This is a genomic window from Halomonas sp. KHS3, from assembly GCF_000830495.1.
Taxonomy (GTDB): domain Bacteria; phylum Pseudomonadota; class Gammaproteobacteria; order Pseudomonadales; family Halomonadaceae; genus Vreelandella; species Vreelandella titanicae.
The window spans coordinates 57,672-236,080 of record NZ_JWHY01000006.1; the positions used below are offsets into that span (position 1 = coordinate 57,672).

A 178,409-nucleotide genomic window follows, 5' to 3' on the forward strand; every position below is an offset into this window, starting at 1 on the left:
GGCAAAACAGACGCCACCCGCGCTAAACAGCCCCCACCAGAGCGGCTCATCAAAGGCCTGTTTATGCTGAGCGCTGTTTTTGCCCATGCTTGGTTTATTCATGGCTAGTTTTTCCATAATTACGCCCTCCCGAATAGCCAGATAAACAGCAGTGCGACCGCCACTACCCCTGCCCACTGACCAGCAACAATGGCCTGATCAGGCAAGCTATGCCCGGCGATACGCAGCGGCATTACCCGTGGGAACAGCACAAAGAAGGTGGCGGCGTGAAACAGGCTGGCGGCCAGCGCTAGAAGATTCAGCACTAATACGATGGGGGAGCCCATAAAGGCGATCCACCCCTGCCAGCTTTCTGCCCCTTGAAGAAGAGCAACCATACCGGCGAGTAAGCAGAGCGTAAAAAACACCAGCGGCAGCACAGTGGCTTCGCGCAGCATATAGAGTTTAAAAAAGCGGTGTTTCAGCCACCAGTTGCGTTTCAGTGGCGGCAGGCGTTGCGATGATGATTTATCCATGACGTTCCTCCCCTACCCTTTAAACAGCGCAATGAGTGTGTGTTTGGCCGCTTCGACCTTGCCCTGATTGACCGCAGCGGCGGGGTCAACGTGTTTGGGGCATACCTTGGAGCAGAAGCCCACAAAGGTGCAGCTCCAAACGCCTTCGTGGCGGTTAAGTTCGGCCATGCGCTGCTTCTTGCCGTGGTCGCGGCTATCCAGATTGTAGCGGTGGGCCAGCGTTAGCGCCGCCGGGCCAAGGAACTCAGGATTCAAGCCAAACTGCGGGCAGGCCGAGTAGCAGAGGCCACAATTAATGCAATTAGCGAACTGCTTATAGCGGGCGAGCTGCTCAGGGGACTGCTGATAGGTTTCCGGCGCCTGGGGGTCATACGGTTTTACCGGGTTGTCATCAATCAGGTAGGGCTTAACCGCGGCCAGGTGCTCAAGGAATATCTCCATATCCACCACCAAATCCCGCTGCACCGGGAAGTGGGATAGCGGCTCGATGCGGATCTCGCCTTCATAATCGCGCAGGAAGGTTTTGCAGCCGAGCTTGGGAATGCCATTCACCATGACCCCACAGGAGCCGCAAATCGCCATCCGGCACGACCAGCGGTAGCTCAGCGTGCTATCGAGCTGTTCTTTAATGTGGTTGAGGGCATCCAGCAAAGAGGTGCTGTCGTCCACCGGCAGTTCGTACTGCTGCCAGTAGGACTCAGCCGAACTGTCTGGCAAATAGCGTTTAACGCTGATTTGTTTGGTGCTGATCTGCTGGGTGTTCATGCCTTGCCCCCCTTGCCCGCATCGCCATAAGCCCGCTCCGCCGGGGCGGAAAACCGCACATCGACATCCTGCCAGTGTAGCTCGGCATGGGCATCGCCTTGATAAAACACTTGGCTGTGCTTGAGGTAGTTAACGTCGTCGCGTTTCTGCATACCTTCATCCAGGCGCTGATGGGCACCACGGGATTCACGACGTTCAAGCGCCCCTAAGCAAGAGGCTTCGGCAATATCCAGGCCACACTCCAGTTCAAGACATTCCAGTAGCTCGGTATTGAATATCTTGCTGGTATCATTAACGCGAACCTTATTAAAGCGCTCACGTAGCTGACGCATGGTATCCAGCGAATGGCGCATGCCCTCTTCAGTGCGGTAAATACCGCAGCCACTCTCCATGGCTTGCACCATGGCGTGCTTGAGTGCTACCCAATTCTCTGCCCCCTCGGTTCCGTCACAGAGCCGCAACAGCTTGGCTTGTTGGCGATCGCCCTGGGCTTCCAGCAAGCGCTCATCAGCCCACTCGGTTTTGGCCGCTCGCTGGCTCGCTTGTTCACCGGCTAAGCGGCCAAATACCAGCAGCTCGGTCAGCGAGTTGGAGCCCAGGCGGTTGGCACCGTGCAAACCAACTGAAGCACACTCCCCGGCGGCGTAAAGCCCGGCAATGGAGGTTTCGCACTGAGGGTCGGTCTCAATCCCACCCATGGTGTAGTGAACCGCCGGGCGAATGGGAATGGGGTCTTTCACCGGATCAACATTGATATAGGATTTAGCCAGTTCACAGATAAACGGTAGGCGCTCCAGAATGTACTTTTCACCCAAGTGGCGCAGGTCGAGATAGACCACATCGCTGTCGCCAAACTTGCCGGTGCGGCCCGCCTGCTGCTCTTGCCAGAAGGCCTGGGAGAGTTTGTCCCGTGGCCCCAGTTCCATATATTTGTTTTCCGGCTTGCCAAGCGGAGTTTCTGGGCCCAGGCCGTAATCCTGCAGATAGCGGTAGCCCTCTTTATTGAGCAGAATGCCGCCTTCGCCCCGGCACGCTTCGGTAATCAAAATGCCAGAACCGGGCAGGCCGGTGGGGTGGTACTGGACAAACTCCATATCCCGCAACGCCACACCGTGACGATAGGCCATCGCCATGCCGTCGCCGGTGACAATTCCCGCGTTGGTATTGAAGCGGAACAAGCGCCCTGCGCCGCCGGTAGCGAGAATCACCGCTTTAGCGCGCAGCAGGGTCAGTTCACCGGTAGCGATCTGCAGGGCTATAACGCCAATAACCGCACCTTCGTGTACCGCCAGATCGAGCACAAAGAACTCATCAAAACGCTCAATCTCTGGGTACTTCAGCGAGGTCTGAAACAGGGTGTGGAGCATATGAAAGCCGGTTTTGTCGGCCGCAAACCAGGTGCGTGCGGTTTTCATGCCCCCGAAGCGGCGCACCTGCACTTGGCCATCGCCTTTACGGCTCCAGGGGCAGCCCCAGCGCTCCATCTGCACCAATTCTTGATAAGCGTGATGAACAAAGTAGTCGACGACGCCCTGCTCAACCAGCCAGTCACCGCCTGACACCGTGTCGTCGAAATGCGCTTGGTGGGAATCTTCGGCACTGGTGACGGCGGCAGCGCCACCTTCAGCCGCCACGGTATGGGAACGCATGGGGTAAACCTTGGACAGCAGCGCTATGCGCTGGGGAGTGCCCTGCTCTTTGGCCTGCTCGGCAGCCCCGATAGCAGCGCGTAAGCCTGCACCACCCCCACCAACAATGACGATATCAAAATCTCGCTGTTGCATGAAAAGCCCCTTCATTAGCCAAGTCAAAGGTGGTACTGGCGGCAATCTGCGCTGCCGTCTTGTCTATTCGAACTTACCATACAAGGGGAAGGCCCTGTTCATTAGTCCAAAGGACTATTGATGTACATCAAGAAAGGGAGGAATCGAGCTAGCATCACTTTTACCCTAGTGCTGCACCGCCTACTCTTCAAATCACTCACTGCCGGGCAGACCACTGCCCACCAAGCAAAAAGAGCACACTACCAACACTGAAGAGAGGTGCCGCATGACGACCGATGCTCAACCCTCGCCGCGATGGAAACTGTTAGCGCCGCTAGCAGTTGCTATCATCGTCGCGCTGATACCCACTCCCCTGGGGCTTGCGCCTCATGCGTGGTACTTTTTCGCCATTTTCCTCGGCTGTGTGGTTGGCCTTATTCTTGAACCATTGCCGGGCGCAGTGGTGGGCCTGGTCGGCGTTACCCTGGTGGCACTACTTTCCCGGTGGGTGCTGTTCTCTCCGGAGCAACTGGCGACTGACGGATTCAGTGCTGCTAACCAGGCATTCTCATGGGCGGTGTCGGGCTTTACCAATTCCACCGTATGGCTGATTTTCGGCGCATTTATGTTTGCCTTGGGGTATGAAAAAACCGGACTCGGCAGGCGAATATCGCTTTGGCTGGTCAAGGCAATGGGAAAACGTACGTTGACTCTTGGCTACGCGGTGATGATTGCCGATGGCATTCTGGCGCCGTTTACGCCCTCGAACACCGCACGTAGCGCAGGCACGATCTACCCCGTGATTCGCAACCTGCCGCCGCTTTACGATTCGCACCCCAATGACCCCAGCATGAAGCGCATGGGCAGCTTTTTGATGTGGACCGCGCTGGCTTCCACCTGTGTGACCAGTTCGCTATTTTTGACCGCTCTGGCGCCCAATCTATTGGCGATCGCGCTAACCGAGAGCGCGACAGGTATTCATATCAACTGGGGGCAGTGGTTTATGGCAGTAGCACCTGTCGGCATTCTGCTGCTCCTGCTGGTGCCGCTGCTGAGCTACTGGCTATGCGCGCCCGAAGTGAAAGCGGGGAATGAAATCTCCGACTGGGCGGGGCAGGAGTTAACCAAGCTGGGAGCACTGACCCGCCATGAAATAATGCTGGTCATTATGGTGGTCACCGCCCTGCTGCTATGGATTTTTGCGGGCGATATTATCTCTGGGTCGCTGGTAGGCTTGGTGGTGATCTGCGGCATGCTGTTAACCGGCATTGTGACCTGGAGCGATATTCTCGATAACCGAGCAGCCTGGAATACCTTTGTATGGTTTGCCACTCTGGTGGCACTAGCGGGCGGGCTCAGCCAAGTAGGGTTCGTTAACTGGTTTGGCAATGTGGTTGGCGGGCAAATAAGCCACTTCAACCCCCTAATGGCCATGGTGGCGCTGGTGGTCATTTTCTATCTACTGCACTACTTCTTTGCCAGTGTTACTGCCCACGTTACCGCCTTGCTACCGGTGATTCTGGCAGCGGCATCAGGCATTGCCGGTCTGGATATGCAGATGTTTGTTCTGCTACTGCTACCCACACTTGGCTTTATGGGCATTCTGACCCCCTACGGCACAGGGCCAAGCCCGGTTTACTACGGCAGCGGCTACCTGCCCAGCGCGCTCTTTTGGCGCCTAGGGGCGGTCTTCGGGCTGCTATTCCTAGTGGTTTGGCTGGTGGTCGGCCTGCCCTGGTTAATGGTGATCAGCTGATAAACATTAGCCTAGCGTGCGATACCAGGCATTGAGCTGCTGAGCAATCATCTCAGGTTGCTCAGCATGAAGATTGTGGCCCCCTTCCAGCGTGATATGGCGCAGGCGCGGGGCCATTGTTGCCAGATGAGACGCCAGAGTGTGGAACTTGATGTCCCGCTGCCCCGAAAAGTACCCCACCGGTAGCGAGGTGCTTTCCAGCCACTGCCAAAGCGTAGGCTGTTGACCCAAGGAAGTTGATTGCAGCATGCTGGCAATAGCTGGCCCATGATTCGCTAGCCGACGTTGAATCTGCCGACCGCGCTGAACCTCGGTTAAGTCGGCGAACACCGGCTGCTGGTACCAGTCGGCAAGTACGTTTTCCAATGGTTCCTGCTCGAAGCGTGTTGCCCAGTGCTCATCGTGCGCAATTCGGGCAGAGCGCTCACTGGCGGGCAGCCCTGGGTGGGCACTCTCCAGCCAGAGTGCTTCCAGCCCCGGTGGCTGACGGCTGGCATGGTACAGCGCCAAGCGCCCGCCCAGGGAGTAACCCAGTAGGCAGTAATGGCGAACACCGTGAGTTATCAGCGTATCGACAAGCCAGTGGTGAAAGACCTCAAAAGAGCCTACCTGCACGTGGTGATTCTGGCCGTGGCCGGGTAAATCCAGCGCGAGGCAGTGAATGCCTTCCAAGCCAGCGATTACCTCCGCCCAGTCGTGGCTATCGCCCAGCAAGCCGTGGAGCAGTACCAGGGTCGGCGCCTGCTGCTGAGGTCTACTGCTCACGCGGCTCCCCTCGAATTGCTTCGCCAAGGGCCTTAAGATCCTCGGCGACCTGCTGGTGGGGCACGTTCACCTCGATCAACGTAACGCCCGACTCTAACGCCTGGGTATAAGCCGCCGCGAAGGCTTCCAAGGAACTGGGCGCCAAGTAGCCAAGCCCAAACATCTTGGCGGCATACTCGAAGTTCAGCCCATGTGGCTGGCGATAATAGCGCTCCAGCAGTTCCCCCTCTTTGGGCACCGGCAGCATATGAAAAATACTGCCGCCATCATTATTAAGGATCACCACCACCAGAGGCTGCGCTGCCTGCTTTAACAGTGCGAGGCTATTGAGATCATGCAGTGCGCTGGTATCGCCCAGCACAATGGTAGTGGGTTCTGAGCAGGTGCAACTGAGTCCAAACGCTGTAGCGATTAAGCCATCGATGCCCGAGGCGCCGCGATTGGCGAATACCTGCAAGGGCGTTTGGCGATGCTTACCCAGCATATTCATTAGCCGCGCTGGCAGGCTGTTGCCGATAAACAGCTGCCCTTCCGCCAGTTGCGCTAGCTGATGGCAAACACCCAGTTCTGAGAGTGACCTACACCGCTCTTCCACAAGCTGACTAGTGCGTCGTTGGAGGCTAGCCAACTGATGCCAAACAGGTTTCTCAGGGATCGCTGGCAAATCCGCGATAAAGTCGGCGGGCGAACATATCACACGGCGCTTAACGCAGTAATCAGGATCCAGCCGCTGGGGCAGCGGATCAACCAACCAGGCATCCTGCCAGGAATGTTGGGCAATAAACTGAATGAGTCGCTTGGAAATTAGCCGACCGCCAAACTGCAGCAGCACCTCTGCCTTAGCCAGTTCATCGAAGAACCGCCCATCGTGGAGTGCCAAATCAAAATGAATCAGATTGTGAGGATCAAAACGCACCTGGCTCTGCACATCCACCAGCAGTGGCCAGCCCAGTTGCTTGGAGAGCGCTACCACTTGCTGTGCCTGCTGCGGGTCATAGATGCTTCCTGCGACAATAATACCTCGATGTCCGACAAATGCTTCCCATACGTCACTAAGCGCTGGAACCGTGGCGCGCTCCTGCACATCACCCCATGACCAATCACTCCAAGGCGTGGAGTCCATCAGCCAGTCCCCCAGCGGGGCGAGATAGTCACTGGCATCCACTAAGGCGTCGCCAGGATAGAGAGGCTCGCGATAACGGCAGTTGATATGGATGGGCCCAGGGGTGCGGCGCTGCTGATCAACCGCTTGGTCAATAGTGCTAAGTACAAATGCTGCTTTTATCTCAGCATCGGGCGGCGGCAAGTCGTGGTGAACAATCGTGTGGCGGGAGAAGATATCCCGCTGGTCGATTGCCTGATTGCTGCCGTTATCCAGCAGCTCAATGGGGCGGTCGGCGGAGAGCACAATCAGCGGCACGCCGAGCAGGTTGGCTTCCACCACCGCCGGATAGAGGTTGGCCACGGCGGTGCCTGAGGTAGTAATCACAACCACGGGCCGGTAACTGCCCCGGGCAATGCCCAGCGCCATAAACCCCAGCCCCCGCTCGTCAAAATGGCAGTGGCAGCGCAACCCGGCATGCTCGCTGGCGGCCATGGTCAACGGTGATGAGCGAGAGCCGGGCGCCACCATCACATCGCGCACGCCCAAGCGATAAAGCTCCTCCAGCATTAGCGCCGACCAAACATGATTAAAGGTGGCGTGCTCTTGCGCAAAACCGCTCAATACAGGTGTTGCCATGTGTGTTATCCCATCCCTAGCAGCGACATAATATCGGCGATTTTGGTATCCAGCTCGCGCCACTCTTCGTCCACCTGGGAGCCCGCCACAATGCCGGCACCGGCATAAAGCCGGATCATTTCTGAATCGATATAGGCGCAACGAATGGTCACGGCGAGGTCGCTACTGGCGTGGCTGATTCGACCAAACACCCCCGAGTACCAGCCGCGTTGATGGCGCTCATGCTGTCGAATAAACGCCAGCGCCGATTCGCGGGGAACGCCGCCCACCGCCGGGGTCGGTGGCAGTGAGGAAAGCAACGACTGGTCGGTGACGCGGTGGTGTAACTCGGCATGAATCAGACGGCGAATATGCTGCAAAGAGCGCAACTTAATAATATGCGCCTCGCCCATTTGGACTTGTGAAGAAAGCGGCTCAAGCTGGGTCAGGATTTGCTGATAAACGCACTGGTTTTCCAGCGTGTTTTTCTTATCTGCCAGTAGCTCAGCGGCAAACGCCTGATCTTGCCCGGCGTCACGTCCTCGGCGCGTCGTGCCTGCCAGCGCCTCGGTGATTAAACGCCGACCGTCACGCTTATATAACTGCTCCGGCGGACAGCCGATAAACGCCTCATGGGGTGTCAACTGGATGCCAAAGTGAAAACAGTCAGCGGCACCGGCCTGCCAGCGTGACAGTAGTGCCCAAGGGTTAGGCGTTTCAGATGTTGTCAGGCGCGTTTCACGGGAAAGCACCACCTTGGGCGTATGCCCTAGGTGGTCGAGGTTTGTCACCTGCCCCACCCAAGCCGCCCACTCTTGTTGGCTGGGGCGGTCTTCACGCTGGTAAACCAAAGGCTGCAGGCGTGGCAGCGGCTGCTCTGCTACCAGCGCGTCTAAACAGGCATAAGCCTGGGCGATTTCGGCACCGGGGGAACGGTCATCGAAACGTAGATTCAGTGATAGCGTCGCGCCACCTTGATGGCGTTTAAGCTCGATACGCGGCAGCAAAAAGTGGCAGGCTGGAAAGTACTCCCACCCCGGCGTACCAGGGTCGAATGCCATGCCGCCAAAATAGTTGGGCTGTTGGCCGCCTGCTTCAGCCAGCGCAGCAAGATCCGCCTGCAGCGCCGCTAACGAATCAAACGCCTTAATCGCCCCCAACACCGCACACTCAACGGCGTTCGTATCACGCGCCTTCCAATAGAGGCGGGGATAAACGCTCTGCACATTTAGCCACCCCATCAGGTTATCCACCTGACAGGGAGTGCTTAGGCGCATAAACCCTTTTTTAGCGCTATCACTAAGTGTATCAAGCTGGTACTTGAGAGCTTCAATAGGGTGTGTGGAGTGCATATTTCGCCTTTTAGGCAAGCGTGACTAGCGATGCATATTTGCATTGTCTAAATAAGTCACCAAACATCGCGTAAACTCTTGGTGTGGTGCTCCTCCAGTGTGGGGCAAGGCGACACGATTTGCTTTGACTTAAGTCTACTTTTTAACAGTTAATCATACATTGCCGAATGTTTGATAATTGCCACGCCAGCCAATGTTTAAACGAAAATCGAGGAATATCGTCATAATGGAACGACTCGCTAAGCGCCGCCACTACCAAGCCTGGTTGCTAGCCGCTCGCCCCCGAACACTTCCACTGGCGTGCGCTTCTATTTTATTGGGTACTGGGCTAGCGGCTAGCGTGGACGCCTTTAATGGCGCGGTGCTTTTGCTTGCCCTGCTGACGGCCATTGCGCTACAGGTACTCTCTAATCTAGCCAATGACTATGGCGACGCGGCTTCCGGCGCCGATGACCAATCACGCATTGGGCCGGTTCGGGCAGTCTCTTCTGGCTTGCTGACACCACAGGCAATGCGCGCCGGGATGGTTATTACGGCAATCGTAGCAGCGCTGTTAGGACTGTTATTGCTGGTGACCGCCTTTGGCTACCAGTGGGGACAGATTGTCACTTTCCTGCTGCTAGGTGCCGCTTCTTTATTGGCAGCCGTGACCTATACCGTTGGCCTGGGTGGAACGCCCTATGGCTATCGTGGATTGGGCGATATTGCCGTCTTCATATTTTTCGGCCTGTTAGGCGTTCTAGGCACCTATTACCTGCATACCCACCAGCTAAGCTGGCTGCCGTTACTACCCGCCGCCGCCTGCGGGCTGTTAGCAACCGCCGTGCTCAATGTGAATAACGTGCGCGATATCGAAAGCGATGCACGCAACGGCAAGGTCACCCTGGCGGTGCGCCTTGGCCGCACTAAGGCAATTAGCTACCACTGGGCGCTACTGGGATTGGCGCTGCTGCTTACCTTGATCTATTTAGTTGCGCTGCCGGTGTCGTGGGTGGGATGGAGCTGCCTGCTGGTGGCCAAGCCACTGATTGACGCAGCCAGAACGTTAAGCCATACCCGTGATGGCAAGATCCTAACCGGCATGCTGAAGAAAACGGCCATTTCAACGCTGCTTTACAGCGTGCTGCTCTCTATTGGCTTGGTGTTTTTTTAAGTCTTAGTTAGCACTTAACAGCCGCACAGCTCAAAACAGATCCACACTCTGGCGGTCATGAAATCCGGTGCAGGGAAAATCCCCACTTACTTAGGTAAACTAAGCCGCTCTAAATACGCCAGCCGTACCAGTGTCTGCTTCTGTTACCACTCTTCGGCACTCACTTTTGCAACACTCGTTGGCAATATACCGTCCATATCAAGGATGATGAAATATGACGTCTGACATTTCTACACAGTTCTCTTTCACTAGATTTAAGCAAGACCTTATAAAAAAAGACAAACGTAGATTGCTGAGCTGGGCCAACTGTGAACTTTATGTTGCCTTTTATCGCAACGCATCAGGCCAGGATCTGCCAGGGTTAATTCAGGTTGATTCTCAGCAGCGCTACGTCGCTTCCAGCAGTCAAGATACTTTAAAAAAGGCGATGACCAACATAAAACTTGAAGATGACAGCAAAATAGTAATCAAGACGCTGTCCCTTGCCGAGCTGGCTCGCAACGCCCATTTTTATCACTTGAGCATACACCTCATTGATCAAGATGATGGTCTGGCTATTGGGGGAGTCTTAATGCAGCTCCTTGGCATAACGGCTATCTTGGAAGATGCTGGGGGCAAGGAAGTCATCTACGAGGCCGATGTCTTCTCTTTCGAGCCTGAGGGTAACGCTGAAACCCTGCCCTACGGCGCTGTTCAGTATTGGCGCGATATCGCACTTGAGTACACCCCTGACCGCGAGCCGAGCGAGATAAATTCGCTATACGTATTTGATGACCAACTCGATTGGGACAACCCACTCTTTCCAGAACTACCCGATAATGCGAAGGCTCTAAGCAAGCTATCCTCCAGCGCTAAGGCCTTTTTCGAGCATATGAGGGTGCCACCGCTCACGAGCTGGGAAGAAAAGTCTGCGACGCCAGACGTGCCAGAACCTTCCTATCAGAACAGCCTGCTGGGGGTCAGTAAGCTCAGCACCTTCAATGTGCTGCGCGCCATGGTCGATCAAGATATCGTGCCAGTTGCCGACGATATTGCTCTAACAATCACCAAAGACTCAGCGCATGATGACGAGCCCGCCGACAGCGCCGAGCGCTGGGAAGTAAAGATCAGTTTCACCACGCCCATGGGATTTAATGCCGTCTTCGATCCGGACTGGATCGAAGCTTCTCTATGCAAAGCCAATACGGAACTACCCGATACCACAGGTACCCACCTCGCCAGCGAGAAACTACGCGAGCGTATCGTCAATCATCTTGCCTGGAACTTCTTTCAGCATGTTCGCAGCTTCGTGAAGACTCTCTTTAGTACGGATCTCCAAGGGTTACTACCTGGCTTCATTGTCAACAGCTATGGGCCTTTTCAGCCTGATTACACGGATGAACGGTTTCCCTGTTTGGCACGCTTTAAGTGCGGCGAAAACGGAGTGCCAGTGCTTTTACTGGGGCCGAATGAAGGCAACTACGTCTGTATGCCGTTGGCGTTCGAAGAGATACCCGAATCAGATGTCTCCCCACTGATTCCTCGCCGCAGTGAACTGATCAGCATAGAGTCAAAGAGTATGCCGCTTGCAGAGCGCTATGAGAGGTTGGTGATTCCCGCCTCTCTTATCGACTTCCCCGGCCATTGGTATCAAGGGATAAGGGTCAGTAATCGATATCTCAAAACCAAGTTCATCTTCGGCATGCACTTAAACTCTCTGATAAACGAAATGGGAAAAGATAGAGCAACCACCGCAGGCAACTCGCTCAAGTGGGTTGTAGCGGGCTGCGCGGCGGCGGCGCTTATTGGGGTGATGGTAGTGATGAACTTATAACGCTTTTGTCGCCTGGATAACACGTGCTTCACTTGCTTGTTGTCCAGCGCAAACGTTATTGGCTATGGCTTAAAGCACCACCTCATAACCTTCAAACTTAGGTGGGCCAAGATAAATACCTTCGGGTGACTTGGCATTGGCATGGGCCTTCCGGAATGCGTCTGACTTGGTCCAGGCACGGAAGGCCTCTTCCGATTCCCACACGCTGTGGGAGATAAACACGGTGTGATCTTCCTGGCTTTCGCCCTGCAGCATCTTGAACTGTTTGAAGCCCGGCACTTCATCCAGGTGAGAGTCGCGGTTACGCCACACCTCTAAAAAGTCCTCTTCGCGGCCTGGGGCAATTCGAAAACGGTTCATAGCGATATACATCATTACTCTCCTACGGGTTTGTTCCTGCAGAGTTGATCCTGCTGGAGGAGTTTTGCTGGATTGATTACGCAAACGGTAGCTTGATGGTAACGTCACATGTCAGTGGCGAATAGACTTAGCGGCGAATAGCCCTCAACCGCAAGGTACGGCATGGCTAAGGCACCTATCCAGGTTGTTTGGTTCAAACGCGATTTACGTATTCATGATCACGCGCCGCTTTCTAATGCAGCCGCGGCTGGCTCCGTATTGCCCGTATTCGCCATTGAACCCGGGCAGTGGCAAGCGCCGGATAGTGCCCTGCGCCACTGGCAGTTTGCCGCTGACTCACTGGTCGATCTTTCTCACGCTCTGGAGACACTTGGCCTACCGCTGTGTATTTGGCAGGGCGATATTATCGATTTGCTGAACGCCCTGAAAACCAATTACGGCGAGTTTGCTCTTCACTCTCATGAAGAGACAGGCAACGCCTGGAGCTTTGCCCGCGATCTTAGCGTCAAGGCATGGTGCCAACAGCAAGGCGCGCCATGGCATGAAGCACGCCAGCACGGCGTAATACGCGGCCTGAAATCCCGGGTGGCAGAGCGCGATGCATGGGAAAAACAGTGGGAAGCGTTAATGACTGCTCCTACCTTCTCAGCCCCGCAAAACGCTCAAGCGGCCGAGGGCTGGCAAGCTTTTCATCATATTGATATTGAGCAGCTTCATAAACTAACGCTAGGGTTTGATACCACGCCCTGCCCGGAGCGCCAGCCTGGTGGCCGCAGCGAAGGCCGCGCAGTGTGGCGCAGCTTTGTAAGCCAGCGCGGGCGGCGATATCGCGGCTCGCTGTCTAAACCTTTGCTTGCCTGGGAATTTGGCTCGCGGCTTTCGCCCCATTTGGCTTGGGGCACGCTCTCCATGCGCGAAGTGGTGCAGTCGCTGCGCCGCCAGCGTAAAAAGCATGCTGAAGACACGCCCTGGTCACGCTCACTGCGCGCCTTCGCTTCCCGACTCCACTGGCACTGCCACTTTATTCAAAAGCTCGAAAGTAAGCCGAGCATAGAGTCGCAAACGCTGCACCCAGCGCTACGAGGCCTGCGGGAGCGCGACCCCGAACATCCCAACCTGATCGCCTGGAAGCATGGACAAACCGGCGTGCCGTTGGTGGATGCCTGCATGCGCAGCCTGATCGCCACCGGTTGGATCAACTTTCGCATGCGCGCCATGTTGATCTCCCACGCCACCTTTGGCCTTGGGCTGCACTGGTACGAACCAGCATTGCACTTGGCACGTCTATTTACCGACTTCGAGCCGGGTATTCACTACCCCCAGGTGCAGATGCAGGCAGGCGCCACGGGCACCAACGCGCTGCGGGTGTATAACCCCATCAAACAGGCGGAAGATAACGACCCAGATGGTGAGTTTGTCGCCCGCTGGGTGCCAGAATTAACTGCCCTGCCGCTAGAGTGGCGCGCCAAGCCGTGGGCACTACCCGAAAGCCTGCGCCAACGATTCGGCTTTCAGCCCGGCGAACACTACCCGTTCCCCAACGACTTTGAATGTGAGGCGCGCCACTGGAAGAAGATGCTGTACGAGCTTCGCCGCACCCCAGATGCGAGAATAGCCAGCCAAGCCATTGTGGATAAGCTCGCCAGCCAGCAGCGGCCATCCTTGCAGCGCTCTAAAAAAGCAAAACCCGCCAATCGCCAGCAGCTTTCTCTGTTTGGCGATGGAGGGTTGGAGGATAAGTAGGTGTTACTTCCAGTATGGCTAACTAGCTTTTCACCAGAAAGCGTGACCGTTTTGGCGCTGACTTTATACAGATGATGATACCAATCAACGCCGGTCGTGCTCTACTTAACGACGCCATCACAGACACGCACCTCACCGGGAAAATCACGGCATAAGCTAGGTGACCAGTCTACCGACGTCACCCCAACAGGGTCGGTTGGCCCTTATTTGGGTATAAAAGGAGGTAGTAGTTGCGGATCAGCAGCGGAACAAAGTGGTTTCTTTGACGCAATTGTGATGTCTTCAATCCAATCCATTAGCCATCATCCCCATAAGCACTGTGGCCATGAAAGAACTGGCAACCCCTATTGCGAGGGCTATCAGGCCTGATAGAGCAAGGGCTGCAATCGGATGCTTCTTAATTGAATCGGCAATTCTGAAATAAAGATCTTTTTTTATTTTTTTGATCTCTTTGTTTGTTTTTTCAATTGTTGAAGTTGAAACCCTGTCCTGTTTAAGGCGTTCTTCGCATTCATCACATATCTTTGGGAAATGACATGAGGCTATTATGTCAGTTTTGATTCCATTCATGTCAAAGAGGCACCCCCTAGTCTCATCATGCGTGTAGCCAGGCAATGCGCCGTAATCAGGAATCTGGCCACCTGACCTGAGGTAAAGGAGCGAATACGCGTAAAGTACACGCAATATGGCGTTTTCTAGCGGAATATTGAAGTGTTCGAGGATATCTTTGATTTCGTGAAAAGTGAAAGCAATTCGATTACCTCCCAACCTTCGAGCATACCAATTCATCTCTAGCGGCACATTAACAATAGCAACCGTTAAATCGACATTTCTCTCTTTTGGAAACTGCTCCACCAAAAGCTCGTCTGAGAACTCCCATCCGTAACCATCTGAATCGCATCGAAGTACATAGGGTTCGATCGACCCTTCAATGCTAAAAACGGAAGACTTCCACTTCTTTACTTTAGAAAGCTGAAGTCCGAGTGGCATATGACCTATCAGGATCATTTTTATTTTTATGCGACTCACGTATTACTCCTCTGGCATAACGCCCGGCTCACACGCCGGTTTATAGCGGCGAAAATCGGTCGCTGCAGCCGATTGTTAAGACAAATATTCGGCAAGGAAACGCTGAACATCTTTGATCATGTCCGCGACATCTGACTCGGAAAATTCCGACCATTTCCCGTGGGCTGCATTATTTCGAATGTCAGCGATTGTCGTAATTCGCTTTTGTTGCAGCTTGTTGTAAAGGCCGTTTTTGGCAAGCGCTGCATTCATTTGATCAAGCTTACCATGAGGTATTAATTGCTGATCGCAGAGATCTCTGAGTGTGGTTTCAAGTACAACCCCCGCAACAACAGCTGCCGGACCAATATAGCCTTGGCTCAAGAGTTCCTGGGCTTGCTCTAGCTCACTATCAAACAACTCCGCTTGGACTAGACTGCGAATAGATGCGAGGTGGCCACCCTGAAAGTCGCTACGCGCAGCAGCGAACACAGATTTAAGACGTTTAAAAATATCGTAGCTTGAGTCGAAGGTTTGAAGATGTTCCGCATTTGAAAATGCCTTCAAATATTCGCTGTCCTCGCCACACGCCCGGGAGATCAAACTTTTGGCTTTCAACCGCCATTCGTCGAAGGCCTCACTGCTGACGATAAAGTAGCTGTCATACTCACCATGCCTTTGCTGCTTGGTAGAATCGACTAACTCTGCTTCTAAGCTGAGTTCATCAAACCTTACCGAGTGTTTATTTATCAACCCTTTGCTCCCTGTGAAATATGGAAAGGTCTTAACAGGCATGAGACATCGCATCCCATGATTGTATAAAGGCACCGACATGATTGTTCGAAAAGTGCGGTCTGCAAAATCCTTCTAAATCTATGATTCCTCTAATTATTAACAGGCTAAGCATCCAAAACTCATGTTTCTACTGCATTTGCCAGTACTACCTCCACATTGGGAGGCCACCTAGCTTGCTATTTTTCTCACCCACCCTACCAAATCCAGCTTAGCACAGGGCGCTTAGGGCGGCTGAATATCTCAGCTTTGAGCTTTCAACGCATAAAAAAACCGCCAATCGCCAGCAGCTTTCGCTGTTTGACAATGGCGGGCTAGATGAGACTTAAAAAGGAGTATTAGCTAAGCGCCTCCAGAGACTGCTCAATAATACTCAAACCCTCTTCCAGCACTGCAGACGATACCGTCAGCGGCACCAGAATGCGGATGCTGTTGCCGTAGAAGCCGCAGGAGAGAAGGATCAGGCCTTTCTCGCGGGCTTTGGCACAGAGCGCACCGGTTAGCGCTGTATCGGGTTTTCCTTCGCTATCGAGCAATTCGAACGCTGCCATGGCGCCTAGCTGGCGGCCGTGGGCAACGGCGGGGAATCGCTCTTCCCAAACAGCAAAACGCTCCGCGAGCATCTTGCCCATCTGCTCGCTGCGCTCAAGAATATTTTCCTCTTCGATCACCTCGATCACCGCCAGCGCTGCCGCGCAGGAGAGCGGATTGCCGCTGTAGGTGCCGCCTAGGGAGTTGGGGCCGGAGGCGTCCATTACCTTGGCGGTACCCACAACAGCCGACAGCGGCATGCCGTTAGCGAGGCTTTTGGCGGTGGTGAGAATATCCGCTTCGATGTCGCTATGTTCGAGGGCAAATAGCTTGCCGGTGCGGGCGAAGCCGGACTGCACTTCATCGGCGATCAGTAGAATACCGTGCTCGTCGCACAGCGCGCGCAGCGCTTTAAGGTAATCCGGTGACGCAATATAGAAGCCGCCTTCACCTTGAACCGGCTCAATCACGATGGCCGCTGTACGGTGCGGGGCGATATCGGTTTTGAACAGCGTGCGAATGGCATCCAAAGACGCTTCTTCGCTGATGCCGTGCAGCGGATTCGGGAATGGGGCGCGGAACACGTCGCCCGGCATCGGGCCGAAGTCGTTCTTGTACGGTAGCACCTTGCCGGTCATGGCCAGGGTCATCATGGTGCGTCCGTGGAAAGCGCCGTCGAAGGTAATAATGCCGGTGCGGCCAGTGGCAGCGCGGGCAATCTTCACGGCGTTTTCCAGCGCTTCGGCACCGGTGTTGACCAGCATCGCTTTGCGCTCAGGGCCGCGCACCGGGCTTAGTTCGCAGAGCTTTTGGCACAGCTGCACATAGGGCGCGTAGGAAATGACCGCGGCGCTGGTGTGCATAACTTTCTTGAGCTGCGCTTCAACGGCGGCGACGATTTTCGGGTGGCGGTGGCCCAAGTTCAGCACACCAATACCGCCCGCGAAGTCGATCCAGCGGTTGCCGTCGGCATCCCACAGCTCAGCATTTTCAGCGCGCTCGGCAAACTGGGTTGTCGGCGTGGCAGCACCGTTAGCCACGTAGCGGTTTTTCAGGTCGTTCAATTCTTGGTTAGTCATCATAGCTTTCCTTATAAACCGCCAACGCAGACATATTTAAGTTCAGTAAATTCATCAAGACCGTGGTGGGAGCCTTCGCGACCCAACCCGGACTCTTTAACGCCGCCAAACGGCGCCAACTCGGTGGAGATCAACCCTTCATTCACACCGACCATGCCGTACTCCAGCTGCTCCATGGTGCGCCAGATGCGGCGGTAATCCGTAGCGTAGAAGTAAGCCGCCAGGCCAAAGGGTGTATCGTTGGCCATGGCAATGGCTTCTTCATCGCGCTGGAAGCGAAACACCGGCGCGACCGGGCCGAAGGTCTCTTCGTCGGCCACGGCCATCTTGGTGGTCACATCCGCCAGCACCGTGGGAGTGAAGAAGCGCTCGCCTGCGGCGTGAGGCTTACCACCGCAGAGCAGCCGAGCACCCTGGTTCACTGCGTCGTCCACATGGCGCTGCACTTTATCTACCGCTGCTTGGTTAATCAGCGGGCCGATAATGCTGCCATCCGCCAGGCCATCGCCAACCTTCAGTGCGTTCACTCGCTCGGTGAGCTTGCTGACAAACGTATCGTAAATGCCGTCCTGCACCAGGAAGCGATTGGTGCATACGCAGGTTTGCCCAGCGTTGCGGAATTTGGAGGCGATTGCGCCATCAACAGCGGCATCTACATCGGCGTCGTCAAACACGATAAACGGCGCGTTGCCCCCCAGCTCCATGGCGGCCTTCTTCACTGTACTGGCGCACTGGGCAAGCAAGTGCTTACCCACCGGGGTGGAGCCGGTAAACGAGACTTTGCGCACCCGTGAATCCGTGGTGAGCACCTCACCCACCGCTGCCGGTTTTGAGGCAGTAATCACGTTAATGGTGCCTGCAGGCAGGCCCGCTTCCAGCGCCAGGTAAGCGGCGGCAAGCGCGGTGAGCGGCGTGGCTTCGGCGGGCTTGATCACCACGGTGCAGCCCGCCGCCAGGGCCGGGGCGCACTTGCGGGTAATCATCGCCAGCGGGAAGTTCCATGGGGTAATTGCCGCCACCACACCTACCGGCTCGCGCAGAACCAATAAGCGTTTGTCCGCGCCATGACTTGGTAGGGTTTCTCCTGCCATACGCTTGGCTTCTTCGGCGAAGAACTCGATAAACGACGCACCGTAGGTGACTTCGCCTTTGGCTTCCGTCAGCGGCTTGCCCTGCTCCAGGGTCATCAGACGGGCCAGGTCGTCGGCGTGTTCGTTAATAAGCTCAAACCAGCGCCGTAGCAGTGCCGAGCGCTGCTTGACCGGTGTGGCCCGCCAGGCAGCGCCAGCGTTGTAGGCGGCGGCCACGGCGTCACGGGTATCATCGGCGCCCATATCCGCCACCCGGGCAATGGTTTCACCGGTGGCGGGGTTATCCACCGCAAAGGTTTGTTGACCTGTACGCCACTCGCCACCCACCAGGGCTGGAACCGCATCGTGCAACCACTGTTCGATAAAGCTCATACGTTGCTCCTAAAAAGCTTAAGTCCAGAAATCTCGTAGGACGGCTTACAGGTCCACTTGCATATGGCGATCGCTGTAGTCACGCCCGTAGGTGCGCAGCGCATGCACGTAAAGCACGATGCCCAGCACCGCCCAGCCAGCAAAGATAGTCCACTCCGCGACGCTCAGTGCCGCCGGGCTACCGGGCAGGTAGAGGCACGCCATACCGAAAGAAAGAATGATAGCGAGGGTGCCGCACAGCTTGCCGTTACTTACCTTGAATGGGCGGGGCATATCCGGCTCGCGCACCCGTAGCACCACAAAGGAGATCGCCACAAACAGGTAGGCCAATACGATGCCCAAGCCACCCGCATTAACGATCCACACCAATGCTGGGCGGCCAAAGAAGGGCGCCAAACAGGAGAGAAAGCCCATCATAAAGATGGCATTAGTAGGGGTTCTGTAGCGAGGATGCAGCTTGGCAAACGGCGCAGGTAGCATGCCTGCTTTAGCGAGGGCATAGATTGCCCGAGAGCCGCCGATATAGAAGGCGTTCCAACTAGTAATAATGCCCGCAATACCCGCCATGACCATTAAGTTGCTGGCCCACGCGGCGTTAAACAGGCTTCCCATGGCGTCCGGCACACTCAGTGAACTGGCCGCCAGTTCAGTGCTGTTGAGCGCCAGGCTGGTCGCCAGAATAATCAGCGCATACCACACCACCGCCAGAATCACCGACATCATCAGCACTTTGCCGATGGCCTTATAGGGCAGATTGATCTCTTCAGCGGCCTGGGGGATAACGTCAAACCCCACAAACAGAAACGGCACCATGACCAGCACCGCTACAATGCCTGCGAACACGCCGGTGTCGGCCTGGGTGAAGAGCGGCATCATATTGATGGTTTCGCCTTCAAACAGCGAACCGGTGACAAACATGACCCCCACCAGCAGAATTAACCCAGTCACTACCTTTTGCAGCAGCGCAGCGGTGGTCACACCGAAGTAATTGATGATCATCATGACCAACGAGCCACCTACACCTACCGCTACCCAGGTGGCTTTAACTTCCCAGCCGGCAATCGTCCACAGATGACCGACGGCATAGTTGGGCGCCAGATGTTCAATCACTGTGGGAAGTGCTACCGCTTCAAAGGCCACCACGCTTAGGTAGCCTAGAATAATCGCCCAGGTGCACAAGAAAGAAGGTAAGTGGCCCAAGGCGCGGTAGCTGTAGACGTGCTCGCCACCGACTTTGGGCATCGCAGCGGCAAGTTCAGCATAGGTAAGGCCAACCAAGACAATCGCTAAACCGCCGATAATAAACGCTATAATGGCGCCTAGGCTGCCAGCGGATTGAATGGCGGTACCGGTGAGTACAATCCAGCCCCAACCGATCATGGCACCGAAGGCCAGCGCTAATACATCGCCACGGGCGAGTACCCGGACGAGCCCTTCCTGTTCTGATGAGGATGTGGTCATTTGAAATTGTCCTGCGAGTTATTGGATGTTGTCGTAGGCGCTCAGGGGCGCAGTATCCTGATCCTGTTTTAACAGCCTTTCTTTGAATAGGCATGTTTTTAACGGTTTCGCCAAACAGGATGGCCACACGCTAGCAGGCGGGAGAGAAAACGCGAACGCACCACTTTTGCGTTCGACTAGACCACTTTCCATGCGCACCGAAAGGGTGCACTATTTTCATACGGCTTTCGTCTAAGTGCCCGCCGTTAGCGGGTTAAGCGGGATTAAGGGGTGTTCAAATGGATCGTAAGGAGGTCGTGCACCAACTTGTACAGCTTTATGCACTCCAACCGGAACGGTTGAGTAAGCAGGTGCGTATTGAGCAGGCATTGCGACAAGCCATTACCCAGCAGTGGCCTGCCGGGCTGCGGCTGCCCTCCCATCGCCAGTTGGCGGATGCCCTTGGCGTTGCCCGCCAAACCCTGGCGCTGGCGATCCATACGCTACTCGAGGAGGCACTGCTTAAGACCGCCCACGGCCAAGGCACCTGGACGTGTCGGCCCGTTACGCCCAGCCTTTCCTTGCATGGCAATGCACAGCTCTCATCACGCGCCCAGCGGGTGCTGGATGGCCCAGGCGCTAGCATGATCCAAAGCGGCGCCTTCGTGCCCGGCATTCCCGATATCGCCCAATTCCCGATGCGTAAATGGCGGCAGCTCTACGCCAGCGTAACGGTGCCGCAAAACGCCCTGCTGCTCTCCTACTCCACCGGTGGCTACGGCCCATTAAAGCGCGCGATACGCGATTTTCTGGCGCGCTGGCGCAATATTAGTTGCGACACGGAACAGATCATCATCACTGACGGTACCCATAACGGCATTGAGCTATGCGCCGTGGCGTTGGCTGATGTGGGCAACACTGTTGCCATGGAGTCGCCCTGCTACTGGGGAGCGCGCAACGTCTTTACCGCCGCAGGTTTGGAAATCGAACCGGTGGCGTGGCTGCCAGGTCAGGGGCACATGCTTCCGCCTGCTCCTGGCCCGGTCAAGCTGGCCTACTTGACCGGCTCGCACCATTACCCGCTCAGCGTGCCTACCAGTGCGGTGGATAAACAGCGCTTATGCGATGCCCTAGCGCCCGCGTATATTGTCGAAGATGATTACGAGTTTAACCGCGACGACCACTCCAATCTGCTCTTTGACCCGCACTCGGAGCGCCACTTGCTGGTGGGCTCGTTTTCCAAGATGATGTTTCCAGGACTGCGCTTAGGCTATTTAGTGGTACCGCGTCATTTAGCGGGGCCAATGAACCGCTTGCGCAGTGAACTATTCCGCGAAGGACGCATGCTGGATCAGGCCGTACTAGCACAATTTATTTTTGATGGTGATTTGGATGCCTGGTGTCGGCGCATTCAACGCGACTACCTAGGGCGCCAACAGGTGCTGCATGATCAACTACATTCGCTGCCGCAGGTGCGCAGCGTTTCGCCACCGAGCAGTGCTATTAGCCTTTGCGTCGAGTTTGAGCCGGGCGTTAACGATGTGGGAATCGCTCAGTCACTGCTGAAAGAGCATTTAATTGTGCGTCCATTAAGCCCAGTGTGTGCACCAACCGATCCGCGCGTCGGCTTAGTAATGGGCGTCGGCATGCTATCAGGGGAAACGCTGGTGCGTGAAGCACAGCGCCTGCGTCGCAGCCTGGAAGCACTGCTGCGCTAGGCGTTATTAATAGTGCACAGGTAAGGAAGGAAGTGTTTCTCAACACCTTATCCACAAGCTTTGAACGGTTTATACACAAGGACTTTTATGCGTCACCCTGTTGATAATTTCATCGTCGCCTCTTCGGCTGCTTTCGCTAGGCTTCGCCTCTGGGCATCACTAAGTCTTGTGCTCCTGCTCTCGGGCTGCGCCACCTTTGCGCCCAACCCGCCTCAGGATCAAAGCAATATCTGCGAGATCTTCCGCGAGCAGCCCAGTTGGTACGACTACGCCCAGGAATCAGAGGAGAAGTGGGGCACACCGATCGCCACCCAGATGGCGTTTATTCAGCAGGAGTCTTCGTTTCGTAGCCATATCCGCCCGGATCGCAAGTACTATCTAGGCTTTATCCCCGGCCCCCGGCCCTCTTCTGCCAAAGGCTACGCCCAGGCCCAAGACCCCGTTTGGGGGGAGTATGAGGATCAAGCGGGCAGCCTGTTTGCCCGGCGTACTCATATGAAACACGCCACGGACTTTATTGGCTGGTACAACCGTCGTTCCCAGCAGCAGGCGGGCATATCGCTCAGTAATCCCGAGCACCTCTACTACGCCTATCACGAAGGCGCGGGGGGCTACCAGCGGGGTTCTTACCGCGGCAAACCACAGGTATTGAGTGCGGGGAGACAAGTAGCTGCTCGCGCTAACCGTTACCAAGCCCAGCTCAATGCTTGCGAAGCGGAGTTTCAATGCCGCAAGTTTTACCAGATCTGGCCATTCTGTCGTAGTTAAGGAAGCTGACGATGTCACTATGGATGGGTGCTGCCCTGGTTAGCGTGGTGTTTTTTACCTCGATGCTCTCCGGGGTGTTTGGTATGGCGGGCGGATTGGTACTGCTATGGTTTCTGCTGCTGATCTTTCCCGCCGGCACGGCGATGGCCGTTCACGGGGTTATTCAACTCACGTCTAACGGTTCGCGGGCGTGGCTGTCACGGCGCTATATTGTCTGGCGCATTGTCGCTTTTATGACGCTGGGTGTACTAAGCGCCGCGGGCCTGCTTCTGCTGTTCAACTACAGCCCCAATGCCGCCAGCGTCTCTATATTGATTGGCCTAATGCCGATTTTGGTATGGCTGCCCAAGCGCTGGTTTCACCTGGATGCCAACCGCGCCAGCCACGCACTGTGCTGCGGCATCGCCTCTGGCGGTTTGACGATTGCCGCAGGGGTTTCCGGGCCGCTAATCGATATCTTCTTTGTCCGCTCACGTATGGATCGCCGCCAAGTCGTGGCGACCAAGGCAATGATTCAGGTAGTGGCTCACAGCATTAAAATCATCTTCTATCTCGGCGCCGCCATGGCGCTTAGTACCGGCGAATGGGGCATTGTGCTGCTAGCGGCGCCGTTTGCGATCTTTGGCACCCACACCGGCAACCGCATTTTACACCGCCTCACCGATGCCAACTTCCGCACCTGGACGCGCTGGATCGTGACCGGTATTGGGGTTTTCTATTTCATTCAGGGAATATTCCTACTCACCCGCTAGCGTTGAGGCAGTGCCCAAACGATTTGCACGACATCAATGCGACAATTGCCGCACAATACAAACCAGTAATATCAGAACGCCTTACCTGGCGTAGCGCAGCTAATTATCTTGCAGGGGACATCGCCAATGTTTCTGAAACGGTGCGGAGTGCTTGTCTTGAAATAGTATGATTCACCTGGCCCTAAGCGCCTCGTATTACTTCCAACAATGATTTCAATCTCACCTTCCACGACAAAACCAGCCTCTTCACCATAGTGAGTAATCATGGCTTGCCCAGTATCAGCACCCGGTAAATATCGCTCAACCATAAAAGCCAAGGCACGGTTAGGACGATTTGCCCCGACAAGCTTGAAGGAAATATCACCGGAAGCAATATCAACTAAATCATCCGCCGAATAGAAAACCTGCTCCTGACTATCAAGATCCATCGTAAAAAAATCACCGACGCTCATAGAGAATGCGTTTAGGATTTTCTTCAGGGAACTGACGGATGGGCTAACTTTTCCTTGCTCTATTAGCGAAAGACTTGAGTGGGTAACCCCACACAACTTTGCTAGTTCTCGCTGCGAAATCCCTCGCTGCTTGCGCAGGGAGCGCAAGCTCGCACCCACGTCATCCGACATGCTTTTTTTCACTCCCTATCAATAAGTAAATTACGTTGTTGGTCTATTGACGGGCACATAATAGCGCAAAAAAAACCCCACGGCTGTGGGGCAAAAACTTAATTAAATGATCGCTTTCTACAAAAGATAATTCGCTTAGTCGGTGTGCATCGTCGTGGTCAGCTCAAGTACTTCGAGCATCAGCCAATCCCACGACCACTTCAGCCTCTTGCGGCTCGTCTTCGTAAGCAATTCGGAAGCCGGTAAAGCCGTAAAGAATGGCAAATAACGGACTAAGCAGCGCTAGAAAGGCATAAGGCGCGTAACTGAAAGCACTGACGCCCAGCGTGGCAAACATAAAGGCACCACAGGTATTCCAAGGCACCAGAGGCGACGTCATGGTGCCAGCATCTTCTACCGTGCGAGACAGGTTTTTCAGTTTCAGCGAGCGACGCTTGTACTCGCTGGCATACATGCGGGCAGGAAGAATAATACTTAGATACTGATCGCAACCCACTACGTTAGCGGCCATCGATGTCGCCACTGTAGTAGCAATCAGGCTGCCAGTGGTCTTGGCCAGTTTGAGCAGACTTTCCACGATGGTACGAAAGAACCCCGCCGACTCAAGAATCCCGCCAAAGCTCATCGCGATAATGATCAGCGAAACAGTCCACATCATGGCGCTAACACCGCCGTTGGTCAGCAGGTCGTCCACCGTGGCGTTTCCAGTGTCTACCGCGTAGCCTTCCACAAAAATAGTAAAGCTATCACCTAGAGGTACGCCCTGAACCACAATCGCGCAAACAATACCCATCAGCGAACCAACAGAAAGGGCAGGAATGGCCGGCACCTTCTTGACCATCATCACGATAACTGCCGCAGGCACCAGCAGCAGCCAGGGACTGATCATAAACAGTTCATCTAGACTCTGCTGCAACTCGGCTACTTGTGCCGCACCATCACCTGAAGGCGTCATGTTCAGGCCAATAATGGTGTAAAGCACTAGCGCCACCGCGAGCGCCGGAACCGTGGTGTAGAGCATATAGCGAATGTGTTCAAACAGGTCGACACTGACCACACCTGGCGCCATGTTGGTAGTTTCGGAAAGCGGAGAAATCTTGTCGCCAAAATAAACCCCAGAGATCACAGCACCTGCTACCATCGCCGGATTAAGGCCTAGCCCTTCACCGACGCCCATCAGGGCGATACCAATAGTGCCTGCCGCCGTCCAGGCGTTACCACCAGCCAACGATACCAAACAGCAGATCAAGCACGCCGCAACCAAAAAGTAGTCTGGTGCCAAAATGCTCAGCCCGTAATAGATCATGGTGGGCACAATCCCACCGGCAATCCAGTAGCCAATAATGGTGCCGATAATGATTAGAATCACAATCGCCTGTGTGGTCAGGCCTATGGAACGTAAAATACCCGCTTCGAGATGCTTCCAGCGGCTACCCGTCGTAATAGCCACTATCGTCGCTACAATCGCACTCAAAAAAAGTGGCAAGTGCGGATCCGTCTCGAAGTAACCAATAAATACGCCCAATGATGCCGCCATAAACACAATCGGTATCATGGTCGCTTTTAAACTTGGGCGGGGAGTTTCTTGGTCTTCCTTAGCAGTGTGGTCAGTCGACATAATGTTCTCACTTAATGTTTGATTATTGGTCGTCGTATTTCCGTTAGGAAATCATTGCAGTGATGGCGACTCCGATCATTGTTATGCTTGTTTTTATTGGTTTTTCAGGCACAAGGCCCCCTCGGCGAGGGGGCACGGCATTTGCCGTGACACCTAGCGCTATTGAATCGAATCAATAAAGAGTGAAGTACCCAGGCGAAGCTCGTTACGAACTTCGATGGTTCAAACGCTTAGCGACATCCACACCGTCTTCACTTCGCAGTATTTCTCCTGCGCGTGAAGCGATTTATCGCGCCCATTGCCCGACTGCTTCACGCCGCCGAAAGGCACTGTCTGATCGATACCCGCCCAGTTATTCACATATACCTGGCCGGATTGCAGGCGCCGCGAGACCCGCATAATGCGGTCAATATCCTGGCTCCAAACACCAGCAGCGAGTCCAAAGTCACTATCATTCGCCAGTGCAATCGCTTGCTCTTCGCTGTCGAAACCGAACACACTCAGTACTGGGCCAAAGATTTCTTCGCGGCCAATGCGCATATCGGGAGTAACATCATCGAAAACCGTCGGCGCCAGGAAATACCCATTGGAATCGCTGGCTTCGCCCCTTAGCTTCAGCGTGGCGCCTTCGCTCTCGCCCTGGCGAATATAATCAAGTACCCGTTGGTACTGCGCTTCATCGACCATGGCGCCCATAAAGCTATCCGGGTCGAGCGGGTCTCCTGGCTGCATGTGCTCAGCAGCTTTCACCACGCGGGCCACAAAATCCTTGCGAATACTGTTTTCCACCAACAGTCGCGAACCGGCAATACAGACTTCGCCTTGGTTGTGGAAAATAGCTTCCGCAGCGCTTTGGGCGACGGCATCGAGATATTGGCAGTCAGCGAAAACGATATTAGGGCTTTTGCCACCGCACTCTAGAAACACGCGTTTCAGGTTGGATTGTCCAGCGTACTGCATGAGCTGTTTACCCACAGCCGTGGAGCCGGTAAACGCCAGACAATCTACCTGCATGGAGAGCGCCAGAGCTTTGCCCACCGTATGGCCGTAACCGGGTAAAACCTGAAATACGCCGTCAGGAATACCGGATTCCTGGGCAAGATGCGCCAAGCGCAGCGCCGACAAAGGCGATTTTTCCGACGGTTTGAGAATCACGCTGTTGCCCGCGGCCAGTGCCGGGGCAATCTTCCAGGACGTCATCATCAGTGGAAAATTCCATGGCACAATAGCCGCCACGACCCCCATTGGCTCGCGTAGCACCAACCCTAGCGCACGATCTCCAGTGGGTGCCACTTCGCCATAAAGCTTGTCGATACATTCCGCCTGATAGCGTAAGCACGCTACAGTGCCTGCCAAATCCCCTAGCGAGCTGGAAATCGGCTTACCCATATCGAGCGTATCGAGTAACGCCAACTCATCGTGGTGCGTCTCTACCAAATCCGCGAGGCGCAGCAGCACTCGCTTGCGCTTACTCGGGTGGCAACGTGACCAGACACCGCTTTCAAAGGTTGCACGGGCCGCTTGCGTCGCGCGCTCAGCATCTTGTGCATCGCAGCTGGCCACTTCAGCAAGAACATTTCTGGAGGCAGGGTTGATACTGGTCAGTGTGCTGCCATCTGCGGCAGCCACAAACTCGCCATTGATAAAAGCGCGCGTTTCAAAGCTCAGTGACGCTGCTTTTGCTTGCCAGTCGGCTAGGGTTTTCGTGTTATCTGCCGCCATTATGCACTCTCCATGGGGTGTGTTATCGCCAGCTTTTCGGCTGTTTTGCCCAGTGCCAAACGCGCTTTGCTCACCAGTTCATCAATTTCACTGTGCGTGATGATGAGCGGCGGGGACATCACCATGGTGTCGCCCACTGAGCGCATCACTAGCCCGCTTTCGAAACACAAATCACGGCACAGATTGCCTACGGAAAGGGATTTATCGAAGCGCTCGCCAGTGCTCTTGTCAGCGACCAGTTCCAGTGCGCCGATCAAGCCTAACGAACGCACCTCACCCACCAGCGGATGTTCAGCCAGTTCCTGCCAGCGTTTAGCCAGATAAGGGCCCAGGTCATTGCGAACGTTGTCGACCACTTGCTCACTTTCCATCAGTTCGAGGTTTTTAAGCGCAACAGCCGCACAGACCGGGTGGCCGGAGTAAGTAAAGCCGTGGAAGAACTCACCTCCCTCTTCTATCAATGTATCGGCCACGCGATCTCCCACCAGCACCGCGCCAATGGGCAGATAGCCCGACGACAGCCCCTTGGCAATCGGCATCAGGTCAGGTGTTAGCCCATAGTGAGTACTGCCAAACCACTCGCCTAAACGCCCAAAGCCGCAAATGACTTCGTCGGCAATCAGCAAAATATCGTACTTAGCCAACACTTCTTTCACCGCAGGCCAATAGCTGTCCGGCGGAATGATCGCACCACCTGCGCCCTGCACCGGCTCGGCAATAAAAGCCGCTACGTTGTCTTCACCTAATAACAGGATTTTCTCTTCTAACGCTTGGGCACACTGCTTGCCGAAGGCCTCCTGACTCATGTCGCGACCATCCCCAAACCAGTAAGGCTGGCAAATATGGGTAATTCCCGGCACACAAGGGCCACCTTGATCATGCATCGGCGCCATGCCGCCAAGGCTCATACCCGCCACGGTAGAACCGTGATAACCATTTTCACGCGAGATGATCCACTGCTTTTCCGGCTTGCCTTTGATCGCCCAATAGCGTCGCACCATGCGCAGCACGGTATCGTTGGCTTCGGAACCGGATCCAGTGAAGAACACATGATTGATATGCTCGGGAGCCAACTCACTTAGCTTGGCGGCCAGCTTCACTGCCGGTGGGTGGGTGGTTTTAAAGAAGTTGTTGTAATACGGCAACTGCTGCATCTGCTCGGAGGCAGCCGCAACCAACTCCTGACGCCCGTAACCGAGATTGACGCACCAAAGTCCCGCCATACCATCAAGAATGCGATTGCCCTGGCTATCGTAAATGTATACCCCTTCGGCATGAGTGATGATGCGGCTTCCCTCTTCACCGAGGGATTTAAAGTCGGTGAAGGGATGAAGATGGTGCTGGCGATCCAACGCCTGGTAATCCTGGGTCTGCATAAATCAGTTCCTGCTCAAATCGTTGCAACAAGCGTTCAGCCGACAGCAAGCTGGGCGGCACGTTGGGTACGACGCTGACGGCAGGCCGTCGCAAATCCCTGGAACAGTGCGTCATAGAAAGGATGTTCTTTAGGGCGCCACTCTGGATGCCACTGAACAGCCAGTGCAAACGCGGCGGCGCCGCGCACGGAGACCGCTTCGACTAACCCATCCGGTGCCCAGGCTTCTGCTTCCAGCCCCGGCGCAAGCCGATCGATCCCCTGCTGGTGCAGTGAATTTACCTCAGCATGTTCATCGCTATAGAGCGCAGCCAAGGCCCCATTAGCGCGAATTTTTACCGCGTGGGAGGGTGCATAATGGCCCGCCATGTCGTCAGCAGGCGGCTCACGGTGGTCGAGCATGCCTGGTAGCGTTTGTACGGCTTGGTGAAGCGTGCCCCCAAGGGCGACGTTCATTTCCTGAAAGCCACGACAAATGCCAAATAAAGGTAACGCCTGGCGTAACGCCTCATGCACCCAGCAAAGCGCCGCTTCGTCACGCCGTGCGTCGTCACGGGTATTCTCTGGGGCGCGTTCAGCGCCATAGCGATCAGGCGAGACATTGGTGTAACTGCCGGTGAGCATCAAGCCATCCAGGCTGCCCAACAGATCGACAGCCTGCTCTGCGCGCTGCTCGGGCGACGCTATATCAGCCACTAGCACCGGGAGAACCACCGGCGTAACTCCATAGTGATAGAGCGCCTGAAGAAATTTATCGGTCACCATTTGGGCAGGATGACCTTCCACCTCTCGGCAGCAGGCGATAACCCCCACCAGGGGGCGCGGAGAATGCGTTGCTTGCATAGTCAAACCACTTTGTCGGTTGTTATGTTTTATTCAACACTCAACTCAACATAGCGTGACTCGTTTTATTTTCCAAGCGCAAAATGCCTTTTTTGCCAAAAAATACGCTAAATAACTGATAAAAATACAATAAATAAATAAATACATCACGGAGCATAAATATTTATACGATTTTTGTTATTAAATAATTGACAGAAACGATCGACACCGCAAGGATACTGTTAGTAGAAACACAACTAACACGGCATAAAAATAAGGTACAACGTATGTCCTCTGCCAATGACACAGACGCTCAAAACGTAGCCTCGGACTTTCTCGACCAGCACCCAGACATCACCACCATTGACCTGTTGATCAGTGACCTTAACGGTGTCATCCGAGGAAAGCGCATTCCTTGCGACAACCTCGCCAAAGTGTTTGAAAAAGGCATTTATTTGCCGGCTTCGGTCTTTGCGTTGGACATCAATGGCAACACCGTGGAAGAGACCGGACTTGGGCTTTCCAGCGGTGACGGTGACCGCGTCTGTCGCGCCATTCCCGGCACACTTAACCCGGTCACATGGATGGATAACAACCAGTATGGCCAGCTGTTAATGACCATGGAGGAAATGGATGGCTCGCCGTTTTTTGCCGACCCTCGCCAAATACTCCGGCGCATTCTTGAGCAGTTCTCCGACCGTGGCTTAACCCCCGTCGTCGCCCTTGAGCTAGAGTTTTATCTGGTCGACCGCGTACGTGACGAAGAAAACTTAATTCAGCCACCTCAGTCCCCCTCCAGCGGCGAGCGGGCCACTCAAAGCCAGCTATATTCGGTGCTGGAATTAGATGAGTACGCTGAATTTATCAATGACTTGCAGTGTGCCGCCCAGGCGCAAGGTTTGCCGCTGGATACGGTATTGAAAGAGTGCGCACCAGGCCAATTTGAAGCCAACCTGATTCATACAGATGATGCGTTAAGCGCCTGCGACCACTCGGTACTGCTCAAGCGCCTCATCAAGGGCGTTGCATTAAAGCATGGCTTTGAAGCTACCTTTATGGCCAAGCCATACGGTTCAGAAGCCGGTAGCGGTACCCATGTTCACGTCAGTCTGATAGATAGCAACGGACATAACATCTTTGCCGAAAACGGCGACGACCCGTTGCAGAGCGCAGCACTACAACACGCTGTAGGAGGGCTGCTGGAACTGATGCCAGACTCCATGGCACTGCTGGCCCCTAACCTCAATTCGTTTCGCCGTTTTCAGGAAGGGCTCTATGTGCCCATGGCACCTACCTGGGGGTACGACAACCGCTCCGTGGCAATACGCGTACCCGCTGGCCCGAAAGAAGCACGACGAATAGAGCATCGCGTAGCGGGTGCCGACGTAAACCCCTACCTTTTACTGGCTACCGTGCTGGCATCCATCCACCATGGTCTAACCCAGCAGATTGCACCTGCCGACCCCATTATCGGCAACGCCTATGAGCAAATTGCACCTCAGTTGACTAACAGCTGGGCACACGCGCTGCATTTGCTGGGTAACAGCCGCATACTCGGCGAACAGCTAGGCGAAGACTTTATTGAAGTGTTCATTGCCAACCGCCAAGCAGAGCGCGCCGACACCATGCGTGAAGTTAGTGCCATGGAGTACGACTGGTACCTGCGCCACGTATGAGTTGTTAGACCGTTGATAGAACAAGAGAGGCGCTCGCCGCCTCTCTTGTTACTTTTGCCAGCCTTACCCTCCTATCCTGCCCTTCTATTAGCTTTTTATTCCGTGTTATCCGTGAGCATCCGCGGCAAATAAAAACGGGCTGACGAACATATCCGCCAGCCCACTTTCAAACCATCATCAAACTGATCAACAGGCCCTAAACCGCCAACCGGTCACGCATGGCGTAGAACCATGCTCCCATCGCGGAAAGCGGCACACGTAACAGACGCCCACCGGGCATGGGCAGGTGGGAAATCTGCGCAAAGGCTTCGAAACGCGCTTCTTCACCGCTAATCGTTTCTGCCACTAACTTGCCAGCCAGATGGGAGCACGTTACCCCATGGCCAGAGTACCCCTGCGCGTAGTAAACGTTGCTATTAATGCGGCCAAATTGCGGCAGGCGGTTGAGTGTTAGCAAGAAGTTACCGCTCCAGGCGTAATCGACTCGAACATCGCCAAGTTCTGGGAAGGTCTTCAGCATTTTCGGCCGAATAGCGGCCTCGATACTGGTGGGCTCTTGCCCGCCATAGTTCACGCCTCCGCCATACAGTAGACGGTTATCGGCGGTCAGGCGATAGTAATCCAAGAGGTAATTACAATCCTCTACCGCTTTGTTATTCGGCAGTAGTCGCGAGGCTAACTCTGCAGACAGCGGCTCAGTAGTAATGATCTGGGTGCCACAAGGCATCGCTTTGCTTTCCAGCTTGGGTAGCAACCCTTGCAAATAGGCATTGCCAGCCATGACCACCCGCTGAGCAGTCACTCGTCCCTTGGGGGTATGCAGCGTTACCGGCTCACCGTGTTCCACTCTTGCTACGGGGGAGTGTTCAAAAATCTTTCCACCCAACGACTCCAGCGCCGCCGCCTGCCCCAGCACTAGATTGAGGGGGTGCAAATGCCCACCAGAGTGATCCACCAAGGCGCCGACATAGCGTTCGCTGCCTATCTCGCGCTTGACCTCTTCGCCTTCCAGCAGCTCAAGCTCCTGATGACCATAGCGTTCCCATAAGCTTTTTTGATCCTTTAAGCCTTCCCACTGTTTCTTATTACAGGCGGCAAAAAGGTTGCCATCTTTTAGGTCGCAGTTGATCTGATACTTTTCAATGCGCTGACGGATAATTTGGTTACCCTCGAATGCCATAGCCCCCAGCGCTCGGGCGGTTTCAGCGCCGTTTTGTTTTTCGATAACATCCATATCACGGCTATAGCTATTAACGATCTGCCCGCCATTGCGACCGGAAGCTCCGAAGCCTATCGCAACACTTTCCAGCACCACCACTCGGTGACCGCGTTCCGCCAAATGCAGCGCTGCTGAGATACCTGTAAATCCAGCCCCCACGACACAGACATCACACTCCACATCCCCCTCCAGCATGGGCCTTTGTGACGTGGAGTTTGACGATGCCGCATAGTAGGAAGCCACATGACCAGAAGAAGTTTGAGGTTGCATTTACCACCTTCCTTTTGTTGATTATTTTAACCAACATGATCATATAGATCGCTGACATAATGCGCAAGCATCAGCATATACAGGACTTGCAGAGGAAAAACACTTTCCACCCCACAAGAAAATGTTATTAAAAAAGCAACACTCACTCATAAAAAAAAGGAATGACCATTACATTAGAAGAAGTTACCTCTCGTTTTATATACCGCCCCTATGAAGGCGATCTTTCATACTAGCCGGTTGCGCCATTTTCTACTTTTCGCAGGAAACTTTCCCGTTCACCCGCTAGCGTTGAGTGAGATAAAAGCGAGCTTAAAGCAAGTGCCTATACTGACCTTACCTATTGATGGAGGTCGCTATGGATTACCACCACTACCGCACAGCCCTTGCGGAAACGCTCGCCCAAAGTGAACTGCCCTTTCCCGCGGCTGAGTACGAAGCGCGCTTGGCAAAGGTTCGTCAGGCCATGGCACAGCAAACGCTAGATGCGTTGCTGCTCACCGACCCCGCCGATATCAATTACCTCACCGGCTATCACACCTTTGAAGTCTCGGTGCACGCCTGCCTGGTCTGCACCCAAGAGCGGTTAGTGTTGCAAGTCGCCTCGATTGAAACCGGTGCCGCAGTGGTCACCGCCCGAGTGGATGAGATCATCGGCTATCGCTGGGAAAACCTGGATGAAATCATCACCCCTTTGGCAGATCTGCTTGCCCCCTGCCAAAAAATCGGTATTGATGGCTGGAGCAGCGGGCTACGCTTTGGCGTCATTGATGCGCTGATGCAGACCATTGGCCGTGAACGCTTTAGCGAGGCAGGCGCGTTAGTCGATGCCATCAGAATTGTTAAAAGCCCTGCTGAACTGGAGATGCTGCAAGAGAGCGCACGCATAACCGCCCTAGGTTTAGAGATCGCCATACAGTGCATTCGCCCCGGCATGACCGATAACGCAATTGCCGCCGCGGGTGCCAAGGCGTTGCTCGAAAATGGCAGCGAGTTTATGAGCCTACAGCCCATTGTGACCAGCGGGCACCGCATTGGCGTGATTCACGTCAACCATAAACGGCGTGTTATCCAGGCCAATGAGCCGGTTTTCTTAGAGTTTGGCGCCGCTTATCAACGCTACACCGCCCCCATGATGCGCACCGCGGTAACAGGCGTGCCAAGCCCAGCTCTCTCCGCTACCCGGGATCTATGCCGCTCAATTTTTGAAGCGCTGTGCAGCGCCATGCGGCCTGGCAACACCTTTGATGCCGCCGCCCAGGCTGCCGACGCCCTGCTCGCACCTCAGCGCGACCAGTATTTCTTCTCCGGTGTATTTGGCTACGCCGTGGGTGCGCAGTTTCCACCTAGCTGGGTGGAGGGCACCGGCTTTATCGCCAAAGGTCAGAACCGCACCTTCGAAGCCAATATGGTGTTTCACCTGCCGCTCTGCCTACGCGTACCTGGTCAGTGGGGCGTAGGAATAAGCGACACTGTGGTGGTGACTGAAAGCGGAGCCAAACCGCTAACCAATAACGACTGGCAGCTGTTTGAGGCGCGCTCATAGGATCTTGCGCCTTATAGTCACAGTATTGACAGCTCGATGGAGTAGCGCTATCGTCATCACAGATGCAAATGAGAAACACTATTTTTATCTCTCTCATCTATATGAGGTGACGATCACTTGAGGTAAAGGTAAGCACTATGACCAGTGAGCAACGCCAACTTCGCCAAACGTTGATATTTTTGCGCACCTCTTTTGAAGCGGTTCAGCACTCTATTGCTGGCCGCCTGGAAGACCCGCTGCCCTGCTGGATGGATACCAGCATGCTTTCCATGCTGGCGCGGGAGCTCACTCGCTGCTGCCAACAAGCCAAACCGCTGTTCGCCCCAGCCGTCACCGAACAGCTCTATATCGCCTCGCAACAGTGCGAGCTGCTACTCAAACAGTGCCCAGGGGTGCTCAGCAGCTCGGTCTGCTATCGCCAACTGGGTGCCATTATGCTGCCACTCTCTAGTGCTCTCCAGCAGATCGACACTCCTGCCAAACGGCGCTGGCCTTGGCAACGACGTTAATTCCCTTTTCCACAAACAAGCGTGCGATTAAGGCCTCCAAATCGGTCTAATCGGCGTGTTCCTGCCGTTTGAAAATTCAGCCTTGCTTGACCCTGCTATTTATCATGATAAATTCAAAGTGAGGCGCCAACGAGCGTCAACGCTGAGACACATCACAAGACAGGGTATCCTCATGGCTGAACAACAAACCGCGGCAGCCTCTGGCTCGCGTAAAAAGTGGTATCAGGCGGTTCCCGACCCCATGGTGCTAATCTTTATTATTCTGGTTGCTACCTATTTTCTGACCTTCATTATCCCCGCTGGTGAGTTTGAACGTGTTACCCAAGATGGCCGAACGGTGGTGGTGCCGGGCTCTTTTGCCTACTTGGAAGACGTTGCCAACATCCCACTCTTCAATATTTTTGTGGCAATTCCTGAAGGGCTTATCTCCGCCTCGCAGTATTTATTTATCGTCTTTATCGCCGGTGGTCTGTTTCATATTCTGCAAAAGACCGGCGCGTTAGAGAACGCGATCGGCGTAGCGGTTAATCGTGTTGGCGTTGAGCGGCGTAACGTGATTATTGTCGTCGGTACCTTTATCTACGGCTTTTTTGGTGTCGCCGTCGGGTTTGAAAACAACATTGCATTAGTCCCCATTGCGGTTCTCATCGCCAGCGCCATTGGCTGCTCCAGTTTGGTGGGTACCGCTATGGCCGTTGGTGGTATTGGGATTGGTTTTGCGCTCTCGCCCATCAATCCCTATACCGTGGGGGTTGCTCAAGGGATCGCGGAACTGCCGACCTTCTCTGGCGCTTGGCTACGTACGTTGCTGGTGCTTTCGTCACTTGCACTGCTCTCGCTGTATATCTGCAAACGCGTCGTCAAAATGGAGTTTGAAGAGCCGGATAACGCGGAAGCACTGAGCAAGCCGCTTAGCGAATACTCTCTCACCAAACGCAACATTCTTACGATGGTCGTGTTTGTGGGTGGACTAGTCGCTATGCTCATTGGCGTGTTCACTCGCGGTTGGTATATCAATGAAATTGCAGGTACTTTCCTGCTCCTGGCGATCATCATTGGCGCCTTAAACGGCCTATCGGCCAACGGTATTGTTAAACAGATGATGGAGGGTGCTGCCAGCGTAACCGCAGGCGCGCTGGTGATCGGGGTGGCGGCCTCTATTCAGGTCATTCTTGAGCAAGCAGTGATTATTGACACCATCGTTAACTCGCTGAGCGCTATGATCGACGGCATTCCGTCAATATTTTCCGCGATTATGGCCAGTGTGGTGCAGGGTATTATCAACCTCTTTATCCCTTCCGGTTCTGGTCAGGCACTGGTGACAATGCCCATTCTGATTCCAGTGGCGGATCTTGTGGGTATGAGCCGTCAACTGATGATCACTGCATTCCAAGTCGGCGACGGCTTAACGAACCTGATTGTTCCCACGTCTGGCGGCACACTCGCCATGCTGGCGTTGGGGCGCGTCTCATACGCCCAGTGGTTGAAGGCGATTATGCCCTTTATGGCGTTGGTGTATGTATTAGCCTGGGTAGGGTTGGTGATTGGCCACTTGGTGGGTTACTGAACAATAGAGGAAACCGCGATGACGCTTTCTCTCGTTCATTGCAATCCTGCCACAGGCACCGTCGCGGCTATCACCGCTACAGGCGGAGTGGCGGTGGGAGGCTATGTACATCACTGTTGGCGAGGCATTGGGGCATGCGCCACCCAAGGGCGCTTTACCAACCCGTGGTACCCAGCTCGGATATATGAAGCACTTGCCGCGGGCGCCAGCGCCCGGCAGGCGCTTCGCGCCGCCATTAGCGAAGACAACGACTCGGGATCGCGCCAATGTTTGGTGATGGATTCTCACGGCCGCACATCAGCACATTCAGGTGCAGAGAATGTGCCGGAAGTGGCTGAAACCTGCTTCCCTAGCGTCGCTGCCGCTGGGAATATGCTGCAGAGCACCGAGGTCGTGAGGATTTTTGCAGAGCAATTTTTACGCCTTAGCGCCACTAATAGCAGCGCTGCCATTCAGCGCGACGAGTCGCCCCGCTTCCCTATTCATCACGACCAACATCTGCTTACGCATCTGATTGATGCTCTTGATGCTGCTCTATCAGCGGGTGGCGATAAGCGCGGTGCGCGCTCGGCCGCGCTGCGTATCGAATCTTTTCATCAAGCGCCTATCGATTTGCGCATCGACTGGTCGGAGGACGTCGTCGGCGCATTGCGGGCGTTAGTCGATGAGTTTATGGCCGAGAACTTTCAAGCCTTTTGGCGTCAACTGCCGCTGCGCTAAAAGCATTTCTACTCTTTTGCTGGCCCCTCTGCCAGCACCTATTGGAGAGTTTATGATCAACACGGTTGCTCACACTGCTTTTAACCAAGGCGAACTGGGAACGGCATTGATTGAACGCCTGGACGAAGCTGCCCAATACTCTGAGCCAGGCCCCGGTGTCACGCGACTGTTCTGCTCCCAGGCGCATCGTCAGGTACTGCCGTTAATCAGTCGCTGGATGGAACACGCGGGGCTTACTCCCCAACTGGATGCCGCAGGCAATCTTGTGGGTCGCTGCCCCAAGGCTCAAGCGGGTGAGAAAACCTTCATTATGGGATCTCATCAAGATTCAGTGATAGAAGGCGGCAAATACGACGGCATGCTGGGCGTGGCCCTACCGCTATTGGCCTTGGAGGCACTTAAACGCGAAGGCGTGACGCTGCCATTCGGGATAGAAGTGGTCGCGTTTGGCGACGAAGAGGGCGTTCGCTTCCCTACCACGCTGGTCGGCAGTAAAGCGCTGGCCGGGAGCGTGACACCTGACCAACTGGAAGCCCAGGATGCCGAGGGAATCTCTCTGCGAGAGGCATTAATAGCCTTCGGTTGCACACCTGAGGATATCCCCGCTACCGCCCGCGACCCTGCCAACACCTTGGGATTTTTAGAAGTACATATTGAACAAGGGCCAATCCTGGAACAGCGCGATCATGCCGTGGGGATCGTTACGGCTTTAACAGGCATTGAACGCCACCAAGTCACGCTAAGCGGCAAGGCCGGACACGCAGGCACTACACCGATGGGCATACGTCATGACGCGCTAGTCGGCGCGGCGGAAATGGTGCTTGCCATCGATAGCGTACTGCAGAATACCGATGAGTTGGTCGGCGTGGTGGGCAGGCTCGATGTCCACCCCAATGCGGTCAACGTTATACCTGCTCAGGTAACGTTCACGATAGAGCTGCGCTCACCCAAAGCGAGCATTCGCCAGCAAGGGCGAGACGTCGTAACAGCTGCCTTAACGGAAGTCGCCACTCGCCGCGGATTAACCATTAATATTGAAAACACTTACAGCGCCGATGCGGTGGCCTGTGCAGACTGGATGATGACCGCCCTCGAACAGGCGTGCACCCAGGTTGGCCAACCGGCAGAGCGAATGTTTAGCGGCGCTGGGCATGATGGCTTAGCGATGCAGGCATTAACCGATATCGGCATGCTGTTTGTACGCTGTAAAGATGGGCTTAGCCACCACCCAGACGAAGCTATTACCGCCGAAGACGGCGAAGTCGCGACGCGAGTGATCATGGCATTTTTACAGCAGCTGCCACGTCCATAGCGTTTTCCGCCCTCAGCCCGTTACGCTAGTGGCTCAGGTAAAAAGCCTCGGCGTACCTGAGCCTCCTGCTGATTCATCACTTGTTGGGCATCAAGCATATGCTCGCGCATGATGTTATAGGCGCTTTCGGCATCGCCAAGCTCAATGGCATCCAAAATTTCTGCATGATAACGACAGCCAGTCTGTCCTAAATCGTGGGTAACTGGCTCATAGAGACGGTGATAAATCGTCAGATCTGAGAGCACCTGTATGGTGAAGCGGATAATAAATGTCAGCAGTTGATTGCCACCGGCCAGTTCAGCGAGCATTAGGTGGAAATGCAGCGAATCAAGATGTTGCTGACGCTCAGTCTCACTATCGTCCGCAGGGTCTGCGTAACTATGCAGGCTTTCACGTAAACGCACCATATCACTGGCAGCCACTTTACCGGCTAACGAAGCGGCTAGTTCAGGCTCTAACGCCAAGCGTATCTGGTAGATATCCTTGATTGATATCTCTTTGAAAAACAGGTAATTACTTAATAGCGATACCGCTTTGGCCTCGCTCATCTCACGCACAAAAGCGCCGCCTCCGGGCCCTGTGCGAGTTTCGACCAACCCCTGGGCTTCCAGTACTCGCGTACTCTCGCGCACTGTCCCTTTCGACACCTGCAGGGTCTCCATCAGTTCCGACTCGCTAGGTAGCCGGTCACCCGGCTTTAGGTGCCTGTCCACGATCCAGCATTTAATGGTTTCCGCCACCTGATAAGGGCGGCGCTGAGGGGCGTTTTTTAACATGCTATCAACAACATCCTTGGTAATAAGCAGCAAGAGTACCAGAGAGATCGCGAGTTTGGATGCCACATAAAAGGTTATCTAGCGCATAAATACGTTTAAAAATATCTGGCTGGCACTAACTAGTAAACTGGTCTATTCTTGTGCGTACTATTTCATCGAAGCATTCAAAAGGAGCTTAATTGATGGCTTTCGAAACACTGTTTACTCCCCTCCAACTGGGTAGCCTATCGATTCCTAACCGGGTTGTTATGGCGCCACTGACACGTGCGCGTACACCCGATAGCGTACCGGATGAAATTCAGGAAGCTTACTATGGCCAGCGCGCAGGAGCGGGACTGATCATCAGCGAAGCCACCAACATATCTCCCACTGCCCGTGGCTACGTGTATACACCCGGTATTTGGACGGATGAGCAGGAAACAGGCTGGAAAGGCGTTGTTGACGCAGTACACGCCAAAGGTGGCCGTATTGCTCTGCAACTGTGGCACGTTGGGCGAGTTTCTCACGAAATGGTTCAACCTGACGGCCAACAGCCGGTAGCACCGAGTGCCTTGAAAGGCGAAGGCGCCCTGTGTTTCGTAGAGTTTGAAGATGGCACCGCGGGTCAGCACCCCACCAGCACGCCACGTGCACTGGAAACCGACGAGATCCCAGGCATTGTTGCCGACTATCGCCAAGCGGCCGAACGCGCCAAGCGTGCCGGCTTTGACATGGTCGAAGTCCACGCCGCGAATGCCTACTTGCTTAACCAGTTCCTGGCGACGGGCACCAACAAGCGTACCGACCAGTATGGCGGATCGCTGGAAAACCGGGCTCGCTTCCCGCTGGAAGTGGTTGATGCGGTGATTGACGTTTACGGGGCTGACCGGGTCGGCATCCGCATGACGCCGTTTATCGAACTGTTTGGTTTGACCGACGACGAGCCGGAAGCGATGGCGTTCTACATGGCTGAGCAGCTTTCAAAGCGTGGGTTGGCCTATCTGCACCTGAACGAGCCCAACTGGGCCGGTGGCGATATCACCTTCCCTGACGGTTTCCGTGAGCAGATGCGTGAGCGCTTTAGCGGTAGCCTGATCTACTGCGGTAACTACGATGCAGAGCGCGCCGAAAAACGCATCAGCGAGAACACCACTGATGCCGTGGCCTTTGGCCGCCCCTACATCGCCAACCCCGACTTGCCAGAGCGCTTCCGCGTCAACGCCCCACTGACCGAGCCGAACCACGAAACCTTCTACGGTGGCGATGAAAAAGGTTACACCGACTATCCGTTCATGGATAACGGCTATGACCGTATTCAGTAACGACCAAGAGTGATTTTTATCACCACGCCCTGTTCAGCCTGTGGCTGAACAGGGCGTTTTTCCTGCGAAACGCTATACGCGTGGTTGCTGCTGAGTTATGCAGTGAATGTTCCCGCCGCCAAGCAGTATTTCCCTTGCCGCAACGCCGATCACCCTCTTCGTGGGAAATAACCGGGATAGGATGCCTCTGGCCTGTTCATCGTAACGAGGATCCAGCAAGGGCATCACAATGGCCGAGTTACTAATATAAAAGTTGACGTAAGAGCCTGCCATGCGATCCCCAGGTAAGCGGGGATGCGAGCTGTTCAGGCGATCAATCCCACTGGCCTCATCCTCGGCAATATGTAGAGGGCCTGGCTGGGGCAGCTTATGAATAGTGAGCCGCCTACCTTGAGCATCCGTGGCGTTTTCCAGCACACGCAAGGCTTCCCGGCAAATAGCGCCCTGGGGATCTTGCTCATCCTCACACCACGTTAGCGCAACATGGCCTGGCGCAATAAAGCAGCACAGGTTGTCAACGTGGCCATCGGTCTCGTCGAGATAACAGCCACGCGGTAACCAGATGATGTGACTGACACCTAAATACTCCTGCAGCCAGTGTTCGATCGTGGCGCGGCTCATCTCCGGATTACGATTAGGATTCAGCAAGCACTCTTCCGTGGTAATGAGCGTACCTTCACCATCCACATGAATGGCTCCTCCTTCTAATACGAGCGGGGCCTCGAATCGTTGAATACCCAGCATCTCACTGATTTTACAGCGAACCCGCTTGTCTTTGTCCCATGGGAAGTAGAGCCCCTCCTTCAACCCGCCCCAGGCATTGAACTCCCAGTCCACCATGGCGAGTCGCCCATCGGGATGGGTAATGAAGGTGGGGCCGACATCGCGCATCCAAGCATCATTGCTGGACAACTCAACCACCCGAATATGCGCAGGCAACTGGTTGCGGGCATTTTCATACTGCTCATCGTTAACCCCCACGAAGACCGTCTCGCTCTCAGCAATCGCCACAGCCACATCCACAAAGGCTTGCTGAGCGGGCTTCGCACCGTAGCGCCATGTATCGGGGCGCTGGGGCCACAGCATCCAGCAGGCAGAATGGGGGGCAAACTCCGCTGGCATTGAAAAGCCTAATGCTCTGGGTGTTGGCTCACCCGCCAGAGGTTCGGTGGCCGTTGTAGGAAAGGTCGTCGCGTGTTTCATATATTCCCCACCACTATAAAGAAGCCCGTTGCCACGGCAGCGGCTATTAGGACATAGGGAAGTTGCGTTAACGCATGGGCCATTGGCGTACACCCCGCCCCTTGGGCAGAAAGGACGGTAGAATCACCGTAAAAGCAGGCGTGGCTGCCAAAGGCACTGGCGGAGATTAAAGCCCCCACCACGAGCGGCATATGCGCATCCATACTACTGGCAAGCGGTAATACGATAGGCATCGCCACGGCAAACAGTCCCCAGAAGGAGGCGGTCGCAAAAGCGAGAAAGGCCATGGTGACGAAGACAACCGCCGGTAGCATACCCGCGGTCATTAAAGGTTGAACACTCTCGATCACATAGTTGGTTAAGCCAAGTAGGTCATTGACCTCCTTAAGCACAAACCCAGCCACCAGCGTGCCGAGTGGCATAATCATGGCTTTGAAACCATCTAGCGCGGTATCAAACGTATCGTTAAAGCTTAATAGCCGTTGCACCGCGATAAGCACTAGCGTCACTGCAAGCGCCACAATCACGCCGCGCAACACATCAATCTCAAAATACCAGGTGAAGAAAATCAGCGTCGCAATGGGAAGCAGAAAATTGAGCAGATGAGGGCGTTTTTTGCCTGTATCTTCTATTTCCAGCGCGCTGTCATCAGCGCCATCTGGTTGCGGCTGGCCAGCTTCAGCACGCGCCTCTGCTGCTCGCATCGGGCCAAGGTTGGGGATAATGCCCAGTGCCACCAGGGGCACCAGCGCCGCCGCTATCCAGGCGTAAAACATAAACGGTATGGCTTGGATGTACAGCTCCATGCCGTTACCAGCGACATTGTTCTCTTCCAGCAAACCTGCAAAGAACACAGCCCAGGTGGAAAACGGTACGAGAATACAGATCGGCGCTGCAGTGGAGTCAACGATATAGGCCAACTTCTCACGGGATATGTTAAAGCGATCAGTGATTTTCTTCATGGAAGCGCTAATGGTCAGCGCATTGAGATAGTCATCGACAAAAATTATTAGTCCCAGCCCCCAGGTAGCTAACAAGCTTTGTCGGCGGGTATGGATGCGTCGGGTAACGGCATCACCAAAGCTTAACACCCCTCCGGTTTTTACCAGCAAGGCAATCAAGCTACCAAATAGCCCGCACACCAGAATAATCCATGTCACCGTGTCATTACCCAATACCGATAGCAGTATATCCGACCCTTGGGTAATGACATTGAGGGGTTGAAACATTAATAAGCCTACCAGCGCGCCTGCCAGAAGGGACTCAATCGTGCGCTTGGTAATAATCGCCATGACTAAAACCACTAACGTGGGTATAAGGCTTAAAGCTCCATACTCTTCCATTGGTTATTCCCCTTTATCGTTGTCGTAGGTCACTACTGAAGACGGGCGCTAACGCCCGTCCCGAATAGCAGTGTTTATAGGTAACCATCCGCTTTAAGTGAGCGCGTGGTGGCGGCAAACGCTTCGTCGAGAATAGCAACGACGTCGTCGACTACTTGACGCGTCCAGATCAGGGGCGGCGAGATGATATTGAGATGACCAACCGGCCGAATAATCAAACCACGTTTCTGTGCTTCAGCGGCCACGCGGTCACCTACGCGCGCGTCAACGGGGAGTAATTCTTTGGTTGTTTTATTAGCCACATTTTCAATCGCCATCATGAAATGACTGCCACGTATATCACCTACCGTTTCATGAGAGGCGAGCGTTTTGAGCTTGGATTCAAGATAGGGGCCAACTTCGCGAACATTCTCACAAATGCCTTCGCGCTCAATGATTTCGATATTTTTAAGCGCTGCAGCACAGCTCACGGGATGCCCAGAATAGGTGAAGCCGGTGCTCAATACTCCGCCGGGGCCTTGAGGAGTACTTAGCACCGCATACAGGGCGTCAGATATCAGCGTTGCACCTAATGGGGCATACCCAGATGAAAGCCCTTTCGCCACATTGATAATATCGGGCTGGGTTTCAAACACGGCTTCTGAGGCAAAGAAGTGCCCTAAACGTCCAAAGCCTGTCACCACTTCATCAGCAATGAACAGAATATCGTTGGCACGGCATATGGCCTGCACGCGGGAATGGTAGCCCTGTGGTGCCACCAATACGCCCCCCGCGCCCATGATTGGCTCAGCAATAAAGGCCGCTATGTTATCCGCCCCTAGCCGGTCAATGGTTTGCTCGAGTTCATCGACCAGGTGATCACAATACTCGGCCTCACTCATCCCCTCTGGGCGGCGATAGCAGTTGGCTTCGCTCAGATGGGTCACCAGATCAAGTGTATCGAACTGCCAGTTATTGCTGGCGATACCGGTCAGGCTCGCCGCCATGTAGGTGGTGCCGTGGTAGGCATTGGTGCGCGACAAGATCCGCTTTTTCGAAGGCTTGCCCAAGCGATTGAAGTAGTAATGCACAAGCCGGATGGTGGCATCGTTTGCCGTTGACCCGCCGCAGCTATAAAACACATGGTTCAAGTGGGCAGGCGCAAGCTCTGAGAGCTTGGCCGCCAGCTCGGTGGCCGGGGCATTGGAGAGATTGTTAAAAGTGGAAAAGTAGGCCATGCGTGTGGCTTGCTCGGCCATCGCCTGGCCAATTTCGGCACGGCCGTGGCCCACATTGACACACCACAGGCCGGCAATCCCATCGATAAAGCGGTTGCCGTGTGCATCTTCGACATAGATACCATCACTGTCGGTAATTAAGTCACAGCCATTTTCGTGGAACACACTGAAGTCGGTAAAGGGATGGATAAAGTGATTTTTATCTTTTTGCCAAAGGTCTTGCGCGTCGTAAGAGCCTTTCGCCTGCTGTTGAGTCATCGTCATACCCTCGCTTATTAGGAAGCCGTTGTTGAGGTGACTTCACAGGCTAGCGGGGAAAACAGTGTCGGGAATATATCCCCATTGGGGTATATCGGCTGCGCGAAAGGCCTCCTATGGTGGATCTCCTTAACCCAACAAACACAACAGGAGACACGCCATGCAAGTGTCCATTGATGGCCAGCGATTGTGGTCAAGTTTAATGGCCATGGCAGAGATCGGCGCTACCACCAACGGCGGCAGCAACCGCTTGGCACTGACCCCCGAAGATACCGCCGGTCGGCAGCAGTTGATCGAGTGGTGCGCCGATATTGGCTGCCATGTTCGCAGTGATGCCGTGGGGAACCTTTTTTTCCGCCGCCCCGGTACACGTGACGACCTTGAGCCCGCCGCTGTCGGCAGCCACCTGGATACACAGCCCAAAGGCGGTCGTTTCGACGGCGTGCTGGGGGTTCTCGCGGGTCTGGAAGTGTTTCGCACCCTACACGACCAGCAAATCGTTACCGAACGACCTCTGGAACTGATCGTTTGGACGAACGAGGAAGGCAGCCGTTTTGCCCCCGCGATGATGGCTTCCGGCACCTATGCGGGGGTGTTTACGGTGGATGAGACCCTGGCTCGGCAGGACGAAAAAGGGATCAGTTTTGGACAGGCCCTTGAGGAGACAGGCATGAAGGGCAGCCTGCCCATTGGCGAGCCTCGGTTAGCCAGTTTTCTGGAACTGCATATCGAACAGGGGCCGGTACTTGAAGAGGAGGGCTTAGATATCGGTGTGGTCACCGGTGTGCAAGGGATGCGCTGGTTTGACCTGACGATTGAAGGCAGCGCTGCCCATGCGGGCACCACCCCCATGGCATATCGTCACGACGCCCTGGCCGCTGCCGCCCGGCTCATTGATCGGCTATACGCCATCGCCGCCACCGACACCAGCGGTGACAGCAAGGTGACCTTTGGCTGCCTGGAGATCGATACGCCTTCTCGCAACGTGATTCCTGCCCGGGTCACCCTGACTGTCGACCTTCGTCATGTGCACGACGATCAGCTAGACACGCTGGAGGCCCGCTTCTATAGCGAGCTGGATGCCTTGGTAGAGACCTTTGGTGTCGTGGTAACGCCGCAACGCCTCTGGAACTCCCCGGTGGTGGCATTTAACGACCAATGCATTGCATCCATCGAACAGGCCACAAAGGCACGCGGCATCGCTTACCGCCGAATGCTCAGTGGGGCGGGCCATGATGCGGTTTATGTAGCACGGGAGGCACCCACCGCGATGATCTTTATTCCCTGCCGCGATGGCATTAGCCATAACGAAGCCGAGTACGCAACGCCGGAGCAATGTGCACTTGGCACCCAAGTGCTTTGCGACGCGCTACTGCACAACGCTAACGATCTTGAGGTTACCCAATGAGTACAACTGCCCCAACGAACCAGGCCGAGTGGCAATCACTGGCAGACACACTCTCCTTTGAAACCCGCGCCTATATCAACGACACCTTTGTCGATGCACAGCGTGGAGCTACACTCACCACGGTGAACCCAGCCACCGGCGAGGTGTTAGCCAAGGTCGCCAGCTGTGATGACGCTGATGCCGAGCTCGCTACCCGCGCAGCTCGGCAGGCCTTTGATCAGGGAGAGTGGTCGCGCCGCGCGCCCGGTCAGCGCAAAACCACGCTGCTTGACCTGGCGGCGTTAATGCAGGCCCATAGGCACGAGCTTGCCCTGTTGGACACTCTGGATATGGGGAAACCGATTACCAGTGCGCTGGGAGATATTGACGGCGCCATCGGCTGCCTGCGCTATACCGCCGAAAGTATCGATAAGCTCTACGGTGAGGTGGCCCCGACGGGAGACCAACACCTGGGCTTGATCGTGCGCGAGCCACTCGGGGTGGTGGTATCCATCGTCCCCTGGAACTTCCCACTCATGATGACCGCCTGGAAGATTGCACCGGCATTGGCGGCAGGTAACAGCGTTATTCTCAAACCGTCAGAAAAATCGCCGTTATCGGCGCTACGCCTTGCCCAACTAAGCCAACAAGCGGGCCTGCCCGCCGGGGTGTTTCAAGTACTCCCCGGCTATGGCCATACCGTGGGTAAAGCGCTAGCCCTGTCGATGGAGGTCGACTGCCTCTCCTTTACCGGCTCCACTCCCGTGGGCAAACAGCTTATGCAGTACGCAGGCCAATCCAATTTGAAACGCGTTTATCTGGAGTGCGGTGGCAAAAGCCCCAACATCATCTTTGCCGACTGCAAAAATCTAGACGCCGCAGCTCAGCACGCGGCCGCGGCGATTTTTCATAACCAAGGTGAAGTCTGTATCGCTGGCTCGCGGCTATTGGTGGAAAACAGCATTCGCCACGCTTTCGTCGAGAAAGTGGTGGACGCTGCGGCTGCCATGCAACCAGGCGATCCACTCGACCCGCAAAGCTTTATGGGGGCGATGGTGGATGACACTCAATACCAACGAGTGCTTGATTATATCCGTCAGGGGCAGGAAGAGGGCGCCACGCTACGCTCGGGCGGGCAGCCGTTAGATGGCCCTGGACTCTTTATTCCCCCTACCGTGTTTGACGATGTCACCCCAGCCATGACGATAGGTCGCGAAGAGATCTTCGGGCCGGTGCTGTCTGTCTTTGGCTTCGATACCGAAGAAGAGGCCTTGGCACTTGCCAACGACAGCGACTACGGCTTGGCTGCCGCCGTCTGGAGCCAGGACATTGATCGTATTATGCGCGTCTCACGCAAGCTGCACTCCGGGCAAGTCTACGTTAACAACTGGGCAGGCCCGGACATGACAGTGCCGTTCGGTGGGGTTAAGCAATCCGGTAATGGGCGGGATAAATCGCTTCACTCGCTTGACGAGTATACCGAGATCAAAACCATCTGGATGGCGCTACAAACCTAGCACCTTAGCCTCTCAACTGCCGGGAAATGAGGGCCACGTGTTCAAGAAATAGCTGGAACAACTGCGATTGACTGGAGACATCCAGACGCTGGTAAATATGCTTGCGGTGTACCTTCACAGTGCCATCGCTGATATCCAGTTCCCGGGCCGCCGATTTGGTGGAGTGCCCTGCGAGCAACAGACGAACGATTTCCTGTTCACGTGCCGTTAAAACCTCTCGGCCAAAGCTTACGAAGGCAGCTTCCACCGGGGCGTCCTTTTCCAAGGTCGGCTGGAAGAGGACGCCCTGCCATTTCCAGAACTCCATCAACAAGGTTTCGATCATCGGCACCACATTCTTCAACACCTGCAATGCACGTCGTTTCAAGGGAGCTTCTGCCTGAAAGCCCAGCGATACCACCATCAAGACATCATCCCCCACACGTGCGAAGAGACCCACCTCATCCGCCAATCCTAACGCGCGATAATAGTGAGCATAGTAATCACTGGATTCAAAACGATCAGGGGCTAGCTCCCGCAACCGGTGCACACCGCTATCCAGGCCACCACTCATGGCGGTAAAAAAAGGATCCAATAAATACGCACCGCTGAGGTAGCGATCTATCGCTTGAGGGCGATTTTCAGACGGGTAATCGTCGTGAATCAGTAGTGGTCTGTGACGCCCTTTGTAGGTATTGATCAGAATCGTATCGAAACCGGTTAGCGCGCGCAGCACTTGCTCCAGACGAACGGGGAAATCGCGCTGTCCCGATGAGCGTACCAAGCTCGCCATATGCCGATGCCAAGCTGCACTTCCCGCACTTGCCAGAAAGGTACTATCGATATCATCGGTTGTTGAGCAGTATTTCATGAGTAGCGCTTCATTAGGTTGTTTGACAAAACAATACTGCCTTGCGCGAACACGGTAAACTCAGGCAAGACAATTGACTCATTACGGCTCGTGATTACTTTGTGTTGAGCCTCTTGGATAAACGCTGCTAGGCTATTGATTCTTTCGTTTGAACATACAGGTAATGAATGCTTGCTTCGCTATTAGCGCTGCTGGTGTCTCTACTGCTCGTCGGCCTTGCCGCCACGACTGGGTGCGCGCTTTCGGCCTGATGGTTGGTTCCGCGAACTAAGTAAGCCAAGCTGGACACCACCGAATATCGCTTTCCCCATCGCTTGGGGCATACTGTATTTGTTGATGGCTATCGTCGCTTGGCGTATTTATATGGCGGATGACTCAGTATGGCGCTCAGCAAGCTTAGCGGCTTACGCGCTGCAGCTTATGGTCAATGCCGCGTGGTCGTGGCTGTTCTTTGGGCGTAAACAAACTGTCGTCGGCTAAATAAAGCCTGAGCGCTGATTAAAAAAAGGATTCTGAGAGTATGGATCGCACCACTACTATAATAGTACTCGCCTTCGCATCGCTGGTATTAGGCGCAATGGCAACAGCGATATTTATATATGTCATTGTGCCCTGGCGCCGCCGACGACGGCGCGCAGCGAAAGCGAAAGCCGCTGCGCCTCGTCCGGTACAAGCAGACAACTCTGAAAAAGCTCAAGAACCTGACACCCCTGCACCCTCAAAGCAAACTAAAAAAGTGAAGCAGCATTCGCTTTTTATAATCTTTGATCAACCCAGTGAAGATTCAGACGAGCGCCTTACCCAGTGGCTGCGGGAGAAAGACGCTCACTACGACGCGCTTAAGAAGATATTTTTAATCGACGGCCAACAGCCTTCCAACCCAGTCACTATCGCCAACGCCTTTCCACCGGGGGAAATGCCTGACCTGCTGCGCGGGGAAACTCATGAGCCCATCAAGGGTATTAGCTTATTAGTGAAACCACCGCTACGTAAGCGACGTAATCAACAAATGCATGTCTACGTAGAACTCGCCAAAGAGATGCAGACGGTGTTTAGCGGCAAAATGCTCAATGACGAGCGCGAACTCGCCACCGACAGCACCTTTGAGCAAATTATCGGCGAATAGATTTACAGAGCTATTCTTACAAAGAACCATGCTGAAAAAACAGCGTTAGACGACTCCCTGGCTGCGCAGGTAGTCATCGTAGCTGCCGCTGAAATCGACAATGCCTTCCGGCTGCATATCAATAATGCGCGTGGCCAGTGACGAGACGAACTCACGGTCGTGGCTCACAAACATCAGCGTGCCGGGGTAGTTCTCCAGGGCCAGGTTCAACGCCTCGATAGACTCCATATCCAGGTGGTTAGTCGGCTCATCCATCAGCATTACGTTGGGCTGAGTAAGGATTAACTTACCAAACAGCATGCGCCCCTGCTCGCCACCGGAAATGACCTTCACCGATTTTCCAATATCGTCGCTGGAAAACAGCATCCGCCCCAGAGCACCGCGAACCACCTGCTCGCCACCTTGAGTCCATGCTGACATCCACTCAAACAACGTGGCATCGACGGCAAAGTCGTCGCTGTGATCCTGAGCAAAAACCCCCACTTCAGCGGCTTCGGTCCACTTCACTTCGCCCGCGTCCGGGTGTAACTCGCCCGCCAGGGTTTTCAGCAGCGTGGTTTTGCCGATGCCGTTGGGGCCGATAATAGCAATGCGCTCACCGGCTTCCACGGTCATGGAAAGACGCTCGAACAGCGGCTTGTCGCCCTCATAGCTCTTGGTAATGCCGTCCACGTTGACGGCATTACGGTGGATTTTCTTCGCCTGATCAAAGCGGATAAAGGGGCTTACGCGGCTGGAAGGCTTGATATCTTCCAGCTTGATTTTATCAATTTGACGCGCTCTAGACGTAGCCTGCTTAGCCTTCGAGGCGTTAGCGGAGAAGCGGCTCACGAACTGCTGCAGTTCGGCAATCTGGGCCTTTTTCTTGGCGTTATCCGAGTGCTGACGCTCGCGAACGGCGGTGGCGGCGGTCATGTAATCATCGTAGTTACCCGGGAACAGGGTGATTTCACCGTAATCCAGATCCGCCATATGGGTACAAACGCTGTTCAGGAAGTGGCGGTCGTGGGAGATGATGATCATGGTGCTGCTGCGCGCTTTAAGAATATCTTCCAGCCAGCGGATGGTGTTGATATCCAGGTGGTTGGTCAGCTCATCCAGCAACAGTACATCCGGGTCAGCGAATAGCGCCTGGGCGAGCAGCACGCGCAGCTTCCAGCCGGGAGAAACTTCGCTCATCGGGCCCGTGTGTTGCTCAATGGGAATGCCCAGACCTAGCAGCAGTTCGCCTGCGCGGGGCTCGGCGGTGTAGCCGTCCAGCTCGGCGAAGCGCACTTCCAGGTCAGCGACGGCCATGCCGTCCTCTTCGCTCATCTCTGCCAGGGAGTAAATGCGTTCACGCTCAGCGGCGACCGACCAGAGCTCTACATTGCCCATGATGACGGTATCGATCACCCGCTCGTTTTCAAACGCAAACTGATCCTGACGCAGCTTACCCAGCCGTGTACTGCTATCCAGCATCACCTGGCCGGAAGTGGGCTCCAAATCGCCACCGAGAATTTTCATAAAGGTGGATTTGCCGCAGCCGTTCGCGCCAATCAGGCCGTAACGGTTGCCGTTATTGAATTTAACGGAGACATTTTCAAACAGGGGCTTGGCCCCAAACTGCATGGTGATATTGGCGGTAGCGATCACAAAAGGAGCCCTGGTTAGCGCATTGTCAGTAACGACGACAGCTTACAACGAATAGAAAGGCTCGCGATTCTACGCGCTATTAGGCGTGTATTCACCCATCAAACCCTAGTGGCGTCAGGCGATTGCCGGGATATCGAGTAGAAAGCGTTCATCATCAAGCGCTTGGCGCAGCCGCGAGTGCAATATATCAACGATCCCTTGATGCTCCCCCACCAGCTTCGTCGTGGTAACGGAAAGCCCTGGATACTGCTGTTCAGCCGCTGCACAAATCTCGGCAATATCGCCGCCCTCCCCGGCGTGGCGCCCCGGCGAAAGAAACAGCATCGCCAGGATCACCGAGCCTATCTTAAACTCGGGTAGCGCCAGCAAGTTTTCCAGCAGTGGCTCATTAAAGCGGTACTCATCGCCCTCGCGCCGCTCCATGGAGGCAGCGGCAACACACGCTACGTCATCGGCTAGCAGCACGCTAAGCTGCCCCGCCAGGCGGTTGCGTACGGCGGTAACCTCAGGAATCGGGCTGCCGTGATCCACCAGCGCCACATGCGGTTTAGTACCTGGGCGAAGCTTGTCGCGCACGTTATCGGCCAGCAGATGGGCTAAACGCAGGTCGTTATCGCCGAACTCATCCACTAAGGGCTGGGCTACCCGCACCTTAACGTGGGGAAAGCGCTCCTGCAGCATGGCCATGCGCTCGGGTAGATAACCCGTCAGCGCTTTGCTGGGGCCAAAAAAGAACGGCAGCACGATAACCTCCGTTGCCCCCTGCTCGGCACTGCGTTCAGCGGCGGGGCCAAGGGTAGTGGCGGGAATGCCTCCCACCTCATCCGCAGGAATCTTATTGGAGTGCAGCAGCGAGGCCGCCTGCACGGTTTCGCCTACAAGCCCGCTAAGCGAAGCCGCCACGCGGCGTAAATTCAGCGTTGCCTGCGCTCGTAGCGAGCCGTTATCCACCAGAAAAATCGCGCGCATGGCTGCCTCCAGTCGTGGTCTTGGCAATCGTGTGGGTGATCAACCGTGACATGTTAAGATGGTGGTTTTACACCGTCGTTGGCCCCCATGTTACTTGAAAAATGTGCCTTAAAAACGCTGCCTGATACCGATGCTTGATACCACTGCACTTAACCAGCAAAGAAACTTCTTCGAAGGCCATGCGGCGATATGGCTATTCGGCTACGGCTCACTGATTTGGAAGGCTGACTTTGCCTACCTGGAGCGCCGCCCGGCGTATATACACGGCTGGGAGCGGCGATTTTGGCAGGGCTCCCATGATCACCGCGGCACGCCTGAAGCGCCTGGGCGGGTGGCAACGCTGATCCGCGCCAAAGATTCGATTTGCCACGGCATGGCCTACCGCATTGCCCCGGAAGTGCTCGCGCCGTTGGATGTGCGGGAGAAGAACGGCTATTTGCGGGAAAAAGTACCGCTGACGTTTATGGACGAGAAAGGCAACGGAACCGAACAGAGCGAAGGGCTTATTTATCTGGCCAGCGATGACAATCCGGCCTTTTTGGGCGACGCGCCGCTTGATGAGATCGCCCAGCAAATTGCCAACGCCCATGGGCCCAGCGGCCCCAACCGCGACTACTTGGTCAACCTCGCCGTGGCGCTGCGGGAACTAGGCGCCAAAGATGCCCATATCTTTGCTCTGGAACAACAGCTGAGCCAATTTTAACATTACCAGTAGCGCGGATAACGGCGGTGACGGGCAAGGTTATTGACCAATATGGCGATTACCAGCATCACTATACTGCCCGCTCCGATTGGCAAAAGAGGATACCACCACCCCAGTTGATGAACGCTGGCACCCCCGCCTACCGCAATCAGAGCCGCCGCGGCTCCTGGTGGGTGAACCGTATGGGTTAGCTGCATACCCAGCACCGACAGTGATACGGCCAGAGCCATTGAGAGGGGGGTCGCTCCCAGCAGTTGGTAGCAAGCAACGCCAATACCCGCGGAGAGCACGCTGCCAAAGAGTACATGGCTGGGCTGGGCAAAAGGGCTTTCAGGTGCTGCGTAGATGAGCACCGAGGTTGCGCCGAAGGAGCCTACGATGAGCAGTTGTTGTGACAGCCACGCCGAGCTTAACCAGCAAATGACCGCCATACCGGTAAAGGCCCCGACCCATGACCAAAAAGCATCCTGCCAGCCTACCCGGGCACGCTTGACTGGCTGCCCCCGCATCTTGCCAAGATAAGTTTTCATTACACTCGCTTTGCACAAAATGAGTGCAAATGATGCCAAAATGCACCAAATAAGCAAATGACAATCTATCATGCCCCTGATGAAACTGACTCAAGGGCAACGCGATTGCTCATCATCAGTGTATGGGGTGTTAACCAAGGAGAGAAACGGGGGCATTATTTTATGACATTTTTTATAAACAATACCCGAGCTCGTTCGTCATACTATATAGAGGGATCAAACAGCTTAACTTTGCGTATATCGACCTGCTCCCAGACACGCTCAGTCATATAAGGCTCTTGCGCCAGCCAAGCCTCTAAATCTTCTCGAGTAGCAAATCTGAAATGTGCATTTGAACCGATCATTTTACCTTCATCGTTCAGCACTACCCCACCACTTACGAAATTACCCGACCGATAGAGATTACGCAGTCCTTCCAGGTGCAGCTCGCGACAAGCCAGGCGGCGGTTTAAGGCCCCCTCATCGGTGTAATCATAGGCGATCAACGCAAACTGCTTCATCTACTCCTCCTCTCAGTGTGTCTACATCATCAACCACGAAAGAATAAACAGCCCCAATACGGTACGTACAATACCGCCGATTATCGAGCCTCGCAGAAAAGCGCGCAAACCGCCCCACAGAATCAGCAGCCCAATCACTAAGACAGCAATGCTGAAAAAGGAATCACTGATTCCCAGCGAACGCGTCAGGCCATCGATGAAATCGCCGAACGCACCGAAGAAGTTGGTGAAAATGCCCAGCAGAAACTCCACCACCACGCGGATGGCTTCACCGATAGTTTCGCCAATTTCGTCAAAAAAGCCGTTTGTCTGCATCGCGTTTGCTTGCATCGATAGTACCCGTGACTGAGAAGGATAAGCGGCATTGTCGGTTAAATACGCTGACTGAGCAAAGCAGGATCCATCCCTCCCCCTCTTCGCCTTCCGTTTTTAGCGACTTTTCCGTCCAGCAACTACTCCGTCCAGCAACTATGCTCTCATAAACGCTCCAAAATATATGAGCCGTAAAACGTTCGTTTAAACAATCACCCTTATCGTCGTTACGCGCTAGGTGCCTGCCATGAACCATCATTACCCCCTGGCCGATCAACTCCAAGCTAGCACTCACCAGGTAGAAAACCAGCCGCCACCGCTGGAAAGCTACAATAGCTACACAGCTGATCGCGTTCTTCAGGAAGGCGTTAACCGTGAAAGCGGGTCTGACGACGATGCCCCACTCAAGACGTTTGGCCAGTGGGCGGGCTCTGCTGAGGCGATTGCCTTGGGGGTTGAGGCCAACCGTTACTCCCCCCAGTTAGTGACCCACGACCAGCAAGGCCATCGGGTCGATTTGATCGAGTTTCATCCCGCCTATCATCAGCTTATGCAAACGGCGATAGAGCACGGCTTGCATGCTAGCCCCTGGCGAACCCCTCGGCCCGGTGCGCATGTTTATCGGGCCGCCAACTACTTTTTACAGGCCCAGGTAGAAGCGGGCCACGGCTGTCCGATTACCATGACCTTTGCAGCCCTGCCCGCACTGCGCCATCAACCCAGCCTGCTTGAGAGCTGGGGCGATAAAATCACCGCCCCACATTACGACCCGCGCAACGTCCCCTATTTCGAGAAACAGGGCCTCACTCTGGGCATGGCAATGACCGAAAAGCAGGGCGGCTCCGATGTGCGTTTGAACACCACCCGCGCCTACCCGATTGATCAAGGCGGGCCGGGGGAAGCTTTTGAGCTGGTGGGGCATAAATGGTTTGTCTCCGCGCCAATGTGCGATGCATTTCTGGTACTCGCCCAGGCGCCCAGTGGCTTGAGCTGTTTCTTGCTGCCACGCTGGCGGCCCGACGGCAGTAAGAACCCGCTTCATATACAGCAGCTAAAACGTAAAATGGGCAATGTATCGAATGCTTCCAGCGAGACCGAGCTGCGGGGCGCCTTTGCCTGGATGGTGGGCGATGAAGGCCGCGGCGTGCGCACCATCATCGAGATGGTCGCCATGACCCGCTACGACTGCATGATTGGTTCAGCTGCCGGAATGCGCCAAGCCACCGCCCAGGCCATTCACCACGCCTCTCATCGGCATGCCTTTGGGGCGCGGCTCAGCGAACAGCCGCTGATGCAGAACGTACTCGCTGACTTGGCCATTGAGAGCGAAGCCGCCACCACCTTAATGCTGCGTATGGCCCGCGCCATGGATCATCAGGACAACGAGCATGAGCGCCTGCTTTCGCGAATCGCCACCCCTGTGGGCAAGTACTGGATATGTAAACGCACGCCCCACCACGCATACGAGGCAATGGAGGTGATTGGTGGAAGCGGCGTCATGGAGACCCACATAATGGCGCGCCTGTTTCGCGAGTCGCCCATCAACGCCATTTGGGAAGGCAGCGGAAATGTGCAGTGCTTGGATATCCTGCGCGCGATTGAAAAACAGCCCGAAGTACTCGACGCCTACTTCGCCGAACTCGGCCTTTCACAGGGCGCCAATGGGCATCTTGACCGTTTTATCCACCAATTACAGCGGCAGATGCAGGATACTCAAACGCTCCAGTACCGCGCCCGCCAGTTGGCGGACGGCATGGCCCTAGCGTTACAGGGCGCCCTGCTGGTTCAGCACGCCCCCGCTTATGTGGCCGATGCATTCTGCGCTGGTCGCCTTGCCGACCGCAGTGGCCTCAATACAGGCACGCTACCCACCGGGCTGGATTGCGCGGCAATCATCCAGCGTGCCCGGCCCGTGGAATAAAACCCTTGGAGTGAGTCCTTGGAATAAGCGTTCACGACTATGGTCGTCTTCCATGCTAAAACTGATCGCGTAAAACTAATCACATTAAAAAACTATTTACATTAAAAGCCAGCAACAACGTGATAGTGGGAGAGCTTGGTGCATCACTCGTCGATGACGCCAGCGCCGAAGGAGCAACAGCCCCGGAAACTCTCAGGCAACCGGACCGCTATTACCTTAACTTTCCGAAGAGCGGCTGATGACTGCGTCACTCAGCCCACCGAAGGAGCAAGCGCACCCAACGGATGCGTGAATCTCTCAGGTTCCATGACGGAAGGGGTACGCCAACAGCTACGCCGTTAGGTGGTATTCCCGACGCTCATACAACCTGGAGAGAGTTATGCAACGTATTGCCGTTATCGGTGGTGGTATCACCGGCATTACCAGCGCCTACGCCCTGGCCAAACGTGGCTATGACGTCACCGTCTTTGAAAAGCATCGTTACGCCGCCATGGAGACCTCATTCGCCAACGGCGGTCAGCTCTCGGCCTCCAACGCCGAAGTGTGGAACCACTGGCCAACCGTGATCAAGGGCCTGCGCTGGATGCTCAGAAACGACGCCCCGCTACTGGTTAATCCCCGCCCAAGCTGGCACAAGCTCAGTTGGTTTGGCGAATTTATCGCCTCGATACCCCGCTACGCTGCCAACACCACAGAGACCACGCGGCTGGCCATTGCGGCCAGAGAGCACCTGTTTCAGTGGGCAAAAGACGAGCAGATCGGCTTTGACCTCAAGCAGAAAGGCATTCTGCATATATACCGCGACAAAGCGGGTTATGACCACGCCGCCAAGGTCTCCAAGCTGCTCAGCAAAGGCGGCCTGGAGCGCCGAGCAGTCACCCCTGACGAGATGCGCACCATCGAACCGACGATGGCGGGCAACTACTACGGCGGCTTCTATACCGAAAGCGACGCCACCGGCGATATTCATAAGTTTACCCACGGCTTGGCTCAAGCCGCCGAGCGCCGCGGCGTAACGCTTAAATATGGTCACAGCGTCCAGGATATCGGCGCCGATCAACAGCACGCCTGGATCACCGCCACGCTTGAAGGCGAGGCTGACGGTGACCCGGTGCGCGAAACCTTTGATAGTGTGGTGGTATGCGCCGGGGTGGGCAGCCGTGCTCTGGCTGCCAAGCTAGGCGATCGGGTCAATATCTACCCGGTCAAAGGCTACTCGATCACCGTGCAGCTCGATGACGCTGCCTCCCAACAGGCAGCGCCCACCGTTAGCCTGCTCGATGATGAGACCAAGTTAGTGACCAGCCGCCTGGGCGATGACCGCTTCCGTATTGCGGGCACCGCTGAGTTTAACGGCTATAACCGCGATATCCGCGACAACCGTATCCGCCCGCTAATCCGCTGGGTGGAAGAGTGCTTCCCCGGCGTCAGCACTCGCCGCGTAGTACCTTGGGCAGGCCTGCGCCCGATGCTCCCTAACATGCTGCCCAAAGTCGGCCGCGGAAAATTACCCACAGTGTTTTACAACACCGGTCACGGCCACCTGGGCTGGACCCTCTCTGCCATCACCGCGGATATGCTCGCAGATGCGGTAGAGGATAAAAACGCCCACTCTCAGCAAGCCACCCAACCGCTAATCTAATCCCAACCGTGACATGTCCGGGCAGGCTTCCGGTAAGATATAAAACACTCCACCACAGGCGTGTTTTATGCTTAACCAACGTGCATTAACCTACCTCAATGAAGTGATTCGCCGCGGCTCGCTCAGGCGTGCCGCGGCCCACCTGAATGTCGATGCTTCTGCCGTTAGCCGCCAACTAAAAGCACTAGAAGAAGAGTTGGATACCCAGCTATGCGAGCGGCACGGAAGAGGGATGCGCGCAACCGCAGCGGGCCAGCTACTGGTGCACCATTTTCATGCCCAGCGGGCTTCAGAAGAAGCGGTGCTCTCCCAGCTAATGGCACTTCAAAGCCTAACGAAAGGGGAAGTTCGTATTGCCGTGGGAGAAGGGTTTATCGCTGACCTGATCGCCGCACCGTTAGGCACTTTTATGTCAGCGTTTTCCGGTATCAATGTCGAAATTCGCATGGCGGGTGTCAACGAAGCGATGTCGTTACTCAAAGATCGTGAAGTGGATATAGCGCTACTTTATGCACCGCCGGTAGACCCGCAACTTTTCTGCCACGTGGAAACGCGCCAGCCGCTCGATGTGATTGTGCCCCCCAATCACCCACTAAGTGATCTTAACCGCCCGGTAACCCTGCATGACTTAAAGGGGTGGCCCCTGGCGTTAATGGACAATCCTTTTGGTATGCGGCAAATGGTCAATATGGTGGCCCACCAGGAGCGCATTCATCTTGAAGCACGCCTGCACACCAACTCTGTTTCGGTGTTAAAGAATTTCGTCCGCTCAGGCATCGGCGTTACGTTTATGCCCGAACTCACCGTAGCGGATGAGATTGAGCGCGGTGAGATCTTCACACTACCCATGCAGTACCCGGTGATGAACGGTACGCGGGCACAAATTGTTAGCCTGAAAGGGCAGGAACTCCCGGTCGCCTCAATCACTTGCATCGATCATTTGCACAAAGGCATGCGCTTTTTCTCCGCCGATGCACCACGACTGTTGCAATAAAAGCCACAGTTTAGGTATTGCATAGTCAACACCTCAATACATAGTCTTCTAGTAAGCACTCCTTATAAATCCAATAACGCGCCCTTAGCGCCTCATAGCTCACGACAATAAACCAGGAGACTTACGATGTTTACTCAGCACTTTTCACCCAAACGACTCATCTCGGCTTGCCTGATTGGCTCTGCCATGATGGCAGGAAACACTCTTGCAGCCACCACCATTAATCTGAGTTACAACGGTGCCCCAGATCCCGAAAAGAATGCTGTCCACGTCTTTGCAGAGAACCTTAAAACGTTGGTAGACGAAAAAACTGACGGTGAGATACAGCTTGAGCTCTACCCGAATAGCATGCTGGGTGATGAAGAGGAGCGCATGGAACAAACCATGAATACGCCCATGCTCAACGTGGCGTCATTTGCAGGCGTCTCTCCTCTCGTTGATGAGATCTTCGTCAGCGCTATTCCGTTTCTGTTCGACGACTTTGCGGCGGCGCGTAGCTTCTTCGATGAAGGAGAGTATTGGCAGGAAGTCAGCAATGCTCTGCAGGAGCGTGCCGGTATCGATATGCTGGCGGTCGTCGAAGAGGGGGGCTTCCTGGCATTCACCAACAATGAACGGCCTATCAGCCACCCGGACGACTTCGAAGGGCTGCGTTTCCGGGCCATGGATCCCAGCCAGGTAGCCCTCTATGAATCCTTCGGTGCCTCCGGTACTCCCATTCCCTGGACAGAGACCTACATGGGACTGCGTACAGGAGTGGCCGACGGCCAGATGAACCCGCCGATGTATATCATCCTGGGCAGCCTCTACGAAGTGCAGGACTACCTGACCCTAGCCAATATCCAATACTCCGATCAGTTCCTGGTGGGCAATAGCGACATGATCGCAGGTTGGGACGATGAGCTTCGCAGCACCTTTATGGAGGCCGTCTCCGAAGCTAATCACAATGCCCGTGAGCACAACGAGGAACAGGTTGAGGCACGTATCGCCTACCTGGAAGAGCAAGGAATGGAAGTGATTCGCCCTTCTGAAGAGGAGCTCACCGCTTTCCGCGACATTGGCCAGCCCGCCTATCTTGAGTGGCTCGAAGAACGTGATATCGAGCAACGCTGGATCGATATGGCCCTGGAAGATGCAGGCATGAGCGAACTGCTCGACTAACGGCTGTTAACAACAGGGGCTGGTACCTTACCGGCCCCCTAATTTCCAGTACTTAATATCCCAGTACTGAATGTTCTAGTGCTTAACGTTTCTGTGCTTCCTGGAAGGCTGCCATGTTTAATACGCTTCGATCCCGTCTACTGGCGATCAGCCGCCCGGTGTCCCTAACCCTGGCGGGCGCGCTGCTATGCCTCAATGTTGCGGCCATATTGTATGGGGTGTTTGCCCGCTACATCGCCGGTGGTGCCCCTATTTGGACAGATGAGATATCGCGATTTTTGATTATCGCCACCGTGATGCTCGCGGCTGGCACCGTCTGGTCGGAAGGGGGTCACATGCGCGTTGGTCTGTTGGAGAAGCTACTGCCACCCCCTCTCGCGCGTTTGCTGAACGTGTACCAGTGGCTGCTCACCCTGCTGATTGCAGCGGGGGGTGCCTGGGTCAGCTATCGCTATGCACTCTCGGTCAGCATGTTTACCACCTCAGGGCTTGGCATTAGCCGCACGGTGCCCCTCCTCTCGCTACCCGTTGGCTTTTTATTACTGGCTTGGCATGCGCTTCTCTATGGCCCCGCGCCACTTAAAACTGTCGAGGACACCTTATGATTGTGACTATGTTGGCGGTTTTCCTCGGCCACGTTTTGCTTGGGCTTCCTCTGTTCATCGCACTGCTGACCACGGCGATAGTAGGCTTTCTGTTTGTCGACCCCTCGATGATTCCACGTATGCTGCCCCAGCAATTCTTTGGCGGTATCAATGTGTTCTCCTTGATGGCTATTCCGTTATTCATCTTCGCTGGCAACCTGATGAACGTCAGCGGCTTAACCGAGCGCCTGATGGGGTTCGCCCGCCTGATAGTGGGGCACTTGCGGGGCGGTATGGGCCACGTCAACGTGGTGTCGAGCGTGTTCTTCGCAGGAGTCAATGGCTCAGCGGTGGCGGATACCTCGGCACTGGGGTCGCTGTTAGTACCTGCCATGGAGAAGGAGGGCTACTCAAGGGCTTTTGCCGCTGGGTTGACTGCCGGTAGCTCGCTGATCGGCCCGATTATTCCACCCAGTATCTTTATGATCCTCTACGCCTCACTGACCAACACCTCAGTAGGCGATCTATTTCTGGCGGGCGTAGTACCAGGTCTGCTGCTGGGGGTTGCCTTTATGGGCATGAACGCTTGGTATGCCTGGCGCCACCGATTACCCAAAAGTGGCCAGTTGCCCTCAATCGGCCAACTTGGCATAGCCTTCGCGGCCGCTCTGCCCGCGCTTATCGCTCCCTTTATTATTGTTGCTGGCATCGTGCTGGGCTTTGTGACGCCTACAGAATCGGGCGCGTTGACAGCGCTGTATGTGGCCTTATGTGGCTTTGTGCTGGGAGGGTTACGCTTTAAAGAGTGCTGGCAAGCCATCCTTGATACGGCACGCTTAACCTCGGCGATTTTTCTCATCATGGCGGCCTCGGCGACGATTAGCTGGCTGCTCTCCTATGCGCAAGTACCTGCGCAGTTTGTATCCCTGCTATCACCCTACGTGGACAATAGCGTGGTTATTTTATTGCTGCTTAGTGCGATCACCTTCATCACGGGCATGTTTATGGAGGAGGTGTCGGCATTGATGCTACTGACGCCGATCTTTGCGCCGGTGGCTATGATGGCGGGTATAGACCCCATTCATCTGGGCGTCATCATCACACTGAACATTACCATTGCATTGATCACGCCACCGCTGGGCGCCTGTGTGTTCGTGGCCGCCGCGGTTAGTCGGCTTGAGATAGTGTCGCTATTCAGAACCATTTGGCCCTTTGTACTGACGGCAATTGCGGTGCTTATTCTACTCATCCTTTTTCCATCGCTGACGCTGTGGCTGCCTACTCAGTTTTGACAACCAGTTTTAATAACCAGCTTGGATAACACTCTGCTTGGATAACATAATGCCTTTGAGAACACTATTGAAGGCCTTGCCGCCTATACCCAGCCATTCAGCGCCCTGCTGGGAACAGCTGCGCCGCGCGCCTATTGAAGATAACGGCGAGCGCCTGGTACCGATGAGCCTCGCCCCGGCACCGGTCAGCGTGTTCCCCGCCTATGCTCGGCTGGGTATTCCGGGTGCGGTGCCGGAGTGTTTCGTTCGTGAGGGGGTTTATCGGGCGCTACTCGCTGCGGCACGTAGCTTACCCGAGGGTATCGGGTTGATCGTACTGGATGGCTGGCGGCCATGGCGGGTGCAGCAGTACTTGTTTGATACCCTGCATGAAGCCATCCACCACCACCATCCAGATCTCAGCGAAGCGGAGCTATTGGAGCGTACAAGAGAATTCGTATCGGTACCCAGCCGCGATCCTTTAGCCCCCAGCCCGCACCTCACCGGCGGCGCCGTCGATGTCACGCTTTGTGATGCCGATGGCCTGCCACTGGATATGGGCACCTTGTTTGATGAAGCGCTCCCCGCCTCCCATAGCGACTATTTCGAAAAGCTGGAAATGCTTACCCCGCAGCAATATAAGGCGCGGGATAACCGCCGCCTGCTCTATCACACCCTGCAGCAGCAAGGCTTCACCAACCTGCCCAGCGAGTGGTGGCACTTTGATTACGGCGATCAATTATGGGCCTACTACGGGCCGCATGATCATGCACAGTACGGCCCGGCAGAGCTGGATACCATAGAGAACCGCTGGCGCAGGCAGTTGGGGTAATGATCTAGCCAGCGCCAGATTCAGTGTGCTCACACCGCAGGCGCTTCAAGTTCCAGAAAGCGCCGTACTCGGTCGGTTTTAGGGTTCTCAAAGAACTCGCTGGGGTGGGATTTTTCAATGATGATGCCTTTGTCGAGAAAGACCACTTGATCGGAGACTGCCCGGGCAAACTCCATTTCGTGGGTCACCAGCACCATGGTGTAGCCTTCTTTGGAGAGGTCTTTGATCACCCCAAGCACTTCCCCCACCAGCTCTGGGTCGAGGGCTGAAGTGGGCTCATCGAACAGCATCACCTTAGGCTGCATGGCGAGTGCCCGCGCAATCGCTACCCGCTGTTTCTGACCACCAGAGAGTGTGTAGGGATATTGTTCACGCTTGTCGGCCATGCCGACTTTTTCGAGCAGCGCCATGGCCCGCTCGTCAGCCTCGGTTTTGCTTAGCCCCTGAACATGAATAGGCGCCTCGGTGACATTGCGCAGCACGCTTAAATGAGGCCAGAGGTTAAAGCCTTGGAACACCATGCCCAAGCGCGCGCGCATGCCTGCCAGCTCACGGCGCGACATGTGTTTTCCAGTGTCACTCACGCCGATGCGATCACCAGCAATACGGATGTCGCCCCGGTCGGGTTGCTCAAGCCAGTTAATGCAGCGTAGCAGGGTAGATTTACCCGAACCCGATGAGCCCAAAATACTCACCACTTCGCCGGGCTGAACTTCCAGCGATACATCCCGCAGCACTTCGGTGCCATCGAAGCTTTTGGAAAGGTTACGAATACTAACAGCGGCGGTCTCAGGCATTTTCGAATCCTCGCTTGGCGCCAAAACGGCCAATCATTTTGATAAATAGTTCTAAACCAATACTGATCAGCCAGTAGAAGCCGATCACCACGATGAACGCCTCCATGGGAATGAAGTAGGTGCTCGACAGGCTGCTCGCCGCCGCGGTGAGTTCGCGCACGGTGATGATCACCAGAAAGGCGGTGTCTTTGAGTAGGATAATCAACTGATTACCCAATAAGCCGCGGGTTTTCAAAATCAGCTGCGGCAAGATAATGCGCATAAACATTTGGGGCTGCGAGAACCCTTGGGCGATTGCTGCCTCTACCTGCCCTTGGGCGAAGGTAGCGCGGCAGCCGCGCAGAATCTCCGCGAAGTATGCGCCATGGTAGATCACCAGGGCGATAATTCCGGCCGTCCAGGCACTCATGCGGATGCCTGCACTAGGTAAGCCGTAATACAGCAGGTAGGCCAGGATCAAAAATGGCAGCATACGCATGCCATCGATAAAAATCCGCAGCGGAACCTTTAACCGTGGGCGGGAACCCTCCAATAAAAACACCATGGCGCTGCCCATTAAAAAAGCCAAGACAGCGGATAAACCAAATAGCTTTAAGGTGTTATAAAAACCACTTAAAAACACATCGTAAGATGACCAAAGAATTTCCCAGTTGCTCATAGAGACTCCCTAAACGACCACCTTAAACGGCCAGCCGGCTGGCTTTACGCTCAGCCACACGTTGAAACCACACCAACAGACTGATAATCAGCATATACAGCGCCGCAGCCGCTAAAATGGGTGGCAGTGGGTCGTAGGTAACCGCCGAAATACGGTTGGTCACACGGGTCAGGTCGACGACGCCGATGACCGCAATAGCGGGGCTGCCTTTAATCAGAAATGACATTTCATTCACCAAACCCGGCAGGCTGGTAATGGTGATTTGTGGCAGCATAATACGGCGGAAATAGACCCACGGTGTCATACCGATGGCCAGGGCCGCTTCACGCTGCTCTTTGGAGAAGTTGTTAAAGGCAGAGCGCCAGATTTCAGCGTTAAAAGCAGTGGTATTGAGGGTTAACGCGATAATACCGGCCACATTGCGGTTGAGGTTAACGCCCATGGTCGGCGCGGTTAAGAAGATAAACAGCACCAGCGTCACCAGCGGCGTTGCCCGCGCCAAGCTAATGTAGACGCCTAGCAATTGATGCAAAACGGGAATTTTGGCCACCCTAAGCAATGCAATCAAAAGCCCCATTACCACACCGATGGCAATGGAGATGCCGGATATCCAAAGCGTTGTCCAGGCGCCCTGGATGAGAAGCCCCCATGCGCTACTGTCCATGCTCACCCCCTAATTCGCGATAAGAAAACCACCGCCCAGGCTGGGCGGCAGGCGAATGTGATGGCTTACATACCGGCCATTTCGTGGAACTCTTCCACTGAGGTGATAGGGGTTGTCGGCAGGTCATCAAAGGACTCGCCAAACCACTTTTCCTGCAGCTCGGCCAGGCGGCCAGAATCACGCAGGTGGCTCATAAAGTCGGTGATATAGGCCAGCAGTTGTGGGCTGTCTTTAGGCATCGGCCAGGCAACATAGCCAGGACCGGAGACCGCTTGACCGGCTTCAAATACGTCAGGGCGCTCACTGATCAGGTCATTCACCGGCACGATGGAGTTGATAACGTAGTCAACACGGCCATTGGCAAGATCAGCGTAGATTTCTGGATAGGCTTCATACTGCATGACGTCGCCCAGCTCGCCACCGCTTTCTTCCAGCATGACCTCAAGCTCTGGCAGGCGCGATAGCAGTGCACTACCCGCCTGAACGCCCAGCGTCATACCGCTTAAATCTTCGATGCTGTTGATACGGTCATCGCCCGCCCGCTTAATGTAAAAGTGCTGAGCCGAGGCAAACGGCGGCGCGTAGTTAAACACCCGCAGGCGTTCGTCGGTCACCGACGCGCCGGTAAGCGCCATGTTGTATTGGCCCGATGAAACCGAGGCCAGAAGCCCCGTCCAAGGCAAAATATCCTGGCGGATCTCGAAGTCAGCGTATTCCTCCAGTTCAATCAATATATCTTTGATAAAGCCATCGGGGTCGCTGCCACTCATAAAGTTGAACGGTGCGTAGTTATCTTCGGTGGCCACGCTCATATAGCCACGGCTCTCTATTTCATCTAAATCCGCAGCGGAAACGGTCAGTGACGCACTTAAAGCAAGCGCGCCGATGCTTATTGCGGAGGCTAAGGCAGCTATTTTTTTCATCGTCTGATATCCCCTAGGTTTTCAAAAATACGCTTTTAAAAAATAGGTTTTAGAAAAAGCAGTCAAAACATCGCTCGCCTTTGCGTTTGCAGTGGGTCTGCAAACAGTTGGGCGATATGCAGAAGCTGACTTCACCCTAGATTTTTATCCTCTCTGCGATTAGAGCCAGTTAGCGCAAATTAAAAGGACAGTTACCGATAGCCACTGCCAACAACAGAGCTGGCACGAAAGATGCTTTGTTTAAGGAGAGATGCTTGAGTGAATGGGCTAGACGGCCAGGGTTTTAAAGAGGAGATGTGCATGACATCACTGTGTCTTGAGGTCGACCCTAACGCTGGCGCCTGCCTGCAAGAACAACTACGCAAAACGCTGCTGGAAGCGATTCGTATGGGCAGTTTACCCAGCGAGGACGCGCTGCCCTCCTGCCGCAAGCTTTCACAACAGCTGGGTATTTCGCGTAATACGGTGGCGATTGTTTACGAAAAGCTGGTCGAGGATGGCTATTTAATAAGTCGCCCTCGTAGCGGCTACTATTTACACCCTGATTATAGCGACCCCCAATCAACGCTTAGTTCATCACTAACAGCGTTAACCGAAACCAATAACGGCGCAATAAGCGCACCAAACTGGCACAAACGCATTGCTCAGCGCCCTACTAACTACCAAGGCATTCTCAAACCCGGTAATTGGTCGGAATATGCCTATCCGTTTATTTACGGCCAGCTAGATACGCGACTTTTTCCGTTAGCCCAGTGGCGCGATGTCTCTCGGCGTTTACTCAGCTCACAGCGCGATAAACCCTGGTTGCGCGATCGTATTGACCAGGACGACCCGCTCCTGATTGAGCAATTGCGCAAACGTATTTTGCCGCGCCGAGGTATTTTTGCTCGCTCAGAAGAGATTCTGATCACCATGGGGACGCAAAATGCACTCTATTTGATTGCCCAGTTGCTCTGCCATCGGGGCACCCGCGTGGCCCTGGAATCTCCCGGTTACCGCGAAGCAATGAATGTGTTTGCCCAGCGCGGTGCCTGCCTGCAGTTGCAAACCGTGGATACGGAAGGCATGCGTCTTGAGGGGTCTCAGCAGTGTGACTATCTGTACGTCATGCCCAGTCATCAGGTGCCCACGGGCGTGACCATGAGCCGCGAGCGGCGCGAGGCGTTGCTGGCACAGCTACCCCATCGCGACCAAATCGTGATTGAGGATGACTACGACGCCGAGATTCATGGCGACCAGTTCGCGCTGCCAGCCCTCAAAGCCAGCGCGCAGAGCGCGCGAATTATCTACATGGGCAGCTTATCCAAAGCGCTCTCGCCTGGGCTGCGCATGGGTTATGTCGTGGCCGATGCTGAAGTGATTGACGAGCTGCGAGCGCTGCGCCGCATGATGTACCGTCACCCACCCGCCGCGTTACAGCACCAGCTGGCACAGTTTATTTCTCAAGGCTATTACGAACGCTACCTAAAGCTCCATGTGGAGGAGATCGACCGGCGGCGCGACACGATGCGGCTCGCTATTGACCAGGCATTGCCCGGCTGCCTCAGCCACAGCAGCAGTCGCTCCAGCGCCTTCTGGATGGAAGCGGATGCGGGCATCGATACTCAGCGGCTAGCCTGGCATGCCGCCCAGCGGGGTGTGCTGATTGAACCCGGCTTCCAGCACTTCTTCGATGCCGCCCCGCCGCGGCGCTTTTTCCGGCTAGGGTTTGGCGCCATCGAGAGGGAGCGTATCGACCCAGGCATACAGCGCCTGGGCCTCGCCTACGATAACGCCCTGAGTACTTTAACAACGGGCACTTAAAACGGGCATTTAAAAACCAATCTAGCGTGATGCCGTATAGTTTTTCAACACGCGATCCAGGATGGCTAAACCCTCCTCTACTTCAGCGGCCGTTACGATACACGGCGGTACCACATGGATGCGGTTCTCAACGGTAAAGACCAGCAGTCCGTTTTCCATTAATTGCTGCTTGAGTTGCAACACTTCCGCCCCTGGCAGTGGTGTTTTGTAAACCGGGTCGCTGACGAGCTCTAAAGCGTGAAACACTCCAACGCCCCGCCAATCTCCAATGATGGCGTATCGCTCGGCAAGCTGTTGCAACCCTGCGGCTAACGGGCCATTACCCACCGCGTCAGCGTTTTTAACCACGCCCTCTGCTTCCATCGCATCCAGGGTCGCGACTATCGCCGCCATTGCCAGCGGGTGACCGGAATACGTCAGGCCACCGACAAAAAAGTGGTCATCGAAATAGCGTGAGATGGGTTCAGAGATAATCACGCCCCCGGCAGGCACATAGCCCGAGTTCACCCCTTTGGCGAAGACGATTAAGTCCGGCGCCATGTCATAATGTTCAAAAGCGAACCAACGGCCCGTGCGGCCGAAGCCAGCCATCACTTCATCAAGAATCAGTACAATACCGAACTCATCGGCGAGTTTTCTAACGCCCTGAAGATACGCCTTCGGAGGCAAAAGTACGCCAGCCGTACCGGGAATGGTTTCCAGCAGGATGGCCGCGACCGCATTAGCACCTTCGCACTCAATCACCCGGCGCAAGTGTTGCAGCGCCCGCTCACACTCCTCCTCTTCATTGCGCGCCCAAAACTCACTGCGATAAAGGTAAGGGTTGAAGAAGTGCACATGGCCGCTGGCATACTCATTGGGCACCCGCCGCCAATCACCGGTGGCGGCAATCGCTGAACCGGTATTGCCATGATAGGAGCGGTAGGCGGATAGTATTTTGCTTCGCCCAGTATACTGGCGCGCCATACGGATGGCGTTCTCGTTGGCATCAGCCCCCGCATTGGTGAAAAACACCTTACTAAACCCAGCGGGCGCTTTGGCGATAATACGCTTGGCTGCTTCGCCCCTAGCCAAGTTGGCATGGGCGGGGGCAATGGTACACAGGCTCGCGGCCTGGGCTTGAATCGCGCTCACCACTTTGGGGTGCTGATGGCCGATATTGGTATTGACTAACTGGCTACTAAAATCCAGATACGAGCGCCCCACATAGTCCCATACGCGACACCCTTCAGCCCCTGCAATCACCATGGGGTCTAAACTGCCTTGCTGTGCCCAGGAGTGGAACACATACTGGCGATCTAAGGTGTGTACATAAGTATTATCCACACCGCTTTCGGGTGGATGTGAAGCGGCAATATTGGTATTCATAGCAAGCACCCTAATTAACTCGTATAGAAATAGCGTGCTTGCCAGCCTAGTGAGTCAACCGTTTAGGCTGTAGGGCCAGTCGTTACATACCAGAGGGACAGACGAGTGATGTCACAGTAACAGGCACGAACTGGCTCTAAAGGCTTGAACCAGCGTTGCTTACAGTGATGTCAGAACTCGCCCCATCGCCTTTTAATCATTTAAATAACGTGGAGAGATTGCAATGCCTAGCGTACTTATTACCGGAGCGACGTCAGGGTTTGGTAAAGCGGCTGCCCAGCGCTTTGCCAAAGCGGGCTGGTCATTGATTTTAACCGGGCGACGCGTAGAGCGCCTCAAAGCACTTGAGGAGGAGCTTTCCAAGCAGGTGCCCGTGCTAACGCTGGCGCTGGATGTCCGCGATAGTGACGCGGTGACTGACGCCATTAGCCACTTACCGGAAACGTTTCTGCCGCTGACGTGTTTAATCAATAATGCGGGGTTAGCCCTGGCACCGCAGCCGGCGCAAAAGGTGGCGCTGGAGGATTGGCACACCATGATCGACACCAATATCACCGGGTTGGTCAACGTCACGCACGCGGCGCTGCCGCTGCTGCTGAAAACCGGTAAAGGCGCGAGCATTCTCAACCTCGGCTCGGTGGCGGGACAGTGGCCCTATCCAGGCGGGCATGTGTATGGCGCGTCGAAAGCCTTTGTTCAGCAGTTCAGCTACAACCTACGCTGCGATCTGTTAGGTACTGGCGTGCGGGTCACTGACCTGGCGCCTGGCATGGCAGAAACCGAGTTCACGCTGGTCAGAACGAAAGGCGACCAGGCCGCTTCGGATGCACTTTACCGGGGTACGACGCCACTTCAAGCAGAGGATATCGCCGAGCAGCTTTACTACTTGGCCACGCTGCCCGCCCATATCAACATCAATCGCTTGGAAATTATGACCGTTCGTCAGGCATGGTCAGCGTTTGCGGTTGATCGCGACCCGGCTTAAGCCTGCTGCGCCGATTTTAATAGGCCACCCGTTGAAACGCGATACCGCCCTTGCTCTTTGACTAGATAAAGGGCGTTATCCACTCGCTTCATTACGCTTTTGACCGATTGTTGATACATTCTATTTTACTCATCCTTGTAAAATAGTCGTGCGGTCATGAGGCTCAACGTCAGCCGATCTCGATACCCACAGCCGATAAAGCGCAGGGGTAAAGAAAAACGACACTAGCGTCGCTAAGAGCAGTCCAAAACCAACGGTTTGCGCGAATGGTGGCCATAGCCCACCGGTAGCCAACATCAGCGGAATTAAGCCTGCAAAGGTAGTGACCGTGGTCGAAACAATATGCCGACTGGTGGGGCCACTGATCACCGCCAGCATGGCATCGATATCGCCTCGGCGGGCGGCTTCATCGTCATCAAAGGCAGCAATAATGATAATAGTGGCATTAATCGCTACCCCTACCAGCCCCATAATGCCGACGATAATCACAAAGCCAAACGCATGCCCGCTTAGTAGCAGCGCCACAATGCCCATGCCCATCGCCTGGGCGCCGGCAATAAACACGATGGCGGCCCGCCGAAAGGAGTTAAATGCCAATACCACGGTGGCCACCATGGCTATGACCAGCAGCACCACCGAGGCAAGCAACTTGCCCACGGCATCATCTCGCTCGGCGGCTTCACCACCGGTTTCGATTCGGTAACCAGGGGGCAATTGAAACGCCCCCGACGCCAACGCTGCCTGAAGCTTGGCATCCAACTGAGCCATGGAGACCGCCGGAAGAGCGTCGGCCACCAGGTACCCTTGTACCAACTGCATCCGTTCAGCGTTACGGCGGGTAATCACGCTCCAGGCAGGCGTGAGTGACACCTCTGCCACCGCCGCCAGTGGCAGTCCCTCAGCTACTTGATCGCTGACCAGGCGCAGCGCCGCCAGCTGTTCGGCGTTAGTGCGCCACTCATCGGCGTAGCGCACCCGCACCGGTAGTTGCTGGGTGTCCTCCAGCAACATGCCTGCCGATTGCCCCGAGAGCGCGGCCCCTACTTGTTCCGCTAGCCGCTGCGGCGCTAGCCCCGCATCACTCAGTGCGGTGTGGTCGATATCCAGGGTTAACCTGGGCAAATCACGCTGCATGCCAGCGCGCACATGGGTCACCTGAGGCAGTTGATGCATTAAGCCCGCTAGCTCAAGTCCCAGCGATGACAGCACTGATAGATCATCACCATAGACACGTAGCTCAATCGGGGCTTTAAACGGCGGCCCCTGCTCATACTTGCGCACTACGCTTTGGGCCTGGGGGAAATGCCGATCAAGCGCCTGCTGTAAGGCGGGCACCCGTTCATTAGTGATTTGTAAAGACGCTGTGTCCACGATTAGGTGCAAAAATGCCGGGTTGTGATCCTCATTGGTAAGCACGTTGTAGTACATCATTGGTGCGCTTTCACCGACAAACGCCGAGACGCGGGTGATGCCCGGCAGCTCACGAATCATGGCATCGACTTCATGGGCCAGTGCTTCGGTGTTGGCCATACTGCTGGCGGGGGGCAGGCGCACCTCGATGTGAAACTGGTCGCGGTCTGCGGGAGGAAAAAACGCCACGTCCAGCGTGGGCATCAACGCCATGCCACCCACGGGCACACACAGGGTGATGATCATGGCGGCCCAGGGGTGACGCAGCGCGCTGCGTACCGTACGGCGGAAGCCGCGCTTGAGCATCCCACTGACGCCGTTATTTCGAGGCGTTGGAGGTTTATCAGCGACCCTGGCTAACAGCATGGGTGACAGCGCAGGCACCAGCAGCAGCGAAACCAGATAAGAACTTACCAGTGCGACCATCACCGCCATGGCCAGGGGCCCCACGAACTCCCCCGCAGGGCCTGGCATCAACACAATCGGCATAAACGCCAATATGGTGGTTAAGGTGCTGGCCAGCAGCGGCACCGCTAAGTGGCGTAATGTGTCCCGGGTAGCGGCAAGCGCTGAATCACCTTTCAAAAAGCGCTCGCGCAGGGCGTTGGTCATCACAATGGCATTGTCGACCATCAGCCCCAGCGCCACGATAATACCGGTAATGCTCATCTGGTGAATATCGATACCCAGCGGCTTGAAGAACGCCAGGGTGAGCAGAGCCGTGGCGGGGATCGCCAACCCCACCGTCACCGCCGAGCGCCAGCCCATGGTGATGAACAGGATCGCTACCACCAGCGCTAACCCCATCAGCAGACTGCCAGCCACGTCACTTAAACGCTGGTTGGTGTAACTGGCCTGTTCGAAAACCTCTTCAACCGCGATACCGACAGGCAGCTCATCGGCGAACACCGCCAACTGCTCTTGTGCTTTTTCCACCCAGCTATCAATTCGTTGGCCGGGCGCCATGCGTGCGCCGACATACACCGCTCGTTCGCCGTTAAGCAGTGCCACTGCGGCGGGCGGGTCTTGCACGCCCCGGCGTAGCTCAGCCAACTCGCCAAGTCTTACGGTGTGCCCCTGCCGAGTCGTCACTTCTATCTCGCGTAGCCTATCGAGCGCATCAAACTCACCGCTTAGCCCCACTGTCAGCCGGTGGCCGTCGGTGACCACTTCACCAGCGGTACGTCGTCCATCGCTTGCCTCAATAGTGGCCGCTAATTGCCCGACGGAGAGCCCCAAGGCGTTCAGTTCAAGCGGGTTAACCCTCACCTCAACCTGCTCCCCCGCCACGCCAAAGCGGTGGGTATACTCTGTGCCAGGGACGTTTCTAAACGCTGCTTCCAAACGCTCGGCGTAGCGCTCCATCAGTTGGGGATTGGGCGGGGTATCCAGTGTCCAGCGCAATGCGGCCACGATGCTAAATGCGTAGCCCCGATCATCCAGCAGTTCCGGCGTTTGCACGCCGTCAGGCAGGGTAGGGGCGACATCGGCCAGCTTGTCGCGCACGCGGCTCCACACCGGCGTTACATTGGTCACGGCATCCTCAAGCTCAAGGCTAATCACCGCAATGCCCTGGCGTGAGGTGGATTCCAGCACGTTAATCTCAGCGATGGTGCGTAGCTCATCCTCAATGGGACGCGCCACTAAAGCTTCGACCTGCTCGGGGGTGGCGCCAGGAAAAGGCGCAAGCACGGTGGCCATGCGCGCCACCAAATGGGGGTCTTCCGCGCGTGGCAGCGTTTGAATGGCCGACAGCCCGGCGACAACGAGAAGGCCCAGGGCTAGCGCTAACAGTCGACGGTTAAATAACCACTCAAGGCGCTTCATAGGCCACTTCCTCGCTTAGCGTGACCTGCTGACCTGGCGTTACACGGTGGGTGCCACCGGTAATCAGCCGCATGCCCGACGCCAGCGTGCCGCGTACAAAGGCCTGGTCTCCTTCGCTATGCAATAGCTCCACGCTGGCCTGGGCCACACGGTAGTGATCGTTCTCTAACGGCTCGGCCACCAATACGTTCCACAGGCCACGGTCGGCGGCTTGCAGGGAATCCAACGGCACCCAGTATCCGTTTGCGGGCTCTGTGATCTTGTAGCGCAGCTCTGCCAGATCGCCGGGCACGGCATGGTCTGGGGTTTCCAGCGACACCACCAGCGTCTGGGTGCGACTGTCGCTATCAACCTGGGGGAGCCGAGCACGTACCTTACCGCTGACTTCCTCACCATTCACCATCAGCTCAACGGCTTCACCTGGCGTAAACGTCGCGGCCAGCGCTGCGGGTAGGCCAAGATGCGCTTCTAACTGCTCGACATCGATAAGATCGAAAGCGGTAGTGCCGCTACTCACCAAGCTGCCGACACTGACATGGCGCTCGATCACTCGTCCGCCGAAGGGCGCTTTTAACGTGCTGTCATCCAAATCGGCGGTAAGGCTATCGCGCTCGGCTGCCAGCGCCGCCAGGCGAGCCTGGAGGGTCAGTCGATCTGTCCGGGCCTGATCCAGCGCCGTGCGGCTGGCAAAGTTATTCTGGTTTAGCTGCGCTTCACGCTCCTCCTGGCGCTGAGCCAGGGCGAGGCTGGCACGGGCTTCTTCACTGCGTGCAGCTACCTCTGCTAAGCGGCTTTCCAATCGACGGGTATCCAGCGTGGCAAGCACATCCCCCTGTTCAACAGCATCGCCTCTGTCTGCTGACACAGCACTGACCCGCCCCGCGGGTTCGAACGCCAGCGATACCGACTGGCGCGCCACCACACGTCCGGTTAAGCGCACATCGCGTTGCAGTTGCTCGGCTTGCTCCAGGGCCTTGGTCGACACCTGTAACAGGGCGTTATCAGCGCCTTGCTGGCGGGTCTGTTGAGCACTGCTGTGCTGACTGGAGAGAGAAAACACCGTCGCCAGTGTGCCACCTACCATCAACAGCGCCGCCAGCGTGCCGCGAAACCGGTGGTTCCAGGAAGTTTTTAGAGGAGTGCCCATGTTCGCCTCGAAATGGTTTATTCTTGAACGATACCGTTCACTATAATATTTGTACGCTCACGTTCAATATTTATTTACTCAATAGCCCGGATTGCACCGAATGACAGAGCCCCAACATACATCGCCTGAACCAAAGCGCCGCGCTGGACGACCCAAGGATATGGCTAAACGGGATGCCATGATGGATGCGGCGACGTGTCTGTTTTTTCGCCACGGTTTAGAGGGGGTAACGATGGAAGCCGTTGCCCGGGAAGCGGGGGTTTCCAAAGTCACAGTCTACGGCCACTTTGTGACCAAAGAGGCACTGTTTGGCAGTGTGATACGTCGCGAAACCGAAATCATCCGCAGGGGATTAGATAAACTGCCCGACACCCACGAGGGGGTTCGCCAATCATTGATCGAAGTCGGCATGAGCTTAGTGCACTTTTTGTTGGAACCCCATGTCTTGGCGGTTGAGCGGGTGATGAACACTCAGGGAGAGCAGCACCCTGAGCTGCTACAGGCTTTTTTTGAGGCAGGCCCTTGGGCCACTAAGCAGTGGCTGCAGGAGAAATTGGAGGGACTAGCCCAAACCGGGCATTTAACGCTTGGCACACCCACGCTTGCCGCCAGCCACCTGTGCAGTATGTGGCAAGGCATGTTGGTCACAGAAGTCCGCATGGGCGTTCGCCACCTCCCCAGCGATGAAGAGCTGCATCATCAGGTCAGTAGCGCCGTGGATGTGTTTTTGGCGGCGTATGGGACGCCCTGTAGAGATAATAACGGTTGAGTCACCCTCTACCTTAACGCTGCTCAAGCACACCGATTAGTGCGGGTATTGGCAGGCTTTGATCCTCTACCGATTTATACAGGTTGCGGACGGCTTCAGCGATACCTCCCTCCACGGCAAGGTCTTCGGTCATCGTGTGGTAATAACCAAGATCCTTGCTGGCATTGGCAACGCTAAACTTAAAGCCTGAAGGGTCATTATCAGCGATATAGGGGCGCAGCCGCTCGAGTACTACCCCACCGCCACCACCTGCGCCAAGCACTTCAAGCAAGGCGGTATCGCTGATGCCTGCTTTACGTGAAGCGACAGTGGCCTCCGCCAATACCGCAGAAAACCCAAGCGAAACAAAATTATGCAGCAGTTTAAGGGTATGCCCCGCGCCCACATCGCCCGCATGGGCAATATTTTCGGCAAAGCCCTGCAGCAGAGGCAGCGTTTCATCGAACAGTGCCTTCGGCGCACCGACAATCAAGTTGAGCCGCCCTTCAGCCGCTTCTTTGGGGGTGCGCGTCATGGCGGCATCCATAAAGCGCCCGCCAGCCTCTGTGACTCTGGCAGCGACCTTTTCTGTTGAACTGGGCAGCGCAGTGGAGCAATCCACCACGACACAACCGGGCTTTAACCCCGCTAATACGCCGTCGGGTTCAAACAACACGGCTTCTACTTGAGGCGAGCCGGTGACGCATAAAATCACCACCTCAGCACTCTGGGCCACCTCTCGTCCTGTATTCAACGCGATGGCACCGGCTGCCAATAGCTCATCTGCTGGCTGGTTACCGGAGTGGTTCAGAAAACTGACCTGATGGCCTGCGCGTAGCAGGCTACTCGCAATCCCATGGCCCATGAGGCCCACGCCGACGATGCCTACTTGGCTGACTGATGTCATTGTTATCACCTTAAAGCTGGTTCGTCCGTTAATGTTTAATCGCGATAGTTTTAATCTGTGTGTAGCTTCGCAGGCCCTCAAAGCCTTTTTCCCGACCGTGCCCGGAACGGCCAACACCACCAAATGGTAGCTCTACACCACCGGCGGCACCGTAGTTATTGATGAATACCTGACCGCTGCGAATCCCTTTGGCCAAACGGAGCTGGCGGCCACCATCGCGCGTCCAAATACCGGCACAGAGTCCAAAATCGGTGGCATTAGCCAGCGCCAGAGCTTCCGCTTCGTCCTCAAACACCTGCACCACCAGCACTGGGCCAAACAGCTCTTCTTGAAGCACTTCATGCCCTTCGGGAATATCGGTGAGTAGTTGAGGCACGACGAAGTGGCCGCCACTTGGCGCGCTTGCCGCTAACTGGCCTTTTGCCGCCACGCGAATACCGTCGGCTTCGGCGGCCGCCAAGCGCGCTTCCAGCTTGGCTTTTTGACGCGCATTGATCAGTGGGCCACAGTCAGCGTCCGCTTCGCCGGCATCACAGCGCAGGGCAGCGAAGCGCTCGCTGAGGTTAGCAACCACGCTTTCTGCGATCTCCCGCTGCACCAGCAAACGGCTGCCTGCAGAGCAGGTCTGTCCGGCATTCTGGATAATGCCTCGCACCACCGCAGGAAGCGCGGCATCAAGATCCGCATCAGCAAACACTAACTGAGGAGACTTACCGCCAAGTTCCAGGGTGACGGGTACATGATGCTGCGCGGCCGCCTGAGCGACATAGGTGCCGGTCTCTGGCGAGCCGGTAAAGGAGAGATGATCAATGTTTGGGTGGGCAGCGAGGGCAGCACCCGCTTCAGCACCAAGCCCTGGCACCACGTTGAGTGCACCCGCCGGAAGGCCATGATCCACTGCCAGTTGCGCTAAACGCAGTACGCTTAAACAGGCATCCTCCGCGGGCTTGAGCACAACGGTATTACCCGCGGCCAGCGCCGCCGCTACGCAGCGCCCGAAGATCTGCGATGGGTAGTTCCAGGGAATAATTTGCGCACACACGCCGTAGGGCTCACGCAGGGTCATGACCGCGAAGTCGGTCTCAAAGGGGATGGTTTCACCGTGAAGCTTGTCCGCCGCACCGCCATAGAAGCGAAAGTAGCGTGCGCAGGCACCAATATCGCCCCTGGCTTGAGTCATAGGCTTCCCGGTATCAGCACACTCAAGCTGTGCCAGTTGCTCGTGATGCGCCTCGATAATATTTGCAAAGCGTAGCAACCATTCGCTGCGCTGCCGGGCAGACCAACTCGCCCACTCGCCCAATTGGCCGGAAAACGCCTGGTGTGCCGACTTAACGGCTGCCTTTACGTCACCCTCCTGGCTACGTGCTATACGTGCCAAAGGCTCACACGAAGCTGGTGCTTCTACTTGTAAGGTAGTGGCCGTATCAACCCACTCACCACCAATCAGCGCCTGCTGAGGCGGTAACACTAATGCATCTTGCATATCGCACTCCTTTAATTGTCATTGTTCGGGTAATGCTAAAAAGCGACAGGATTCAGTAAAAAATTAACCGTAAAAAGCAGTCACCAGCCCCATGGAAATCCACGGCATATAGGTAATCGCCATTAGGCAGGCCAATACCACCAGCACAAAGCGCACCAGCCATGGCAGCATTTGATCGATCGAGATTTTGGCAACCGCACAGGCAGCAAAGAGGTTTACGCCGAGCGGCGGCGTAATCATGCCAAGCGCCAGATTAACCACCATCACCAGCCCAAAATGGACGGGGTGGATGCCAAACTGCATTGCAATCGGGGTCAATATCGGTGCCAACACCAGAATAGCGGCGGAAGTTTCGATAAACATGCCGACAACCAACAGCAATGCATTGACCACCAGCAAAAACATCAGAGGATCATTGATGGTGCTGGTGACCAGAGTGGCAATTTGCGCGGGCAGCCCCGTTCGGCTTAGCAGAAAGCTGAAGAGCGAGGCGGCGGCAATAATCAGCATGACAGCAGCTGTTGAGACAACGCTCTGGCGCATAATCGGCCACAGGTCATCGACCTTCAGTTCACGGTAGTAGAAACCGCCCACGATCAGGGCAAAAAATACCGCCACGGCGGAGGCTTCAGTCGGGGTAAATATCCCGCCATAGATACCGCCAATCACGACCACCGGCATCAGCATAGCCACCCAGGCACGCTTTACCGAGATCATAAAGCCGGTGCTGTCTTTATAGTCGTCCTTGCCGTAACCGCGCACCTTGCAGAACAGGTAGAGAAAGAGTATCAGCGCGCTGCCAATCAATATGCCGGGGCCAATGCCGGCGAGGAACAGCTGCCCAATGGACGTATCGGTGCTCACGCCATAAAGAATGAGAGGAATCGACGGGGGTATAAGCACGCCCAGCTCAGCGGATGACGCCTGAATGGAGGCAGCCAGGGGCTTAGGGTAGCCATGTTTTACCATCGCCGGAATCAGGATGGCGCCAATCGCGAAGGTGGTGGCCACACTGGAGCCTGACACCGCCGCAAACATCATGCAGGTCAGTACGCAGGACATGGCCAAGCCACCCTGCACCTTCCCCACGATAGATTTGGCTAAGTCCACCAAGCGCTGGGAGATGCCCCCTGCGGCCATCAAATTCCCGGCAAGAATAAAAAATGGGATCGCCATGAGCGGGAATTTATCAATACCGATAAACATCTGCTGCGGCACCAGCAACAGTGGCAAGCGAGTAAAGAATTCGATGCCGATAATTGACGCCAGGATAATCGAAATCGCGATCGGCACGCCGAAGGTGAATAGAATGATCAGCGACAGGCCAATAACCATATTCATGACTGCGCCCCTCCTTTAGGGAGATGGCCATCTTCAACCAACGCCTTCTCAGGAGTAATTTCGCTATTCTCCGGCCCTACCTTTTCACGTCCACTGAGCTGCGCTAAAAGCCGAGCCGCAACAGCCACAATGGCAAAACTTGAACCCGTGGGAATCGCCGCATAGGCCCACGACATCGAAATATTCATTCCCGACATGGTTTGATTGCTCACCCGCATCGTCATTTGGATGCCGTAATGGATCAGCACCCCAAGCACCAGCAGGCAGCACACCACAATGAGCACCTCTAAAAGAGTGAGAAAACGCGCAGGTACCACTTTATAAACGACCTCCACCGCCATCATGTAACCGCCCCGAAAGGTGGCGGCAGCGGCCATAAATACGCACCAGATCATGGCAGCGCGGGAGGCGACTTCCGTCCAGGTAGAAGGGGCGTTAAACACAAAGCGGGTGAGCACCTGATAAAAGCTGAGGGTTACCGATATCGCCAGCATGACCACTGCAATCAGCATTGCAAGCCGGGTTAACTGATGCTCAAAACGAAGAAATACCGCTAGCATAAGAGATCACCATGCCAAAGCGGCCTCCGGCTACGCCGAAGGCCGGGGAGGAAGAAGCGCTCAGCAACTGCTGGCTTTGTCCTGAATGCGCTCCAGCATTTCGGTGCCGTACTCAGAAGTAAATATCTCATAGGCGGGCTGAACCGCTTCCTGGAAAGGAGCAACATCAATGTCGGTCTTTACCGTCATACCATTCTCTTCCAGCAGCGCCACGCCTTCACGCTCTAGCCGCGAGACCTCTTCACGGGTTGCTTCAGCAGATGCGACAGCGGCTTCCCTAAACCAGCCACGCTCTTCGTCACTTAAGCCATCTAGCAGAATCGGCGACCCCAGGACGATGGCCGGCGAATAGACGTGCCCGGTTAATGAGAGGTAATCCTGCACTTCCCAGAAGTTGGTGGCGACGATGACCGTAATCGGGTTCTCCTGGCCATCGACGGTACCCTGTTGAAGTGCCGTGAACAGTTCCGGGAAGGCCATCGGTGTTGGCCGAGCACCCATCTGGCGGAAAGCCTCCTGATGCACCTCGTTCTCCATGGTGCGAACGCGCAGGCCTTCAGCATCTGCTGGTGTGGCGATTTCTCGCTGGCTATTGGTCAGATGGCGGAAGCCATTCTCTGTCCAAGCCAGGCCGATCAAATCGTGATCGCCCATTTTTTCCAGTAGTTCGTCGCCAAGCTCACTATCCAGTACGCAGCGCGCTTGGTCGTAGTTCTCAAACAGGAACGGCAGGTCGAGCACATAGGTTTCAGGAACGAAGTTACCTAGCGGGCCGGTGGAGGTAATCACCACATCGACGGTGCCGATTTGCAGCCCTTCGATCATCTCCCGCTCGCCGCCCAGCGACCCCGAGGTGTGCTCGGTCACCGTAAATTCGCCATCCGACAAACGCTCCAGCGCCTCTTTAAAGGCGTCGGCGCCCACTGAGTAGTGGGAGCTGTCTGAAAGGGTGTGCCCCAGGTTCACTTCCGTCGCCGCGTTGGCTTGTAGTGCAATACCGACGGTAGCAATACCACTAATCGCCGCCACCAGGGCATGGCATGTAATTGTGGGTGTCGTTGTAGAGTGTTGCTTAGTCATTGAAGTGCCCTCTTTATGTTGTTGTGAGGGTGGAGTTTGGAGCGACACACGCTATTGCTAGCGTCGCCCCAGGTTTTGTCTGCCGCATGCGGCAGACCGGAACTCACGACGGTTCAGTAACGAATGCATCAATAATCTGTTTAAAGTTGTCATCGCCCACAAAACCAAGCTGCTTGGCTTTCGCGGTTTCAAAACGCGCCGGCCAGCTCGCCACAATGGCTTCAATGCGCGGGTCAGGCTCATGGCGTACCAGCGCAAGCGCTTGCTCGCCGGCCACATCGCGCAGTGCTGCCAGCATATCGGCCACCGTGACGGTAATGCCGGGTAGCATAAAGGCACGAAAAGGGGCTAGGGCTTCGCTTGGTACTTCCGCACCATGGATCAGCGCCGCCACCACTCTGCCCGGTGACATCACAAACATCGGCAGCTCGGTAGGCACCGGGCAAACCGCCTCTTCGCCCTTGAGCGGCTCACGTAGGATGCTGGAAGCAAAGCTGGAGGCCGCAGCATTAGGGCGGCCGGGTCGAATCACAATCGTCGGTAGGCGCAGCACTAGCCCATCAATAAGTCCTCGGCGGCTGTAATCGTTGATGAGCAGCTCGCACATGGCTTTTTGTGTACCGTAGGAGTTTTGCGGATGGAGTGCCGTCATATCATCCAGTACCTCCGGCAACTCACCGCCATAAGCCGCCACGGAGCTGGCCATAATCAAGCGAGTATCGGATAGCTCCTGCTCCTGGCAGCCTTCCAGCAGCGCCCGCGTGGCATCGAAATTCACCCGCATACCAAGTTCCAAATCGGCTTCTGCGGCGGAGCTTACCACCGCCGCCAGATGGTAGATCACATCGGGGCGCTGCTCTAACACGCTATCCAGCGCGCCGGGTTGGGTAATATCCAGCGCCACTGATGTCACAGCAACGCTTCCCGCTGCAGGCTGCGGCGCTTCGATCTGGTCAATCAGTGTCAAGCGCGTAATGGGCTGTTGGCGAAGCTCACCGCGTTCAAGCAATTGCTTGACTAAACGCTGGCCGAGAAACCCAGCAGCACCGGTAATGGCAATATGCATCGTGAGGATCCTGTTGTAGTTTTGTTATTGTTCATTCAGTTGGGGCCGATCAGTGGGAGTCGAGCAGATAGTGCCGATCAGTGTGTGGTTAGGCCCCACACCTCGCCCCACCCCAGCCCCGCGCGAGTGTCAGCCTGGGGGCGATACTCGCAGCCGATCCAGCCGCTATAGCCCAGCGCGCTTAAGCGCTCGAAGATGGCCGGGTAACGCACCTCCCCCACATCCGGCTCGTGGCGCCCAGGTACGCCTGCGACTTGAATATGCCCGATGGCGCTGAACTGGCGTTCAAGGTGGCGAATCAGGTCGCCGTCCATAATTTGGCAGTGGTAGAGATCAAACTGTAGCTTTAGATTTTCTGCCCCTACTTCTTCCAATACCGCCATGGCCTGGGCCTGGCGAGAGAGAAAAAAGCCGGGCATATCGCGCGTATTAATCGGCTCGATCAGTATCTCTCGGCCAACTTTCGCCGCCTCTTCCGTAGCAAAATGCAGATTGCGGATATAGGTGGCGTGGTGTTCAGCCTGGGTCGAGGCATCGGCACCTTCCGGGAGCAGCCCCGCCATGGCATGCACCCGAGGGCAGTTGAGCGCCTCGGCGTAACGTAGCCCTTCAATCACCGAGTCACGGAACTCCCCTTCTCGGCCCGGCAAGCTCGCCAAGCCTCGTTCACCTGCATCCCAATCGCCTGGCGGCAGATTAAACAGCACTTGCTCCAGTTGGTGCTTGTTCAGCGCATCTCTTAACTCATCGGCGGCATAGGCGTACGGGAACAGGTACTCAACGCCTTTAAAGCCCGCCTTCGCAGCAGCGGCAAAGCGATCCATAAAGGCGTGCTCGTTAAACAGCATGCTGAGGTTGGCGGCTAATCGAATCATCGTGGTGCTCTTGTTGTTCAGTACGTCATTGTTAAGTACGTCGTTAATCCCGTGGAAAGCGCGCTTCCAGCTCCGCCACCTGTTCCGGCGTTAGCCCTCGCGGGTTTTCACCCCGTAGCAGCAGGTAGAGCTTGGCGGTTTCTTCCAATTCTTCGGTGGCGTAGATCGCTGCCTCGAGGTTTTTACCCGCCACCACCGGGCCGTGGTTAGCCAGCAATACCGCGCTGTGTTTGCCCGCTAACCCCCGCACTGCATCGCCCAGTTTGGGGTCGCCAGGAATGTGATACGGCACCAGCGGCAGTTTCCCCACCCGCATCACGTAGTAGGCAGTGAGTGGTGGTATGCAGTCGCAGGGATCTACGCCCGGCAGGCAAGAGACCGCCACCGAGTGAGTGGAGTGCAGGTGCACAATCGCGCCGGATTGCGGGCGCTCCTCATACATCGCCATATGCAAAAACTGCTCTTTGGTGGGCGAGTCGCCACTCATCAGTTGGCCGTTACTGTCCAAATGAGAGATTCGCGCAGGATCCAGCCGCCCCAAGCATGCGTTAGTGGGTGTCATCAGCCAGCCGCCATCGTCCAGGCGCACGCTGATATTACCGCTAGAGCCCATGGTCAGGCCGCGGTCAAACAGCGACTTGCCCAGGGTGCTGATCTGCTCCCGCAAACTGTTTTGGGGATGGCGATGCAAGTGGATGCTCATACCAGCACCTCAAACGCCCGGGTAAAGAAATCGACACCACCAAAGTTGCCAGATTTCAGCGCCAGCGACAGCGGCACTTCGCGACCCGTCATGAAAGTTTGCGTCCAGGGCACGCCGGGGTCGATCTGCTCACCAATGCGCAGAGTGGTAATGCCCAACGCCGAGACTACTGCACCTGACGTTTCGCCCCCGGCGACCAGCAACCGGCCAACGCCTTCATCTACAAGCTTGACAGCCAACTGGCTCAGCGCCTCTTCCACTAACGCACCCGCATGCGCAACGCCAAGGGCTTGCTGGGCGGCGTTAACCTTTTCAGTATCAGCCGAGGCATAGAGCAGTACCGGCGCCTCTTGAGATAAGCGCTTGCGGGCAAAGGCCAGCGCCTGCTCCTGCTGTTGTCCTTCTTCGGCCAACGCCAAGGGATCCAGGGCGAAGCCACCAGCAGGGTGCTTGGCCAGAAAATCCGCCACCTGGGACAGCGTGACCCGGGAGCAACTACCGGAGAGCACCAGCGCACCGCCCGAGGCAGGCGATAAACGCCCCGGCTCACTGATCGTGCCCAGCCAGCCCTGGGCACGATACTGGGCGGGCAACGCCTGCCCTAGCCCTGAACCGCCGGTGACCAAGGGCATCGCAACCGTAGCTTCGGCAAGTACATCCAGATCCTGCTCATCCAGGGAATCACAGATCACATGGCGAACCCCCTGATCTGCCAGCATCGTTAAGTGAGTGCGGGTCGCCTCTGCGCCTTGAACCAGCACCGCGCGGTTGGCTAAGCCCACCGGGTGCGGCGTTTGGCGGGCGAGTACTCGCACGAGATCCGCGTCCTGCATGGGGTTCAGTGGGTGGTGCTGCATACCGCTGTCGTTGAGCAAGCGGTCGCCCACAAACAGATGGCCTTGGTAGACCGTACGGCCGTTAACCGGGAAGGCGGGCACTATCACCGTCTGGTACGCGTCCAGGGCTTCCAGCAGCGCATCCGCCACCGGGCCGATATTGCCCTGGTCGGTGGAGTCAAAGGTGGAGCAGTACTTGAAGAACAGCTGCCGGGCGCCCTGCTGGCGAAGCCACTCAAGGGCAGCCAGTGAGTCCGCCACGGCTTCGTCTACTGGGCAGGAACGCGATTTCAGCGCCACGACCACTGCATCGATATCAGCGAGGTCGATTTCTTGCTGGGGCACGCCAATCACCTGCAGGCAGCGCATACCGCCGCGCACCAGGTTATTGGCAAGGTCGGTCGCTCCAGTGAAGTCATCGGCAATAGCGCCCAGTACGATGTTCGCTCCCATCCCCATTTTATTAGGCTCCCTGGGCGTCGTTGGCAGCTTCTGGCAACGCGATGCCCGATAACCGCTGGTAGACTTTAATCACTGCCGAGTCATCTTCGCGACCAAAACCTGCACCGCTGGCAGCGGTAAACTGCTGCAGAGCGCTGGACGCTACCGGTGTTGCCAATGCCAGCTCGCGGCCGGTTTGATGCACAATGTTGAGATCTTTGACGAAGATATCCACCGCCGAAAGCGGCGTGTAGTCACCACTCAGGATATGCGGCACGCGGTTTTCGAACATCCAGGAGTTGCCCGCCGAGTGGGTAATGACGTCATATATCACCTCTGGGTCGAGCCCCATGCGAATGCCCAGCGCCATGGCCTCAGCAGCGGTGGCGATATGCACACCTGCCAGCAGTTGATTGACCAGTTTCATACTTGAGCCAACGCCAGGCGCATCGCCAAGGCGATAAACCTTGGCAGCCATGGCGTTTAGCACCGCTTCGGCGTAGGTAAATGCCTCCGTTGCCCCGGATGCCATTACCGATAGTTCACCACTTTTGGCTTTAGCAGCACCGCCGCTAATCGGCGCATCCAGCAGCAGCAAGCCCTCTGCCGCCACACGCTCACCAAGCTGTTTGGCCTGACTGGGCGCCACCGTGGCGCACTGTATGATCAGACTGTCTCGAGCCAAGTGGCTTACCACACCCTGCTCACCGAACAGCACTTGCTCAACCTGCGCCCCGTTAACGACAACCACCAACACGATATGGCAGTGAGCAAGCTCGGCAGGAGTGGCTACGCTTTGCCCCCCTGCTGCCACGAAGGCATCGCGTGCCCCAGCGGAAATATCACACCCGGTCACATTAAAGCCCTGCTTGAGCATAGCGGTGGCCGTACCCATGCCCATGGCGCCCAGGCCAATAAGACCTACTTGAAGTGATTGCTTATCGTGTTGGCTCACCTAACGGCACCTCTTTGTTGTTGAGACAGTGGTTGAGACGGCTGTTGAGACTGTTGCTGAGATCGTTGTTGTGTTTGTCGCTCTCGTCGCAGTGCAATTAGAAGCTAAATGGTAGCGCTGTCATGATAGCGCTACCATTCGTTTTAGATTATTGTTGGCGTTACGACAAGCTGAAAATCAGGGACGTGCGACCAATGTCTAAAGACTCGCCCAACGCTGCCTCTCCCAGCCCTGCCAGGCAGCGCCGAAGCTCCGACCAAGTCACGCTCAGCCAAGTGGCGCAAGCGGCAGGGGTATCACCGATTACCGCATCTCGAGCACTGAACAACCCTGATAAGGTCAGCGATAGTGCACGCCTGAGTGTTCTACAAGCCGTAGAGCAATTGGGCTACGTGCCCAACTTGGTAGCCGGTAGCCTGGCCTCCTCCCGCTCGCGGCTGATTGCGGTGATTGTGCCGTCGCTGATCAATAGCGTGTTTGTGGAGGTCATCAAGGGGCTGCAGGAAACGCTGGAAGCCGAGGGCTACCAGATACTGCTGGGTAACACCGACTACGATCTAGACCGCGAGTATCAATTGGTGCGCACTTTTCTGGGCTGGTCATGCTCTGCACTGGTCACCGCTGGGCTGCGCCATAACAAGGCGTGTCATACGTTGCTGGCGAACTGGGATCACCCCATTATGGAGGTGATGGAGCTGGGCAAAGGCATGGATCTTAACGTTGGTCTGGATCACGTGGCGGCAGGCCGCTGCATGGCCGGCCATCTTATCGAAAAAGGCTACCGCCAGATTGTTTATGTAGGCGCCCGGCTCTCGCAGGATTATCGCGCCAGCATGCGTTACGAAGGCCATAAAGCGGTACTAAAGGAGAAAGGGATCGACGCCCCACTACTGGAACTAGATACCCTGGGCAGCCTACAGGCGGGCGCTGAAGGACTGGCCCAAGTGCTCGCGCAATACCCTCATACCCAAGCCATTCACTTTGCCAACGACGACTTGGCGGCAGGCGCCCTGCTGGCGGCTCAACGTCAAGGGCTAAGCGTGCCAGGGGATATCGCCATTGCCGGGTTTAACGGCCTGCCCCTTGGTCAGCACGTAACTCCTCAGCTCACTACCATTCTTTCACCCAGAGAAGAGATGGGCCGCTTAGCCGCCAAAGAACTCATCCGGCGTCTAAGCGGTAAAAACGTCTACCGCCGCCAGCACGATGTGGGCTTTACGCTCCAAACCGGCGGGAGTACTTAGGCCGTCTCAGCGCTCATATCGCTGGCGGTTGACCAAGAATTTCCAAGCCTGATCCCAGCTCGTTTTCAATCGCCTGACCGATTGCCAGCAGGCTGGCGTCTTGCCAAGGCCCCGCCAGCACTTGTAGGCCAACAGGCATACCTGCGGCGTCTTTCCCAACCGGCAGCGTTAAGGCACACAGGCCTAGGAAATTAGCGATCACCGTGTTGCGCAGGGCATGCATGTTGGCTTTGGGATAGGCACCTTCGGGCTGAAGACTCTCGATAGTGGGCGGGGTAATCGCCACCGTGGGAGTAAGGACTGCATCTACATCGGCCATGCGAGCGGCAGCAGAGGCGGCAAGCGAGTCCAGCACCGTGCGACGACGCACATACTCCCAGGCAGGCATGTCATCTGCCGCTTTAACGCGGGCGGCGACGTTAGGATCCAGGGAGTCAATCATCTCGGGTAGCTCGGTGTTTAGAAACGCTGCCAATTCCGGTGCAGCCACACCGCCCAGCTTGAAGAGTTCGTACGCTTCGTCGATGCCGGGCAACTCGAGGGTCACTATTCGCGCCCCGGCGGCTTCCAGTTGCTTAATGGCAGCACGTACGGTTTCCGCGATACCTGGACTGCAGTCGTCCCAGAAAAACGTTTTTGGCACCCCAAAGGTCAACCCGGCAAGCGTCGGTGTTGCTGGCATGCGATCATCCTGACCGCTAAGGCCGCCATCCAACGCATCGAACGCAAAGGCAAGGTCATCGACCCGCAGCGCCAGTAACCCTGGGGTATCCAGCGTGCTTGAAAGCGGTACGATCTGCTCGGTCGACCAGCGCCCGGCGGTGGTTTTCAGGCCTACTACGCCGGTCATTGAGGCGGGAATACGCACTGAACCGGCGGTGTCGGTGCCTAATGCCAAACTTGCCGTACCGCCCACCAGTGAAACGCCCGCGCCGGAGCTTGAGCCACCAGGCGTGCGGTGCTGATGTGCATCCCACGGGTTGCGTGGTGCTCCCCAATGGGCATTGGTGCCCAAGCCGCCAAAGGCAAACTCAACGGAGTGGGTTTTACCCATCACAGAAGGCAGCTGTTTCAATAGCGTGCTCACCACCGGGCCGGGACGCTCCCAGCGCTTCGGCAGGCGTTGAGAAGAGCCCGCATAGGTGGGTAGCCCAGTCACGGCGTAGATATCCTTGATCGATACCGTCATGCCCATTAGCGCCCCCGCATCACCACCCTGGGCGAGCACCGCATCGGCAGCTTTTGCCATTGCCAGTGCCTGCTCGCCGTTCCAGGTGAGGTAGGCGTGGTCGTGTTTGCCGCGCTGCTGATAAGCAGCGATTGCCGCTTCGGCCAGCGCGGTAGCGGTCAGCGTGCCCGCCCGCAGCCGCTCGCGCTGCTCACGCAACGGTAGAAAAATGGGTGAATCCTGCATGCTTTACGTACCTCTGTGGGTGCTTAACGCACTTCAAAAATCGCTTCGACTTCCACCGCCGCATTGCCGGGTAGTGTCGCTACCCCAATGGCGGTTCTAGCATGACGCCCCGCATCGCCAAACAGCGCGACAAAAAGCTCAGACGCGCCGTTAATGACCAACGGCACATCATGAAAGCCCGGCGCCACATTGACGAACCCATTCATGCGCACGCATCGCACCACGCGGGGAAAATCGCCATCAACGGCATCGCTGAGCGAGGCCAGTAGATTCAAGGCACACGCCTGGGCCGCCAGCTTGCCGGTTTCAAGATCGAACTCAGCCCCTACCTTGCCGGGATAGAGAACATCACCGTCACGCTCGCAAATCTGCCCGGCTAAAAACAGCTGGCTGCCCAACTGAGACCAGGGCAGAAACATGCCACGCGGCCTTGGAATCGCCGGTAACGTAAGGCCCTGCTCCGCCACCGCTTGTTCAATCGTTTTGCTCATGGTTCGTTGTCCTTATTGTTTAGCTTCATTAAACCAGCTGTTAATAGATTAACGAGGGCAGCCAGGTACTCAGCCACGGTATATAGGTGATGATGATCAGCGCTAACAGCATCAAGCCAATCAGCGGCAAACAGGCCTTGAACACTTCCTGCAGCGACATCTTGGAGATCGCCATGGCGACAAACAGGTTCAACCCTACCGGCGGCGTAATCATCCCCACCGAGAAGTTGATCAGCGTGATCACCCCAAAATGCACCGGGTCCACGCCTACCTGGGCCGCAATCGGTTGCAGCAGTGGCGAGAGCACAATGATGGCCGAGGCGCTATCGAGGAAGAAGCCAGCAACGATCATCACGACATTAAACAGCGCCATGACCTGAAACGGATCGTCTGTCCACGACAGCACCTCACCTGCCAGTTGGCTAGGCGTACCGGTAATGGCGAGCAGCCAAGAGAAAGCAGAGGCACCTGCGGTAATCAGCAGCAGCGTCGCGGAAATCAATCCAGAGCTTCTTAGTGTTCCCACCAGTTCCGTTACGTTAATGGTGCGATAAACCACCATGCCGACAAACAGGCCATATACGCAGGCGACCGCCGCCGATTCGGTCGGGGTAAAGACGCCACTGTAGATGCCCCCCAGCAGAATCACCGGCAGGCCAAGGCCCCAGGCAGCATCTTTAAAGGCTACCAAGATTTGCCTCAGCGAGGGGAAAGGGGCGCGCTCATAGCCTTTGATGCTGCTAAAGACGATGCAGTAGGCGATGAGAATCGAAGCGATCACAATGGCAGGCAGCAGGCCCGCTGCAAACAGCCGCCCCACTGAAGTACCGGTCACTGAGCCATAGATAATCAGCGCAATACTCGGCGGCACGATCGGCCCCAAGGTACCGGCGGTGGCGATCAACCCAATCGCAAAGCGCTTATCGTAGCCAGCAGCGACAAGTGCCGGGAACATGATCGAGCCAATCGCCACCACCGTGGCGGGGCTTGAACCGGAAATGGCCCCGAAGAAGAGACATGACAGCACCGTGGCCGCTGCCAAGCCCCCTGGCACCCACCCTACCAACGCCTTGGCAAGATTGATCAACCGGTCGGAAAGCCCGCCAATCCGCATCAGCTCCGCCGCCAGGATAAAGAACGGAATCGCCATCAGCGAAAAGTTGTTCATGCCGGTAAACATGCGCATCGGCACGATGACCGGATTGGTAGCGCCAAAGAACTCAATGGCAAGAAAGACCGCCAAAGCCAAGGAAGCAAAGATGGGCAGCCCAAGCAGCAGAACGGCAAAAAAGATCGGTAATAATGCAGTAATCATGGTCACCCTCCAGGGTTAAATGAGCTTATCCGACTCAGCCACAAGCTCTTCGGAGAGACTCACCGGAGGCTTTTTCCAGACTTCATTGATGACCCATAGATAACGCAGAATCAGCAGCACACCGGAAACGCCAATCGGCAGATAGAACCATGCCATCGGCAGGCGAAGTGCAGCGGTTAACTGTCCGCGATCCAGCGTGCTGAAATAGAGAACAAAACCGTAATAGGTCATAAAGCCAGCGAACACGATACCGATCAGTGCTGCGATCATGTGCAGCCAGCGGTTCACAGCAGGCGAGGCGATGGCATTCAGCACATCCACCGAAATATGCGTGCCATGGCGCACACCCATACTGGCACCTACAAAACTCATACAGATAATGGAGTAAATAACGACTTCTTCAGCCCAAAATAGCGAACCGCTAAAGCCGTAGCGATACACGACTTGGATGGTGGTGAGGATGGTCGCAATCGACATGAAAACGACCATCGCCACACTTTCCAAGCGATCAAGACATTTGTTGAGCGCTTCGAACATGAGATATCCACACCCTGAAAGGGGTAAGAAGAGAAGAGCCAGGTCTTAGTAGACCAGGTGGATCAATACTCGATACCCACAGCGTCATATACTTTATGCAGCAACTCCGTGGTGACGATATCTTCATACTCTTCGTGCACCGGCATGCTGGCTTCAATAAAGGCGTCGCGCTGCTCTGGGGTGAGCTCATTGATCGCAATCTCGTCTTTGATCTCTTCCATGATGGTCTCTTCGTCCTGCAGCGTTAGCGCACGGGACGTGTCTCGGCCGTTATCGAAGGCTTCCTGCATGACCGCTTGCAGATCTTCCGGCAGCGAGTCCCAGGAGTCCTGGTTCATTACCGCCGCATAGGCGTGGTAAGCGTGATTGGTCAGCGAGAGATAATCCTGCACCTCATGGAAACGCATGGTATAGATGTTGGCCAGTGGGTTTTCCTGCCCCGACACCACGCCTTGCTGCAGGCCGTTGTAAACCTCGGTGAAGGCCATTGCGGTGGCGTTAGCGCCCAGGTTTTCATAGGTGGAGATGATGATCGGCGCCTGCATGGTGCGCATGCGGATACTGTCCATATCCTCGGGGGTTTTGATCGGGCGATCATTGTTGGTGATATGGCGGAAGCCCGCTCCCCAGAAGTTGACGCCGTACATGTTATGGCCATTCAGGGTATCGAGGATTTCGCGACCCACTTCACCATCCAGGGTTTCCACCATGGTGTCGTAATCGGCAATCAAGAACGGCAGATCCAAAATCTGCATGCGCGGCTCAAAGTTGCCCAGGGTGGCCGTTGGCGGGATACCGATATCGACCAGGCCCATCTGAATCTGCTCAATGATTTCAACGTCGCCACCCACCTGAGCGGCCGGCAGTACGTTAATCTCGATACGACCGTCGGACTTCTCCTCTACCTCCTCTTTAAAGCGCAGCGCCGCCTGGCCGTTTGGCGTTTCTTCAATCAACACGTGTGCGAAGCTGAAGGTATAGTCGGCCGCATGGAGTTGAGCCGCACTTAGAGAAGCGACGGCAATAGCAGCAGAGAGGGTGGCTTTTGTCAGCGTTAGTTTCATGTCCAGCACCTTATTTAGTTATGGTGAATTGCTTTTTAGTTTCCTGTTATTGCAGTTGAGCAATGTTACAAGGCCGCTCACGCCATCAAGCGTTCCATCGCATCCCCCAGCGCTTCGCGCGGGGTACTACTCAGCAGCAAAGCAAGTGCAAGCCTTGCCTTGCGTGCACTGATATCGTTGAGCGCGATCACCCCAGCCGAGACCAAATCAGCCAGGCTGCCGCTAAACTCATAACTGGTGTTCACCGGCCCTTGAGCGCAACTACTCACGACCGCTACAAGGACACCTGCGCTAACCAATGCTCGTATTTCGTTCATCCAGCCAGGTGGCACGTGGCCCCGGCCTAAGCCATCGATCACCACCCCCTTCGCGCCACTCTCTAAGCAGGCTTTCAGCAGTGCTGGCGAGGCATCCAGATAGGCGGGCAGTAGATCGACACGCGGCAGCGGAACATCCCAGCCTTCAATGGGGGGCTCAATCGCAGTCCCTGTGTGATAAAGCTTGAGCCGTTGACCGTCGATATACCCCAGCGAACCAGCGCCGGGGGCATCAAATCCATGCAACTGGAAACTGCTCACCTTGCGGGCATAGCGCGCAGCAAACAGCGACTCGTTGAATACCACGACACAGCCAAGCTGACTCAGTTGGGGGCTGACCGCCGCCACGATGGCATCGCAGATGTTTTTAAAGGCGTCGGTACCTAACTGGTGAGGCGCCCGCTGGGAACCGGTGATCACACACGGTTTATCCGCTGGCAGCGTGAGCGATAGAAAGTAAGCGGTCTCTTCCAAGGTATCGGTACCGTGGGTAATCACCAGACCGTCCACATCGGCTCGCGACAATGCTCTCCGCCCTTGGCAATGGAGTTCAGCAAGATCGGCGAGAGTGACGGCATTACTGGGTTTCTGCAGGATCGACATCACTTCTAACGTGACGTCGACACCCTGCGGCAGCGCTACCTGATCCAGCAGCTGCTCGCCGCTTAGCTCCCCTGACTGGCTTCGGCCTGAATCACTGGGCTTGCTGGCAATAGTGCCGCCCGTGGTCAATACCACGATGTGCTTTTTGGTCATTCAGGTTCCCATCTTTTATGCTTTGCGTCACAGACAACAGACATCAGATGTCTGATTTCAGACTAGACTAAAGAACAAACCATTAGCAAGGCAGTCACATAAAACAATGGAAAATAAGAATATGTCTTTTAAATATATGCAATCGGCTGTCTTAAGCCGCTAGGCTTAGGGCATTGATAAAATGCAGGAAACACCGATGAGCCACGCGAGGCCCTCATGAGTTTTAAACGCCAGCCCGAGATTAGCTCGACCCGTACAGCCTCTTTTGGAGATTCAATGGATCGCAGTTCAGTTGCGCTGCAACTGCTAGAGCGTATTAAAAGCGCTCTTATACGAGGCGACCTCAAGCCAGGGGATTACCTGCCCTCGGAAACGGAGCTCACTCACACCCTGGGCATTGGTAAATCCAGCGTGCGTGAAGCCATCAAGATGCTGCAAGCGATAGGGATCGTTGAGGTCAAACGGGGTCAAGGCACCATGATCCGCCGCGAACCAGGCACACCGCTCGTCGACCCGATGGCGTTCGGGATGATCCTGGCGCGAGGCATGACGCGGGATGTACTGGAATTCCGTCTGATGTTTGAACCAGCGTATACCCTTCAAGCCATGCATACCGCCACAGCAGAGGACCATCAACGTATTCAGCAGAGTATCGACGCCATGGAAGAAGCCATCCGAGCGGGTGCTCAAACCTCCAAGCACGATATTGCCTTCCATCGCGCCATTCTGCACAGCACCCATAACCCCATGACCATCCGCGTCGGCGAAACCTTGCTGCAACTGATCGAAGCCGCACTGGAAACCTCCATGCGCTCACTACCGGAAACCGCCTTGAAGGACCATAAAGCTATCTATGCGGCCTTCAAAGCAGGCGATACCGCCGGTATTCATGCAGCGATAGCCGTTAGCAGTGAAAGCTGGGAAACCAACCTAACTTATGAAAGTGACAGCGAATTAAGTGCAGCCCCACGTTAGGGCTCTTTTTGTAACCAGGCGTCAAAAAAGGTCATAAATGCGCACGTTTTGGCGGTTATGTGCCGCCCCGGCGGATAGACTGCATAGGCGCCGCCTTCCGGCAGTGTCCACTCTTCAAGCACTCGCACTAAACGCCCAGCCGCGATCTCTGGCGCCGCGGTCATATCCGGCAATACGGAGAGACCGCCGCCAGCGACCATCAGTGCGACTAAGCTCACCGTTGAGTTGGCTGCCAACCCTGCGCTCATTTGCACCTCATACCGCTCATCGCGTCGCTGGAAAGTCCAGGTTAACGGCGCTTTTAACGGCGTAAAAGCGATCCATGCATGGTCTTCCAGCGCCTTGGGGTGTGAAGGCGTGCCGTAGCGTTTCAGATAATCAGGAGCAGCCACCACATGCTGTTGAAAAGTGCCTATTCGACGGGCGCGTAGCGTGGAGTCTTTTAGCCAGCCTAGACGAAACGCTAAATCGATGCCGTCCTGCACCATATCGCTTACTTGGTCGCCGCTACGTAGTTCTATATGCAGCGCAGGGTGCAAGCGGCTAAACGCCACCACTGCGTCGCTCAACACCCCGGCGGCGTAATCTTCGGGAGCCGTGATACGCAACTCGCCGTGCAGCTGTTGGGTGTCGCTCACGGTACTGGCAAGCGCCCCCTGCAGATCTATTAACAGCGGGTGGCACTGATGGTAGAGCGCCTCTCCGGCCTGAGTGAGCTGAACCCGCCGCGTGGTGCGGAGGAACAGCGTTACACCCAGGCGCGTTTCCAACTGCCGAATTTGCAGGCTGACACGGGTTTTCGTGCAGCCTAGCCGCTCCGCTGCCTTGGTAAAGCTGCCGGCTTCCACCAGAGCGACAAAGATCGGCAAACCGTTTAAATCGAACTCGTTGGCGGTGGTCATTTATCGCCCTACTGTTATGAAATCGATAACAGTAAATTACGTTAATCGCTATTTTTCAAATCAATAAAGCGTCCGACAATGCAGCGACAACCTACTTAAGGAGAACTGTTATGAAGATTGCACTGATTGGCGCTAGCGGATTCATTGGATCCGCCCTATTAACCGAAGCGCTCTCCCGCGGCCATCACGTGACGGCGTTAGTGACTCGGCCTGAACGGGTAGCGCCACAGGAGAATCTCACTACCGTTAAAAGTGATGTGTTAAATACCGATGCACTTGCAGAGCAGCTACGCGGTGCCAAGGCCGTTATCAGCGCCTTTAGTGGCCATGCTCAAGAGGATGTTTACGGCTATTACCTCAAAGGCTTTCACTCGATTTTGTCAGCCACTCAACAAGCTTCCGTACCCAGGCTACTGATAGTGGGTGGCGCGGCGACGCTCGAGGTAGCGCCGGGTAAGCTTTTGTTAGATGCACCGGGTTTTCCAGCAGAGTACCGGGCCACGGCGGAAGGGGCGCAAACAGCCCTTGAAACGCTGCGCGGGCAAACGGCGCAAGCGTGGACGTTTCTCTCTCCCGCCGCCGAGATTTTCCCCGGCGAGCGCACGGGTAGTTTCCGGCTTGGCGGCGATACGCTACTCACCGATAGCGAAGGCAACAGCCGTATTTCCGTGCAGGATTACGCCATCGCCATGATTGATGAGCTGGAAAACCCACATAACACCAACCAACGTTTCTGCGTCGCGTACTGATCAAGTCGCTATTTAAGTCGTTATGCCCCTCACTGGAGATAGGTGAGGGGTTGCCTCTTTCTTCTATTCCCCCCCCCTTTTCCCGTTACCCTCATCTATTTACTCTTTCACCTTTTTGCTGAACTTATCGTTCATCGCCGTAAAACCATCAGTCATATTTAACAATGTTAATTAATCCAATCTCACTTGACCACACATTACTTAACAACTGTGTATTAAAAAATTACTTATAAGACATTTCTTACATAAGTATAGCGAATCTCTTACAAATGCTGTCAGCAATATCCTACATACGCAGTCGCCTATACCTTCAACAATCAGGTAAACACAAATAAAGAAATACTAAAAAACTTGCACACTTGTGACAGCTAATGAACTTATTAGGTTCAGAACCCATTACGCAGACATGCACGCACTAGACTCGCATTAACTGACCCAATTACTGCAAGGAAAACATCATGAAAGCCAACACCGAGCTCGTTAAGATAGGCAATCATTGCGTGCATGTAGAAATCTATCAACAGCCACAAAATACTGAAAGTATTATTATGGTCAACGGCGCGCTAGCCACCACGGCCTCCTTTACCAATTGTGTCAAATACTTGAGTGATGGATTAAACGTTATCCTGTTTGACTTGCCTTTTGCTGGCCAGTCAAAACTACATAACCCTGTGGGTGGCATCATTACCAAGGAGGATGAAGTCAATATCCTCCTAGCTCTGATTGAACGTTACCAACCAACGTCGTTACTTTCCGTTTCTTGGGGAGGCTATGCCGCTATGATGGCATTGGCGCAATCCCCCACCTCCATTAAAAGAGCGGTGCTAGCCTCATTTTCAACTCAGCTTAACGACGGCATGCTGCGCTATATCAATGGTGCTCGCCATTATATTCAAATTGGCGATGTTAAAACCGCGGCTAACCTGCTTAATGAAGAAGTGGGCAAATACTTACCCCGCTTACTAAAATATATTAATTACCGGCATCTCTCACGGTTAGATGATCAAGAGCTTCAACAGGTCTGCTTTCATATTGAACAAATACTCTCCATGAACGACACCGATTATGAACAGCTCCTGGGTAATATTGAGATACCGACGCTGTTCGTGAATGGCAAACTGGATGAGTACACAACGCCGGAAGACATTCTGATTGCCGACGACTATATGCCGAAATGCGAGTTCGAAGTCGTGCCCAACGCAGGGCATTTTCTTGACCTTGAGCATGCTGACGCACGGCAGCGAATGGAAAAAATCCTGCGCGGCTTCTTGATTCCTAGCGAGTTTGAAAGTCAGGTTGCCTAACCACTTTCGTTACCCCATTACATGGCCTCACTAAGCAAGAGTGTGGTCATGTAATCTTTAGCACCATCACGCTAAAAAATCATTACCGCTCAAAAGATAATGATAATTCATTACCACTCACCCCTCACGAAACGCCTCCACCACGCGTTCGGCCAACACTTCGCTGGCATCACCACTACCTGCACGCTTCACCAGCGCTACTTGATAATCCCCTAGCGGTGGCAGTGACTCGTTGTGGAGACGCTTGAGCGGTGGTCGAATCAAGCTTTTTGGAAAAGCCGTCACGGCCAGATCAGCCAGCATAGCAGCTTCCTGCCCGGCACAGTGGTCGCAGGAGTAAGCGATTCGGTAAGCAATCCCCGCTTGATCAAGGGCATTAAGGGTAATTCTGCGCCACGCACACCCCTGCTGGGCCAGGGTCACAGGCAGTGGCGTTCGCTGCACGGCAACGCCATCCTCACGGCCCGCCCACACTAGCGGTTCGCTGTGGACGATCTCTCCCCGCGTCGCCTGACCAGGCCCTCCAGCCATCACCAAGGCAAGATCAAGCTCGCCCTCGTCCAACCTGGCGAGCAGGTCTTTGCTGCGTCCCACCTCGACATCAACCTGCACCGCCGGGTGCGAGCGAGCAAACTGGGCGAGTACCGTGGGTAAAATACGCCCTACCACGTCATCCGTTATCCCCAGCCCTACACGCCCCTCTATGGTAGGGGCTAAAAACTGGGTCACGGCTTCTGCATTGAGTTTCAGTAGCCGCCGCCCATAACCCAGCAGCACTTCCCCCTCAGCAGTCAGGCGTACGTGCCGCGCCTCGCGGACAAACAGCGTCTGGCCGAGGATCTCTTCCAGGCGTTTGATCTGCATGCTTAGCGCGGAAGGGGTACGAAACAGCTGCTGGGCGGCGCGGGTGAAGCTGCCGCTCTCCGCAATTGTCACAAAGGTGCGCAGCACCTCGCTATCCAGTAGCGGTAAGACAGCCCGGCTAGGAGCCATGGTCGATAGTTGATTCATCACGCCCACCTTTCAGAAAATCTTAACACTCAGTGTAGATCTTTTCGTTTGATTGATCCAAGGCAAAGCGCCAAGCTGATAACCAGAGGTCGCGACCCTCCCACTTATTAATCACAGATCACATCGGTTCAGTCGGTGCCCTGGCGCCGATTACTGTACAGCCGTTGTGAATAAAAGGAGGTGCGCGATGAAATGTGAATGCCCAGCCCAACATGCCCATAACGCCTGGGAAAAAGCTCGCCAACTGGCGCCGCCGCCCAAGCCACCAGCACTGCATTTTTACATGCCTGCCATGCCGTCGATGAGGTTAATTCGTACGCTCGATATGGCCTGGTGGCGTTACCGGCGGCGTTGGCTTTTCCGCCGCCATATACTGCCGCTACTAGCCTACGATGACCACGTACTGTTGGATATTGGCCATTGTCGAGAAGATATTCTCTGGGCCAACCAGCTCCCATTGAAGGTCGATGCCATTCACGCGCTAGAAGCCCGGCAGAAAAAGCGGCAAGTTCAGCAGGCCTAGAATCAAAAAAGCTTCGAACCTCTCCCAGGTTCGAAGCTTTTAATGAAGCCCTTAATAGCGTTTTAAGCATCTCATATAGTTACTAAGCTTTGTGCTCAACGCCTGCTTTTAAACTCCTATCGGCCCGCCATCGCGTTTTTGAATAACAACGGTTGACGCCCGAGGGCGTACTTGGCCGCTGGCTGCAACAGTGGCGTCTTGCACTAGCTCACTACCATCCGCGGGCCAGTTACCCGGGTGCTGAATGTTAATAAACAGCGCGGTTTTATCCGGCGTGGCAAAAATACCTGTCACTTCGCAGCCGTTCGGCCCTACCGCAAAGCGCTTCAGCTGCTGCTGGTTGCTGCTGTTAATCACCGGGCCGGTGCCTTGAATATCGTCGAGCCCGTTAGGTACCACGGCAAGCAGTTGGTCGTTGGTGTACTCGGTTACTCCATCATAACCGTTATCGGTTTGGATCCAGAGGATACCCTGACCGTCCTCTCGCTCGTCGAACCAGAGCCCATCGGGGCTGGCGAACTGATTCATTTCTGTCAGGCCCGAGTGATTATCGGCATCGTCAGCGGCCGCGCCAAACACAAACACCTCCCAAGTAAAGGCGTTGGGCAACCGGCTTTCGCGCCAGCGAATAATATGCCCTGCTTCGTTATTGGCGCGAGGGTTGGCGGCATTGGTGGGCGCTAAATCGTAACCAACACCTACTTGTTCCAGATGCTCACCGTCATTAGTGTAAGTTGGGGTTGTCTCTTCAGCGGTACGCTGAGTGTTATTGGTTAGGGTGAGATACACCTCGCCGGAGGCAGGATCGACGGAAGCCCACTCAGGGCGGTCCATTGGCGTGGCACCCAACAAATCCGCTGCATCGCAGGTGTTGATGATGATACCTGCCGCATCGTCGTCGGCTAGCCCCAACGCCGCCGCCAGCGTGCGACCATCGCGCGTTTGAGCACTAGGCGTTAGCGGTAGCCACTCACCGCTGCCATCGGCATGGAAACGAGCCACATAGAGGGTGCCGTTATCCAAATATTTGTTGCCAATGGCAAGACGATCGTACTCTTTACCTGGGCGGTTGGCATCGGCGGGATCCCAGGCAGCATCAGAAACATATTTATATACGTACTCGTTGCGGGAATCGTGCCCCGAGTAGTAAACCACTGGCTGACCGGCTTCCAGCTTGCCTAACCAACACCCTTCATGGCGGAAACGGCCAAGTGCCGTACGCTTAACCGCCAATGCATCACTATAGGGGTCGACCTCCACCTGGTAGCCGAACGTGCGTGCTTCGTTGCGATAATCATCTTCAGCACGCTCGCCGCGCGGGGTAATGTCGAAGCGAGCAAATTCGTCATTCTGTTCAGAGGCGTCTCCCGCCGAAGTATCCCAACCATAGCGGCTTTTAGCGGTGGGAATACCAATCCGCGCGTCGTCCTGGAAGCGTTCGCCATGATTAACGAACACATTGGGCCAGTTCTCTTCACAGGCAATATAGGTGCCCCAGGGAGTTACCCCGTTACCACAGTTATTGTTGGTACCACGGGTTTGGGTACCCTCAGGCGAAAAGCGCGTTTTGACGTAGTCACTGCCCGCCACTGGCCCGGAAAGTTCCATCACCGTCGCACTGGTGAGGCGACGGTTATAACGCGAACCCGGCACATGCGCCCATTGGCCGCTGGCGTTCTTTTCGACCTCAACAAGGGTGACACCGTGAGCGTTGATCTCAGTGCGCGACTCAGCTGCTGGCCGCTGGCCCTCATCCGCATTAGTGGGGCCTCCTTGCGGCGCCCATAGCGCGGCTTGGTCGATATACTCATTGTTGAGCGCCAGCACAAAACGGCGCGAGGCGTTGTCGGTATCCAGGGCAAAACCGGCCATGCCGTCATGGTGCATGCCCACACTCTCCGCCTGACGCTCAGCGGTCATCGGCTGTTCAGGCTGCCAGGTAACATTTTGGTTCAGCGGCGTGCCCCACGGCACCAAGACTTGGGCCACATAACCTTCCGGCACCACCACGGCATCGGTGCGTGATCCTTGAACCGCCTCAAACGCCAGTGTCAGGGGTGTTTTTTGGCTGCTGCTTGAGGCAAGCGCTTGAGCAGCGCCACCAAAACTAAGCATCGAGGCAGCCGCCATGCTCAAACCACCGCGCATCACATCACGCCGGGATACATGACGCGCCAATACTTCCGCGAAAGGTTGGTTGCCGCTGTGGTTAAACAGGCGATGATCTTCGATCTCTTTACTCATTTTAGTCTCCCCCTGATCGTTTGTAGGTCAACGATTGAACGTTACGAGACACTAAAGAAGCTTAATGACAGCACGATGACGGAGCGCCTGCATTTAGATGAAGAAAGGTCGAATGCTAGTCACTTTTACTCCCCAAACCCTATTGAGGGATGTCTGCAACTCTGCTAAATTAACGCTAATAGTTATCATTAACACAGGAGTTACTCTCTCATGCAGTTACCCGCTAAGGGCACTGGCCAGGGAGATACGTCGGCCTCGACGACCCGCGAGGTGGCCCACGAGGTGAATAGCAAAGAATTACTTGGCAACTCAGACCAGTTGGTTATCCACCATGAACAGCGCCGCTATGTGTTGCGCCGTACTAAAAGCGGCAAGTTAATTCTTACCGCCTAAAGCTCTTAATATTTCAGCCCCTGATTAATTTAAAGACTTATACAGCAAAGCCAGCCAGGTAGCCCATCGCACCCAGCCAGCGACCTCTTCCACTTATCCCTGTTGGAAATCTCTGGCTTATGAACCACACACGCGATTTTGGTGGCCTCTTTTTAACGCTGCTTCCACTGTTAACCGCCCAAGCAGACGACGCCGAGCTTAACCCAGTGACGGTCACCGGCACCCGAGCACCTACGGACCTTTCACGGGCACCACTGATTATCGATATTATTGATCGTGATGATGCTGTGCTGGCCACCGCCAGCCGGGTTGAAGACGTGCTTAGCCGCCAACCCGGCCTGCATGTGGCTGGCCAAGGGCGCCGAAATGGCCAAACCTTAAGTATGCGCGGTTTTGGCAGCAAAGGTGTGCTGGTACGTTTGGATGGCGTTCGTCAGGATATCTCCACCGGCCACATCGGTAACTTCTTTCTCGACCCTGGCTTGATTCAAGAAGTACAGATAGCACGCGGTGCGCTCTCCAGCTTATACGGCAGCAATGCCATGGGCGGTGTCGTCAGCTTCACCAGTGTGAATGCCAACGACCTGCTTGCCCCCGGCGAAGATAGCGGCGTACGCCTTTCCGTAGGCGGTGCGACGGCCAGCGACGAAATGCGGGGGAGCCTGACTGGCTTCGGCCGCCGCAATACCGCCAACGGCCAGGTGGATGGCCTGTTTTCAATCGGCCGCAGTGAATCCGGCGATATTCGCCGCGCGGGGGGCGATGAAGCCGAAGAGGATGCCTCCCTCAATAGCCTGCTGCTAAAAGGCGGTTGGGAGACAAGCGACGACCAGCGGCTATTTATCAGCTGGCAGCACTACGACGAACGCGCCACCCAGCCCGCCAACCCACAGCAGCTTTCAACCGATGCCAGCAATCCGCTGCGCGATCGCGATATGGAAAGCAACAACGTCCAGTTGGGCCACCGCTGGCAGCCCAGCGCTGCCACCGAAGTCACCTCGCAGCTTACCTTTAGCCAGCAGGATATCGACGAGCCCCAGGCCAACCGTACCCTAGAGCGGGCCGGTCTTCAGAGCGACGGCTTCCACACCATGGATCACGGCTGGCTTTCGCAAACGCTGGTGTTCGGCGCCGAATTGGAGCAGGCCCGCCAACGGCCAGATGGCGAAGCGAATGGCTTTCCTAAAGCCGATATCGATACCCAGTCAGCCTATCTCGACACTACTCTTACCGCTGGGCGCTATTTAGCCGATGGCGGCGCCGGGCAGTTTGATATTGGCCTGGGAGCCCGCTACGACCGTTACGACGCCAGCGGCCAAAATGAATCCGATAGCGTCCACGACCAAGTGTCACCGCGCTTTCGTCTTGCCTGGCGGCCCGATGACGCCTTGATGCTGTTTTCGGGCTACGCTGAGGCCTTCCGCGCTCCTAGCCTATCCGAGCTTTACGCCAACGAGCGCCACTTTGCCGGTTTCTGCGCCGGGCCAGCCTTCTGCACACCGGACAATTACTGGATTCCCAACCCTAGTCTCTCGCCTGAATCTAGCCACACCTGGGAAAGCGGCGTGGTCTGGCATCAGGGCGACTGGCAGGTTCGTGCCAGCTACTTCGATACTCGCGCCGACGATTTTATCGACACCCACGTCGACATCATGGCGGGCACCACCCAGGCAGTGAACGTTCAGCGCGCCCAGCTATGGGGCTATGACGCCCGGGTGACCTGGCAGCCCAGCGCCTTCCCGCTTCTTACAAGCTTTGTGGGTCTTTCGGAAGTCTCCGGTAAAGACCGCGATTCTGGCGAGCCCCTAGGCAGTCAAACACCGTTGGAAGCCACCCTGGGAAGCGAGGTGGTTCTGTATAACAGCGATATCCGCCTGGGCTGGCAAGCGCGTTTTGCCCAATCTTTCGATAAGCAGGGCGATGACGAGCGCCTGCCCGGCTATGGGTTGCACGATGTGCATCTCGCTTGGCAAATCACCCCGGCCGTGGATACCTCGCTGCGCCTTGCCAATATTGGCGACAAGGTGTGGTACCGCCCCGACGGCAGCCTGGGCGATGGGCGCAGCCTGTTCGCCACCCTCAACTGGCAGTGGTAAATCCACGCAGTCAACCCGATAGAGGTGCGTCATGATTACATCCCAACAGATCGCGATTATCGAAGCCTTTGACGCGGCGCGCGCCGCGCAGCCGCGGCTACCTGCGATTGAGATTGCCGAACGCTTATCGATCAGTGAAGGCGAGCTGCAGGCCGCTCGTTTAGGGCGCGACGTATGGACGCTGCCGCTCTCGCCCAGCGATATCGCCGCCTACCTGCCCCAACTGGGGCGGGTTAAAGCGTTGACCCGTTCCCGGCTGGCCGTGCTAGAGCAAACCGGCGACTACCCTAAACTTAGCGGCGGGCCACAAACAGGCCTGTTACTCGACCCAGGTGGCCTGGATCTACGCTTGCTCTATACGAGCTGGCACTGGGCCTGCCTGATTCGTGATTCTATGCCTGCCACCAGTACTCAAGAGGCGCAGTGGCGCTGGAGCCTGCAGATATTCAATCAACATGGCTGCGCCGTTCACAAATGCTTTGCCCTGGAGAACCCACTGCCGCGTCCCTGGGGTGCCTTAGCGGCCTTGGGCACTCGGGATACGCCAGCGTTTACCCAGAGCATGCCTCGCTTGAAGCGCCCACTGCCCGAAGCGCCGACCCTCGCTAGCGAGTGGGGCGCGATGCGCGATGTGCACCAGTTCTTTTCCCTCCTCCAGCGCCATCATCTGGAGCGTATTGAGGCCAACCAGTTAATGGAGGGACGCTATACCCAAACGCTGCCCGTCAATGCCCTGGAAACGGTGCTTCAGCACGCCAGCCTTCGCGCGCTGCCGTTGATGCTGTTTGTCGCTAGCCCCGGCTGCGTGCAGATCCGCACCGGCACATTGCCCACCCCTCAACGCGCCCACGGCTGGCTGAATCTATTTGGCGAGCAGTTCACCCTGCACCTTGATGACACTGCGATTGACCAAGTATGGCAAGTCAGCAAGCCCAACCGAGACGGCGGCGTGACCAGCATTGAAGCCTTCGATGCCGAAGGCTCGCTAGTGCTGCAACTTTACGCGGAACGCCAGGAAGGCCGCGTTGAGCGTCGCGAGTGGCGGCAATTGCTGGATGAACTCGGCAGCCAAGAGGCGGTGGCATGAACGCAAAACGCCTGATGCGCCGCTCACTGGCAGTACTGCTGATGGGGTGGCTAACCACCGGGGCCGCATTGGCCAGCGAACGCTGGGTGGTGCTTGGTGGCGATATCGCGGAAACCCTGGCCGCCTTGGATGCCGATATCAACGTTATCGCTCGGGATGACACGGTGGTGCATCCCCCCGCCATGGCGGCGCTGCCATCGGTGGGTTACCTGCGCCAGCTCTCCGCTGAAAGCGTCCTGTCTGTAAAACCTGACCAGGTGTTAGCCGCCGGGCACGCAGGCCCCAAGGAAGTGCTGGCGCAGCTTGAGTCGGTGGGGGTCGACGTCGCCACTATTAACGCCCCGCCAACCCTTGATGCCATTGCCGATAAAGTCCGCGCCGTCGGCCAATTAACTGATCGCAGTGACGCAGCAGGGGCATTGGCAGACGCTTTGGATGAGAAACTTGACCGGCTAGCCAACCTGCCTCCCCTACCCCCGACCAGCGCTATGTTTATCATGCAGCATAGCGGCTTAACACCTCGGGCGGCGGGCAGAGATACCGCAGCGCATAGCGCGCTCGAAGCGGTGGGCCTGACCAATGCCTTCGCCGCGATGCAGGGCTACCACAGCGTGGGCGCCGAAGCCCTGGCCCGGCAAGCGCCGGAGGTTGTGGTTGTCTCCGAGCGGGGCCTGGCGGCAATGGGTGGCGAAGCCGCGCTATGGCAGTTACCCGGTATGGCGTTAACCCCCGCAGGCCGAGAGCAACAGCTGATTGTCATTGATGACCAAGCGCTGCTTGGCTTTGGCCCGCGCACGCCCGATCAGCTACTCGCCCTGCGCCAGGACGTTGAAGCGCTATTGGGCGCACCGACTAGCGCCCAGGCTAATTCTGTCCAAAACAGTACCGCTCAAAACAGCACCGCCCAGCTCAGCCCATGATAGCCATTTTTAACACTTACCGTTTCCGGGCGCGGCTGCCGGTTAGCCGCACTACCCGCGTTCTCGTCGGATTAACCGCTGCGTTGCTACTGGCTTTAGGCTGGGCGGCCTCCTCTGGCGCACTGGGCATCTCCCCTTGGGGAGTACTCCGCGGCCAAGCCGATCCACTCAGCGTGCAGGTGTGGTGGCAGCTGCGCCTGCCGCGCTTACTGCTGGGCGTGGCCGTGGGAGCGATGCTTGCCGGTAGCGGCGCCGCCATGCAGGGGCTTTTTCGTAACCCGCTGGCCGACCCGACCCTGCTCGGCCTTGCCAGTGGTGCTGGGCTTTTCGTAGCAGTGTGGATTGTGCTCTTTCAAGACAGCAGCGCAGGCAGCCTTTACGGTCAGTTTGCGGCAGGCTTTTTAGGCGCCTTATGCGTCTGTTTGATTGTCTTTGGCATCGCCAAGCGTCAAGGCGGCGGCAGTGCCGCTGTGATGACCCTGTTGCTGGCTGGTTTGGCCATCAATACTCTCGCCGGGGCTAGCGGTGGGGTTTTAGCCTTTATCGCCAGCGATGAGCAGCTTCGCCAGCTTAGTTTATGGGGCATGGGCACGCTGACTAACGCCCTGTGGCGCACCACGGCGCTCGCCCTGGTACTCATTGCCGTTGCCCTGTGGCTGTTAATGCGTAGCGCTCGTGAACTTGACCTGCTCCAGCTAGGCGAAGCGACCGCCCATGCGGCGGGGCTGGATGCAAGCCGCTTAAAACGCAGGGTGGTGGTCGCGACCTCGCTGGGCGTAGGCCTGTGTGTAGCGCTAACGGGCGTGATTGGCTTTTTGGGCCTGCTGGTACCCCACTGCCTACGGCTTTGGTTAGGACCTGGCCATCGGCTGCTGCTGCCCGCCTCAATGCTCGGCGGCGCGCTGCTTCTGGTCGTTGCTGATACGCTAGCCCGCACCGTCGCTGCCCCGGCAGAAATCCCCGTGGGTCTGCTGACTAGCCTGCTCGGTGGCCCCTACTTCCTGTACCTACTGATGCGCAGGAACCGAGCATGCTAACGCTCCATCAGGCTGGTTTAACCACCACCCCCGCTATCGCCCCACTAGACGGCACAATTCGCCCTGGCGAGCTACTTGCCATTGTCGGCCCCAACGGCGCGGGCAAGAGCACGCTACTCAGCATGCTGTCAGGCTTTCGCCCTGCCGAGCAGGGCGAGCTACATCTGGATGGCAAACCCTTGCGCGAATGGCCCATCGCCGAGCTTGCCAATCGCCGGGCGCTGGTCGCCCAGCAGGAGCTCCCCGGCTTTGACTGGCAAACCGACGAACTGTTGAGTCTAGGTAGTAACCCGGCCAAACCACTAGTAGCAGCGCTACTGGACGACCTGGATCTAACCCACCTCGCCAAGCGCAGCGTACTCTCGCTTTCCGGTGGCGAACGCCAGCGGGTGATGATCGCACGAGGCGCCTGCCAGCTACTCTCAAGGTGTTCTCCCACCGCCAAGGATGGTGGTATTTTATTGCTGGATGAGCCGACCAGCGCCTTGGATATCGGCCAGCAACAGCGCCTGATGCGCCAGCTACGCGGTTGGGCCGCGCAGCACCGCATGGCGATTGTTTGCGTGCTCCACGACCTTAATCTCGCCAGCACCTACGCTGACCGGGTATGGTTGCTGCATCAAGGGCAGCGTATTGACCACGGCCTACCCAACCAGGTGCTCAACCCTGCGACCATTGCGAAGATTTATGCAGCCGAACTTCAGCACATTGAGGGCGGCCCCCATGGCAAGCCCCTGCTCGTCCTGACGCCTTAAGACAGCTTTCAGCAGCCAACGAGTCGAGTGGCAAAGCCCTCATATAAGTCCATACTTATCCATACGTAACGGGCAATATATGCATCACCGCGCGCTAATTGGGGAGCAAGAATGAGACTGATCAGCCTCATGTGGGTCGTGTTGGCAGGGATGAGTTTTAGCATCGGTGTATTAGGCATTTTTCTGCCCCTGCTGCCGACCACCGTGTTTATGCTAATGGCTGTTTACTGTGCCTCCAAAGGCTCACCGCGCTTTGAGGCCTGGATCCGCTCCCGCCACTATGTCGGGCCACTGCTGGTTACCTGGGAGCAAGAGCGCGCCATCCCCCGGCGCGCTAAGTTGGCGGCTGTTAGCATAATAGCGTTGAGTGCACTGATCACGGCTTGGTCACTCGGCCCCGGCTGGACACGCTGGGGAGTGATCACTTTACTAATGCTGATTGCCGTTTGGCTGGCCACCCGGCCAGAGCCTTCGTCTTCTAATGAGTAAAGCTTGGCAGTGGTGGCTAACACGGCTTTAACGTTGCAAAATTCTGCGCTGTTAACACCTAACATTTCGCGGCAGCGGCCAGCTATCTAATCTTCGTTTAATAGCGCATTCAGCGGCATGCCATCGAGGGTGGCGGTGTCTAGCCCCAGCAGGCGTGCGAACGTGGCCCCGGCATTGTCCATTCGCTGGATGCCGCGTTGGGTATTGAAGGGCAACCTGGAGCCGGGCAGTATTCCCTCACCGTGCAGGATCGCCAAACCATGATTGGAGGCGAATGCGGTGCTGGCGGACGGTACCTGAGGGCCATGGTTGGCTCCGGCACTTTCAACGGCAGCCACGGTATCGCCACGTCTGTTGACACCCCATACGAACCCGGAAGCGTAGGCGAACAGCACATCTCCGGCGTTGTCACCCCAGTACCCCAGTACACTGGCATCCTGTTTCTTGAGGGCGAAAGCGACCACGTTACGCTCACCTTGCGGGGTATCGATATACCACGTGCTCAACGCCTTGAGGATTCGTGTCTGCACCTCGGCCACATCAGCCTCGGAAACGATTCCCTCGTCCAGGATGTCTCGATTGACAAAGACCTCCAGGCCGCCGCGTTCATCCTTGAGGAAGGCCTGGCTACGCTGACGTATTGGTCGGCCATTTTCATCGAGTGTACAGAGCCCGAACGAGGCCAGTCGCCGGTGGATATCACACAGGTAATGGTTCGGCACGTCGCCATGATCCGAAGCGAGCACGATCACGGTGTCCTCGCGGCGCCCAGCCAGCAGGCGACCCACTGCATCGTCGAGCACTTGGTACGCAGTTCGGATGGTGTTCAAGTAACGTTCCTGTCCATCGGAAGTGAAGAATGGAGATTCCGGGTCGCAATAGGCCAGACAGGTATGATGGGTTTCGTCATTGAGACGGAACACCGTGGCAAACAGGTGGAAGTCCTCCTCGTTCAGCAAGGTCAGGGCACTATCGACGAGCCAATCCAGTTGGTAGCGGCCCTCTTCGAAGCTGGTCTCGAAATAGGGCGTGTCGGGATCCGCTGACACAGTCCACTTGGAGATGAATGGCCCGTGGCGTTGTGTCAGCTTCTCGGCCAGGGCCAGGTGGTTGCCCAGCCGTTCGGGCATGGTGATCTGTGATTGCAGCAGATCCACATGCCTCCGCTCGGCATCGTAGGCCAGCAGCTTGAAGCGCACATGCCCCCGCTCGTCTCCGGCCTCGACGGGCAACCAGTCGCTCCATTCGCCTACTCCCAGTGTCACCGCGCGCTCGTTTAGTGTCAGTTGGAGCCGCGTGTCGGCCACTGGGCTCAAGGTCACTGCCAGGCTATCGCCGGCATTGAGCCGGATAACGGCGTGATAGCCAGCCTCCGAGCGCTCGATTGCGTGGCGGTTGTGCTTCTGGTGATGGGCCAGGCTACCGCTGGGTGGCCAGCCCAGCGCCTCGTTCTGGGCAACGTCGGGCCACTGGGAAAGATCCGTGCTATGCACGCCGGCCGGGGCCATCTCCATGGGGGCCGGACCTTTGCCGCTCCAGAACGGCGCTAGGCAGAGATCGTTCTTGCCGGTGGGCTTGAGAGACTCGGGGAAGTGCACCAGCGCACAATTTTGTCCCGCTTCGGTCATCAATTCCAACAAGTGTCGCGTACCGCTGGGAGAGATGCACTGCCCCACCCAGCTGTTCCCTGGTGCCTGCCCGGTCAAGAAGTTGACGAAGTTGGTGTCTCCCCATGTCGAGATATAGGGCATTAGCCGTGTTGTTCCACCCTCGCGACGCAATCGATCGATATGGGGCAGTACACCTTCATGGCAAAACCTATCGACCAACTCGGGAATCAGACCGTCGACGCCCAACACCAATACTTTTTTCGCGTTGTACATACATTGCTCCCTTGGCTAGAACGTGCGTGCTTCAGAGTCGATAACGGTCGATGACATTTCGGTCGATCTCGATACCCAGCCCAGGTTTGTCGGGGATCTCAACATAACCCCGTGCGTTGAGCGCGAATTCACCACCAATCAGTTCCTGACGGAAGGGGTGCGCTGATTGGTCGTACTCGAGCATCGGCTCGTCCGGGTTTAGTGACAGCGGCTGTGGCGGCAGTGTGGCAATGAATTGCACGGCAGCGGCGAGGCCGATGCCGGTGCCCCACACGTGTGGAATTAGCGGCACGTGCCAGGCCTGGGCAAGCGCGGCAATCTTGCGGCACTCAGTGAATCCGCCGGCGGCTCCTAGATCAGGCTGGATAATATCCAGCGCCCCCTCGCTGATCAGCTCACGATAGCCAAACTTGGTATATTCATTCTCACCAGCAGCCACGTAAGTGCGCGACACACCCTTGAGTTCGCGGTAACCATGACGGTTCTCGGGGCTGAGCGGTTCCTCGAAGAAGTGCACCCGCGTATCTTCGAGTTCCATGAGGATGCGACGTGCCGCCGGCACGTTATAGGCGCAGTTGGCATCCATCATCAGCTGGACGTCGTCACCGACCGCTTCTCTCACGGCGCGCATGTCGCGAATGTCCGAATCGACACCGAAACCAGTCTTGATCTTCATCGCCCGATAGCCGTTGGCTTGGTGGCGCAATGCCTCTTCCACGATATCCTCGGGGTAGCACCCGTCTTTGCGACGATAGAATCCGGTCGCATAGGGGCGGATCTCTCGCCGAAACGCGCCGCCCATGAGCCGATGAATCGGCTGTCCCAACGCTTTGCCGAAAAGATCCCATAGGGCAATGTCTATCGCTGCTATGCCAAACAGCGCTGCCCCTTTCTGCCCATAGGGCCGAGTGTGGTTATACATCTCTTCCCAAAGCACCTCGTGATCGAACACCGAGCGACCAATTAGCAAAGGTTTTAGAGCATACTCCACGACGGCCTGGGCGACCTGCGGCGGCTGAAGGCCATGATTGATCGACTCACCCCAGCCGATCAGACCATCTTCTGTATGAACCTCAACCAGCATGGCGGTGCGCTGTTGAACCCACCCTTGCGAGAAGGCGAAGGGCTGTTCGAGCGGGGCGGAAAGCACGTGTGTCTTGATATCGGTAATGATCATGTGGCGTATCCAGTAACGAATTCGAAAAGGGCCTTACTTGGCTGAGTCGCTCTCGGCATGCCCGGGGGCGGTCGATGCCTGGCGCTGCTGGACGATGCTCGACCACACGGTCCAAACGATGAACAGTGCGAGCAACGAAAACAGCGTCATGGAAATCCCGCTATGGGTGAAAAAATCCAGGAAGTCGCCGCGTTTGATCAGCAGACCGCGACGCAAGGAGCTTTCCAGCTCTGGGCCCAGCACCATACCAATTACAAGCGGTGCCATCGGATAATCAGCGCGGCGCAGGGCGTAAGCCAGGATGCCGGTCATAGCGGCCACCACCAGATCGAGCGGGTTGCCGCGCACCGTCGCGGCACCGATGAAGCTGAAGATCACGATGGCGGCCATGATGTAGCCCTGGTGCAGCCGGAACAGGTAGCGAAACAGGCCAATGGAGGGTTTGCTCAGGATCAGCATGGCGACGTTGACGATGATCAGCACAACGAACAGGGAATAAACCGTCTGTGCTTGATCGACCATCAATCTCACACCCGGCGTGATGCCATGGATCACCATCGCGCCCATCATCATCGCCGTGACGACATCTCCGGGAATGCCTAGCGCCAGCGTAGGAATGAACGAGCTTCCGGTCACCGCGTTGTTGGACGACTCTGAAGCAATGATGCCATCCGGCTCGCCCTTGCCCAGGCGATGGCGGCGTGGGGAGAGCTTTTGCGCCGTGGCATAGCTGATGAATGCAGCAGCGGCTGCCCCGGTGCCCGGCAGTGCGCCGATAAAGCTGCCGATCAACGAGCCACGCACCAACTCGACCAAGCGCTTTAACCACTCACCGAGCTTGGGAAAGCGTAAGGTGGCCTCAGGGATCTTCGCACCGGGATCGTCTCGCGTGGCAAAGCGCACGAAGATTTCCGAGAGTGCAAATGCACCAACCACTACCGGAATCAGCGTCAGCCCCGAAGACAGGGCATAGCTGCCAAAGGTGAAGCGGTCGGCACCAGTAATGGGATCCGAGCCCACCATGGAAAGGAAGAAGCCGATCATACCGCAAACCAGCCCCTTCATGACGCTACCCTTGGACACGCCCACGATGCACATCATCGCCAGGCAGATGAGCGCGAAGACTTCTATCGAACCGAAGTTGACGGCGAACTTGGCGAGTTGCGGCGCGCAAAAAATCAGTATCACGCATGAAAGTATGCCGCCGAAGAAGGACGCGAAGGTCGCCCAGCCCAGCGCCTCGTCGACGCGCCCCTGCTGGGTCATGGGGTAGCCATCGAAGGTGGTCGCCGCCGACTGGGGCGTGCCGGGGGTGTTGATCAGAATGGCGGTAATCGAGCCGCCGTAAACGGAACCGCAGTAGACACCGATCAACAGCGCCATGCTGGTAATGGTGGACATCCCGAACGTGAAGGGAAGAAAGATTGTCAGCCCCACCACCGACCCGAGACCCGGAAGCCCACCGATGATTATCCCCGCCCAGGTACCGATGACGATGGCGAGTAAAGCCTGCCAAGTGAAGGCATCGCTCACCGCGGCAAGAATGATATCCATGTCACAGCGCTCCGCTGTTTAAGAGTGTCGGCAATCGAATCAGCAACACATGGTGAAACAGGAACCACAGGCCACCGGCGATCACCAGCGTACCCACCGCCAACGGCAGTGGGCGACGCAGGCGAAACATCCAGAGGGTCAGGGCGACGAGTGGCAGCGAGGGGATCAGAAACCCCAGGCTCGCCACGGCGATGGCAGCGATGAGTACGGCCGCCATCAATACAGGGAGTGTCGACAGCGACCCGCTGCCCAGCCCCGATACCCGTGAAAGCTCGACGAGCGTGATCGCCAAGGCGATCACGCACCACAAGGTCAGGACAATGCGCGGAACCAGCATGGCATCCGAGGGACCGCCCCAGGCATGGAACGCTAGCACGACACCGATCAGGAACAGTCCCAGAGCCAGCAACACCCTGGGGTGGGCCAATCTCGCAACCATGATGCTTACCTCGCTAAATCGTCATGCCTTGGTCGTTTCAATCAAGCAGGCCTGCATCACGCAGCACCTGCTTGTTGGCCTCGAAGCGTTCCTTCACGAACGACTCGAAGTCGTCCGGCCCTAGGTAGGCGATGTTGACGTTGGCCCGTTCGGCAAAGCTCTTGAACTCATCGGACTCCATGGTGGCCTTGCACGCCTGAGTAAACTGTTCGGCACGCTCCTGGCTGATGCCCTTGGGCGCCACGACACCCTGCCAAACGGAGAAGTCCATGTCCGGCACACCCTCGAGTTCGCCGATGGTCGGCACATCGTCGTAGCCTTCCAGGCGTTGCTCCGAGAAAACGGCTAAGGGGCGGAGGTCATAGTTTCCGAGAATGGTCTCGGTATCGGCCATGACTTGGATCTCGTTGCCCGCCAGCGCATTCATCGCCGGGCCGGATCCGCTATAGGGCACATGCTCGGCCTGAAGTTCGCTGTTGATCACCAGTGCTGCCAGTGCCAAATGCGGCAAAGTGCCTGGGCCTGAAGAGCCATAGAGCAGCGGCTGCTCCTGAGAGGCAGCAACAAGCTGGTCGAAGTTTTCGATGTCAGACGACTTAGACACCATCAGAAACATCGGGTTGGACGTGGTTCGGCAAACATAAGTGAAGCTTTCCTGCCCGTAGGGAAGGTTTTTCAATGAGGGTTGAATGCTGAGTGCGCCAGCCGGTTCGTAACCGATAATATTGGGATTGCCTTCACTTTTGGCGACCTCGCTGGTGCCTACCGTGGCGCTGGCGCCAGCAAGGTTACGTATCACAGAGGTGACACCAAGCTTCTCAGAGAAAATCGGTTCGAAACTGCGTGCGACAATATCCGTGGCGCCGCCCGCCGCGAATGGGACAACAATTTCTAAGGTCTCTTGGGCTTGAGCGGCATGTGAGGCCCCGACGAGAACCATCAGAGCCAGAGAGTGGCGTATAGGCTTCATTATTGTAATCTCCTTTTCGTATCGCTACGAAATTTTGCATGTCTGATGCTTTGATTTTGAATTGACCATCAGTTTATGTCATTGATGTACTTTCCACGCCTTAATCGTAGCGCTACGATATGAGAGGTCAATGATGAAATGATTGTCCATTGGTCGAATAGCTAGCTATCGGGTTATCACTCAAGGTCTGCGCTAATACCGCTACCGGCACGTGCTTTATTCAGCATGATCAATTATGAATTCAACGCTGTGGAATAACTGTTCAGCCTAATCGAAAGCATGCAAGGATCTGTTTCAAAAAAACGGGTAGAGAGGGAAAGTGAAAAAACGCAAACGAAGTTCACAACGAGCCACCATGAGCGAAGTCGCACAGCTCGCGGATGTTTCTCCAAGTACCGTATCGCTGTATTTGCGTCGTCCCGATGAGGTCTCTTCTCGTAGGGCCGAGCGGATCCAAACAGCAATTGATAAGCTGAGCTATCTACCCAATACGATGGCTGGTGGTTTGGCCTCATCGCGCTCCAATATCATTGGTGTGATCGTTCCTACGATTACCTTCTCCTTCTTTTCGGAGACCCTTGAGACTCTGGAAAGAAACCTTCGCGCAGCCGGCTATCAACTATTAATAGGCAACACCGAGTTCGATGCATCGCGTGAGGAGGAACTGATCCGCTCAATCCTAAGCTGGAATCCTTCGGGACTCGTACTAACTGGTTTTTCGCATAGCCGAAAGTCAGTCTCACTGCTGAGCAATAGCGATATTCCAATCATTGAAATGTGGGATTACGGTCAGGAAGGATTGGACATGGTTGTGGGCTTTTCGCACCGCACTTGTGGGCGACTGGTGGCGGAACACCTCATGCGTAGCGGATATCAGCACATGGCTTTTTTGAGCACCAACTTCCAGCGCGACATCCGTGCTAACGAGCGTTATCTAGGCTTTCACGACGCGATCGCCGCCGCTGGCGGCTCGGTGCTAGTTCGAGAACTTACCGGGCGAAGTAATACCGCAGAGGCTGGCCAATTGCTATGCACTCTTGTCAACGACCATCCTGAGATTCAAGCAGTGTTCTGCTCCAATGACATGGTCGCCCTAGGCGCAATGCTTGAATGCCAACGACAAGGCTGGTCGATACCCGAGCGCTTGGCTATTGTGGGATTCGGCAACCAAGACTTCACTGACAGCACAGTGCCGCCAATGACCACGGTGGATCCCCCACGGCAAGAGATCGGCACGCATATCGCCCGGTTGTTACTCGAACGTCTCAAAGGCGATGACACAGCAAATATGGACACGAGAGTAGATCTAGGCGTAAGACTCATCATTCGAGAGAGCGCTTGAAATATAGTGTTTTGCCTGAACAAACAGACGGCCTACTGGACTGCCGATCAGTTAGATCATAGCAATACCGTTATCCACACCCACGACGACGGAGCAGGATTATTTTAGCGTAACTCCGACACGCCTAAACCAGCACCTTATGAGTAGAGACCACCTGTCGCAGCCCCATAAACGAGCGGATCTGGCGCACGCCGGGCAGGTAGAGCAACTGTTCAGCGTGCAACCTGTTGAAGCTTTGGCTGTCCCGGGTGCGTACCAGCATAAAATAATCAAACTCCCCGGTGACCACGTGGCACTCCATACAGCCTGACACCTTCTGGGCCGCCTCTTCGAAGGCGGCGAAGGATTCCGGCGTCGAGCGATCCAGCACCACGCCAATCAATACCACCATGCCCGCCTGTAGTTGCTCCGGGTCTAAATGTGCCACCACCCGGCTGATCACCCCATCCCGTTTGAGCTTTTCCACCCGACGTAAGCACGCCGCCGGACTCAAACTCACCTGCTCTGCCAACGCCACATTGGAGAGCGTGGCATCTTCCTGAAGCAGTTTAAGAATACGCCGATCTGTTCGGTCTAGTTCAGCCGCCTGATCATCAGGCTCAGGGCGTGAACGGGAGATTTTTGAGCGCACTATTATTTACCTTATTCATCTATAAACACTATTTAAGACCACATAAAATATTCATTAGCAACTTTTATTGCTTTAAAACAGACAACTTTGCAACACAAAAATCATGGCTAACACTTACTATAAATAGTAGAGAGCACGCCAATTGTTCACAACAACCTTAGCCGCCCTATATCGCACCCAATGATTTAAAGCTGGAGATTGCTATGAACCTCGAACGCTTCCCACGTTACCCACTCACCTTTGGCCCCTCTCCCATTACGCCGCTCAAACGGCTAAGCGAACATTTAGGCGGTGAAGTGGAGCTCTACGCCAAGCGCGAAGACTGCAACAGCGGCCTGGCCTTTGGTGGCAACAAAACGCGCAAGCTGGAGTACTTGATTCCCGAAGCGATTGAGCAGGGCTGCGATACGCTGGTATCGATTGGCGGTATTCAATCCAACCAGACCCGCCAGGTTGCCGCGGTGGCCGCTCACCTGGGTATGCAGTGCGTATTGGTGCAAGAGAACTGGGTTAACTACTCCGATGCAGTGTATGACCGCGTGGGCAATATCGAGATGTCACGCATCATGGGCGCCGATGTGCGAATGGACGACGCTGGCTTTGATATCGGCATTCGCCCTAGCTGGGAGCAGGCCATGGAGGATGTTCGCCAGCGAGGCGGTAAGCCCTTCCCGATTCCCGCTGGCTGTTCCGAGCACCCTTACGGCGGCTTAGGCTTTGTAGGCTTTGCTGAAGAGGTGCGTCAGCAGGAGAAAGAGCTGGGCTTTACGTTTGACTATATCGTGGTGTGCTCGGTCACCGGCAGCACACAGGCAGGCATGGTGGTGGGGTTTGCCGCCGATGGCCGTGCCCAGCGAGTGATTGGCATTGACGCCTCTGCAAAGCCTGAACAAACCCGTGAACAGATCCTACGCATCGCGCGCAATACGGCCGAGCTGGTGGAATTGGAAGGTGGTATTAACGATGACGATGTTATTTTGGATACCCGCTACGGCGGCCCTGAGTACGGACTGCCCAACGAAGGCACGCTGGAAGCCATTCGCCTATGCGCCCGCCTGGAAGGCGTACTCACCGACCCCGTTTACGAAGGAAAATCCATGCACGGCATGATCGACATGGTGCGTAACGGTGAATTCCCAGCGGGCTCCAAGGTACTCTACGCCCACCTAGGCGGCGTACCCGCGCTAAATGCCTATAGTTTCCTGTTTAGAAATGGATAAGGAATAAAACACCTGCCTCGAACCGTCTGAACCAGCGCCTCAATGACGCCGGTCAGGCGGTTACTACTGTACAAATAAAGCACACCCTTTAGTCTTGGCGTATAAGATGTTCACGGATACGCCATGTCTTCAACGCTTCCCGCCCACCTCACCCTTGACGAACTTGCACACTACCCAGCGCCGCTGGATTCCACTCACGGCACGCTGACCTGGGCCGGCACCGATGATGAGATGACTAACACCGTACCGCCCGTTTTGCCCAGCAGCGCATAGCCTAGGGTGTTCGCGTGGCGTTCAACCATACCTGTCTATAACATTCATAAAGCGAGCCGCCAGGAGTTTGCACCTCTTCAACACTTAGCTTCCAACAAGGACGGACTCTATGCGCGATGATGAAAAGTACACCAATTCCGAAGAGCAGCTACTCCACCTTCAAAACCTTCTAGATGACCCAGACACAACGGCACTAAAAGCGTATTTCTCTGAACTCGATATTTTAGACATCGCGCGAACACTGGAGTCCTTCCCGGCTAAAACGCGAGATTTTCTTTGGGAGTATGTTCCCGACGATTTTATCGGCGAGGTTCTCGCCGAAGTTGACGAAGACATCCGTGCTGACTACATCGAAGACTTATCGGCCAGCGATGTAGAAGAAATTGTTAAAGGCTTGGATGCTCAAGAAGTTGCTGAAGTTTTAGATGTTGCTGATGAAGCCATAAAAACCAGCGTCTACGCTAGCCTAGAGCAAGAGATCCGCGCCCAGGTTGAGAATCTTCACGCCTATGAAGATGACGTTGTTGGCCGTTACATGGATCCCGAGACCGTCAATGTAAAACAGGGCGTGTCGTTAGAGGCCGTACAGCGCTATATCCGCATCCACCATCTGCTCGACGATGAGTCGCAGCAGATCATGATTACGGATAAAGACAAACGCTTACTCGGCACTTTGACCCTGATTGATTTAATCAAGCAACCACAAGATGCGATGGTTGATGATTACATGGATGACTTTTTCACCCTAAATGATCAAATGAAAGTCAGTGATGCAGCGGCGTTATTGCGCTCTAAAGAGCTACACTTTGTGCCCGTGTGCGATAGCGATGGGTTATTAGTAGGCCAGCTAAACGCCGCCGACGTACTGGAAATCACCCAAGACGACGCTGACATGACGTTAAAGCATATGTCCGGCGTCAGTAACGAAGAGGAAGTCTTCACGCCCGTTTTACGCAGTGCGAAAAGTCGCGGCATTTGGCTGGGTATTAATCTGTTAACGGCTTTTTTAGCCGCCTTCGTTATCGGGCAATTTGAAGCGGCATTAGATCAAATTGTAGCCCTGGCCATTTTGATGCCGGTGGTGGCGAGCATGGGAGGTATTGCGGGTAGTCAAACCCTCACCGTGGTTATACGCGGCCTGGCGCTGGGCCAACTGGCGGGCAACAACATCCGCTGGCTGTATAACAAAGAGATGTGGGTGGGTATGAGTAACGGCTTGGTTTGGGCATTAGTGGTCGGCTTGATTGCCCATATCTGGTTTGGCGACGCCATGATCACGCTGGTGATCACCCTGGCCATCTTTATCAATATGAGTCTCGCCAACTTATCGGGGGTATTAATTCCGATGGTGCTGAAAAAGCTGCAGATTGACCCCGCGTTATCGGGCGCGGTTATTTTGACGACCGTTACCGATGTGGTCGGCTTTTTGTCATTCCTCGGTCTCGCGACGCTGATTATTTTGTGACTTTTCTTTCCAGCCTGCGCTTGGGCCTTTATAGAAAGGCCCAAACGCTTAGTGTAGAAGTAACGGCTATACTGTCGCCCACTGCCCCGTCTGATCTGACGTTTCGATGGCCTCTATTAATCGATTAACCCGCGCGGCTTCGCGGAAGTCTGGATAGAGGGGGCGGTCGTTGATGATGCCTTCCACCAGATCGCGCACCTCGATAATCTTCTGATCGTTATAGCCCAGACCGTGCCCTGGGGCGGGGCTGAACGCCGCATAGTCGGGGTGTTCAGGGCCCGCTAACAGGGTGGTGAACCCGCGCCTGCCGTGGGCATCGCCGTGGCGATATAGCTGCAGCTCGCTCATGCGCTCCTGGTCAAACACAATGGCACCCTTGGTGCCCGTTAGCGTGTAGGCCAAGCCCATCTTGCGGCCAGCCGCCACCCGGGAGGTTTCGATATTACCGATTAACCCCTTGTCAAACCGCAGCATGGCCTGGGCCTGATCGTCGTTTTCCACCGCCGCCATACCGTTGCCGTCGGCCGTGGGGCGCATGGGAATGACGGTTTGTAGTTGGCCGCATACCTCGGTAATGCGCTGCCCGGTTAAAAACTCGGCCATATTGAGAATATGCGACCCCACATCGCCTAACGCACCGGCGCCTGCGGTCGCCCGCTTGGTATGCCAATCGTGGGGCTTTTCCGGGTCGAGCAGGTAATCCTCGTTGTGCCGCCCACGAAAGTGAATCAGCTCTCCGATATCGCCGCTGGCAACAATCTGGCGGGCCAGCTGAGTGGCGGAATTGCGAATGTAGTTAAAGCCCACCAGGGTTTTGACACCCGCCTTTTCAGCCGCGGCGACCATCTCGTCAGCGTCTGCCGTACTCAGCGCCAGCGGTTTTTCAGCGTAAACATGCTTGCCCGCCGCAATGGCGGCTAACGCCACCTCTTTATGCAGGAAATTGGGCGCGCAGATATCCACCACATCCACGTCACTGTCGGCCACCAGGGCACGCCAGTCGTCGGTGGCGCGGGCAAATCCCCAGGCCCGCGCTCGGCTCTCTGCCGTGGCGAGGTCGACATCCGCCAGCAGCTCGCAAACGGGTTTAGCGGGCAGTTCAAAAACGCTGGACGCCGCATTAAAAGCAATGGCGTGGGCTTTGCCCATAAAACCGGTGCCGATTAGGCCAATCTTGAGGGTTTTCATTGTGGTTATCCCTGTTTGAAAACAATAACGCCGGGCTGGGCCCGGCGTTGAATGATGTCGTGCCCCGTAGACTGCTTACATGGTCGGCATGGTGAAGTGGTTGGTCTCTTCACGAATGCCGCTGGGCCAGCGCTGGGTGATGGTTTTCATGCGCGTGTAGAAACGCACCCCGTCGGGGCCGTGCATATGCAGCGGGCCAAACAGCGAGCGCTTCCAGCCGCCGAAGCTATGGAACGCCATGGGCACCGGAATTGGTACGTTAACGCCGACCATGCCGACCTGGATCTGCTCGCAGTATTGACGCGCCGCATCACCATCCCGGGTAAAGATCGCCGTGCCGTTGCCATACTCGTGGGCGTTGATCATGCTGACCGCTTCGTCGAAGCTCGCCACACGGGCAATGGCCAGCACCGGGCCGAAGATCTCTTCGGAGTGAATACGCATGCTGGGCGTGACATGGTCAAACAGGCTGCCGCCGATAAAGTAGCCATCGCCTGCGCCATCAACCGTGGTCTGGCGACCGTCGACCACTAGCTCTGCGCCTTCATCCACGCCGGTTTGGATATAGCCCGCCACTTTCTCAAGATGCTCGCGGGTGATCAGCGGCCCCATATCGTTATCCGGGCCATCGACCAGGCCAGGCCCGACCGTCAGCTTATCCAGTTCGGCCACCAGTTTTTCGCGCAGGCGGTTGGCGGTTTCGTCGCCCACGGGCACCGCTACCGAAATCGCCATGCAGCGCTCGCCTGCCGAGCCATAGGCCGCCCCCATCAGGGCACCCACGGCCTGATTGAGATCCGCATCGGGCATGATCACCATATGGTTTTTGGCCCCGCCCAGGGCCTGAACACGCTTGCCATGGGCTGATGCGGTAGCGTAGATGTACTCGGCAATTGGGGTAGAGCCCACAAAGCTAACCGCTTGAACACGCTCATCAGTAAGCAGTACATCCACCGCTTCTTTATCACCATTGACGACATTAAAGACGCCATCCGGTAGGCCCGCTTCTTTAAGTAGCTCAGCTAAGCGCAGCGGCGTAGAGGGGTCTTTCTCCGAAGGTTTCATGACGAAGGTGTTGCCGCAGGCCAGAGCAATGGGGAACATCCACATGGGTACCATGGCGGGGAAGTTGAACGGCGAGATACCGGCGCACACGCCCAGCGGCTGCATCATCGAGTAACTATCAACGCCGGTGCCGACGTTCATGGAGTGCTCACCTTTCTGCAGGTGGGGAATGCCGCAGGCAAACTCGACCACTTCCAGGCCGCGGGTCACTTCGCCTTTGGCATCGGAAAACACCTTGCCGTGCTCGCTGGAGATCAGTCGCGCCAGCTCATCGGTGTGCTCCTCAACCAGCGCTTTAAACTTAAACAGGATACGCGAGCGCTTCAGCGGCGAAGTTTTTGACCAGGCAACAAAGGCCTCGTTGGCGATGCGCACCGCTTCGCGGGTTTCGTCGGCGGTGGCCAACGCCACCTGGGCACTTTGCTCACCGGTGGCCGGGTTATAGACCGGCGAAGTACGTTGGCTCTGACCGGCGGAGAGCTGACCATTAAGATAGTGGGATAACGTTTGCATATAGGCTCCTGATTAAAAGGCGGCGCTGGCGCTATTTAGCTGGCTACGTCGAAGCCTGCCTGCTCGGCAAGTTGGCGTAGGTTGCGGTAACCCAAGCGGGCGTAAGTCAGCGGGTGAGCGACTTCCGGGTCTTGTTCGGCTTCAACCACTAACCAACCCTGGTAGCCCTGTTCGCACAGGTGGGTTAAGGCGGGCAGGAAATCCACATTGCCATCCCCCGGCACCGTAAACAGGCCGTCTAACACGCCGTTTAAAAAGCTTTTGTCGCGGTTGCGTACCGCGTCCAGCACTGGGAAGCGCAGATCTTTGCAGTGCACATGATGGATACGTTGGCTGTAGCGTTTGGCGACGGCGAGAGGGTCACCGCCAGCACCTCGCAAATGACCAAAATCAAGCAGCAGCCCCACGCCTTCGCCAGTGTTGTCCATTAAGCGTTCAACGTCGGCCTGGCTTTCGATCACCGTGCCCAGGTGGTGGTGATACACCAGTTGAATACCCTGGGATTTCAGGTAGTCGCCCACTACATCCAGGCCATGCAGTAGTCGCTGCCACTCTTGCTCGGAAAGGTGCGGACGCTGGGAGAGCGGTCGCTCCTGATCGCCGTGCACACAGTGGGTGACTTCACACAGCACCATTACCTTCGCACCGCATTCCTTGAGCAGGTTCATGTGATCCTGAATGGCGTCAATCTCTTCTTCAGGCGTGCGCTCCAGCAACTGCGCGGAATACCAGCCCGATACAAGCGCCAAGTCGTGGGCGCTAAGCACCTGATTCAGGGCGTCAGGCGTTCGGGGAAACTTGTTACCTAATTCAAAGCCGCTAAACCCCGCTTCGCGGCCCTCTTTCAAACAGGTTTCCAGCGGTGTTGCGCCGCCCAGACTGGGCAAGTCATCGTTCGTCCAGGTGAGCGGGTTGATGCCTAAAGTAACCGTTGGCATAGCGTATTCCTTGTGATTATGTTCGTTGCTATTAATGGCGTTGGCGCTGCTTGGCTTCGCGGTAGCCCTGATAGGCTTTATTGACCGCTTCACGCTCGGAAACCTCGGGTACGGCGACGTCCCACCAGGCACCGCCTTCCTGGGTGCTGGGTAGCGGATCGGTATCCAGGGCAATCACATAGGTCGAAGTGGCGCTGCGAGCGCGCACCAGCGCCTGCTCCAGCTCCGCAATGCCGCTCACCGATTCAGACTCACAGCCCAGAGATTTGGCATGGGCGGCGAAATCGGTTTTAGGAGCGCCCGCCTCGACAGCCCGGCAATCCTGCAGCAGGTTGTTGAACCCCGCGCCGCCTGTGGCCTGCTGCAAGCGGTTGATGCAGCCGTAGCCGCGGTTATCCAACACCACCACTATCAGCTTGTGGCCCAGCATCACCGAGGTCGCCAGCTCTGAGTTGTGCATCAGGTAGCTGCCGTCGCCTACCATCACCACTACTTCCCGCTCTGGCTTGGCCATCTTGACGCCCAGCCCGCCCGCAATTTCATAGCCCATGCAGGAGAAACCGTACTCCACGTGGTAGCTGCCGGGCCCCGAACATTGCCAGAGTTTATGTAGCTCGCCGGGCAAGCCACCGGCGGCGCATACCACGGTGGTATCGTTGCCTGCCTGGCGATTGACGGCGCCGATCACCTGGGCATCGGTGGGCAGTGCCAGCCCTTGGTCGGCGGTCACGTTGTGCACGATTTCGACCCACTCGCGCTTGAGCGTGCCGGTCTGCTCGCGCCATTCATCGCCGCCGCGCCATTCGCCCAGCGCCCCGTCGAGTTGGCCAAGCCCGACCAAGGCGTCGCAGCTTAGCGGCAGCGCTTGATGCTTCAGACTGTCGAAGCGGCCAACGTTGAGGGCGATCAGCGTTTTTTCGCTGCCTTCAAACAGCGCTCGGGAGCCGGTGGTAAAGTCCTGCAACCGCGTGCCCACCGCCAGAATGACATCCGCCTGCTCCGCCAATTGGTTGGCGGCTGCGCTGCCGGTCACCCCAATGGCACCCATTGCGCAAGGGTGGCTATCGGCCAACGCGCCTTTGCCGGCCTGGGTTTCGGCTACCGGGATGCCCCGTGCTTTGGCAAACTCGGCCAAGACGTCGCAGGCAGCGGCGTAATGTACACCGCCACCGGCGATAATCAGCGGGCGTTTAGCCTGTTGCAGCGCGGCGATGGCTTGGCGAAGCTCGTAAGCATCCGGTGGCGAGCGGCGAGTGCGATGCACCTTGGGAGCAAAAAAGGCCACCGGATAATCGTAGGCAAAGGTTTGCACATCCTGGGGCAGCGCCAGGGTCGCGGGGCCGCAGTGCTCAGGGTCAAGCAGGGTAGCAATCGCCTGGGGCAAGCTGGTCAGCAGCTGCTCGGGGCGGTTAATGCGGTCGAAGTAGCGCGACACCGGGCGAAAACAGTCGTTGACGCTAATGGTCGGGTCACCAAAATGCTCCACCTGCTGGAGTACCGGGTCGGGTTCGCGGGTGGCAAAGGTGTCTCCCGGCAGCAGCAGGATCGGCAAGCGGTTGGCATGGGCGAGCGCCGCGGCGGTGACCATATTGGTCGCCCCTGGGCCAATCGAGCTAGTCGCGGCCATTAAGCGCTGGCGATTATTGGCTTTGGCAAAGGCAATCGCCGCGTGGGCCATGGCCTGTTCGTTGTGAGCGCGAAAGGTCGGAAGCGTGTCTTGCACGTGGTAGAGCGCTTCCCCCATTCCGGCCACATTGCCATGACCAAAAATCGCAAACACGCCTTCAAACAGCGTCACCTCTTGGCCATCAACCTCAATACGCTGGGCGGCAAGGTACTTGACCAGCGCCTGGGCCATGGTGAGTCGAATGGTGCTCATTTTACGCCTCCTTCGTGTGAGCCAGGGTTTGCGGCTGCGCCTGCCTTAATTGCCGCCACGCCTTTATCAGTTCGGCATAGTTCTGGGCGACCCGCTCTACCAAGCTGGCGTCGTCGATACGCCCGGCTAGCCAGTCACGACTCGCACTGGCAAATAGCGTGCGCCCAACGGTGAAGCCTTTACAGCAGGCATGATTGGCCGCTGCTTCGAAACCGCGTTTCATGTCGTCCATGGGGGCGTCGAGCCCAAGCAGCACAACCCCACGGCAGTAGGTATCTTCCCGCTCAATGGTTTCGCCAACCGCCTGCCAGGCAGCGTCTGACATGGCAGGTAGCTTCCACCAGTCTGGGCGAATGCCCAGGTTGTAGAGTCGCTGCAGGCTGCGCGGCAAGGTGGTGTCGTCATTGGGCATATCGATCGGAGGAATGACCTCAATTAGCAGTTCCAGCCCATAAGCACAGGCCGCCTGGTAGAGCTGGCGCAGCCGCTCCTCCTGCTCTAAGCGCAGCGAGATTTCATCGTCGGGGTGGTAGAACACCAGGCATTTAATAATCTGTTCTCTAGGCCAGTTGCGCAGGCAGGCACCTAAATCATCGCCATGCTGGAAACGCAGCGGGCGTGAGCCAGGAAGCTCCACCGGTCGACCAATCCACCAGCCTTTGCCACTGGCTTGATTGAGTGCTTCCTGCCCCAGCACGTCATCTACCAGGATCGCGGGCGTGGTAATGCCGCCCAGCTTGGCGCCCTCTTCGGCGGCGGTGACCAGGAGTTTTTTGAGTGCTGGCAGCCGCGCGCTGTCGGCATACTCTTCGCGGGCCATATCGGTGAGCTGGCGGCGGTGATCAAATGCCAGGCCCAACACTTCGGGCCACTGCGCAGGCACTCGGGTAGTGACCCGGTGCAGATGATTTAGGCGTTGATCGGTATCCGGGCGGGGAACCTCGTCGCGACGTTTCAGGTAATCGAATAGCTCATCTTCGGTGGGCATAGCCGGGGCACAGCCGTGGCGGGAGACCACCAGCGCGCCACAGGCATTGGCGTAACCGGCGCTGGTTTGCCAGGGTTCATTGCGCAGCCAGCCGCGTAGCAAGCCACTCATAAAGGCATCCCCGGCACCCAGCACATTGAGCACCTCGACCTGTACGCCCTTAACTAAAATGCCGTCTTCAATACGGTCAGGAATGGCGCCTTCAAACACTACACAGCCCATGGGCCCCAGCTTGCATACCAGGGTGGCCTGGCTAACCTCACGCACTGTGCGCAGGGCCGTTAAGGTATCCGTGCTGCCGCCAGCAATATGAAACTCTTCTTCGGTGCCTACAATCAGGTCAAAATCTGGCAACCAGCGTTGAAGATCAGTAGTGACTTTTTCATCGGCGATAAAACGGGTTTCACCATCGCCGGGGTTGGTCAGCCCCCACAGTACGGGGCGGTAATCGATATCCAACACCCGCTTCACGCCATAATAGTCGGCGGCGTCCAGCGCTTTGCGGCACGCCCGCTGGGTGGTATCGGTAGAAAGGTGGGTGCCGGTGATCGCCAGCGCCTTGGCCCGGGCGATAAATTCAGGGTCGATGGCCTCGGCATCAATGGCCATATCAGCACAGTCGCGGCGGTAAAATAGCAGCGGGAAGCTTTCACGGTCTTTTAAAGCCAGCAGAACCAGGCCGGTGTGGCGCTCAGGATCGGTTTGTAGCGCGGTAGTATCTACCCCCACCCGCTCCAGCTCTTCGCGTACGAAGTTGCCCATCTGCTCGTCGCCGACCCGCGAAAGCATGGCGGATTTCAATCCTAGGCGCGCAGTGCCGTAAGCCATATTGCCCGAGCTCCCGCCTAGGTACTTGGCAAAGCTGGCCACGTCTTCTAAACGGCTGCCAATCTGCTCGGCGTAAAGATCGACCGCCACGCGTCCAAGACAAATCAGGTCAAGCGGTCGGTGTTGACTATTGTTATTCAGCATAAATGTCTCCCCACGTCACAAATTCGTGGTACTAGTCACAGGATGGCACTGGGCATAAAAGCGTCTTGGCTGGCAATCGATAAGGTTTATCAACCGTGGCTTAAAGTGAGAAGGCGGCACGGAATCGGTCGAGCGCGAGGTCGTCATCCCCAGAGGCCCAGCCTTCCAACCCCACGGTGCCTCGATAACCTATGTCGTTCAGCGCTTTGGCAATGGCCGGATAGTTAATCTCGCCAGTTCCCGGCTCACAGCGCCCAGGCACATCAGCCACCTGCACTTCACCAATGTAAGGCCCGCAGCGGCGAATCAATTCGATCAAATTACCTTCGCCAATTTGGGCGTGATAAACGTCCAACATAATGCGCAAGCTGGGCCGATCAACACTTTCCACCAGCGCTAGAACATCTTCCAAGCGCGCAAACGGCACACCGGGGTGATCAACGTCAGTATTGAGGTTTTCAAGCACAAAGGTGACGTCGTTCTGCTCGCCGAGATCCGCCAGCCGATTGAGTGTGTCTCGGGCTTTTAGCCACATAGCGCCAGTCATCTGCTGGCAAGGCTGAACGGGCAACCCATTACCATCTAGCCCGGTGCCGTGAAGGTTAAGGCGCGGAATGCCAAGGCGCTTTGCTACCTCAACCGACTCAGCGGCGGTGCGTAGCAGTTCATCTGCCCCGGCTGCATCCGCCAGGGTGCCGGTGACATAGCCGGTCATGGATGAAAACATCGCCCCGCTATTGGCCAGTGCGTCAATGTCGTGCTTAGTCCAGTCCCAGATTTCGACTTGAAAGCCCAAATCAGAAATGCGCTTAATTCGTTCCAACACGGGTAAATCGCGGAACACCATTTCAGCGCAAACGGCCAGCGTGAACGGGGATGGTGGGGTAGGTTTATTCATCATGGCTCCTTAATAGCCGCTCGCAGTTCGCGGTGAAGGGGGTTCAGTGCTGCCTGTTTTATCCGAAGGTTGAGTGTCTTGTTCGGCTAAGCTGGCCTTCTTGGCTTTATCGTCCCGCTGGAATTCCGCAAGCTCCGCATCCAGGCTTTCAAGCTCAGCGCCACCCGCCATCATATTGAGCACCTCTTCGCGGCTGACTTCTTCTTTGCGGAAGGAGCCCAAACTGCCGCCGCGTGACAATAGGGTGAACGCATCAGCCACTGGGTAAGCATGGTGGACGTTGTGGGTAATAAAGATGACCGCAAGCCCATCCGCGCGGGCTTTGGCAATGTAGCGCAGTACGACAGAGGCCTGCTTAACCCCAAGCGCTGACGTAGGCTCATCAAGAATCAGCACTTTGGCGCCAAAATAAACGGCACGGGCAATCGCCACACACTGGCGCTCCCCGCCAGAAAGCGTGCCCACCGGCTGGCTTGGGTCGCGTACATCGATACCGATTTTAGCCATTTCCTCTTTGGCAACCCGGTCAGCATATTTCCAATCAATCCGCTTTAAAGGCCCCCACCCCACCGTCGGTTCGCGGCCCATAAAGAAGTTACGGGTAATCGACATCAACGGCACCATCGCCAGATCCTGAAAAACGGTCGCGATACCGGCGTCGAGCGCGTAAGCCGGGGACTTGAAACGAGCGGGTTTGCCATCCAGTAGCATCTCGCCATGGGTGGGCTGGTGAACACCGGAAAGGGTTTTAATCAACGTTGACTTGCCAGCACCGTTATCCCCCAACAGGCACATAACCTCACCGGAATAGACCTGCATCGAGATATCACTAATGGCGATGACACTGCCGAAGTGTTTGCTGACACTGCGCATTTCAATCATTGGAGTGCGTGTAGTCATGTTATTTAGCCTCCATCGCCTTTTTGCGCATGTAATTGTTGAATAACACCGCCACCAGCAACATCACGCCCAGGAAGACCTGGAACCAGTCCGTGTTGACACCGGTATAAAAGATGCCCATTTGCACCATGCCGAAGATCAGCGCACCCAGGGCGGCACCTATAGCGGAGCCATAACCACCGGTCAGCAAAGCGCCACCGATCACCACAGCAATAATGGCTTCCAGTTCTTTTAGCAGGCCACGGATAGTGTCCGCCGAACCGGTATCCATGACTTGTATGCAGGCAAAGATGGTGGCGGAGAAAGCGGTGAACATGAACAGTGAAATCTTGACGCGATGGACGGGGACGCCCGAATTGCGCGCCGCATTGGCATCGCCACCGCTGGCGAAGATCCAGTTGCCGTAAGGCGTGCACAGCAGCACCCAAGTCGCTACAGCGGTTAAGCCCAGCCACCAGACAATCGAGACGGGAATACCGGTGACCGTGGGGTTGCCCGCAAAGTTGGTCGCCATCCAGCCATTTGCCGCCATCCAACTAAATAGTCCCGTAGCGACTTCTCCAGAGAAAAGCGCCGCGAACCAATCGCCGGGGATATGATCCTGAACTCCACCCACCTGAGTACGTCCCGTCAACAACCGGCTAGTACCGATAGCCAAGCCACGCAGAATGAACAGGAAGCCCAGGGTAACGATAAATGACGGTAACCCCGTTTTATTGACCAGATTACCGTTAATCCAGCCCACCAGACCCGCACAGGCGAACGCCAATAAAATTGCGGCCCACAGCGGCCAGCCATACTCCACCGCAGGGATGGCAATCAGGATGCCTGCCAAACCAATCATCGAACCAATCGAAAGATCAAACTCTCCGCCGATCATCAGCAACGCAGCCGCCGTGGCGATAATGCCGAGCTGAGCGGCGACTTCAAGAAAATTAATAATACCCGCTGGGGTAAACATCCCGGTGCCGCTGGAAGCAGCGATAAAGAAGGCAAGCACCAACACGGCACCGGCCAGCGCCCCCAACTCCGGGCGATTAAGCGCCTTCTTCCAGAAAGAGACTCTCTGGATACGCTCATCTTGAGGAGCGGTTGCTGGCGCAACCGATTGTTTCGTTTCAGTAGAATTCATGGCGATCGACCCCCAAGGCTCGACACCGCGCCGAGCCTTTTTCGATTAGGTAGTTATCAACGGATGCCCTGGCTACTCAGCTCAATGACCTGTGCAGCGTTTTCTTGAGTGACAAACCCTGGGCCGGTGGCAACATCCCCTGCGGGTAGCAGGCCGTTTTTGACGAACTGATCTAGGAACATGACAGGCAAATAACCCTGCATGTACTGCTGTTGGTCGATCGCAAAGTCCAGTTCACCTGCATCCAAGGCTTCCAAAATACCGGGTGAAAGGTCAAAGGTGCCGAGAGTGAACATATCGGTTGCCCCCTGCTCACGCATGGCCCGAATCATCGGATCAGCGGCCAGTGCACCCAAGGTCAGCACACCACGCACATCACTGTTCTCGTTGAGGTAAGCGACAATGGCATTGCGAATATTGGTGGGGTCGTAGGTGGTCGCTAGCTGCTCAGCATTGCCATCGAAGCCCTCGACAAATCCATCACAGCGCTGGTCAAGTCCCTGATTGCCTTGTTCATGGTTAACGCAGACGCCTTTTTCAACGCCCAGTTCCTGCATGCGCTCGGCGGCCTGTTTGCCCGCCTCGTATTCACTCTGCCCGACGTGCAGCCGGGCACCATAATCCCTCGCCACGTCACCACCGGAGTTAATGGTGATGACGGGTATGCCGTTATCGACAGCATTTTGGACAGCGCCACCCAGGGCATTTTCGTCGGTGAAAGAAAGGATCAAACCGTCTGGTTGAGACGCTACCGCCGCCTGTACGAGCTGTTGCATCTTGGCCATGTCAAAGGTGGACGGTGCACGGTATTCCAACTCTGCGCCTACGAGATCAGCGGCTGCTTCTGCGCCGTTTTTCACCACTGACCAGAAAGGATCAGAGGGAACACCATGGGTCACCATGACGAAACGGCTCGCTTCTTGTTCCGGTTCTTGTGCTTGTGCGGCACCCGCCATTAATGCCGTGGTGGCGGCAGAGGCTAGAAGCCATTGAGATAGACGTGCCATAAATAATTCCTCATAACGTTATCGTTGTTGGTAGGGAAGTGGCATTAAATGCCTTGGCGCTATGAAATATAGATTCCAAATAGCAATTATTGCAAATTATTTATTCTATACTTTTGTATAAATGGAATATTTATTTCAATCAACTAGACTGCATAACAACCAGCCACTTTGCTCAGTGCTACTGCCCAGCCGTACATGAGTGAATGAGTGGTACATGAGTTAACGCTAAGGAATTTGTATGCCGCAGCCCCCACAAAGCTACCGTGAGCTGGAAACGCTGATCACCGCCGAGTACGCCACGCTAAGCAAACGTTTGCAGCAAACCGCGCGTTTTATGCTTGATCACCCCCAGGAGGTTGCTTTAGCGACCGTGGCCAAAATTGCCGAACAGGCGGATGTCACTCCATCCACCTTAATTCGCTTGGCCAATAGCTTGGGCTTTAAGGGCTTTTCCGAAATGCAGCAACTGTTTCGCAGCCGCCTGGTCGATGAATTGCCTAACTACACCGAGCGAATTCGCGCGGTACGCAGCGCCACCGGAGAAACACCGGATAGCACCCAGCTGTTATGGGAGTTCGCTGACGCCAACCGTGCCGTGCTTGAGCAGCTTCCCAGCCGCATTAATCCAGAGAGTCTGGAGAAGGCGCTGGATATTTTTGAAAAGGCTCATGCGATTCATGTGATGGGCGCACGGCGAAGCTTTATGGTCGCCAGCTATATGACCTATGCCCTGGCCCATGTGGATAAGCCTGCGCTGCTGGTTAATGGTTTGGGCGGAATGTACGGCGAGCAGCTGCGCGCTATGAGCCAACACGACGCCCTACTGACCATCAGCTTTTCTCCCTATGCCGAAGAGAGCCAAAAAGCCTGCGAAGACGCCCATCAGCGCGGTCTACCTATTGTGGTGATTACCGATTCGAACCTTAGCCCACTGGCCCGCTTCGCGGATGTCGTCTTCGTGGTCAACGAAGCCGAAGTGAAAAGTTTCCGTAGTTTGACCGCGTCGCTCTGCTTGACCCAGACCTTGGCAATTGCCCTGGGGGTGCGGCAAGACAAAACACGCGACAAAGAAAAGGGCCAGGACAAACAACGTAAGGCCTAAACATCCAAAGCAAGCCAACAGTAAAAACAAAACAGGAGAGCTTATGAAACTCGCACTCATCGGCGCTGGACGCATCGGCAAGGTGCATGCCCAGGCCATTCACTCGCACCCAAGCGTTACCCTGGCCGCCGTGGCCGATTTTCATCAGCCTGCCGCAGAAGCGTTGGCCGAGCAGTACGCCAGCCGAGCGGCCTCTGTGGATGAAATCTTCGCAGATGATGATATTGACGCGGTACTGATTGCCTCAAGCACGCCTACTCACGCGGAGTATCTGGAGCGTGCCGCACGCTCGGGCAAGGCGATTCTATGCGAAAAACCCATCGCCCTGGATTTAGCCCGCACTCGCGATGCCCTTCAAGTGCTTAGCGAACATCCAGTGACCTGCGCATTAGGCTTTAACCGCCGTCACGACCCTCAATTTGCTGCGCTTAAAAAGGCCATCACCGAAGGGCGTATAGGCGCACTGGAAACATTGACCATCATCAGCCGCGACCCCTCTCCCCCGCCCGCCGAGTACGTGGCTGAGTCCGGCGGCCTGTTTCGGGACATGATGATTCACGATCTGGACATGGCGCGCTGGCTTCTCGATGAACCGATTGAAAGTGTCTTTGCCGTTGGCAGTAGCATCATCGACCCAGCGATTGGCGAAGCGGGAGACGTGGATACCGCCATGGTCACTCTCACCACGGCCAGCGGAAAGCTATGCCAGATCAGCAACTCACGACGCGCCTGCTACGGCTACGATCAGCGTATCGAAGCCTTTGGCAGCCAAGGCATGCTGCAAGCCCAGAACGAGAGCGACACCCGGCTGCGCTTTACTGGCGAAACAGGGCAGGTAGAAGACAAACCCAAGTGGTTCTTCCTAGAGCGTTATGCCCAGGCCTATCAACTTGAAATTGGTGATTTTGTCGCCGCCTGGCAAGAGAAACGTGCACCACTCGCAGGTGCTCAAGATGGACTAGAGGCGTTGCGCTTAGCCGATGCAGCGGAGCGTTCATTGCGTGAAGGTCGCAAAATCCTGCTCGACGCCTCGGTGTAAACAGACACCAGAGTGTCTGTTTTTCATACCTTTTATATCGTAAACGATTAGCTGCCGACCGAGCAGCTAGCCATCAGAAGGAGCGACATATGGCTTCCCTACTGGTACGCCCCACCGCCCCAGACACCCAAGGCACCGTAATTAACATTACTCCTGAATCGGCTGGCTGGACGCACGTGGGCTTTCGGATGCATAAACTCGCCAAGGGCCAGCGCCTAGAGGCCAGCAGCGATGATCAGGAAGTCTGCCTGGTGCTGCTCTCCGGTCGCGCCAATGTGGTCTGCGGCGAGCACCGTTTTGAAGACATCGGCGAGCGCATGGATATTTTTGAACAGATCCCTCCCTACGCGGTTTATCTGCCTGACCATGTTAGCTACGCGGTGGAAGCGACCACGGATTTAGAACTAGCCGTGTGTGCTGCCCCAGGTCATGGTAACCACGCCCCCAGGCTGATCGCCCCCGACAACATCAAGCAAAGCACCCGTGGCCAAGGCACCAACACCCGCCATGTTCACGATATTCTGCCGGAAACCGAGCCCGCCGATAGCCTATTAGTAGTCGAAGTATTCACACCCGCGGGCAATTGGTCGAGCTACCCGCCACACAAACACGATGTGGATAACTTACCCCACGAATCACATCTGGAAGAGACCTACTACCACCGCATTAACCCTGAACAAGGGTTTGCCTTCCAGCGCGTTTATACCGATGACCGCAGCCTTGATGAAACCATGGCGGTGGAGAACGGCTGCTGCGTGTTGGTGCCCAAGGGGTACCACCCAGTGGGCGCCTCCCATGGCTATTCGCTCTACTATTTGAATGTGATGGCGGGGCCCAAGCGGGCATGGAAATTCCACAACGACCCCGACCACGAATGGTTGATGAACGCTGGATAGATCGACACTTTGCCCGCTAACGTTTATCTAATGCTATGCTAACTAGCCCCGCCGATGCGGGGCTTTTTTGTGCATCACCTTTAATAAAAGACCATAGAGGCCCTATGCTCCCCGACTACTCCGTCATCGCCTGGTTGTTAATTGCATTTTCCGTTTATCTGACCGGCGTTTCAAAAGGTGGCTTTGCGGGTGGTTTTGGCACGCTCTCGGTACCGCTAATGGCACTGGCGATCAGCCCCGCCCAGGCAGCCGGCTTACTATTGCCACTACTGTTGGTGATGGACGTGTTTGCGGTGAAAGCATGGTGGGGCAAGCAGGACGCCACTGAGGTCTGGCGCTTTGTGCCGGGGCTGTTTATCGGCGTGACGGTAGGGACGCTGCTGTTTGGCAGTTTGAGTGAACAGGGCTTACGCCTGACTCTCGGCGTGATCACCCTGCTGTTCGCCGCTTACATGCTGCTCAAGCCCGTTGCCAAGAAACCTATCTCCACCCGCTGGGCATTGCCAGCGGCAAGCGTCTGCGGCTTTACCAGCTTTATGGCCCATGCGGGCGCGCCGCCGCTGAACGTTTACCTGCTGCCGCGCAAACTATCGAAAGAGACGTTTATTGCCACCTGTGCGGTGACCTTTGCCGTAGTCAACGTTATCAAGCTAGCGCCTTATATGTGGCTTGGCGAAATCAACGTCACCAGCGCCTGGGCCTCGCTGCTGCTCGTACCCATCGCCTGGATCGGTGTACGCAACGGCCTATGGCTGCAAAGCCGCGTCAACGAGACGCTGTTCTACCGACTGGTGATTTTTGCCATGTTTTTAGTCGGTTTTAATCTGATTTGGCAGGCGCTGAAATAGGGCGGGATTCATTACGGAGTGCAGCTCATTTTTCATACAATCATCCTTTAAGCGTTTAAGCTGTAAGACATCGCTTAAAATTTTGTAAGAGATCTCTTACAAACGTGTAAGAGATCCCTGTCACTTGCCTTCCAGGCCTTGCTCTCTGGCCCCGGCCCGCTACCCTGATCGTTTCTCATTTACTTGATCCAAGGAGCGGAGCGATGGCGGACAAAACGGGCCTGCAATTTACCCTGACCCTACCCGGGGCCGATGACACCGCCGTGGTGCGCTTTACCCATCGCGAGGCCCTGTCTGAGCCGTTTGCGCTCTCAGTTGAGTTTGCCAGCCGCACCCACACCCTGTCGCCCAGCGACTGCTTGGATCAAAACGCCACCCTGACCATTTGGCAGGACGGCGAGCCGCTACGCCGCGTGCATGGGATGATTTCAGAGCTGCACCGCGGCGATAGGGGACACCGCCGCAGCTTCTACCGTGTCGAGATTCGTCCGGCGCTGTGGCGGTTATCGCTGCGCCATAATTCGCGTATCTTTCAGGATACCTCGCCGTTTGATGCCATCACCACTTTAGCCAACGAGCGCAGCCTCACCGATATCGGCTTTGCCACCACCCGCACGCCCCTCGACCGAGAGTTTCTGGTTCAGTACCGCGAGACCGACCTGGCCTTTATCGAGCGTTTAGCCGCCGAAGAGGGCTGCTTCTATTTTCATGAGTTTGAGAACGCCGAGGGCGGCAAACACCAGCTGGTATTTGCGGACGCCACGGTGGTGCTGCCCAGCGTGGGTGAGCGCACCTACCACGGCCGCGCTGGGGGCACGCCGCCCCGACGCCATGTGCGTAAATTGCGTCAGGCCAACCGGGTGCGCCCCGCCTCGGCGATGCTCAAGGACTACACCTTTAAAAACCCGCCCTATGCGCAGATCCATGAGCACCTCGCTCCCAACTTGGGCGAACACGCCCAGCGGGAGGATTACGAACACTTTGACTACCCCGGCCGCTATAAGAAGGACGCTTCCGGTAAGCCCTTTACCCGCCACCGGTTAGAGTCACTGCGCGCCGACGCCACCACCGCCGAGGCCGAGAGTGACCTCCCCGAGCTCGCCCCGGGGATCTGCTTTACCCTTACCGACCACGATATCGACAGCCTTAACCGCGCCTGGCAAGTGGTCTCGGTGGTTCACCACGGCGAGCAGCCCCAGGCCCTGGAAGAAGATGGTATGGCCCGGGGCGGCAATGGGAGTGGAGCCAGTTCAGCTCAGGCAGGCGAGCTGATGACCCGCTACCACAACGACGTGGTGATCATGCCCCGGGATCAGGCTTTCCGCCCAGTGCCCAACCCCAAGCCGCGGGTCGATGGCCCCCAGGTGGCCTTTGTGGTGGGGCCGGAAGGTGAAGAGATCTACTGCGACGAACACGGCCGGGTTAAGGTGCAGTTCCCCTGGGATCGCTACGCCGAACCTAATGAGACGGCGAGCTGTTGGGTACGGGTCGCCCAGGGCTGGGCCGGCGGTGGCTATGGCAGCATGGCGATCCCCCGGATCGGCCATGAGGTCATTGTCTCGTTTTTAGAGGGCGACCCCGATCAACCGCTGGTCACCGGCCGCACTTACCACGCGGTGAATACCCCGCCCTACCCGCTGCCGGAGCACAAGACCCGCACGGTGATCCGCACCCAGAGCCATAAATCGGAAGGCTTTAACGAACTGCGCTTCGAGGACGCCACTGGCGAAGAGCAGATCTGGCTCCACGCTCAGAAAGATCTGGAGCTGCTCACCCTTAACGACCGCACCGAGGAGATCCGCCGGGACAGCCACCTTAAGCTGCATCGCAACCGGCTCAGCGAAATCCATAACGACGACCATCTCACCGTACACGGCAAGCGCTACACCCAGATCAAAGGCGATGACCACCTCCAGGTGGATCAAACCCGCCATGAGGTGTACGGCGAGGCGCAGTTGGTCGAGACCGGCCGCGAGTTGCACCACAAAGCGGGCAGCCAGATCGTGTTGGAAGCGGGTAGCGAGATCACCCTCAAGGCGGGCGGCAGCTTTATCAAGCTCGACCCCGGCGGCGTGACCATTGTCGGCCCCCAGGTCAAGATCAACTCCGGCGGTAGCCCCGGCCGCGGCCAGGGCCAGGCGATTGTACTGCCCCGCTTACCCGGGGAAGCCGAGCCTGAGGAGAGCGAGGACGTTACCCTTGAGCCGCACCAGACCCCACTGCTCAGCAGCGACATCACCGCCGCCACGCCGTTGGCGTTAGACGATATCGACATCACCGATGGCCTGGCCGACGACTGCAGTGCCTGCCAACCGGCAGTGGGTAGCCCGGTGAACCCGCTGCTGGGCGCCAAGCTGCTGCCCGCCGAGACCGATTTTGCACTCCCCGCGCCACGGCCGTTTGTGTTTAGCCGTGGTTATCTCTCCAGTAACGGGCGGATTGGGATACTCGGTCAGGGCTGGTCGGTACCCGGCGAAAGCCTCTCCCTCACCCTTAACAATGATGCCTGCATTGTTCACGATGCCCAGGGGCGTCAAATTACCTTTGGTTCACTGGCCCCCGGCCAGACGCGCTTCTCCCCTACCGAGCAGCTGTGGATTCGTCGTGGGGGTGCCTCAACCGCTGAAGAGAGTAACGCGCCTCGCTGGCAAGCGCTGGATGAGACGCTGCGCCAGGATCCCGAACGTATTGTTCTTAGCGATGCCAGCGGTCTTTATTATGTGTTTGCTAACCCAGCCTCTGCCCATCCAGCAGACGTGGCGACAACCTCGGATGCGACTTCGGGTAATAGCTCAAGCGATAACGCTGCTCGCTGGTCACTGATCGAAGAGCGCGACCGCAACGGCTATGCCACCCAGTACCACTGGGAAGCCGGTCTGCTGGTCACGGTGATCGACAGCGCCCAGCGTCGCTACCAATTCGTTTACGACAGCCTGCTTCCTGCCCAGCCCGACGATGCCGGGCAGCGCCTAACCGGCGTCAAGCTGGTGCAAGCACACGATGGCAGCGCCCAGGACGACTGGTTGGTGCGCTACTCGTTTAGCCCCGTGGGGGATTTGATTGCGGTACGCCACCGCCACGGCGAAGTGGTGCGCGAGTTCGAGTGGCAAGATCATATGCTCACCGCCCACCGGGTCCCCGGGGGCATGGAAGCCCACTACACCTGGGATCGCCACGCCCCGGATGGTCGCGTGGTGGGCCAGCAGGAAGCAGGAGGTTTAGCGCGGACGTACAGCTACCAAGTGGATCACACCCTGGTCACCGACAGCCTGGGCCGGGAGGAGCGCTACCACTTTGTGGGCAGCGGCCCCGGCCGCCGCTGGACGGCCCATACCCGCGCCGACGGCTCGCGCATCGAGTTCCGCTACGACCGTGCCGGTCTCAAAGTAGCCACCGTGGATCCGTTGGGTCACGAGACGCTGATTGAGCGGGATGAGCATGGGCAAGTGATTGCGCAGACCGGTCCAGACGGCACGCGCTGGGCCATTGAGCGCGACGCCCTGGGGCAGCCGATCAGCATCGAAGGCCCCGACGATCAAGCTTGGCAAATAACGCGCAACGAACGGGGGCTCCCAGTGGAAGTCACTGGGCCGGAGGGCACCACCGCCTTCGCCTACGAAGACGATGCTTTGCCCGACCGCCCCACGACCATTACCGATGCGGCTGGGGCAACCCACCAGCGCGAGTGGAACGCCCTGGGTCAGATGACCGCCCAAATCGATTGTTCTCAGCAGCGCACCACTTATAGCTACGACCGCCACGGCTATCTGGCCAGCATCACCAACGCCTTGGGCGAGACCACCCGCACCCAGCACGACGAGATGGGTCGGCGACTCGCCACGCAACTGCCGGACGGCACCCACTGGCACCACCATGTGGATGCTCTTGGGCGGCAGGTGGAGCTGGAAGGCCCGCAAGGGTTTCGGCAGCAGTTCTTCTTTGATGACCACGGTCGTCCGGTGCAGCGCATCGAAGCCGATGGCAGCCAGCAGTTTACCGCTTACGATGACATTGGCCGTCTCAGCGAACTCACCCTGGGCAATGGCGCGGTTTACCGTTTTGCTTATGACGACATGGATCGCTTAGCCCGCGAGACCGGCCCTGATGGCCGGGAGCAGCAGTACCGCTACGATGACGCCGGGCGACTGATCGAGCGCATTGAGGCCAACCGCCCCGGCCCCGACGGCCAGCCGCTGGTCACCCGTTACGATTACGATGAAGCTGGCCGCCTCACCGCCCGCCACCTGCCCGCGACCGAGCACTCCCCGGCCAGCACGGAGCAGTACCAATGGGGTAGCAACGGCCAGCTACTCAGCGTCACCAACGACCACGGTGAGGTCAGTTTTAACTACGACCACGCCCAGCGCTTAATCGGCGAACAGCAGCAACATGCCGATAGCGGCTGGCAGTGGCAGCACCAGCACAGCCTCACCGCCACCGGTGCGCCCCAGGCCAGCCAGTTCGGCGAGCTACCGGCGCTTAACTGGCACACCTACGGCAGCGGCCACCTGCATGGTATGAGTGCCCCCGGCCTGGATCTTGAGATCGCCCTGGAACCCGATGCCCTGCACCGGGAGACCCAGCGCCGCCTCAGCACCGGTGCCAATGCGCACAATCAGCCGCTGGTGCTGGAGCGCGGGTATACGAACCTGGGCCAGCTAGACCACCTGACGCTGCGCAGCCCGGACACCTCTAGCCAGCAGGACTACCAATACGACGCCCTGGGCCGGATGAGCTTCCGCAGCCTGCAAGGCGATCCAGCAGAAAAAGTGATCGCCTACAGTTACGACGCTGCCGGTCGCTTGATCGGCAGCCAGCACGGCGACCACGCCCACCGCTATAGCGTGGACGCGGCCGGTAACCGGTTAGAAGGCCAACAGGCCCTGTCTGATAATCGCCTGGGGCAGTTAAACGGTACCCGCTACCGCTACGACGGTGCCGGTAACCTGGTCGAACGCCAACAGCCCAACGGCGAACGCCTAACGCTTGGCTACGACGGCGCCAACCGCTTAGAGCACCTGATCCACGCCAGCGAACTGGGAGCGACCCGCGAAGCCACTTACCGTTACGACGGCCTGGGAAGACGCATCAGCAAAACCGTGCGCCACCCCAACGGCACCACCGCCACCACCCATTACGGCTGGGACGGCGACCGCATCGTCAGGGAAGAAACAGACAACCAGCGCACTACGGTGGTCTACGAGCCAGGCAGTTTTGTGCCCATGCTCAGAATTGATGATACCCAGCAAGGCCAGCTAGTCAGCGCTTACATCACCGATGCCCTGGGCACCCCGATGCAGCTGGTCACCCCCAACGGCCAACCCCGCTGGCTCGCCGAACCCGACGACTGGGCAGCCGTCAAAAACCAACGCGCCGTGCGTAACGTCACCCAACCAATTCGGTTCCAGGGGCAATGGCATGACGAGGAAAGCGGCCTCTACTACAACCGCCACCGCTACTACGACCCGCAGCAAGGGCGTTACATTAGCCAGGATCCGATTGGATTGCAGGGTGGCACGAACTTGTATGGGTATGTGACGAATCCGACGGGGATGGTGGATCCGTTGGGATTGTTTGGTGCAAATATGCATCATTTAGAACCGTTTGGTGTCGGGATACATGCGTCTAACCCTTCTAATACTCAAAGCCCAGCAGTAGCTCAGCCGCCATCCGAATGGGAGTTTGTGGAATGGGAAGTATTGGAGCCAGAAGGCCGACTAGAAAGGCTGTGGACAGATTATAAAGATGTGCGTGCTGTCTGTAGTGATCAACATGGTAATAGCACAACCACATCTGCTAAATATTTTCAGACAAGGCCTATGTGTGTGAATGAAATTTGCAGAGGAGGCGGCCCTAAACCTGACGCTAAAGTAGTAGATACTATTTTTGACCTTGAGAAAGCTAACTCACATGCAAGAGACTGTGGAGGGCTGAGTAAATTTGAATGCTTTATGCAGAATGAGGCTACGCCTGACTTAGGCGCGCAAATGTGCGAAAACTTGAGGAATTAAAATGAATAGCATAAGGCTAGAAACAAAGCTTTTAATATTTAATTATTTACTTTGTATTAGTTCATATCGCTTAGCGAAAGACGCTTATCAAGCCATCGCCAATTTACTATCTCATGGAGCTATTTCAAACAGGATTCTGCTTCTTGTAGTGATGGTTTATTTTGCATATTTCTTAATGTTTCTATGTGGAATGGCGATGGGTTTTTTAACAAAAAAAAGAGTAATTCTTCACTCCCTTATAGCCGCCACAGCCAGTGTCGCACTTGACATATACTTCATCACTAATATAGCAAGTGGCGACTATATTTGGGTACTTTCCATGTTGGTGAGCGGCGCGTTGCTAGGAGGTCTTGGAGGAGCAGTTGCTCTAGCTTCAAAAAAGCTAATCCCTAGCTACAAACAATAATAAAGCCAAGTAAATAACGCATAGTTCACCTTCACAAGCACTGGGCCTGACCGCAGATGTTTCTCACTAAAAACATGTACTAAACCTAACATTGAGATCGATCTAAAACCATATGCACTGCACCGATGGGAGCATTTTATGCTCCCAAGACAAATATTGCTCACAATCTACTATCGGCGCTAAAAGATATTTCATAAGACGATGCAAAAGAAGGTAAAACTCTATAAAATATAGATATCATCATTTTAGCTTAAAAAATTAAAGAACCTAACCCCTGAATTGGTCAAGCGAATGAATTTATTTAAAAAAATCATAGCTGCAGTACCTTTATCTTTGTTACTGACAACATTCAGTGTAATGGCCAGCTCTCTAGAGGAAGGCAGAGAGGCTTTACGAAATGAAGATTACACTATTGCACTCAAGAACTTTAGACCATTAGCTGAAGAGGGCAATCCAGATGCACAAGCACTCTTAGGTGGCATGTATCTTAGAGGTAGAGGTGTTGAGCAAAATTTCGAGAAAGCCGCTGACTGGCTAAAGCTAGCTGCAGATCAGAACGACGCCATAGCTCAAAATAATTTAGGCTGGCTGTACCAAAATGGGCGTGGAGTATCGAGAGACTTTCAAGAAGCAATGAGATGGTACCACCAGGCAGCAGATCAAGGTATGGCAGGAGCGCAGCAGAACTTAGCGCAAATGTATTATTACGGTAGAGGAGTAAAACGTGATTATCCGAAAGCAGCAAGGTGGTTTGAGTTAGCTGCAGAGCAGGGGCTAGTGAAATCCCAGGACTATCTCGGAGACATGTATTACCACGGAAGAGGTGTGGCAAACAACCACGAGGAAGCCGCGAAATGGTATACCCTAGCCGCTGAGCAAGGAAGCCAAGGTTCACAATACAATATCGCCGTTATGCATGTTCAAGGTTTAGGCGTGGAGAAAAACTATGAAACTGCAGCCATGTGGTATCACCATGCCGCCTCGCAAGGAGATAAGCATGCTTTGTCCAACTTAAGCTCTTTGTATGGGCAAGGTTTAGGAGTTGAGGAAAATGTCGTTCTAGCTTACGTATATGCAAGCTTAGCTGCTGATTTAGGAGATGATAGCGGCGCCGAAAACCGTGACTTTGCCGTCTCTCTCCTCAATAGCGACCAAATAGCTGAAGGAGATCGTCTTGTGGAAGAATGGCAAGTCGACACTCCTCTTCCCACCGAAACTGAAACTTGGCCTTAGTCATAAAATGAACAATAAATAGCTCTACCCTTAATTCACCCGGCAAAGACAACAGGGGCATTACCTTATTCAATACTCACTAAGGAAGGCATCTAGCGGTCTTCCTTAACAGTAGCGTTGCAGAAGTATCATCGTCTTACCGTTTTCCCAGCTGCCAAATATAAAGCGTGTGAGGTTAAGAAAAATTAAAAACTTTCTGAACAAAATAACTCCAACACACTTATCTACTGAAATCAAACACCTGATTCTACCCCCTCTCTTATAGGTGATTTTTTTAAACTTACCGACCTATCTGCTTGGCAACACACTAAAACTAAGGAAATTGCATGTTTGCAAAATTCACTCTAGGTTCACTGTATCTTATGATCCAACATAGGAGCGCTATATTAAAAGGCGTCATCTTTCCTTTAATTTTGTATATCTTGCTTCAATTGGTGCGCTACGGATCAGCTTATACAGGATTTTCATATGGCAGTGCCAGCTCACTTTTATATATACTTTTCTTTGTTGCTGACATGGCCATTCTGGCTATGATCTCAATAAACACAACTCGGACAATCTTGCTCGACGAACAACCAGAACCTTTTAAATTGAAATTTAAAAGACGTGAAACAAGATATCTTCTGTATAGCATTGGATTTTTGGCTTTATGGATAATACCCAGTATGTTTATCGGAGCTTCTTTAACTCTAATCATGTATAACATCTTGATGGGCGCTATCCCCTTAACTTTCTTCTTAGTGACTTTATTTTTCACATTAAGGCTGTCACTTATTTTTGTAGGTGTAGCGCTTGACAGAAGCATATCATTGAGAGAATCTTTGAGCATGACTAAAAATTGCCAATGGTCGCTATTCTTTTCACTTGCCTTATTAATCGCTCTGCTATTTATTTTTGAATATTGCATTGGACTTTTTTCTAGCTTGATTGGCGGTCAATTCTTTAGCCTGATATCTTTTGCTTTGATAACCCCACTAGTAAACACGTTCATATATATATTCACTGCCATTATCTTGACCATCTTATATTCCAATGCTTATCAACCAACTGTCAGCCCCCAAGCGGAATCGGCTGGGGATGCCCAATAGCATCGAAGACCTGACAATCCGCTGGCAGCCGAAAACAACGACGATGGCCGGCTAGATCACCTCACGCTGGCAGTGCCAATAGCGCCGCCAGCGTAATGGCCTAAAGCGCCACCAGCACCAGCCCCGCCAACATCACCAGCGTACCGATGGCTTTTGCCCTGGATGCGGGCTCCTTCAGCCATAGCACACCCATTAGCACCCCCACTGGAATGGAGAGCTGGCGCAGCGCCACCACATAACTTACCTCGTCGGTAAGCGCCATGGCGATTAATACCAAGCCATAGGTGCAGGTCATCATCAGCCCGGTAACGACCAGCATGGCCAGCCCTTGTCGGCGGAGCGCAGGCAGGCGGCGTCGCTCTGCCGGTAGCGACGCCAGTAGCGGTACTGACCAGGTTAGTGTCATCAGCGCTTGTAGCACCATAAACACCACCCCTGCGGTTAACCCGCTGTGCCCTGCCCCCTGCATTAGCCCGAGGGCCTGCTTGTCGATCAGCGAATAGCCAACGGTGCCTGCTGCCGCTAGTAGCGCAAACCCCATGGCCGGGGTGAGATAGGTGGATACCCTGCGCGCCTGCGGATGGCTAAGCGGCAGGCAGAGTGCGCCTGCTACGACTAGCACCATGCCAAGGCCATCCCATCTATCCAGCACCCGGCTACCCAGCAGCGCAATGGATACCAGCGGCACTAACACTACCGGCAATGCCCGGGCAATGGGGTAGAGTACGCTAACGTCCCCTCTCGCGTAGGCCCAGGCTAACCCGCCCATGTAGAGCATTTGACACAGCCCAGAAAGCGCCAACCAGCCCCAGAATGCACTTGGTAATGCAGTGAGTGACGGCCCAATCAACACCAGCGGCAGCATCACCGCACCACCCGCGCCGTAAGCCAGGGTAAAAGAGGCTAACGACGGCGCATTGCGTTTGCCCAACACGTTCCATCCGGCGTGCATGCATACCGAGACCAGCACCAGAGCAAGCGCGGCTGGACTCAAGGACGCTCTCCCTGTTGAAGACGTGTATTAATGGCATCGACCACGCTAGGTAGCTCGGCAATGGTCTCAATGCAGTAGTGTGGTGCTGAGGGGGCAAATTGCGCGGCCACCCGCTCGTGGGCGGCGTGGCGCTCGGCATCACTCAACGCTTGATATTGCGCATAGGTTAGCCCCAGCGCATTGCCCGAGCAGGTAAGCGCCACCGTCCACATCCCCGCGCTGCGCCCTTCAAGAATGCCCGGCGTGGTGTCGTCCACTTTAATACACGCTGCCACATCGCTGATGCCTAACGCGATCACATTGGCCAGCGCCTGAGCAGGATACGGACGGCCATTGGGCACCTCATCCGTCGCCACTACGTGATCAACTTGCAGGCCGTTATCCGCAGCCAAAGCGACGACTTTTTCCATCACCACCGCCGGGTAGCCAGAGCAGGAACCGATTTTCAGCCCCTGGGCGCGCAGCGTAGTTAAGGTGTCGAGCGCGCCGGGAATCACCGCCGAGTGGTCGGCAATTTTGGCAATCTGCAGCGGCATAAAGCGCTCATAAAGCGCCGTTACATCGTCATCAGAAGGCGCGTGGCCTACCGCCTGAACAAAGCGTTCGGCGATGTCCGGATGGTTGCAGAGTGTCCGAATATGATCCCACTTACCCATACCCATGGGGCCGCGAGCTTCTTCCAGGCTAATCGCCACGCCCAGCTCAGCAAACGCTTCGACGAAGATCTGGGTAGGCGCAAAGGAGCCAAAGTCGACCAGCGTGCCTGCCCAGTCACAGATAACCGCTTGCAAGCATTGGGGAGATTGATACTGCATTAGGCGCTCCCTGATTGTGAAGATAGGCCTGGAAAAAGGCTAACGCCCATCTCGGCAAGTGTGTTTTGAATGGCGCTTAGCAGTTCCGCGATCACCGTGGTGCCTAGCTGACCAATGCAGCCGATACGAAAACTCTCCACTTCAGTCAACTTGCCGGGATAGATCAAAAACCCGCGCGCCTTTAGCGCTGTATAGAAAGCGTTAAACTCAAACGCTGGGTCGGTAGGGCTTAAAAAGGTAGTGATAATCGGCGATAGCCATTCGTCTTCTAACAGCGTGCTGAAGCCTAGCGCCCGCATGCCTTTTACCAGCGCATTACGATTGCGGGTATAGCGCGCGCAGCGACCTGGCACACCGCCTTCTTCCCGGTGCTGGGCAAGTGCGGCCTGAAAGGCCACCACGGTGTGAGTGGGCGGCGTAAAGCGCCACTGACCGGTGCGCTCCATATACGACCACTGGTCGTGCAGATCCAGGCTCAGCGAGTGGGCGCACCCCTTGCCTGCTTCAAGCAGCGCTTTGCGAATAATCACAAAACCAAATCCTGGCACGCCCTCGATGCACTTGTTGGCAGAGGAAACCAGCACATCGATGGGTGTTTTCACGAGGCTGATGGGTACGCCGCCAAAGGAACTCATCGCATCGACGATGAGCGTTTTACCATGAGCGTTCACCACCTCTGCAATCGCCTCTAACGGGTTCAAAATGCCCGAGCTGGTTTCACAGTGCACTAAAAATACCGCTGTAATATCAGGATATTGCTCCAGCAGCGCCGCCACCTCATTGGGCTGGGGTGGCAGATAGTCGCCTTTATCCAAGGTGATATAGACGCGCCCTATGGTATCCAGCAGTTGGCCAGCTCGCTTGCCGTAAGCACCATTCATCAGCACCAGTACTTTACCGTTGGGATCAGTGGCGCAAGCCAGCGCACTCTCAACAGCAAAGGTGCCGCTGCCCTGCATAGGCACGCAGGCGTACTCGTCGCTTGCTGCCTCGGCCATGGCAAGCAGCTGGGTGCGAATGCCGGCAGTCACTTGGTTAAAGTCGTCATCCCAGGAGCCCCAATCACGCAGCATGGCGGCTTTGGTCGCATGGGAAGTAGTCAGCGGCCCGGGGGTTAGTAAATAGGGGTCTTTTATGTCCTTGCTCACGTTATCGGTCATTTTGGTATATACCAGATTTTTAAAACACTTTAATAGTAAGCACAGCGGCTGTCTAGGTGTCAGCTAGCACGCATGGCGCCAGCGCTGGGCGTTATTTAATAAAACATGGGTGAGTGCGGTGTGGAGCAGCTTCACCACCAGCGAGGTAAGGAAAATCAGCACCGCCATAGCCGCAGCGCTGGCGAAGTAGCCCGCTTCATCCAGGTGCAGCACCGCCACCGAGGCCAGCCGCGTGTCACTGTTATAGAGAAACACCACCGCTGAAACTGTCGTCATCGCATTGACGAACAGATACACCGATATATCCAGCACCGCGGGCAGCGACACCGGCAGCGTCACCCGGCTGAACGTGATCCAAAACGGTACTTTCAGTGAAGCCCCCACGGCTTCAAACTCAGGGTCGAGCTGTTTAAGCGCGGTTACCGAGGTGAGGTGACACACCGTATAAAAGTGCACCAGCGTATTAAGCACCAGAATCATCAAGGTGCCGTACAGCCAGTTAAACGGGTTGCCCGCCTGGTTAAAAAAGAAGATATAAGCAAGTCCCAGCACCATACCCGGCACCGCCATGGGCAGCATGGCCATAAAGTGCAGCCCCTGGCGCAGCGGGCGGTAGCCTTCGCTTTTTTCAATCAGCCAGGCATTAAAAAAGATCACCAGGGTACCAAGTAACGCCACGCTAAAGGCCAGTTTAAGCGAGTTAAACCACGCCCCCCAGCCACCGTCAGCCATGCCTTGGAAGGTATAGTGCTCAAAGGTTATCGATAAGTTGTAGGGCCAGAACTGCACCAGAGACGCATACACCGCTGTGCCGATCACCAATACAATGGCCCCGGCCACCGCGTAGCAAAGTAGCGTAAAGACCCAATCCCGCAGCGGGCTGGGGCTAGGCTGCCACGGCACCGCCCGGGCCGAAAGTTGAGCCACTTGGCGCCGCTGTATCCAACGGTCAACGATAAACGAGAGCACCGCAGGCAGCAGCAGAATCACGCTGACCACCGCGCCCATCTGAAAGTTCTGCTGCCCCACCACTTGGCGGTAGACGTCGGTTGCCAGCACACTGAACTGGCCGCCGATAATTTTAGGCACGCCAAAGTCGGTAATCGCTAGGGTAAACACCACAAACAGGCAGGAAATCAGCCCGTAGCGCACGCCGGGCAACGTAATAGTCAAAAAGGTACGCCACTTAGGGGTACCCAGCGCGTCGGCCGCTTCGTAGAGCCGCGCATCGCTGTTGGTCAGTGCGGTGGTCAGCAGCATTAGCGCGTGGGGGAATATCCAAAAGCTCATCCCCATGACAATGCCGATGGGTCCATAAACCGATTGGCCGGCCAGTAAATCGCGCAGAAATCCCTGATTGCCAAACAGATAGACCAGGCTAATCGCGGGCAGCAGCGATGGCGCCAAAATGGGCAGAATCGCTAACATGCGAAATAGCCGCTTGCCCGGCATGCAGGTTCGGGTGATCCCGTAGGCGCATAAAAACGCTAACCCGACCACCACACCGGTGGTCATCAACGCCACCCGCAACGAGTTGGCGATCGAATTGACCAGCGCCGGGGTTTGAAAATAGTGCGCGAAGTTGGCCAGGCCGATAAAGTCGCCGGCGCGGTCTTGCAGGCTCTTGATCAGCATGGTCACGAGTGGGAACAGCAGCCCTACCACCAGCAATGCAACGCCAGCGAGTAACGCCAACAAGCGGATCAGCGACTCTAGCGACGGCTTGGTCGACGATTTTACAAAGCTCTCGGCCATCATTGCTGGCTGCTCCCGGCGGGGTAAAGACGAGCGGCTTCGGCGGGCAGGTGAATGCCTAGAACCTGCCCCTGGTAAAGGCTTAGGTCGGTACTATCGCGGCTAGGCACATCGGCAATGAGCGTTTGGTCAACGTCCGTTAGGCGCAAAGTGACCCGCTGAAAGGGACCTAAAAACTCGATGCCGATCACCTCACCATTCAGCGCTCCCGCTTGACGGCTAAGTGCCACCGCTTCGGGCCGAATAGCCAGTTGGGCGGCTTGGCCCACTTTCAGGGTATGCGATAGGCAGGCGCAGGGCGTGGTACCCAGCAGCGCTTGGTTATCGCTCTGAGCGGTCACTTCCAGGAAGTTCATGCTGCCAATGAACGAGGCCACAAAGGCGCTGGCAGGCTGGTGGTAGATCTCGGCCGGGGTGCCCACTTGCTCGATCACGCCGTGGTTCATCACCACGATGCGGTCGGCCATGGTGAGCGCCTCTTCCTGGTCGTGGGTCACCATGATGGTGGTCACCCCGAGGCGCGCCTGCAGAGCTTTAATCTGGCTGCGCAGATGGCCCCGCACCCGGGCGTCCAACGCCGAAAGCGGCTCGTCCAGCAGCAGCAGGCCAGGCTCGGTGGCCAATGCCCGCGCCAGCGCCACGCGCTGCTGCTGCCCGCCGGAAAGCGCCGCCGGGTACTTGTTTTCGCTGCCCGTCAAGTTCACCAGCGCGAGCAGCTCACCCACCCGTGCTTGGATGCGTGACCGCTCTACCCGCCGGTTGCGCAACCCATAGGCCACGTTGTTGAACACCGTGAGGTTGGGAAACAGCGCATAGGACTGGAACACAATGCCGAAATCCCGCGCCTGGGTGGGCAGCGTGGAGATATCCTTGTCACGCTGAATAAGCGTTCCCGTCGTTTGCTGGGTCAGCCCTGCAATCGTACGCAGCAGGGTGGTTTTGCCACAGCCGGAGGGGCCCAAAAAGCAGACAAATTCGCCCTCGTTAATGGTCAGGGAAATGTTGTCCAGTGCAGTAAAGGTACCAAAACGCTTGGTCACCGCTTCAATGCGTAAATGGGGCGTCGTGGGGGTCATCACTGTCGGCGCGTCGGCCGCCAGCAGCGATGTCATTGTCGTGTGCATAACATCTCCATGCCCCGGCACACTGGCCGGGGCAACTGATCGCGGCTTATTGCTCGGTTTTACCATCGTAGCGACGCTGCCACTCGGCCAGCACGCGTTCGCGATTGACGGCAGCCCACTGGAAGTCGGCGTCGATCATGCGGTCAGTAATATCGGAGGGGTAGTTTTCAATCGGCTGTGCTACACCTGGGTAGGCCACCACTGCATAGCCTTCGTTATAGAGTTCGTTGGCCTCGCGGGAGATTGCCCAGTCCATCAGCGTTTGCGCGGCTTCCTGCTTGTCGGTACCGGCCATAATAGCGGCTGCCTCCATATCCCAGCCCAGCCCTTCTTCAGGGAAGATAACTTCAATAGGCGCACCCTGGGACTTCAAGCGCGCACCGCGGAAAGCAAATGACACGCCCACCACGGTTTCACCGGTGGCCGCCAGGCTGCAGGGAGCAGAGCCAGAATGAGTGTAACGGGCAATGTTGTTATGCAGGCGATCCATATAATCCCAGCCCTGATCCTCTTCCCATAGCTGCAGCCAGCTGGCCACATCCAGGTAGCCGGTACCCGACGAGTTGGGGTTAGGCATAATCACATGGCCTTCAAACTCTGGCTGGGTGAGATCTTCCCAAGAGGTCGGCATCGGCACGCCCTGGCGCTCGCCCTCAATGGTGTTGTAGCAAATAGCAGCGACCCAGGCGTCCATACCCACCCAAGCCGGGTCTTCACCATCACGATAGGCCACATCGACAAATTTGGGGTCGAGATTCTCAACGCCAGCGGGAGCGTAGCGCTCCAGCATGCCCTCCTCTTCCAACACCAGCAGGCTGGTAGCGGCCAGGCCCCAGATCACGTCAGCCTGGGGATTGTCTTTCTCGGCCAGCAGGCGGGCGGTAATCACGCCGGTGGAGTCGCGCACCCAGTTAATCTCGATATCCGGGTGCGCCGCGCTGAAGCGTTCGGCGTATTTTTGCAGGTCATCTGACTCAACGGCGGTATACACGGTTAATTCAGTGGCCTGGGCGTTTGAAGCAAGTGCAACGGCTGCGGCACCTGCAAGCAAGGTGGAGGGGAATAAACGGCGTGGCATCATGATGGTGGGCTCCTGGCTAATTGGTATAGACCAGAAGTCTGCAGGCTTTAAATGACACTGCGATGACGCTTGTTTGACCGTTTTTTTAACTGATGATGACCACGACTAGGTCGTTTCCGCTAGCGCTGACCGGATAGCTCCACACTGATACACAGCGAATCGTGCAGCCAGTGCTCTTCATCAAACTCAATAGGGCGCTGCTGGTCGTCTAAAATGGCACGGTTAATATTTAACCCGGCAGTGCCGGGCGCAACGAATAGCTCTTCGGCATCCATTGGCGAAAGCGCTTCTGAGACCATGCGAATAGAGCGATTGGCCAGGTAGTGCCCCCAGCGCTCGCGCAACAGCCCCCAAAGCGATTGCCCACTATAGATATCTAGCAACTCTGGGGCACGCTCGGGCACCACCCACAGCGACTCCACCAGCACCGCGCGGTCATCCACGTAGCGGCGGCGGCGAATATGCTGAAACGGCTGGTCATCCGGCAGATTCAGTGCCCGCGCGGCAGGCAGATGGGCACGGGTTTCCAGCTTCAATACTGCCGTGCGTGGCTGCCGCCCCTGTGCACGTACATAGTCGTTAAAGCCCGCGTCACGGGTGGGGTCGTAAACTAAACGGGCGGGAGAAATAAACCAGCCGCGCCGGTTGCTGCGGTGGATTAAGCCCTCCATTTCCAACTGTGAAAGCGCTTGGCGCAGGGTCACACGAGTGGTGGCAAAGCGCTCGGCCAATGACCGCTCTGCAGGGAGCTTTCCTTCCCACAGGGCAGCATTTTGGTCGATCAAGGTACGAAGCTTTTCGGTTAACTTTAGATAGTAGGCATCAGACATGCGCCGATTTTCCTGGCAGAGCATTAGGTGACGAAGCGCTTGAGGGCGCCCGCCAGTCTAAGCGCCGCCAACCTTCAACGCTAGCCACCTCAGCGAGTACTGGATCGGGATTGACCGCTACAGGGCAATCCACGTACTGCAACAGCGGGAGGTCGTTGCGGGAGTCTGAGTAGAAAGTAGTGTGGCTAGGGGTGAACTGCTGCTCGGCCAACCACTGTTTTAAGCGCAGCACCTTACCGCCACGATAAGAAAAAATACCCTCGCTGCCGCCGGTATAGCGCGCGTCTTCATTGATACCGTGCTCCACGCTTAGCTCTACCGCCAGCACGTGTTCAATACCCAGAGTGGTCGCTATCGGCTCGACCAGATGCCGTGACGAGGCGGAAATCAGTACCAGGGTATCGCCTGCCTGGCGGTGCGCTTCCAGACAGGCCCAAGCTTGTTCAAAAATACGCGGTTGCAGGTGCGTGGCAACAAAGCGCTCGACCTCTTTTTGCACATCTCTCACTCTGCGCCCTCGCAGCGGTGCTAGGGTCATGGCCAAATACTCTTCAAGCTTTAGCTTCCCCGCGTGATAGGCCTGGTGCATTTTCTCCGCCCGCGCCATAAACGCTTCGGCATCGCTGATCCAGCCTTGCTCTATCATCCATAAATTCCAGCGGTCGCTGCAGTCTCCGTCCAGGAGGGTGTCGTCAAGATCAAACAGGGCCAGGCGCATGGGAGCACTCCTTTCATCGCGGGTTGGCGGCGCGTAGGGTATGCCAAAGGTGATGACAGGACGATGACGCTAATAGAAGACGACGATGAGCAAACTAGAAGACTAAGTAGTTAACCACTGCGTCGCAAACTCATCGGCAGGCAGCGGGCGGCCAAACCAGTACCCTTGTGCCTCATTGCAACCCATTGCGGCAAGCAAATTCGCTTGGTCGCGCGTTTCAACGCCTTCCGCCACGGTTTTCATCTCTAGCGCTTTTGCCATGGCGATGATGGCCTGAACAATGGTGCGGTCATTTTTGTTTTCGAGCATTTCACGCACAAAGGAAATATCAATTTTCAGTGCGTCGGCAGCGAAGCGCCGTAGGTAGGAAAGCGAAGAATAGCCGGTGCCGAAATCATCGATAGAGAGAGCATAGCCCGCTTGTCGCATGGCGTGGGTGATCTCAACGGCCTGATCTGGGTCGCGCATAAAATCACTTTCAGTGAGCTCCAGGGCGATAGCGCTCGACGAAACGCCGGCGGTGAGTTGCGCAATGTGGTGGGTAAGCTCAGGATCGGCAAACTGTTGGGCGGAAATATTGATCGATAGCCTCCCTGGCAGCCCACCCTCAGGCTGCTCACGCCATGCCAGTAGCTGCCTTGCGGACTCTTCCAGCACCCAGTCTCCCAAGGCACGAATCAAACCGCGCTCTTCGGCCAGGGGAATAAACTCGCCGGGGCTCACCCAACCCCACTCGGCATCGTGCCAGCGGCACAGGGCTTCTGCACCGGTCAACTGACCACTGGTAAGGTTCACCTGGGGCTGAAAGTAGAGTTCTAACTTGTGTTCAGTAATTGCCGCGCTGAGTCGCTCGGTCATCTGTTGGCGTCGATGTAGCGCGTGGCGCATCGTTTGGGAGTAGGGGCAGATACTATTTTCGCGCCGCTTGGCGTGGTGGAGAGCAATGCTGGCAGCGTTAAATAGTTCGCCCGCCTCGCTCACATGCTGCGGATAATGAGCAAAACCGATGCTGACATCGAGGTGAAAGACACGCCGCTCCAGATGAAGCGGCGGCTTAACCACTAAGCGTAGCTGCTCCACAAGGCTGCCAATGTCACGAGGGGTGGTATCGGCCACCAGCAGGGCAAATTCATCCCCTGACAAACGCGCCAACGAGCCGTATGAGTGGCTGATCTTCGCTAAACGATCAGCCACTGTCACCAGCAGTTGATCGCCCACTTGGTGACCGTGCAGATCGTTGACCTCTTTAAAACGGCGGATATCCAATAACAGCAGTGAAAGCCCATGCTCGCCTTGCTGGGCTTCTTGCCACATTTGCGCTAGCAACTCCATAAAACGGACGCGGTTAGGTAAACCGGTGGTACTGTCGGTATAGGCTAACTGGTGCATGTGCCGATGGTCGCGCCGACGCTCAAGCTCTGCTGCAGCACCGGTCGAAAGAATTTGCAGCACAGAAGTGGCGAACGCATTGGTGGTCAGCGGCTGTCGATAAAATACCATCATCACGCCAATGGCCTCGCCGTTGGCATTATCCAAACGCCGCCCAATCCATGCTCTTGTGGGTAGCAGTGTGCCTGGTAATAACAGCGGCGAACCATCATGCATGACTGCTTCACGCTCCAACACTACCTGCTCGCTGGGCGAGCCTCGCAGCGCAAAGGTATGCTGTTCTCGCTGAGCCCCATCAACCACCATGCTGACAGTCGTCGCCTGCCCATAGACATTTTCATCGCCCTGGGGTGAAGTATGCAGCAACGCAATAAAGCCTGCATCGGCTTCCAGCACCTTGACCAAGGTCACAATCAACTGCTGAAAATAACCATCCCCGACTTGGGTCGTGACCGTAGAAGCCACTTGAACCACAGCGTTTTGCACCCGCTGCGACTCTTGCTGGTCGGTCACATCCGAGATAAACCCTTCCAAGCATACGATTTCGCCCGCCTCATCTATGACGGCCTGGCCTTGCTCCCACATCCACCGATAACCACCGTCGCGATGGCGCAGCTGGTAGATCACACGGTAAGGGCATCTGTTGGCAATGGCCGACTGTACCTCATGGAAGACCTTGTCCTGGTCATCAGGATGAATCAGGGCAGCAAAACTGATCAGCCGATTACCCTGTAATTCGTCAGGCCGGTACCCGGTCAGCGTTTCGGCCCCTTGGCTCACCAGTTGCATAGTCCAATTGCGGTCATTCAGGCAGCGATAGGCCATGCCCGGCAGATGGTTGAGCAGCGTATCCAAACGGCGTTCACTTTCCCGCGCGACCTCTTCGCTCTTTCTTAATGCCTGCTCTGCTTTTTGTCGGCACAGCTCTGCACCCGCCTGGGCGGCGGCGATTTGCAATATCTCATTGGCTAGATCGTCCAACTGCATGGGGGCGTTTTTGAGTACCGCTAACAAACCAACTAGCGAACCATCCGCCGCATAGAGCGCCCGCCCCAAATAACTCTCGGCACCCAGTTCACAAAGCAGTTTATCGTCAGGAAAGCGTGACTGAACATCATGGTCATAAAGGCAGATTTCGCGTCCTAACACAGTCTCGCAAGGGGTACCGGTCAGCGTGTAAGTAACATTGCTCAGCAAGTTGCCATTTGACCAAACGGCCAACGTCTCAGCCCGATGCAATTGAGTTACATCGGCGACTAACACATGATCAACGCCTAGTATCGTCGCTAAACGTTCCACCAACGTTGCATAAAAACGCGGGCTCCCACTGTGCCCTACGCCTTCTGCCAATTGGCGGAATATATCGGCCGCGTCGTTCTTTGTGTGCATTGTTGCACTCACTTTTTTTAATTCTGAAGCGGCTTGGGCGCCTGCCACTAACCTCATAAAGTATATATAGCGGCCTACAAAGCACAAACCGCTCTTTTCCAACTATAACAACGTCAACAGTAGCTGGATATATGGTAAAATTAGGTATCGCCTCATAATGGCTGGCGGCTACGCTACAAAGTGCGCAGGAGATAACGTGACTAATACATCGACCAAGGATGAAGCACTGTATGGAATGCTAACTGAAGCACTGCCTGGTTTTCTGATCAGCGATTTCCTCAAGTGCCAACGCTTACCTTCGCTTCCCTCAATCGCATTACGCATCCTCAGATTAACGCAATCGTCAAAAGCGACTATCAACGATGTTGCAGACACCATTGAACACGATCCAGCATTGACCACTCGGTTAATATCTCTCGCCAATAGCGTCCACCACACCCGCTCCGCCAATCCGACACAAACATGCCTGGAGGCTATCCAGCGACTAGGGCTAGATGCAACGTTAACGGTCGTGTTGAGCTTTAACCTTTTTCAGCACCCCAGTAAAGGGCCGCAGCATACTCATATTTGGCGACGGTCTATCATGTCTGCGCTGATAGCGCGCCAACTTGCTGAACAAGCGTGCCCTAAACAGGCAGATAATGCGTTTACAGCAGCGCTGCTACAGGATATTGGCATATTGGCACTGAGTGCGACTTACCCCGAGCAAGCAGACGAACTCTATAGTGATAGTGCTATCTCCCATACCCAGCTTATTGAGGAGGAGCAGCGTTACTTTGGTGGTGACCACACCGTTATTGGGGCATGGCTGGCAGCCAAATGGGGGCTCCCATCGGCGATGGTCAACACCATACGTTTTAGTCACGCCTGCTATCAAAGCGATAGCTTAATGGATATGTGTGTTCGTCTATCCGGCCCCACGGCGGATGCCTGCCTATCAAAAGCTCCTGAAGAACAGCTGGCCGCCCTGATAGCCGATATAAGCACGACAGCGGATGTGCCCTCTCTCTCATTTAAAAGCGTTCTACAAGAAGTTCAGCCCAAAATGGAGTTGATCGCTAAAACGCTGATGATTGACACCCCCGCGGCTATTGATCCCAAAGAGCTGCTTGAAAATGCTCAGCAGCTCTTGCTAAATCATACGCTTATACTCAATAGCCGTAGAGAAGCCCAACACAAAGCATTAACGATGTTGCGTAAAGGGTACAGCGACCCGGATGGATTCAACAAAAACATTGCTTTCAAAAAACTTAACCCCCAATCCCGCGCTAAATCTTAAACCTCTGGCCAGAACATGCATGCCATCAGGCGTTCCGGCCAGGGCGTTTTCTCTACTTCATGCTTAACCGTCTTTCTTTTATAAGCACCTCACCGAGTCATTGCCTCAGGTAGATAGAGAGCGATACCCGGAAAGATGTGCATTAAGGCAATCGCCAACAGCATGAGAAGAAAGAACGGCAGCGTGGCTTTGGTAATGGTCAGAATATCTTTACCGGTTAGCCCCTGAATCACGAACAGGTTGAAGCCCACCGGTGGGGTAATCTGGGACATCTCGACCACCACGACCAGATAAATACCGAACCAGATCAGGTCGAACCCAGCGGCGCTCACCAGCGGCATGATAATCGCGGTGACTAGCAGGATCAGCGAGATACCGTCGAGAAAACAGCCCATCACCAGCAGCAGCAAGGTAAGCGCAATCAGCAGCATGGTAGGTGAAAGCCCCATCTCACCAATCGCCTGCGCCAGCTTCATGGGCACCTGGGTAAAGCCCATGGCCGAGGTTAAAAACGACGCACCGGCAATAATAAAAGCGATCATGCAGGCGGTACGCACGGCGGCAAACAGCGAGCTTTTAAAAATGTCGCGATCAAAGTGACCGTTAAAGCGCGCAATCACGATTGACAATACCACACCGACTGCCGCGGCCTCAGTAGGCGACGCTAACCCGCCATAGATCGAAAAGATAATCCCGCCGATCAACAGCAGAATAGGTACCAGCGACCAGGTATTGCGCAGCTTTTCAGCAAAGCTCATACCGGATTCATCTTCGCCGGTAAGCCCTTCACGGTTGCCCTTGAGCAACGCCCACAAAATGAGGTAGCTCATAAACATGGCCAGGATCATCAGTCCCGGGCCAATACCGGCCATAAACAGCCTGGAGATCGACTGTTCGGTGACCACACCGTAAACGATGAGCACAATGGAGGGTGGAATCAAAAGTCCCAAAGTGGAGGCGCTGGCCAAGGTGCCAATCGCCATATTGCTGTCGTAACCCCGCCGCTCGAGCTCTGGCAGGGTCATTTTACCCACCGTGGCACAGGTGGCCGCCGAAGAGCCGCACACCGCCGCAAACATGCCGCTACCAATAATATTGGTATGCAGTAAACGTCCCGGCAGGCGGTTCAGCCAGGGCGACAGGCCACGAAACATATTGTCCGCAAGCCCAGAGCGAAACAGAATTTCCCCCATCCAGATAAACATCGGTAGCGCGGTGAGATCCCAACCGTAGCTGGCGCCCCAAAAATCGGAGGCTAAAATAGCGCCCGGCGAGAAAGAGCTGAAGAACTCTAGCGCTATCCAGGCAGTGCCGATTAGCGCAAAGGCGATCCACACCCCGCTCCCTAGCAGAACCACGAGGGTGAAAATGGTGGCGAGACTTAGTAGCAGCACAAGGATCTCTCCAATTTAAACGGCAGAAGCAGTGTTAACAGTGGTCCCGTTAACCGCTGCGTACTCAACACAGACGACGTACTCAACCAAGACATAGCTATCGTCACCATTTAGTGGCCCTCGCTTTCATCTGGGGCAGTCGCTTCACGAAAACTCGCAGGATCGCGAATGGCAATCCGTAGCGCCATAAACAGGGCTTCAGCCAGCGCCAAACAGAGCAGCCCTACGCTGGTCGCGAGCACAAGCTGGGGGATCCAGAGCGGAATCGACACAAAGCCTGAAGAGACATCGTTGTATTGCACGCTCTCCCTCGCCAACCCAATGAGGCCGTAACTGAGCATTAGGCTGATCGCCAGGGCGATGATGAGGCAAAACACTTCAAACCACACACGAATTGCCGGTGGTAGCCGGGTAATCAACAGCGTCACGCGAATATGGGCGTGATGCACAAAGGTGTAGGCCAACCCCAGAAAGGTCGCCCCCACCAATAGATAAGAAGCGATTTCCGAAACGCCGGTAATACTCATGCCCAGGCGGCTCAGCCCCACGAGCACCAGCAGGGCGTCTACCAGGCGGAAGGCCACCTGAAGCGCTATCAGCGTGCAAATGGCAACCATGCAGGCCGCCGCACCCCAAGCACCCAGGCGATAGAGCTTGTCGAATTTAAACGTCATGTTCGCAGCCTCACGAAGCACGCGGGAAAACGTACTTAGAAAACGTACTTAGGAAAAGCGCGTAGCAAAAGCAGGGGCAGCGCCAAAATCACCGCCCCTGCGGAAACCATCACGATAGAGCCTAGTTAAAAAGTATTTAGCTTAAACCGTGTTTAGGCTAAATAGCGCTTAGCTGTCGCGCTGCTCGCGATAGGATTCCAGTGCCTGTTTGGCTTCGTCGTCAGCACGCGACTGCCAATCTTCAAACAGTTTGTCACCGGCTGCCTGGAGTGCCTCTGAAACAGCTTCGTTAGGCTCTGAAACAGAGATACCGTTCTCTTGCAGAGCTTCTAAGCTCGCCTGATTATCTTCGCGGCTCATCTCCCAACCACGTTTTTCAGCCTCAGCGGCGGCTTCCATCAGAGCGTCCTGAGTCGCTTCATCCAGGCCATCAAAACTACGTTGGCTAATGAAGACGATATTTTTTGGCAGCCATAGGTTAGCGTCGGTGTAATCAGTCACGTAATCCCACGCCGCCATGGAGTTACCGGTAGAGCTTGAGGTGATCATGGCATCCACACGGCCAGTGCTAAACGCAGTGGGTATATCAGACTCTTCGGTTTCGGTGGGGCTACCGCCAAGGTTATCGACAAAGCGCTGGGTATTGATGTTAGGTGCACGAACGCGCAAGCCTTCAAACTGCTCAGGGTCAGTAAGAGGTTCAGAGGTATAGATACCTTGCGCAGGCCAAGCGACGGCGTAGAGCGGAATCAACCCTTCATAGGCAAACAGCTCGGTGATCATCGGCTTGGTGGCTTCCCACAGCGCGTAGGCGTCGTCATAGCTGCCGGCCACACCAGGCAGTGTATCCACTTCGAAAATGGGATCATCGTTGGAAAGAACGGAGAGGAATACTTCACCCGCATCAATCGTGCCACGGCGAACCGACGGCTTGATTTCACCATGCGATACCAACGAGCCGCCGCTATGTACGGTAATGGTTAACTCGCCATCGGTAGCTTCGGCCACGTCCTCAGCGAACTGCTTGTTGTTTTGGGTATGAAAGCTGGCATCACCGTAAGGCGTGGCCATGGTCCATTCCGCGGCATGAGCCGTCACCGTTAAACCGCAGGCGGTCGCCAGGAGCAATGAAGTCGTTATTGTCTTGCGCATCATAAGAACCCTCTTATTTCTATTAATAGTATGGTGCTAATAGTGTGTTGCTTCGGTGGTACCAGAGGAGGCACTGGCAGTAACCCAGCGCCCGGAGAAAAGTGTTGTTGTCATATCGGCACGGCGCGCCTGAGCATAGCTGCAGGCACACTGCTGAGCCAAGCGTGCCACGCCACGACAAAAGCGCGGGTGGTTAGCGTTGCGCCATATCACATCATAGTGCATGGCCGGTAACGGCACCGGTAGCGAGAGACGGTAGAGCTCCCCTCGCTGCCACTCATCCAGCACAGTGGCGACAGGCAGCGCGCCAATCCCCAACCCTTCGGTGGTCATTCGTACAATGGTCATTAGTGTGCTGACGCTATGGATACGAGGATTAGCGATTCCCTGCTCTGCCAAATAACTCACTAACTCTGCATAGGGACGAGCCTGCTTACCAAATGAAATAAACGGCAACTGCTTGCCCCAAGTGTCGGCACTTTCGCCCAGTTGCTTGACGTGCCGCGGAGAGACAAACATGCCCATTTCATAAGGGCTCAAGGACTCGTACTCGATCTGCTTTTGCGGTGAATAGCCATTCATCGCCAATACAATATCCAGTTCGTTGCCCAGTAGCCGCTCATTGAGCACCGGCGAGTAATCGACCGTCAGTTCAATGGTCAAACGCGGATACCGCTCGGTTAAACGGCGCATAAATTCGGGAAACCAGCTATGGGCGATGGTTTCAATCGTGCCGAGCCGCAATGGTGCAGAAAACGCCTCTTCGTCATCGAAAAGCTTCATCGCTTCATCACGCTGGTGCAGCATCCGCTCAGCGTGCACAAAGAACTCGCGGCCCCGCATAGTAGGCTGAATAGGCCTGGCGGCACGCTCCAGCAGCAACTCTCCTACCGTGGTTTCCAAACGCGAAATACGTTCAGAAACAGAGGGCTGAGTAAGGTGCAGGCGGGTCGCCGCCTTACGGAAGGAGCCGAGCCTCACTGCCCATACGAACGCCTCAAGTTCCTTAAAATCGAGCATAGTGACTCGCCTACAAATATGACTTACTGGAGTAAAAACACTGCTGTGCTGATACGCAAAGAGACCGGCGGAGTGCTACGGCTCATGACGACCTGATAGCTATGCAACTTGAAGACCACTACGCAACTTTAAGACCACTATGCAACTTTAAGACCAATCCCAGCAGCGCTATGTCACCAACGTTATTATCACGCCCCGCTCCTAATGTGATAAGCGTATCGTGCCCAAGCGTCAACCCTTTTTCCAATAAATAACAATATGATAGAAGCGCCCGATAGTTAGTATCGTCAAAAACGATTGGCACTGGGCAAGCCATGTTCATATATTGGTGGTGGACTACAATTCAGCGCTAACCAATCAAGCGCACCCACTGCATCGACATAGGAGTCGCTATGGCCATCCCCCTGCTTAATTGCGATATGGGCGAAAGTTTCGGCAACTGGCACCTCGGCCTGGATGCCGATGCGATGCCTTTCGTTGACTGCGCCAACATCGCCTGCGGCTTCCATGCCTCCGACCCCCATGTCATGCGCCGCACCGTCAAACTAGCGGTTCAAAATGGCGTCCGCATTGGCGCGCACCCGGGTTATCCGGATTTGATGGGCTTTGGTCGCCGCTCAATGGCCTGCTCGCCGGAAGAAGCGGAAGATATGGTGCTCTACCAAGTGGGGGCTTTGGCGGGCATCTGCCAAGCGGAAGGCACCCAACTGAGCTACATCAAACCTCATGGTGCGCTGTACAACGATATGGCCGCCAACCCGGCGCTGCTCGAAGGCGTCATGCGCGCAGTACGTGCTTATGATGCCAGCCTGCCGTTAATGATTATGTCCACCGCCGACCCCGAACCACATCGCGAGCTGGCCGCCCAAATAGGCATTACCCTCTGGTTCGAGACCTTTGCCGACCGCGCTTATGATGGCAACGGCCACTTGGCCTCACGACGCCTGCCTAACGCCGTGCACCACGACCAGAACACCATCGTCAATCAAGCGGTAATGCTGGCCAAAGGCGAGCCGCTCACCGCACTTGATGGTACGCCGCTGCAGTTAGCCTGCGATACGCTCTGCGTTCATGGCGATAATCCCGAGTCAGTGGCCGCCGTACGCGCTATTCGCGAGGCCTTTCAGGCGCTGGAGCCGGTGTGAAACCCAATATTGAAATGCGCATTGAAACCGCCGCCATGGACGCCCTGATGGTGCGACTGTTCGACACCATCGATGAATCCAACATGGCCTGGGTAATTGGCGCCGACCAAGCGTTGCGCAATGCTTTCGGCTCTGCGCTTATTGATCTAGTACCCTCTTACACCACGCTGCTAGTCCATTACGACTGCCAACAGCTAAATCACGCCGAGGCTCTCACACTGATTAACCAGGCGCTTTCTGGCCTCAAACCTGTCGATACCCAGGCGGGTGAGCTACACGATATTCCCGTGTGGTACGACGAAAGCGTGGGCCCCGAACTGCCTCTAGTCGCCAAGCGTGCAGGTTTAAGCGTCGACGAACTCATTAGGCAGCACTGCAACCACGACTACTGCGTGTTCGCACTGGGGTTTGCCCCCGGTTACGGCTTTATGGGCTTGGTAGACGAATCTCTCGCGACGCCGCGCTTGAAAACMCCCCGCCGCAAAGTCGCCGCAGGTAGCGTGGGCATTGCTGATCGCCAAACCGCGATTTATCCGCTGCTTTCGCCGGGCGGCTGGAACATTCTGGGTCGCACCAACGTGCCGCTATTCGAGCATGCCAAACGTGGCGAGCCACTGTTTCGCCCCGGCGACAAGGTGCGCTTTAGAGCCATCTCCCGCGAAGAGTTTGAAGCCGACGGTGGCGATACCACGCCCATGGAGGAGCGCCCATGAGTCACACCGCCATAAATGAAACACAAAAGGGGCTGGTGGTTAAACAGGCGGGGCCGCTGGCGCTTATCCAAGATGCCGGTCGATTTGGCGTCGGCCACTTAGGCGTTACTCAGGGCGGCGCCGCCGACTGGATCTCTTTTCGCTGGGCTAACTGGCTGCTGGGCAACGCTTTAAACAGCGCCGCGCTGGAAATCGTCATGGGCGGCGGCTTGAGTTTTGAAACCGAACGTGAAGTGCGTCTGGCGTTGACCGGCGCCGATCTAGACGCCCAATTGAATGGCAAGCCACTCGCCCCCAATACCAGCTTTAAGCTACAGCCCGGCCAGCGCCTGGAGTTTCGCCAGCCGCGCCAGGGCCTGCGCGCCTATCTCGCTTTTCCTGGTGGATTGAATGCGCCGGAGGTGCTGGGCAGCCGCGCCTGCACTGCCCGCGAGCAGTTAGGGGGGTTACATGAAGATGGCAAACCGCTAAACATGGGCGACCGGTTAACCTGGAAAGGCGCCGCCCCAGCGGTACGCCGCGTCCCTGAAAGCCAGGGCCCGTGCATGCCTGCGTCTGGCTGCCGCTTACCCATCGTGCTCGGCTCGCAAATTGCCTCCTTCAGTGGCTATGCACTGTTCCAGGCGTTCAACCAACCCTGGACAGTGGATAATCGCGCCGACCGGATGGGCGTACGCCTCACCGGCCCAGCCCTACACGGCTCACTCAAGGGCATTATTTCCGAAGGCATTCCCCTGGGAGCAGTTCAAGTACCGCCGGACGGCCAGCCAATCGTGCTGATGAATGACCGCCAGTCAATCGGCGGCTACCCGCGCCTAGGCGCCCTCACCCCCACCGCCTGCGCCACGCTGGCCCAGTGTTTGCCCGGCACCGAAGTGTGGCTAACGCCGGTCAGCGCCAGCCAAGCACAGGATGATTATCGTAATCAGCGAACGGTTTGGCGCTAAATTAAAAAAGCCCCGAACCAGGGGCTTTGTCAGTATCTCTTGCCGCATGCGCGTTAGTTTCTAGCCATCTGCAGTTCCTTAACGACGATATCGCCATCAATGACGATGGGCTCATCGTCCAGGAAGAGCGAGCAGTTGCGCATGGGAATATCCAGATGACAGGCGGTATCGTTAGACCCGCCCAATTCGCTGTTAGGGCCGGTGGAGAACATGACGTTGCCATAAAAGCTGCGCGGCTCCATCCCCATGCCGCCCGGGAACTCCCCCGGCACCATGCGGTGCCATTTGGCATTAGGGTTCATGCCCCAGCCCACATGGCTCATGCCCATGCCGCGCGGGTCGTTAAAGTTATCCATATAAGACTTCACTAGCTCCGCATCCAGCCCACCGCGTATGTCGGTAATCCAGCCCTTTTCAATGGTGTAGGTAATGGGCTCTCTGACATACATGTTCTGGGGGAGCAGAATATCGCCCGGCGCCACCACAATGGTGCCATCAACGCCATCGTCATCACCGCCGGTGAACACAAAGCCAGAGGGCCAGTGATCCCAACGCCCCGGTTCGTCGGTACAGGCATATTCAGCAACCGTCTCATAAGTATTCAGTTGGTAGGTGACATCAGTGCCGTGGGGCGAGGTGATGCGCATCACTTTGGCTTTTTCCAGCAGCGCGGCGGCCAGTTCAACCTTTTCCCTTAGCTCCTTGGTGGGCAACATTCTGGCCAGCAGTTCTGGCGGTTCAACCGCCGTCAGTATGCGCGTACCCGCGGCTTGGATCGCCATTTGTTCGGGAGAGAACAGCAGGAAAATACAATCGATCAACATGTCGCAGTTTTTAAGCGCTTCCACCGCATCGGGCATGCTAGCAAGCCCCGTTGCTCCCACGGCCCAGCCACCGGTAGGTAACGGCGCGGGTAACCGCATGTGGTACATATTGGCGCCTAAACGCTGCCCCGCCGCCATAAAGGCATCCGCATAATCAAGGCGTTCGCTGCCCTGGGTCAGTACGACGAGTTTTTCGCCTTCATGTACGCCGGACATTTTTAGCTGATGGAGGCAAATTTCGGCAAAGCTTGCGTGATCCATAAAGTCTCCTAACTCCCCAGGCGAAAGCACAGCTATTGCGTACTGGGAAGTGTTAGCTGAGAGCGCTCGTGCTCGCCTTTGGGCACACCAAACGCTCTATGGTGTTATCGGTTCAAAGCTGAACGTCAATTAGGCAGCCGCCTCTTTCGTCGCTTGATCGGTGGTAGTACGGCGCTTTTTACCCAGCTCTTCCGCGATGGCGGTAAAGAAGGCGTCCGAAGAGGCTTGATGAGGCTTGGTCATAAGGCTAACGCCAACAAACAGCACACTAGCGACCACAATGCCCCAAACGCCGGCGGGCAGGCCCAGCAATGAATTACCAGTGGCATACATCAGCAGTACAAAGGCGCTGGTGCCCACCACGCTTACCAGTGCACCGACGCCAGTACCGCGCTTCCAATAGAAGGCACCGATAAGGGCGGGCACCATGGCTACCAGACCAGAGGAAGCAGCCACCGACAGCACCGCAATAAGATCAAGCTGCAGCTCGGCAAAGGCCAGCGCCATCAGTGCAATCACCGGCACCACGAACTTGCCCACCAGCAGTTGGCGCTTTTCACTGACGTTTGGTTTAACGTTCGCATAGACGTCGCGGGAGACCATGGACGCCAGGGTCAGCATGATCGAATCGATAGTAGAGACCGCGGCCGCCATGATGCCGATCATCACGATCACCCCTAATACTGGCGGAACAAACTCCGAGGCCAGCAGCGTGGGCGTGGCTAAATCTGCACTTGCAAGACTTGGGAAAGCAGCTAAGGCAGAGAAACCCCACAGTACGGAGACCATGGTGTAGATAAAACCAAACACCAGGAAGCCAATCAGCATGTGGCGCATGGAGCGCAGCGAGGAGGGCATAAACAGGCGTTGACTGACCTGTGGGTTGGAGATACTAAAGAAGAACCAGGGAATGGTGAGCCCCAGGAAAGTGACAAAGCTGAACAGGCCAGGGCCAGGCACCGTGAGTGACTGCGGATGTTCCGTTGCCAGCGTATCGAATAGTGCGCCGAAACCACCCAAGCCCTGGATCACCAGGAAGGCCACCAGGGTTGAGGCAACAATCATCATGATGGCCTGGAGCGAGTCGGTCCACATCACCGAACGAATCCCCGCGATATAGGAGAAGAAGATGGCGATCACCGTGGCCAGCACCACCCCGGTAGTAAAGGTAATCGCGCCATCAGTAATCCCCTGCAACAGGTAACCGACACCCGCGAGCTGAACGGCCGAGTAGGGAATCAGGAAGATACAACTGGCAATCGAGACAGCCATGGCCACATGTTTGCTGTTGTAGCGGTGGCCCAGCATCTCGCTGGGCGTCACATAGCCGAACTTCTTGCCGACTGCCCAGAATTTGGGACCGAAAACAGCCACCAGAGAGACACCGGCGAAATAGATGATTTCAAAACCGAGCGCGCCAACGCCGCCGGCATAGGTAAGACCTGCCAAGCCCACCATCATAAAGGCACTGTAGGTAGTGGCACTGTAGCTCAGCGCCGAGACAAAGCCGTTCATTTGTCGGTTACCCAGGAAGTATCCCGACATACTTTCGGAAGGGCCTTGGCGAGACATAATCGCAATGCCAATAGCGATCAATAAGTAGATGGCAATGGACCACCAGATGAGTGACTCAGTCATTGCTGTGCTCCTCAAAATCTTTAGTGATAAACACATTCAGCGCAATGATGACCAGCCCTGCCAACATCCAGAACAGGAAGCTGCCGTACCAAAACGCGACCCCGCTCAAGAGGGTGTAAGGCACCAGGTAGCTCAGCAGGACGACTGCCCATACTAGCCATATCCATTTACTGCGTTTCATAATCCACCTCGTTTTATTACGTCAGGGAGTAGAGTGAGTGTTGTTGTGGTGAGGCTGGCGTATATCTGCGATACGTTGTTTTACTTTTTGCCAAGGCGCTTTCTCTGGGGCAAAACGCGCTCGGAGATAGGTCGTCAAATCAGCGACCTGGGTATTACTAAAGCTGTCGGCAAAGCCTGGCATGCTACCAATACCGGGAACGTGTTCGGCGTGGACACCCCCCAAAATTGACTGAATAACGTTATCGGGATGATCGCTGTGTAAATTGGTATTCAGCGCCAGATTAGTGCCCGCCCTCGAAAAGGTAGGAACGCCAGAATCGACATGGCACGCCGCACAGGCGCCCTCGAAGAGCCGCTCCCCTGCCTCCATTTCTGTTGAGCTAACAGCTGCACTGGTCACGCGCTGCGTAGCGTCTGCCACGGCCGCATCGCTATTACTTGTGGGCGCCTGCATCTGGGCGGCCACATAGTGGGCAATAGCCCGCACATCGTATTCAGGCAGCTCAGCCAGCCCCGCTACCACCGGGGCCATAGGGCCAGAGGCAACGCCGTGAAGCTCAGATTCACCGTGGCGCAGATAGTCGTAAAGCGATGTTTCACTCCACGGGATGGGCGCACGCGACAGCGTATTAAGCGGTGGTGCTTCCCAATCATCTACAAAGGCACCGGCAAAATACGCCTCACCGCTTTTCTCAGCCCCCATGGCATTGCGGGGGCTATGGCAGGCGCTGCAGTGGCCTAACCCTTCGGCAAGGTAGGCTCCCCGGTTATACAGTTCGCTCTGCATGGGGTCTGGCTGGAACGGCTTGGGATCGTGATAAAGCGCGTTCCAGCCCGCCATTAAGGCGCGCACACTGAAGGGGAAAGAGAGTTCATTCGATGGCTTTTCAGCGGCGACGGCTGGCTGGGCCATTAAGTAGGCGTAAAGCGCCTGTAAATCGGCATCACTGGTCTTGGCAAATGCCGTATAGGGGAACGCGGGATAAAGGTGGCTGCCATCACGGCTAATACCCTGGCGCATGGCGCGCTCAAAGGCTGCGTAAGACCACTGGCCAATCCCCGTCGCCTCATCCGGCGTAATGTTAGTGCTGTAGAGCGTCCCGAAAGGTGTCTCAAAGCCACGCCCACCGGCATTGGTCACGCCACCTTCTGTGGTATGACACGCCGCGCAGTCGCCTGCAGCCGCAACGAGTCGCCCACGCTCAATGGTCTCGGCGGAATAGAGGTTGCCAGCTGGCCTGGCAATCGGTGCAATCGCCCCTTTCCAAGGCCATGCCATGGCAACAGTGCCCGCAATAGTGGTAAACGCTGCGGCGGCTAACCAGCGCCGTTTCGTTGACCGCGGCGGTTTCAATTCAGATGGGCGCCCTGCCTCCTCGGTGGACGAAGCTTCGAGTGCCTGGCGCACACGCTTGGCGGTAAACGGTGGTTGGCGAAAACGCAGGCCAGTGGCATCAAAAAGCGCATTGGCTATTACCGCAACACCCGGCGATAGCTCCGCCCCGGTTAATACGTCTTCACCAACGGTTTGATTAACACCTCCCTCAACAGGGCTCGGCGAAGAAGCGGTGGTTGGTAATCCTGCTGAATATTCACTTTTAGTCAGCGCACGACTGCCGTCACCCCACTCGTCGAAACTGGGCGCTTGCCCCAAAAGGGGGCGCGCCTCGCCCAATACCCGGGCCTGTAGCGTTTGCTGAAGGCGATCAGTATCCACATCTGGGCCAGCGTCCTGCCCTACCACCAAACGGGTAAGCTGGACATCGCCGGTAACACGATTAACCTCCACATCGGCAATCCAGGCAGAGCGCACTCCCGATTCCACGCGTTGTTCGCGGTCAGGTAGTTGGGAGTAGGCAAAACCCCGCCCGCGCAATAGATCCTGGGGTAAAGAGTCCGCGGATGGATTGAACGCCCTTTGCCACTCGGCCCGTTTAGCAACGGACTCAATCAGTTCAATACCACGCGCATCGTCAAGATGTCGAAGCCGCAGCGCGACAGGGTCTTGGTCACTCTCGCGGGCAACCTCATCTAAAAAAGATTCCCGAGCGAACGTCTGCTGTATACCCATCAAGGTGGAATTGGTGGAGAGCGAGTCTAGCTGGGAGCGTGCGGCAAGGTATTGGTCGCGAAATACATAGGGCGAGAACGGCGTTGTGTCTTGCTCGCCGGCGGTGGCCTCAGCGCTAGACGTTGTTATCGCGGCCCTACCACTTAACAACAACCCTACGGCAGCCACCTCACCAGTGAGATTGGCCTGCTGATAGTGATAACGGGCTATCTCACCACTACTGGCAATATCCGCGTTTAGGCTAATTTGCTGCGCTTGGCCCAATGCCTGAACATCCTTGGCGTAGCGGGCATCGAGCCAAACGGCTACCGGGCCGCCCACCGCCCGCGACATCAACGCCGCATCCACGGCAGCATCGTCACCGCAATGGCGACCCAGCCCTGAGGCCTGATTTGATGCATGTTTACCATCGGCGCTGTAAAGCTCAATCTGGCTAATATCCAGCGCGGTTAACCGGCTTAGATCCTGTTTAAGCGCCGCTGGGGTGACGGTTTGCCCCCACACACTCAATTGTTGGTCGCGACAATCGACAATTACCCAGCTGGGATGATTGCCCCAGCGCATGCGACTCGGCCAGCCATACGCATGTTTCGAATGTGTGTACGACTGGCCAGGCCTTACAAGAGGCGAATCAGAGGGCGCTTGATCGCTTTCAGGCGCTTTTTCGGGCGTCTGGTGAACAGCCTGCCACTCAACCTTCAGCTGTTTAGCAGCATCGGTCGCCAAGGCCAAACTATCGGCAACCACCCCCACAAAATTCCCTTCCACCACGACTTCAATAGATCCAGATAGTGAGGCAATGCTGCTGCTATCGACGCCAACTAAGCGATCACTCTCGAAACGCTCACCATTCCACCGGTAGTAAGGTGGACGCACGACGACACCAAAACGTGCCTTCGCTAGCAGCGCGGGGATGCCGGCCTGTTTTTGCTGGCCATGGAGCATCGACCCTTCACTCATGAGAAGCCTCCTGCAACGCGGCCGCGTTAAGAACCACAGCCCGCTCCGCTGCCTGGAGAATTTCAACATGGGTGCCACATCGGCAGAGGTTATGCTCTAAAGCGGTGCGAATCTGCTGCGCAGAGGGTTGGGTATTATGATTTAGCAGCGCACGAACAGTGATGATCATACCGTTCAAACAGTAGCCACACTGGGCTGCCTGAGCATCGATAAAGGCTTGTTGTACAGGGTCAAGCTCACCGCCCTGGGAAAGACCATCAAGGGTGGTGACCTCATGACCAACGGCAGCAGACACGGGCAGCACGCAGGTGCGTGCTGCCATGCCATCAATCAATACACTGCATGCCCCGCACTCACCCAAACCACAGCCATACTTGGGCCCATTGAGCGCCAGGTCGTTACGCAACACATTGAGCAATGGTGTCTGCGGCGGCACGGCCAGCTCATATTCTTGCCCATTGATAGTTAGCTTTAGCGTCATAGGGGATCATCATCGTTATTGTTAAGCCCGCACTCTTGCTCTGGATAGGGCTTGGATATGACTTAGATGTTACTAATAAATACTGCCTGCCAAACACGCTTCGTAGCACCTTAAACCAGCCTATTTTCATCTACTTTTCACATGCGGCCAATCGACTTGCACCAGCTAAGTGCAGAGCTAATACCTATCGAGCATTAAAGGTGCGTACGCTATAAAAATAAGCCTAATAAACGTATAGCACTCTATGGATGCGTTTTTCAAGTTTTTGCATAAAACCAAAAAAACGACTATTAATTCATTAAATTCATATATTTATTTAAAAATACCACCCTATTTTCGTTAAAAAATAATTTCGAAACTAATTCTTGACCAAAAAATAAATGGTGTATACGTTGTTTTATAGAGATTCACGAACGCATTCAGAAACGAGTGATAGGCGAATAAAACAGCGAGGAAACCAGTATATGAACAACAAACCCACCATCGCCGTTATTGGCGCGGGCCTTGGCGGCGCCGCTGCAGGCGCGCTGCTGCAGCAAGCGGGTTACCCCACCAAGGTGTACGAACAGGCACCAGCGTTTGCACGCCTTGGGGCAGGCATTCACCTTGGCCCCAACGTGATGAAAGTGATGCGCCGGATCGGCATTGAGGAGAAGCTCAATGCCATGGGCTCACACCCCGATTACTGGTTTAGCCGCAACGGTATGACCGGCGAGTATCAGTCTCGCATCCCGCTAGGCGAGTTTGCTTGCGAAAACTATGGGGCGGCCTACATCACCGTACACCGTGGTGATCTGCACGAATTGATGGTCAGCACGCTCGACCAGAACAACCTCTATTTCGATAAGCGTCTGGTCGATGTCGACGACAGCGGCGGCAAGGTCGTCATGACCTTCGCTGACGGCTCGACGGAAGAGGCTGACCTGGTGATCGGCGCAGACGGTGTCAATTCTCGGCTGCGCGAGAAGCTGCTGGGCCCAGAGGCTCCGATCTATAGCGGCTGGGTCGCTCACCGGGCAATTATCTCTGCCGAAAAACTCAAGGCATACGACCTGGATTTCGAAGCCTGCGTGAAGTGGTGGTCGGAAGACCGGCACATGATGGTGTACTTCGTGACCGGCGACGAGAAGGAGTATTACTACGTGACCGGCGTGCCTGAACCCGATTGGAACCACGGCACTTCCTTCGTCGACAGCTCACGGGAAGAGATGCGCAAAGCATTCGAGGGTTACCACCCCACCGTACAAGCGCTGATTGACTGCACTGAAACCGTCACCAAATGGCCCTTGCTGGAGCGCAACCCACTGCCACTGTGGCATGAAAACCGGCTAGTGCTGCTGGGCGATGCCTGCCATCCGATGAAGCCTCACATGGCCCAGGGCGCTGCCATGGCCATCGAGGATGCTGCCATGCTAGTGCGCTGCCTGGAGGAAGTGGGCGCCGAGCACTACCAGCAGGCATTCGAGCTTTACCGCACCAACCGTTTTGAACGCGCCTCGCGGGTTCAGCAGGTTTCCCACGACAATACCTGGTTACGGGAAGACGAAGATCCGGCCTGGGTATTTGCCTATGACCCCTTTGAAGTACCGCTGAAGCAACCAACAAGTCAAGGGAGCCCAGCATGAACAGCACCTATCTCTATGGCGCCAACGTGCACGCCAATGGTATTCGTCAGCACTACCTGCGCTTCAGTGACAGCGCCGAGACCTCGCGCCAGCCGCTGGTCCTGATACCAGGCATTACCAGCCCAGCCATCACCTGGCGTTTTGTGGCCGAGCGGCTCGGTCAGCACTTCGACACTTATGTGCTGGATGTCCGTGGACGCGGCTTGTCGTCTACCGGGCCCGAGCTCGATTATGCCACCGACACTTGCGCCGACGATGTGATCGCCTTTATTGATGCGCTGGGTCTGAGCAATGTCATTCTGGCGGGCCACTCCATGGGTGCGCGCTTTGCGCTACGCGCCATGAGTCGCGGCGCCAAGGGCATCGACAAACTGGTACTTATCGACCCACCGGTTTCAGGGCCAGGACGCCGTGAGTACCCCAGCAAGCTGCCCTGGTACGTGGATTCGATTCGCGACTGCACACGTGGTGCCGATATCGAGACCATGCGCCACTACTGCCCCACCTGGAGCGACGAGCAGCTGCGGTTACGCGCCGAGTGGTTACATACTTGCTTTGAGCCCGCCATCGTTCAGGCGTTTGAAGAGTTCCACAGCGTCGATATCCACCAGGATTTCCCCGCTATCAAAGTGCCCACGCTGCTGATGTGTGCAGGCAAAGGCGGTGTTATCCAGGATGAAGATCGCGCCGAAATACGCGCCCTTCTACCGACGGTTCGTATTTCTACCGCGGAACAAGCGGGTCACATGATTCCCTGGGATGACTTCGACGGTTTTTTTGCCGCGTTTGAAGACTTCCTGGGCAGCGAGCTCTAAGAGAGGCCAAATACCATGACCAGCAACTATATAAAGAACGAGATCAAAAGCTACCGTATCGGCCAGATCGTCCCCAGCTCCAATATCACCATGGAGACCGAAATACCCGCCATGCTTACGGCGCGGCAGTTAATCCGCCCGGAACGCTTTACCTTTCACTCCAGCCGCATGCGCATGAAGAACGTCAGCAAGGACGAACTGGCTGCCATGGATGCAGAGTCGGATCGCTGCGCCCTGGAGCTTTCTGATGCAGCGGTGGATGTGATGGGGTATGCCTGCCTGGTTGCCATTATGGCGATGGGGCCCGGCTACCACCGAGAGTCGCAAAAGCGTCTGCGCAGCCGCACCGAAGAGAACGGCTGCGACACGCCGGTGGTCACCAGCGCCGGTGCTCTGGTTGATGCCCTGGGTGTGATGAAAGCCAAGCGCGTGGTGGTAGTGGCCCCCTACATGAAGCCGCTGACCGAAATGGTGGTGGACTACATCCGTCAGGAAGGGATCGATGTGCTCGACTACCGCGCGCTTGAGATTCCTAATAACCTGGATGTCGCTCGCCACGATCCGGCCAATCTTCCCGAGATCATCGCCAGTCTCGATTTAAGTAACGTGGACGCTATCGTCTTGTCAGCCTGTGTACAAATGCCATCGCTACCGGCCGTCGCCAAGGTCGAAGCCTTGACCGGCAAACCGGTAGTTACCGCAGCTATCGCGACCACCTATGCCATGCTCAAGGCACTCGACCTGGAGCCCATCGTACCGGGCGCGGGCGCCCTCTTGTCAGGGGCTTACTAACAAGATCAGGTACTTATTAACGATATAGAGTGCTGATTAAGGAGACGACCATGTCGCCACACACGACTGATAACAGCGATGGCGTTAGCGATAACACTGCCACGGACAACTACCGAGGCGTGTGGGATGGACGCATCGGTTTTGGCAAAAGGCCCGCGCTGCTGGTGGTTGATTTTATGCAAGGCTACACCACGACGGGTTCGCCGCTATTTGCCCAGGGCGTGGTGGATGCGGTGGCCAATATGCCGCCGCTACTCAATACCGCACGGCGCACTGGCACGCCTGTTATCCACACCAACATCCTTTATCACGCCCCGGATCAAATCGATGGCGGCATTTGGGTCAAGAAGGCGCCGGTCATGCGGGCGATGGTGGCGGGCAACCCTTACGCCGAGTTCTGCCCCGAGGTGGCCCCCCGTGAAGATGAGCTGGTAATGACCAAGCAGTATGCCAGCGCGTTCTTTGGCACCTCGCTCGCCTCCACGCTGGTCGCCATGGGTATCGATACGCTGATCATCACCGGCTGCTCCACCAGCGGCTGCATTCGCGCCACCGCCGTTGATGGAGTACAGCACGGCTTTCGGGTGATGGTCGTGCGTGACTGCGTGGGTGACCGTCACCCCGCGCCCCATGAAGCTAACCTGTTTGATATCGATAGCAAATATGGCGATGTGATTGGACTGGATGAAACACTGGGATACTTAATGAAGCGTTAGGAGTATCCGAAAACGCAGGTGAAGCGGACGTCTCTGTTGAGTCATCAGTCCGCGTTCATTTTTTCCAGCAGATGCATTAAGGCAACCCGCTCTGCCGGGTTGAGATTTTTCATGGTCTGATCGCTAATTTGCTTGGCACTGGGCACCATAGCCTCGACTAATGTCTCCCCGGCCTCAGTGATCACGACCATGACTTTGCGTTGATCATTGGGGTCGGTGGTTAGCGAGATCCACCCCCGCGCTTTAAGACGTTTAATGACGCCACGGATAGTGGCGGGATCAATCGCCGTGGCGTTGACGATATCGGTTAACGAGCTGGGGCCGCGCTCCATCACCGTGCATAGCGTTACAAATTGAATGGCCGTGAGCTGTTTATCGCTGCTGTAGCGCTGAAAAATAGCCGTATGCCGCTGGTAGGCTTTACGCAGTAGATGCCCTACTTGCTCAGAAAAATCATACCCTTGCTCTGAAGGCGTAGAGTGCTCGCCGGAAGACGAGTGTTTGAACGCACTATCCGTTGTCATTCCATATCCTTAATCTATTGGCGACGTCGTGTATCGAGTATGGCACTGGTTAACAAAATGATGCATCAACGTATGAAATACTCCTTGCGCTGGATCAATTCATCATGCTTTTATGGCGTACACGCTATAATTTTACCTTAGTTATCGCTCTTTCATCACCTAAAATTCATCCGCACTGATCATCGTAAACGCGAGCGTGGGAGGCAGACATGGCTGATAAATCAGACTATACAAGAGAGTCACTGCTGTATGGGTCTGATGTTCTGGTGATCTATCGCGACCCGGTTACACCCCCCAAGCCCGCGCCCGGACAGCCAGGTACACACTCAAACTTCACCCCACATGAGCCTGAGATATTCATTGCCGTACTGAGCGATAGTCATATCGTGGCTTTCAACGGCCACGTAGACCTGGGCACGGGCATACGCACGGCGCTCGCTCAAATTGTTGCAGAAGAGCTCAGCGTCGCGTTCGACAGCGTCACCATGGTGCTGGGCAACTCCGTTGAAGCCCCCAACCAAGGCCCCACCATAGCCAGTGCATCGATTCAGATCACTGCCGAGCCTTTACGCCGAGCTGCGGCACAGGCGCGGGAGTACCTATTAACCCTGGCAGCAAAGCACTTTGACACTGAGCGCTCACTACTTAGCTGCCAGAACGGCGCTATTACGCCAAGTGATAATAACCGCTCACCCGTTAGCTTTGGGGAGTTGCTGCGGGGCACCCGTCATGCATTAAAGCTTGCCGATGAGGTGCCGCTTAAGCCGGTCAGCCATTATACCCTGGTCGGCCAATCGACCTCCCGCGTGGATATACCCGCCAAGGCCACCGGGCAATTGACTTTTATCCACGACCTACGCCTGCCCAACATGCTGCATGGGCGAGTGATTCGCCCGCCTTATGTAGGCCATGATAGCGGCGACTTTATTGGCAACAGTTTAATCGCGGTAGATGAAAGCTCTGTGGCGCATTTGCCAGGTGTGGTAAGTGTCGTGGTGGTCGGTGACTTTGTTGGCGTGGTGGCCGAGCGTGAAGAGCAGGCTGCTGCCGCAGCCAAACAGCTAAAGATCCAGTGGCGCCCAATCGAAGGCTTGCCTCAGTTGGACAACATAGAGCAAGCACTGCTCGACCTGCCCAGCAAGCAGCGCATACTCCTCGAAGAGGGTGATCTCGATAACGCTCTGGCTGCCGCACAGCATCCGCTCAATCGTCATTATGTGTGGCCATTCCAGCTGCATGGCTCCATCGGCCCTTCGTGCTCTGTCGCCGATGCCAACGAAGATGGCCTTCACGTATGGTCGGGCACCCAAAATCCACACAGCCTGCGCGCCGACCTCGCCCGCCTTACCGGTTTGGACGAAGGCGTTATCACCATTACCCGCATGGAAACATCAGGCTGCTATGGCCGCAACTGCGCCGACGACGTTGGCGCGGATGCAGTGCTACTCTCTCAGGCGGTGGGTCGACCTGTTCGTGTACAACTAACCCGTGAGCAGGAGCACACCTGGGAGCCTAAAGGGGCTGCTCAGTATATGGCCATTCAGGGCGGCTTAAACGCAGATGGCAGCCCAGCAGGCTATCGCTTTAATACGCGCTACCCCTCTAACAGTGCGCCCACCCTGGCACTACTGCTGACCGGTGCTGCCCCACCGATTGATATCCCCTTTGAAATGGGGGATCGAACATCGGTGCCGCCCTACCGCTACCCTCATCGCCAAATAGTGTGCGACGACGTCCCGCCCCTGGTGCGCGCCTCCTGGCTGCGTGGTGTCTCGGCGCTGCCCAGCACTTTCGCCCACGAAAGCTATATTGATGAACTCGCCTACTTGGCGGGTGAAGATCCTGTCGCCTATCGGTTGCGCTACTTAGCCGATAACCGCGCCTGCGAGCTTGTCGAAGCGTTAGCCGAACGTGCGAACTGGAAACCCTGCACCGCTAACACCAATCCGAGTAGCGATGGCGAGTGGCGCTACGGCCGAGGATTCGCTTACGCCCAGTACGTACATAGTAAATTTCCCGGCTTTGGTGCCGCGCTCGCCGCCTGGGTGATTGAGCTTAAAGTCAATGTGAAGAGTGGACGGGTTGTCGTCGAGAACCTATATGTAGGTCAGGATGCGGGCCTGATGGTGAACCCCGCCGGCGTTCGCCATCAGGTGCATGGTAATGTGATCCAGATGCTCAGCCGCACTTTAAAGGAGCGGGTAACCTTTGAGGATGGTTTACCAACCAGCAGAGAGTGGGGCGGCTACCCTATTCTGCGTTTCTCGGAGCTGCCTCCCATCGACGTCATGCTGCTTGATCGCCCTGAACTGCCCCCACTCGGTGTTGGGGAGTCCGCCTCACTGCCCGGCGCTCCCGCGATTGCCAACGCGCTTTTTGATGCCACGGGGGTACGCTTTACCCATCCCCCTTTTACCCCTGACACCATTCGCGATGCACTGAAAGCCGCCCTTCGACTCCCCATGGAGGCGGCGATTTAATGCACCATCTTGATCTACAGGTTATCGAACGTGCGTTGAAATGGGCCAACCAGGGGCTGACCGTTTGGCTATGCACAGTTCTGAAAACTTTTGGCTCGGCCCCCCGGGAGCCGGGTGCCATGCTGGTCGCATGTTCGACAGGCGACTATCTGGGGTCACTGTCAGGTGGCTGTGTCGAAGAAGACTTTATCGCAAGGCTTCAAAAGGGTGAGTTTAACGAACCGGTTCAACGGGTGCGCTATGGCGGTGACGCTGGTTCAGCGAATATTCGTTTACCCTGCGGTGGTCGCCTTGAAGTGTTGGTTGAACGGCTAGCGCCCAACACCGAAAACCTCACTCACCTAGAAGTGATGCATGCCACGCTACTGGGTCGCCAACCGCTAACCCGCTGTATCACACTGGATGGCAGCGGCAAGCGCTTTAACCCATCGAATAACACCGAGCCCACCGTTACTTTCGATACAGATAGCGTCAATATTCGCATAGGCCCTGCGCTACGGCTGATTATCGCGGGGATCTCTTCAGTCTCTGCGCCCTGTGCGCTGTTTGCCCAAACGCTTGGTTTTGAAGTGATTGTCTGCGACCCCAGAGACGAGCCTAGGCAAAATTTTGCTGTCGCCGGAGTGGAGGTGCAGGCGGTACTGCCCTCAGTGTTTATTGCCTCTGGCGGTTGCCATGCCAATACCGCCGTTGTGGCCTTGACCCATGACCCGCGTATCGATGATTTAGCGATGATCGAAGCCGTCCGAACGGAAGCCTTTTACATTGGCGTTATGGGCTCTCAGCAGACATCACAGCAGCGTGCCGAACGACTGCTACGTTCTGGCGGCCTGACGGAAAGCCAAGTAGCAAGAATTGCCATGCCCATTGGGCTTAATCTGGGTAGCAAAACACCGGCTGAAATTGCGCTAGCCGTGATGGCCGATATTGCTCGCCTCTCTCGCGGAAAAGAACGCCATGCCTTGTAGCGATATCATAGTCATCGTGATGGCGGCAGGGCAATCAAGCCGCTTTGGCAGCGATAAAAGAGTCGCCAAGTTAGGCAATGGGGAAACGCTGCTTAGCTCCACTTTACGAACTATTCAGAAAACTTTTTCTAATAGCCGCGTTGTTATCAAACCCGAAGATAACGCCCAGTCACTCGGCCTTACACCAACGAATCACATTATTATTAGTCAGCGCAGTCATTTAGGCCTTGGTTACAGTATTAGCGATGCTTTTAGACAACTCTGCAGCGATGAAAGCATACATCATTATCGTGCTGCCGCAGTATGGTTAGCCGACCTCCCTTGGGTAAGTGAAGAGACATGCGGTGTATTAACAAAAATGGCCACCCCAGGGAGTATCGTACAGCCAATACACCAAGAAAACCCTGGGCACCCTGTTGTTTTTGGAAGAGAATTCTGGCACGAACTGGCACTTTTAGAAAATGACAGAGGTGCAAGTCCTGTCATCAAAAAGCATAGCGACTGTGTTATTTATGCCTCTCTCAACGACCCAGGCGTGTGCACTGACGTCGACTACCTCGATGATTTAACAAAATCACAAAAAAATACAAGAAGCGCGAAAATGCATACAAGACTACAACAAAAACCACAACAAAAATTACATTAAAATCTGAAACAGACTTTCAGTTTAACATTATTATATTAGCCAAAAAGATATTAAAAAAATCAAATATTTAAGCAAGTGCAGGATCGACCGTTAATGATTAGCGGTAGTAAGAATAACACCCAGGGAACCATTAAACAGTCAAAGCATAGCACTCATCAACATCCTCGTGCTTTGCTTCTGGCCAACATATCGAGGCAACAAATGAAAAAAATTTCTCGTCTTTCACTGACGCAGAAACTGCTGGTCGCTGTCGCTATACCTCTCTTAGTGGTAGCCGTCATTTTAGGCTTTGTCGTCAATCAACAGCTTAACCAGGCTATTCCAGCGTTAATCGATAATGCCGGTAAGCGGCAGGTAGAAGCACGGGCAGATGAAATCAGCCGCTGGATTACCGGGTACCGTAATTGGATCTCCGTACTTGCTCAGGATGAGCGTTTGGTGGAAGACGTGCCGCTTGCGTCTCACCGCGCTTGGCTCGAAAAGCGCTACCCGCCAGGGGGCACCATCGAGTCACTGTTCTTTGCTGACGCATCCGGAGCGACCCTAACTCACGCAGGCGTCAACTTGCAGATAGCCGAACGTCCTTATTTCAAAGCCTTAGTGACTGACGGCACTCAGGATAGTCTGCTAAGCGATCCGGTTATCTCCATGGTGAGTGGCCTGCCAACGGCTATTGTCGCTGATACTGTATTCGATGAGCGTGGCAATCGAGCGGGACTGCTGGGCATGACCGTTTCCATGGCCGCCGTATCTGATATTACCTCCGATATTAATGTTGGCGATGGCAGCTACGGCTGGCTAATCGACAGCCAAGGGCAAGTCATTGCTCATCCGGTTGAAGAGTATCGCATGTCGCTCAATTACACCGATGCCGACCAGCAGGGCTACCAAGGCCTGGATGCATTGAGTCAGCAAATACTCAGCGGCACGGCAGGCTCCGGTGAAATAACCATGCCCAGCGGTGAGCAGACCGTGCTCATGTGGAGCCCGGTGGAAGGCACTTCCTGGGTGGTCGGGGTCACCGTACCCATCACCGCCTTTACGACCGTGACTAACAGCCTGCTGCAGTCGCTGCTGCTGGCGGGAGGACTGCTATTGGCATTGCTGTTGGTGGTGGTTGCCTATGCGGCGCGGCGCTCACTTGCCCCCATCAAGCATACCGCCAGTGCCATGGCTGATATTGCCAAAGGAAAAGGTGATTTAACGCGCCGTTTAGAAGCCAAAACCCAGGATGAAATTGGCGACCTCGCCCACGGCTTTAATGCCTTTGTCGAGCGTATGCAGTCTACCCTTCAGGAAGTGCGCCAAAACGCTCGCACGGTATTATCCGATGCCAGCGATATGGCGGATGGTACTCATGAGCTTTCATCGCGTACCGAACAAGCGGCGGCTAACCTCCAGGAAACGTCTGCCTCAATGGAGCAAATTCACTCCACGGTAGCGCATACTTCCCAGGCCTCCGAACAGGCGAATAGCCTCGCGCTAGAAGCCGCCAATGCCTCAGAACGTGGCACCGATTCGATGAATCAAATGGAAGCCAAGATGGCCGCGATTAGTGATTCGGCCAATAAAATAAGCGACATTATTGGCTTGATTGACTCGATTGCATTTCAAACCAATATATTGGCACTGAACGCATCGGTGGAGGCTGCCCGCGCTGGCGAGCAGGGCCGTGGTTTTGCTGTTGTAGCGAGCGAAGTCCGCACACTCGCCAGTCGCTCGGCATCTGCGGCACATGATATTCGTGCACTGATTGATATGTCCGTGAGTCATTCAAAAGAAGGCGGTGATATTGTCAAGGCGGCGGCTGATCGCATGAAGGAGATTCGCCACAGCGTTACTCAAGTGTCGGATGTGATCGCCGAGATTGCTGCCGGCGCCCGGGAACAAACCACTGGCATCCAACAGGTCAATACCGCAGTGGCAGAGATGGATATGATGACCCAGCAGAATGCTGCCATGGTCAGCCAGAGCGCCACGCTTGCCACCAATATGCGCGATAATGCGCAACGGCTGGATCAACTGATGAGCGAGTTTGTGCTCAGTGAAGGCGGCGCTGAGAACTCTGCGCTACCCTATACGGCAGCACATAAAGCGCGGACAGGCACTGCACTACCTCAAGCACCTAGCCGCCCTCCCCAGGCCACTCAGCAAAAGCATGAAGTGGCGGAATGGGAAGAGTTCTAATTTCTCATCATTAATAAGGCTAAAAGGCACCCGCTTTGAACTGCACCCCAAAAGTTGGACGCTCATCCAACGATTGGGGTGTTTTTCATGACGAAACATAATGAAGCGTTCAAGTTACTAGTAGTGCAACGCTAC

General features: G+C 55.9%; 153 protein-coding genes, 2 pseudogenes and 1 riboswitch (1 of these 156 only partly in view). Of the genes and pseudogenes, 66 read left to right on the plus strand and 89 right to left on the minus strand.

Features of this window, described 5'->3' with window-relative positions:
- The 4 genes in view from frdD to frdA are tightly spaced (at most 17 nt apart) and all read right to left on the minus strand, a layout consistent with a single transcriptional unit that may run on beyond the window.
- Window positions 1–102, minus strand: the beginning of a protein-coding gene (frdD, locus tag RO22_RS15165) for a fumarate reductase subunit FrdD (RefSeq protein ID WP_235270517.1). The gene continues 294 nt to the left of window position 1, outside the view; only the first 102 of its 396 coding nucleotides appear in the window; it begins with the start codon at window positions 100–102; the stop codon falls past the left edge of the window.
- A gap of 17 nt (window positions 103–119) precedes the next feature.
- Complete coding sequence (locus RO22_RS15170) at window positions 120–515, minus strand: fumarate reductase (RefSeq protein WP_041158705.1); 396 nt, start codon at window positions 513–515, stop codon at window positions 120–122.
- Window positions 516–527: 12 nt separating this feature from the next.
- Entirely contained in the window at window positions 528–1,280 is a 753-nt protein-coding gene (locus tag RO22_RS15175) for a succinate dehydrogenase/fumarate reductase iron-sulfur subunit (protein WP_009285922.1), read from the minus strand.
- Window positions 1,277–3,064 (minus strand): fumarate reductase (quinol) flavoprotein subunit, encoded by a 1,788-nt coding sequence (frdA, locus tag RO22_RS15180; protein ID WP_022521692.1) that lies wholly within the window; start codon window positions 3,062–3,064, stop codon window positions 1,277–1,279. The genes RO22_RS15175 and frdA overlap by 4 nt, the downstream gene beginning before the upstream one ends.
- A 265-nt stretch (window positions 3,065–3,329) precedes the next feature.
- Here frdA and RO22_RS15185 point away from each other — a divergent pair, with 265 nt between their 5' ends.
- On the plus strand, window positions 3,330–4,799 hold the full coding sequence (locus tag RO22_RS15185) for an anion permease (protein ID WP_027957066.1): 1,470 nt from the start codon (window positions 3,330–3,332) through the stop codon (window positions 4,797–4,799).
- A gap of 6 nt (window positions 4,800–4,805) precedes the next feature.
- Here the strand turns inward: RO22_RS15185 and menH are convergent, their stop codons facing one another.
- From menH to RO22_RS15200, 3 genes are read right to left on the minus strand one after another with little or no spacing between them, the layout of a single operon-like run.
- Window positions 4,806–5,564, minus strand: coding sequence for a 2-succinyl-6-hydroxy-2,4-cyclohexadiene-1-carboxylate synthase (menH, locus tag RO22_RS15190; protein WP_041158706.1), 759 nt, complete (start codon window positions 5,562–5,564; stop codon window positions 4,806–4,808).
- Window positions 5,554–7,305, minus strand: a complete 1,752-nt coding sequence (gene menD / locus RO22_RS15195) for a 2-succinyl-5-enolpyruvyl-6-hydroxy-3-cyclohexene-1-carboxylic-acid synthase (protein ID WP_041158707.1) — start codon at window positions 7,303–7,305, stop codon at window positions 5,554–5,556. Before menD ends, menH begins: the two co-directional genes overlap by 11 nt.
- Before the next feature lie 5 nt (window positions 7,306–7,310).
- A complete protein-coding gene (locus RO22_RS15200; protein ID WP_041158708.1) occupies window positions 7,311–8,636 on the minus strand; it encodes an isochorismate synthase MenF in 1,326 nt (441 codons plus the stop codon).
- A gap of 226 nt (window positions 8,637–8,862) precedes the next feature.
- Between RO22_RS15200 and RO22_RS15205 the strand changes: the two genes are divergently transcribed.
- Entirely contained in the window at window positions 8,863–9,789 is a 927-nt protein-coding gene (locus tag RO22_RS15205) for a 1,4-dihydroxy-2-naphthoate polyprenyltransferase (RefSeq protein WP_041158709.1), read from the plus strand.
- A 214-nt stretch (window positions 9,790–10,003) separates the two neighbouring features.
- Entirely contained in the window at window positions 10,004–11,602 is a 1,599-nt protein-coding gene (locus RO22_RS15210) for a hypothetical protein (RefSeq protein ID WP_041158710.1), read from the plus strand.
- Between the two features lie 69 nt (window positions 11,603–11,671).
- On the opposite strand, the gene RO22_RS15215 is transcribed toward RO22_RS15210, so the two are convergent.
- Entirely contained in the window at window positions 11,672–11,974 is a 303-nt protein-coding gene (locus RO22_RS15215; protein WP_022521683.1) for an antibiotic biosynthesis monooxygenase family protein, read from the minus strand.
- Window positions 11,975–12,124: 150 nt separating this feature from the next.
- On the opposite strand from RO22_RS15215, the gene RO22_RS15220 reads away from it, so the two are divergent.
- Window positions 12,125–13,705: a cryptochrome/deoxyribodipyrimidine photo-lyase family protein gene (locus RO22_RS15220; protein ID WP_041158711.1), complete on the plus strand. Its 1,581-nt coding sequence runs from the start codon at window positions 12,125–12,127 to the stop codon at window positions 13,703–13,705.
- A 282-nt stretch (window positions 13,706–13,987) separates the two neighbouring features.
- Here RO22_RS15220 and RO22_RS15225 read toward each other — a convergent pair whose 3' ends face one another.
- The 5 genes from RO22_RS15225 to RO22_RS15245 all read right to left on the minus strand — a co-directional run bounded on the left by RO22_RS15225 (window position 13,988) and on the right by RO22_RS15245 (window position 20,039).
- Window positions 13,988–14,734: a hypothetical protein gene (locus RO22_RS15225; protein WP_041158712.1), complete on the minus strand. Its 747-nt coding sequence runs from the start codon at window positions 14,732–14,734 to the stop codon at window positions 13,988–13,990.
- Window positions 14,735–14,809: 75 nt separating this feature from the next.
- Window positions 14,810–15,508 (minus strand): DUF4145 domain-containing protein, encoded by a 699-nt coding sequence (locus tag RO22_RS15230; protein WP_052475662.1) that lies wholly within the window; start codon window positions 15,506–15,508, stop codon window positions 14,810–14,812.
- 335 nt (window positions 15,509–15,843) lie between these two features.
- Window positions 15,844–17,115, minus strand: a complete 1,272-nt coding sequence (gabT, locus tag RO22_RS15235) for a 4-aminobutyrate--2-oxoglutarate transaminase (RefSeq protein WP_039857345.1) — start codon at window positions 17,113–17,115, stop codon at window positions 15,844–15,846.
- Between the two features lie 11 nt (window positions 17,116–17,126).
- The gene (locus tag RO22_RS15240; RefSeq protein ID WP_027957076.1) at window positions 17,127–18,578 is read right to left on the minus strand and encodes an NAD-dependent succinate-semialdehyde dehydrogenase; all 1,452 of its coding nucleotides are present in this window, start codon (window positions 18,576–18,578) and stop codon (window positions 17,127–17,129) included.
- A gap of 45 nt (window positions 18,579–18,623) precedes the next feature.
- Window positions 18,624–20,039, minus strand: a complete 1,416-nt coding sequence (locus RO22_RS15245) for an APC family permease (protein WP_041158713.1) — start codon at window positions 20,037–20,039, stop codon at window positions 18,624–18,626.
- A gap of 278 nt (window positions 20,040–20,317) precedes the next feature.
- On the opposite strand from RO22_RS15245, the gene RO22_RS15250 reads away from it, so the two are divergent.
- The 3 genes from RO22_RS15250 (at window position 20,318) to RO22_RS15260 (ending at window position 23,256) form a co-directional block, all read left to right on the plus strand.
- The gene (locus RO22_RS15250) at window positions 20,318–21,736 is read left to right on the plus strand and encodes a PLP-dependent aminotransferase family protein (RefSeq protein ID WP_041158714.1); all 1,419 of its coding nucleotides are present in this window, start codon (window positions 20,318–20,320) and stop codon (window positions 21,734–21,736) included.
- Between the two features lie 87 nt (window positions 21,737–21,823).
- The gene (locus RO22_RS15255) at window positions 21,824–22,504 is read left to right on the plus strand and encodes a hypothetical protein (RefSeq protein ID WP_027957079.1); all 681 of its coding nucleotides are present in this window, start codon (window positions 21,824–21,826) and stop codon (window positions 22,502–22,504) included.
- 11 nt (window positions 22,505–22,515) lie between these two features.
- Window positions 22,516–23,256 carry a sulfite exporter TauE/SafE family protein gene (locus tag RO22_RS15260; RefSeq protein ID WP_041158715.1) on the plus strand — a complete coding sequence of 247 codons (741 nt, stop codon included), beginning with the start codon at window positions 22,516–22,518 and terminating at the stop codon, window positions 23,254–23,256.
- A 71-nt stretch (window positions 23,257–23,327) separates the two neighbouring features.
- Here the strand turns inward: RO22_RS15260 and RO22_RS15265 are convergent, their stop codons facing one another.
- The 5 genes from RO22_RS15265 to RO22_RS15285 form a co-directional block, all read right to left on the minus strand.
- Entirely contained in the window at window positions 23,328–23,879 is a 552-nt protein-coding gene (locus RO22_RS15265; RefSeq protein WP_041158716.1) for a cupin domain-containing protein, read from the minus strand.
- A gap of 163 nt (window positions 23,880–24,042) precedes the next feature.
- Window positions 24,043–25,497: a Na+/H+ antiporter NhaC gene (nhaC, locus tag RO22_RS15270; RefSeq protein ID WP_041158717.1), complete on the minus strand. Its 1,455-nt coding sequence runs from the start codon at window positions 25,495–25,497 to the stop codon at window positions 24,043–24,045.
- A gap of 222 nt (window positions 25,498–25,719) precedes the next feature.
- Window positions 25,720–27,219: an aldehyde dehydrogenase gene (locus RO22_RS15275; RefSeq protein ID WP_041158718.1), complete on the minus strand. Its 1,500-nt coding sequence runs from the start codon at window positions 27,217–27,219 to the stop codon at window positions 25,720–25,722.
- Window positions 27,219–28,595, minus strand: a complete 1,377-nt coding sequence (locus RO22_RS15280) for an aspartate aminotransferase family protein (protein ID WP_041158719.1) — start codon at window positions 28,593–28,595, stop codon at window positions 27,219–27,221. Before RO22_RS15280 ends, RO22_RS15275 begins: the two co-directional genes overlap by 1 nt.
- Window positions 28,596–28,630: 35 nt before the next feature.
- Entirely contained in the window at window positions 28,631–29,437 is an 807-nt protein-coding gene (locus RO22_RS15285; protein ID WP_041158720.1) for a gamma-glutamyl-gamma-aminobutyrate hydrolase family protein, read from the minus strand.
- Window positions 29,438–29,703: 266 nt separating this feature from the next.
- Here RO22_RS15285 and RO22_RS15290 point away from each other — a divergent pair, with 266 nt between their 5' ends.
- The gene (locus tag RO22_RS15290; RefSeq protein WP_041158721.1) at window positions 29,704–31,092 is read left to right on the plus strand and encodes a glutamine synthetase family protein; all 1,389 of its coding nucleotides are present in this window, start codon (window positions 29,704–29,706) and stop codon (window positions 31,090–31,092) included.
- A gap of 196 nt (window positions 31,093–31,288) precedes the next feature.
- Here RO22_RS15290 and RO22_RS15295 read toward each other — a convergent pair whose 3' ends face one another.
- On the minus strand, window positions 31,289–32,581 hold the full coding sequence (locus RO22_RS15295) for an NAD(P)/FAD-dependent oxidoreductase (RefSeq protein WP_041158722.1): 1,293 nt from the start codon (window positions 32,579–32,581) through the stop codon (window positions 31,289–31,291).
- A 355-nt stretch (window positions 32,582–32,936) separates the two neighbouring features.
- Between RO22_RS15295 and RO22_RS15300 the strand changes: the two genes are divergently transcribed.
- The 5 genes from RO22_RS15300 to RO22_RS15320 all read left to right on the plus strand — a co-directional run bounded on the left by RO22_RS15300 (window position 32,937) and on the right by RO22_RS15320 (window position 38,232).
- Window positions 32,937–34,124, plus strand: coding sequence for a M24 family metallopeptidase (locus RO22_RS15300; protein ID WP_041158723.1), 1,188 nt, complete (start codon window positions 32,937–32,939; stop codon window positions 34,122–34,124).
- A gap of 137 nt (window positions 34,125–34,261) precedes the next feature.
- Entirely contained in the window at window positions 34,262–34,633 is a 372-nt protein-coding gene (locus RO22_RS15305) for a hypothetical protein (RefSeq protein WP_041158724.1), read from the plus strand.
- Between the two features lie 172 nt (window positions 34,634–34,805).
- Window positions 34,806–36,200: a YfcC family protein gene (locus tag RO22_RS15310; protein WP_022521668.1), complete on the plus strand. Its 1,395-nt coding sequence runs from the start codon at window positions 34,806–34,808 to the stop codon at window positions 36,198–36,200.
- Window positions 36,201–36,218: 18 nt separating this feature from the next.
- Window positions 36,219–36,920 (plus strand): DUF1028 domain-containing protein, encoded by a 702-nt coding sequence (locus tag RO22_RS15315; RefSeq protein WP_039857353.1) that lies wholly within the window; start codon window positions 36,219–36,221, stop codon window positions 36,918–36,920.
- A gap of 52 nt (window positions 36,921–36,972) precedes the next feature.
- Window positions 36,973–38,232: an allantoate amidohydrolase gene (locus RO22_RS15320; RefSeq protein WP_083868645.1), complete on the plus strand. Its 1,260-nt coding sequence runs from the start codon at window positions 36,973–36,975 to the stop codon at window positions 38,230–38,232.
- Window positions 38,233–38,252: 20 nt separating this feature from the next.
- On the opposite strand, the gene RO22_RS15325 is transcribed toward RO22_RS15320, so the two are convergent.
- On the minus strand, window positions 38,253–39,008 hold the full coding sequence (locus RO22_RS15325; RefSeq protein WP_027957091.1) for a FadR/GntR family transcriptional regulator: 756 nt from the start codon (window positions 39,006–39,008) through the stop codon (window positions 38,253–38,255).
- A 182-nt stretch (window positions 39,009–39,190) separates the two neighbouring features.
- Here RO22_RS15325 and RO22_RS15330 point away from each other — a divergent pair, with 182 nt between their 5' ends.
- Entirely contained in the window at window positions 39,191–40,309 is a 1,119-nt protein-coding gene (locus RO22_RS15330) for an alkene reductase (protein WP_041158726.1), read from the plus strand.
- Window positions 40,310–40,381: 72 nt separating this feature from the next.
- Here the strand turns inward: RO22_RS15330 and aguA are convergent, their stop codons facing one another.
- From aguA to RO22_RS15345, 3 genes are all read right to left on the minus strand, one after another.
- On the minus strand, window positions 40,382–41,512 hold the full coding sequence (aguA, locus tag RO22_RS15335) for an agmatine deiminase (RefSeq protein ID WP_052475650.1): 1,131 nt from the start codon (window positions 41,510–41,512) through the stop codon (window positions 40,382–40,384).
- Window positions 41,509–42,855 carry a Na+/H+ antiporter NhaC family protein gene (locus tag RO22_RS15340; protein WP_041158727.1) on the minus strand — a complete coding sequence of 449 codons (1,347 nt, stop codon included), beginning with the start codon at window positions 42,853–42,855 and terminating at the stop codon, window positions 41,509–41,511. The genes aguA and RO22_RS15340 overlap by 4 nt, the downstream gene beginning before the upstream one ends.
- A gap of 74 nt (window positions 42,856–42,929) precedes the next feature.
- A complete protein-coding gene (locus RO22_RS15345) occupies window positions 42,930–44,336 on the minus strand; it encodes an aminotransferase (protein WP_197029744.1) in 1,407 nt (468 codons plus the stop codon).
- Between the two features lie 154 nt (window positions 44,337–44,490).
- On the opposite strand from RO22_RS15345, the gene RO22_RS15350 reads away from it, so the two are divergent.
- Window positions 44,491–45,738 carry a M20 family metallo-hydrolase gene (locus RO22_RS15350; protein ID WP_041158728.1) on the plus strand — a complete coding sequence of 416 codons (1,248 nt, stop codon included), beginning with the start codon at window positions 44,491–44,493 and terminating at the stop codon, window positions 45,736–45,738.
- Complete coding sequence (locus RO22_RS15355; protein WP_041158729.1) at window positions 45,735–47,234, plus strand: aldehyde dehydrogenase; 1,500 nt, start codon at window positions 45,735–45,737, stop codon at window positions 47,232–47,234. Before RO22_RS15350 ends, RO22_RS15355 begins: the two co-directional genes overlap by 4 nt.
- Window positions 47,235–47,238: 4 nt before the next feature.
- Here RO22_RS15355 and RO22_RS15360 read toward each other — a convergent pair whose 3' ends face one another.
- Entirely contained in the window at window positions 47,239–48,084 is an 846-nt protein-coding gene (locus RO22_RS15360; RefSeq protein WP_022521658.1) for a helix-turn-helix transcriptional regulator, read from the minus strand.
- 216 nt (window positions 48,085–48,300) lie between these two features.
- Here RO22_RS15360 and RO22_RS15365 point away from each other — a divergent pair, with 216 nt between their 5' ends.
- Together RO22_RS15365 and RO22_RS15370 are read left to right on the plus strand one after the other, a co-directional pair.
- Window positions 48,301–48,564 (plus strand): TspO/MBR family protein, encoded by a 264-nt coding sequence (locus tag RO22_RS15365; protein ID WP_235270518.1) that lies wholly within the window; start codon window positions 48,301–48,303, stop codon window positions 48,562–48,564.
- Window positions 48,565–48,604: 40 nt separating this feature from the next.
- The gene (locus RO22_RS15370; RefSeq protein WP_041158730.1) at window positions 48,605–49,210 is read left to right on the plus strand and encodes a cell division protein ZipA C-terminal FtsZ-binding domain-containing protein; all 606 of its coding nucleotides are present in this window, start codon (window positions 48,605–48,607) and stop codon (window positions 49,208–49,210) included.
- Between the two features lie 45 nt (window positions 49,211–49,255).
- Here RO22_RS15370 and RO22_RS15375 read toward each other — a convergent pair whose 3' ends face one another.
- Window positions 49,256–50,845 carry an ABC-F family ATPase gene (locus tag RO22_RS15375; protein WP_041158731.1) on the minus strand — a complete coding sequence of 530 codons (1,590 nt, stop codon included), beginning with the start codon at window positions 50,843–50,845 and terminating at the stop codon, window positions 49,256–49,258.
- A 114-nt stretch (window positions 50,846–50,959) separates the two neighbouring features.
- A complete protein-coding gene (locus RO22_RS15380) occupies window positions 50,960–51,814 on the minus strand; it encodes a sirohydrochlorin chelatase (RefSeq protein WP_041158732.1) in 855 nt (284 codons plus the stop codon).
- 130 nt (window positions 51,815–51,944) lie between these two features.
- On the opposite strand from RO22_RS15380, the gene RO22_RS15385 reads away from it, so the two are divergent.
- On the plus strand, window positions 51,945–52,517 hold the full coding sequence (locus tag RO22_RS15385) for a gamma-glutamylcyclotransferase (RefSeq protein ID WP_009285951.1): 573 nt from the start codon (window positions 51,945–51,947) through the stop codon (window positions 52,515–52,517).
- Between the two features lie 2 nt (window positions 52,518–52,519).
- Here the strand turns inward: RO22_RS15385 and RO22_RS15390 are convergent, their stop codons facing one another.
- The 3 genes from RO22_RS15390 to RO22_RS15400 all read right to left on the minus strand — a co-directional run bounded on the left by RO22_RS15390 (window position 52,520) and on the right by RO22_RS15400 (window position 53,862).
- Window positions 52,520–53,047 carry an HPP family protein gene (locus RO22_RS15390; RefSeq protein ID WP_022521653.1) on the minus strand — a complete coding sequence of 176 codons (528 nt, stop codon included), beginning with the start codon at window positions 53,045–53,047 and terminating at the stop codon, window positions 52,520–52,522.
- Between the two features lie 203 nt (window positions 53,048–53,250).
- Window positions 53,251–53,547: a YciI family protein gene (locus tag RO22_RS15395; RefSeq protein ID WP_041158733.1), complete on the minus strand. Its 297-nt coding sequence runs from the start codon at window positions 53,545–53,547 to the stop codon at window positions 53,251–53,253.
- Between the two features lie 21 nt (window positions 53,548–53,568).
- Complete coding sequence (locus RO22_RS15400) at window positions 53,569–53,862, minus strand: hypothetical protein (protein ID WP_027957100.1); 294 nt, start codon at window positions 53,860–53,862, stop codon at window positions 53,569–53,571.
- A 244-nt stretch (window positions 53,863–54,106) separates the two neighbouring features.
- Here RO22_RS15400 and RO22_RS15405 point away from each other — a divergent pair, with 244 nt between their 5' ends.
- The 7 genes from RO22_RS15405 (at window position 54,107) to RO22_RS15435 (ending at window position 62,264) form a co-directional block, all read left to right on the plus strand.
- Entirely contained in the window at window positions 54,107–55,780 is a 1,674-nt protein-coding gene (locus tag RO22_RS15405; protein WP_041158734.1) for an isovaleryl-CoA dehydrogenase, read from the plus strand.
- A 116-nt stretch (window positions 55,781–55,896) separates the two neighbouring features.
- Window positions 55,897–55,998, plus strand: a riboswitch (glycine riboswitch).
- Between the two features lie 161 nt (window positions 55,999–56,159).
- Complete coding sequence (locus tag RO22_RS15410) at window positions 56,160–57,422, plus strand: D-amino acid dehydrogenase (protein ID WP_027957102.1); 1,263 nt, start codon at window positions 56,160–56,162, stop codon at window positions 57,420–57,422.
- A 67-nt stretch (window positions 57,423–57,489) separates the two neighbouring features.
- Complete coding sequence (locus tag RO22_RS15415) at window positions 57,490–58,416, plus strand: LysR family transcriptional regulator (RefSeq protein ID WP_009285954.1); 927 nt, start codon at window positions 57,490–57,492, stop codon at window positions 58,414–58,416.
- A gap of 126 nt (window positions 58,417–58,542) precedes the next feature.
- On the plus strand, window positions 58,543–59,577 hold the full coding sequence (gene dctP, locus RO22_RS15420; RefSeq protein WP_009285955.1) for a TRAP transporter substrate-binding protein DctP: 1,035 nt from the start codon (window positions 58,543–58,545) through the stop codon (window positions 59,575–59,577).
- 113 nt (window positions 59,578–59,690) lie between these two features.
- The gene (locus RO22_RS15425) at window positions 59,691–60,182 is read left to right on the plus strand and encodes a TRAP transporter small permease (RefSeq protein WP_051051763.1); all 492 of its coding nucleotides are present in this window, start codon (window positions 59,691–59,693) and stop codon (window positions 60,180–60,182) included.
- Window positions 60,179–61,453, plus strand: a complete 1,275-nt coding sequence (locus RO22_RS15430) for a TRAP transporter large permease (RefSeq protein ID WP_039857366.1) — start codon at window positions 60,179–60,181, stop codon at window positions 61,451–61,453. The genes RO22_RS15425 and RO22_RS15430 overlap by 4 nt, the downstream gene beginning before the upstream one ends.
- Before the next feature lie 49 nt (window positions 61,454–61,502).
- On the plus strand, window positions 61,503–62,264 hold the full coding sequence (locus RO22_RS15435) for a M15 family metallopeptidase (RefSeq protein WP_200890260.1): 762 nt from the start codon (window positions 61,503–61,505) through the stop codon (window positions 62,262–62,264).
- A gap of 29 nt (window positions 62,265–62,293) precedes the next feature.
- On the opposite strand, the gene RO22_RS15440 is transcribed toward RO22_RS15435, so the two are convergent.
- The 4 genes from RO22_RS15440 to RO22_RS15455 form a co-directional block, all read right to left on the minus strand.
- On the minus strand, window positions 62,294–63,061 hold the full coding sequence (locus RO22_RS15440; RefSeq protein ID WP_041158735.1) for an amino acid ABC transporter ATP-binding protein: 768 nt from the start codon (window positions 63,059–63,061) through the stop codon (window positions 62,294–62,296).
- A complete protein-coding gene (locus tag RO22_RS15445) occupies window positions 63,054–63,719 on the minus strand; it encodes an amino acid ABC transporter permease (RefSeq protein WP_022521644.1) in 666 nt (221 codons plus the stop codon). Before RO22_RS15445 ends, RO22_RS15440 begins: the two co-directional genes overlap by 8 nt.
- A gap of 22 nt (window positions 63,720–63,741) precedes the next feature.
- A complete protein-coding gene (locus tag RO22_RS15450; RefSeq protein ID WP_022521643.1) occupies window positions 63,742–64,383 on the minus strand; it encodes an amino acid ABC transporter permease in 642 nt (213 codons plus the stop codon).
- 65 nt (window positions 64,384–64,448) lie between these two features.
- Complete coding sequence (locus RO22_RS15455; protein WP_041158736.1) at window positions 64,449–65,306, minus strand: transporter substrate-binding domain-containing protein; 858 nt, start codon at window positions 65,304–65,306, stop codon at window positions 64,449–64,451.
- 300 nt (window positions 65,307–65,606) lie between these two features.
- Here RO22_RS15455 and RO22_RS15460 point away from each other — a divergent pair, with 300 nt between their 5' ends.
- Complete coding sequence (locus RO22_RS15460; RefSeq protein ID WP_041158804.1) at window positions 65,607–67,109, plus strand: PLP-dependent aminotransferase family protein; 1,503 nt, start codon at window positions 65,607–65,609, stop codon at window positions 67,107–67,109.
- Window positions 67,110–67,130: 21 nt separating this feature from the next.
- Here RO22_RS15460 and RO22_RS15465 read toward each other — a convergent pair whose 3' ends face one another.
- Window positions 67,131–68,477, minus strand: a complete 1,347-nt coding sequence (locus RO22_RS15465) for an aspartate aminotransferase family protein (protein ID WP_235270519.1) — start codon at window positions 68,475–68,477, stop codon at window positions 67,131–67,133.
- A 223-nt stretch (window positions 68,478–68,700) separates the two neighbouring features.
- Between RO22_RS15465 and RO22_RS15470 the strand changes: the two genes are divergently transcribed.
- The gene (locus RO22_RS15470; RefSeq protein WP_041158738.1) at window positions 68,701–69,462 is read left to right on the plus strand and encodes an SDR family NAD(P)-dependent oxidoreductase; all 762 of its coding nucleotides are present in this window, start codon (window positions 68,701–68,703) and stop codon (window positions 69,460–69,462) included.
- A gap of 129 nt (window positions 69,463–69,591) precedes the next feature.
- Here the strand turns inward: RO22_RS15470 and RO22_RS15475 are convergent, their stop codons facing one another.
- Together RO22_RS15475 and RO22_RS15480 are read right to left on the minus strand one after the other, a co-directional pair.
- Complete coding sequence (locus RO22_RS15475; protein ID WP_009285961.1) at window positions 69,592–72,699, minus strand: efflux RND transporter permease subunit; 3,108 nt, start codon at window positions 72,697–72,699, stop codon at window positions 69,592–69,594.
- Window positions 72,686–73,846, minus strand: a complete 1,161-nt coding sequence (locus tag RO22_RS15480; RefSeq protein ID WP_009285962.1) for an efflux RND transporter periplasmic adaptor subunit — start codon at window positions 73,844–73,846, stop codon at window positions 72,686–72,688. Before RO22_RS15480 ends, RO22_RS15475 begins: the two co-directional genes overlap by 14 nt.
- Before the next feature lie 100 nt (window positions 73,847–73,946).
- Between RO22_RS15480 and RO22_RS15485 the strand changes: the two genes are divergently transcribed.
- A complete protein-coding gene (locus RO22_RS15485; protein WP_039857375.1) occupies window positions 73,947–74,615 on the plus strand; it encodes a TetR/AcrR family transcriptional regulator in 669 nt (222 codons plus the stop codon).
- A 13-nt stretch (window positions 74,616–74,628) separates the two neighbouring features.
- Here RO22_RS15485 and RO22_RS15490 read toward each other — a convergent pair whose 3' ends face one another.
- The 10 genes from RO22_RS15490 to ltnD form a co-directional block, all read right to left on the minus strand.
- The gene (locus RO22_RS15490) at window positions 74,629–75,501 is read right to left on the minus strand and encodes an NAD(P)-dependent oxidoreductase (protein ID WP_041158739.1); all 873 of its coding nucleotides are present in this window, start codon (window positions 75,499–75,501) and stop codon (window positions 74,629–74,631) included.
- 28 nt (window positions 75,502–75,529) lie between these two features.
- Complete coding sequence (locus tag RO22_RS15495; protein WP_052475651.1) at window positions 75,530–76,987, minus strand: aldehyde dehydrogenase family protein; 1,458 nt, start codon at window positions 76,985–76,987, stop codon at window positions 75,530–75,532.
- Between the two features lie 63 nt (window positions 76,988–77,050).
- Window positions 77,051–78,328 carry a TRAP transporter large permease gene (locus tag RO22_RS15500; protein WP_009285963.1) on the minus strand — a complete coding sequence of 426 codons (1,278 nt, stop codon included), beginning with the start codon at window positions 78,326–78,328 and terminating at the stop codon, window positions 77,051–77,053.
- On the minus strand, window positions 78,325–78,888 hold the full coding sequence (locus RO22_RS15505; protein WP_009285964.1) for a TRAP transporter small permease: 564 nt from the start codon (window positions 78,886–78,888) through the stop codon (window positions 78,325–78,327). Before RO22_RS15505 ends, RO22_RS15500 begins: the two co-directional genes overlap by 4 nt.
- Window positions 78,889–78,948: 60 nt before the next feature.
- The gene (locus RO22_RS15510) at window positions 78,949–79,968 is read right to left on the minus strand and encodes a TRAP transporter substrate-binding protein (protein WP_052475652.1); all 1,020 of its coding nucleotides are present in this window, start codon (window positions 79,966–79,968) and stop codon (window positions 78,949–78,951) included.
- Window positions 79,969–80,071: 103 nt separating this feature from the next.
- Window positions 80,072–81,034, minus strand: a complete 963-nt coding sequence (denD, locus tag RO22_RS15515) for a D-erythronate dehydrogenase (RefSeq protein WP_041158740.1) — start codon at window positions 81,032–81,034, stop codon at window positions 80,072–80,074.
- A gap of 77 nt (window positions 81,035–81,111) precedes the next feature.
- Complete coding sequence (gene otnI, locus RO22_RS15520) at window positions 81,112–81,909, minus strand: 2-oxo-tetronate isomerase (protein ID WP_041158741.1); 798 nt, start codon at window positions 81,907–81,909, stop codon at window positions 81,112–81,114.
- Window positions 81,910–81,952: 43 nt separating this feature from the next.
- Window positions 81,953–82,612 (minus strand): 3-oxo-tetronate 4-phosphate decarboxylase, encoded by a 660-nt coding sequence (otnC, locus tag RO22_RS15525; protein ID WP_022521629.1) that lies wholly within the window; start codon window positions 82,610–82,612, stop codon window positions 81,953–81,955.
- The gene (otnK, locus tag RO22_RS15530) at window positions 82,609–83,907 is read right to left on the minus strand and encodes a 3-oxo-tetronate kinase (protein ID WP_041158742.1); all 1,299 of its coding nucleotides are present in this window, start codon (window positions 83,905–83,907) and stop codon (window positions 82,609–82,611) included. Before otnK ends, otnC begins: the two co-directional genes overlap by 4 nt.
- A gap of 4 nt (window positions 83,908–83,911) precedes the next feature.
- Window positions 83,912–84,844: an L-threonate dehydrogenase gene (gene ltnD / locus RO22_RS15535; protein ID WP_022521627.1), complete on the minus strand. Its 933-nt coding sequence runs from the start codon at window positions 84,842–84,844 to the stop codon at window positions 83,912–83,914.
- A gap of 194 nt (window positions 84,845–85,038) precedes the next feature.
- On the opposite strand from ltnD, the gene RO22_RS15540 reads away from it, so the two are divergent.
- Window positions 85,039–86,088: a LacI family DNA-binding transcriptional regulator gene (locus RO22_RS15540; RefSeq protein WP_052475653.1), complete on the plus strand. Its 1,050-nt coding sequence runs from the start codon at window positions 85,039–85,041 to the stop codon at window positions 86,086–86,088.
- Window positions 86,089–86,101: 13 nt separating this feature from the next.
- Here the strand turns inward: RO22_RS15540 and RO22_RS15545 are convergent, their stop codons facing one another.
- From RO22_RS15545 to RO22_RS15570, 6 genes are all read right to left on the minus strand, one after another.
- Entirely contained in the window at window positions 86,102–87,502 is a 1,401-nt protein-coding gene (locus RO22_RS15545) for an amidase (protein WP_052475654.1), read from the minus strand.
- 23 nt (window positions 87,503–87,525) lie between these two features.
- Window positions 87,526–87,993, minus strand: a complete 468-nt coding sequence (locus RO22_RS15550; protein ID WP_041158743.1) for a RidA family protein — start codon at window positions 87,991–87,993, stop codon at window positions 87,526–87,528.
- 40 nt (window positions 87,994–88,033) lie between these two features.
- Window positions 88,034–89,308: a TRAP transporter large permease gene (locus tag RO22_RS15555; protein ID WP_009285971.1), complete on the minus strand. Its 1,275-nt coding sequence runs from the start codon at window positions 89,306–89,308 to the stop codon at window positions 88,034–88,036.
- Between the two features lie 15 nt (window positions 89,309–89,323).
- Window positions 89,324–89,845, minus strand: a complete 522-nt coding sequence (locus RO22_RS15560; RefSeq protein ID WP_039857381.1) for a TRAP transporter small permease — start codon at window positions 89,843–89,845, stop codon at window positions 89,324–89,326.
- Between the two features lie 62 nt (window positions 89,846–89,907).
- A complete protein-coding gene (locus RO22_RS15565) occupies window positions 89,908–90,909 on the minus strand; it encodes a TRAP transporter substrate-binding protein (RefSeq protein ID WP_041158744.1) in 1,002 nt (333 codons plus the stop codon).
- Window positions 90,910–90,986: 77 nt separating this feature from the next.
- Complete coding sequence (locus RO22_RS15570) at window positions 90,987–91,982, minus strand: asparaginase (RefSeq protein WP_027957126.1); 996 nt, start codon at window positions 91,980–91,982, stop codon at window positions 90,987–90,989.
- A gap of 276 nt (window positions 91,983–92,258) precedes the next feature.
- Between RO22_RS15570 and RO22_RS15575 the strand changes: the two genes are divergently transcribed.
- Complete coding sequence (locus tag RO22_RS15575; RefSeq protein ID WP_235270520.1) at window positions 92,259–92,957, plus strand: FadR/GntR family transcriptional regulator; 699 nt, start codon at window positions 92,259–92,261, stop codon at window positions 92,955–92,957.
- On the opposite strand, the gene RO22_RS15580 is transcribed toward RO22_RS15575, so the two are convergent.
- The gene (locus RO22_RS15580) at window positions 92,954–93,859 is read right to left on the minus strand and encodes a LysR family transcriptional regulator (protein WP_041158745.1); all 906 of its coding nucleotides are present in this window, start codon (window positions 93,857–93,859) and stop codon (window positions 92,954–92,956) included. The two genes, RO22_RS15575 and RO22_RS15580, sit on opposite strands and share 4 nt — an antisense overlap.
- Before the next feature lie 110 nt (window positions 93,860–93,969).
- Here RO22_RS15580 and RO22_RS15585 point away from each other — a divergent pair, with 110 nt between their 5' ends.
- On the plus strand, window positions 93,970–94,608 hold the full coding sequence (locus RO22_RS15585) for an NAD(P)-dependent oxidoreductase (protein WP_041158746.1): 639 nt from the start codon (window positions 93,970–93,972) through the stop codon (window positions 94,606–94,608).
- Between the two features lie 458 nt (window positions 94,609–95,066).
- Window positions 95,067–95,912, plus strand: coding sequence for an alpha/beta fold hydrolase (locus RO22_RS15590; RefSeq protein ID WP_027965497.1), 846 nt, complete (start codon window positions 95,067–95,069; stop codon window positions 95,910–95,912).
- 117 nt (window positions 95,913–96,029) lie between these two features.
- Here the strand turns inward: RO22_RS15590 and RO22_RS15595 are convergent, their stop codons facing one another.
- A complete protein-coding gene (locus RO22_RS15595; protein ID WP_041158747.1) occupies window positions 96,030–96,923 on the minus strand; it encodes a LysR substrate-binding domain-containing protein in 894 nt (297 codons plus the stop codon).
- A gap of 187 nt (window positions 96,924–97,110) precedes the next feature.
- On the opposite strand from RO22_RS15595, the gene RO22_RS15600 reads away from it, so the two are divergent.
- Window positions 97,111–97,446: a hypothetical protein gene (locus tag RO22_RS15600; protein ID WP_041158748.1), complete on the plus strand. Its 336-nt coding sequence runs from the start codon at window positions 97,111–97,113 to the stop codon at window positions 97,444–97,446.
- A gap of 108 nt (window positions 97,447–97,554) precedes the next feature.
- Here the strand turns inward: RO22_RS15600 and RO22_RS15605 are convergent, their stop codons facing one another.
- On the minus strand, window positions 97,555–99,690 hold the full coding sequence (locus RO22_RS15605; protein WP_041158749.1) for a PhoX family protein: 2,136 nt from the start codon (window positions 99,688–99,690) through the stop codon (window positions 97,555–97,557).
- A 210-nt stretch (window positions 99,691–99,900) separates the two neighbouring features.
- On the opposite strand from RO22_RS15605, the gene hemP reads away from it, so the two are divergent.
- The 7 genes and pseudogenes from hemP (at window position 99,901) to RO22_RS15640 (ending at window position 106,467) form a co-directional block, all read left to right on the plus strand.
- Window positions 99,901–100,083 carry a hemin uptake protein HemP gene (hemP, locus tag RO22_RS15610; RefSeq protein ID WP_041158750.1) on the plus strand — a complete coding sequence of 61 codons (183 nt, stop codon included), beginning with the start codon at window positions 99,901–99,903 and terminating at the stop codon, window positions 100,081–100,083.
- Between the two features lie 119 nt (window positions 100,084–100,202).
- Window positions 100,203–102,179, plus strand: coding sequence for a TonB-dependent receptor domain-containing protein (locus RO22_RS15615; protein WP_041158751.1), 1,977 nt, complete (start codon window positions 100,203–100,205; stop codon window positions 102,177–102,179).
- Between the two features lie 31 nt (window positions 102,180–102,210).
- The gene (locus RO22_RS15620) at window positions 102,211–103,266 is read left to right on the plus strand and encodes a ChuX/HutX family heme-like substrate-binding protein (RefSeq protein ID WP_041158752.1); all 1,056 of its coding nucleotides are present in this window, start codon (window positions 102,211–102,213) and stop codon (window positions 103,264–103,266) included.
- A complete protein-coding gene (locus tag RO22_RS15625) occupies window positions 103,263–104,186 on the plus strand; it encodes a hemin ABC transporter substrate-binding protein (RefSeq protein WP_052475655.1) in 924 nt (307 codons plus the stop codon). Before RO22_RS15620 ends, RO22_RS15625 begins: the two co-directional genes overlap by 4 nt.
- On the plus strand, window positions 104,183–105,223 hold the full coding sequence (locus tag RO22_RS15630; RefSeq protein WP_052475656.1) for a FecCD family ABC transporter permease: 1,041 nt from the start codon (window positions 104,183–104,185) through the stop codon (window positions 105,221–105,223). The genes RO22_RS15625 and RO22_RS15630 overlap by 4 nt, the downstream gene beginning before the upstream one ends.
- A 53-nt stretch (window positions 105,224–105,276) precedes the next feature.
- Window positions 105,277–105,978: pseudogene (locus tag RO22_RS15635) on the plus strand (ATP-binding cassette domain-containing protein); the annotation flags it as partial.
- Between the two features lie 111 nt (window positions 105,979–106,089).
- Window positions 106,090–106,467 carry a YbaN family protein gene (locus RO22_RS15640; RefSeq protein WP_041158754.1) on the plus strand — a complete coding sequence of 126 codons (378 nt, stop codon included), beginning with the start codon at window positions 106,090–106,092 and terminating at the stop codon, window positions 106,465–106,467.
- An 86-nt stretch (window positions 106,468–106,553) separates the two neighbouring features.
- Here the strand turns inward: RO22_RS15640 and RO22_RS15645 are convergent, their stop codons facing one another.
- From RO22_RS15645 to RO22_RS15665, 5 genes are read right to left on the minus strand one after another with little or no spacing between them, the layout of a single operon-like run.
- Window positions 106,554–108,350 (minus strand): alkaline phosphatase family protein, encoded by a 1,797-nt coding sequence (locus RO22_RS15645; protein WP_041158755.1) that lies wholly within the window; start codon window positions 108,348–108,350, stop codon window positions 106,554–106,556.
- A gap of 31 nt (window positions 108,351–108,381) precedes the next feature.
- Window positions 108,382–109,527, minus strand: a complete 1,146-nt coding sequence (locus tag RO22_RS15650) for a mandelate racemase/muconate lactonizing enzyme family protein (RefSeq protein WP_041158756.1) — start codon at window positions 109,525–109,527, stop codon at window positions 108,382–108,384.
- 33 nt (window positions 109,528–109,560) lie between these two features.
- Entirely contained in the window at window positions 109,561–111,081 is a 1,521-nt protein-coding gene (locus tag RO22_RS15655; protein WP_041158757.1) for a tripartite tricarboxylate transporter permease, read from the minus strand.
- A gap of 1 nt (window position 111,082) precedes the next feature.
- Entirely contained in the window at window positions 111,083–111,520 is a 438-nt protein-coding gene (locus RO22_RS15660; protein WP_041158758.1) for a tripartite tricarboxylate transporter TctB family protein, read from the minus strand.
- Between the two features lie 37 nt (window positions 111,521–111,557).
- Window positions 111,558–112,490, minus strand: coding sequence for a Bug family tripartite tricarboxylate transporter substrate binding protein (locus RO22_RS15665; RefSeq protein WP_041158759.1), 933 nt, complete (start codon window positions 112,488–112,490; stop codon window positions 111,558–111,560).
- A gap of 355 nt (window positions 112,491–112,845) precedes the next feature.
- On the opposite strand from RO22_RS15665, the gene RO22_RS15670 reads away from it, so the two are divergent.
- Window positions 112,846–113,832, plus strand: coding sequence for a LacI family DNA-binding transcriptional regulator (locus RO22_RS15670; RefSeq protein WP_052475657.1), 987 nt, complete (start codon window positions 112,846–112,848; stop codon window positions 113,830–113,832).
- Window positions 113,833–113,956: 124 nt separating this feature from the next.
- Here RO22_RS15670 and RO22_RS15675 read toward each other — a convergent pair whose 3' ends face one another.
- Window positions 113,957–114,463 (minus strand): Lrp/AsnC family transcriptional regulator, encoded by a 507-nt coding sequence (locus RO22_RS15675; protein ID WP_041158761.1) that lies wholly within the window; start codon window positions 114,461–114,463, stop codon window positions 113,957–113,959.
- 203 nt (window positions 114,464–114,666) lie between these two features.
- Here RO22_RS15675 and RO22_RS15680 point away from each other — a divergent pair, with 203 nt between their 5' ends.
- The 3 genes from RO22_RS15680 to mgtE all read left to right on the plus strand — a co-directional run bounded on the left by RO22_RS15680 (window position 114,667) and on the right by mgtE (window position 117,421).
- Window positions 114,667–115,683, plus strand: coding sequence for a 1-aminocyclopropane-1-carboxylate deaminase (locus tag RO22_RS15680; protein WP_041158762.1), 1,017 nt, complete (start codon window positions 114,667–114,669; stop codon window positions 115,681–115,683).
- 123 nt (window positions 115,684–115,806) lie between these two features.
- Complete coding sequence (locus tag RO22_RS24695) at window positions 115,807–115,956, plus strand: hypothetical protein (RefSeq protein ID WP_161793658.1); 150 nt, start codon at window positions 115,807–115,809, stop codon at window positions 115,954–115,956.
- A 109-nt stretch (window positions 115,957–116,065) separates the two neighbouring features.
- Window positions 116,066–117,421 (plus strand): magnesium transporter, encoded by a 1,356-nt coding sequence (gene mgtE, locus RO22_RS15685; protein ID WP_041158763.1) that lies wholly within the window; start codon window positions 116,066–116,068, stop codon window positions 117,419–117,421.
- Window positions 117,422–117,487: 66 nt separating this feature from the next.
- Here the strand turns inward: mgtE and RO22_RS15690 are convergent, their stop codons facing one another.
- The 9 genes from RO22_RS15690 to RO22_RS15730 all read right to left on the minus strand — a co-directional run bounded on the left by RO22_RS15690 (window position 117,488) and on the right by RO22_RS15730 (window position 128,901).
- Window positions 117,488–118,609, minus strand: coding sequence for a Gfo/Idh/MocA family protein (locus tag RO22_RS15690; RefSeq protein WP_041158764.1), 1,122 nt, complete (start codon window positions 118,607–118,609; stop codon window positions 117,488–117,490).
- Between the two features lie 75 nt (window positions 118,610–118,684).
- On the minus strand, window positions 118,685–120,187 hold the full coding sequence (locus tag RO22_RS15695) for a CoA-acylating methylmalonate-semialdehyde dehydrogenase (protein WP_041158765.1): 1,503 nt from the start codon (window positions 120,185–120,187) through the stop codon (window positions 118,685–118,687).
- A gap of 35 nt (window positions 120,188–120,222) precedes the next feature.
- A complete protein-coding gene (gene iolE / locus RO22_RS15700; protein WP_041158766.1) occupies window positions 120,223–121,125 on the minus strand; it encodes a myo-inosose-2 dehydratase in 903 nt (300 codons plus the stop codon).
- Between the two features lie 31 nt (window positions 121,126–121,156).
- The gene (iolD, locus tag RO22_RS15705) at window positions 121,157–123,004 is read right to left on the minus strand and encodes a 3D-(3,5/4)-trihydroxycyclohexane-1,2-dione acylhydrolase (decyclizing) (protein WP_041158767.1); all 1,848 of its coding nucleotides are present in this window, start codon (window positions 123,002–123,004) and stop codon (window positions 121,157–121,159) included.
- Window position 123,005: 1 nt separating this feature from the next.
- Window positions 123,006–124,964: a bifunctional 5-dehydro-2-deoxygluconokinase/5-dehydro-2-deoxyphosphogluconate aldolase gene (locus RO22_RS15710; protein ID WP_041158768.1), complete on the minus strand. Its 1,959-nt coding sequence runs from the start codon at window positions 124,962–124,964 to the stop codon at window positions 123,006–123,008.
- A gap of 100 nt (window positions 124,965–125,064) precedes the next feature.
- Complete coding sequence (locus tag RO22_RS15715; RefSeq protein ID WP_041158769.1) at window positions 125,065–125,862, minus strand: TIM barrel protein; 798 nt, start codon at window positions 125,860–125,862, stop codon at window positions 125,065–125,067.
- A 9-nt stretch (window positions 125,863–125,871) separates the two neighbouring features.
- On the minus strand, window positions 125,872–126,762 hold the full coding sequence (locus tag RO22_RS15720) for an ATP-binding cassette domain-containing protein (protein ID WP_041158770.1): 891 nt from the start codon (window positions 126,760–126,762) through the stop codon (window positions 125,872–125,874).
- A 1-nt stretch (window position 126,763) separates the two neighbouring features.
- The gene (locus RO22_RS15725) at window positions 126,764–127,894 is read right to left on the minus strand and encodes an ABC transporter permease (RefSeq protein ID WP_009285992.1); all 1,131 of its coding nucleotides are present in this window, start codon (window positions 127,892–127,894) and stop codon (window positions 126,764–126,766) included.
- A 56-nt stretch (window positions 127,895–127,950) separates the two neighbouring features.
- Window positions 127,951–128,901, minus strand: coding sequence for a sugar ABC transporter substrate-binding protein (locus RO22_RS15730; protein WP_041158771.1), 951 nt, complete (start codon window positions 128,899–128,901; stop codon window positions 127,951–127,953).
- Window positions 128,902–129,139: 238 nt separating this feature from the next.
- On the opposite strand from RO22_RS15730, the gene RO22_RS15735 reads away from it, so the two are divergent.
- The 9 genes and pseudogenes from RO22_RS15735 to RO22_RS15770 all read left to right on the plus strand — a co-directional run bounded on the left by RO22_RS15735 (window position 129,140) and on the right by RO22_RS15770 (window position 141,524).
- Window positions 129,140–130,003: a MurR/RpiR family transcriptional regulator gene (locus RO22_RS15735; RefSeq protein WP_041158772.1), complete on the plus strand. Its 864-nt coding sequence runs from the start codon at window positions 129,140–129,142 to the stop codon at window positions 130,001–130,003.
- Window positions 130,004–130,046: 43 nt separating this feature from the next.
- The gene (gene iolG, locus RO22_RS15740) at window positions 130,047–131,042 is read left to right on the plus strand and encodes an inositol 2-dehydrogenase (protein WP_041158773.1); all 996 of its coding nucleotides are present in this window, start codon (window positions 130,047–130,049) and stop codon (window positions 131,040–131,042) included.
- Between the two features lie 89 nt (window positions 131,043–131,131).
- A complete protein-coding gene (gene iolB, locus RO22_RS15745; protein ID WP_041158774.1) occupies window positions 131,132–131,938 on the plus strand; it encodes a 5-deoxy-glucuronate isomerase in 807 nt (268 codons plus the stop codon).
- Window positions 131,939–132,042: 104 nt separating this feature from the next.
- Window positions 132,043–132,786, plus strand: a complete 744-nt coding sequence (locus tag RO22_RS15750; RefSeq protein ID WP_041158775.1) for a sulfite exporter TauE/SafE family protein — start codon at window positions 132,043–132,045, stop codon at window positions 132,784–132,786.
- A 203-nt stretch (window positions 132,787–132,989) separates the two neighbouring features.
- A pseudogene (locus RO22_RS25055) lies at window positions 132,990–135,008 on the plus strand (type VI secretion system Vgr family protein); the annotation flags it as partial.
- A 108-nt stretch (window positions 135,009–135,116) separates the two neighbouring features.
- Complete coding sequence (locus RO22_RS25060; protein ID WP_235270523.1) at window positions 135,117–138,797, plus strand: RHS repeat-associated core domain-containing protein; 3,681 nt, start codon at window positions 135,117–135,119, stop codon at window positions 138,795–138,797.
- Window position 138,798: 1 nt separating this feature from the next.
- Window positions 138,799–139,203: a hypothetical protein gene (locus RO22_RS15760; protein WP_041158776.1), complete on the plus strand. Its 405-nt coding sequence runs from the start codon at window positions 138,799–138,801 to the stop codon at window positions 139,201–139,203.
- A gap of 291 nt (window positions 139,204–139,494) precedes the next feature.
- Entirely contained in the window at window positions 139,495–140,436 is a 942-nt protein-coding gene (locus RO22_RS15765) for a tetratricopeptide repeat protein (RefSeq protein WP_041158777.1), read from the plus strand.
- Window positions 140,437–140,762: 326 nt separating this feature from the next.
- Window positions 140,763–141,524, plus strand: a complete 762-nt coding sequence (locus tag RO22_RS15770) for a hypothetical protein (protein WP_041158778.1) — start codon at window positions 140,763–140,765, stop codon at window positions 141,522–141,524.
- A 100-nt stretch (window positions 141,525–141,624) separates the two neighbouring features.
- Here RO22_RS15770 and RO22_RS15775 read toward each other — a convergent pair whose 3' ends face one another.
- The 9 genes from RO22_RS15775 to RO22_RS15815 all read right to left on the minus strand — a co-directional run bounded on the left by RO22_RS15775 (window position 141,625) and on the right by RO22_RS15815 (window position 152,779).
- Window positions 141,625–142,518, minus strand: coding sequence for an EamA family transporter (locus RO22_RS15775; protein ID WP_041158779.1), 894 nt, complete (start codon window positions 142,516–142,518; stop codon window positions 141,625–141,627).
- On the minus strand, window positions 142,515–143,333 hold the full coding sequence (phnX, locus tag RO22_RS15780; RefSeq protein WP_009286000.1) for a phosphonoacetaldehyde hydrolase: 819 nt from the start codon (window positions 143,331–143,333) through the stop codon (window positions 142,515–142,517). Before phnX ends, RO22_RS15775 begins: the two co-directional genes overlap by 4 nt.
- Window positions 143,333–144,493: a 2-aminoethylphosphonate--pyruvate transaminase gene (locus tag RO22_RS15785; RefSeq protein ID WP_041158780.1), complete on the minus strand. Its 1,161-nt coding sequence runs from the start codon at window positions 144,491–144,493 to the stop codon at window positions 143,333–143,335. Before RO22_RS15785 ends, phnX begins: the two co-directional genes overlap by 1 nt.
- A gap of 63 nt (window positions 144,494–144,556) precedes the next feature.
- Entirely contained in the window at window positions 144,557–146,251 is a 1,695-nt protein-coding gene (locus tag RO22_RS15790; RefSeq protein ID WP_041158781.1) for a putative 2-aminoethylphosphonate ABC transporter permease subunit, read from the minus strand.
- A complete protein-coding gene (locus tag RO22_RS15795; RefSeq protein ID WP_084625394.1) occupies window positions 146,248–147,372 on the minus strand; it encodes a putative 2-aminoethylphosphonate ABC transporter ATP-binding protein in 1,125 nt (374 codons plus the stop codon). The genes RO22_RS15790 and RO22_RS15795 overlap by 4 nt, the downstream gene beginning before the upstream one ends.
- 46 nt (window positions 147,373–147,418) lie before the next feature.
- Window positions 147,419–148,453: a putative 2-aminoethylphosphonate ABC transporter substrate-binding protein gene (locus RO22_RS15800; protein WP_041158782.1), complete on the minus strand. Its 1,035-nt coding sequence runs from the start codon at window positions 148,451–148,453 to the stop codon at window positions 147,419–147,421.
- A 119-nt stretch (window positions 148,454–148,572) separates the two neighbouring features.
- On the minus strand, window positions 148,573–149,283 hold the full coding sequence (locus RO22_RS15805) for a UTRA domain-containing protein (protein ID WP_052475658.1): 711 nt from the start codon (window positions 149,281–149,283) through the stop codon (window positions 148,573–148,575).
- Window positions 149,276–150,001 (minus strand): HAD family hydrolase, encoded by a 726-nt coding sequence (locus RO22_RS15810; RefSeq protein WP_022521550.1) that lies wholly within the window; start codon window positions 149,999–150,001, stop codon window positions 149,276–149,278. Before RO22_RS15810 ends, RO22_RS15805 begins: the two co-directional genes overlap by 8 nt.
- Before the next feature lie 102 nt (window positions 150,002–150,103).
- Complete coding sequence (locus RO22_RS15815) at window positions 150,104–152,779, minus strand: EAL domain-containing protein (RefSeq protein ID WP_039857934.1); 2,676 nt, start codon at window positions 152,777–152,779, stop codon at window positions 150,104–150,106.
- Window positions 152,780–152,975: 196 nt separating this feature from the next.
- On the opposite strand from RO22_RS15815, the gene RO22_RS15820 reads away from it, so the two are divergent.
- Window positions 152,976–154,058, plus strand: coding sequence for an HDOD domain-containing protein (locus RO22_RS15820; protein WP_235270521.1), 1,083 nt, complete (start codon window positions 152,976–152,978; stop codon window positions 154,056–154,058).
- 89 nt (window positions 154,059–154,147) lie between these two features.
- On the opposite strand, the gene RO22_RS15825 is transcribed toward RO22_RS15820, so the two are convergent.
- From RO22_RS15825 to RO22_RS15840, 4 genes are all read right to left on the minus strand, one after another.
- A complete protein-coding gene (locus tag RO22_RS15825; RefSeq protein WP_009286009.1) occupies window positions 154,148–155,452 on the minus strand; it encodes a TRAP transporter large permease in 1,305 nt (434 codons plus the stop codon).
- A 110-nt stretch (window positions 155,453–155,562) separates the two neighbouring features.
- Complete coding sequence (locus RO22_RS15830; RefSeq protein ID WP_041158785.1) at window positions 155,563–156,126, minus strand: TRAP transporter small permease; 564 nt, start codon at window positions 156,124–156,126, stop codon at window positions 155,563–155,565.
- Window positions 156,127–156,294: 168 nt separating this feature from the next.
- Window positions 156,295–157,278: a TRAP transporter substrate-binding protein gene (locus RO22_RS15835; protein ID WP_027957166.1), complete on the minus strand. Its 984-nt coding sequence runs from the start codon at window positions 157,276–157,278 to the stop codon at window positions 156,295–156,297.
- A gap of 36 nt (window positions 157,279–157,314) precedes the next feature.
- On the minus strand, window positions 157,315–158,298 hold the full coding sequence (locus RO22_RS15840; protein ID WP_009286012.1) for a LysR family transcriptional regulator: 984 nt from the start codon (window positions 158,296–158,298) through the stop codon (window positions 157,315–157,317).
- Between the two features lie 392 nt (window positions 158,299–158,690).
- Here RO22_RS15840 and RO22_RS15845 point away from each other — a divergent pair, with 392 nt between their 5' ends.
- From RO22_RS15845 to RO22_RS15855, 3 genes are read left to right on the plus strand one after another with little or no spacing between them, the layout of a single operon-like run.
- Window positions 158,691–159,443 carry a 5-oxoprolinase subunit PxpA gene (locus RO22_RS15845; RefSeq protein ID WP_041158786.1) on the plus strand — a complete coding sequence of 251 codons (753 nt, stop codon included), beginning with the start codon at window positions 158,691–158,693 and terminating at the stop codon, window positions 159,441–159,443.
- Window positions 159,444–159,451: 8 nt separating this feature from the next.
- Entirely contained in the window at window positions 159,452–160,156 is a 705-nt protein-coding gene (pxpB, locus tag RO22_RS15850) for a 5-oxoprolinase subunit PxpB (RefSeq protein WP_041158813.1), read from the plus strand.
- Window positions 160,153–161,103 (plus strand): biotin-dependent carboxyltransferase family protein, encoded by a 951-nt coding sequence (locus tag RO22_RS15855; RefSeq protein ID WP_052475659.1) that lies wholly within the window; start codon window positions 160,153–160,155, stop codon window positions 161,101–161,103. Before pxpB ends, RO22_RS15855 begins: the two co-directional genes overlap by 4 nt.
- 53 nt (window positions 161,104–161,156) lie before the next feature.
- Here RO22_RS15855 and RO22_RS15860 read toward each other — a convergent pair whose 3' ends face one another.
- The 5 genes from RO22_RS15860 to RO22_RS15880 all read right to left on the minus strand — a co-directional run bounded on the left by RO22_RS15860 (window position 161,157) and on the right by RO22_RS15880 (window position 167,521).
- Window positions 161,157–162,188, minus strand: coding sequence for a leucyl aminopeptidase (locus RO22_RS15860; protein WP_041158787.1), 1,032 nt, complete (start codon window positions 162,186–162,188; stop codon window positions 161,157–161,159).
- 129 nt (window positions 162,189–162,317) lie between these two features.
- Window positions 162,318–163,826 (minus strand): sodium:solute symporter family protein, encoded by a 1,509-nt coding sequence (locus RO22_RS15865; protein WP_052475660.1) that lies wholly within the window; start codon window positions 163,824–163,826, stop codon window positions 162,318–162,320.
- Window positions 163,819–164,007 (minus strand): hypothetical protein, encoded by a 189-nt coding sequence (locus tag RO22_RS15870; protein WP_035581314.1) that lies wholly within the window; start codon window positions 164,005–164,007, stop codon window positions 163,819–163,821. Before RO22_RS15870 ends, RO22_RS15865 begins: the two co-directional genes overlap by 8 nt.
- Window positions 164,008–164,028: 21 nt before the next feature.
- Entirely contained in the window at window positions 164,029–167,040 is a 3,012-nt protein-coding gene (locus RO22_RS15875; RefSeq protein WP_235270522.1) for a c-type cytochrome, read from the minus strand.
- The gene (locus RO22_RS15880; protein WP_041158789.1) at window positions 167,033–167,521 is read right to left on the minus strand and encodes a (2Fe-2S)-binding protein; all 489 of its coding nucleotides are present in this window, start codon (window positions 167,519–167,521) and stop codon (window positions 167,033–167,035) included. Before RO22_RS15880 ends, RO22_RS15875 begins: the two co-directional genes overlap by 8 nt.
- A gap of 464 nt (window positions 167,522–167,985) precedes the next feature.
- Here RO22_RS15880 and RO22_RS15885 point away from each other — a divergent pair, with 464 nt between their 5' ends.
- The 4 genes from RO22_RS15885 to RO22_RS15900 are packed head-to-tail and all read left to right on the plus strand — an operon-like array spanning window position 167,986 to window position 171,469.
- Window positions 167,986–169,146 carry an FAD-dependent monooxygenase gene (locus RO22_RS15885; protein ID WP_041158790.1) on the plus strand — a complete coding sequence of 387 codons (1,161 nt, stop codon included), beginning with the start codon at window positions 167,986–167,988 and terminating at the stop codon, window positions 169,144–169,146.
- Complete coding sequence (locus tag RO22_RS15890) at window positions 169,143–169,961, plus strand: alpha/beta fold hydrolase (RefSeq protein WP_041158791.1); 819 nt, start codon at window positions 169,143–169,145, stop codon at window positions 169,959–169,961. Before RO22_RS15885 ends, RO22_RS15890 begins: the two co-directional genes overlap by 4 nt.
- A 15-nt stretch (window positions 169,962–169,976) precedes the next feature.
- Window positions 169,977–170,753 (plus strand): Asp/Glu racemase, encoded by a 777-nt coding sequence (locus RO22_RS15895; RefSeq protein WP_041158792.1) that lies wholly within the window; start codon window positions 169,977–169,979, stop codon window positions 170,751–170,753.
- A 50-nt stretch (window positions 170,754–170,803) separates the two neighbouring features.
- On the plus strand, window positions 170,804–171,469 hold the full coding sequence (locus tag RO22_RS15900) for an N-carbamoylsarcosine amidohydrolase (RefSeq protein WP_041158793.1): 666 nt from the start codon (window positions 170,804–170,806) through the stop codon (window positions 171,467–171,469).
- A gap of 44 nt (window positions 171,470–171,513) precedes the next feature.
- Here the strand turns inward: RO22_RS15900 and RO22_RS15905 are convergent, their stop codons facing one another.
- A complete protein-coding gene (locus tag RO22_RS15905; RefSeq protein WP_022521534.1) occupies window positions 171,514–171,993 on the minus strand; it encodes a MarR family winged helix-turn-helix transcriptional regulator in 480 nt (159 codons plus the stop codon).
- 209 nt (window positions 171,994–172,202) lie between these two features.
- On the opposite strand from RO22_RS15905, the gene RO22_RS15910 reads away from it, so the two are divergent.
- From RO22_RS15910 to htc1, 4 genes are all read left to right on the plus strand, one after another.
- Entirely contained in the window at window positions 172,203–174,473 is a 2,271-nt protein-coding gene (locus tag RO22_RS15910) for a xanthine dehydrogenase family protein molybdopterin-binding subunit (RefSeq protein WP_041158794.1), read from the plus strand.
- Window positions 174,473–175,441: an XdhC family protein gene (locus RO22_RS15915; RefSeq protein WP_027957176.1), complete on the plus strand. Its 969-nt coding sequence runs from the start codon at window positions 174,473–174,475 to the stop codon at window positions 175,439–175,441. The genes RO22_RS15910 and RO22_RS15915 overlap by 1 nt, the downstream gene beginning before the upstream one ends.
- Window positions 175,431–176,087 carry an NTP transferase domain-containing protein gene (locus tag RO22_RS15920; protein ID WP_052475661.1) on the plus strand — a complete coding sequence of 219 codons (657 nt, stop codon included), beginning with the start codon at window positions 175,431–175,433 and terminating at the stop codon, window positions 176,085–176,087. Before RO22_RS15915 ends, RO22_RS15920 begins: the two co-directional genes overlap by 11 nt.
- A 201-nt stretch (window positions 176,088–176,288) precedes the next feature.
- Window positions 176,289–178,274, plus strand: coding sequence for a methyl-accepting chemotaxis protein Htc1 (gene htc1 / locus RO22_RS15925; RefSeq protein WP_039857430.1), 1,986 nt, complete (start codon window positions 176,289–176,291; stop codon window positions 178,272–178,274).
- Window positions 178,275–178,409 lie beyond the last annotated feature (135 nt).

Coding starts and splice junctions, on each gene's coding strand:
- RO22_RS15170 (WP_041158705.1), bottom strand. CDS start 515: ATGGATAAATCATCATCGCAACGCCTGCCGCCACTGAAACGCAACTGG.
- RO22_RS15175 (WP_009285922.1), bottom strand. CDS start 1,280: ATGAACACCCAGCAGATCAGCACCAAACAAATCAGCGTTAAACGCTAT.
- frdA (WP_022521692.1), bottom strand. CDS start 3,064: ATGCAACAGCGAGATTTTGATATCGTCATTGTTGGTGGGGGTGGTGCA.
- RO22_RS15185 (WP_027957066.1), top strand. CDS start 3,330: ATGACGACCGATGCTCAACCCTCGCCGCGATGGAAACTGTTAGCGCCG.
- menD (WP_041158707.1), bottom strand. CDS start 7,305: ATGGCAACACCTGTATTGAGCGGTTTTGCGCAAGAGCACGCCACCTTT.
- RO22_RS15200 (WP_041158708.1), bottom strand. CDS start 8,636: ATGCACTCCACACACCCTATTGAAGCTCTCAAGTACCAGCTTGATACA.
- RO22_RS15205 (WP_041158709.1), top strand. CDS start 8,863: ATGGAACGACTCGCTAAGCGCCGCCACTACCAAGCCTGGTTGCTAGCC.
- RO22_RS15210 (WP_041158710.1), top strand. CDS start 10,004: ATGACGTCTGACATTTCTACACAGTTCTCTTTCACTAGATTTAAGCAA.
- RO22_RS15215 (WP_022521683.1), bottom strand. CDS start 11,974: ATGTATATCGCTATGAACCGTTTTCGAATTGCCCCAGGCCGCGAAGAG.
- RO22_RS15220 (WP_041158711.1), top strand. CDS start 12,125: ATGGCTAAGGCACCTATCCAGGTTGTTTGGTTCAAACGCGATTTACGT.
- RO22_RS15230 (WP_052475662.1), bottom strand. CDS start 15,508: ATGCCTGTTAAGACCTTTCCATATTTCACAGGGAGCAAAGGGTTGATA.
- gabT (WP_039857345.1), bottom strand. CDS start 17,115: ATGACTAACCAAGAATTGAACGACCTGAAAAACCGCTACGTGGCTAAC.
- RO22_RS15240 (WP_027957076.1), bottom strand. CDS start 18,578: ATGAGCTTTATCGAACAGTGGTTGCACGATGCGGTTCCAGCCCTGGTG.
- RO22_RS15245 (WP_041158713.1), bottom strand. CDS start 20,039: ATGACCACATCCTCATCAGAACAGGAAGGGCTCGTCCGGGTACTCGCC.
- RO22_RS15250 (WP_041158714.1), top strand. CDS start 20,318: ATGGATCGTAAGGAGGTCGTGCACCAACTTGTACAGCTTTATGCACTC.
- RO22_RS15255 (WP_027957079.1), top strand. CDS start 21,824: ATGCGTCACCCTGTTGATAATTTCATCGTCGCCTCTTCGGCTGCTTTC.
- RO22_RS15260 (WP_041158715.1), top strand. CDS start 22,516: ATGTCACTATGGATGGGTGCTGCCCTGGTTAGCGTGGTGTTTTTTACC.
- RO22_RS15265 (WP_041158716.1), bottom strand. CDS start 23,879: ATGTCGGATGACGTGGGTGCGAGCTTGCGCTCCCTGCGCAAGCAGCGA.
- nhaC (WP_041158717.1), bottom strand. CDS start 25,497: ATGTCGACTGACCACACTGCTAAGGAAGACCAAGAAACTCCCCGCCCA.
- RO22_RS15275 (WP_041158718.1), bottom strand. CDS start 27,219: ATGGCGGCAGATAACACGAAAACCCTAGCCGACTGGCAAGCAAAAGCA.
- RO22_RS15280 (WP_041158719.1), bottom strand. CDS start 28,595: ATGCAGACCCAGGATTACCAGGCGTTGGATCGCCAGCACCATCTTCAT.
- RO22_RS15285 (WP_041158720.1), bottom strand. CDS start 29,437: ATGCAAGCAACGCATTCTCCGCGCCCCCTGGTGGGGGTTATCGCCTGC.
- RO22_RS15290 (WP_041158721.1), top strand. CDS start 29,704: ATGTCCTCTGCCAATGACACAGACGCTCAAAACGTAGCCTCGGACTTT.
- RO22_RS15295 (WP_041158722.1), bottom strand. CDS start 32,581: ATGCAACCTCAAACTTCTTCTGGTCATGTGGCTTCCTACTATGCGGCA.
- RO22_RS15300 (WP_041158723.1), top strand. CDS start 32,937: ATGGATTACCACCACTACCGCACAGCCCTTGCGGAAACGCTCGCCCAA.
- RO22_RS15305 (WP_041158724.1), top strand. CDS start 34,262: ATGACCAGTGAGCAACGCCAACTTCGCCAAACGTTGATATTTTTGCGC.
- RO22_RS15310 (WP_022521668.1), top strand. CDS start 34,806: ATGGCTGAACAACAAACCGCGGCAGCCTCTGGCTCGCGTAAAAAGTGG.
- RO22_RS15315 (WP_039857353.1), top strand. CDS start 36,219: ATGACGCTTTCTCTCGTTCATTGCAATCCTGCCACAGGCACCGTCGCG.
- RO22_RS15320 (WP_083868645.1), top strand. CDS start 36,973: ATGATCAACACGGTTGCTCACACTGCTTTTAACCAAGGCGAACTGGGA.
- RO22_RS15325 (WP_027957091.1), bottom strand. CDS start 39,008: ATGTTAAAAAACGCCCCTCAGCGCCGCCCTTATCAGGTGGCGGAAACC.
- RO22_RS15330 (WP_041158726.1), top strand. CDS start 39,191: ATGGCTTTCGAAACACTGTTTACTCCCCTCCAACTGGGTAGCCTATCG.
- aguA (WP_052475650.1), bottom strand. CDS start 41,512: ATGAAACACGCGACGACCTTTCCTACAACGGCCACCGAACCTCTGGCG.
- RO22_RS15340 (WP_041158727.1), bottom strand. CDS start 42,855: ATGGAAGAGTATGGAGCTTTAAGCCTTATACCCACGTTAGTGGTTTTA.
- RO22_RS15345 (WP_197029744.1), bottom strand. CDS start 44,336: ATGACGATGACTCAACAGCAGGCGAAAGGCTCTTACGACGCGCAAGAC.
- RO22_RS15350 (WP_041158728.1), top strand. CDS start 44,491: ATGCAAGTGTCCATTGATGGCCAGCGATTGTGGTCAAGTTTAATGGCC.
- RO22_RS15355 (WP_041158729.1), top strand. CDS start 45,735: ATGAGTACAACTGCCCCAACGAACCAGGCCGAGTGGCAATCACTGGCA.
- RO22_RS15360 (WP_022521658.1), bottom strand. CDS start 48,084: ATGAAATACTGCTCAACAACCGATGATATCGATAGTACCTTTCTGGCA.
- RO22_RS15370 (WP_041158730.1), top strand. CDS start 48,605: ATGGATCGCACCACTACTATAATAGTACTCGCCTTCGCATCGCTGGTA.
- RO22_RS15380 (WP_041158732.1), bottom strand. CDS start 51,814: ATGCGCGCGATTTTTCTGGTGGATAACGGCTCGCTACGAGCGCAGGCA.
- RO22_RS15385 (WP_009285951.1), top strand. CDS start 51,945: ATGCTTGATACCACTGCACTTAACCAGCAAAGAAACTTCTTCGAAGGC.
- RO22_RS15390 (WP_022521653.1), bottom strand. CDS start 53,047: ATGAAAACTTATCTTGGCAAGATGCGGGGGCAGCCAGTCAAGCGTGCC.
- RO22_RS15395 (WP_041158733.1), bottom strand. CDS start 53,547: ATGAAGCAGTTTGCGTTGATCGCCTATGATTACACCGATGAGGGGGCC.
- RO22_RS15400 (WP_027957100.1), bottom strand. CDS start 53,862: ATGCAGACAAACGGCTTTTTTGACGAAATTGGCGAAACTATCGGTGAA.
- RO22_RS15405 (WP_041158734.1), top strand. CDS start 54,107: ATGAACCATCATTACCCCCTGGCCGATCAACTCCAAGCTAGCACTCAC.
- RO22_RS15410 (WP_027957102.1), top strand. CDS start 56,160: ATGCAACGTATTGCCGTTATCGGTGGTGGTATCACCGGCATTACCAGC.
- RO22_RS15415 (WP_009285954.1), top strand. CDS start 57,490: ATGCTTAACCAACGTGCATTAACCTACCTCAATGAAGTGATTCGCCGC.
- dctP (WP_009285955.1), top strand. CDS start 58,543: ATGTTTACTCAGCACTTTTCACCCAAACGACTCATCTCGGCTTGCCTG.
- RO22_RS15425 (WP_051051763.1), top strand. CDS start 59,691: ATGTTTAATACGCTTCGATCCCGTCTACTGGCGATCAGCCGCCCGGTG.
- RO22_RS15430 (WP_039857366.1), top strand. CDS start 60,179: ATGATTGTGACTATGTTGGCGGTTTTCCTCGGCCACGTTTTGCTTGGG.
- RO22_RS15435 (WP_200890260.1), top strand. CDS start 61,503: ATGCCTTTGAGAACACTATTGAAGGCCTTGCCGCCTATACCCAGCCAT.
- RO22_RS15440 (WP_041158735.1), bottom strand. CDS start 63,061: ATGCCTGAGACCGCCGCTGTTAGTATTCGTAACCTTTCCAAAAGCTTC.
- RO22_RS15445 (WP_022521644.1), bottom strand. CDS start 63,719: ATGAGCAACTGGGAAATTCTTTGGTCATCTTACGATGTGTTTTTAAGT.
- RO22_RS15450 (WP_022521643.1), bottom strand. CDS start 64,383: ATGGACAGTAGCGCATGGGGGCTTCTCATCCAGGGCGCCTGGACAACG.
- RO22_RS15455 (WP_041158736.1), bottom strand. CDS start 65,306: ATGAAAAAAATAGCTGCCTTAGCCTCCGCAATAAGCATCGGCGCGCTT.
- RO22_RS15460 (WP_041158804.1), top strand. CDS start 65,607: ATGACATCACTGTGTCTTGAGGTCGACCCTAACGCTGGCGCCTGCCTG.
- RO22_RS15465 (WP_235270519.1), bottom strand. CDS start 68,477: ATGAATACCAATATTGCCGCTTCACATCCACCCGAAAGCGGTGTGGAT.
- RO22_RS15470 (WP_041158738.1), top strand. CDS start 68,701: ATGCCTAGCGTACTTATTACCGGAGCGACGTCAGGGTTTGGTAAAGCG.
- RO22_RS15475 (WP_009285961.1), bottom strand. CDS start 72,699: ATGAAGCGCCTTGAGTGGTTATTTAACCGTCGACTGTTAGCGCTAGCC.
- RO22_RS15480 (WP_009285962.1), bottom strand. CDS start 73,846: ATGGGCACTCCTCTAAAAACTTCCTGGAACCACCGGTTTCGCGGCACG.
- RO22_RS15485 (WP_039857375.1), top strand. CDS start 73,947: ATGACAGAGCCCCAACATACATCGCCTGAACCAAAGCGCCGCGCTGGA.
- RO22_RS15490 (WP_041158739.1), bottom strand. CDS start 75,501: ATGACATCAGTCAGCCAAGTAGGCATCGTCGGCGTGGGCCTCATGGGC.
- RO22_RS15495 (WP_052475651.1), bottom strand. CDS start 76,987: ATGCAAGATGCATTAGTGTTACCGCCTCAGCAGGCGCTGATTGGTGGT.
- RO22_RS15500 (WP_009285963.1), bottom strand. CDS start 78,328: ATGAATATGGTTATTGGCCTGTCGCTGATCATTCTATTCACCTTCGGC.
- RO22_RS15505 (WP_009285964.1), bottom strand. CDS start 78,888: ATGCTAGCGGTATTTCTTCGTTTTGAGCATCAGTTAACCCGGCTTGCA.
- RO22_RS15510 (WP_052475652.1), bottom strand. CDS start 79,968: ATGACTAAGCAACACTCTACAACGACACCCACAATTACATGCCATGCC.
- denD (WP_041158740.1), bottom strand. CDS start 81,034: ATGCATATTGCCATTACCGGTGCTGCTGGGTTTCTCGGCCAGCGTTTA.
- otnI (WP_041158741.1), bottom strand. CDS start 81,909: ATGATTCGATTAGCCGCCAACCTCAGCATGCTGTTTAACGAGCACGCC.
- otnC (WP_022521629.1), bottom strand. CDS start 82,612: ATGAGCATCCACTTGCATCGCCATCCCCAAAACAGTTTGCGGGAGCAG.
- otnK (WP_041158742.1), bottom strand. CDS start 83,907: ATGGGGATGGGAGCGAACATCGTACTGGGCGCTATTGCCGATGACTTC.
- RO22_RS15540 (WP_052475653.1), top strand. CDS start 85,039: ATGTCTAAAGACTCGCCCAACGCTGCCTCTCCCAGCCCTGCCAGGCAG.
- RO22_RS15545 (WP_052475654.1), bottom strand. CDS start 87,502: ATGCAGGATTCACCCATTTTTCTACCGTTGCGTGAGCAGCGCGAGCGG.
- RO22_RS15550 (WP_041158743.1), bottom strand. CDS start 87,993: ATGAGCAAAACGATTGAACAAGCGGTGGCGGAGCAGGGCCTTACGTTA.
- RO22_RS15555 (WP_009285971.1), bottom strand. CDS start 89,308: ATGATTACTGCATTATTACCGATCTTTTTTGCCGTTCTGCTGCTTGGG.
- RO22_RS15560 (WP_039857381.1), bottom strand. CDS start 89,845: ATGTTCGAAGCGCTCAACAAATGTCTTGATCGCTTGGAAAGTGTGGCG.
- RO22_RS15565 (WP_041158744.1), bottom strand. CDS start 90,909: ATGAAACTAACGCTGACAAAAGCCACCCTCTCTGCTGCTATTGCCGTC.
- RO22_RS15570 (WP_027957126.1), bottom strand. CDS start 91,982: ATGACCAAAAAGCACATCGTGGTATTGACCACGGGCGGCACTATTGCC.
- RO22_RS15575 (WP_235270520.1), top strand. CDS start 92,259: ATGGATCGCAGTTCAGTTGCGCTGCAACTGCTAGAGCGTATTAAAAGC.
- RO22_RS15580 (WP_041158745.1), bottom strand. CDS start 93,859: ATGACCACCGCCAACGAGTTCGATTTAAACGGTTTGCCGATCTTTGTC.
- RO22_RS15585 (WP_041158746.1), top strand. CDS start 93,970: ATGAAGATTGCACTGATTGGCGCTAGCGGATTCATTGGATCCGCCCTA.
- RO22_RS15590 (WP_027965497.1), top strand. CDS start 95,067: ATGAAAGCCAACACCGAGCTCGTTAAGATAGGCAATCATTGCGTGCAT.
- RO22_RS15595 (WP_041158747.1), bottom strand. CDS start 96,923: ATGAATCAACTATCGACCATGGCTCCTAGCCGGGCTGTCTTACCGCTA.
- RO22_RS15600 (WP_041158748.1), top strand. CDS start 97,111: ATGAAATGTGAATGCCCAGCCCAACATGCCCATAACGCCTGGGAAAAA.
- RO22_RS15605 (WP_041158749.1), bottom strand. CDS start 99,690: ATGAGTAAAGAGATCGAAGATCATCGCCTGTTTAACCACAGCGGCAAC.
- hemP (WP_041158750.1), top strand. CDS start 99,901: ATGCAGTTACCCGCTAAGGGCACTGGCCAGGGAGATACGTCGGCCTCG.
- RO22_RS15615 (WP_041158751.1), top strand. CDS start 100,203: ATGAACCACACACGCGATTTTGGTGGCCTCTTTTTAACGCTGCTTCCA.
- RO22_RS15620 (WP_041158752.1), top strand. CDS start 102,211: ATGATTACATCCCAACAGATCGCGATTATCGAAGCCTTTGACGCGGCG.
- RO22_RS15625 (WP_052475655.1), top strand. CDS start 103,263: ATGAACGCAAAACGCCTGATGCGCCGCTCACTGGCAGTACTGCTGATG.
- RO22_RS15630 (WP_052475656.1), top strand. CDS start 104,183: ATGATAGCCATTTTTAACACTTACCGTTTCCGGGCGCGGCTGCCGGTT.
- RO22_RS15640 (WP_041158754.1), top strand. CDS start 106,090: ATGAGACTGATCAGCCTCATGTGGGTCGTGTTGGCAGGGATGAGTTTT.
- RO22_RS15645 (WP_041158755.1), bottom strand. CDS start 108,350: ATGTACAACGCGAAAAAAGTATTGGTGTTGGGCGTCGACGGTCTGATT.
- RO22_RS15650 (WP_041158756.1), bottom strand. CDS start 109,527: ATGATCATTACCGATATCAAGACACACGTGCTTTCCGCCCCGCTCGAA.
- RO22_RS15655 (WP_041158757.1), bottom strand. CDS start 111,081: ATGGATATCATTCTTGCCGCGGTGAGCGATGCCTTCACTTGGCAGGCT.
- RO22_RS15660 (WP_041158758.1), bottom strand. CDS start 111,520: ATGGTTGCGAGATTGGCCCACCCCAGGGTGTTGCTGGCTCTGGGACTG.
- RO22_RS15665 (WP_041158759.1), bottom strand. CDS start 112,490: ATGAAGCCTATACGCCACTCTCTGGCTCTGATGGTTCTCGTCGGGGCC.
- RO22_RS15670 (WP_052475657.1), top strand. CDS start 112,846: ATGAGCGAAGTCGCACAGCTCGCGGATGTTTCTCCAAGTACCGTATCG.
- RO22_RS15680 (WP_041158762.1), top strand. CDS start 114,667: ATGAACCTCGAACGCTTCCCACGTTACCCACTCACCTTTGGCCCCTCT.
- RO22_RS24695 (WP_161793658.1), top strand. CDS start 115,807: ATGTCTTCAACGCTTCCCGCCCACCTCACCCTTGACGAACTTGCACAC.
- mgtE (WP_041158763.1), top strand. CDS start 116,066: ATGCGCGATGATGAAAAGTACACCAATTCCGAAGAGCAGCTACTCCAC.
- RO22_RS15690 (WP_041158764.1), bottom strand. CDS start 118,609: ATGAAAACCCTCAAGATTGGCCTAATCGGCACCGGTTTTATGGGCAAA.
- RO22_RS15695 (WP_041158765.1), bottom strand. CDS start 120,187: ATGCAAACGTTATCCCACTATCTTAATGGTCAGCTCTCCGCCGGTCAG.
- iolE (WP_041158766.1), bottom strand. CDS start 121,125: ATGCCAACGGTTACTTTAGGCATCAACCCGCTCACCTGGACGAACGAT.
- iolD (WP_041158767.1), bottom strand. CDS start 123,004: ATGAGCACCATTCGACTCACCATGGCCCAGGCGCTGGTCAAGTACCTT.
- RO22_RS15710 (WP_041158768.1), bottom strand. CDS start 124,964: ATGCTGAATAACAATAGTCAACACCGACCGCTTGACCTGATTTGTCTT.
- RO22_RS15715 (WP_041158769.1), bottom strand. CDS start 125,862: ATGAATAAACCTACCCCACCATCCCCGTTCACGCTGGCCGTTTGCGCT.
- RO22_RS15720 (WP_041158770.1), bottom strand. CDS start 126,762: ATGACTACACGCACTCCAATGATTGAAATGCGCAGTGTCAGCAAACAC.
- RO22_RS15725 (WP_009285992.1), bottom strand. CDS start 127,894: ATGAATTCTACTGAAACGAAACAATCGGTTGCGCCAGCAACCGCTCCT.
- RO22_RS15730 (WP_041158771.1), bottom strand. CDS start 128,901: ATGGCACGTCTATCTCAATGGCTTCTAGCCTCTGCCGCCACCACGGCA.
- RO22_RS15735 (WP_041158772.1), top strand. CDS start 129,140: ATGCCGCAGCCCCCACAAAGCTACCGTGAGCTGGAAACGCTGATCACC.
- iolG (WP_041158773.1), top strand. CDS start 130,047: ATGAAACTCGCACTCATCGGCGCTGGACGCATCGGCAAGGTGCATGCC.
- iolB (WP_041158774.1), top strand. CDS start 131,132: ATGGCTTCCCTACTGGTACGCCCCACCGCCCCAGACACCCAAGGCACC.
- RO22_RS15750 (WP_041158775.1), top strand. CDS start 132,043: ATGCTCCCCGACTACTCCGTCATCGCCTGGTTGTTAATTGCATTTTCC.
- RO22_RS15760 (WP_041158776.1), top strand. CDS start 138,799: ATGAATAGCATAAGGCTAGAAACAAAGCTTTTAATATTTAATTATTTA.
- RO22_RS15765 (WP_041158777.1), top strand. CDS start 139,495: ATGAATTTATTTAAAAAAATCATAGCTGCAGTACCTTTATCTTTGTTA.
- RO22_RS15770 (WP_041158778.1), top strand. CDS start 140,763: ATGTTTGCAAAATTCACTCTAGGTTCACTGTATCTTATGATCCAACAT.
- phnX (WP_009286000.1), bottom strand. CDS start 143,333: ATGCAGTATCAATCTCCCCAATGCTTGCAAGCGGTTATCTGTGACTGG.
- RO22_RS15785 (WP_041158780.1), bottom strand. CDS start 144,493: ATGACCGATAACGTGAGCAAGGACATAAAAGACCCCTATTTACTAACC.
- RO22_RS15790 (WP_041158781.1), bottom strand. CDS start 146,251: ATGATGGCCGAGAGCTTTGTAAAATCGTCGACCAAGCCGTCGCTAGAG.
- RO22_RS15795 (WP_084625394.1), bottom strand. CDS start 147,372: ATGCACACGACAATGACATCGCTGCTGGCGGCCGACGCGCCGACAGTG.
- RO22_RS15800 (WP_041158782.1), bottom strand. CDS start 148,453: ATGATGCCACGCCGTTTATTCCCCTCCACCTTGCTTGCAGGTGCCGCA.
- RO22_RS15805 (WP_052475658.1), bottom strand. CDS start 149,283: ATGTCTGATGCCTACTATCTAAAGTTAACCGAAAAGCTTCGTACCTTG.
- RO22_RS15810 (WP_022521550.1), bottom strand. CDS start 150,001: ATGCGCCTGGCCCTGTTTGATCTTGACGACACCCTCCTGGACGGAGAC.
- RO22_RS15815 (WP_039857934.1), bottom strand. CDS start 152,779: ATGCACACAAAGAACGACGCGGCCGATATATTCCGCCAATTGGCAGAA.
- RO22_RS15830 (WP_041158785.1), bottom strand. CDS start 156,126: ATGACGTTTAAATTCGACAAGCTCTATCGCCTGGGTGCTTGGGGTGCG.
- RO22_RS15835 (WP_027957166.1), bottom strand. CDS start 157,278: ATGCGCAAGACAATAACGACTTCATTGCTCCTGGCGACCGCCTGCGGT.
- RO22_RS15840 (WP_009286012.1), bottom strand. CDS start 158,298: ATGCTCGATTTTAAGGAACTTGAGGCGTTCGTATGGGCAGTGAGGCTC.
- RO22_RS15845 (WP_041158786.1), top strand. CDS start 158,691: ATGGCCATCCCCCTGCTTAATTGCGATATGGGCGAAAGTTTCGGCAAC.
- RO22_RS15855 (WP_052475659.1), top strand. CDS start 160,153: ATGAGTCACACCGCCATAAATGAAACACAAAAGGGGCTGGTGGTTAAA.
- RO22_RS15860 (WP_041158787.1), bottom strand. CDS start 162,188: ATGGATCACGCAAGCTTTGCCGAAATTTGCCTCCATCAGCTAAAAATG.
- RO22_RS15865 (WP_052475660.1), bottom strand. CDS start 163,826: ATGACTGAGTCACTCATCTGGTGGTCCATTGCCATCTACTTATTGATC.
- RO22_RS15870 (WP_035581314.1), bottom strand. CDS start 164,007: ATGAAACGCAGTAAATGGATATGGCTAGTATGGGCAGTCGTCCTGCTG.
- RO22_RS15875 (WP_235270522.1), bottom strand. CDS start 167,040: ATGAGTGAAGGGTCGATGCTCCATGGCCAGCAAAAACAGGCCGGCATC.
- RO22_RS15880 (WP_041158789.1), bottom strand. CDS start 167,521: ATGACGCTAAAGCTAACTATCAATGGGCAAGAATATGAGCTGGCCGTG.
- RO22_RS15885 (WP_041158790.1), top strand. CDS start 167,986: ATGAACAACAAACCCACCATCGCCGTTATTGGCGCGGGCCTTGGCGGC.
- RO22_RS15890 (WP_041158791.1), top strand. CDS start 169,143: ATGAACAGCACCTATCTCTATGGCGCCAACGTGCACGCCAATGGTATT.
- RO22_RS15895 (WP_041158792.1), top strand. CDS start 169,977: ATGACCAGCAACTATATAAAGAACGAGATCAAAAGCTACCGTATCGGC.
- RO22_RS15900 (WP_041158793.1), top strand. CDS start 170,804: ATGTCGCCACACACGACTGATAACAGCGATGGCGTTAGCGATAACACT.
- RO22_RS15905 (WP_022521534.1), bottom strand. CDS start 171,993: ATGACAACGGATAGTGCGTTCAAACACTCGTCTTCCGGCGAGCACTCT.
- RO22_RS15910 (WP_041158794.1), top strand. CDS start 172,203: ATGGCTGATAAATCAGACTATACAAGAGAGTCACTGCTGTATGGGTCT.
- RO22_RS15915 (WP_027957176.1), top strand. CDS start 174,473: ATGCACCATCTTGATCTACAGGTTATCGAACGTGCGTTGAAATGGGCC.
- RO22_RS15920 (WP_052475661.1), top strand. CDS start 175,431: ATGCCTTGTAGCGATATCATAGTCATCGTGATGGCGGCAGGGCAATCA.
- htc1 (WP_039857430.1), top strand. CDS start 176,289: ATGAAAAAAATTTCTCGTCTTTCACTGACGCAGAAACTGCTGGTCGCT.